The organism is Rhodanobacter sp. MP7CTX1, assembly GCF_014205795.1.
Lineage (GTDB): Bacteria > Pseudomonadota > Gammaproteobacteria > Xanthomonadales > Rhodanobacteraceae > Rhodanobacter.
Genome location: NZ_JACHCN010000006.1, coordinates 1 through 230,568, shown reverse-complemented (window position 1 = coordinate 230,568; position 230,568 = coordinate 1). Strand labels below are relative to the sequence as shown.

Sequence of the window (230,568 nt, the reverse complement as noted above, 5' to 3'; positions counted from 1 at the left end):
CTCGCCCGTATCGCCTTCGCACTGCTCAAGACCGATTCGCAGTATCAACCCAAATTACCCCAAACCACTTGCATGCAAACATAGAATCTCCCACATAGGCAACGGGTCGCAGCTTATGAGATGGGCCGGCCGCAGGCTGTAGCTGTCACCGGCCATTGGACTTCCCTCATGCATCTGAAATCGCTGCCCCGTGCGCATCCCAACTCCCACCACCAGCGCCTGCTCGGCGCCGCGCTGTTGTGGCTGATTGGGGGCGCTGCGTTGCTGTTGACCACCCTGGTACCTATGCACACCGAATGGCTCGGCTGGACACCGGCGTTCTGGCTGCTGGTTGCGCCCGTGATCGTGCTGCTGAGCCTGGAACCCACGCTGCCGCGCGAGCTGCTGACGCCAAGGCGACCACGACACCACGCGCCGCGCCTCGTCGGCTGGCATTGAGTGCTGTCGACCGTGCAGCTCTCACGAAGGTTGGGGTGAGCGCAGCGAAGCCCAACGTCTCCGCGGGATGGGTGAGACACGCGCATGCTGGATGCTTGAGGAACTTGTTGGGCATCGCTGCGCTCACCCCAACCTAAGCACCCTTGGCTTCGTGTCGAAGAGCATCGCGCACAGGGTGCGCTCCTACATCAAACGGAAAGGCCTTGCCGTTTGCGTTCCATGCGGCGCAGAAACTCCTGCATGATTCGCAGGTACAACTCGTCGCCCAGATGGGCGTCTTCCACGCCGGCATCGATCGAGGGGTTGTCGTTGACTTCGATCACCACCGGTTTGTCGCCGACCTGCTTCAGATCGACGCCGTACAAGCCATCGCCGATCAGCTGAGTGGCCTTCAGCGCCAACTTTACGACTTCGGCCGGAGCGTCGCGCACGGCGATCGTCTCGAACCCACCGGTTTTTGCGGTGCCCTTGGCACCATGGTTGTAGATCTGCCAGTGGCCGCGCGACATGTAGTACTTGCAGGCGTACAGAGGCTCGCGATTGAGCACGCCAATGCGCCAGTCGAACTCGGTGTAGACGTATTCCTGCGCCAGCAGCAACGCGCTGTGCTGGAACAGGCTGCTGGCCGCCTGCTCCAGTGCCTGCTCACTCTCTACCTTGACCACGCCGCGCGAGAACGAGCCGTCGGGAATCTTCAGCACCAGCGGAAAACCGAGCTTGGCGACGACTTCCTTCATCCCTTTGCTGTCGTCGCGATAGAGAATTTCGGTGCGCGGCACCGCCAGCTTGCGCGACACCATCAGATCGTTGAGGAAGATCTTGTTGGTGCAGCGAAGAATCGAGCTGGGGTCGTCCATCACCACCATGCCTTCCTTTTCTGCACGGTGCGAGAAACGGTAGGTGTGGTTGTCGCTGGCGGTGGTCTCGCGGATGAACAGGCCGTCGTATTCCGCCAGTCGCTGGAAGTCGTTCTTGCCGATCGGATCGACCTCGATACCGAGCTGCTTGCCGGCGGCGATGAAGGCCTTCAGCGCCTTCCGGTTCGATGGCGGCATCGCTTCCTTCGGGTCGACCAGCATCGCGATGTCGTAGCGATACAACTTGCGCGCACGTGGCTTGCGCCACAGCTTCTTCGAGAAGCGATCGAGCTCTTCGGCGAAGGCATCTTCCTGCGCATCGTCCAGCGTGTGCAGGCCAACCGGCTTGATCGAGCTGACCTGCCACACGCGGTCACGCTCGAACTCGATCCGCAGCAGCGGGCAGGGAAACGACTCGAACACCTGCCGGGCCAGATCCTGCAACGCGGGGTAGGCCGTCTCGCCGAAGTACACCAGGATGCCGAAGTCGGTGGTGTCACGGCCGCCAGCGGGCAGAAAGTGGGTCAGCTTCTGATTGAGATCTTCGATGTCCACGCCGTACAGCGAGCGTCGGCGCAGGTCGTTCACTGTGCGCACCGACGGCATCACCCGGTGCCCGCGCGCCTCGGCCAGAAGCGACACGTAGTAACCGGTGCCCAGGTATTTGTAGCTGCGGCACAGATTCAGCACGTGGGTGCGTTCGTCGTCGCCGCCGACAGGCTCGCGCAGGTAGTCCATCGCGCTCATGACGTCGACGGACGGGTAGTACGAACCCCAGTCGGAGGATTTTTCGACAACGATGACCAGACGGGTCATGGCACCACTCAGGCAATGCGGTACGGCAGGATGCCCTGCCGGTGGCGGGGCGGAATACGCAAGGCGCGCAGTTTGGCACAGGGCCGGCGTCGCACAAGCGAAAGCGCTGAAGCCCGAATAAACGCGATTCGGGTCGCCACGATCCAACACGATGGAAAACACGGGCTCTTGATGGCAGCGGCTGCTAGAGTCCGCGCGTGCCAATGACCCCACCCCTCGAGGACACCACGCTGCCTATCGCGCTACGCCGGATCCCCAACGCAAGCATGCATCCCGCGACGGCTACCGCCAGCGTGCGCGTGCGCCGCGCCGAAATGTCGGATCTCGATGATCTGGTGATGCTGGAAGACCAGACCTTCGACAGTGACCGGCTGAGCCGCGCGCAATACCGTCGACATCTCGATAGCGATTCCGCGCTGGTGCTGGTGGCCAGCGCCAACCATCGCAACTTCCTCGGCACCGCGGTGGTGTTCTTCCGCAAGGGTAGTCATGTGGCGCGGCTGTACTCGATCGCCAGCAAACCGGAAGCACGCGGCAAGGGCGTCGGCGCCGCGCTGCTGGACGCGGTTGAAGCAGCCGCACGACAGCGTCACTGCCAATCGGTGCGACTGGAGGTGCGCGAAGACAACGCTGGCGCAGTCCGCCTGTACGAACGGCGCGGTTACCGGCACATCGGCCACTACCCGCACTACTACCAGGACGGCACCCACGCCTGGCGCTACGAAAAATTGCTGGACTGAATCGGCGCGCCACATTTAGCCGTTCGCCTTGAGCGTGGCCGCGCAGCGGCGAAGTCGAAGTCGAAGGGCGTGGTCCAAAGTTCCGACTACACCTTCACCGTTACGTTCGGCCCGAACGGAATCAGCACACCGCTCGCAGACCCCTAACTACCCAGCGGCGCCACGATCTTTTGCTGCGTGGCGTCATCCGGCCGCGCCACCAGCGCACCGGTGCGCATCAGGCTGATGCTGTAGTGGCCCTGGTCGACCAGCGGCAGGAAGGCACCACTGCCGTACACCGTATCGACCTCGGGCAGCCATTGCGGGAACTGCTTGCTGAGGTCGAGCAAATCGAAGCCGTCGGCTTGCCCGAAGCTGATCACAGTGCGTGGCCCGCTAACTTCCTGCGCCGGATCGTCGTAGCGACCGGACAGCCGATCGAGCCGGTACAGCGGCGGCACCCCGGCCAGCAGCGCGGGCAGTTTCCATTTCAGGACGACCGCCTCGACCCGCCAGTCGTCACCGGACAGCTGCACCTGCCGCGTGCTGCCGTCGGGCCAGCTCAAGGTGAGCGCCCAGCGCTGCGGCGACAGGATATGCGCGTCGATGTCGACCACCGGCGATTCTTCGCTGAGCAGCCGGTAGCCGCGCAGCGCGTAACCGGTGCCCGCCAGCAACAGGGTCAGCGCGAAGCAGACCAGGCACAACAGCGCACGCCAGCAGGCAGCCAGCGGACGGCCGCCATGCAGGCGCTGGCGCAGCATGACCAGCTGGACCAGGGTCAGCAGCAGGAACACCACCGCCAGCACCAGCAGCACGGTCATCGGCATACGCAACAGCGTGGCCCAATCCATCGTCAATTTCCTCGTCGCACAGGTAAGCAATCCATGGTTGCATCATAACGGGGCGATCACGCCGCGCCGCGGTTGATTTGCCGCGCATCGCTATACTGTCTCCGTTGTCATCGTGTCCGCTGTCACTGGTTTTAAGGGAACTTCACCATGCGCCGCTTGATCCTGCTGCCGCTCTTTCTCGTTCTCGCCACGCTTGCCGGCTGCGGCAACAAGGGCCCGCTGGTGCCGGCGCCGCCCAAGCCTCAACCAGCGAAGGCCGCCACCACCGCAAACCCTCCCGTCGTAAAACCCGCCGCAAAGCCAGCGGAGCCCGCGTATGGCAGCAGCAGCGCCGTGCCGGCCAGCGCGCAGTCCTGATTTCGCCGTCTGACGACAGTAGAAGCATGCAACTGCACTTTTCGAAAATGCACGGCATCGGCAACGATTTTGTCGTGCTGGATTGCCGCCATGAGGCATTTCCGCTGGACGCTGCGCAGATCCGCGCGCTGGGCGACCGCCATACCGGCGTGGGTTTCGACCAGCTGCTGAGCGTGGAGCCGGCGCGCGACCGCTCCTGCGCGTTCTACTACGGCATCTGGAATGCGGACGGCTCGCCGTCGGGCCAATGCGGCAATGGGGTACGTTGCGTGGCAGCGTGGCTGCATCGTGCGGGCGCACTGTCGCTGGGTGACACCGTGCGGCTGGAAAGCCCGTCTGGCCCGGTGTCGGTACGCCTGCTCAACGCGAACGAAGTCGCTGTGGACATGGGCGAGCCGATCTTCGATCCGGCACGCATCCCGTTTGCGGCGGAGCACGCCGCGGATCGTTACCGCATCGAGCTGGACACTGACGTGCTGGAGATCGGCGCCGTATCGATGGGAAATCCGCATGCGGTGGTATCGGTAGGCGACCTGACTGACTCTGCTCTTCAGGGGCTCGGCCCACGGTTGACCGTCCACGAACGTTTTGCACAGGGCAGCAACGCCGGTTTCGTGCGGCAGCTCGATCGCGGCCATCTACAACTGCGCGTGCACGAGCGGGGCGCAGGCTGGACGCAAGCCTGCGGCACCGGTGCCTGCGCGGCGATGGCGGTGCTGCATCGGCGCGCTGAAGTCGACGACAGCGTGCAGGTGGACTTGCCTGGCGGCAGCCTGCGGATCGACTGGGCGGGTCCGGGCCAACCGTTGTGGATGACCGGCCCGGCAGCGTTCGCGTTTGAGGGCGAATGGCCAATTCCTGACGCCGCGGGTCAAACCCCGGGTTGAAGCGCGGGCGCGTCCATCGCACACTCCAGTCTGACGGCGTGCCTTCCAGCACGCCCCCATACCGGTTCGAGGTAATCCGCGCATGACTGCCACCCTGCTCGATGACGCCACCCAGGCTCGCGTAGTCGCCGCGTATCTGAAGCACCATCCGGAATTTCTCAGCGAATATCCCGAACTCGCCGCGAAATTGACGATGCCCCGCGAGCAGGGCCCCGTGTCATCGCTGGCGATCTATCAACTGCATAGCCTGCGCGAAAAAAATGCCGAACTCGAACGGCGCCTGGCCGAGCTGATCGAGATTGCCGCGGAGAACGAGCAGCTGATGGAACGCGTGCATGCGCTCACTGTGGCCTTGCTGCGCGCCAACACGATGGAAGTGACCGCGCGCAGCGTCGTCGCCAAGCTCAGTGCGGATTTCCATACCGAGCAGGTACGCCTGGTGCTTTTCGGCAACGAACCGCTGTTGCCGCGTGCCGACTGGTTGCAGCAGGTGGCCGGTCCCGAGGCACTACCTGAATTCGCCGACTTCCTGCATCAGAGCGAGCCAGTCTCCGGACGACTGGCGGCGGACAAACTGAGCCGCCTGTTTGGTCCCGAGGCCACGCTTGTCCGCTCGGTCGCGATGATGCGGCTGGGCGACTCCGGCATGCTGGCCATCGGCAGCCACGATCCGGATCGATTCCAGCCCGGCATGGGCACGCTGTTCCTTAAGATGATCTCCGCGACGATCACCGCGGCGCTGGCCCGCTCGTGGGATGTCTATTAATTCTGCCGGAACGCCCGACAGCCAGCTCGACCACTGGCTCGCCCGGCTCGCGACTGAGCGACAGGCGTCGCCGCACACTGTCGCCGGCTATCGTCGCGATCTGGCCAAACTGTTGCGCTTCATGCAGGAACGGGGACTCGCCTCGTTCGATGCGCTCGACAGCAACCTGATGCGCACGTTCATCGCCGCTGAACACCGGGGCAAGAGCGGCAAAGAGGGTTTGGCGCCCAAAAGCTTGCAACGGCTATTGTCGTCATGCCGCAGCCTGTTTCGCCAACTCAACCGCGAAGGTCTGCTGGCGCACGACCCGCTGCTCGGCGTGCGCGGCCCGAAAGTGCGCCGCAAACTGCCGCAAGTGCTGGATGTCGATGAAGCCGGCGCGTTGGTCGAGGCCGACAGTGGCGGCAAGCTGGCGGTACGCGACCGGGCGATGCTGGAGTTGTTCTATTCCAGCGGCCTGCGACTGTCCGAACTGATCGGCCTGCGCTGGCTCGACCTGGATCTGGATGGTGGCGAAGTGCGCGTGCTCGGCAAGGGCAGCAAGACCCGCATCGTCCCGGTCGGTCGTCACGCGATCGCCGCGTTGCGCGCACTGGGCGTCGAACAGGGCGGCGCGGGGCAGGCCGGGTATGCGGAAAGCGCGGTGTTCCGCGGCCGCGGCGGTGCGCCGATCAACCCGCGTACGGTGCAGCTGCGCATGAAAACCCTGGCACTCCAGCTGGGCATTCCCAAGCACATCCATCCGCATCTGTTGCGACACACGTTTGCCAGCCACATGCTGGAATCCTCCGGTGACCTGCGCGCGGTGCAGGAGCTACTCGGCCATGCCGATATCGCGACTACCCAGATCTACACCCATCTGGATTTCCAGCATCTATCCAAGGTCTACGACGCCGCGCATCCGCGGGCCCGCCGCAAATAGCGGCCGCATGAGCGCACTCAGCCGGGTTGGATTTGCGTGGGCAAGGCCCCACCTCATGCGACATCGACAGTCTGCGGAGCTCTCATGGAAACCTTCCACGCCACCACCATCGTCTGCGTCCGCCGCGGAGGCCGCGTCGTGATTGGCAGCGACGGCCAGGTCACGCTGGGCAATACAGTGATGAAGGCGAATGCGCGCAAGGTGCGACGGCTCGGCAAGGGCGACGTGCTGGGCGGGTTTGCCGGCGCCACCGCTGACGCCTTCACGCTGTTCGAACTCTTCGAGGAGAAGCTGGCCAAGCACAGCACCAACCTCACCCGCGCCGCGGTGGAAATGGCCAAGGAATGGCGCACCGATCGCCGCCTCGGCCGGCTCGAAGCCATGCTGGCGGTGGCCGACAAGGACACCTCCCTGCTGATTTCCGGCAACGGCGACGTGCTGGAACCCGAACATGGGTTGATCGCGATCGGCTCCGGCGGCCCGTTTGCGCAGTCGGCGGCGCTGGCGCTGATGGAAAACACCGAACTGGATGCACGCACGATTGTCGAAAAAGCACTGAAGATCGCTGGCGACATCTGCATCTACACCAATCACAACGTATCGATCGAAGAGCTCTAGCGCTCTGGGGACGAGGGGTGAGTCGCGAGGGCGACGAACCATCGCTCTGCTCGCCTCTCCACCCAAGTACACCAACCGATTTTGGCGCCCTCGGGGCTCGCCCCTCGTCCCTGGCTCCACCTCTAATCTGGGTCCATCATGTCCGAACTGACTCCCCGCGAAATCGTCAACGAACTCGACCGCTACATCATCGGCCAGCACGACGCCAAGCGCGCCGTTGCGGTGGCGCTGCGCAGCCGCTGGCGGCGCATGCAGCTGGAGCCGGGCATGCGCGAGGAGGTGACGCCGAAGAACATCCTGATGATCGGCCCCACCGGCGTGGGCAAGACCGAGATCGCGCGGCGTCTGGCAACCCTGGCAAACGCACCGTTCGTGAAGGTGGAGGCGACCAAGTTCACCGAAGTCGGCTATGTCGGCAAGGATGTGGAATCGATCATCCGCGATCTCGCCGATGTGGCCTACAAGCTGACCCGCGAACAGGCGGTCAAACGGGTGCGCTCGCAGGCCGAAGATCGCGCCGAGGATCGCATCCTCGACGCCTTGCTGCCGCGTCGGCAGGCAGCGGGCGACTGGAGCCACGATGCCCAGGCTGCTGCGCCAGCCATCGACAGCGACACCCGCCAGAAACTGCGCAAGCAATTGCGCGAGGGTGCGCTGGATGAGCGCGAGATCGAGCTGGATTTCGCCATGAATGTCGGCGTGGAGATCATGTCGCCGCCGGGTATGGAGGAAATGGGTCAGCAGTTGCGGCAGATGTTCCAGAACATCGGCGGCGCCAAGACGCAGCAGCGCAAACTTGCGATCAAGCTGGCGCGCCCCATGCTGGTCGACGAGGAGGCTGGCAAGCTGCTCAATGACGACGACATCCGCGCTCAGGCGATGGAAGCAGCCGAACAGAACGGCATCGTGTTCATCGACGAGATCGACAAGGTGGCGCAGCGCTCCGACTGGGGTGGCGCCGGCGTCAGCCGCGAGGGCGTGCAGCGTGACCTGCTACCGCTGGTCGAGGGCTCCACCGTCTCCACCAAGTACGGTCCGATCAAGACCGACCACATGCTGTTCATCGCGTCCGGCGCGTTCTCATTGGCGAAACCGTCCGACCTGATCCCCGAGTTGCAGGGCCGCCTGCCGATCCGGGTGGAGCTGTCGGCCCTCAGCGTGGACGACTTCAAGCGCATCCTGCGCGAACCGCACAACGCATTGACCAAGCAATACACCGCACTGCTCGCCACCGAGGGCGTCGGCCTGGAATTCGTCGACAGCGGCATCGACCGGCTGGCCGAGGTAGCGTTTCAGGTGAACGAGCGCACCGAGAACATCGGTGCGCGCCGGCTGCATACGGTCATGGAGCGGCTGCTGGAGAGAATTTCCTACGAAGCAGCGGACAAGTCCGGCGAAAGCTACAAGATCGACGCCGAACATGTAGATAAAACGCTCGGTAGCCTGGTGCAGAACGAAGATCTCAGCCGCTACATCCTCTAGCCTCATGAAGCCGAGCCTCAATGAAGCAGGGCCTCTATAAAGCACTAACAAGCTAGTCGACCCGATCTGTTAAAATGGTGACCGTGAGCAACATCATTGAACTGAAAACAACCGGCCAGCGCGCCCAGCTGCGGGAAGCGCAGCAGACGCAGACCCTGGTCCGCCTGTGGCGTGAAGATCTCGAGCACGGCAGCTTCTGCGGTTACGTGGGTGGCGTCGGGCGCGAATTCTTCCTGCTGTGGGTGGTCGGTGACGGCATCACCTATGACGGCATGTACGTGATGCGCCATCGTGACATTTCCGAGCTGGAAGCGCCGGACAAGCACCACGTTTTCTTCGAGAAAGCGCTGGCGCTGAAGCACATCCTGCCGCGCCCGCCACGCGGGTTTCCGCTGGACAACATTCGCGAAGTGATCCAGGCCGCCGGCGCGCAAGCTCCGGTGATCGGTGTGCACGTGGACAGCGAGGACGAAGCCGAAGTCTGTTATATCGGCCGCCTGGCCAGCGTCGAGGAAGACGGCTTCTACATGCAGGAACTCAGCCCCGACGCGGAATGGATGCGCGAAGCGTCGTTCTTCAGCTGGGATGAGGTTTCCACGGTCAGCATCGAAGACAGCTACGCGCAGTCATTGCTGGCCGTAGCCGGCGCAGCACCGCCGCTGGAGCCGGGCGGTCAGGAATCGGTCACTCGCATCGAGTGATCTCGGCACCTGGTTTTCAGGCCGCCCTTCGAACCGCCTATTTTTGTCCAAACAGGATCTTGCGCGCTTCTTCGTCCGTGCGCAGGTCGGTCTGTTCTTTTATCGTCTCGCCGATGGCATACGCGCGCTGCGTCGCAGGACGCGCGCGAATGCCATCGAACCAGCGCTCGAGGTGCGGAAACTCCTCCAGCGTCATGCCTTGTGCCTCGTACGGAACGATCCACGGATAGGCCGCCATGTCGGCAACGGTGTAGTCCGCGCCAGCGATGAACGCACGGCCGTCCAGACGTCTATTCAGTACACCATACAGCCGATGGGCTTCGTTGACGTAACGGTCGATGGCGTACGGAATTTTCTCCGGCGCGTAGCGATTGAAATGATGATTCTGGCCCAGCATCGGACCGAGTCCGCCGACCTGCCAGAATAGCCACTCCATGACGACGTAGCGCTCGCGCGTCGAAACAGGCATGAACTTGCCACTCCTCTCCGCCAGGTACAACAGGATCGCGCCCGACTCGAAAATGCTTAGCGGCTTGCCGCCACCAAGCGGCTCGGTATCGACGATCGCGGGCATCTTGTTGTTCGGCGAGATATTCAGGTACTCCGGCTTGAACTGGTCGCCCCTGCCGATGTTCACCGGTTTGATCTCGTAGGGCAGGCCGGCTTCTTCGAGGAACATCGTGATCTTGTGTCCATTGGGCGTGGGCCAGTAGTGCAGTTCGATCATTACTTGTCTCCAGAGTGGGTAACCTCGTTGAAGGGGATCGGGGTGGCTGCACCTGTTTCAAGGTCTGCCGACGGGTTTGCTTCCGAATCTGACTCGGGCACACCACGAATAGCCTGTGTTACCCGCTCGTCATTCCTGCGCAGGCAGGAATGACCGCAACGGGGCGACTTCCTCTAGCCTCGACAGGGTTTGCGAAAGAACTGGGAGACCACGTCAACGCTTGAGCCGGATTCTGCGTTGAGGATCTTGTTGTCCACTCATCCTTGGAGTATCGCCATGAAACTTGCTGTTCACCTTGCCTTGCTCGCCTTGGCGCTGGGCGTTGCCGGAACCGCGGTTGCACAGTCGTCCCAGGACGCAACGCCACCCAGCGGTTCAATGGCGACGATGCCTGCACACCAGCCACCCGATCCGCAGCAACAGGTGGCACGTCTCAGCCGCAAGCTTCAGTTGACGCCGGCGCAAGCAGCAAAGCTCGAGCCGATTCTGCAGAGCCGTCAGCAGCAGATGCAGCAGTTGCGTGCGGATACCAGCATGACGCCAAGCGATCGCCGCGCAAAAATGCGTTCGATCATGCAGGACAGCAACACGCAACTGCAGTCCATACTCACCGACAGCCAGAAGCAGCAATACCAGCAGATGCAGCAGCAGGCCATGCAGCGTCGCCTGGACAAGAAGGGATCATCCGACGATTCGTCCGGCGGTCAGTAGAGCGATCTTCAAGGACACGACCATCGAGGGGCCGGCAGTAGCCCGCCCTTTGCAGCACGGCGCGACGTCATCGCTTATCCTCAAGGCCGTTCCTCGAATCATCGGCTTGGGATGTCATGACGCGCATCGTAGTTGTCGGCAGCATCAACATGGATCTGGTCACGCGGGCGCCCCGCTTTGCCGGCCCCGGCGAGACCATCCTCGGCGACCGCTTTCTTACAGTGCCGGGCGGCAAGGGCGCGAACCAGGCGGTGGCCGCGGCGCGGCTGGGCGCCGAGGTGGCTCTGGTGGGTGCCTCCGGCGGTGACACGTTTGGCCGACAACTTCGCCACGGGCTGAGCGCCGAACGCATCGACCTTACGCATGTCGCCCAGCTTGATGACTACGCCAGCGGTACCGCTTCGATCACTGTCGCCGGCGGCGAAAACCAGATCGTCGTAGTGCCTGGGGCCAACATGCAGGTCACACCGGCTCAGGTCGAACAAGCGCACACGCTGATCGCCTGCGCCGACTGCGTGCTGGTGCAGATGGAGATTCCGCTGGAGTCCGTCGAAGCCACGTTGCGGCTCGGTCATCGTCTCGGCGTGCCCGTGATCCTCAATCCGGCACCGGCGAGGAAGCTGCCACTGGAGTGGCTCAAGCTCACCCGCTACGTCACGCCAAACCAGCACGAGCTGGCAATTATGTTGGGCCTTGATCCCAACGACGATTTCCGCGCGCTGATGCAACGCGCACCATGCCCCGTCGTACTCACCCGCGGGGCCGAAGGCGCGTGGTACCGCGAGCAGGGCGAACCCATCCACCAGTCCGGCTTTCGGGTTGATGTGGTCGACAGCACTGGTGCCGGCGACACCTTCAACGCAGCGCTTGCCGTGTTCCTGCACGAAGGCCTGCCCACCGCCGTGCGCAAGGCCTGCGCCGCCGCCGCGTTGTCCGTGGCCAAGTTCGGCGCGCAAGGCGGCATGCCGCAGTTGAGTGAAGTGGAAGCACTGCTCGCATTGCAAAGCGTGTGATGCGCTTTGGCTCGGTGAATGGCGCAATCACGTCCGGCACATAAAGGCGATTCGATCGCCTCAGCGATGGAGAACGAGCAAAAGCTCGATAAGACCCTGGCTCTCGCCGCCAAGTGACTCTTCGCACCGATGACTATTCGCGGGCTTCACGCCGGCCGTGGTACAGCCTACCGCTTGTTCCGGCGATTGTGGTGCCATGAAAAAATTATTTTCTATGCGCACGGACTCATTCAGCGATAGAGCGCAAATGGAGTGGCTGGGTCGTTTGATCGACGCCACCACACCGATACAAGTGGCTGCAGTCATCGTGGAGCTGGTCGAGGCACAGCCTGGTTGTATAAAAGCGATGGTCGTCTGGATAACTGCCGATGGCGGCTATACGCACGTCGTTCCGGCTACGGCACCTAGTTCGTCCCAGCTGGCTCAGGCACAGAATTCCCTGCAGATTGCCCACGGCGCGCAGCCGTCGCCCGCGGGTCAGCAGCGCGCACTATGCCTATTGAAGAAAGAGCGGGTGGTGTTGCTGCTGACGCTAAGAACAGGCGCCTCCGCACAAACACTGTTCGTGAATATTCGGCCGTGCCTGCAATTGGCCACACGCCATATGCGTCATGCGACAAAACTGGTCAATCTGCACGATTCGCACAATCAGTTGGAGCATTCGGAAAACTTGCAGAGTGCGCTCTTCGCCATCTCGGATTTGGCGGGATCCGAATTGGAGATGTCCGAAATGCTGCGTGGCATCCACAGAATCGTCTGCACGTTGATGTACGGTGAAAACTTTTTTATCGTGCGGTTCGATCCGGAACGCGGCACGTTGCGCTTCCTTTACTACGCCGACATCGTGGACAAGCCGGGTCCGGATGTCACGAAAGAGGAACCGCTGGAAAATTGGCTTCACACGTTGACCTGGTATCTGCTGACCGGCGGCAAACCATTGATGGGTAGCGCCGAACAGCTGCACGAACAGGTTGCTGGGCCGTTGACCTCCTATGGCCCGCATAGCAACGATTGGCTGGGCGTGCCGATGCTGCGCAACGGTCAGGTGCTTGGGGCAATGGTGGTGCAAAGCTATAACGCGGGCATCGTGTACTCGGGTGAAGATCGTGCGCTGCTTGAATTCGTCGGCAGCCATATCCTCACTGCGCTGGAGCGCAAAGAAAGCAAGGAGCGACTTGAGGACCGAGTGCGTCGACGCACGCGGGAGCTGGCCACCGCCAATCGTGGTTTGCAACAAAATGTGCTCGAGCTTCAACGCACCGAGCGGCTACAGGCTGCACTATTCCAGTTGGCGCAATTGGCCACGGCCGATATCGACCAAAACGAGTTCTACAAACAGGTGCACGCCGTAGTCGGCGCGTTGCTCAACGCCGAGAACTTCTTCATTGCCCTGCTTTCGGCCGATCGACAAACGATCGAGTTTCCATATTTCGTGGATTGCACCGAAGGGCGCGTGGAATGGCGGCCGCTCGGACGCGGTCTCACCGAGTACGTGTTGAGGCGAGGCCAATCATTGAGGGTTGGCCTCGAAGCCATCCTGGAGCTGGACCGGCAAGGTGAGATAGCTCTCAAAGTCATGGGTCTGCCCGCATTGTGCTGGCTTGGCGTGCCGCTGTTGGTTGGCGATAAAGTGATTGGCCTGGTGGCGGTGCAGAGTTATACCGAGGCCATCGTTTACAGCCTGGCCGATCAGGAGCTGCTGAGCTTTGCCGCGCTACAGATCGCCAACAGTATTTATCGGCGTTCCACTGCCTCCTCACTTCACCATGCCAATCTGCGACTGGAGCAGCGCGTAGAGGAGCGCACCCTGGAACTACGCCAGCAAATTGTTCATCGTGAACGCATCCAGCTGCAACTCAAACATCAGGTGATGCACGATCCATTGACAGGGCTGCCCAACCGCGGCTTTCTGCGCGAGCGCATCGACCGCGTGCTGGCCCTGATCCATCACGAGCCTGGCCGGCGCTGCGCTTTGTTGTATCTGGATGTCGATCGCTTCAAGCTGATCAACGACAGCCTCGGGCACCTTGCCGGCGATGTCTTCCTCCAGGCGATTGCCACCCGACTCCAGCACTGTGTGCGCGAGCCAGACGTGGTCGCACGTCTGGCCGGCGACGAGTTCGCCATTTTGCTTGAAGATATTGATGTCCCTGCCGCTGCAACGCATGTCGCCCAGCGCGTGCTGCAGACCCTGGGCATGCCGTTGCATATTTCCGGCAAGGAGCTGGCACCATCGGTCAGCGTGGGCATAGCTTGCGGTGATGTCCATTATCTCGATGCCGACGAGATGCTGCGCGACGCCGATATTGCGCTGTATCAAGCCAAACAATTGGGTCGAAAGCGCTTTGTCGTGTTCGATGAAACGCTTGCGAAGGGCATGGTCGACGTACTGACGATGGAAGGCGAGTTGCGCCTGGCCTTGCAGCTCGATCAGTTCGAGCCGTTTTTCCAGCCGATCTGTCGACTCGATGGCGGCGACGTGGTGGGCTATGAGGCGCTGATCCGGTGGAACCATCCTCGGCGCGGATTACTTGAGCCATCGATTTTTCTCAAGATCGCTGGGGACAGCGGGCTGATCGAAGCCATTGACTGGCGCATGTTTGAAATCTGCTGCGGCCTGCTTGTGCAGCATGATCTGAACGATGCGTTCATGACGTTCAACGTCTCGGCACTGCATCTGAGCCATGCGGATTTTGATACACGTATGGTCCGTCTGCTTGAGTCCGCCGGGTTGTCGCCCTCGCGATTGATCGTCGAAGTCACCGAAGGTGCCCTGCTGGACAATCCTGATCTCGTGCGGGCCACGCTCGAGCGATTGCGTACGAGCGGGGTAGGAGCCGCACTCGACGATTTCGGTACGGGATACTCCTCACTCAACTATCTGCATTCGCTGCCATTGCGCATGCTGAAGATTGATCAGGCTTTTGTGCAGGAGTTGGACAAGCTGGGCAATACCAACAGCACCACGGTGGTGGCGGCGATTCTTGCGCTGGCGCGCGCCTTGAACATCCAGGTGATTGCCGAAGGTATCGAAACCAAGGTCCAGCGCGATGCCCTGTTGGCGATGGGATGTGAGATGGGGCAAGGCTATCTGCTTGGTCGGCCGGCACCGATCGAGCATTGGCTCGAATGCGATCCCTCAAGTGTTTAGGCGCTGCCCATGATCAGGCCGGCTTGGGTTCTGTTACGCGCCGTGCGGACGCTCTGATGGGCAGGTCAGAGACTGCGCAGGCGATGGACGCCCCGGATCCTTACCCTACGACAGCGACAGCAATGAACCTCGTTGCGTCTCGATATAGCAAGCATGGACTTGCCCTTACGGTGAAAAACTATGGACATTGAACCCTCCGTTCAGCGGCCTTCCGCCGTCGTTGGCGCCAGACATCCCCGCGAGCACCAGTCGACACGTGCACAACGACTGATCGGTGAAATCCTCAGCTTGTGCGAGAGCTGGCTGCATGAGCCCCTGCGCTTGTGCCTCGGCGACTTTGATGTTCGCTTGCATGACAAGGCCGAACATACGCGCAGCCACCTCAGTCAGCAGCGCTACCTCACCACACGACAATCCCTGTTGCAGGGGCGCAAGATGTTCGACCAGCACTTTATCGCCAGTCTCCGCCAAGGCTTCGACGAGCTCGGTGTAAAGCAGAGACCGGTCAGCACAAGCTTTCCGCTGTCATTGAGCTTGCTCGATTCCTCGGACCATGACCTGGTCGTCGCGCTGGACCAGTTGGTGGCACGCAGCGAAGCTCGCGGCGGACAGGTGCTGGTTGAGTTGAGCTATCGACTGGGCGTACTCGTCGGGGCACCGCCGCTCGAAGGTGCAGCGCTACCGCTGGGTCCACACGGCATGACCACGGCATTCCGCGAGGCCAGCAAGGCCTTGAGTCTTCCTGGCAATCACGAGCTGCTGCTGGTGCAAAGTCTCGAGAGCTCGCTCATGCAAAGACTTGGTCCGCTTTATGAGATGGTCAACGCACATCTGTTGGCCGACGGCATCCTGCCCCGATTGCGTGCGTTCTCATTGCCCCGTGAAGCCCCACGTCGCGCCCGGATGGCCGTTCCAAAAAGTCCACCAACCGAAGACAAGGTACCTCTTGTGGAAACGGCCCCCAGGGCACCACCGGTGGGTGGCCTGCGCGGACTGCTGGCCAGCCAGCGCGCCAATCGTGTCGATCTGCCCGCTACCACCGACGAATTGCAGAACGCGCTCCGCCTATTGCAGAAGCCACGTAGCCCGCTCAGCCACTACGTGAGCCGCGAACTGTTTAGTTCACGACGCCTGCGTGAAGAACTACACATCCAGCTCAATGCAGGCCGCGCGTCCGGCACTCCCCGTACGTGTCTTAGTACCGATCAGGACGATACGGTGGAACTCATCTCTCGTCTGTTCGATCAACTTGGTCGCCAGCTGCAGGATGAGGGCGATGCGAAGGCACTGCTGAGTGGCCTTCAGCTGCCTTTGCTGCGCGCGGCAGTATCCGACCAGCAATTCTTTGACCGGCGTGAACATCCTGCGCGCCAGCTGCTCGACAAGATGACCCAGGCCATGCACGACTGGCTCGACGACGAGGTCGGTGGTGAAGTCGCCCATGATCTTCGCCCCTCGTTTGAAAAGGTGGTTGAGCGTGCCAATCAGGAGCCTCAACGAACAAGTATTTATACGACTCTGCTCGTCGAGATCGAACAACATGTTGCTCAGTGGCGGAGCAACGCCATAGTCGCGGAACGCCGCCATGTAGAAGCCGTGCAGGACCATGAGCGATTGGAACAGGCACGTCATCGCGTAGCCACGCTGCTGGAGGAGCGCCTGGCCTATGTGCCATCGGATCACCCGCTGCGCCCGCTGCTCGATCACACCTGGTCCGATGTACTTTCGCTGACACTATTGCGCCACGGCGAGGACAGTGAGACGTTTGCCACGCAGTTGGTGATCACCGACCAGCTCATGGGTCGTCTGCCTGCTGGCGACCGCCAGCGACTGGGGCAAAAGGTGCAGAGCGGCCTTCTCCAGATAGGTATGCACGGTGAGGAAGCCTCGCAGATCGCCCAAGAGTTGATCCTGGCCGGTGTCCGTCCGGCCGGCGACAGCGCAGGCTATCCCGAACAGCACCAGCATTCCGCTAATCGGGTCACCAGGAAGCGTATGGCAAGTGACGCCGGGCTGGAGCCCGGACCGCAGGAACGACGAACCCTCCAGCGTCTTCACAAACTACCCAGCGAAAGCTGGTTCGAACGTGTGAACCCTGCCAGTGGCCGGGTCAGCCAGCGCAAGCTTGCCTGGTATTCGCCGCTGTCCGGACGCAGCCTGTTTGTCACCCGTCGCGGTCAGTGTTCCGAAGAGTTGAGCCTGCAGCAGTTGGCCGAAGAACTCACCAGCGGCCGCATGCGCGAAATGTCAGCGACGTCAGACAGCCTGCTTGACCGCGCCTGGCAGACACTTACCGACGGCCTACGTCAGAGTCCGCTCATTCATCCGTGAACGTATGCGGACGAATACTTCACGCGCCAACGCGCTTTGGGCCACGGGATGGCGCCGTCCAGAGCCCGAACATGACACGACTGTGTGATGCGTATCACAAAAGTGACAATCGCGGCGACCGTTCGGTCCATTTGGAATAGTCATTGCCTGTCTCCTGTGTGAAGCGAAGGCGCCGTGGCTCGGGTGCCTCTTGGGTCGGTTTTGTTTGACGGGCCTGCTTTCACGCTTCAGGAGTTCATTGACTGATCCATTCATCTCACGCTATCGCGGGTCGGGTTATGCGCCGCTTGCTTCCATCCATGCCGCCAGGCGTTCTTCTGAAAGCGACCGGGATCGCCGTCCTGGTACTCGCCAGTTGCATCTATTCGCTAGGCCTGGCGCACTCAACCGGTAGCGCTACCTCGCTGTGGATAGCCAACGGTATCCTCGTGGGCGGCCTGCTCCGTTTGCAAACGCGCCACTGGTGGATGTATCTGCTTTTTGGCCTGGCTGGGAATGCTGGCGCGCGGCTGCTGCTTCACGACCCGCTGCTCGTCTCGCTGGGCTTGGCGATGGCCAACACTCTCGAGGTCCTGATCGTCAGCGGTGCCATCCGCCGGCGCTTCCCGGAAATCGCCAGCGATACCCCGTTTCTGGGATTGGGCCGCGTCGCCCTGACGAGCACGCTCATCGCGTGTGCGCTGTCTGCGCTATTCGCCGGATTCGTGGCACATTCGTTACAAGGCGCCCCGCTGTTTACCTACCTCAACGGTTGGTACCGCGCGCACGTGCTTGGCATGGTGATTGTGGCAACCACTACGGTGGTGGCCCTCACCGAGAAATGGAGCCTGCTGGGTCGAGCTGGCAAGCGCTGGCCATTTTTGCGCGATATGGCTTTGATGACGAGCACCACCGTCGCGGTATTCGCGCAGTCGCGGTATCCATTGCTGTTCCTGGTCTATCCGCCGCTGCTCCTGGTGGTGTTTCGGCATCGCTTTGCGGGTTTGGTGTTGGGCATCGCGTTGGTTGCCACGATTACCACTATCGCGTCGGCTTTGGGGACGGGACCGTTTGAACTGGTGGTTGATGGATCGCGCACCGAACGTGCTTTGCTGGCTCAGCTGTTTATTGGCGCGGCCTGTCTGATCGCCGTGCCGCTGGCCCTGATTCTTGCCGAGCGCCGGCAATTGTCGATACGCGTTCGTGAGAGTGAACTGCGCTACAGGATCCTTGCCGACTACGCTGGCGATCTGGTGATGCGCATCCGGCCCGACGGTCAGCGAGCCTACGTATCGCCTTCCATCAAGGATCGGCTCGGCTGGGAAGTCGAAGAGTTCGTGCAGCCACGTCCCGATCTCATCCACCCCGATGACCGCGAACGTGTGGCCAAAGTCGTCACCGATCTTCGCGAAACGGGCGGCTCGACGATCACTACGTATCGCATACGTCACAAGGATGGACATTACGTCTGGTTTGAAGCGCTGGCCCGACTGGTCCCAAGTCCAGAAGTAGACGGTGTCATGGAGATCATCTACTCCGCACGGGACGTCAGCCAGCGCGTGCTTACGGAGCAGGCCCTGGCTGACAGCGAGCGCCGGCTTCGCACGATCGCGGATAACGTCCCGGCGGTTATCGCGCATGTGGACGCCACCGAACACTACACCTTCGTCAATGCCTACGTTCAGCAAGTTTCGGGTCAAGACTCGACGCAGATGATTGGAAAAACCATGCGCGAGGTCCGCGGCGACCTTGTTTATCGCGGCCTGCAGGAACACATCGCGACCGCCCTGGCCGGTAAGCCAGTTACGTTTGAGTACGAGGCTGACTACCGCGGGAAGCACACGTATTTCCAGACCAATTTCGTGCCGGATCACGATCAGGAGGGCGTAGTTCGTGGCGTCTATGCGTTGACTACGGACATCACGCATATCAAGGAAGTGGAGCAGGAGCTGATCAAGCTGGCGCGTCTGGATACTTTGACGGGTCTCGCCAACAGGCGTCATTTCGATGAACGCATAGCGGCTGTCATGTTGCGCAAATATCGTCATCGAGCACCCATTCTTCTGATGATGCTCGATGTGGATCACTTCAAACGAGTCAACGATTCATGGGGCCATAGCGTTGGCGACGAAGTACTCAAGGAGGTCGGTCACCGCATTCAGTCCTGCCTTCGCAAGAGTGATCTGGTGGCGCGTATTGGTGGCGATGAATTCGTCGTCCTCGTACAGGATGTTGATTCGCCGTGCGTTGGGGAAGGCCTGGCCCGAAAAGTCTGGGAAGCGATGCAGCCAGAAATCATCGTGGGAGCCGTTCGGCTACAGATGACTTTGAGCATCGGCATCGCGTTTTGCCAGAGCATCGCGTCTCCCGACGACGTCATGCAGCTCGCCGATGCGGAGCTATACAAGGCCAAGGCGCATGGACGAAATACGTATCACATGGCAGCCCAGGGGCAATAACCCCCGAGCACGGACCCATCGTATCGGGCAAACCATTCATGACTGGCCCGACCGGTTTAGGGCCTTCTCATTTCTTCGCGGCGGCTCCAAGACCGGCGAATTGATTCGAGCCTTCGGGTGGAAGGAAACCGAAGGCCCGCCAGATCCGGTGCACCGGCGGTGCGGATACTCCCATGGGAGCACTCATGCCACGCACACTCCCGTGCGCGGCATGATTCACTAGTGATGACCGACGTAAAGCACGCTCTGCTCTGTAATTCCGCACTGCTGAAAAATTTCGCGTCCGAACTTTGCCACATCGAGACTTTCCACCTGAAAGCCACCCGCTTGCAGCCGCTGCAGGAAATCGTTGCGCGCATACATTCTCACGTGGTCATCCTGGCCAAAACGCCGCCAGCGCTCGTTGACATCCGTCACGCCCGGATCTTCGTCCGTCTGCTGCAAGCCCAGTAAAATCGGCACCATGAGAATGGCCGCCCCGTCCGGTGCGAGGACGCGATTCAGTTCACGGATAGCCTTGGCGTCATCGGGCACATGCTCCAATACATGCGAGCACACAATCAGGTCAAAACTGCCTGAGGGGTAGCAACTCATATCGGTGATATCGACCTTGTCGTCCGCCAGAGTCGACATCAAGTCAGCCGAGCGATATTGCACACCCGGCAGCGCCTTCAGAAACCGAGAGAGCATGGGCGATGGCGCGATATCCAGCAGCCGCAGCGCATGCCCCTCGCGTTGCTGCACGTAAGCCCTCAAGAACAAGGCATAAAGGCGGTCCCGGTCAGATGCCTGGCAAACCGGGCACGTATATTGACCAAGATTGAGGGTTTCGAACTGGTCCACCGAATACGGCACACGCAGCCGATGAAATATCTCAAAGAAATTGTTCGGCAGCGGAAGGAAATTGGGGAAATCATTGGAACAAACGGGACAGAATTTCATGCACGACCTTTTTAGACCAGGAACGTGCTCAGGTTAACTTAACGTCGGCACGGGAAGTGAATCTGGCTCCGTCCTACAGCAGCTGCGTCGTCCTTCCACGGCGTGTCGAGTGGTAGATCTGTCCTTGATTTTCAATGGACGGTCATGGCCGTGGTTATCGTACGAATGGCTATAGCAAGCGTTTCCAATAAGACTCGCGAATCATGATGAACTGCCTCGAACAACACCCTACTTCCCGATGCAGAACGAACCGAAGATCGCGCCGAGCAAGTCGTCGCTGCTGTAGCTTCCGGTGATTTCACCGAGCGCGTATTGGGCATGCCGCAATTCTTCGGCGGCGAGTTCGCCGGCGCGGCGGCTGGCAAGCATGTGTGCCGCCTGATCGAGATAAACGCTGACCTGTTGCAAAGCATGCACATGCCGACGGCGCGCGCTGAACGCGCCTTCTCCACTGCCGGCGCCGGCCAGCTCCTTCAGATGCTCGCGCAACGCACCGAGACCGGCACCGGTTTTCGCGGAGGCCCAGAGCCAGGTCACGCCATCGCGGGATTCGTGATGCGCGCTCGCGTGTTCGACCTCATGTTCGAGGTCGATCTTGTTGATCAGCACCAGCTTCTCGACGCTCGACGGCAACGCGGAAAGCAGCGCCAGATCGTTCTGCGCGTGCGGCGCGTCGGTCACCAGCAACGCCACATCGGCGCGCGCCAGTTCGCCATGCGCCCGGCGCACGCCTTCGCGTTCGACTTCGTCGTCGGTTTCGCGCAGGCCCGCGGTGTCGGCGAGTTCCAGTGCGATGCCATCGAGGCTCAGACTCTCGCGCAGCACGTCGCGAGTCGTGCCCGCCGTTGCATTGACGATGGCGCGATCGCTACCGGCCAGTGCGTTCAACAGACTGGACTTGCCCGCGTTTGGACGTCCAATAATCGCAACGCGCAAGCCATCGTTGAGTCGCAAGCCACGCTGAGCCTCACGTAGCAGCTCGCTCAGTTCGACGCGCACCCCAGCAAGCTGGCGACCGATGGCCGGGTCGGCGAGAAAATCGATTTCCTCTTCCGGAAAATCGATGGCTGCCTCGATATGCACACGTAGCGCAATCAAGCCCTGCAGCAGCGCCTCGACCTTGCGCGAGAACACGCCTTCCATCGATTGCAGAGCAGCGCGCGCACCCGCCTGCGAGCGCGCAGCAATCAGGTCGGCGACCGCTTCGGCCTGGGCCAGATCGAGTTTGCCGTTGAGGAACGCGCGCTCGGTGAATTCGCCCGGCCGCGCCAGTCGCGCACCGAGTTCACATACGCGACGCAGTAGCGCATCGAGCAAGACGGCGCTGCCATGACCTTGCAGCTCCAGCACGTGTTCGCCGGTGTAGGAGGCAGGGGCAGGGAAATGCAGCAGCAGGCCGCGATCGATGAGTTCGCTGGCGGCATCGCGGAACGCCGCGAAATGCGCGTGCCGTGGTTGGGGTGCCCGGCCCAGCAAAGCCTGTGCGATGGACGGCACCGCGGGCCCGGACACGCGCACCACGCCGACGCCGGCCGCGCCGGGTGCGCTGGCGATAGCAGCGATGGTTTCGATGGCGGTGGCGGTGGCGTTGTCAGGCATGATGGAGACTCTAAACGAACACAGCCGCGATGGTTGCCCGATCGCGGCTGTGAAGGTACCCGTGTCGTCGCGGACTCAGGCTGCCTTGGTGGTTTCCTCGCGATCGATGTGATGCGTGACCCACCACTGCTGGCCCAGACCGACCAGACCGTTGACCGCGTAGTACAGACACAGGCCAGCGGGGAAGAACGCGAACAGTACCGTGAACAGCAACGGCATGATCTTCATCATCTTCGCCTGCGCCGGATCCATGCCCGCCGCGGCCGGATTGAGCCACTGCGTACCAAGCATCACGGCCGCGTAGATCAACGGCAGGATGTAGAGCGGATCGTGCGCGCTCAGATCGGGGATCCACAGGAACGGCGCATGGCGAAGTTCCAGGCTGTACTTCAGCACGTAGAACAGGCCGTAGAACACCGGCATCGTGATCAGCACCGGCAGGCAGCCGCCCATCGGATTGATCTTTTCCTTCTTATACAGCTCCATGGTGGCCTGCTGCATTTTCACCTTGTCGTCGCCGTAGCGCTCTTTCAGCTGCGCGATGCGCGGCTGCAGCTTGCGCATCCTGGCGCTGGAGCGGTACTGCACGGCTGTCAGATGCCAGGTCAGCCCCTTGATCAGCAGCACCAGCAGGATGATCGCCACGCCCCAGTTGTGGGCGATCAGGTCGAACTGCGACAGTACCCAATGCATCGGTACGGCGATCAGCTTGAGCATGCCGTAGTCGATGGTCAGATCGAGACCTGGCGCGACCTGGTCCAGCGTGCCCTGCCGTGTCGGACCCAAATACAGGCGCGCGGCGCTGCTCAGATTCTGCCCCGGCGCCACGCTCAATGCAGGACCGATCGCACGTATCAAATAATGTGGTTGCGCGCTGTCTGGATTGATTGTCTCGGTGACGTATCGGTCAGTCTCTCCAGCCGGCGGAATCCATGCCGCGAAGAAATACAACTTGAGCATCGCCGCCCAACCACCCTTGAACTGGCCGTCGAGCCGATCACTGGCATCGCTGAAATTCTTGAATGCCAGCTTCTCGAATTTCTCCCCGGTGTACCAGGCAGCGGCCGGAACGAAAGACGCCTCAGGGTTGCTGTAGTTCTCGAACCAGCTGCCGGCTTTCGGTGGCGCAACCCGCAGCAGCTGCTGGTAGGCATTGCCAGTCCACGGCTGGCTGCCGCCGTTGTCGATGCGTTGGTTCAGCTCAATCACATAGCTGCCGCGCTTGAAGCTGTAGGTCTTGGTGACCTTGAGGCCAGCGGCATCCTGCCAGGTCAGGTCGACGTTCAACTCGTTCTGGCCATCGGCCAACGTGTAACTGGTCTTGGCGCTCTGGAATACGGCCTGATGATTCGGCTGATCCGCCGGCGCCGTATCGCTGCTGCTGACCAGTCCGTTCTGCGCCACGAAATAAGTGGCCTCACTGGTATCCAGCAGGGTCGTCGGTGGCGGATTCGGCTGCTTGCTGGTCTTCGGCAGTGACGGGTAGTCGAGCAGATCCGCGTGCACTACGCTGCCGCCACGCGTGTCCACCGTCAGATTCAACACGTCGGTGCTGATGGTGATCAGCTGCGAAGTCGTCTGGCTTGCGGTGCCTGTCGGCGGGATGCCAGCCGGTGTGGCACCAGGCGTTGCCGTCGACGCCTCCGTGGTAGCGATCGGCACGCTGCCATCCGCTTGCGCGCTGCTGGTCGCGCCGGCTACAGCAGCCACCGGTGCCGGGGGCGCGTAATCCTTCTCCCAGGCCATGAACAGGAAGTAGGCCACCGCGAGCAGGGCGAACATGAGAAACGTGCGCGTTTGATTCATCGCGTAGCAAATCCGGGTAACGCCACGACACTTGAAAGCCGCGGTAGGGAAGAGAAAAGGGCGAGGTCAACTCACGATTGTGGCGGTCGCGTCGACTCGCTTCAATGGTGGGCAGCGTTCGGAGAGGACTTTTCGGTGTGGTTTGCCAGCAGTTTCTTCCACAGCTGCTCGATTTCCGCCAGCAATTGTGGGCCCGGCACACCTGCGGCCTGTTCGCGGGCCATTACCATCAGGTCGATCGCCGGCAGCTGATCTCGAACGCGCCGAAACGATTCGCGCAACAACCGCTTGATGCGGTTGCGCTCGACAGCGCGCTTGGACACGCGCTTGGAAATCGCCAGGCCGAGCCGGGCGTGACCGAGTTCATTGCCGCGATAACGCAAATGAAAACAGCGGCCGCTTGCGCGTCCGCTGCTTGTTCGCAAGGCGGCGAAGTCACCCGGCCGGCGTAACCGCGCCTCGCGCGGCAGACCAGCGGTTGCCACGGCCTGGTCTCGGTTTACGGGATCAGGCGCTTGCGGCCCTTGGCGCGACGGGCATTGAGAATCTTGCGACCATCGGCCGTGGCCATACGGGCACGAAAACCGTGAGTGCGAGCGCGCTTGAGCTTGCTGGGCTGGAAGGTCCGCTTCATGGCGTACTCCGAAGGGAATGTGGATAAAAAGGTTGGAAATTATGTGGGGTATTCGGCACGCCTGTCAAATGGGTGTTGATGACAAGCTGTGGATGTTCTTGTGGATATCTCTGGGCTGCGGCGCGGAAGCTGCTGTTAGACTTACCTATCCACCCCGCGCGCAAGCGCCCCAAGCTGTGGCTGAAAACTATTCATGAGTGATTTGTGGCGGCGCTGCCTTGAGCGTCTCGAAGGCGATTTGAGCGCGGAAGACCTGCATACCTGGCTGATGCCGCTGCAGGCGCGCGACGACCCCGCCGGCCTGCAGTTGTTTGCGCCCAATTCCTACACCCTGGACACCGTGCGCGAACGTTATCTGGAGCGCATCGAGACTGTGCTGCAGCAGCTTACCGGACAATCGTGGCCGGTGCGGCTGGAGGTGGGTTCCAATTCGGCCCGTCCCGCGATCGTGGCCAAACCGGCGATAGTGCCACGAGCCAGGCCCACGGCAGCGCCGGCCGCGGTGCATAACCACAATCTGGATCCGCACTACACCTTCGAGACCTTCGTCGAAGGCAAGTCCAACCAGCTGGGCAAGGCCGCCGCAATGCAGGTGGCGACGAACCCCGGGCGTGCCTACAACCCGCTGCTACTGTACGGCGGCACCGGGCTGGGCAAGACCCACCTGATGCATGCCGCCGGCAACCTGATGCGCGAGCACAACCCGGACTTCAAGGTGCTGTATCTGCGCTCGGAACAGTTCGTCGGTTCAATGATCGAGGCGTTGCGCGCCAAGAGCATGGACGAGTTCAAGCGGCGCTTCCGTTCGGTCGATGCGCTGCTCATCGACGACATCCAGTTCTTTGCCGGCAAGGACACGACGCAGGAAGAATTCTTCCATACTTTCAATGCGTTGTTCGAGTCGAAACAGCAAATTATCCTGACCTGCGACCGCTACCCGAAAGAAGTGGACAAGCTGGAGCCGCGCCTGAAATCGCGTCTGGGTTGGGGTTTGAGCGTGGCGATCGAGCCGCCGGATTTCGAAACCCGTGCAGCGATCCTGTTGGCCAAGGCGCATGAAAAAGGCGTGGCCGTGGACGAAAACGTGGCGATGTTGCTGGCCAAGCGCATTCGTTCCAACGTCCGCGATCTCGAAGGCGCGTTGAACACCCTGGCGGCGCGGGCGAATTTCTACGGCAAGCCGATCACCACTGATTTCGCCGAGGAAACCTTGCGCGATCTGCTGGCCACGCACGCCCAGGCAATCACTATCCCGAACATTCAAAAGATCACGGCGGAGTACTTCAACGTGCGGCTGCAGGATCTGCTATCGAAACGCCGCGTACGTTCGCTGGCACGACCGCGCCAGATCGCCATGACGTTGTCCAAGGAACTCACCGAGCACAGCTTGCCGGAAATCGGCGAGGCCTTCGGCGGGCGCGACCACACGACCGTGATGCACGCCTGCAAAACCATTCGCAAGTTTGTCGAAACCGATGCACGCATGCGCCAGGACTGGGAACAACTGATCCGGACCCTGACCGGTTGATACGGAATCGGGTCTACTGGGCTGCAGCGCAAAGATTATGGATAAGCGCAGGCCCAAGCTGTGGATAATAGGTGGATGAATGCGCGACTGAAGTTATCCACAAAGCACCCACAGTCAGCAAGCGTCTTAGAGCACAGCCAAGAAAAGCTTCAAGTTATTGATATTGCTTAGAAAAGAAAGAATAAAAAGTTATCCACCAAGCCTACAACAACCACTACACTTCTTTTAAAGACAGAACAGCAGGTATAGGGGAAGCCAAGCCATGCAATTCAGCATCCAACGAGAAGCTCTGCTCAAGCCACTGCAACAAGTGGTGGGCGTGGTTGAACGTCGCCAGACGCTGCCAGTGCTTGCCAACCTGCTGGTCAAGGTTGCCCAAGGCAAACTGTCGATGACCGGCACCGATCTGGAAGTCGAGATGGTTGCCACCACCGAGGCCGAGAAACTGGTCGACGGTGAAATCACCATCCCGGCACGGAAATTGTTCGACATCGTGCGGGCCTTGCCCGATGGCGCCAAGATTGAACTGAAGCTCAACGGCGACCGTGTGGCGCTCAGCGCAGGGCGCAGCCGTTTCACGTTGACGACGCTGCCAGCCAGCGAATTCCCCACCGTCGACGAAATCGAGCTGGTGGAAAAGGTCAGCTTGCCGGAAGAGGTTCTGCGCGACTTGATGGAGCGCACGGCGTTCGCGATGGCGAACCAGGACGTCCGCTATTACTTGAACGGCATGCTGCTGGATCTGCAGGAGCACACGCTGCGTTGTGTGGCGACCGACGGTCATCGCCTGGCCATGAAGGAAACCCAGCTGCAAAGTTCGGTGACCGCCCGTCGGCAGATCATCATTCCGCGCAAAGGCGTAAACGAGCTGGTTGGCCTGCTCGAGGCCGGCGACGGCCAGGTCGAGCTGGAGTTCGGCCGCAATCATCTGCGCGTACGTCGTGGGGATGTGACGTTCACGTCCAAGCTGATCGACGGTCGTTTCCCGGATTACGAGGCCGTCATTCCGCTCGGTGCCGACAAGGCAGCCACGCTGGATCGCGAAGTGCTGCGGGGCGCGCTGCAGCGTGCTGCGATTCTTTCGAACGAGAAATACCGCGGTGTTCGGCTCGAGCTGTCGCCCGGCAAGCTGCGCATCGTTGCGCACAACCCGGAGCAGGAAGAGGCTGTCGAGGAAGTGGAGGCGGATACGCACGTCTCAGATCTGGCCGTGGGCTTCAACGTGGGTTATCTGCTCGATGCTCTGGCCGCGCTGCGCGGGGACAAGGCCCGGCTCAGCTTGCGCGACGCCCAATCCAGCTGCCTCGTGCAGGAGTTTGACAACGAACACGCTCGCCACGTGATCATGCCGTTGCGGCTCTGACACCTCGCGCATGGTTGTCACCGTGTGCTGTTGTTATCGGCAACGCCGGGGTCCCCGTCAGGGACTCCGGCGTTCTTGCTTGTGGGCCTTTGCAACATGAGGCTGGAACAGCTGCGGATCCGCGGCATGCGTTGCTTGACCGACGTCAGCATGGCGTTGGATCCGGCCATCAACGTATTCGTCGGTGCAAATGGCGCCGGCAAGACCAGCGTGCTGGAAGCCGTATTTCTGCTTTCCCACGCCCGATCGTTCCGCAGTGGGGCATCGGAGGCGTTACAACAGCGTGGTGCGCCGCAGTTGTCGATATTCGCCGAGCTTCGCCATGCCGACGATCGGATCTTCCGGCTCGGTCTGGGTCGGGCGGGTGCGCGCTGGGACGCAAAGCTGGATGGCGACAACGTCACCATGGGGCAATTGGTCAGTGATTGTGCCGTCGTCTGCTTCGAACCTGGGTCGCATGCACTCATCGCTGGCGCCGCCGACGAGCGTCGACGTTATCTCGACTGGGGCGTGTTCCACGTGGAACACGATTTTCTGGGGAGCTGGCGGCGCTACCAACGGGCATTAAAACAGCGCAACAGCTTGCTGCGCTCGGTAACAGCGTCGACTGATGAACTGTTTGCCCCGTGGGAGGCCGAGTTGGCACAGACAGCCCATCTGATCGATCACCTGCGCCGGTCCTATCTGGATCTGTTGCGCCCGAAGCTGGAGGCGAGTATCGCCGGCCTGCTTCCGGAACTTGGCGCCGTGGAACTGCGTTATCGCCGCGGCTGGGCAGAGGACAGAGACTTGGCCCAGCAGCTGCGCGACACACGGGGCAGGGACCTGGCTAGGGGACACACCACGCTTGGGGCGCATCGAGCCGACTGGTCCATCGTGTTCGAGCGGGCGCCGCTACGCGAACATCTTTCGCGGGGCCAGGAAAAGCTCACCGCTCTGGCCTGCCTGCTGGCGCAGGCCGAGCTTTACGCCGAGTGCCGCGGCGAGTGGCCAGTCGTCTGTCTGGATGACCTCGCCTCCGAGCTGGATCAAGCACATCAAGCCGCTGTTGTGGCGCAACTGTGTGCAGCAAAAGCTCAGGTGCTGCTGACGGGCACCGAGGTTCCGCAGGCATTACAGACCCTTCCCTCGCGAGTGTTCCACGTGGAACAAGGCCAGCTGACGCGCCTGCTATAATCGAAGGGTTGCATCATCGATATTTGCATAACCCTTGTCCGGCCTTTCACGGCGCCATGCCGGGCGGGTCGCTGGCGCCAGGAAACGGTCAACGCATGAACGAATCCAACTACGACTCAAGCAACATCAAGGTACTAAAAGGCCTGGAAGCGGTGCGCAAGCGCCCCGGCATGTACATCGGCGATACCGATGACGGCACCGGCCTGCACCACATGGTGTTTGAAGTCGTCGACAACGCGATCGATGAAGCCCTGGCTGGTTACTGCGACAAGGTTGTGGTCACGATTCATGACGACGGCTCGGTCAGCGTCATCGACAATGGCCGCGGCATCCCCGTCGACATGCATCCGGATGAAGGTCGTTCCACCGCCGAGGTGGTCATGACGGTGCTGCATGCCGGCGGCAAGTTCGACGCCAATTCGTACAAAGTATCCGGCGGCCTGCACGGCGTGGGCGTGTCAGTGGTCAATGCGCTGAGCGAACACTTGTGGCTGACGATTTATCGCGAAGGCCACGAACACGTACAGGAATACTCGCTCGGTGAGCCGTTGTTTCCGCTCAAGGTGCTCGGGCCGTCGAGCAAGCGCGGCACGATGGTGCGTTTCCAGCCCAGCCCTGCGACGTTCACCAACAACATCGAATTCCATTACGACATCCTCGCCAAGCGACTGCGCGAGCTGGCGTTCCTCAACTCCGGCGTCACCATCGAGCTGAAGGATGAGCGCGGCGAAGGGCGCCAGGACACTTTTGCGTACGAAGGCGGCATCCGCTCGTTCGTGCAGCATCTGGCGCAGTTGAAGACGGCACTGCACCCGAACGTGATCAGCCTGACGGCGGAGCAGGACGGCATCACCGTTGAAGTGGCGATGCAGTGGACCGATTCCTACCAGGAGTCGATGTTCTGTTTCACCAACAACATTCCGCAACGCGACGGCGGTGCTCATCTCACCGGATTTCGCGCCGCGCTGACCCGTTCACTGCAGAACTACATCGAGAAAGAAGGGCTGGCCAAGACCGCGAAAGTGGCGTTGTCCGGCGACGATATGCGCGAAGGCATGATCGCCGTGCTGTCGGTCAAGGTGCCCGACCCGAAGTTCTCCTCGCAAACCAAGGACAAGCTGGTTTCGTCCGAGGTGAAGACGGTGGTGGAGCAGGTCGTCAACGAGAAGCTCGGCGAATTCCTGCTGGAACATCCCGGCGAAGCGAAAGCGATCGCGTCCAAGGTCGTCGATGCCGCGCGTGCCCGCGAGGCCGCGCGCAAGGCGCGCGAGATGACCCGCCGCAAGGGTGCACTGGACATCGCCGGCCTGCCGGGCAAGCTCGCCGACTGCCAGGAGAAGGATCCGGCACTGTGCGAGCTGTTCCTGGTCGAGGGTGACTCCGCCGGTGGCTCGGCCAAGCAGGGCCGCAACCGCAAGACCCAGGCCGTGCTGCCGTTGAAGGGCAAGATCCTCAACGTCGAGAAGGCGCGCTTCGACCGCATGCTGGCCTCGGCCGAGGTCGGCACGCTGATCACCGCCCTGGGTACCGGCATCGGCAAGGACGAATACAACCCGGACAAGCTGCGTTACCACCGCATCATCCTGATGACCGATGCGGACGTCGACGGCTCGCACATCCGCACCTTGCTGCTGACGTTCTTCTATCGCCAGATGCCCGAGCTGATCGAGCGCGGCCATATCTACATCGGGTTGCCGCCGCTGTACAAGGTCAAGCAGGGCAAGCAGGAGCTGTACATCAAGGACGACACGGCGCTGAACGACTACCTGATTTCCAGCGCGGTCGACAACGCGACACTGACGTACAGCCCCGATGCACCGCCGATCACTGGTGAGGCGCTGGAGAAACTGCTGCGTGGCTATCAGCAGGCACTGGACCAGATTGCCAAGCTGTCGCATCGCTTCGACGTCGCCATGCTTACCGCGATGCTCGAGCACACGCCGCTTGAAGCGACGTTGTGGGCCGAGCCGGCCGCCTTGCAGACATGGCTGCAGCAGGCAGAGCAACGGCTAGCCGCGAGCGGTCTGGGCAAGCCGCGCTACAAGCTGTCGCTGCGCCCGGCGCATGGCGAACAGCCGGCTGCCATCGAAGTGATACGTGAGCAGCATGGGCTCAGCCATACCTGGTTCTTCCCGCAGACATTCTTCGCCAGCAATGAATTCCGCGCGATTCTCAGCATCAGCCAGCAAGTCGCCGGCATGATCCAGACCGATGCCGTCGTACGACGTGGCAATGCTTCGCGTGGCGTGCTCAGTTTCGTCGAGGCGCGCAACTGGTTGCTGGATGAGGCGAAGAAGGGCCGCAGCATCCAGCGCTTCAAGGGCCTGGGTGAAATGAATCCGGAGCAGTTGTGGGAAACCACGGTGAATCCGGAGACCCGCCGCATGCTTCAGGTCGGCATCGAGGACGCAATCGCAGCCGATCAGATGTTCTCCATGCTGATGGGTGAGGCCGTCGAGCCGCGCCGCGAATTCATCGAGGCGAATGCTCTGAAAGTTGCCAATCTGGACATCTGATCCAAGTCACGGAACCGGTGGCTGCCGTGCGCAGCCCTGCCGGTTCCGGGCTTTCGGGATGACTTGGTGTGTTTGGCATGCAGCAGCGAAAGCGCGCCGGTTTGCTGCTACAGCTGGCAAGCAGGGGCGAAAGTATTGGCACTAACTGCAAATAGCTGGGTGGTCTGCTAGCAAAAATCGTTAACTAATTGATTTTTAACGATCTTTTATGCGGCACTGCGACTTGTTATGACGCGCCCGCTCGGGTTACGCTCCGTAATCCCCCGCGCAATCGATACGCGCAGACTGATATGAGGACCACCCATGAAGCATGCCAAAGCGTTCACGATGCTGGCGAGTGCAGTCTTGTTGCTGTCGCTGGCGAGCAGCCCGGCGCTAGCCGACAGCAGCTCGTCCAAAGACAAAAAGGAAGTGCAGTATCCGAACGCCACCCGTGTTGCGCCCAAGCTTGATCTGAGCAGCGACAAGGACCAGAAGAATGTCAACGCAGGCCTGGACGCCGTCGCCGCTGGCGACAAGGCGAAGGCCTCGCAGTATCTGCAGCCGATTATCGATGGCGGCAGCAAGAGCAAGTACGCCCAGGCGTTGGCGCTGCAAGGCATGGCGACGATCAAATACACCGATGGCGACTACAAGGGCGCGATCGATCTGTTGCAGCGTTCGCTGGCCAACGGTGTGATGCCGAACGACACCTACTTCCAGCTCGAATACGAGATGGCGGAATTCCAGATGGCCGATGAGCAATATCAGCCGGCGCTGGACACGATCGCGAAATGGCGTGCCGAGGGCAAGAAGGAAACCGCGAGCTCCTATGCGCTGGAAGGTAACGCCGACTATCGCCTGAAGAAGTATCCCGAAGCGATTGCCGCGATCCAGAAAGCACAGTCGCTGACCGACAAGCCGGATCCGAGCTGGAACCAGATCCTGATGGCCAGCTATTCCGAGTCCGGCCAGAGCGACAAGGCTGCGCAGCTTGCGCAGCAGCAGATGGCCGCCAACCCGAACGATCCGAACGCGCTCGACAACTCCCTGTCGGTGCTCATGCAGGCGCAGAAATATCCAGAAGCGATCCAGCTGATGGAAAAGGCGCGCGCGAACGGCACGCTCAAGAGCGAAATGGATTATGTGAATCTGGCCAAGTTGTATTTGATCCAGGCGCAGTCCGTCGACGACCCCACAGCGAACGCAACCAAGGCCGACCAGGTGCTCAACGAAGGCATGAGCAAGGGCATCGTCACGTCAAGCGCAGACAATTACATGCTGCTGGGTGAGGCGTCCGAGCTGTCAGGCAACAACAGCAAGGCGCTTGATGCCTACAACAAGGCTATCCCGATGGCGAAGGACGGCGAGGCCGCCGTGAATGCAGGTCGGCTGCTGTTGGGCGACAACAAGTACAGCCAGGCCAAGAGCCTGCTGCAGCAAGGCCTCGACAAGGGCGTGAAGTCCAAGGGCACGGCCTACACGCTGATGGCAAAGGCTGAGCTTGGCCTGAAGAACAAGGCCGGCGCGATCGCCGACATGAAGCTGGCTGCCCAGCAGCCGGACACGGCCGAGAAGGCCCAGGCATGGCTGAAGTCGAACGGCGCCCAGAAATAGTGTCGTAAATGGCGCCCGGGTAACGGATAGACGTCCATCTCTATCCGCCCCTGGGTGCTATACAAAAGTCATGTGCTGTTGTACCGTTGAAAACCTTTCCCTGCGTCTCCCCAGCGGCGAGTTCCGTCCGAACGATAGACGGTTTCGGGCCACGCCCTGCGGCAACGTTCTCTTCCGATCGACTAGCTTCAGATAGTGACAGATGGCCTCAAGTAACGAAGAAATCGGGCGCGAGCCGTTTAGCTGGAAGCGCACCTGGGCATTAGCAGTTGCCATCGGGCTGCATGCATTTGCGTTCCTGTTGTTGGTAGCGCCGATGGCTCCTCCGAGCCAGAAGCACGCCGAGAAGGAACACATCGTCCAGGTGAACTTCATCGAACCGCCGCCACCACCACCACCACCGCCGCCGCCGCCGCCGGAGCCACCCAAGCAGCCGCCGCCGAAGATCATTCAACAGGTCAAGCCGCCACCGACACCGCCGCCGCCGACACCGCCACCAGCGGTTGAGGAGCGATCGGCTAATGCGGTCGCAGCAGCTCCACCGGCTCCGCCAGCACCACCGGCAGCGCCAGCGGATATCGCTGCGGGTTCCGACCTCAGTTATGGCAGCCGACCTGATCCCAAGTATCCGCCGCAGGCAGTGCGGGAGCATCATACGGGTACGGTGGTGTTGATGGTTTTGGTGGGTCTGGACGGCACACCGAAGACGGTGACGGTGGAGAAATCCAGCGGCTTCCGTGAGCTTGACCGGGCTGCGATAGATGCAGTGCAACATTGGCGTTTCAATCCAGAGGTCAAGGGCGGAAAGAAGGTGGAAGGCTATGCACGCATTCCAGTCAACTTCAATCTCGACTGACCCAAAGATCATTTAATCATCTGCAATCCGGATCATTGGATTACAGTTACAGTTCACGTTCGACTTCCCTAGGGTAGCGTTATGTTCCTACAGACTTCTGCAACAACCGATGCGGCTCAGGCCGTTGGCGGCAATACCAACGCTGAAGCAATGAAAGCGATGGGTTTCGGCCATTTGATCCAGAACTTCGACTGGCTCAGCTGGATCGTGTTCGTGACCCTGGTGGTGATGTCGTTCCTGTCCTGGTACTTCATCGTTTCCAACGCCATTCGCAATGCGATGGTGCGTGGCCGCGCCGACCGGGTGATCGACGGTTTCTGGGGCAATAGCTCCACCCAGGATGCGATCCGCGAGCTGGAAGCGCAGCCCAAGGGCGAACCGTTCTCCAAGATCGCACTGGACGCCGCCTCGGCGGTTGCCCATCACCAGCAGACGACCACTGGCACCACCGGTCGCCTGGCCGAATCGCTGAGCCGTTCGGAGTTCATCGACCGCGCCCTGCGTCAGGCCGTGTCGCGTGAAAGCCTGCGTCTGGAAGGCGGCTTGACCTTGCTCGCCACGGTCGGTTCGTCCGCACCGTTCGTCGGCCTGCTCGGTACCGTGTGGGGCATCTACCACTCGCTGATCGGCATTGCTGCTACCGGCAACGCGTCGATGAACGCGGTGGCGGGCCCGGTGGGTGAGTCGCTGATCATGACCGCGTTCGGTCTGTTCACCGCTATCCCGGCCGTGCTGGCTTACAACTTCTTCAACCGTTCGAATCGCCTGACCTACGCCCGGTTTGATGAATTCGCGCATGACCTGCACGACTTCTTCGCTACCGGTTCGCGTGTCGAAGGCGCCGCGCCTGCGCTTAAGTCTTAAGAGGCCTGACTCATGGCTATGAGTTCCGGTGGCAATTCCGGCGGCCCGATGTCGGAGATCAATGTCACGCCGCTGGTCGACGTGATGTTGGTACTGCTGATCATCTTCATGATCACCGCACCGCTGATGTCGCACACCGTCACGATCGAGCTGCCGACCGCCAATCCGAAGGCCAAGGACGAAGAAATGCCGGTGCCACCGCTTGATCTCGCGATCAAGCAGGACGGTAACTTGTATTTCAACGATCATGAAATCACGGAGCCAGAGCTGAAGGCACAGTTTGCGGTCAATGCGCAGAAGGTGCCGCAGCCGGAATTGCAGATTCGTGCAGACAAGGCGACGCAGTTCAAGATCGTGAAAAAGATCATCGGCGATGCGAAAGATTCGGGCATGGTGCATGTCGGCTTCATGACCACTGACGCGCCGAAGGGGCAATGACGATGGCTTTCACTACCAACTCCAGTGGACCGATGTCGGATATCAACGTCACGCCGCTCGTCGACGTGATGCTGGTGCTGCTGATCATCTTCATGATCACGGCACCGGTGCTGGCGCATAAGATCAAGGTTGATCTGCCGCAGCCGAATCCGAATGTCGTGAATCCGCCGAACCCGCTCGAACCGATCCATCTGAAGATCGACCAGGCCGGTGCGTTTTACTGGAACGATACGCCGGTTGACGAGCCGGGCCTCAAGGCACAGCTCGCGGTGATCGCCCAGCGGAGCGAGAGCGACCAGCCGGAAATTCAGATCGCCGCCGATGACGGGGCCGCGTATCAGTACGTGGCGACCGTTCTGTCTGACGCGAAAAGCTACAACCTCGTCAAGATTGGCTTTACCGAAGTCCAGTAAATCGGACGTTGTTTCGGCGCCGGGGACCTCGGCAAAGAAAGCTGTATTGCACGATCCCAAAAGCCCCCGCCTCGCGCGGGGGTTTTTGCGTTGGGTAACAGGCTTCGGTGCAGACTGCTGTCGGTATTGATTAGCGGAGGATCTGCACGTAGTTGCGCACGGTTGTGGCCAGTCCTCCGTAGAGTGCTTCGCCGATCAACGCGTGGCCGATCGAGACCTCGGCCAGTCCGGGTATCGCCGCCTTGAACGTGCCCAGATTGGCCTGACTGAGATCGTGGCCCGCGTTCACCGCGAGCCCGGCTTGTTGCGCCCGTCGAGCGGTTTCGGCGCAAGCTGCAAGGGCGGCAGCAGGCTGCCCATCGGCAAATGCCTGCGCATAGGGGCCGGTATAGATCTCGATGCGTTGCACGCCAATCGCAGCAGCCAGTTCGAAGGCCTCGGTACCAGCATCCACGAACAAACTCACACGGCATCCCAGTTCCAGCAGCTCGGACACCAGTGGCTTCAACCGCTCGATGTCATGCCGCAGGTCAAATCCGTGATCGGAGGTAATCTGACCATCGCCATCCGGCACCAGCGTCACCTGGCTGGGCCGCACTTCGCGGGCCAACGTGATGAGCCCGGGATATTCCCCGCGTGCGCCGGCAAACGGATTTCCCTCGATGTTGTATTCCACCCGACCGCGCAGCATCGCCGCAAGCGCGCGTACATCGTCAGGCCGCACATGACGCAGGTCCGGTCGTGGGTGCACCGTGATGCCACCACAGCCGGATTCGATGCAGGTCTGCGCTGCCTGGCAGATATCCGGCTCATTGCCGCCGCGTGAATTGCGCAGTACGGCGATCTTGTTGAGGTTGACGCTGAGCAGGGTCATGGTGGGAAGCCGGGTGATGCACGAGTCGGCCGTCCACAGTGCCGCGTTCAGCCAGCGGCGGCAAGTGTCCACGTGCGGATACGCCGTGGCGCACCGCGCCAGGCGAGCGTGGCGACAAATTCGCCGTCGGCCGGGAGTCGCCGCAGTTGCCATTGCGCGGCGTCGTCTTCGTCAAGCCAGAGCAGGCGGGACGCTGCCGGCGGCACGGCGAATCGCAGCCGCTCCAGGCCGAAGGCGATACCGCGGCCAAGTGCCTTCAGCACGGCCTCTTTCGCCGTCCACAGATCCAGGAAAGCGCTTGTTAGTTGCGCGCCGTCAAGCATGGCCAACGCCGCTGCTTCCTCGGCACAGAAAAAGCGTTGCGCAATTTCCAGCGCACGTGTGCGTGCGCGCCAGCGTTCGAGATCGATCCCCGGAGCAACGCCTCGGGCAATCGCCAGCAGCGCACGATCACCGCTGTGCGACCAGTTGAAAGCGAGTGACCCGTGCGGTGGGGCCAATTCCGGCCGACCGTGTTCACCATCGATCAAGACCAGAGATTGGGGCGGCTCCCCAACATAGGCGGCAAGCAGCGCGCGCAACGGTGCCCGTCCGAGTTCACGCCGGTAGCCGAGCCGCCACACGTGAATTTCATCATCGAGCAGGTGCTGGGCAATCTCTGTTACGGTCTGGCCGTCCGTTGTCTGCATGGGTGCATGCTGCCGGAGTGGCGGCTCTGGGCACAAGCGCCATGAGAGGGTCGGCGACGGTCGAGAGTCGAAGAGAGTCGACTTCAATACCGATTCCGCCTGCTGCCAACACCATAGCGGACCGCCGTGAGCGCAGCTCTCCCGAATCAGGGAAGTACGCGCAGATGCGCCGTCCAAATCAGCACATCCCCGGAGCGCGATCGATCAGCGGCCGCTCGCGAGGCAAAAGTCGCCATCGCGAGCAGGCAGGCCGCGCTATTTCACCAAGCGCTCATCGACCAGGTTCTTCACCACACCGGGATCAGCCAGCGTCGAGATATCGCCAAGCTGATCGGGCAGGTTCTCACCAATCTTGCGCAGGATGCGGCGCATGATTTTTCCCGAACGTGTTTTTGGCAGGCCGGGCGCCCACTGCAAATAATCCGGCGTGGCGATCGGACCGATTTCCTTTCGCACCCAGGCGATCAGCTCCTTGCGCAACTCGTCGCTGCCGTTCTCGCCGGAGACCAGGGTGACATAGGCGTAAATGCCCTGGCCCTTGATGTCGTGCGGACAACCGACCACAGCCGCTTCGGCCACCTTTGGATGCGATACCAGTGCGCTCTCCACTTCGGCCGTGCCCAGCCGGTGACCGCTGACGTTGATCACGTCGTCTACGCGGCCGGTGATCCAGTAGTAGCCGTCCTCGTCACGTCGCGCCCCGTCACCGGTGAAATAGTTGCCGGGGTAAGCGCTGAAATAGGTCTCGACGAAGCGCTGGTGGTCGCCGTATACCGTGCGCATCTGGCCCGGCCAGGAATCCGTGATCAGCAGGTTGCCTTCAGCGACGCCCTCCAACACTTCGCCGTTCGCGTCGACGATCGCGGGCTTGACGCCGAAGAACGGCAGCGTTGCCGAGCCGGGCTTGATGTCGATCGCGCCGGCCAGCGGGGTGATCAGGATGCCGCCTGTCTCGGTCTGCCACCACGTGTCGACGATCGGGCAGCGCGCGTCGCCGATCACGCGGTAGTACCACTCCCAGGCTTCCGGATTGATTGGTTCGCCGACCGAGCCGAGCAGGCGCAGCGAAGCGCGCGAGGTCTTCTTCACCGGCGCTTCGCCCTCGCGCATCAGCGCGCGGATTGCGGTCGGCGCGGTGTAGAACAGCGTGACCTGATGCTTGTCGATCACCTGCCAGAAGCGGCTGAAATCCGGATAGTTAGGCACGCCGTCGAACATCAATGTGGTGGCGCCGTTCGCCAGCGGACCGTAGACCACGTAGCTGTGGCCGGTGACCCAGCCGACGTCGGCGGTACACCAGTAGACGTCGTCCGCGCGCAAGTCGAACACCTGCTCATGGGTGTAGCTGGTGTAGACCAGGTAGCCGCCCGACGTGTGCAGCACGCCTTTCGGTTTACCGGTGGAACCGGAGGTGTAGAGAATGAACAGCGGGTGCTCGGCCTCCATCGGTTCGGCTGGGCAATCGGCCGTCTGGCCGTCCATCAGGTTGTGATAGTAGCGATCGCGCGGCGACTGCATCGGTACCGCGGCACCGGTGCGACGTACCACGATCACGGTCTCCACGCTGTTCGTGCCTGGGCGCTCCAGCGCGGCATCCACGTTCGCCTTCAGCGCGATGCGCTTGCCGCCGCGCATGCCCTCGTCAGCCGTCACCACCAGTTTGGCGGTGGAGTCGGCGATGCGGCCAGCCAGCGAATCGGGCGAAAAGCCGCCAAACACCACCGAGTGCACCGCTCCGATGCGGGCGCAGGCGAGCATCGCCACCGCCGCCTCGGGAATCATCGGCAGATAAATCGCCACGCGATCGCCCTTGGCCACCCCAAGGTTCTTCAGCGTATTGGCGAACTTGCATACTTCAGCATGCAGTTCACGATAGGTGATACGGCGAGTGTCGTTCGGGTCGTCGCCTTCGAAGATGATCGCAATCTTGTCGCCGCGCTCGGCCAGATGGCGGTCGAGACAATTGGCGCTCACGTTGAGCTGGCCGTCTTCGTACCAGCGAATGTGCAGGTCCTTCGGATCGAACGAAACATCTTTGATCTTCGTCGGGGGCTTGCTCCATTCCAGCCGCTGTCCGATGCGGCTCCAGAAACCCTCAGGATCGCTGACCGATTCCGCATACAGGCGCGTGTAGTCGTCGCGGCGGATGCGAGCGGCGGCAGCAAACGTGGGGTCGACTGGATAAAGCTTGGACATGGGTGGCCTCCTGCTGGCCGGGCTCGGCATGGAAGGAATCGCCAGAGTGGCGACGGGAAACCGCGGGAGGAATGAGTGCCCGGCGATGATCGAAGCTCGAGTGTAGCCCGATCTCGGCAACCGTAGCGATGCAGACACGACTACGCGCGCTGGACTGCCAGCAACGCGTTGGTTGGGTATCGTCGCGTCCACCGGCGCAGGCGCCGGTGGACGCGATCAAGGGTCAGGCGCGTCTGACCAAACCGATGAGCACCAGCAGGACAATCGCGCCGATCATCGCGTAGACGATGCTGGTGACGATTGGGCTGCCCAGGCTAAAGCCGACGCCGAGCATCGGCAGCAACCAGCCGGCGAGGAATGCGCCGACGATGCCGACCACGATATTGCCGATCAGGCCGAAGCCGAATCCGCGCACGATCAAGCCGGCGAGCCAGCCGGCGATGGCGCCAATAAGCAGAAAAATGATCAAGCCGGTTGCAGTCATGACGAACTCCTGGTCAGCCGAGGTGATGGACAGTGGGGCGTTTCCCCGAAACGGCGCCCCATGTAGAGTCAGCGTTCCGATGTGGAGTGATTGTGATGGTCCTTGCCCTCACGCAACCGCTTGAGTTCGTATTCGGACAGGCTGTCACTACGGGCGTTGCTGGCGATCTTTGCTTGCGCAAATGCCAGCGTGGTGGCGAGTGTGCCGACGAGGGTAACGAACAGCCACCAGGCCATGGCGCCGGCGCCATGGCGGGTAAAGCACAGCAAGATCGCGAACACCGTCAGGGTAAGCAGCAGCCAACGCATGGTGGACCTCGAACGCACGGAAAACACGCCACCGGTGGTGGCCGGATGCGCGCATCATAGCCCTGCCGCGACGGGTCTTGCAGGTATCGCGGCCAGGTTTGAACGGATGTCGCGTCGGCTGAGACATCATCGCGGCAAAATGCTCTGATGGACGATTCGCCGCCGCCGCCAAACCCAGAAGATCCGGCTCCGGGTAGCCGCATGATCAAGGGACGTGGCGCTGCCTCCAATCCCGAGGGGCGCTTCGAAAGCATCCATCATCTCGCCGAAGACGATGGCTGGTCGCGCGAGCTGCTCGACGAGGACACACCACGTCCGCGCACCGAAGTCACCGAGGAGCGGGCGCGCAGCGTGATCAGCCGCAACGACTCGCCCGACATCCACTTCAGTCAGGCGATCAATCCGTATCGAGGTTGCGAACACGGCTGCATTTACTGTTTCGCCCGTCCCTCGCACAGCTATCTCAACCTCTCGCCTGGACTCGATTTCGAAACGAAGCTGCGCGCGAAAGGCAATTTCGCCGAGGTGCTGCGCGCGGAACTGGCCAAGCCCAGCTACGTGATCAGCCCGATCAACATCGGCAGCAACACCGACCCCTATCAACCGATCGAGAAGCGCTGGCGGCTGACCCGTGCCGCGCTGGAACTGCTCGCCGAATGCCACCATCCCTGCACCATCGTCACCAAGAACGCGCTGGTCGAACGCGACCTCGACATCCTGGTGCCGATGGCGCGCGAGCAGTTGGTGCAGGTGTTCGTCTCGGTCAATTCGCTGGACAACCCGCTGGCCGCGAAACTCGAGCCGCGCGCCAGTGCTCCGCACCGGCGGCTCAAGCTGATCCGTACGCTGGCTGATGCCGGTGTGCCGGTCGGCGTGCTGGTGGCGCCCATCATTCCCGCCTTGAACGATCGCGACATGGAGGCGGTGCTGGCTCAGGCGGCCGATGCCGGCGCGCGTTGTGCCGGTTACACCACACTGCGACTGCCGTACGAGCTGAAGCAACTGTTCCGGGAATGGCTGGCGCTGCATGCGCCGCAGCGAGCCGAACATGTGATGAGCCTGCTGCAACAGATGAACGGCGGACGCGACTACGACAGCAACTTCGCCACCCGCATGCATGGCCAAGGCGTGTTCGCCGACCTGCTGCGCCGTCGCTTCGAGGTCGCCTCGCGCAAGCACGGGTTTGTTCGTACCCGCGAACTGCAACTCGATACGACTCGCTTCGTGCCGCCGCGAAAGCCCTCGCCGCAAGGGGACTTGTTTTGAGAGCCTTTCCCAAGCCTCTCCCTTGAACTGAGAAACCGCCGACGCTGGGCGCCGGCGGTCCGTGGTCATGCCTTCAGCTCGACCGTTGCCAGTGCGATTTACTCTGACGCCGGCAGGTATTTCCCGAACCAGCCCAGCGCACGCTGCAGCACGTCACGCTGATGTGTGGGATCGACGAAGTGGTGCCCCTCATTCGGGTACACGACCAGCGAGGTCGGTACGTTCTGCGCGCGCAACGCGTGCCAGAACTCGAACGATTGCGGCGCCGGGCATTCGGCATCGCGATCGCCGACGACGACCAGGGTCGGTGTCTTCACCTGCTTGATGAAGCTGATCGCCGAGCTCTTTGCGTAAATCGAGGGGTCGTCATACACGCTGGCGCCGAAGAACGGCGGCATCCACTGGTCGATCAGGTTCTGGCCGTAATAGCTTTGCCAGTTGGCGATGCCGGCGCCGGCCACGGCGGCATGGAAGCGCTGGGTCTGGGTGACTGCGAACATCGTCATGAAGCCGCCGTAGCTCCAACCGGTGAGGCCGAGCCGCTTGTCGTCCACAGGCAGTTTCTTTTCCACGGCATCGACGCCTGCAAGCACGTCACGCAGGTCGCCGTAGCCGAAATCGCGGCGGTTCGCCTGCACATATTTCTCGCCCTGGCCGTAGCTGCCGCGCGGACTCGGCATGAACACGAAATAGCCGAGCGCGGAGAACGGCGCACTGCCGTAACCCACGCTTGGCCAGCGTGGAATCACCGCGCTCGACGGGCCGCCATGCACACTGACGATCATCGGGTACTTCTTTCCCTTATGGCTCTGCGCGTCGTAGTCGGCCGGATACAGCAGCCAACCCTGCACATGGAGGCCTTCGTTGTTCCACTCCACCGATTCGGCTTTGCCCCACGCCGGCTTGAGTCCGGCGTTGAACTGGGTGACGGCCGGCGGCGCGGCGTTGCCGAGCGTACCGGCATACACCTCGGGTGCGGTCGTGTACGAGCTCTCGACATAGGCGACGCGCTGATGATCGCGCGACAACGCCAGCCCCATGTCGGCGCTGCCATCACCGATGCTGGCCGGTACGCTGAACAGCGTGTGGTCCAGCGTGGCCGCGTGCGCGTCGACATGGTATTCAGCGACCTGGCTTTGCCCGTTTGCCACTTGGCTCACCAGCATCTGCTGCGCGTCGGTCCAGGTCAGCCATGCCGGCGTGACATGAATGCCTGGAGTGAGATCAACGGCAATATTCCCGCCGTTGGTCGACACCGCGTAGATGTCGCCGCCGGTGGAACCCTGATCGCTCATCAGGCCGCCGATGAAGGCGATCCGCGAAGCATCCGGTGACCAGCGCGGCAACGCGATCTGCAAGCCGTGCAATGATCCACTGGTGGTCGCCGGATCAATCAGCATCGTTGCGCTGGCATCGACCTGCGCCGGCTGCACATAGAGTTTCGCGACCCACCAATTGTTGTCGCCCGGTGGTGGTGCCGCGGTGTAGGCGATACGCGCGCCATCAGGCGACCAGTCGAATTCGTAGGCGTAGATGCCGGCTGGGGTGAGTTCGCGCAGTGTGCCGCTGGTGACGTCCACACTGGCGACGCGTTGCACTTCCACGCCCTCCACACCCACTTCGCCGGCCGCCGGCTTGGCGGCATACAACGCGCTGGCGTGGCGGGTGGCATCGGGTACATACAGAAAGCCGAGCGACTTGCCATCCGTGGTCCATTGCAGTGCGCGCGCAAAGCCTTTGAGTTGTGCCAGGCGGGTGGGCTTGTTGTTGTTCGTGGTATCGGCGAGATAGATGTCGTTCTGCATCACCTTCGTGCTGGTCGGATCGCTGCCGCAGTCGGACACGAAGGCCAGATGATGCGAATCGGGTGCCCAGGCAACGCCCGATTCTGCGCAAGTGCCTGGCTTGGAGGCGGCGCTCACGCTGTGGGCATGGCTCCCATCGGCCGCAGCCACCTCAATCGCCGACTTTCCATCGTGCTGGGTCACCCAAGCCAGTTGCGTGCCGTCCGGTGAGATCGCCACAGCCTCCACGGAGCGCACCTTGCCCAGCTGCCCGAGCAGTTGCTCGATGCGCGGATCGACGCTGGCCGGCGCGGCAAACGCGCTCGGCAGCCAGCACGCGGCCAGCAGCAAGGAGGTGGACAAATGCGAGCGTTTCAACATGGAGCAACTCCGAAATGCAAGTGAACGTGCACGCTAGCAGTTTGCTTCGTCGTCATCCAAGTGCAGGAGGGCATGCCGTGACGGGAAGCACCTCGCAAGGCATTTCGGTCAGGGACGGCAGAGCTCCTCGGACAGTGCGAGCTGTCGAGTCAACGGCTGAAGGGAATTCCCTGGAATCACCGTCATTCCTTCGGAGGCAGAGCCGCTTTTCAACAGCGAAGCTGGTCAACCCATTGACCTTAAGCCGTTGGAGCCAGAGGCACTGGGTCCCTGCCTGCGCAGGGATGACGAGAAAAAAAGTAGGTCCCCGCACGCTATCTCAAGGAACAGGAGCGATTGCTGCCTGCCGCGCCGCCGTCAACGCAGCAAGCTTGGCGCGGATGGACGGAATCGCCGCCAGTGCGGCTCTCTCGCCTTCGAGAATGGCCTGGTTCTTCTGCTCGAAGTCGGTGGCGCCGATATTGTCGACGCTGGGTCGAATCACCACGTCGGCGCGCGCTATCTCCTGGCGACCGAGTTGCTGGCCCATGATCGCGATCGACTGGCCGACGATGTTCACCATGCCTTGCGGGTTGTTGCCACTGGGCTTGGTCGAGATGTCCACTGCGATGACGAAGTCGGCACCCAGTTGCCGTGCCGCATCGACCGGTACTGGGCTCACCACGCCACCATCGACATAGTGCTCTCCACTGATCTCGGTGGGCTCGAATACACCGGGAATACTGCTGGAGGCGCGCACGGCCTGCCCGGTATTGCCGCGCACGAAAACCGTGCGCTGGCCGGTTTCCAGCTGCGTCGCCACCGCCGCGAACGGCAGCTTCAATCTTTCGATCGATCGTTGGCCGACCAGCTGGTTGACGTAATCCTGCAATTTGCGTCCCTGCACCAGGCCGCCGGAAAACAGCCGCACATCGCGGATATTCGCGGCGTCCAGTGAAAAAGCCTGCTCCTGCAGCTGGAACGGATCCATGCCGCTGGCATACAGCGCGCCGACCACGCTGCCGGCACTGGTGCCAGCCACCACGTCCGGATGGATGCCACTGGCCTCCAGCATCTTGATCACGCCGATGTGCGCAAACCCTTTCGCCGCGCCGCCGCCCAGGGCGAGGCCGATCTTCAGTTTCACCGGCTCCGGTGCCACCACGGGTGTGATCGGGGGCGGCGTGGGTTTGCTGCCACCAAAGCACGCGCTCAGTGCGAGCGTGGCGAACAGTGGCAGGAGCTGGCGGCGGAAGGACATCGGTCGTATCGCCCGGATCGTGGTGGTTGGGTAGCGAGTCTATGCGTGCAGCGTGGCGCTACCGGGGCGCGAGACGGGCAGCGTTCTTGCTTCGCTCCTCCCCCTGCTCGCAGGGGGAGGCTGGGAGGGGGTGAAGCTTTTGATCTTTGTTGCGAAGTGCGAAGAGCTACCCCACCCAACCCTCCCCTGCCTGCCGGGGAGGGAGCAAATAGATCAGCCCTGCGCGCCGTCGGCTTCCAGGTGGTAGTGGGTGGCGATCTCCACTTCCTTCTTCGAGCCGAGGAATACCGGCACGCGCTGGTGCAGCCTGGACGGCTGGATGTCCATGATGCGTTCGCGTCCGGTGGTTGCCGCACCGCCGGCCTGTTCGATGATGAACGCCATCGGATTGGCTTCGTACATCAGACGCAACTTGCCGCCCTGCTGCAGGATCTTCGCGTCCAGCGGGTAATAGAACACGCCGCCGCGGGTCACGATGCGGTGCACGTCGGCGACCATCGAGGCGACCCAGCGCATGTTGAAGTCCTTGCCGCGAGGACCGGTCGTGCCGGCCAGCAGCTCGCCCACATAGCGCTGCATCGGAGCCTGCCAGTGGCGCTGGTTCGACATGTTGATGGCGAACTCGGTCGCTTCCTCGGGAATGCGGATACCGCGCCGACTCAGCATGAAGCTGCCGACTTCGCGCTCCAGCGTGAACTCGTGGGTGCCGTGGCCAAACGTGAGTACCAGCACGGTGGCCGGGCCGTAGACCACGTAGCCGGCGGCCAGCTGCTCGGTGCCCGGCTGCAGAAAATGCTCGGCCTTGGGCTCGGTGACATCGTCCGGGCAACGCAGGACCGAGAAGATCGTGCCGACCGAGATGTTCACGTCGATGTTCGAGCTGCCGTCCAGCGGATCGAACAACAGCAGGTGGTTGCCCTTCGGATAGCCGTCGGGAATCTGCTGCGGGTCTTCCATTTCCTCCGAGGCGCAGGCGGCGAGATGGCCGCCCCAGGCATTCGCCTCGAGCAGGATTTCGTTGGATATCACGTCCAGCTTTTTCTGCGCCTCGCCCTGGATATTCATGCTGAGCACGTCGTCGCTGCCGGCCATCCCCAGCACGCCGCCGAGCGCACCCTTGTTGGTAGCCACCGCGATGCGCTTGCAGGCGCGCGCGACCACTTCGATCAGCAGCGAAAGCTCGGCATTGATATGGCCGGCGCGGCGTTCCTCGATCAGGAACTGGATTAGCGAGATGGGCTTGATGGCGGGCTTCATGATGGGTCCGAGACAGATGAATGGCGCATTGTCCCGACTCCAGCTGAACCGCGCCAGCTGTGTAGGGGCAGAAGCCCGGACACCGCCCCGAAATAGCCGCGACACCGCCCACTGCTGACAGCACGTTGGCAGCAGGGGCTGCGCATGCTGTACCTCACATAGCGGAGGGATACGACATGCGCGATACGGTTTACTTCCTGGTTTTTGACGGCTTTGCCGACTGGCAGGCCGCGCTGGCGCTATGCGAGATCCGGCGCCCGGGCGAATGGCGGGTGCAGGCCGTGGGCTTTTCGATGGCGCCGGTGGTGTCGATGGGCGGCCTCACGGTGCAGCCCGATCTGCAGCTGGCACAGATCGACTTCGCCACTGCCGCGTTTCTGATCGTGCCCGGTGGTCACCTGTGGCTGCGTGGTGAGGGCGAGCCAGCGGTGGCGGCGATTCGCCAGTTGCATGCGACGGGTACACCGGTGGCTGGCATCGACAGTGGCGTGCTGGCGCTGGCGCGCGCCGGCCTGCTCGACGATTGCCGCCATACCGGCAACTGGCGCGGCCAGATCGATAGCCAGGTGCCTGGCTATATCGGCACCGCGCACTACGAGCCCGGCGAGTTGGCGGTGAGTGACGGCGGCACGATCACCGCCAGTCACCTGGGCAGCGTGGAGTTCGCGCGTGAGGTGATCCACACCTTGAATTTGTATGGCCCGAGCGATCGCGAGCACTGGTTCCGGCTCTACAAACACGCGATTCCACCGCCGTTTTTAGTCGGCGAGAGCGCAACGCTCGCAACGGCCTGAGGAGGTCAGCATGAATCGCTTGATCCATCGCGTCGTGCACGCCTACCAGCCGCTGTATCACCGTGGCCGGCTGCTGGATGGCCAGTACCGACTGCCGCATGGTTCGCTTGAGGGTGAGCGTTGCGGCAATGAGGCAACCGCCAACAGGAACCTCAACCATCCACGTCGGCGCGTGTTGATCGCCGCCTTGGCTGCCGCCGCGATCGGCCTCATCGCCCGCTTTGACGTCGCCGTCGCCGAGCCCACCACAGGAATGCCCGTGAGCAAGCCCGCACCGCATGAACCCTCGCACGATTTCGACTTCTTCTTCGGCCGCTGGAAGGTGCACAACCGCCGTCTGAAGGAGCGCCTCGCCGGCAGTGCCGAGTGGGAAGAGTTCGACGCCTTGCAGGAGTGCCGGCCGATCCTCGGCGGCATGGGCAACCAGGACGAGTTTGTCACCGACGCGTTCGGCGACAGCCATTTCATCGGCATGACGATGCGCCTGTTTGATCCGAACACGCGCGCGTGGAGCATTTACTGGGTCGACAACCAGCGGGTGGCGCTGGAGCCACCGGTGCTGGGTCGTTTCGAGCACGGCGTGGGAACGTTCTATGGGCGCGACGAATTCAAGGGCAGGCCAATCCTCGTGCGTTTCCTATGGACGGCCGACGCCGAGCACCCGCGTTGGGAGCAGGCGTTCTCGACCAATAACGGCCATAGCTGGGAGGTCAACTGGGTGATGACCATGCAGCGGTTGACCGCATGAATGCGACCGTCGCAACCGCAGCCTGCGCGGCAAGTTTTTGCCCGATCGTGGAGCTGCGCCAGTACACACTGCATCCCGGTAAGCGCAACATCCTGATCGAGTTGTTCGAACGTGAATTTGTCGAGACACAAGAGGCCGTAGGCATGACGCTGATCGGTCAGTTCCGCGATCTGGACGATCCGGATCGTTTCGTCTGGCTGCGCGGCTTTGCCGACATGCCATCGCGCGCGCTGGCGTTGGCCGCGTTTTACGGTGGCCCGGCATGGCAGACGCATCGCGACGCGGCAAACGCCACGATGATCGATTCCGACAATGTGCTGCTGCTTAGGCCGCTCGACGTGCCGACGGGTTTTATCTCCGATGCGAACAACCGGCATTCGCACGGTTCTCACGACATCGACGAAGAGCTGGTGGTGATCACGCTCTGGTATGGCGCGGCGCCAGCCATCGAAGGTTTCGCGAACTACTTTGCCAGGCAAATCGCGCCGTTGCTTGCCGAATGCGCTGCTCCGCTCGCCGCCAGCTTCGTCACCGAATACAGCAGCAACAGTTTTCCAGCGCTGCCGGTCCGTGAAGGCGAGCATGTCCTCGTCGGCGTGGCATGTTTTGCGGACCACCCGGCCTACGCACGTCATGTTGCCGCGTTGACGCACTCGATAGCTTGGCGGGTGACGCTAGCCGAGGCACTGACGCGCTTTCTCGTACGACCGCCGGAAACGCTGCGCTTGGCACCGACGGCGCGCTCGCTGCTGCGCGGTTCATATCGACGGACGCATTTGCCAAGCCTGTCCACCAACGTGTCCACCGGAGACGTTTTATGACCAAGACCTATCTCGGCAGTTGCCATTGCGGTGCGGTTCGCCTGGAAGCGATCATCGACCTGGCCGCCGTTAGCGACAGATGCAATTGCTCGATCTGCAGCAAGACCAGGCAGTGGGGCGCGATCGTGAAGCCGCAAGCGTTCCGTCTGCTGGCAGGTGAGGGCGAGCTTTCCGATGTCCAGTTCGGCTCAAACAGCATGCATCACCTGTTTTGCCGACACTGCGGCGTGCGCCCGTTCGGGCGCGACCATCTCGATGTACTTGGCGGAGAGTTCTACAGTGTGAACCTGGCCTGCCTCGATGACGTCGAACCAGCAGCGCTGATCGAAGCACCGGTGCATTACGCCGACGGTCGCCAGAACAACTGGCGGTCGCCGCCCGCCGAGACGCGGCATCTTTAGTTTGCGCAGAGCTTGCGAGGAGACACCCATGGACACGTCCACGAAACCGAAAGTCACGTTTTTCCACGCCCCGCAAAGCCGCTCCGGCGGCACCCGGGCCCTGCTCGAAGAGCTCGGTGTCGACTATGACCTGCACGTGCTCAACTTCAAGACCGGCGAGCAACGCCAGAGCGCGTATCTGGCGATCAATCCGATGGGCAAGGTGCCGGCGATCCGCCATGGCGATGCGTTGATCACCGAGCAGCCGGCGGTGTTCATGTATCTGGCCGATCTGTATCCCGAGGCGAAGCTGGCGCCACCGATCGGCGACCCGCTGCGTGGGCCGTACCTGCGCTGGCTGGTGTTCTACGGTTCCTGCTTTGAGCCGGCCTTGATCGACAGATCGATGAAGCGGGAAGCGGCGGCCTCGTCCACGTGCCCTTATGGCGATTTCGACACCATGCTGAAGACGCTGACCGATCAGTTGGAAAAGGGGCCATACCTGCTGGGCGACACGTTCAGCGCGGCTGACGTCCTGTGGGGCAGCGCACTCAACTGGACAACCATGTTCAAGCTGGTGCCGGAGCTGCCGGTGATCCGCGCCTACATCGATCGCGTGATCACGCGACCGGCCATGCAGCGGGCCGCGGAGAAGGATGCCGAACTCGCGGCGTCGCAGGCCGCGTAACCGACACAGCGGCGAGATTCGGTGAAAGCCATGAGCTATCGCGCATCAGATTCCCGCCACCTCCGCGGTGAAATCGGTGCAGCAACGATCGTGGGCGACGTTGCAAGGCGAGCAAGCCGTGACGAACGGCGCTGGTCGTCACGGCCCGTCTCGGCGATGATGCCGCGATGCGCCGCGCTGACCGACTGTTCCTCATCATCCACGCCCTGCGCGGCCGTCGCACCGCGCTGCAGGCCCGCCAGCTGGCCGAGACGCTGGGGGTTTCCCTGCGCACGGTCTATCGCGACGTGTCCGACCTGCAGCTGTCCGGCGTGCCGATCGAGGGCGAGGCCGGGGTTGGCTACGTACTGCGCAAGGGTTCGGACATCCCGCCGCTGATGTTCAGTGCTGACGAACTTGAAGCTCTGGTGGTCGGCACGCGCTTCGTGCGCGCGTTTGCCGGGACCAAGTTGGCCGAAAGCGCGCAGACCGCGTTGATGAAGATCGAGGCGGTACTGCCCCCGGAACTGCGCGAACGTTCGGCACGCACTCGTATCTATGCGCCAATCTGGCGCGACGAATACAAACTCGCGTTTGCCGCCCGGATCGATCGGCTGCATGCGGCGATCGAGACGCGCCAAGTATTGCGGCTGGCCTATCGCGACGAGGGCGGCAACATCAGCACGCGCGAGGTTGAGCCGTTGTGCCTGGCGTTTTGGGGCGGTAAGTGGACGCTTGGCACGTGGTGCCGGTTGCGCGAGAATTTTCGTAATTTCCGACCCGACCGCATCGACGAAGTCGCCGAAACCGGCGAGCTGTTCGATGAACTGGCGGGCCGTAATCTGGACGCCTATCTGCGGGCGATGCGCGGCTATTACGCGGGCATGGAATAGCCGTACAGCGCGACATTGCGCGTTGTACGGTCCCATCGCCGCTCAGGCTCGGGTACGCTCGACCACACCGAAACTGTCTAAGGGTCGAGCCATGTCGTCTGGTGTTCCTCATCCGCTGCTGTCGATCGCCCCGGCCAAGCTGCGACCGACCCAGTTCACCGTGGGCAAGACCGAAGTCGCCGCCAAGCGTTCAGAGTGGGAAAAGCTCGGCCGCAAGAAGCGTCGGGAACTGCTCTCGGCACACTGCTTTCCCGGCGTGCTGGGGCCGAAGCAAAGGGTCTACATCGTCGACCGTCACCACCTCGGTCTCGCGCTGCTGGAGGAGGGCGTGAAAACCGTGCCGGTGGTCATTCAGCGCGACTTTTCCTGGCTGGAGCCACCGGTGTTCTGGCGCACGATGGAATTCAATCGCTGGGCACATCCGTATGACCAGCACGGCAATCGCATCGATTACGACACGATGCCGGTCGGCCTTGCCGAGATGGTCGATGACCCCTATCGCACGCTTGCGGCGCGAGTGCGCATGGTGGGTGGTTTCGCCAAGGACGCGATTCCATACGCGGAATTTCCATGGGCGGACTTTTATCGCCGCCATCTCAAGCTATCAGGCGGCAAGATCAGTGCAAAGGTCATGCAGCAGGCGCTGTTGTTGGCGCACAGCCATGACACGGCCTACCTGCCGGGCTGGAGCGGGACGAGCGAATGAGCGCGAGCCCGGCCACCACGGTTACCCAGGGTTCCACCCTTGGCGTCGACGTGCTCGCCGGGGTGTCGATCGCCGGTCTGCTGCTGCCTGAGGCGGTGGCGTATTCGGGCATCGCCGGGCTGCCACCGCAGGCCGGTGTCATGGCACTGCTCGCCGGCCTGGTCTGCTATGGACTGCTTGGCCGCAGTCGCTACGCGATTGTCTCGGCCACCTCTTCCTCGGCCGCGGTACTTGCCGCCGGCACGCTCGCGCTGGCCGGTCCGGATGGCGCAGCACGTGCGGTGGTGGCGGCGACCCTGGTGCTGTTTACCGGCGGCTGTTTTCTACTGGCCGGCGCGGCGCGTCTCGGCGGATTGTCGAATCTGATCGCGCGACCGGTGCTGCGCGGTTTCACGTTCGGGCTGGCCTGCGTGATCGCGCTGAAGCAGCTGCCGAACCTCATCGGATTGCCGCCCTTGCGCGGCGACTTCGTGCCCTTGTTGTTACTGCGTGTGCTGAAGTCTGCCGGTGACGTTCAGCCAGCCACCATGGGCGCCGGTGTGGTCGCTTTGCTTCTGCTCTTCCTCAGTGAGCGGGTGCGCCGTTTGCCGGGTAGCCTGTTGGTGATTGTGCTGGGTGTGCTGGCCTCGGGCTGGTTGGCGCAGCACGGTGTGACGCTGACCGGCGCGATCAATCTCACGCCGGCATGGGCGCTGCCGACATGGCCGTCCAGCGGACAGTGGCTGCCCAGCATGGAGCTGGCGGCGGCGTTGCTGCTGGTGCTGTATGCAGAGTCGTACGGTGCGATCCGCGCGTTCGCGCTGAAGCACGGCGACCCGGTGAGTGCGAACCGTGACCTGCTGGTGCTCGGCGTGGCCAATGTGGTCTCCGGCCTTTTGCACGGCATGCCGCTGGGCGCGGGCTATTCGGGTACTTCAGCGAACGAGGCGGCCGGAGCCCGCTCGCGGCTGGCTGGGCTGGTCGCCGCCGCCAGCGTGCTGCTGATGGTCTTGCTGCTGCTGCGCTGGATCGAACGGATACCCGAGCCGGTGCTGGCGGCAATCGTGATCCACGCGGTAAGCAAGTCGTGGCGACTGGCGGTGTTCAAGCCGTACCTGCAATGGAAGCGCGACCGGCTGGTGGCGTTGGCCGCGGTACTCGCCGTGCTCTCGATCGGCATTCTCAACGGCCTGCTGGTGGCGATCGCCTTCAGCTTGGCCATGTTGCTGCGCCAGCTCGCCACGCCGCGCATCAGCGTGCTTGGCCAGCTGGGTGGCAGCCATGATTTTGTGGACATCGCCGAACATCCGCGCGCCCATGTGTTGGCCGGCATGCTGATCCTGCGACCGGAGGAGCCGCTGTTCTTTGCCAACGCGGAGTCGATCCTGACGCTCGCGCGCCAGCGGGTCCAGGAGCATGGCGGAACCCAGGTGGTCGTGCTTAGCCTGGAGGAGTCATCCGATCTGGACAGCACCGCGCTTGAGTCCCTGGCGGAGTTCGCCACGTGGTTGTCTGCTCGTGGCATCACGCTGCGTGTGGCACGATTGAAGGATGCCGTGCGCGCGTTGCTGCAGCGCGTGGCACTACCCGAGTTGCCGTCGTCGGCATTGAATTTCTGGAGCGTGGAGGACGCCGCCATGGCCTCCAGCAAAACACCATTGGCAAGAGGATCCGCGGAGTGAACAAAGTAATGAATAGCGCGGTGGTGAGAAGCGCGTGGCTGGGCTTGGCTGCACTGATGCTGGTGACTCCGGCGTGGGCAGCGCAGGACGCGGATGCGCGTTTCAAGCAGCTATACACCACCGAATGGGCGTGGCGCACGGGTCAGGCCGGCGTCAGCGCATCGGGCGAGTCGCAGCCAAACAATGGCCGGCTCGACGACGTCGATGCAGCCAGCCAGCAGCAACGGCTGGACTATTGGCAACGCGTTTTGAAACAGCTTGGCGACATCGATGTGGCACAGCTGTCGCCGGCCAACCGCGTCAACTACGCCGTCTATCGCGAACAAATTGCGAATTTCGTGGCCGACCAGCGCTTCAAGAACTGGCAGATGCCGTTCAACAGCGATTCGGCGTTCTGGTCGGATGTCGGCGACAACCTGGGTGATCAGCCGCGCACCGCGGACGACTATAAAAAATACCTGGATCACCTCAAGCAGATCCCGTCCTATATCGATCAGCAGATTGCGAACATGCGCGCCGGTCTCCAGCGCGGTTTCAGCGTTCCGCGTGCGGTGCTCGCGGGGCGCGATGTCTCGATCGCCGCCGTTGCCGATTTGAAGGATCCGACCCAGAGCGACTTCTACGCGCCATTCAAGCAGCTGCCCGCGTCAATTCCGGCCGATCAGGCACAGGCGTTTCAGGGTCAGGCCCTGCAACGCATTCGTGACGACGTGATTCCGGCCTATGCAAAGTTGCTGACGTTCTTCCGCAATGAATACGTGCCGCAGGCGCGCACCACGCTGGCCGCCGAAGCGCTACCGGATGGCAAGGCCTATTACCGCCAGCAGATTCTCGAATACACCACGCTGGACATGAGCCCCGACGCGATTCACCAGATCGGCCTCGACCAGGTGACGAAGATCCACGCGCAAATGCTGGACACGATGAAGCAGACCGGCTTCAAGGGCAGCTTCCCCGAGTTCCTGCAGTTCCTGCGCAGCGATCCGCAGTTCTACGCGAAGACGCCGGACGAGTTGCTGATGCGTAGCGCATGGGTGGCCAAGCAAGTGGATGGCCAGCTGTCGAAGATGTTCGGTCATCTGCCGCGCGAGCGCTTCACGATCGTGCCGGTATCCGCCGACATCGCGCCGTACTACACCTCCGGTCGCGGCGGTCCGGACGTCTATCTGGTCAACACCTACGACCTGCCGTCGCGGCCGTTGTACAACATGCCCGCGCTGACTTTGCATGAGTCCTATCCCGGCCATGCTTTGCAGCTCGAGCTGGCCGAAGAGGATCACAGCCAGCCCGCGTTCCGCCGCAATGGCTATATCTCCGCTTACGGCGAAGGCTGGGGCCTTTATTCGGAATACCTCGGCAACGAGATGGGCATCTACCAGACGCCCTATCAGCACTTCGGCTTTCTCACTTACCAGATGTGGCGCGCCTGCCGACTGGTGGTCGATACCGGCATCCACCATCTGGGCTGGACGCGCCAACAGGCGATCGATTTTCTAACCGTAAATACGGCGCTGTCCTCGCGCGAGATCGCCAACGAAGTGGATCGCTACATCAGCTGGCCGGGGCAGGCACTGTCCTATGAACTGGGCTATCTGAAGATCCTGGACCTGCGCGCCAAGGCGGAAAAAGCGCTCGGACCGAAGTTCGACGTCCGCCACTTCCACGACACTGTGTTGTCCACGGGCTCGGTGCCGCTGCCGGTACTGGAACAGCGCATCGACCGCTTCATTGCCGAGGGTGGTCCGGAGCCGGACTTCGGTTCCGATGGTGCAAAGGACGGCAACGCGCCATAGCCCGCGATGTCCGGGTCAGCGTGGTGAAATACCGATCGGCTCAGGGCTTGGCGGCGTCCGCCTTGCCGGTTTCGGCATAACGCTGCAGCCGATCGAGTTGTTGCATCAGTACCGAGTCCACGCCAGCGGCGAGCTTGTCCAGGCCGCTGGCGCTGGCTCCATTCACCCGGTACTCGAAGCTCAGTGTGCTGCCGTCGCCGGCCGACTTCAGGGTGAACGTCATCACGCCCTGCACGGCCATCCCTTGCAGCGGCCCAAGGCCGCCCTGCAAACGCAGCTGGTGATCCTTGATCGCCCCCAATACCTGCATGTGCTGCACGCTGTTGTCGTTCCATCGCTCGCAGAAGCATCCGCCCGCTTCGGCCTTCAGGCTGAGATTCGCCGCGTTTCCCGACCAGGTGTGCTCGCTGTCCCACCAATGGGCTACCTCGGACAGTGCTGCGTAAGCCTTGGTGGGAGTGACGTGCAACACCCGGCTGTCCTGGATCAACAAACTGTCGGAGGCGGCCTGCTTCACCGCGGCCTGGCTGAGCGCAGGCGCTATAGCGAGCAGGACGAATACCACGAAGGTTGGCACGCGCATGGCAATGGCTCCCTGGTTGGAGGCGCCTTTTTACCACGCCAACACGGCGCTCGCCTGATTTGATTAATAACTACACATATGGAGTAGAATTGCATTTGACTTCATAAGGAGAGTTTCGTATGTCGGCCCACCCGCTGCCCGAAACCACTCCCGCCCAGGCACTGGGTGGCCCCGCACTGCGCGCCTTCTTCCAGTTGGCCGAACACTGGAAGCTGCGCATCGCCGACCAGCGCAAGCTGCTCGGTGATCCGCCGGAATCGACCTTCTACAAGTGGAAGCGTCAGCAGGACGGCCTGCCTGGTCGCGACACCATCGAGCGGATCAGCTACCTGCTTGGCATCTGGAAGGCGTTGCAGATCCTGTTCCCTGATCCGCCGCAGGCCGACGCGTGGCTGCACAAGCCGAATCAGGCATCGCTGTTTGGCGGTCAATCCGCACTGGAACGCATGCTGTCGGGCAACGTCGCCGACCTGTACGTGGTGCGCCAGTATCTGGACGCGCAGCGCGGCTGAACGGCGCTGGCCAAAACCGTCGCAGTCCGCGACACAGGCCTTTGCGATCATCATTGACGGGCACTTGTAGGAGCGCACCCTGTGCGCGATGCCTTCAGTGCGGAGCCCGAGTTCACCGGAGACCCGATGCCGACCGCTCTACCACCGCTCAAACGCATCCGCTGGAACCAGGTCTATCGCATTGTGCCGAGCCGGTTTCCGCCGGTGGGCGTGTTCGACCGGATTGCCAGCCCGGCAGATCTCGATGCCGTCTTTGCGATCGAGGCGCTGACCAACCCGCGTCTGCGCGAAGAGGCCGGCGCACTGAAACTGGTGCCGAAGGAACGCCGCATCAGCGGCCCCGGCTCGACGCCGGTGATGGCCGCGTTTACCCATCTCAACCCGGCGGGCAGTCGTTTTTCCGACGGCAGCTGGGGGGTGTTCTATGCCGCGCACAACGTCGCCACGGCGGTAGAAGAAACCGTGTATCACCGTGAACAATTCCTCGCCGCCACTGCCGAGCCGGCATGCGAAATCGAAATGCGCTGCTACCGCAGCAGTGTCGACGGCAAGTTGCATGATCTGCGCGGCGGTTGGCCTGCGGCGCACGACCCGGACAGCTATGTAGCCAGCGTCGCGCTCGCCCGCGACCTGCGCGCCGCCGGCTCCAGCGGCATCGTCTATGACAGCGTCCGCCATGTCGGGGGCGAATGCCTCGCCGCGTTCTACCCCGACGTGGTCGCCCCCTGCGTGCAGGCACAGCACCTGATCTACCGCTGGGACGGCATGCGCATCGCGCAGGTGCTGGAAGTAAGCGAGCTCAAGCGGCCGAAGCCGGACAAAACCTAGCGCGAAGTCATGCCCTCCGACTTCAGGGGAGTTCCGCCGGAGACGTCCTCCGGAATGTTGCCCGACCAGGGGGCGGGTCAACAAAGCACAAACTCTGCATCTAGACTGATGTCTGTATCCGATCCAAACCAACCCCAACCGCCGCAACCCATCTCTGGAATAGAGCACACATGAAAAATTTCCCACTGGGCGGAGCCACTGGCCTCCCTGGAAGCCTGTCCGTCTGGAAGATCGCCGTCCCCGTTGCCATTGTTGTCCTGCTTCTGAACAGCGTCTTCGTGATTTCGCCGAGTGACGAAGCAGGCACGCGCTGGCTTGGTGGCACGCCGATGACGGCGGCGCCGCTCACTACGGGGATGCACTTCAAGGTTCCATTCTTCGAGGATGTCGACCGCATCCAGACGAGTCGTTCCGTCTATACGCTCAATGCTTTGGACGTCTATACCAATGACAATCAAAAGGTCACCATCGACGTCAGCATCATCTACCAGATTCCCAGCGCGGCGGTGATGAACCTGCTTTATCACGTAGGACGAGCTGGCAACTTCGACATCGACGCCACGATTCTTCCGGTCGTAAGGGATCGCGCACTGGCCGCGTTTGCCCAGTACAACACGCTGACCATCTCCGATCAGCGCTCGCAGATCACGGCCCAGATGAGGAAGGATGTCAGCGAGGCGCTGCGGCGACTGTTCAACGTAGAGACGATTGACGTGCAGTTGACCGGCATCCACTACTCGCCGGTGTTCGATCAGTCGATCGAAGAGGCCGTACGCGCCAAGAATCTCGCCGTCCAGGCCGAGAACACGGTGGCCCAAAAGAAATTCGAGGGGCAGCAGAAGACCGTGACGGCATCGGCCGAAGCGCAGGCCGCGGTGGAACGCGCCAACGGCGAAGCACAGGCCATCGTGCTGCAGGCGGATGCGCAAGCAAAGGCCATCGCGTCCGTCGGCAACGCCCTCAAGACCAACCCGGATTACGTGCACTTCTACGGGATGCAGCGCTGGAACGGCATCTTGCCCCAGGTCGTGGGAGCTGGATCCATACCGATGATCGACCTGCACAGCGGAGAGGCCAAGTAGTCACGGTGTCGACGCCACGATGCGCCGTGGGCGACCTGCATCGCTCACGGCCGCCTCTTGGGCGGGCTGACGTGACGAGGCATCACGTCAGCTTGCGAGGCGCGTCAGGCTTTCATTCGAGGCACGGCGCGCCCGCGCTTGCTACTCTGGGGAAGATCATGAAGCGTGGTCGCGAACACGATGCCATCCGAAATATTCAGCCGGAACGAGTGGCCTGTCGGATAGACGCCTGAGCCAAAATCAGTCCGCCTCGGGAAATCCGACGTGCGAGGAGATGCAATGAACACACTTCGCGCAGGAGCCCAATCACCAAGGCCATTGGAAGTACTGGGCATTGACGAGATGGAGGAGAGCACCTACAGCGCTCTTCTATCCCACCGGTTGGCGACCACGGAAGATATCGCCAGCCTGCTTTCCCTGTCACCGCGCAAAGCGCAGCGGCTACTCGACAGCATCGAGTCCAAGGGGCTGGCATCCCACTCGCCCGAGCGGCCGCGCCGATACATCGCTGCCTCGCCGGAGCTCGCCATCGAGGCGCTGGCCAGTCAGCGCCAAGCTGATATCGAACGTGCGCGTTCGATAATCCCGGTGCTGAAGAAGCAGATCTCAAGCTCGCACGACACTCAAGAAAGCGAGCAACTGGTTGAGCTCATCACCAGCCGCGCTGCGCTGGGGCAGATTGTGGTGCAGATGCTGCAGACGGTTCAGAGCGAAATTGTCGGTTTCCAGCGCGCACCTACGCTGCAGATCCAGGGATTTCCCTACGAAATGCCACCGGATCTGCGCATACGAACGATTTCGGATGCAGGCTATCTGGCGTTGCCGGGCGCGTTGAATTCATTGCGTCAAGACATCAAAAAGGGTGAAGAGGCGCGCGTTTCCCCAACCTTGCCGATCAAGATGATGATAGTCGATCGGCGTGTGGGCCTTATTCCGTTGAATGTCGAAGATCAGGGCGGGCCCGTCATGTTGGTGCGCTCTTCCTCACTGCTTGACGCACTCTATGCGCTCTTCGAGCTCACCTGGGAGCGCTCGACGCCGATCGTATTTACGCAAACCGGCGAGTTGAAAACCGGAACGCCCGACTCGCGATTGTCGGATGCTGCCGAGCAGGTGATACCGCTGTTGGCTGCGGGACTCAACGACAAAGCGATTGCCTATGAGGCCGGAATGTCCACCACGACGCTCAATCGTCGCATCGGCGAACTCATGAAGAGTTTCGGCACGCGTACGCGATTCCAGTTGGGTTGGCGCGCAGCGATGGATGCATTTCCGCAGCAACCCGCCGCAAGCACGCGAAGCAAAAAGACGCCCAAGGGCGGCTGAAGCTACCGCGATACTGTGTTTTGGTGCTCACCCATCGCACACATCTACATAATGAACGATTGGTTGATTTCTCCCAAGAGAGAGATCAACCAGTGTTTTCTATTGATACGTCCCCTGCTCGCGCCGATACTCGATCGCAATAGGGAAGGCGACTGATTGATGTCGACTGCATGAAGAGTCGATGACGAAGTCAGCGCTGCAGCGATCTGCTGCAAGGTTGGACACGTTTCCATCGTTGCGCAAACGCAACTACAAAAAGTAGGTCGCTCCAAATAGAGCACGCCAAGTAGAGCAAGCTGCTGTGGCCACGGCTGGCCGCAGTTCTCACCTGCTACATGATGTACGTCCGGCCGACTACCGCCGATGCCCGGACGCTCGATTGCAACGCCCGTTACCCTGATCGTCGTCAGCACCTTTGATTGACGTAGCAGCGGTCACTCTCTGTAGCGATCTTGGTAGCTTCGCGATCCATTGCTGTTCCAGAGTCCTGTTGCCATCGTTGTTTGCCGATAAATTCTGTCGCCCGCGGCGATAGCAACGCTCGACTCAAGATCACCTGTCCTCACCGACATTACTCCCGACGCACTACAGCAACGGGGCTTGGCCGTGCGCGCTTGTTGCTGCATGGGGCACGGACGCCAACGCTCGGCGATTCAACAAAACCATCCTCGCCTTTGGGCATCACTAACCCTGTGTGGATCAAATGAAACTCACGACGCTTCGCAACTCTCCCGTTCCCGCGCTGGCCATGACCATATCGCTTGCGCTCGCTGCGGCCGCGGTCATGTCCGCGCAAGCCAGCACCGTCCTCCCCGCTAGTGCGGGCGTCGCGGTGGCCAGCAGCACCACCCTGCACCCCGGCGATGCCTTTACGGGCGTGCTTGCGCACACGCAGCCCATGCACATCGTGGTCGCGCTGAAAGTGCGCAACAGCGACGAGCTTGATGCGCTTGTTGTGGCGCACCAGACGCTGACACCGGCACGGTTCTCGTCGGAGCACGCGCCGACGCAGGCGCAAGCCCAGGCGGTTGCGACTTATCTGACCCAGACGGGTTTCACCAACGTCGTGATCTCACCCAATCATCTGCTGGTGTCGGCAGACGGCACGGCCGCCACCGCGCAGGCAGCCTTCCAGACGTCGTTCGCGCGAGTGCAGACGAAGGACGGTCGACAGGCTTTCGCCAACAATAGCGATGCTCACGTGCCCGCTGCGTTGCAGGACAGTGTGCTGTCGGTGATCGGCCTGCAAAATGCCTATGTGGCACATACTTTCGCGCAGCGTGCGCAGGCGAAAACCAGCGCCAGCGCCGCTAGCGTCGCACCGCATGACCCGACGCAATTCTCGTCGATCTATGGCGGTAGCGGTGTGCCGACCGCCGCGGGCGTCACCGTCGGCATTATTACCGAAGGCGACATGACTCAATCGGTCGCCGATCTGAACACTTTCACTGCCAACAACAGCCTGGCGACGGTCAATACCCAAGTGATCTACGTTGGCGCGGACAGCGGTGACACCAGCGGTAACGACGAATGGAGCATCGATACCCAGGACATCATCGGCGCTAGCGGTGGCCAGGTGGGTCAGCTCATCCTCTACGTCGCGCCTAGTTTGACCGACGCTGATTTGCTGGCTGACTTCAATGCGGCAGTAACGGCCAACGTGGCCAAGGTCATCAACGTCTCGATCGGCGGCTGCGAAACCGACACGAAGAACGACGGGACGGCAGCCGCGTCGGATCAGATCTTCGAGCTCGCTGTCGCGCAAGGTCAGACCTTCTCGATCGCCACCGGTGACCGGGGCGCTGACGAATGTCAAAACGGCGGCACCACGCCCAGCTGGCCTGCCGACTCGCCGTATGTGGTCGCCGTTGGCGGCACCACGCTCGATGCGTCGACGACAACCTGGAGCAGTGAAACCGTTTGGGTCGATGCCGGCGGCAGCCCGAGTACCTTCGAACCGAAGCCGAGCTGGCAGAACGCACTCGTTCCTGGCACCAAGCGTGGCCTGCCTGATATTGCGATGGACGCCGATCCGAATTCGGGTGCAGAGGTTTACGTCAATGGCGGCCTTGAGCAATGGGGCGGAACCAGCCTGGCTTCCCCGATCTTCGTCGGCCTTTGGGCACGCATGATCGCGGTCAAAGGCACCTCCATCGGTTTCGCCGCACCTCTGTTGTACCAGCTGCCAGCGGCGGACTTCCACGACATTACGGTAGGCAACAACGGCGGTGAAGTGGCCAAGGTGGGTTACGACTTCGCGAGCGGTCGTGGCAGCGTGATTCTCGGCGCCTTGGCCAGCCAGATCGGCGTGCCTAGCCCGCTGGTCGCCAACTTCAGCGAGACCGCCGCCGGGCTGGTGGCCAAATTCACCGACACCTCTACCGATAGCGCCGGCACCATCACTTCGCACGTGTGGAATTTCGGCGACGGCGGCGCGCCGACCACCGCCATCAATACCAGCCATCTCTATCCCAAAGCGGGCGCCTACACCGTCTCCGAGACGGTAACCGACACCGCCGGCTATGTGATCGCCAAGACCACATCGGTGACGATCAAGTAGCAACTATCGCGGTTCGTCGCCTCGAGCGCGACGAGCCGCAGACCTGACATGCGGGACGACCGACAACCCTTCGCTCCGCCAAGCGCGGACATGCGAGTGAGTTCGGGCTTCTCCCCGAAACCTGACGTTTCGCACGAAGCATCTGAAGACAAACGACATGGCGATCCCGCAAGCCGGGGCACGCTATCACCGATGACAAGACTTGGGGGTTTCATTTCATGATGGGGTTGGACATGCACACACGCACAAATGGCCGTCTAAACAAGACCCGCCTCACTCCGGCCCTCCCGGTCGCGCCGGTCACTCGCGCTATCCGCGCGGCCCTGGCGATTTCGGCCACCTTGTTGGCTCTGGGCGGCAGTGGTGCCGCGATGGCGCAGAGCTGCGTCTTCACGACACCGGCCACAGAGACTTGCGAGGGCGCCTTCACAAACACCTTGCCTGACCCCTCATTCTTTACGCCTGTCACCGACCTCACCCTGGTGCTGGGCGACAGCGCGAACAGCGTGCCGACCAGCGTGACTCCTGCCGACGGCTTGATGGGGATTGATGCCAATTGGGGTGGCAACGTCGGCGTGACCAGTTACGCGGACATCACCACGCAAGGGGCCGATGGCATTTTTGCGAACAGCGCGACGACGGCGGCGGTGAACAACCAAGCCAGCATCACCACCAACGTCACGGCATCAGGTGCCAAAGCGATGGACGTCAACGCGTACGGTGACGTGAGCGTGGTCAACAACGGCCCTATCAACGCCTACAGCGCCGGCGTCTACGACGTGACGGCCGTCAGCGCCTACTCAAGCAATGGCAATGTCTCAGTCGACAACCAGGCTGCCGGTACGATCACCGCCGCCGCGCAGGATGGCAACGCCATTGCGGTCAATACGTATGCCTACGGCGGGGCCACCGTCACCAATGAAGGTGTGATCACTGCCAGCTCAACCAACTCGGTCTACGGCATCGCCGGGGGTATTGTTGCCCAGGCCGTCAACGGCAACGCCAGCGTTACCAACAGCGGCAGCATCACGGCGACGTCCGCCGCATTGCAGGCCGTGGGCATACTGGCCACGTCCAACTATGGTTACGCCTCGGTCGTTAACTCCGGCTCGGTCACGGCCACCGGTGGACAGGGCAAGACGATTGGCATCGAGGCGTTGGGCCAGACGGGAAGCAGTGTCTATAACTTCGGTTCGGTCACGGCCACCTCGGTTTCCGGTACCGCGATCGGTATCCTGGCGCAGACGGTCAACGGCAACGCCACCGCCACCAATACCAGCAGCATTACTGTCACTTCCGGCTATGACGCCGTGGGTGTGTCGGCGATAACAGCCAACGGCGAGTCTTCAGCGACGAGCTCAGGCTTCATGCAGGTGATCGGTCACGGTGGCCTGACGACCGACATTGAGGCCTATTCAGCCGTGGGCGACGCCAACGCAAGCAATTCCGGCTTTGTAATTTCCGGAGCCTACGGCGGCAGCGCGGTAGGCGTGTCGGCTACCAGCGGCGACGGCAACGCCACCGCCAGCAACACTGCCGCCGGTTACCTGCGCGTGGTGACACCGGGCGGGGCAACCGACTACGCCACCGGTATTGCGGCCAAAACCTACAACGGCAATGCCACCGCCAACAATGACGGCACCGTATACGTGTCGTCGACCCTCGGCGTGGGGATTGGCATCAATGTCAGCGCTACTGGCGGCAATGCAACGGCTACCAACACAGGAAACATCCAGACATTCAACACATTGTTCGCCAACGTCCGCGGCATCCAGGCGATTTCTTCCAGCGGTGATGTCTCCGTCACCAACTCCGGCATCATCAGGGTTCTTTCAAACCAGGTGCTCGGTTACCCGTTCCATGTCACCAGCGTGCTGGGCATCGGCGCGCAGAGTTACGCCGGCACGACCGTCACCAACTCCGGCAGCATCAGCGCAACGGGCCCCTGGAAAGCCTACGGCGTGGAAGGTATTTCCCTGTACGGCGACACCCAGGTGACCAATACCGCCAGTGGAACGATCTTTGCCAGCGGCCTCAGAGCCGTCGGCATTGTTGCCGATGTCGGCTACGGCACGTCGTATCAGGCCGTGGTCAATAACGCCGGCAGCATCCATGTCAGCCAGGTTGGCGACTGCGACTGCAATCCCGGCTTCGTTGCCGATGGTGTCGGCATCGCTGCCTTGTCCGACTTTGCCGGTGGCGTCGCGGTCAACAACACTGGTGGCATCATTGTCACCACTCAGCATGGCGCGTATGGCATCAGCGCCATCACCTACAACGATGCTGCGACCGTAAATAACTCCGGCACGATTTCCGTGGGCACCACCGGCTATGGCGCGTCCAACTTCGGCATCGCCGCGGGGAGCGCGTACGGCAGTGTCTCCATCGTCAACTCCGGCAAAGTCTCCGTCACGACGGGATTGCTGATCGGGGCTGGCAACTATGCCCTCAATGATGTCGTCGGCATCTACGGCCACACCGGGCGTCACCACAACGTGGGCTATGGCTCCGGCTATTACGGCGCCGGAGACACCAACATCACCAATACGGGCGATGTCAGTATCACGGCCACCCGCGAAGGCACCGGCATCTATGCGGTCGCCGAGTATGGCTCCGCCCTCGTCAACAATTCAGGTCACGTGGTGGTCAACGACACCTTTGGCGGCTCCGGTATCGTCGTCAAGACTGGGATCGGCTATTTCACCGGCCTTGGCAGTGCTGGGATCAACAACACGGGAACCGTCCAGGTTTACGGATCGCAGGACGCGCGAGGCCTCGTGGCGCGCGTGACCGGCGGTAATACGATCGACATTACCAACGCAGGCGACGTGGCCGTGTCCGGTGAAGTGGGTGCCTTCGGCATTTTCGCCCGCAACTACACCTACACCGGCAATGCGATCAACGTAAACAACACAGGTGTGATCAGTGCAGCGCTAACCACCAGCGGTGCCTATGCCCCCAACACCAACCAGAACCATGCCCAGGCCATCGGTGTGGAGACGTACAACTACTCCGGCGTCACCACGGTCACTAATGCCGGCTCGATCGTTGCCGACGTCATCTCGACCACGCCGCTGACCGGCAGCGCCGTCGGCATCAACACCAAGAACGGATACGCCGCCCACTACGGCGATACCGTCATCAGCAATAGCGGCTCGATCACGGCTTTCGATCGTTCCAACAATGGCAGTCCCTACTTTCACGCGCCGCACGGCGCCTGGGCGGCGGGCATCAATTCCGACGGTACTTACGGCAATTTCAGCATCAGCAACACGGGCAGCATTTCGGCGACCGCTCAGTCCGCCTACTTTGCCGACGATGGTCTGACCACGGCCAACGGCATCCTGGCGACATCCACCGTGGGCAACTCCGTCGTGCGCAGCCTTGCTCTGGGCGACATCAAAATCACCAACAGCGCAGGATTGATTTCGGCCAGCGCGGAAACCACCTACGGCGCGGGTAGCACCTTCGCAACCGGACTGTCCGGCGTGGTCAAGGTCGGCAGCTATGGTGGATCGCTTGTCAGCGCCGGCCATGGCATCACGATCGACAACGAAAGTCAGGTTGCCGCCGAGGCAGTCACTGACGCCGTGGCCACTGGTTCGGCCACGGCGATCGGTCTGTCTGCGATCAACGGTTCGGCGCAGGGTTTCGTCAGCGTCATCAATGCGGGCACGGTCACCGCAAACGCCACGAGCGCTACCGCGGCGAGCTCTACAGGCATCTTCGCCAGCGGCTATATTGCATCGGCGGCCCTCAACACCGTTGGCACGACCGGTGGCGCGATCAACGCCACGGCGACGGGTGCAACTGCCACCGCTACGGGTATCTTCGCCAGCGGCAACAGCGTGACGGTGGCCCTCAACTCTGCTGGCACCATCGGTGGCACCATCAACGCCACGGCGACGGGCACAACGGCCACCGCCACCGGCATCTCCGCCAACGGCTACAGCGTCGCGGTGGCTCTCAACACGGGTGGCACCATCAACGCCACGGTGACCGGCACCAGCGGTACGGCGACCGGCCTGTCACTGACCAACACCGGTACCGGCGCGTTGACCACGAACAATGACGGTGTGCTCATGGCGACCTTCAACGGCGTGGGCGGCAAAGCCTACGGTGCGATGATCACCTCCGCTGGCGATGTGACCCTCAGCAACACCGGTCATATCCTCGCGAGCAATGCGACCTCGGCGGTGGGTGTGGCTTTCAACAGCCCGACCAATGTCACGCTGATCAACAGCGGCACGATCACCGCCAACTCGGCCGCGGACAGCAGCGTCGCGGTGCTGAGCACCGGCGTGTCAAACGCCATCCTCAACAACAGTGGCATCATCAACGGGGCGATCCAGACCGGTGCAGGCAACGACACCCTGAGCAACGCCGGCACCTGGAACGCGGTGGGTGCCTCGGACTTCGGTGCCGGTGACGACACCATCACCAATACCGGCACGATCCATCTCAACACCACCACGATCAGTCTGGGCAGCGACCCAGCCGGCAACCAGTTCACCAATACCAGTACCGGCGTGATCACCGTGCTGGGCAACAACACCATCACGATGGGCACCGGCACGCCGGTCAATCCCAACCCGTTCACCAACAACGGCACGATCAACTTCCAGAACGGCGAGGCGAACAACACACTGACGATCGCCGGCAACTTTGCCGGCAATGGTCAGCTCGACATGGATGTGGACGGTGCGAACGGCACCGGCGATCAGCTGAAAATCAACGGCAACGTGGTGGCCGGCAGCGTGAACACGGTCAACGTGAACTTGCTGACGGATCCGACCAAGGCGTCCACCATGATCCCCTTGGTGCTGGTGAGCGGCACCTCGGCCGCCAACGCGTTCGTGCTGGGCACGTTCACTCAGCCCAAGAGCTTCCTGGGCTTGAGCGAGGCCATCGTGAGCACCCCGAACACGTTCTCGCTTGGGCTGGCGGTCGCCGCGACCACGCCACCTCCAGTAACCACACCGCCGCCCGTAACCACACCACCACCGGTAACGACACCGCCTCCGGTCACCCCACCACCGTCCGGCGTCGGTGTCGGCGTGACGGTGACCGGCTTGAGCGAACTGGGCACGCTGGCTGCCTCGGCCGCTCCCGGTGTGCAAAGTCTGATGAACAGTCAGATCGGTACGCTGGAAGATCGCATGGGCGCCGTAAGCCAGACGATCAAGGGTGGTTTGAGCTTGTGGACCCGCGCCTTCGCCGACAGCGGTACGGTGTCGCCGGATCACTCGGCCGGCAACTTCGGTCAGAACGGCAACTTTGGCTTCGACCAGAGCAACACCGGTGAAGAAGTGGGTCTGGACTTCGCGATCTCCGATGAACTCAAGGCCGGTGCGTTGTTCTCCAAATCACGGGCGAACCAGTCGCTTGACGGTAACCAGGCCGACTCGAGCCAGATCACCGGCAACACCGCCGGTGTGTACGGCACCTGGATCGCCTCGAGCGGCTTGTACGTGGATGCGTCCTACCGCTGGATGAGCTTCAACGATCGGTTGCATGCGCCGAACGGTTACGCCTCGATCCATGGCAATGCCGATGCGTTCAACCTGGAAGTGGGCAAGACCTGGACGCTGTCGAACGGTCTGCAGATCGCACCGCAGTTCCAGTACACGCTGACCAAGGTGGACAACATCAACGCGCAGACCGGCAGCCTGGCCGGCTTCCGGTCCACTGGTGACGATGCCTCACGCGCTCGCTTCGGTGTGATGTTCAGCAAGGCGTACACGCCGGCCAGCAGCAATGCGGTGTGGATGCCATATGCCTCGCTGTCGGTGGTGCAGGAGCTGGATGGGAAGAACAGCTACGCGGTCAACAACACGTTCTTCGGTGAGACCGATACCAAGGGCACGAGTGCGTTGGCTGAAACCGGCCTCAACGTGCAGCTCGGCAAGCTGGCGGTGTTTGGCGGGTTGAACTGGCAGGACGGTGGCGCGTTGAAGAGCTTCTTCGGCGGTCAGGTCGGGCTGCGCTACACCTTCTGAGTGACTGCATGAAAGGATGAGTGGCGAGCCCGGTGGTGCGATACACCGGGCTCTCTACATCGGAGGAAAGCAGGAGCGTCAGGGCAGTTTGCGGCTCCGTTCGATTGACGCATGGACACCGCGGCGCACCGCCGCCGTGGATCGGAAGCCAACAGCCTCGAGGTGATCGCCATGGATACCAAGCTCTATGACGTGGCAAGTATCAAATCCGGCATGCCTTTTCCTCAACGCATGGATTCGGGACTCACGATCGGACAGCAACGCGTGCTCGAACTGGTGGACGGCGACAGCTTCGTACTGCAGACCATCCGGATCAGTGAAGACCAAGACGTCACTGCGAAGGCGCACTCCCAGGATGCGGCACACATCGCTACTCGTCTGGCGAGTTGGGCTCGGGGCCGTCATGTGCGGCTCGCATATCGCATGATCGACAAGGATACCGCCCGGATCTGGCGGCTAGGTACCGTCTGAGGAACAGACATGGGCAAGAGCGTATTTGAAGGCTACACGGTGGGTGAGATCGAGCGCGATATTCCGTTTCCGCTCAGGCATAGAAAGCCGCTTTCGATCGAGCAGAAACAACTCCTGCAACTGAAGGATGGCGAGAGTCTTGTGCTCGCCGTGCACTTCGGTACGTTCCTTACCGACAATGCCGAGCGGCTCATGCAGTGGGCGCGATTGAAGGGTATTCACACCGTACGGCGCAAGATCGATGACGACTCGGTGCGGATCTGGCGGGTTGAACCGCCGCAGCCTGCGGCGGCAGACGAACGCAAGAAATGACGCTGCCCGTCACGCAACACCGACGCGTCACACGCCCAGGGCGTACTCTTGGGCGACGCACAGGATTCATTGTTGAAGCGTGACCCTAACAAGATGGTGGAGAACTCCGTGGCAAGTAAAGATAAAGCGTCCGATACCAACCTGCAGGAAGTCGGCGACAAGGGCGAGATGGCCGTGGGTCTGCAGTCCGTCAGTGCCGAAGCTGCCTCGCCAGCGTCTGTCCCCGAAGTTGCCACACCGGCTGGCTCGGCGCCCGCACAGGTAGCCCAGCCGCCTCAGCCGAACGTCGAGAAAAGCTGTTCGCGCGGACTGGCCGCCTGGCTGGCCAGCAGCAACCTCTCCCTGGCGATTTCCTCCTACCAGACCGGTCGCGTGTACCTGGTCGGCAGCGACAAGCTCGGCCGCGTGTCGTTCTTCGAGCGTCTGTTCGAGCGCGCCATGGGTATCGTCGGCAATGCCCAGCGCATTTACCTGGGCGGCCTGTACCAGCTGTGGCGCTTCGAGAACGTGCTGCGTTCGAACGAGGTGATCCATGGCCAGTTCGACAAATGCTATGTGCCGCGCAACGCGCAGACGATCGGTGACCTGGATATCCATGAGCTGGGCATTCGCAAGAATGGCAAGGTCGTCTTCATCAACACCAAGTATTCCTGTCTCGCCGAACTGAGCCAGACGCACAGCTTCAAGGCGATCTGGAAGCCGGACTTCATTACCAAGCTGGCACCGGAAGATCGCTGCCACCTCAATGGCCTGGCGATGGTCGACGGCGCGCCCAAGTACGTCACTGCGGTCTGCAAGAGCGATGCGGTGGATGGCTGGCGCGACCGGCGCCACAACGGTGGCGTGGTGATCGACATCGACACCAACGAGATCGTCTGCGAAGGCCTGTCGATGCCGCATTCGCCGCGTTGGGCCAACGGCAAGCTGTGGGTGCTCAATGCGGGCGCCGGTCATCTGGGTTGGGTGGACTTCGCGACCAAGTCGTTTGTACCGCACGCGTTCCTGCCCGGGTTTGTGCGCGGCCTGTCGATCTTCGGTAACACTGCGGCGGTGGGTTTGTCCAAGCCGAGAAACCAGCGCTTCGAAGGGCTGCAGCTGGATGCAGAACTGACCAAGCACGACGTTGAGCCGTGGTGCGGTGTGCAGATCATCTCGCTCACCAACGGTGACGTGCTGCACTGGATCCGCTTCGAGGGCGACATCTCCGAAATCTTCGACCTGTGCTTCCTGCCGAATGTGCGCAACCCGATGATGGTGGGACTTCGTACGCCCGAGATCCGGGAACTCATCACGTTCGAGACGGAGTTGCAGCCGGAGGGTGTGACGTCATGAACAGGCGTGGGAGTAGGGTAGGTTATGCGGTGTGTCTTATCGCGACGCTGCTCATCGCGAACGCGGTGCAGGCGCAGTCAACCCCGGCGACACCGACAAAGACACCAGCCGCGGCGGCGCCGCCAGCCGATGAAGCCGATGCGCTCTTTACCCGCTGGGATACCGATCATAACGGCGCGTTATCGCCGGCCGAATTCCGCGCCGGCTGGCATCAGCTGCAAGCGGAGGCAGAGCTGCGTCGATTGCACGAACAATTCGTGGCGATGGATACCGACAAGAACGGTTGCCTGAACGCGGCGGAGTACGCCCACCTGACACTGATCAAGAACGCCGGCACGTCAGCGCCGCCGATGTCGATGTTTGACACCGAGAAGAACCAGTGTCTGGACTTCAAGGAATACGTGACCGTGGTTGACTACATGCTGAAGCACGAACACAAATGATCATCACTCGATGCGACTGCGGACAGCGCATGTAGTGATCTTCCTCGGCGCTCCGGCTTTGAATGTCTGCATGGCACTCAATGCCCTGGGCGTCTCGCTAGCTGCGCCGACTCAACTTATTCCGAAGTTTGTTGCAGGAGAGGAATAGCGCCGGCAAGGTTCGCGCTCATGGCAGAGGGCAGGCCATGCCGCTGCGTGATGTAGTCGGGTGTGTTGTAACCCACCCAGGTAGCGCCCTGATCGTCTTCCCAGACCAGTGCTTTCAAGGGGAGATCCAGCCCGACTGTCGGAGCTTGTTGCATCAACGGTGTCCCACTCTTGGGATTTCCAAAGATGAGCATTTGCTCCGGGCGCATGGTTAGCCCTTCACGTGCGGCGTCCCCGCTGAAGTCGATGCGCGCAAAGATCGTCAACCCGTGGGCACGGAACAGCTGCTCGAGCTTCTCCATGGTTTGCGGAACGTTTTGTGCGGACCGGATACGAACGATCCCCTGATCGGTGTGAGCCGTTGGCATAGTCAGATTCCCAAGAGAGAGGCCGGAGTAGAGGGCCGGCCGGGAGTTCTACGACGCTATGGTCTCGCCGCGAATGTAAAGGCGATGCATGCTCGACCAGACCATGCGCTCCGAGTCGAATGCGGCCAATTCAGCGTGAACCGCTACTTCCCATCATCGTCGTTGCACAGGTACGCTGCGCATGGCTGCGAGTGAGGTGCGCGTGTGAGTGACGTTCCCGAGGCATTGATGGGGCTGCATGACGCGACGCTCGCGTCAATCGTGTTCGATTGGGCAGGTCGACGGTGCACCCTGCACTTCCACGGGGTACCAAGTAGCGATTTACAGCATCCTTTTTCAATCGTCTTTGAAGACGTTACCGAAGTGAGCATTCCATCGGAGCGGCCTTGGGGGCCATCGCAGTCAGTGCTGGAAGTCGATTGCGTCGAAGCGGGGCGATATGTGTTTGTAATGCAGTCTGGCGACGAAATATGGGTGTCATCGCCCGTGGATCCGATTCGAGCCGTGACAGTCAAGTGACCCACCGCTTTCCGCGATGGTGGTTGTAACGTCACGCATCGTGAAGCGGGCATTCCGCGAACCGTCTTCGACTCAAAACAGAACGTCACGCCATCGCCGGGCGCTCTTCGATTCGGTCTGACACAGACCGATAATCTTCTCCACGGGCAACTCCAGCCATCTCGGGCCGCAACGAGGGATTGCCAGCACTACGTCACGGGCTTGAGCGTTCCGGCACGACGTGAAACGATCATGCGGGTGACCAGCAAACCCACCACAGCGCAGCATTTACGCGACCTTGCACGGCTGCGCCGCGTTCGCGACCGGATCGACCGGGAGTACGCGCAGCCGTTGGATGTCGAGGCGCTGGCCCGTGGTGCGGATATGTCAGCCGGTCACCTCAGCCGCCAGTTCCGGCTCGCCTACGGTGAATCGCCATACTCCTATCTGATGACGCGGCGCGTCGAACGGGCGATGGCGATGCTTCGTCGTGGCGACCTCAGTGTCACCGAGGTCTGTTTCGAGGTCGGCTGCGCGTCGCTGGGTACCTTCAGCACGCGGTTCACCGAGCTGGTCGGCATGTCACCCGGGACCTATCGGCGCCAGCAGACGCACGCGACGGAGGGGATCCCCTCCTGCATGGCGAAACAGGTGACCCGGCCGATCAGGAATCGAGAAGCGCCGCCCACCGAGCCGGAACTAGACTGACCGCCGAGGACTTCACCACCGCTGAGAGAGGCACCATGGACATCACCATACACGCGAGTTTTCTGCCGCAGAACGACCCGGACGCCGCCCTGGCCTTCTATCGCGACAACCTCGGCTTCGAGGTACGCAACGACGTCGGATATGGCGGAAAGCGCTGGATCACGGTCGGCCCCGCGGGCCAGCCCGGCACCTCCATCGTGCTGTATCCGCCGGATGCGAGCCCCGGCGTCACCGACGACGAACGCCGCACGATTGCCGAGATGATGGCCAAAGGGACCTTCGGCATCCTGCTCCTGGCCACGAGGGACCTGAAGGGCACGTTCGAGCAGCTACAGGCTCGCGACGCCGATATCGTTCAGGAGCCGACCGACCAGCCGTACGGGGTTCGCGACTGCGCCGTTCGCGATCCCGCAGGCAACATGATCCGTATCCAGCAGCTGCGCTGAGCCAAGACGTCGTCGGTTGAAAATCGAATGGCCAGAAAGGGCCCGGAGAATCCCATGAATCGATTGGAACGCGTTGACCAGCTGATTGAAGGAATCACAGACTGGCGTGGAAAGACGTTCGCTGACGTTCGCAATGCCATCCTTGAGGTCGACAAGGAAATCGTCGAAGAGTGGAAGTGGATGGGAAGCCCGGTGTGGTCTCGTGACGGAATGATCGCGGTCGCCAATGCGCACAAGGGTAAGGTGAAGCTTACTTTTTCTCACGGGGCGCAGCTCGAAGATCCCGACAAGCTCTTCAACGCAGGGCTCGGAGGCAGCACATGGCGGGCGATCGATTTTTTCGAGGGCGACAAGATCAACAAGCGCGCTCTGAAAGGCCTCGTCCGTGCTGCCATTGAGTACAACCAGACGAAATTGAAAAAGAACGCGGCCCCGGGCCCGCGCGCGAAGGCAAGCAAGGTCAAAAAGGCGTAAAACCCTGGCTTGGTGCGGCCACCGACAGGTCTTCCCTGAACGCATTAAGCAAGAGGCCCGGCTGCCGCTTTGCAGTTGTTGTCCGACGACTGCATGACACGAATGATCGCGGGTCGAATGAATCTCGACGGCGTGCCCAATAAAAAGGGCCGGCTGATTAGCCGGCCCTAGTCCATCGACGGGAAGCAGGGTGCTCAGGTATCCGCGTTGGTCGCCCAACCCTCGCGCGTGCCGCGAGTGAACACGCGATCGTCGTCGAGCACGTCGCCAGCAGCGTGTGCGGGTAATTCGTGCAGCTTCGTGTAGATCGGGGTGAAGTCCGGATGGGTCGCCTCGAACAATTGCTCGAAGCTGTCGATGACAAAGTAGGTCTGCTGATAAGTGTCGATGCGGTAGCGCGTGCTCATCACGCGCTCGAGGCCGAAACCGATGCGGTTCGGCGCAGGAGAATCCAGCGAGTAGATCGATTCGCCCTTGGAGCTGACGATGCCGGCGCCGTAGATGCGCATGCCTTCGTCGGTGTTGATCAGGCCGAACTCCACCGTGTACCAGTACAGCCGCGTGAGGTTCATCAGCGCTTCGGGGCCAATCGCGAATGCCTTCATGCCGCCGCGGCCGTAGGCCTGCATGTAGTCGGCAAAGATCGGATTGAGCAGCAGCGGCACATGGCCGAACAGGTCGTGGAACAGGTCCGGTTCGCTGAGGTAATCGAGCTGGTCCGGCTTTCGGATCCACCAGCTGACCGGGAAGCGGCGATGGGCGAGGTGATCAAAAAACACGTCGTCCGGCAGCAGGCCTTCCACGGCAACGACTTCCCACCCGGTGGTGGCGCCGAGCACCTTGTTGAGGTCGGCGAATTTCGGAATGCCGCCGTCGCCCAGGCCGAAGCGTTCGACGCCCGCCATGAACTCCTTGCACGCGCGCCCGGGCAGCATCTCGCGCTGGCGCTTGAACAACGTGTCCCACACCTCGTGGTCGGTACGCGAATAGCTTGCCCATGGCTGCTCGACCACACCGGTGGCGTAAACCGGCACGTAACCGCGATCGGTCTGCTGGTGTTCGACTTTGCGGGGGGTATCCATGGCGTACTCCGGTGTGGCTTCGGGTATAGAACAACAGCATACGGCTGATCCAGCACACGAAGATTGTTTTGTTGCGGTAAGTTGGCCTATGGATGCACTTTTATTGCGGATAATGGTGTCTTGAGAGAGGTATCTTGCGCGTGACCACGCTGGACCGTACCGACCTGCGCATGCTTGGCGTATTGCAGAGCGAAGGCCGCATCACCAATGCCGAGCTGGCCGAGCGGGTCAGCCTGTCGCCGTCGGCGTGCCTGCGTCGGCTGCAGCGGCTGGAGGCGGACAAGGTCATCACCGGCTACGCCGCGCAGATCGATCCCCAAGCCGTCGGCCTGGGTCTTCAGGCGTTCGTGCGGGTGCAGCTGAGCAAGCACGAAGCGGAAGCGATCGAGCGTTTCGTCGAGCACGTCAACGGCTGGGACGAGGTAGTGGCCTGTCACGCGTTGACCGGCGACATGGATTATCTGCTGCACGTCCATGTGGCCGACCTCAAGGACTTTTCGCGCTTTCTGCTCGACCATCTGTTGAATGCCGCGGGCGTTGCCGATGTCAATTCGAGTTTCGTGCTGCGCACGGTGAAACGCTCGCCGTCGCTGCCGCTCACACAGCTGGAGAAATGAGAGTACCGGCTTTCCGCTCGGCTGCCTGAGAGCTCCAGTGCCTTGAACACCAAACGCCAGCGCATGGCGTCCATGCCAAGTAACGCTAAACTAATCGACTAATGAGCAACGACACCATCATCGCCACCGAGCACGACCCGTTACGCCCGCTGCGCTATCTCTGGCGCGTTCCTCTGTTGTTGCTGCATATCGTGCTGGGCATCCTGCTGTGCTCGCTGGTGCTCAGCTGGAACCAGCACGCGGTGATGAAGGATGGCCGTGAGCCGACCGTGCACCGGATGATCCGCTGGTGGTCAACCACCTTGTTGCGCATCTTCGGCCTGCGTTCGGTGCGGATCGGCCAGCCGCTGCCCGATCCGGTGTTGTTCGTCGCCAATCACACCTCGTGGACCGATATCGAATTGCTGCATAGCCAGCGCGCGGCCTGTTTCGTGGCCAAGGCGGAGATCGCCAGCTGGCCACTGGTCGGCTGGCTGGCCGCCAACGGTGGCACGATCTTTCATCGGCGCGGTAGCAACCACTCGCTGTCCACGGTGATGCAGGTCATGGTCGAGCGACTGAGATCCAAGCGTTCGGTGGCCGTGTTCCCGGAAGGCGGCACCGGCTACAACGGCGTACTCAAGGTGTTTCACGCGCGCATCTTCCAGGCGGCGCTGGATGCCGACGTACCGGTGCAGCCGGTCGCACTGCGCTTTGCGCGTGACGGCCAACGAATCATCGACGCGGGTTTCCGCGAAGACGAAAGCTTCGCGCAAAACATCCTGCGGCTGCTTGGCGGCGCGCCGATGGATGCCGAAGTGCATTTCCTCACGCCGGTACCGGCCGCACCGGATGCGCGTCGACGCATGGCCGAGCAGTCGCGCGAGCGCATTGCCGCCGCACTGGGCGACTCGACGGTGAGTGAAGCTGTCGCATGAGTCTGCTGCGCGGGGTCGACTTCCACCCACCATGGCCGCTGCGTAGCGGCCATATTCAGACCATGCTCTCCTCCAGCGGCGTGCGTCGCATGTTGTTGCCACGCGCGGCCCAGAGAGTACTGGAAGGCGCCGAGGCCGTGGTGGTCGACGGCGGTGGTGGGGTGCGGCTCACCGGCGCGTACACCGCGCAGGCCGTGCAGCCGAAGGCGCGCGGCCTTGCCGTGCTGTTTCATGGTTGGGAAGGCAGCGTCGATTCCACCTATGTCTTGCAGACCGGCAGCCGCCTGCTCGCCGATGGCTGGGACATCTTCCGGCTGAATTTCCGCGATCACGGCGACAGTCATTCGCTCAACGAGGCGCTGTTCCATTCTTGCCGTATCGACGAAGTGATCCATGCGTTGGGCGACATCGCGCAACGCTGGCCGGCACGCCCGATGGCCGTGGCCGGTTTTTCGCTGGGCGGCAACTTCGCATTGCGTGCCGCGTTGCAGACCTCGCGCGTCGGGATTCCGCTGAGCTACGTGCTGGCGGTGTGCCCGATCATCGATCCCGGTGAGGGACTGTTCTCGCTGGAAGAATCGGCGCCCTGGTTCTACCAGGCCTACTTCATGCACAAGTGGCGTCGCTCGCTGCAGGCCAAGCAGGCGGCGTTTCCGCAGCACGAGTATTTCGAGCTGACCGAGCTGAAGCAGAACCTGCGTGGGCTCACCGAGGCGATGGTGCTGCGGCATACCGACTTCAAGACACTGCAACAATACCTGGACGGCTATTCGGTGGCTGATGACGCGCTGATGGCCATGCAGATCCCCGCTACCATCCTGACCGCGCGCGACGATCCGGTGATTCCGGTCAACGCGTTCGAGCGTCTGCGGGTACCCGCCAACGTGGAGCTCGACATTGCCGATCACGGCGGCCATTGCGGTTTCATTCGCGGCTACGGCATGACCAGCTTCACCGACGATTACATCGCCCAGCGCTTCAACGCGATCGCCGACCAGTCAGCCGAACGACAGACCGGTTGACCGGTCACGGGGCGCCTGCGATCCGGGCTACCCATTGGTGCTTCCGTCATCCAGGAGAACGCTCATGCCGTCCCGTCGCTATGTCGTTGCCGACGTCTTCACCCAACATCCGCACGGTGGCAATCAACTCGCGGTCGTGCTCGACAGCGAAGGGCTGACGACCGCGCAGATGCTCGCGATCACGCGCGAGTTCAACTTCGCGGAGACTACCTTCGTGTTGCCGCCGGACGATCGGGCCCATACCGCACGCGTGCGCATTTTCACCACGGCCGGCGAGGTGCCTTTTGCTGGCCATCCCAACGTCGGCACGGCGTTTGTACTGGCGCGCATGGGCGAGGTGTTCGGCCGACGCATCGGTGACACTGCCTTGTTCGAAGAGTTGGCCGGCATTGTGCCGGTGTCCATCCAGAGGGAACAGGGCGTGGTGAAGGGCGCCACTCTCACCGCGCCCGAACCGTTGCGTTTGGGTGAGACGTTCGAAGTTGCGGCGATCGCTGCATGCCTGCGACTGGATCCGGCCGATGTCCTGCTCGACCGGCATGCGCCCCGCGAAGCTTCGGTTGGGCTGCCTTTCGTGATGGTGGAACTCACCGACGTGGAAGCGCTGGGGCGCATTCGCCTGGACGCCGACGCCAGTTGTACGCTGCTGGAAAAACACCCGGCGCGCGGGATGTATGTCTACGCACGGGTAGCATCGGCGACCAACGCGCGCCTACGTGCGCGCACCTTCTGCCCGCTGCTGGGAGCGGCCGAAGACGCGGCAACCGGCAGCGCCAACGCCGCGCTGGCCGGACTGCTGGCGAGCCTGGATCCGGCGACCGATGGCCAATTCCACTTCGAGGTGACCCAGGGCGTCGAGATGGGCCGACCCAGCCAGCTGAAACTCACGGCACAAAAGGCGGGCGGAGTGATCACGGCACAGGTGGGCGGCGCCTGTGTATCCCTCATGCACGGTGTGCTCGACGTCGACTGAAGTGCGGAAGTTGCTGCAGCACGGCTTGACACAGCAAATTTAGATCGATTCAAATCGGATTGTTCCGCGTGTCATTCCGTAGCACTTACGGGTATGGCAGCACCCGGACTTTCCGGTCGATTCGTGGCGATACGCCATTGGTGCCAGCTCTCACGGTACCCATGGCGTCACGGGTATGGCCGCTGTTTTCGCACAGTTCAGAGGATTCGGTATGAAGGCATCGCCATGGAGCCGCACCTTGTGGCTGTGCGCAGCGGGGATGGTCGGGGCGCTCGGCGGCAGCGCAACCAAGCTGCGTGGCGAGCCGCTGACCCAGCCAAATCCGGGCGTCTTCCAGACCTCGTTCGAAGCCGATGAACCTACGCCGTCGGCGGTACCGGCCAGTGCCGCGTTTACGGCGCAGATCGATGGGGGCCCGGGCAAGGCGGCAGCGCTCAACGCCAAGCCCGACGTCGGCTTCAGCGGCCTGCATTCGCTGCACTACCGGGGTCGGGCCGATGGCAGCCAGCAGCTGCGCCTGTTCGATGTCGATCTGCCGGTGCGGGCCGACACCCAGCTTTCCTATGTGATCTTTCCCCAGCGCGTGGAAGACGATCTGCGTAACCCGGCGAACTACGTGGTGGTGGACCTGGTGCTCGACGACGGCAGCCGGCTGTCGACACGCGGTGCGCTCGATCAGCACCGCATGGGTGCCACGGCGCGCGCGCAGGGTGACGGCCGTACGCTTTATCCGAACCAGTGGAACGTCGTATCGATCGACGTTGGCCGCGTGGCGGCGGGGCGGCACATCCGCCAGATTGTGCTTGACCACGACGGGCCGGGTGCCGCGTTCGAAGGCTACATCGATGACATCCGCATCGGCGCCGAGGCGCCCGATACACGGCGGCAACCAGCCGACTTCGTGGACACGCGGCGCGGCAGCAATGCGAACGCCGATTTCTCCCGCGGCAATACGTTTCCCGCGACGGCATTGCCGCACGGCTTCAATTTCTGGACGCCGGTAACCGATGCCAGCGGCAACTGGCTCTACCAGTACCAGGCGCACAACGGTGCGGACAATCGGCCTCGCCTGCAGGCGTTCGCGCTGTCGCACGAACCGAGCCCCTGGATGGGTGATCGCCAGACCCTGCAGTTGATGCCGGAGGCGCAGCCCGATGGCGTGCCGCTGCTCGACCGCGCGGCGCGCTCACTCAGCTTCAGCCATGACCATGAGACGGCCCGCGCTGACGGCTATCGCGTCGCGTTCGACAACGGCCTCGTCACCGAGATGACACCGACCGACCACGCGGCGATGTTCCGTTTCACCTTCGTCGGGCCGCAGGCGCAGCTGGTGTTCGACAACATCAACGACCACGGCGGCATCACGCTCGACCCTGCGTCGCGAAGCTTCAGCGGCTATTCGGATGTGAAGAGTCGGTTGTCCGCCGGCGCGACGCGATTGTTCTTCTATGGCTCGGTCGATCAACCGATACAGCACAGCGGCCAGCTCACCGGTGCAGGGCGCGACCATGTCGCCGCGTGGCTCGGCTTCGACACCCGCACGCAGAAGACGGTGAACCTGCGCATTGCCACCTCGCTGATCAGCGTCGATCAGGCCCGGCACAATCTGGCGCTGGAGATCGCGCCGGGCGACAGCTTCGATGAAGTGCACGAACGTGCGCAGCAGCACTGGAATGCGCTGCTTGGCATGGTCAGCGTGCACGGCGCCAGTCGCGATGAGCTGACCACGCTGTATTCCAATCTCTACCGGATGTTTCTCTATCCGAACGAAGCTTACGAAAACACCGGCACGGTAGCGCAGCCCGTCTATCGCTACGCCAGCCCATTCTCCGCACCGACCGGCGCCGACACACCCACCCAGTCCGGCGCACGCATCGTCGACGGCAAGGTGTTCGTCAACAACGGTTTCTGGGACACCTACCGCACGGCGTGGCCGGCCTACACGCTGCTCATGCCGACCCAGGCTGGCGAGATGATCGACGGCTTCGTGCAGCAGTATCGCGATGGCGGCTGGATCGCGCGCTGGTCATCACCCGGTTTCGCCGACCTGATGGTCGGCACCAGCGCCGACGTGGCGTTCGCCGATGCGTGGCTGAAAGGCGTGCACAATTTCGACGTGCGTTCGTTCTATCAGTCGGCGCTGAAAGACGCTTCCGTGGTTAGCCCGCTGCAGGGCACGGGCCGCAAGGGGCTGCAGCGTTCGATCTTCAACGGCTATACCGACACTGGCATCGATGAGGGACTGTCGTGGTCGATGGACGGCTATATCAATGACTTCGCGATCGGCAACCTGGCCGGCGCGCTGGCTGCGCGACCGGCAGTGGACGATCCGTATGCTGCGTACTACGCCGACGATGCACGCTACTACCGCAATCGCGGGCTAAGCTACATCAACCTGTTCGATCCAGCAGTCGGCTTCTTCGTTGGTCGTGATGCCGCCGGTCACTGGCGCTACGACAAGGCCACGTTCGACCCATTGCGCTGGGGCGGCGACTACACCGAGACCGATGCCTGGAACATGGCCTTCCACGCGCCACAGGACGGTGCAGGCCTCGCCGCGCTGTACGGTGGCCGCGCCGGCCTTGCGTCGAAGCTCGATGCGTTCTTCGCCACGCCGGGCAACTTTCATGTCGGCAGCTACGGTGAAGCGATCCACGAGATGCTCGAGGCGCGTGATGTGCGCATGGGCCAATACGGCCATAGCAACCAGCCCTCGCACCACATCATCTACATGTACGACTACGCCGGCCAGCCGTGGAAGACGCAAGACAAAGTACGCGACGTACTGTCGCGCCTCTATGTCGGCAGCGAGATTGGCCAAGGCTATCTTGGCGACGAGGACAACGGTGAGATGTCCGCCTGGTATGTGTTCAGCGCCGCCGGCTTCTATCCCTTGCGCATGGGCACGCCCGAATATGTGATCGGCGCGCCTTACTTTCCGCACATGGACATCCGCTTGGAGAACGGCAAGCACATCGTGATTGATGCATCCGCGGTCAGTGATACCAACCGCTACGTGCAGAGCCTGCGTGTGAATGGCCAGCCATGGAACAAGCTGACCCTGCCACATGTGCTGCTGGCGCAGGGTGCCAATCTGGCATTCGTGATGGTTCCGAAGCCTTCCCACTGGGCGAGCGATGAGGCCGCGCTGCCGCCGTCGCTCAGCAGTCAGGGCAAGCCGCAGCCGCTGCGCGACATCACCGATGCAGCGCAGGGCGAAACCACCAGCACCCCGGTGATCCCGCAGCTGGCTGCTCTGTTCGACAACGACAGCAACACCGAAGCCACGCTGCCCGCGGCGCCATCCACCGTGAGCTGGCATTTCCCGCAGCCACGGCGCGTGGATATGCTCACGCTGACCTCTGGCGCCAGCGCAGCAGCGCCGTCCGGCTGGCAGTTGCAGGCATCCACCGACAACAAGCATTGGCGCACGCTGGATACGCGTCAGAACGAGAGCTTCCCGTGGCCTCGCCAGACGCGGGCATTTGGTGTGCGCGAGCCTGGTAGCTATGCGTATTACCAGCTGACGTTTGTGCAAGCTGTGGGCGGAGCTGCGAGAGCCCTGGCGGAAATCGAGCTTATCGGACCCGCGCCGCCAGCGAAGTAGCACCTGGAGTTATCGATGGGCCCGGATGCTGGCAGCAGCGTCCGGGCGCGAAACCGGATCCCGTCGGCTGCCGCGCCGGTCACCCATTTCAGCAAGTCGCGCCGATTGCCCGTTGCCGCATCCAGCACGCGATGCTCATGCGATCTCTCGTGGCCGGCAACACCTCGTGTTCGAATTGCGCCGAGAGAAACAGCAGCAGCGTGCCGGCATGTGGATAGATATCGCGATGCGAGTGATCGGCTAGGTGCAGTCGCAGCGCGCCGCCTTGCGCTTCCTGCCATGCATCGTTGAGATAGAACACGGCGGAAACCACGCGCGCATCGTTGTTGCGCAACTGATCGAGATGACGCGCGTAACCGGCGCCGGGCTGATATACCGCGTAATGCGATTCGCTATCCACGAGGCCGAGCATCAGCGAGCGACTGAGCTCGATCCGCAGCGTGTCGATGCGATCGGCGAACGCCTGTTGCGGTGCACTCAGCGCATCGGATTCAAACCAATGCGTGCTGTCGCCGCGCAGCAGCGTTTGGTCACGATCGGCTCCGACCCGCGCTGGCTTCAGTTGTTGCGCGTCGTGCATCGCCAGACATTCATTCGTCAACGCGAGCGTCTCTGCCGGGGACATGAGACCTTGGATGACGCACCAGCCATCCGCGGCAAGCGAGGCTGTCGCACTTTCAAACTCATCGGAGCGGGTGTGCATCGGTCGCCTGGGTTTTGCGCGGACACGCGAAGTTGCCCAACGCGCGCACGCAGGACTCGACCAGGCACAGGAAGCGATCATCTCGGCAGCATGAACAGCCGCGAGGGTCGACGCAGCATACTGCGTAAAGCCGGTATACGCCGGCACGTGTTGCGTGGGCGTGTTGGCGGCTACCGCTTGCGCAGCGGTTCAAGCAGTGACGACAAGCCGTTGTGATCCAACTCCAGCATCAGCGCCAGCAGGCGGCCAAGCTCGCCATTTGGGAATCCCTTGCGGGCAAACCAGGCAAGGTAGGCGCCTGGCAGGTCGGCGATCAGGCGACCCTGGTATTTGCCGTAAGGCATGCGCACCGCTACCAGCTTCGGCAGATCTTCTGCTTCCATCGAGATCGTTCCTGCGCCGTTACTTGGCAAACAACTGCGAGCGATCCGCAAACGCCTTGAATTCCAGCGCATTGCCGCAGGGATCGAGCAGAAACATCGTGGCCTGCTCACCCGGCTGGCCCTTGAAGCGGATGTGCGGCGCGACCACGAAGCGAGTGCCTGACGCCTGCAACCGCGTAGCCAGCGTCTGCCAGTCGCCCATCGAAAGCACGACGCCGAAGTGTCGCACCGGCACGTCATCGCCATCCACATCGTGCGCCGCCACCGCGCGCGCTTCCTCCGGCGCGAGATGCGCCACAATCTGGTGCCCGTAAAAATCGAAGTCCACCCAGTCGGCGCTGGAGCGTCCCTCGGAGCATCCCAGCAGCTCGCCGTAGAAGGCCCGCGCGTTGGCCAGCGATGTGACTGGAAAGGCAAGATGGAACGGTGGCAGTTCGTGCATGTAGGCGTCCGCTAGCAAGAGTACGCAGCTTCGCGACCGACACATTCGCCGTCAAGCCGCCATGAGTATCGAGGTGAGAGCTTGCCTGCCGGAGTTCGTTTACTTGGCGAGCATGCGGCGGACGGTCACTTCCAGTAGTGGCAGATGCTGCTGCACCTGGCTTGTACCGTCAGGGGGTCGATCTCGCCCAGATAATTGTGCACGAGAATATTGCGGAAGCCGCTGATCTGTTGCCACGGGATTGCCGGGTAAGGCTGCTTGAGATCACCGGGTAAACGTTGCGTGGCTTCGGACAAGATTTGCAGGTTGCGCAAGGTGGCGTCGTATGGCATCTCGTCCCCAGTCGGATCGCCACGCTGCTGAATACGCCGAATTTTCTCGATGGCGTCGGGAATATGCTGAGCATGGGCATGCCACGCCTTGCTCCCCGCTCCACGGCCTCGTTCAACACGGTGTCGCGTAGGTGGCGGTTGAGTTCATGCTCGGGTAGGAGGTCGAGGCGTCGACCTGTGATTTCGGCCAGTCGCTCAGCGAGCGGCAGACGCCGAGCGAACAAGTCGTAGCCCCGGAGGAAATCCACCAGGAAGTCAATGTCGCTATCCAGTCGCTCCTCGCCGCGAGCTACCGAGCCAAACACGCGGATACGGCGAGCGCCGAACTGGCGGCACGCGGCAAGGATGGCCTCTCTTTGTGTGTGCAACACATCAAGCAGCATGGTCATGGCCTCGCGGCGGTATTGTCCGCCGGTCTTCGATTCGACTTCCGCTGGTAGTGGAGCCCCGGCTTCATACTGCGGGCAGCCTCGATTCAATTCATCGCCTCAGCCTCACGGTTTCACAAACCTCAACGTCATCCGATCCGATTCACCGATGACTTTCATCTTCGCGTGCTCGGTATCGGGCCCGGCCAGATCCGGTGGCAGGCGGTGCACGTTGATGTCTTCCGGGTCCGCGGGGTTCGCGTTGATCTGCGATACGCCGTCCAGGCGGAAACCGGTCTTGAGGGCGACGGCGATCAGGTAATCCTCGGGGATGCGGTGCAGGGTCTTGCTGCTGTCCTCGGCATCGGAAAAAGGTTTTGCGCGGTGTTCGGTGAGGCCGAGCACGCCGCCGGGCTTGAGTACGTTGAAGGCGGCCTTGAGCACGGCGTCGAGCGTATCCGGGCTGTGGTTGAGCCAGTCATGCGTGTTGCGGAACGTGAGCACCATGTCGGCGGAGTTGTCGGGGCCCAGGTTCACTTGCATCGGTGGCGCGAACGGGACGATCTTTTCGATGTGTCCATAGACCGCAGGGTCGGCCTTGAGCTTGGCGGTGAACTTCACCGACGACGGCGCGGCTTCGATCAGATGGCCATGTGCGTAGAGGAATGGCGCAAGAATTTCGGTGTACCAGCCGCCGCCGGGGGCCACCTCGATCACCGTCATGCTCGGCTGGATGCCGAAGAATTGCAGGGTCTCGATGGGGTGGCGATATTGATCGCGCGCCTGGTTCGCAGCCGAACGCCAGTGGCCGCCGACCGCCTGCTGGAGCGCCGCGGTGGTGCTGTCGGCTGAAGTGGCGGCGGCGCTGGCGACGGGTATCAGCAGTGTGCCGGCCAGCAGGATGAGCAACTTGCAGGTGTGGCGAAACATGGTTCGACCCTCCCGACGGTGAGCTTTCAAGATTACGCCGAAACGAGCGCCGTAGAAGGAAACAGGCAGCGTGCCGATCGCACCTGACTTGTCGCATGGCATGACTTTCCTCATGGGGCACCGCGCTCCAAACCACCTAGGCTGCGTCATCCGCCCCCGGGCCTGATCGAGCGATACGTGATGGACATCCGTAAGCGTTGGCGCAGGACTTCCGCGACGACCATGTTTACCGTGCTGACTCTGGCGGGTGCGGTCTCGGTACATGCGACCGCAACGCCGCGGCCGGATGGCTCCAGCGAAGGGATCACTGCCCATCCTGGCTGCAATCGGCTCGATGCACGCGCCTGTCTCGACCTCGCACTGACCGCCATGGGCGGCCGCGACAAACTGGCGGCGATCAGCAACGTACAGCTCGACGTGATCGGCCACACCGCACTCACCGAGCAGTCGTACCGGCAGGCACCGTTCATCACCAGCTACGAACGCGATCAGCTGACCCTTGATTTCGACAAGGGTCGGTTGCGGAACCAAAGCCACGGCGTATGGCCGGAAGCCGATCCGCATCAGGCGGAAAGTGATCTGATGCTCATCGCCACCACGCAGGCCTGCGTGTATCACGCAAAGGATGCCGATACGCCGTGTTCGCCGTCCGATCTGGACGACACCCGTGCCACGTTGGCATTGGGACCGGAGCGCTTGCTGCTGACCGCGGCGGCGGCGCCCGATCTGCATTATTCGAGCGGCGAATGGCTGCGTTCCACGGCGCATAGCGTGCTGGAGTTCAACTGGAACGGCCAGCCCGTGCGCGTGCTGCTCAATCCGTTCAATCATCTACCGGACGCGGTTGAACGCACCACGACGTTCCAGGATTTCTGGTTCGCCTGGGGTGACGTCGAGCAGCGTATCTACTACGACAACTGGAAATTGCTGGGCGGCATCGTGCTGCCGACCAACCGCATCGAGCAGCGCAATGGCGTGTGGTGGCAGTCGATGCTGATACTCGACGCCAGCCTCAATACGAAGCTGGATGACAAGGCGTTTGCCATGGACGCGACGGTGGCGGCCAAGGTCGCGCAATCGAAGGGTTGGAATCGCGATTTCAGCGACCAGCACCATGTCGAGCTGGCTCCAGGCATCGAGCTCTACCGCGGCTCCTGGAATGCCACCCTGATCAAGCAGGACGACGGTGTGCTGGTACTGGAGGCACCGATCTCGCCGCACTACGTGCAAGGCGTGCTGGCCAAGGCGCGCAGCTTGTTTACGGGTATCCCGGTGAAGGGCGTGCTATCGAGCTCCGATTCCTGGCCGCATATGGCCGGTGTGCGGGAGGCGGTGGCCGAGGGCCTGCCGGTATACATCCTCGATTTGAACCAGCCGCTGTTGGACCGTTTGGTCACTGCGCCGCACCGCTTGCAAGCGGACCGCCTGCAGACCGCACCGAAATCGCCGCAGTGGCATGTCGTCTCCGGTAAACAGGAGATCGGCACGGGCGCGAACCGCGTCGTGATCTACCCGCTGCGTGGCGCCTCGACCGAGCGCCAGTTCATGGTGTATTTCCCCGGGCACAAGTTGCTTTACGCCAGCGATACGTTGGCGCTCAACGCCGACCACACGCTCTACGATCCGGAACTGATGCGTGAAGTGGTGCAGGCCGTAGTGCGCAATCATTTGCAAGTGGATACGGTATACGCGATGCACGAGGGGCCGACGCCATGGCGCGACGTGGTTGGCTTGGTCGATGCCGCCATGCAGTGACTGCGTCGACCGATATTTCATCGGGCTGGCGTTAGCATCAGCCTTTCTCCAATGATCTGGGCCAGATTCATGCGCAAGAAATGGTGGTGGTTGCTCTGCCTGCTGGCGACGCCGGCGTTTGCCGCGCCGCAACTCGACAAGCTCACGCTTCCGGCGGGTTTCCATGTCGCGGTGTATTCGGACCAGGTGCCGAATGCGCGCGAAATTGCCTTGGGCACGAATGGCATCGTGTTCGTCGGTTCCAACGATGCCGGCAAGGTCTACGCGCTCACCGACACGAAAGGTGATGGCCACGCCGACAAGGTGCAGGTCATCGCCAGCGGGTTGGAGCTGCCGGTCGGTGTGGCGTTCCACAACGGCGATCTGTACATCTCCGCGGTGAGCCGGATCCTCGTGTTGCGTGATATCGAGCACCACCTGGATAACCCGCCGAAGCCACAGGTCATCACCGACAAATTGCCCACCGAGATGCATCACGGCTGGAAGTTCATCGCGTTCGGTCCCGACGGCAAGCTGTATGTACCGATCGGCGCGCCTTGCAACATCTGCGATCCGGGCCCGGATCACGGCAAGCTCACCCGCATGAACGCCGATGGCTCCGACATGCAGAATGTCGCTGTCGGCATTCGCAATACGGTCGGCTTCACCTGGCGCCCCGGTTCGCAACAGCTGTGGTTCACCGACAACGGCCGCGACCTGATGGGCGACGACATGCCCAGCGACAAATTGAACAAGCTCTCGCACATCGGTGAAAACTTCGGGTACCCCTATTGTCATCAAGGCGACACGCTGGATCCCGAATTCGGCAAGGGCAAGAACTGCAAGGACTACACGCCGCCCGTGCTGAATCTGGGTGCGCATGTGGCTTCCCTGGGCCTGCGCTTCTACGAGGGCAACCAGTTCCCGGCCAGTTACAAAGGTGCGCTGATCATCGCCGAGCACGGCTCGTGGAACCGTACGAAGAAGTCCGGCTATCGAGTGATGACGGTGCGCTTGAACGGCGACAAAGTCGTGTCCTACCAACCGCTGCTCGATGGCTTCCAGCAGGACGAGAAAGCCTGGGGTCGGCCAGCCGACGTGCAGCCATTACCGGATGGCAGTTTGCTGGTCAGTGATGATCTGGCGGGGGCGGTTTATCGGGTGACGTATCAGAAGCCTTGATGGGCGAAGAGGATGCGCAGTGCGACAACGAGCTCGCGGCCTGCTCTGCTCCCTCCCCCTGCTTGCAGGGGGAGGGAGCAGAGCGGCAAGAGAGCAGTTGTTTGCACGACAGTTCGCCCCAAATAATCAAAGTTCGATTCTTGACCGGAGACATCCATGCAACTGCGTAGTGACAACTTCAAGGACGGCCAGTCGATTCCGGCCGAGTTCGCGTTTGGCAAGCGCGCCGAGCCGGTCGCTTTGTCGGACAACCTGAGTCCGCATCTGGCCTGGAAGGACGCGCCGCCTGGCACGCGTTCGTTCGTGCTTACCTGCATCGATACCGACGTGCCCAGTCGCGGCGACGATGTGAACCAGAAGGGTCGGACGGTGCCGGCGGATCTGCCGCGGGTGGACTTCGTGCATTGGTTGATGGCGAACATTCCGGCGGAATGCGGTGAGCTGGCCGCGGGTGCGTGCAGCAATGAAGTTACGGCGCGCGGCAAGCGCGAACCGTTTGGGCCGCCGGGCAGCGTGCAGGGCGAAAATGACTACACCGGCTGGTTTGCGGGCGACGATCAGATGGCCGGCAGCTATCTCGGCTACGACGGCCCGTGTCCGCCGTGGAACGATGTGCTGCTGCATCACTATCATTTCCGGGTGAGCGCGCTCGACGTGGAGACGTTGGCGCTGGCCGAGGGCTTCAAACTGCCCCAATTGCAGGCGGCGATGGCTGGCCATGTGCTGGCCGAGGCGGAACTCGTCGGAACCTACACCCTCAACCCGGACGGTCTCGAGCCGGTAGCGTCGAGCTGAACAACGTCGGCGCCGCGTGCACGGCGGCGCCGATAACCTTCACGCCCGCATGGCATGGGCTATGGGTGAATGGCAACACTTGGCCTCGTCGCCGCACCTGCCATTCATTACAAGAGGACACCGCCATGCTTCACTACGCCTTGGTCTTTCTGGTCATCGCCATCATCGCCGCGGTACTGGGTTTTGGGGGCATCGCGGGTGCCGCAGCCGGCATCGCAAAGATCCTGTTCGTCGTTTTCCTGATTCTGGCGATCATCTCGTTCTTCCGTCGCAGCACTTAATGGCCGTGCGTTTGGGCGCGGTTTGCACGATAGTCAGTCCTTTCCGGAGCATGCAATGAACAAGCAGGAACCTACCACCGAATCGCTTGCCAGCACTCGCATCGACGAGAGCGCCGAGCGCATCAAACAGGCCACCTCCAGTGCGGTAGCCAGCACCAAGGACGCGGTGGATCGCGCTGCCGATCACGTTGAAGAAGGCTTGCACAACGCCACCGACAAGGCAGCCCAGGCCGCCAACCGGGCCACCGAGAAGGCGGCAGATATCAGCGAGCGTGGCCGCGAGGTTTACGACCAGACGATGGACCGCGCCGATGCATGGCTGGATCAGGCGCGCGAGTACGTGCGCGAGAAGCCGGTGCAGTCAGTTGCCATCGCGCTGGGTGCTGGCTGGCTGCTTGGCCGCATACTGCGGCGTTGAGCCAGACCATAGCGGGGGCAGGGAATGCACAACCAGGCTGAGCCACCCCGTGAAGCGGCGGCGCCGGATCCGGCGCCGTTGTCGTCTGGGCTGTTGACGGAAATCGGCCAGCTCGGCCGTGCGGTCAAGCATCTGTTCGGCGCGCAATTGCATCTGCTGGCCGCGGAACTGGGGCTGGCACGCAGCGCGATCTCATGGATCTTCGTCGCGGGCCTGGCGGCGACCGTGGCCGGGGTGGGGCTGGGGTTGAGCTTGCTCGCCTTCACCGGTTTGCTGCTGGCCAAGTGGTTCGGTTCGTGGTTCTGGGCGTTACTGGCGCTGTGCGTGCTGCAGCTGGTGTTTCTGCTCGCATCGGTCCTGCTGTTCCGCCGCTGCATGCACTGGATGAGCCTGCCCGCCACGCGCGGCGAATGGAGTGCGATGATGCATGACACGCTGAGTAAGGCCGAGCGTGAAGTAGAGCGCGAGCAGGCCAACGGGGAAGGGGATCGGGCATGAACATTTTCGACCGCGTTGCCAGGGTAAAGGCGGCCCAGGCGCGTATGGGCGTCGCTCGGCGCGAGTTGAGTGCACCTGCCGCCGCCTTGCTTGTGCGCAGTCATCGACACCCGCTCACAACGGTGGGTGCGGCTGCGGGCGCGGGCTTTGTACTGGGCAGTCTCAATGTGCATCCGCTGCGTGTACCCGGATTGGGCCCACTGCTCAGCGGTGGGCTGGCCGAGGCCGTTGCGTTCGGCACGCGCCTGATCACCGAACTCGGCACCGCCGGTCTGGGCGGTGTTGATCGACATTCGAATCGGCGGAATCCGGATGAACAGAACTCTGCCGATCAGGGCCGCGCCGATCAAAGTGGGGACCCGCCCGATTGGCAGGGTGGCGAGCCGTGACAAGCCAGCCCGAACAACTGTCGCCGCCGGAGGATGACGCCGAGAGTCGTGAGGTGGTATCCGCGTTCGTGGCCGATCAAGTTGCACCGCCCCACCCCCCACCGAGACGCAAAGTGCGCACTGGGCAGACGGTGCGCGGCGTACGTCGTCATCTGCGCGCGATCCGCATCGTGCTGGACGTGCTGCTGTTGCTGGCCTTGATGTACACCGTCACCTTGACCAAGGCGTTGCTGATACCGCTGGTGCTGGCCGCGTTTATCGGGCTGGCACTGAATCCGATCGTCGCCGCCGGAGCACGCATTCACCTGCCACGCTGGCTGACCGCCAGCGTGCTGATGATCGGACTGATCGTGGGCATCAGCAGTGGTGTCAGTGCATTGGCGCAGCCGGCGATCGGCTGGTTCCATGGGGCGCCGGACGCCGTTCGAAACTTCGTGCCCAAGCTGAAGGAATTGACCAAGCCGCTGGAAGCGGCGAACCGCGCCACAGCAAGCCTGGTCAACGGCCCGTCCACCCATGCGCCAGCGACCCAGCCTGCGCCGATGTCGATCAGTGCGTGGGACGTGGTTTCGGGCACGCCCAAGGTGCTCGCGGCGGTACTCAGCGTGACCTTGCTCGTGTTCTTCTTCCTGATCTACGGCGACACGATGCTGCGCCGGCTGGTGGAGATCACGCCAGGCTTTGCCTATAAGCGACATGCGGTGGTGATCGTGCGCGGCTTCCAGACCGAAGTGTCGCGCTACCTGCTGACGGCGATGCTGATCAATGCGAGCCTGGGCGCAGTCACTGCGGGCATGCTGTGGTTTTACAAAGTGCCGGACCCGTTGTTGTGGGGCGCGGTAGCGATGTTCGCGAACTTCATTCCCTACGTGGGTGCGATTACCACCACCGCCGTGCTGGCGGTGGTATGCATGCTGTATGCGCACGTGATGAACTTCGCGGTGTTCCTGCCCGTGCTGACCTTCGCCGGCATTACCGTGCTGGAAGGCAACCTGATCACGCCGATGATCCAGGGTCGCAGCATGCGCCTGAGTCCCATCGCGATCTTGTTATGGCTGCTGGTCTGGGGTTGGCTGTGGGGCATTCCCGGCGCCTTGCTGGCGGTGCCGATGCTGACCTGCACCAAGCTGATTGCCGAGCGCGTACGCAGCTGGCACTGGTTCGCGATGATGGTGCAGCGCTGATTTACCCCCGTATGTTCACCAGGGTATGACTTCGGTATCGCGGAAGAAGCGGCCGCTCGGTGCCGGCGCGGGTAGACACGCCGCCCATACGATCCCGGCCGCGCCGCGCTCCACCGGCCGCCCGCCAGGGCCGCCGAGTTCGGTCGCCACCCACCCCGGACACACTGCGTTGACCACGATGCCGCTGCCCTCCAGTTCGGTCGCGAGCGAGCGGGTATACGCGTTCAGTGCGGCCTTGGACGTGCGATAGGCGACGCAGTTGCTACCGTTCGAGCCGGTGGCACCACAACCGCTGGAAACATTCACGATGCGGCCATAACCATGCCGACGCATGAGCGGGAGCATGGCGCTGGATAGCCGCCAGCTGCCGAATAGATGGGTGTCGAGCGCGTCACGCGCCGGCGCAATATCAGTCGTGCTGGCGTTGGCCTCGCGGTCGTAGTGACCGCCGGCATTGTTCACCAGCACATCGAGCCGGCCGTAGCAGGTGCCGATCCAATGGGCTAGCGCATCGACCTGATGCTGGCGCGTCACATCCAGCGTTACCGCAATCACCTCACCCGTTGTGCCAGCCAGCTGGCGGGCCGCGCGACGACCCTTTTCGAGATCGCGAGCGCCGAGCAGCACCGTCATGCCGCGCTCACTGAGCTGACGCGCCACCTCGAAACCGATGCCGCGATTGGCGCCGCTGACCAACGCCACGCGGTAGACCGGGGCGATTGCCGGCGTGGAGCTTTTCGCCGCCGTATTCATGGCGCAGCGTTGGGCGCGGCGTTGGCAACGGCACTGCAATGCTCGTCGCCGCAGGCCTGCCAGCCACCACCGAGCGCCTTGTACAGCGCGACGGCGCGGGTATTGATCGATGCTTCGGCCTGGGCCAGATCATCCTCGGCGGAAAGCTGGGTACGCTCGGCGTCGAGCAATTCGAGGAAGCTGGTGGCACCTTCCTCATAACGCACTCGTGCAAGATCTGCCGCGCGCGTGCTCTGCGTGCTCTGGTCGATCAGGTGATCCACCCGCACCCGTTGCTGGTTGAATCCGGTGACCGCGTTGTCGATATCTTCGATCGCCAGCAGCACGCTCTGCTGATAGTTCGCTTGCGCCGCATCGGCGCGTGCTTCGCTGGCATGCAGGTTGGCGCGAACGCGTTGGACGTTCAGGCCGGGCCAGCTGATGCTCGGTGCGAGCGACCATGCGCGCGTCGCGGGGCCGCCGAAATTGTTGCTGCTGCCGGCCAGGAAGCCGAGGAAACCACCCAGCGTGATATGCGGAAAGAAATCCGCCTTGGCCACGCCGATGCGCGCGGTGGCCGCCGCATATTCGCGTTCGGCAATGCGTACATCCGGCCGACGTGTAAGCACGTCGCCGGCATCACCGATCGGCAGGCTGACCGCGATCGGGGTGAAGCTCTTCGGCGAGACATCGATGTCGAGTTCGCCGGGCCGCTCGCCCAGCAGCACGGCGAGTCGAAACTCGCTGGCGCTGACTTGTGTCTGCAGTACCGGCAGTTGCGCCTGCACCGCGCTGAGGCGAGCCTTCGCACTGGCGACGTCTTGTTCCGAACCGGAACCGAGCTGCTCGCGCACTTCGGTCAGGTGCGTGGTTTGCTGCAGGTTTTCGATGTCGCGCTGGGCAATGTCGAGCCGCAACTGACTGCCGCGCAATTCGAAATAATTGCGCGCCACTTCGGCCAGCAGGGTGACCTGGGCATTTTGCAGCGCTGCGTCGCTGGCGCCGAGGTCGGCACCCGCTGCTTCCACGGAACGCCGCACACCACCGAACAGATCCAGCTCCCACGAAGCATCGAAACCGGCCTGATACGTAGTGACCGTGGTGCGCTGATTGGTGAAGCCGGGCTCCTGGCCGCGAGCGCGTGTGTAGTTCAGATCGGTATCCACGGTCGGCAACTGATCGGACTTGGCACTGCTGAGCAGCGCGCGCGACTCATGCAATCGCGCCACGGCGATGCGCAGATCCAGATTGTTCTTCGCAGCACGCTGGATCAGTGCATCCAGCGTCGGGTCGTTGAACTGCTTCCACCAGGCGGCCTGGAACTGCGCGTGGCTCTCTTGCGCGGCGTCGAATCCCTGCAGCTGCGATGGCGTTGGCGGCACCCGGTGATAGTTCGGACCGACGCTGGCACAGCCAGCGAGGATCAGTGCCGCGCTCAGCGCGGCAATCTTGAGTAGCGTTTTCATATCAATGTTCTCCAGCGCGGGAGCGGTGCGCGTGTGACCCGAAACGCTCCGTCAGGCCGTGAATGACGCCATAGACCAAAGGCGTGTAGATCAACCCGGTAAGAGGTACACCGAGCATGTCCGAGACCACGGCCACACCGACCGCGGCGATCTTGAGCATGGGTTCCATCTCAATGACCCTCCAGCGCCAGAGGGGCGTGCGCGGCTGCATGCTTACGTGCACGCGCTTCGCGGCGCTCCACCAGGGCGCGAATAAGGACGTAGAACAGCGGCGTGTAGACCAGCCCGAACAGGGTCACGCCAAGCATGCCGGAGAACACCGCCACACCCATCGCATGACGCATCTCGGCACCGGCGCCGTGCGAAGTGACCAGTGGCACCACGCCCATGATGAACGCGAACGAGGTCATCAGGATCGGACGCAGGCGCAACCTGGCGGCTTCCAGCACTGCCTCGTGGCGAGCCATGCCTTCGTGTTGGCGTTCGCGTGCAAACTCGACGATCAGGATCGCGTTCTTGCACGCCAGTCCCACCAGCACGATCAATCCGATCTGGGTGAAGATGTTGTTGTCGCCACCACTCAGCCACACGCCGGCAATCGCGGACAACAGCACCATCGGCACGATCAGGATCACCGCCAGCGGCAGCGACCAGCTCTCATACAGCGACGACAACACCAGGAACACCAGCAGCACGCACAACGGGAACACCAGGATCGCGGTGTTGCCGGCGAGAATCTGCTGATAGGTCAGTTCGGTCCACTCGTAACTGAAACCGTTCGGCAGGTTGTCCTTCGCCAGTTTTTCCATCGCTGCCTGGGCCTGGCCGGAGCTGAAGCCGGGCGCCGGTCCGCCGTTGATCTCCGCGGTCGGGTAGCCGTTGTAGTGCTGCACGCGATCCGGTCCGGCACCCTGCTGCACGGTGACGAACGAACCCAGCGGCACCATCTGGCCCTGCGCGTTGCGCGTCTTCAATTGCAGGATGTCCTGCGGTGAATGGCGGAACGCCGGATCGGCCGACACGTTGACCTGATAGGTGCGGCCGAAACGGTTGAAGTCATTGACGTAGAGCGAGCCCAGATAGGCCTGCATGGTCTGGTAGACATCGGCCAGGTTCACGCCTTCGGTCTTGGCTTTCTCGCGATCCACGTCCGCGTCCACTTGCGGCACGTTGACCTGGAAGCTGGAGAACAAACCGGCCAGTGCCGGCACCTTCTGGCTGGCGGCGATCAAGCCCTGGCTCTGCTTGTACAGCTCATCGAAACCACGGTCGCCACGATCCTCGATCTGCAGGCGGAAGCCGCCGATCGTGCCCAGTCCCATCACTGGCGGCGGCGGGAACACCGCGATATAGGCATCCTGGATTGCTGCGTATTTCTGATTCAACGCAGCGGCAATCGCACCCGCCGACAGCGAGGGATCGCGACGCTCTTCGAATGGCTTCAGCGTGACGAACACGATGCCGGCGTTGGTGCTGTTGGTGAAGCCATTGATCGACAGGCCGGGGAACGCCACCGCGTGCTCCACGCCAGGCTGCTTCAGTGCGATCGCGCTCATCCGCCGAATGACATCTTCGGAGCGATCGAGCGAAGCTGCATCAGGCAGCTGCGCAAACGACACGAGGTATTGCTTGTCCTGCCCCGGCACGAAACCGGTCGGCACATGGGAGAAGCCGAGCCAGGTCAGGCCGATCAGACCGGCATACAGCACCAGCGCGATCGAACCCTTACCGAGCAGACGCTTCACGCCACCGACGTAGCGCTCCGAACCACGATGGAACATGCGGTTGAACGGCCGGAACAACCAGCCGAATGCGCGATCGATTCCGCGCGTCAGGCGATCCTTCGGTGCGTCGTGACTCTTCAACAGGATGGCTGCGAGCGCCGGGCTGAGCGTCAGCGAATTGAACGCGGAGATCACCGTCGAGATCGCGATGGTCAGCGCAAACTGGCGATAGAACTGGCCAGTGAGGCCGCTGATGAACGCGGTCGGGATGAACACCGCACACAACACGAGCGCTGTGGCGACGATCGGGCCAGTGACCTCGTGCATCGCCTTGCGCGTCGCCTCCTTCGGCGACTGCCCGAGCTCGATGTGCCGCTCCACATTTTCCACCACCACGATCGCATCATCGACCACGATGCCGATCGCCAGCACCATGCCGAAAAGTGATAGCGCATTGAGCGAAAAGCCGATCACGTACATCACGGCGAACGTGCCGATCAGCGATACCGGCACTGCGACCAGTGGAATGATCGACGCGCGCCAGGTCTGCAGGAACAGGATCACCACCAGCACAACCAGCAGGATCGCTTCCAGCAAGGTGTGCACCACCGCCTCGATCGAGCCGCGTACGAACACGGTCGGGTCGTAGACGATGCTGTAGTCGACGCCCTGCGGGAACTCCTTCTTCAGCTGCGCCATGGTGGCGCGTACTTCGTCGGAGATCTGGATCGCGTTGGAGCCTGGTCGCGCGAAGATCGGCAACGCTACCGCCGGCTTGTTGTCGAGCAGGCTGCGCAAGGCATAGGTGTCCGCGCCCAGGTCGACCTTGGCGATGTCGCGTAAGTGGGTGACGCCACCGTTCGCATCGGTGCGCACGATGATGTTGCGGAAGTCGTCCTCGTTGATCAAACGGCCACGCGTATTGATGTTGAGCTGGAACGCCGAGTTGGTCGGGCCGGGTGGCGCATTCAGCGCACCGGCGGCGACCTGTACGTTCTGCTCGCGGATCGCGTTGATCACATCGCCGGTGGTAAGCCCACGCGAGGCCAGCTTCGGCGGATCCAGCCACACGCGCATGCTGTATTCGCCCGCGCCGAAGATCTGCACATCGCCGACGCCATCGAGCCGGCCCAGCACATCCTTCACATGCAGTCGCGCGTAGTTCGACAGGTACAGCATGTCGTAGCGCTGGTCGGGTGACGTCAGGTGCACCACCATGGTGAGATCAGGCGAGCTCTTCTGCGTGGTGACGCCGAGGCGCTGCACTTCCTCCGGCAGCTTGGGCAAGGCTTGCGCGACGCGGTTCTGCACATCGACCTGTGCCGTGTTGAGGTCGGTGCCGAGCGCAAACGTCACGGTCAGCGTTATTGCGCCGTCGCTGGTTGCCTGCGACGAGCTGTACAGCATGCCTTCCACGCCGTTGATCTGCTCTTCCAGCGGCGTGGCGACGGTTTCGGCGATGACTTTGGGATTGGCGCCGGGATAGCTGGCGTGCACCACCACGGTGGGCGGCACGACTTCGGGGTATTCGCTGATCGGCAACTTGAACACCGCGATGCTGCCGCAAATCACAAACAGCAGCGACAGCACGGCGGCCATGATCGGCCGATCGACGAAAAACTGGGCAATGTTTTTCATGGTGTGTGACTCAGTCCTGCGAACGCTTGTTCTTGCTGGCGGCGGCCGCCGCCGCCGCGACAGCCAGGGCGATATGCTCGTCGTCATGGATCAAGGCCGGCGTTGCCTGATTGGCATCGACAAGTGCCTTGTCGCTGTCGGTGAGGCGGTATTGCATGGCCACTTTTTGCGGATTGACCTCGACGCCGGGGCGCACGTGCTGCAGGCCGTTGACGATCACCACGTCGTTCGCGTCCAAGCCGCTGTCGATCACGCGCAGGCCTTCAAACAGCGGGCCGGGACTGACTTTGCGGTATTGCACCTTGTGGTCCTTGTCGACCACATAGACGAACTGGTTGCCCAGATCGGTACCGATCGCGCGATCGTCCACCAGCAGACGGGGACGAGTCTGTCCGCTCTGCAATTGCACGCGGGCATACAGGCCCGGTGTGTAGAGGCCATCGTGGTTCTCGAACACCGCGCGCAGCCGCATCGTGCCGGAATCGATGTGCAGCTGGTTGTCGACGAAGTCGAGGCGACCTTCATGTGGAAAACCTGGTTCGTCGGCCAGACCCATGGTGGCCTCGATCCGCGCATTGCCGCCGGCCTGGACCGCGCGTGCACGCAGATGGTCGAGCTTGAGCCAGGTCTGTTCGTCCACGTCGAAGTAGACATAGACCGGGTTCACCGTGACCACGCTGGTCAACACGTCGCTGCTGGTGACCAGGTTGCCGGGCGTGATGCGGATATTGCTGACGCGACCGTCGATCGGCGAACGAACCTGGGTGAAATCCAGGTTGAGCCGTGCTGAAGCCAGCGCAGCCGTGCTGGCAGCCAGTTGCGCACGGGCACTCTGCTCGGCGGTGTCCTGGTTGTCGGCATCCTGTTGTGCCACGGCATGCTGGGCGAGCAGCATGACTGCGCGTCGCTGATTGGTTATGGCCAGATTCAACGCGGCCTGGGACTGCGCCTGGTTTGCGCTGAGTCGATCGACTTCGGCCTGATACGGGCGCGGATCGAGCTGGAACAGCACATCGTCCTTATGCACCAGCGCACCTTCCTGGAAATGCACCGACTCCACGAAGCCACCTACCCGCGGCTGTACCTGCACGGTGTCGACAGCTTGCAGCCGGCCGGTGAATTCAGCGCTGTCGCTGACTTGGCGGGTTAGCGCCTGAGCCACCGTCACTTCCGGTGGTGCACCGGCGGCGGTCGGGGTCTGTGCATGGCTGTTGCTGCCGTGCAAGAGAACCCAGCTGCCCGCGATTGCGACGGCGACCAGCGTCGCCAGCATCCATTGGTTTTTCATGTTGCGCTCCCAGAACTTGGTTGCCGGGCGCACGTCCCCGGCGAAGGACCGGGAGAATAGGTGAACTAACGGGTATAGAAAATCCGTTTCTTGTGCATTACACTCGTGAGCCGCAGTCACGAATCGACCAGGAAGTGAAGCTATGGAAGACTTTTCCGCAATTTCGACCTTCGTTCGCGTGGTCGAGGCCAAGAGTTTCGCTGCTGCGGCTGCCCAGCTTGAGATGACCCCCTCTGGCGTCAGCCGGGCCGTGGCCCGACTGGAAACCCAGCTCGGCGCCCGATTGCTGTTCCGTTCGACCCGATCGCTGCGTTTAACCGACGATGGTGCCTCGTTCTATGCACGTTGCAAGGAGATCCTTGCCGATCTCACCGAAGCCACCGAGGCGCTGGGGCATGCCCGCAGCCATCCGGTCGGCAGGTTGCGGGTGGCGACACACTCCGCCATCGGGCGCGCCGCGCTGATCCCCAACCTGGCGGAGTTCGAAATGCGCTATCCGGATATCCGGCTGGAGCTGGCGATGTGCGACTACCACTTCGATCTCAACGAAGAAGGCTACGACTGCGCCATCCGCATGGGTGAACTGGAAGATTCCAACCTGATCGCGCGGAAGCTCGGCTACTTCAACAATGTGCTGTGCGCCGCGCCTGCTTACCTGCGCAAACACGGCGCGCCGCGCAACATCGACGACCTGAAGCAGCACCGCTGCATCAACTACGTCTTCCCGAGTACCGGCAAACCCTATCAATGGCAGTTCGATACCCCGAGCGGGAGGGTCGACCTGGATATCGACGCGCACATGCTGATCAACGATGCCGAGTCGGTGATCCAGGCCGCGGTGGCCGGACTGGGTATCATCCAGATTCCGCATTGCCTCGCCGCCAACGCGCTGGCCAAGGGCCAGCTGGAGATCGTCATGACCGACACGATCTCCACCGGCTCACCGCTGTGGATCGTCTATCCACAGAAGCGCCACTTGTCGGCGCGAGTGCAGGCGTTCATCGAATGGGTGAGCGAACTGTTCCAGCGCACCAGCGAACCGCAATGCCGCGTCACCGCGCGCGTCAACGCCGAAAAAGCCGAGCGGGGCGAGCGCGAGGCTGTGGCGGCGTAAATCCCTACTTGGCACGCGGGCCAATGCGGCTCATGCGGGCACTTATATAAGCGTCGAACGCTTCGTTTTTTGCCCGTCATTCCTGCCTTCGCAGGGATAACGAGCTGGATAGCGGGGGTCTTCGCAGGTCTTCGCTTCGCAGGAATGACGAGCCAGACTCCCTTATGCGCCGGCCGGCACCAGCAACAGCAGCGCCACGCCGAGCACGATGCGATAAACCGCAAACGCCGTGAAGCGGTGCGTGCGGATGTAGCCGAGCAACCACTTCACCGCGATGAAGCCGACGATCAGCGACACCACGAAGCCGACGATCAGCGCGGTCCAGTCCTCATGTGCCGCGCCGCCACCCTTCAGCACCTTCAGCAATTCGTAACCCGTGGCCGCATACATGGTCGGAATGCCGACCAAAAACGCAAACTCGGTGGCGGCCGCACGATTGCTGGTGCCCGCCAGCATCGCGGTGAAGATCGTCGCGCCCGAGCGCGACGTGCCGGGGAAAATGCCGGCCACGATCTGCGCAATGCCGACCAGGATCGCCACCCGCCAGGTGACCTCGGTGCGATCAACCTGGCGGGCAGCAAGCTGCTCTGCAGCGATGATCCAGAAGCCGCCAATCAACAGCGCCCACGCAATCGGCGTCACGGTTTCCGGTAACTTGAAGCCGTAGTGTGTGACCACCAGCCCAAGCACGCAGGTGATCAGGAACGCCACGATCAGCTTGAACAGGTAATCGCGATTGGCCGGCACGCGCCACTGCGTGAACAACTGCCAGATGCGCCCCCAGTAGATCAGCGTGATGGCGAGAATCGCGCCCGCCTGGATGCCTACATTGAACAGATCCGAACGCGCGCCGAGGCCGAATTTCTCGGCAATCAGCAGATGACCCGTGCTGGAAATCGGCAGAAACTCGGTGACGCCTTCGATGATGCCAAGCAGGATGACGTGCAGCAGGTTGGTCACAGGTCAGTTCCGGATGATGGTTGAGCGGTCGCCGGCGTGTCTGGCCAACGAGAGGTGCCATAGCTTAAGGGCTTTGCGCGCACGAAAGATGGCCGTCCGGTGGCGCACCATAGCCACGGGAAAGTTGCGTCGACATGCACCATAATAGTGCAAATTGTCACAAAATCCTGTCGGCATTTGGTGCTATCTTTGGCGTTCGTACCCGCCGTGATGCCCGCCAGTGCCTATGCCACAACGGTTTCATGGCATGGCACAGGCTTTGCTATAAAGCTTCATTCCTTCCACTCCCGAGGCTCCCCCGATGTCCGCCCATAAAGTGCTCGATCTGATCCAGGAACACGAGGTCGAGTTCGTCGACTTCCGCTTCGCCGACATGCTCGGCGTGCATCACCACGTCACCTTCCCGGCCCACGCGATCGACGAGTCGACGTTTGAGGACGGCAAGATGTTCGACGGTTCGTCGATCACTGGCTGGAAGGGCATCAACGAGTCGGACATGGTCCTGATGCCGGATCCGGAGACCGCCCATCTCGATCCCTTCAGTTCGCACACCCAGCTGATCCTGCATTGCGATGTGCTTGAGCCGAGCACCATGCAGGCTTACGGCCGCGATCCACGCTCGATCGCCAAGCGCGGCGAAGCGTTCCTGAAATCCACCGGCATTGCCGACACTGCATTCTTCGGCCCGGAGCCCGAGTTCTTCATCTTCGACTCGGTGCGCTGGCAGAACGACATGGGCCGCGTGTTCTACGAGATCGGCTCGCAGGAAGCGGCATGGAGCTCGCGCTACAAGTACGACGGCGACAACACCGGCCATCGCCCGGGCGTGAAGGGTGGCTATTTCCCGGTCAGCCCGGTGGACTCGCTCGGCGACCTGCGCGCCGACATGTGCAAGGTGCTCGAATCGCTCGGCCAGAAAGTGGAAGTGCATCACCACGAAGTGGCGAACGCTGGCCAGTGCGAGATCGGCGTGAAGTTCAACACGCTGGTGAAAAAGGCCGACGAGCTGATCACCATGAAGTACGTGATCAAGAACGTCGCGCACCAGAACGGCAAGACCGCCACCTTCATGCCCAAGCCCATCGTCGGCGACAACGGCAGCGGCATGCACGTGCATCAGTCGCTGTCGAAGAACGGCGAAAACCTGTTCGCCGGTGATCTGTACGGCGGCCTGTCGCAGCTCGCTCTGTGGTACATCGGCGGCATCTTCAAGCACGCCCGGGCGATCAACGCGTTCGCGAACTCCACCACCAATAGCTACAAGCGTCTGGTGCCGGGCTATGAAGCACCGGTGATGCTGGCCTACTCGGCACGCAATCGTTCGGCAAGCTGCCGCATTCCGTACGTGGCCAGCCCGAAGGGTCGCCGCATCGAGGTGCGCTTCCCCGACCCGATGAACTCCGGCTACCTGGTGTTCACTGCGCTGATGATGGCCGGCCTCGACGGCATCATCAACAAGATCGACCCGGGCGCACCGGCCGACAAGGATCTGTACGACCTGCCGCCCGAAGAAGAGAAGAACATCCCGCAGGTCTGCTCGAGCCTCGACCAGGCACTGGAAGCGCTGGACAAGGACCGCGACTTCCTCAAGGCCGGCGGCGTCTTCACCGACGACTTCATCGACGCCTACATCGAAGTGAAGATGAAGGAAGTCACCCGCTACCGCGCCAGCACCCACCCGATCGAATTCCAGATGTACTACGGCATCTGATCGCGGCGACATCGCGAGTGTGAAAGACAACGGGCGCTACGGCACCCGTTGTTGTTGGTGATGCCGGCATGCCACTAGCGACAGAGTTTTACCGGGCCGGGATATTGTCCCACCATGGTGTCAGCGGTCAGTAACGTGATGCCTTCGACCGTCGCTTGCGCCACCAGGACGCGGTCGAAGGGATCCCTGTGGATCGGGGGAAGACCTTCGATAGCGACGGCGTGAGCACTGGCAAGCGGCAGTTCGCCGTATGCGTTGTCCAGCAGTCCCCGCCGAAGCACTCGCGCATCCACCCGAAAATCATCACGCCCGAGCCCACGCTTGACCGCGATTTCCCAAAGACTGGCCGCACTGAAAAACAGTTCGTTGTCCGCGTCGTCGATCAAGGCACGTGCCTCTGCAGGCAGCCGGGCGGGGTTGCCCGCCGCCCACAGCAACAAGTGCGTGTCCAGCAGGTATTTCATGCCGGGCCCTCGAAAAGCTTCTCGATCACGCTTGCGCCCATGCGGTCAAAGTCATCAGGTACCGCGATCTGCCCCGCCATGAAGCCGAGCCGCCGGACTTGTGCGTCGCTGGGCGCAGATAGTGGCAAGACCTTGACCAAGGGCTTGCCGGCCTTGGCGATCACGAACGGCTCGCCCTTGGCGGCCTGATCGACCAGCCGCGACAGCTGGGTCTTCGCTTCGTGGATATTGACGGTAAGCACGCCCGCGACCTCGATGGACTAAGTCTATTTAGTCTAGTCCAATATGCCGCGAATCGGTGCGGGGGAAGGACATTCGCAATGGGTCGTAAGACCACCCGCGAATTGCGTGGATAGCAGGGCACCCAGATCGACGCCGCGACGGCGCAAACCGATCGAGTACCCGTCGCACTGAGGAACTGATCGCGGCGAGCCCGCAATGTGTGGAAGGCAAAGGGTACTTTGGCGCCCGTTTCTGCGATGCCTGCACGCTAGAACGCCAAGGGGGAACCGGGGTCGACCCGGTCGGGTTAGCACGCCAGTAATGTGTTCACTCAGAGCGTGCAAGGTCAATTCTCCAGCAGCCGACCATCACCAGCACCGCGAACGTCCGCTATTGATAGCAATGGGTTGGACTTCTTCTCGCCGCTGACTGTGTGGATTGCGCCTTCAGCCTGGCACCCAGATGCTGTGGATGAGAAGGAGTCCATATACGGACATCCAGGCGTCTGCCAGCGCACATGGGCCGGACGTCCGTGAACCTGTCCGCGGACGACGCACCTATTCGCCGCCGGCCGGCAAGTTCTTGAATTGCCTTGCTTCGGTCGTGAATCCACCGCTGGCACAACGCTTGCTCTACCTGGATGCAACGGTGCCGAATTCGCTTGCGTGCACGGGCGCTGCCGTCATTCCCACTTTGCTTAGTCTGCTGAGCTCAGTGGGTTATCAGATATCCGTATCAGGAGAGTTTCCTTGACTATGTTTCGCACGCATTTTCTTTTCATACTGGCGGTGGCCGCTGGAATGACCACGGCCAATATTTCCTTTGCCACGGCGCCCGCTGGCGTATCCAGCACTGCAACCACTTCGACTCAGGACAAATCGCCCATGATGTCGCGCGATGATGTCACCCGGATCCTCGAAAGCAATCGCAAAATCGTCTCGCCCCAGGGCATCGACGAGATGATCAAGGTGCGCATCGGTGGCATCGACCAATGGCTGTCGATTCGCGGCAAGGATCGGCGCAATCCGATCCTGCTGTTCCTGCATGGTGGTCCGGCTTCGCCAGCCATGCCGGAAGCCTATACGTTCCAGACGCCCTGGGAGGATTACTTCACCGTGGTGCAGTGGGATCAGCGCGGCGCCGGCAAAACCTATGCGGTGAATTCGGAGCAGGCGATGGCGCCGGGCATGACCGTGGATGGCATGACGGATGATGCCGCACAGGTAGTGCAGTACCTGCGTCAGCACTATGGCAAGCAGAAAATACTTCTGCTGGGACACTCCTGGGGCACCGTGCTCGGCGTGCATCTGGCCCAGCTGCACCCGGACTGGTTCTACGCCTATATCTCGGTGGGCCAGGTCGTGAATGGACGGCACAACGAAGAGGTCGGTTACGCTTTCGCCCTGCGTGAAGCCTTGGCGCACGGCAACGAGCAGGCCGTGCGTGAACTGAAAGCCATGGCTCCGTATCCGGGGCCGAAGCTGACTCTTGAGAACATTGGCATGCGCAGCAAATGGGAGATGTACTACGGTGGCCTCGCCTATGGTCGGCAGGACTATCAGTTCGAGGACGATGCCGAATCGCTGTCGCCCGATTACAGCAAGGCCGATCTCGCCGCGATCGGCAAGGGCAGCCTGTTTTCATTGAATCATCTGCTGCAACCGCTGCTGGCTGTCGATTTCGACCACACGACACATTTCGATTGCCCGGTGATCGTGTTCGTGGGGCAGCACGACTACACCACGGCGCACGAGCTGACGGAAAAGTGGTTCGGGGATATCCAGGCACCGTCGAAGCGGCTGGTGATGTTTGCCGACTCCGCACACATGATCATGCAGGAACAACCGGGCCGGTTCTTGATGCACCTGGTGACCGATGCGTTGCCACTGGCACAGCAAGCCGGGGATACAGCGCCGACGGAAGTCACGCGTGATCGGTAACGCCGCATTTGCATGCGACACTTCCACGAGTATCCCGATCTTGAATCGACTTCCTGGATGTTCACCATCGGTCGAAGGCGATTGTCGCGAGCAAGATAGCCATTCGAATTGCCGGGTTCTCAAGTCTTCGCGGGGATCAGAACAAGCTGTGCCTGCCTCTAGTCGCAGCCAGCAAAGTCGGCGAGCGTAAGCGGCGACCCTGCCCCAAGGACAGTGCGTGGCTTCGAGCCACGCTATCCACAGCGGTGGTCAATAAGTGGTCATGCCGCGTCGAAAAGTCACCTGACTTTTCGCCAGCGACGCATTATCGATAACGAAGCGGTGCTTTACTTCGCTCTTCAATGGGGACGTCTGCGTCACCGGTGATGGACGTTGCGTGATGATGGAGCGGCTCACAGGCTGCTAAGGTCTGCCATTCGAAGCGGACCTTGATCCGAAGTCATTTCGGGCATCCCGACGGTTGCTTTTCCCAAGGTCATACAGAAGACCTCGCAACGCCAACTCCCAAGGAGAGGTGCCATGAATGAGCAACCGACATCCTCGACTCGTGAACTGAGCGCAGAAAGTGAGGCGCGTGTCCGCACCAGCTTTTCCCGGCAAGGTCTGATGCGCCACCTGGGTGCTGTGCTCACGGACGTTCGGCCAGGGCGAGTCAGCATCAAGCTGCCATTCCGCGAGGAACTCACGCAACAAAATGGGTACTTCCACGCCGGCAGCACCAGCGCGATCGCCGACTCGGCGGGAGGCTACGCCGGATTCACTCTGTTCCCCCCGAATAGCTCAGTCCTGACGATCGAGTTCAAGATCAACCTGCTGGCTCCCGCGCGAGGCGACTATCTGGAAGCCATCGGCACGGTGGTGCGTTCGGGACGGACCTTGACCATCTGTCAGCTTGAAGTATTCGCCGTGACCGCCAAGGAGCGTACGCTGATCGCGTTAGGTCAACAGACTCTGATCTGCAAACAGGACAAGCAGGAGGGTGATCCAAAGATCTAGATCCATAGGTAGGTATTGGTTCGACATAGCGTCTGTATTCGAAGGCGGACGCCACCCGAGGCAGACGTCTTGCAGACAGCAATGAGCGCCAACTTTGTCGGGTGGCTATGTTCGTTGCACTACTCATTGTCGCAAAAACATTCTGCAGCGATGGCAAACATGGGGGAGTGATGAGGATGTTGCGTTTTTTCTGCCTTGGCATGGGCCTCTTGCTTGCAGGCCAGGCTTGGGCGGACGACTGCCGTTTGGAGAATTACGGCACGTTGCCTGTAGAAATGGTCGGCAGTCGAGCCACAACCATGGTGAAGATCAATGGGAACAATACGCGCTTCATTCTCGATACAGGGGCTTTCTTCAACATCATGTCGAGTGCCAACGCGTCGTCACTTGGACTCAAGCTGCAATCTGCGCCATTCGGTTATCGCGTCAGTGGCATTGGAGGTGCGGCGAGTGTCCAGCAAGCGCACGTCAAGGAATTCGGCATCCTCGATATGACGCTCAAAAATGTGGACTTCATTGTCGGCGGTACCGATGCCGGCAACGGATTGCTCGGCGCCAACCTGCTCGATTTCGCCGATCTGGAGATCGATCTTGCACACGGAAAACTGACGCTGTTCAAAGTGGACCACTGCGATAAGGAGTCGCTGGCGTACTGGGTAAAGGATGGCAAGTACAACGTCGCCGATATCGAACCGGCCGACAACCAGTTCGACCGACGCACCTTTTTCACTGTGACGATAAATGGCAAGAAGGCGCGAGCGGTGCTCGATTCGGGGGCGTCTGCCACCGTACTGACTCGTGACGCCGCCGAGCGCGCCGGCATCGACTTCAATGCGCCAGATGTCAAGGTTGGCAGTAGCGGCATAGGTATTGGCGCTAGGCCGGTCAAGACATGGACGGTGAATATTGATTCGTTCTCGGTCGGTTCGGAAACGATCCAGCACAGTCAGATGCAGGTTATTGACGGAAGAATTGGCGACAGAACCGACATGTTGCTCGGCGTGGATTTTCTGCTCGCCCATCATATGTTCATTGCCAACAGCAAGAGAAAAGCCTATTTCACCTATAACGGTGGGCGCGTTTTTACCTTCGCTACAGCACCGGGCGACAGCGACAGATCCGACGCCGGCACAGCTACAGACGAGAACGGCCCAGCGGCCAGGACCGCGGACGATTACGCTTTATTGGGTCAGGCGCACTTGTCTCGCGGTGAACCGAAGGCAGCCGTAGGCGATCTGGACGAGGCGATCCGCATGGCGCCCGATCAAGCCGCTTTCTACGTCGCCCGTGCGAGGGCCTATGAGGCCGACAAACAGTCCGATGCCGCGCTCACCGATCTGGACAAGTCCTTGAGCCTTGACCCGAAGAACGGCGATGCGTTGCTGATGCGCGCCGAACTTCGCTTCGCTCACAAGGACCACACGGGCGCGGCATCCGATGTGGCGGCGGCCAGCGCTGTGACACCCGTGGGCTCAACGCGGGCGCATTCCATCGCCTCCCTCTACATCGAACTCGATCAACCCACTGCGGCGTTACCGATGCTCGACGATTGGATTCGCCTGCATAACGACGACGCCATGCTTGGTTCGGCGCTCAACGAGCGCTGTTGGGCGCGCGGCCTGAGCAATCAGATGCTTGATGATGCCCTGAAGGATTGCCGCAAGGCGATCAAGCGCGATGGCGAAAACCCGACCTACCTCGACAGTCTTGGCTTGGTTGAGTTGCGACTGGGACACTATCCCGAGTCGATCAAGGCCTACGAACAGGCCGTCGCGCAAAGGCCGCGTTCCGCGTGGTCGCGCTATGGCCTTGGCCTGGCGAGAATCCGCAGTGGCCAGACGGACGCGGGCAACGCCGACCTGGTCGCCGCCCGCACGCTCGATCCTCAAATCGAAAGCCGTGCCATCAAGTATGGCTTGACTGCGGCGGGGCCTTAGTCCACAGCCGCCGGCAAACGTTGGGCCGATGCGGGCGAGCTCGCACGCTGCCAATGGCCACCACCCATAGCGGACCATTTCCATAACTGGACATCAATTTCCGTCCATAGGTAGGCAATGGCTATGAGGCGTCTTGCGCTATTTATTGCAGTGCTGGTGACAATGACAGCGTTAGCTCAAGATCAATCCGTTGTGTTTTCCAAATTCAGCAAGGCGCTGAAGCTCACTTCTTTTGACCAGAAGGCTTCCACTGCGCAATTCAGTGGCAACATCACAGTAACGGGCACTTTGTTCATTGAGTTCGATATGGCCGCTCCTGAGCGTGCCGATGGTGTCAACTTTGCAAAGTTTGTCCCCGATGCGCCATCTGCCTCGCGGCTTCCGGCAGTCCTCGCAGGCTTTTACCCTGGGGCAGTGAGGTACGTATCACTCGAACCAGCGCAAGCTGCATTGGAGGCTGGGTTTGGAAAGGAGGAAGCCATGCGCCTCGCCCACGGCAGAGAGCCTTTTTTAAGTAAGGCGGTAAGGGTCATTTTGCACAATGACCCGGCATCAGTGGAATGTGACTCAAGAGATTACGTTTCGAGTGAGGCCACCGTTGAACCAGCCGACGTCGAGCAGGTTGCAATGGGTGTAACAGGCCAAGTTGAGGTGCCCCATGGCTGCTAACAGGGTGCTCTGGCCGACAGACTTGCCCTTCGTTCGCCGGGCGAGCGAGTGCCTTGAACGTCAGCTTATGGCCGCGAACGACCCTTGCGCAGCGGACGGCCAATCGGCAATCTCGGGAGGGCTGCTTGCGACCCATAAGAGACGTTAGGGCAACCGCGAAATTGCGTCGGTGGACTACCGAGAAAGGACCTGTATGGGAAATCTTGTGCCCCAGGTTTTCTCGATCGCACTCGTTGCGCTCTCGCTTTCACTTGCGATCGGTCAGGACCTTGCGGGAACACCACCTGACCCGACTTGCGATAAAGAATGCCGACAGAGCAAGCTCAACAAGCTCAATGAGCAGCTCAGCAAAATGGATGCCGCAGCTCAAAGCCGGCTCACGCTGGCTGCGCCGACCACACGACCGGTTGGGACAGGCCACGATTCGTTGCTCGCAGCCATTTCGTCAGAACTAAAGTACGTCCGATCGCTTCCCCCCGGTACGCGGACAACCTTCGAATGTCCGAAAGATACAGATCAACTGGTTGGCCTTTCGGAAGTGCAGCTACGGAGTTTCCTCGGGCAGCCTGATTCAGAACAGCCGGCGGCCGATTTCGCACAACGCGTCCCTCAGTACTGGACCTATACCATCGGCAGTCCGTCACCTTTAGAGGCGGGGGGTGGATTTCCGGAACTGTCGTCCCACTTTGACGATCTGGGCAAGGTTAGAGGCACGATGTGTGCCCTGGCGAAGTAGCCGTTGGCATGCGGATTGCGGTGGCGGAAACGCCGGCTTTTGGCCGCGAGCGGAAGTTGCGCGAAGGTCGAACGGATGGCACGCTGCTAAGGACGGCTTTCGACCCTGAGCAGACCTCAAGGTGTGCCGGACCACGGATGATGAGTCCCAATGAACAAATTTCTCAAAACAATCGTGGTTAATGAAGTTGGCGCAGCCTTAGCGGCGGCCGCAATGAGCGCCTCTCTTATTGCTATCTATAATGTCCCCGATCAGGCGCGGTACTTTTTCTACTTGTGGCTCAGCATTTTGCAATTGTTTGTGTTGGCCAATCTAGTGAAATTCATTCGGGCGGGAAAGAAGTAACTAGGGCATTCGTCTGTTGCATCGAGCGACTTAGGTCGCTAGCCAAGGTGCGCACTCGCTGGCGTGGTCCAACTTCGAGTCGGGTTGGGCTGGTTAGAAGCGACTGTAAGCAGATGCGTGGATTTTTCTTGCTCAAATGCTGCCACTAAGCGCGGTATGTTGCTCGGATGGCCGCCGCTGCTACCGTCGGCTTCTGGCCGCGAGCGGAAGTTGCGCGAAGGGCGAGCGGCTGGCACGCTGCTAAGGGCGGCTTTCGACCCAGAGCGGACCTCACGAGTAGCAGCAAAGATCAATATTCCGTATAACCGAACCGACAGGTCCGCGTGTTAGGTAGTTAGGCCCTATGCCAATTCGAGCCGTAAGCGATCCACAAGTAATTGCCGCTTGGGCGCAAACGACAGCGACGTACAGAAAGCGATACAAACTTGTGCAGCCATCCATAGGCCTTGTGGCGGTGGTATCTATAGTTGTCGGCATCTACCTGCACAACATCTATGCATTCGCGCTGTTCTTCGTATTGTTTCTTAGCCTCATGGTCGCTCGCGTCGCCGAGAGAGTCAGCCTAGTCTGCCCACACTGCTCGCAGACTCCAGTCAGTCCTTTCGAGGGAAGGTCACCTTTGGACGTCGACTTTTGCCCTAACTGCTTCTATTGGCTTAAGGCACCGTGGTAGGTCCCGCAGCTAAGTCGCTCAGCCGTTGAAGGCGGGCTACTGTGCTGATCGTCTGCTTGTGGCCGCGAACGGCCCTTGCGCAGCGGACGGCCAATCGGCAATCTGGTTAAGTCTGTTTTCACCCGAAGCGGACATGGTGTCCGAGTCAGGCACATTGGACAGGGAGGTCTTGCATGAGCAAGGTTTTACGCGTTGGCGGACTTATGCTGCTGGTGTTCATCGCGATTGTCATGACGGCAGGCTTCTATTTCCTTTATAGCCCGCTTCCAATCGAGCCTCGGCTGAGTGAATCGATACACCGCGAGACGATAAATGTGGGCGGCCGTGAACGAAGCTTTCTGACGTATACGCCATCAAATTTGCCGCCCGCATCGCCCTTGGTGATCGTTCTCCACGGCTCGCTCATGGATGGCAACTTGATGAGACGTTGGACCGGCTATGAATTTGATCGCCTTGCCGACGAACGAAAATTTGTTGTCCTTTATCCTGACGGCTACAAGCAAAACTGGAATGACTGTCGAAAGAAGGCTACGTATCCCGCAAAGCTTGAAAATGTCGACGATGTTGGCTTTCTTCAGGCATTGATCGCCCATCTAAAGAAGGAGGGGGGAATTGATCCAAAGCGGGTCTACATATTCGGCTACTCAAATGGTGGGAGCATGGCGATCCGCATGGCACTGGAGCATCCTGATGAGGTCGCCGCCATCGCGGGGGTCTCGGTGAGCTTGCCTGTGCCGGAGGACTCGTCGTGTCCTAGCGGTAGGCGCGCTTCGCCCATGATGGTGATCGATGGAACGAGCGACCCAATTAATCCATTCGATGGCGGCACGGTATCGCTGTTTGGTTTCGCTAGCCGTGGCCGGTCACAGTCGGCCATTCAGTCACTGCAAGTCATCGCAGAGGGTGACGGAGCCACTTCATCACCCACAATAATCAGGCTGGATCCGGCCAGGCATGACGACCCCACCTGGGTTGAACACATGACTTGGTTGCAGCATGGCGTGGTCGTCGCTGAACTCAATGCCGTGCATGGTGGCGGACATGTCGTTCCCCAACCTGTTTTTCGGTTTCCACGCTTACTTGGACAGACCTCTAGTGCGATAGACGCCCCTAAAGCAGCCGCCGATTTTTATGGTGTGAAGTAGCGATGAAAATTTTCAGAGCTGCGCGGCGAGGTCCGTTTTCGACCCATTGCAGCCCTTTCACGCCCATCCCTACTTTGACGGAGACCTGTGACGTGCACCTGGCAGAGCCCGGAAACGACTTCTTTCCCGAAGCCTTCCTGACACCGAGCAAAAGAGGCTGGGCGACCAATGAGCTAGCCTCGTATGGTGAGGGAGCAGTGCCGCTTCTTCGGGCAATTCTCGACGGGTCGGCGGTCAACCGATACGGAGTGCCGTATCGGCGCCTAGGTATGCCGGTCGACTGCGCCCTCGTCACCGTCAGGATGCTTGGTCCGACAGCCATTTCCCTTCGTGAACTGATTCAAGCGGAGCTCGTTGCGGGCCATCCATACGCCGATGAGGCGCTCAGGGCGTTAGGCTAATCGAACCGTCCGCTCTCGACCCGGAGCGGACACTGCAACGGATCAGAAAAATTTGGACATTGAGAGGCGGAGAGCGGATGGACATCAATTTTGAGACTCTCGCCCACGCGTCGATAGCGCTCGGTCAGCGCCCGGTGATCATGCCAATAGAAGAGATGCAAATTGCGTCTGCTTTTGCAGAGCTTCCAGATCGTGTCGAAGTTGTAACGCGACTTGTGCATGAGCTGTTCAACAACGAGAACATGCATGTTCGTCGTATCGCAGTAAATGCTTGCAGACGGGCGAAGACGTTTGAAGTCGCGGGCCTTGAGCATGCGCTGACGGAGAGGCTAACCGACCCTGAGCCTTGGGTACGGTACGACGCCATTTGGGCGATCCAAGACGCCGGATATGACTCCCCCGAGATCAGAGCCCGACTCGCGGCCATCGTCGAGAACTCCACTTCTGACGATGAGGCGTACGTACGTAAAAGCCCGAATAATGCTGTTGTTCAAGCAAGAGTCCGAGCTCAGAGATTATTGGCTGCGCTGGCTTGATTGGGCAGTTGGATGCCGATTCATAATGTCCGTTTTCGACCCGTAGCAGACGTTAGAAGAAGCGCGACGAGCCCTCGGATGGCTCTACTTTTTGCGTTGGAAAGCTATGTTGTGGTGCCAGGAGCTTTAGCGTCATGAAACTTTCGAGAGTCTGCTTTTCGCTACCGCTTCTTTTCGCCGCTCTGACGAACCCGGGTATGGCCACTGCATATGACTGGCCGCATTGGAGCCCACCAAAGGAAGGGGTGATTCGGGATGGGAAGGCTGCCATTTCAATCGCTCGGTTGATTTGGCTTTCAATGAACCCTGATCTACGCGGCAGCAGTGACGAAGCATGGCAAACGGGCATGGTAGCCAGTTTGCAAAACGGAATCTGGCACGTCGTCGAGAAGCTGCCAAAGGGCGCCCTTGGCGGGGGAGTTGAGATAGACCTATCACAATCTGATGCGAAGGTAACGGGGATCTACTTGACACAGTAGTAGCACCGTTGCTGCTAGTTCGATCAGACTCAGCTAACGTCCGTTTGCGACCCTTAGCCGACGCTAAAGGCTAGACGATGTTCTTCTTCGAAAAGGATCGGCGCTTGCATATGAAAGGCTTTTTTTTTGGGTTTCTCATCGTATTCATATCGAGCCATGCATGGGGGCAGCAGAACGCCATTTCCATGTTTGCAGATACGGGAGCGGAAGACGTGGCGTTGGGCGATGCACAATTGACGACCTACTCAGCGAACGCGTTGCGAGGGTCAGGTGCTGCGGCGAATAAACTGGGGGTACATTTCCTGGTAGCGCGAGGGGACAGAAAAATGGCTGAGTACTGGTTTCGAATTTCCGCTGAAGATGGTAACGCCAGCGGCGAATTTAACTACGGCTCCATGATTCTTGCGGATTCAAGTGAGAACAAAGCTAGAGCAGTTTTTTGGCTTGAGAAGTCTGCGAGCGAAGGAAATGAATACGCACAAAGGGAACTGAAGCGAATAGCTCAATGAGGCAGCAATCGCCGTTGAATGTAGAGACGCTCTGACGTACGGCACCGTCCGGCTTTGGCTGCGAACGGCCCTTATGCAGCGGACGGCCAAGCGGCCATCTCGGGATGACGGCTGCTGACCCTGACATCGAAAAGCGGCTTGCATCGAGCTGCCAATACTCGCAGGCAGGCCGTGTCGACCGGCAAGCACATCTGGCCGGAGGTGGCGTTGATGTCGGCTGCAGCTCACCGCCAATCCGCGCTCGAGTTACTGTCGCGGCCGGTTTTCCAGAGTGGCGCAAAGCGACTGCATGTCGCCCCCGCCGGGATTGATTGATGCGCGGCGCGTCAAGCCGGATGAACGAAATCTAAATCCCTCTCCATTGCCGATGAATCATCGCGCATGGTCGGAGGGACTCACTCTTGGCTGTGCCCGTCACCGCCGCCCAACCGACCTTGGGCGGCGCCTCGGCGTGCCCCACACCCGGGCCACACGTTTCAGGGGAGTGGAGAGGTCCTGGTATCCCGACTGAAGCAGGAGACAACCATGAGCGTGAATATTCGAAGGGTGACCCGCGCATCCGCGATCGGGCTCGCGTATCTATTCCTTTGCTCCATCAATATTGCGCAAGCGACAGATTCGCAAGACGCGTTCCTGCCGCGCAGCATCACATCGTCGACGATTCCGGCCAACGGCGACTTGAACCCATACGGCGTGGCATTCGTGCCCCAGAACTTCCCTCGTGGCGGATCCATAGCTCCGGGCGACGTGCTGGTGTCGAATTTCAACAACGTCAACAATCTGCAGGGCACCGGAACAACGATCGTCAAGTTGACGCCGACCGGTGATTTGGCGCCAGGTGTCGCAGCGGGTACTCCCGGTAACGCCGCGACCTTTTTTCAAAGTCACCTTGCTGGTCTGACAACTGCACTGGGTGTACTTGGCCGTGGTTTCGTCATCGTTGGAAACGTGCCTACGACAGATGGAACGTTGAACACGATATCGCAAGGGTCGCTTCAGGTCGTCGACGGCCGTGGCAAGCTGGTGACTACGCTGTCCGATAGCACGTACCTGGATAGCCCCTGGGATCTGGCCATCAACGATCAGGGCAATCGTGCGCAAATATTTGTCTCCAACGTGCTCAGTGGGACGGTGTCGCGACTGGATGTCAGTATTGGCACCCTGGGGCTCGTGGTCACCAGGAAAGTACAGATTGCCATTGGGTATTCAACTCAACCCAACGCGGCGGCGCTAGTCTTGGGACCAACGGGGCTGGCTTATGACGGGACCTCAGACACGCTGTTCGTCGCCTCTACCGCGGACAATGCGATCTTCGCGGTGCCCAACGCGGGCGAGCGCAACACGGCCGTGAACAAAGGCCACGTTGTCTTTGTGGACCCCCATTTGCGCGGTCCCCTGGCGTTGGCATTTGCTCCGAATGGGCATCTGCTAACTGCCAACGGTGATGCCGTCAACGCAGATCCCCTGCATCCCAGTGAAATCGTGGAATTTACCCGCACAGGCCGCTACGTAGTAGAGGTCAATGTCGATGCTTCACAGGGCGGCGCATTCGGCTTGGCTACGGTACTTTCGGCTCAGAATCCGGCATTCAACTACGCGGCAATCGACGACGTCGCAAACGACCTCGTCGTTACTCTCATCCCGAACCCCGAGCAGTAGAAGTAAATATTTCAGCGCCGCCGCGTAGAGAAGTCCGGTCGGGCGCGGCGGCCTGCTTTTTCAATGCAAATCGGAATCGAATTTGCACAGAGAAGGCGAGCCCATCCAACAGCGCGGGGTGCGAGGCGTCCTAAGACCGTGACGTGACCAAATTGCCATCTTGCCCGCGTCGCACGAGATCAGCCTTCGGCACATGTTTTCCATTGTCGAACTGCTCCGCGAGGTTGCGGTGGAGCGTAGCCGCCATGCTGGATCTGTCTGCTATCCCGATAGCAGACATTCAGATGCGGGAGGTCCGCTTAGTCCATCCGGACCTGATGCGTTGTCTGTCGGGCGCGTCGCGCAATTAGGCAGGAACGTACGTCAACCTAATCACGTCCTCGCCCATTAACTCGCTGGCCACGAGGCGGAGCGGCGGCCGAGGGCCCGCGAAGAACGGCTTGCCGCGACCAAGCACAACGGGGTGAAGGTAGATTCGATACTCATCGATGAGACCAAGGTCGGTCAGGCTTCGCGCCAGGTCCGGTCCGGCGACTTCGATCTCCCCGGCGAGCTCGGCCTTCAGCTCCCGTATCACCGCCTCGATGTCATCGGTGACAAGGGTAGCGTTCGGGCCGACTGACTTCAGCGAGCGCGACACGACCCACTTCGGTTGGCTCCGCCACGCCACCGCGAAGTCGCGTTCCTCCGTGCCCCACTCAGGAGAGTCTTCATCCCAATAACGCATGACCTCATACATGCGCCGACCGTACACACTGCCCGTCAGGTTGCGCACTTGCTCTATAAAGTGACGAAAGAGCGACGGACCGGGCGCAAATTCCAGGTGGTCCACGTAGCCATCCAGGGACTGGTTCAATCCGAAGACAAGCTTTGCCATGGAAAATCTCCACTCCAGGGTCTTCAGGATAGCTTGGGCCGCCGTCGTGCAGAAGGGAGGTTGGACAGCATCTGCGCGCCGCTTTGTCGGTGTGGCGAATAACCAGAGGTCCACTCGCGAACCGAAACGGACTTACGAAAGTGGCTAATTCGGCGGCAGGACGCTTGGGGAAGCCAACAGCGGCTCGCGTGGTGCGAGCAGTTCTTGAGGGCACGGGGGTTCTTGTATCGAATACCGGAGAACTCACGGAGTCACTTCAGCGCCGATGCGTATCTGCGGGAACATGAAGTTCGGCGGGGGTATCATTCGAGCGCGTCAACCGGGCCCAGTAGCTCAATGCCTTTCCGAGATCAGCAATTCTCCGAGCTGGTGGCTCTGCGTGCAGCCAAACGCCTGTGGAGAAGGAAAATGGGCAAGTTCAGCGATTACGAGTACAGGAAGCAACCCGGGTTCGATATGAATACCTTCGAGGGCGCGAATCAGGCGATCCCGATGAAGACACTTGTGATCTACTGCTTTGACCCTCGGGCGGCCGAAATCCCACAGGCTGTCGCCAAGTATTTTGGGGACGAGGTCTATCCGGGAGAAAACATTCTCGACGAATCGGGCAATCGGGTTGGCCACACCCGGACACTATTTACCGAGACCAATGCGGGCGGACGCGCCGCCTTTGCTCTAGAGTCCGTGGCCGCGATGGACTACATATTCGGCGTTCAGAATGTCGTCGTGGTTCACCACTCGTTCTGCGGCACGACGACTCTGACGCCCGAGCTGCTCATCGAGGAGTTCCATGATCATTATCACGCTGATATCGCGACGATGTTTGATCACGACAGCCTTGCCATCATGGATTTCGAGATGTCGATCAAGCATGACATCGCGTTGCTTCGTTCGAGCCCGGCTGTGCCGAAGCACATCAAGCTCTTCGGCTTCTTCTACGAAATCAGTTCCGACAAGTTGATCGAGGTGGTGCGGGACATTCCTGCGTAGATCGCGGCCTAAACGGGTGAGTTCACCGCTGTGACGATACGTCGACTTCACTTCGAGCGGCCGCAGTTTGCCGCCGCCTCACTCACGAAATCTACTTCATCACCAACAGACGTGCGCCAACAACCAAGGTCTGCGCGCTCGAAGCGGGCATCGCGCCACACAAGCAGATCGTGCAGCACAAGATTCTCCAGGTGCGCTACGTTTGGTTTCCCCCCTCAGCCAAATTCGCTATGAATTTTGATTGGTCAGGCGATTTTGCAATGTTGAGCGCCAAGGTCCGATGCCTCAAATGCAACAATCCCGTTGCCCAAGCAGTCATCAGGGTGTTGCATTGACCTGCTGAAACCACCACCCAATGCGGACACTTGGTGAATAGCAGGTGTCGCACTTTCAAACACTGCCCGAAGCGTGGCCTCCGCAAGATGGGGGTGGGCGTTGGCGATAACAAAATTGCTTCCATCGGCGACAGCCTCCGCAGAGCTCCGCTGTTTTAGGCTGGACCGAATCTGTTCTGGATGCATGGAGTGAGAGCTTATGGTGCGCTGCACTGGCAACTGCGAGCAGCGCCTGGGATAGGCCGCGTGACCGCGGCGCCGTGCGATTTGCGAAAAGCCTTCGAGTGGATATGTCCCGCATGGCGTGAGCGAACGGAATGTGCACCAAGAGATCCACCGGGATACCCGCGGCTTTCCGCTTTATTCCCGATATGGCGAGCCACGCGAAGTAGGCGTATGGTCCGCACACCGGCTGACTCAGGGGTGAGGCATCGCCATGCACAAGGAAGGCGGCATCGGACGCGACTGCGACGATGCAAGGCTGGGAATCGGCGAGCATTCACAAGCGAACTCCACATCACGCAAGGATTCCACACATGTCACGTTTCCATTTTCTCCGCAGCGCCCTGGGTGCGAGTCTCGGGCTGGCTGCTGCCTGCATGTCGCTGCCCGCCCTCGCCGCCACGCCGGTCGCAGTAACCTTCGCGGCAAACAGTGTCTGGGCGCAGGAAATCGGCAACCTAAACCATTCCGACAGCTCGCTCGATTACACGGTTGCGATCGCGGCAGGCAAGACATTGCAGCTCAACCTCCTCAGCCGTAATCCCAACATCCATTTCAAAGTGAATGACCAGAGCCACGACAAACTACTGCTGGACACCCTCACGACGGGTGAATCCACTTGGTCATCGCCGAACGTGACAGCCACCACGTATGCGATCCGAGTCTATATTGACCCTGCCGCGATACAGTCCGGCGATACCGCGAAATACGCGTTGCAGATCGGGCAATACGGGGCCGAAGACATGCAGCCGCCGACGACCGAAGTGACATTCGAAGCTAACAAACCATGGTCGGAACAAGATGGGACGCTGGCCTCCGGCGCTACCGCACACAACTTCACCGTTGCAATCGCGGCAGGCATGACAGTCAAGGTCAATCTCGTCTCGAGCAATCCCGGGTTGCACTTCAAGGTGAATGACCAGACCCATGACAAGAAGCTGGTCGACACCAGCACGACCGGGGCGAACACCTGGTCCGAGTCGGTCGCGGCAGCGACGACTTACGTGATTCAGGTGTACGTCGATCCAGCGACGATGCCGTCCGGTCAAAAAGCACAGTTCGCCCTGCAGGTCGGGCAGTACGCTTCTGGGGACACACAACCCGCGAAGCCCGCCGGCGCAACCACGGCCGCGCCGCCTGCTGCGGCAACATCGATGTCATCACCTTAGGCCTCGACATAGACAACGTTGTTTGAACCACTAACGATCGATCAACAAGGTCCGCTTTACGACGGCGATTTCAGCCGGTCAACGCAACACACTGAAGACTGCGCAGGCAGCAGGAGTGTGTTGCGTTGACCGGCTGAAATCGCCACCCGAAGCGGATATAAAAGGGTACGGGGGCCGACGTCCTCAGGGGAGGGATCAATGGTTAAAAAAGTGATTCAGTGGCAACCATTGCCCCAACGGGTCGTCCGTCGCGTGCTGCCGTTGATCGTGCTGCTTGTTGTTGTCGCTTGCCACGATCAGGAAGAAAAAGTCGAGGTGCGTCGCGCGGATGCGCAGCGCGCGGCCACGACCGCTATGTCTCACGTTGCGGACCGAGCGTCGTCATTCGGCTATCAGACCCAAACCGAGGGCCTTGGTGAGAACGGGCCGGTGGTCCACGTGATTGATGTGATTCCATCATATCGACTGGACGCCTTTGGCGGTCAATTGATGGGCGACGATCGCGGCGAATTTGGTGGCGAGTTGATGTTTCGCGACCAGCAAGGGTCTACGCGTCTGCTCATGAAGAGAAATGTGCATGGCATTTTCCAGATGCCATTTGGTGTAGTTGTTTTCACTGGCCTAGCGCACATGCGCAGCAAGGTGGGTGGAACCTACCTCGTCACCGCTTCGCCCGGATCCATTCCAGTGGTCGCACCCTTTCGGGCGCTCCAGGGGGCGCCGGAAGAAGTGGTCCGCACGTTGTCCGGTGAGCTGGTGTTCAAGGTGCTCAATGGGCGCTTTGAAAGGGATGGGACTGGAGAGAAGCTTGAGGCAAAGGACTGCTACCTGATGAAGAAGAGCGGAGAAATCAAAAAGCTTTCTTGCGCTTCCATTGTCATCGTCAATTGATGAATCGGAAGTGCCGCGACGGCATGGCACATTGATATTAAGTTGGGGCCGAAGATCGCTGCGCCTACGTTGATCGAAATGCTAAAAAAAAACACCCATGCAAATGATTGGTTTTCACAAAAGAACGTCCGCTTGTGGCCGCGAGCGAAAGTTGCGCGAAGCTCAAGCGGATGGCACGCTGCTAAGGGCGGCTTACGACCCACAACAGACCCTTCGTAACGCATCAAGGGGACAGTCTTGGACAGCACAGTGAGCTCAGGCCAAAGGATTCAGCGTCTTGTTCGCGGCTGGGCAGACTACCGACGGCGACAGTGGCTTGCAGGGCTTCTATTTATCGGATTCCTTCCGTTGGCTTTCCTGATGGCGCTGGGGGTCGAACAAGTGACCGACTCAGACAAGCTAGTTATGGTGCCGGCCGCCACCCTAATGTGCGCAACGATTTGGGCGAGCGCACACTTCGTTTTCTTTCGGTGCCCTAACTGCGCTCGCCGGTTTCATATCAGCACCACACTGCGCTTGACCAACGGACGTAGCTGCCCACATTGCGGGGTGGAACGCTACCAAGCTGACTAACGGCCTCGCGTGAGATGTATTCTGCGGCACGTCTGCATTCGACCCGTAGCAGACGTCAGCGATCAAGGACAAGTCGATGGATTACGTGAGGGATATTCAATCCGATGAAGTACGGATTCAGTGCGAATCTCCCTTGCTCCGCAAGGAATTGGCACTAGCCGGAGTGCTCATAGGAGATGTTGCGTTGGTGCCCGTTGCTGATCGATCAGATCTCGCTAGAGTGCTTACATGGCTCCAAAGCCTTGGGGTTCCATTTCTGAATGCCGGCCCGGGATGGACGCCGGCTGACGTCTTTAAGTTGATGCGAAGTGAGGCTTTGGTGGTAGGGCCGATTACCGGCATCTATTGGACCGCGCCGGGCTCGTCCTACCTCAGGGAGGTGTAGCCCTCCGCCACCCTAAGCAGACATGACTGCGATGATGAAGCTGAACGAAGGCAATGCGCCAGTTGTGACTAAATAGCTTCTTTAGGGAACTAATTTTTCATGCAAATTGTTAGAGCATTTGATTCATGCTTCGTTGCTGCGCATAAAATGTTTAGTGGCAAGCAGCAGACCGCGGTAAATGCGACCACCATGATGTGTTTTACTGCATTATTTTACTGGGTTGATGTAGTGGCATTACTTAATTATACGGGCGTACTTTCAAGTCTGGGGTGGCACGGGCGAACCGTAGTTTTTATAGGTGGTTGGTGCATCGCTATCGCGTTGCTGTTTCTTTTTATGCCCCGTGCTTCAAGAATTCTCAGTGACGTGAGCCTTGGAACATCAGAGTATCGTATTTTTCGTTACGGCTTCTTCTGCTCGCCGGCTGTGATTTTTTTTGTCTTGATATTTTTGCAGATAAGATTTCCGCAGGTAACGTAACAGCGGGCCGCCTTTTCTCCGGTCACTTGGGGCTTCACGGAAGACCTTATCCTCGATGGTAATGGCGTTGCGGGAGGCGTTCCGGCTTGCAGCAGGCGCTTTTCGGGAAGGTCCGCTTTTGGCCGAATGCAGACATCCTCGACAAGGGCAATTCTCGCGATTGCGCTCGGGTTCGAGGGGCGCTACCCGTACTTCTATGCAAAACGTACCCATCTGGGCGTGGTTAGCGGTGGGTGGCCAAGATGCGTCCGGAGCGAGCACGAGTCGTGATGGTCTCGTCGCCAGGTTGGTGTGGCCCGCAGCCTGTAGTTGCCATAGAATGACAAAACTCATCAATACGCGTCTCAGTCATGATCATTGAAAATGGATTGGCGCTACGGCCGCTCGATCTGGATGCTGTGCAGGCGTTTGTGCTGGTGGCCGATCTCGCGAGTTTTACGCGGGCTGCGGAGGCGCTGGATACCACGCAGTCGGCGGTAAGCCTCAAGCTGAAGCGGCTGGAGGGGCGGCTTGGTCGTCGCTTGCTTGAACGTACGCCGCGGCGGGTGCGGCTGTCGGCGGAGGGGGTGACGTTTCTCGACGCCGCGCGTGAACTGCTCAGCGCGCATGAGCGTGCATTGAGCAGCCATGTCAGCGCACGCATGAGTTTGCGCATCGGCATTGGTGATCAGGCCGCCGGCACGCAACTGCCGACGCTGCTGGCCAAGGTCGGCGCCTACGATCGCTCGCTGCACTTTGAAGTGCGTATTGGCTCGTCCCGCAGCTTGCTGGCCGCTTACGACAGCAACGAACTGGACGCCGTGATCGTCTGTCGCGATACCGAACGACCCGACGGCGAGACGCTCTTTATCGAGCCGCACCACTGGTATGCCGTTTCCGGTTGGGAGCAGTCTCCCGGCGAGCCGCTTCGACTGGCCTCGCTGGCCTCACCTTGCACGGTGCGCGGACTTGCGCTCAAGGCGCTGGAAGAAGCTGGGGTTGCGTGGAGCGAGGTGTTCGTTGGGGGTGGCATTCCGGCGGTCAGTGCGGCGGTATCGGCTGGACTCGCCGTGTCTCCGCTCACGCGTCGTACGTGTCCTCCTTCGGCGGTGGACGTGGGTGCGCGGCTGGGTTTGCCGGAGATACCACCGATTGAAATCGCGTTGTATACGCGCACGACCGAGCCACGTACGCGGGAGGCCATCCGCATTTTGGTCGCTGCGCTGCGGGCGACCACGTCGTCTTAGTGGCTGCCCCTTAATACTGATCCGGTTTGCATATGGTTTCCCGAACACCCTTCGACTTCGCTGCGCCACGCTCAGGGCGAACGGTTCATACATATCCATCTAGTGCGCCAGGCTCGGAGTCTGCCCCAGACCCGATCCGGGAGCGAATGGCTTTTTTGCGGAAAGCTATAAGCAGGCCGGATCAATAGTGTCTGTTACTTGCTGGCCCGTTAATTACGGGCCAGCTGCTGCGGTGTCCAGCCGCCGCCGAGTGCGCGGATCAGTTGCACGCTGGCGCGCAGACGCTGCGTGTCAAGGCTGAGCAGGCCACGCTGCTCCTGCAAGGCGACGGTCTGCGCCTGCACTACGTCGAGATAGCTCACGGCGCCATGCTTGTACTGGTCCATCGCCAGATCCAGCGCGTGTTGGGCGGCATCGGAAGCTTCCTTCTGGTCGTTGCCTGCGGTACCCAGATGATCGAGCAGGTTGAGGTTGTCCTGCACCTGCTGGAATGCGCCCAGCACGACGCCACGATACGTCGCACCCGCTGCATCGGTCTGTGCTCTGGCGGCGGCGATGGTGGCCTTTCGATAGCCGCCGTCGAACACGTCGAGCAACAGTGATGGACCGATCGCCCAGATACGATTGGGCGCGGTAAGCAGGTTGGCCCAGCCGGTACTTTGATAGCCACCCTGGGCATTCAGCGTGAGCGAAGGAAACCATGCCGCGCGTGCCACACCGATGCGTGCGTTGGCTGCGGCCACTCGGCGTTCGGCGGCAGCGATATCCGGACGACGCTGCAACAAGGTGGACTGCACGCCGGTCGGCACGACCGGTACCGGGATCGATGCTGTCTGCGCTGGCAAGCTGAAGCTCGAGGCGTTCTCGCCGACCAGGACAGCGATGGCGTCCTGCATCAACGTACGCTGTGCGATGGTTTGCGACCATTGCGAGCGTGCATCCGAAAGCTGCGTCTGCGCACGCGACACGTCCAGGCCGGAAACGATGCCACCGGCATGCAGGTTGTGGGTCAGCTGTAGCGCCTTCTGATACGCCTCGATGGTCTGTTGCAGCAAGGCGATCTGTTGATCGAGGCCGCGCAACTGGACGTAGTCATCCGCGAGCTGCGCTTGCAGGCTGAGCTGGGCCGAAGCGAGGTCGGCTGCCGCTGCCAGCGCGTCGTCACGTCCCGCTTCGACCGTGTTGCGTACACGACCCCACAGGTCAACTTCGTAGCTGGCTTCGACGCCCACGGTATACGAGTGGTAATCGGCCGGTGCAGTCGGGCTACGCAATGGTGCGGTAGCCGACTGTCGATCGCGCTGCGCATTGGCGCCGAGACCGACAGACGGAAACAGTCCCGAGCGCGCTTCGGCACTGAAGGCCTGCGCCTGGGTGTAGTGCGCCAGTGCGACCGCCAGGTCGGTGTTGTTGGCCAGCAGGCGCGTTTGCAACTGATCCAGCTGCGCGTCGCCATAGAGCTGCCACCATTGATCTCGCGGCAGTTGATCGGACGGCTGCGCGGCAATCCACGGACCCACATCCTGGTATGGCGCTGCCGGCGGCGTCACCGGCGGTTTGTAGACCGGGGCCAGCGAGCAGCCGCCAAGCGCCAGGGCGATGCTGAGGGAGAGCAGGAATTCACGCGTTTTCATGAGGCTTTTGCGACCTTCACGACACTACCCTCGCTGGGCTTGGTCGTCGTCTCGCTGCTGGCGATCTTCACGGTATCGCCATTGTTGATGCCATCGGGCGGACTGGCGACGACGCGATCATTCGCCGACAGGCCGGAACCGATTTCCACCGTCTTGCCATAGTCGTGCTGGATGCTGATCGTCTTGAAGGTGATCTTGTCGTCGCTGCCGACCGTCGCCACGCGCAATCCGTTGTTGTCGAAGATCAGCGTATTGGCAGGTATGCGCAGCGCTGCGGTGTCGGAGGGCAAGGGGAAACGCACGTGCGCAAAGCTGCCCGGCATCAGCTTGCCGTCGGTGTTGTCCACCATCAACTGCACCAGGGTCGTGCCGGAGCTGGCATTGACCGCATTGGCCAACGCGACGACCTGCGCGTTGAAATCGTGACCGGGGTACTCCGGCACTTCCAGCGCCGCACGGCTACCCGGGCGAATCGCCGGGCCGTAGCTCTGCGGCACTTGTACGTAGACGCGCAGCTTGCGGATATCGGAGACCACGAACAGCTCCGATGCGCTACCGGCACCGGCGTTGATCAACGCACCGACGTCGGTATCGCGCGCCGTCACCACACCATCGAACGGCGACACGATGCGGGCGAAAGCCTTGGTGGCCAGCAGGCGATCGACATTGGCTTGCGCGGCATTCATCAGCGCAGCCTTCGCGGCGTAGTCACCGGTCTTCACGTCAACGTCCTGCTGTGCCACCGAGTCACTGCCGAGCATCGCCTGCCAGCGCTTTGCAGTGATGCCGGCGAGTTCCGCGTTGGCCTTGCTGCTGGCCAGATCGGCACGGGCTTGCAGCAGTTGCTGATCGATTTCCGGGGTCTGGATTTCGGCGAGCAACTGGCCGGCCTTCACCGGTGCGCCGATATCGACGTTCCAGTTCTTGAGATAGCCGCTGACCTGCGCGTAGATCGGTGCTCGCGTATAGGCTTCCATACGTCCGGGCAGATCCAGCACGGCATCGGCTGCACTGCGCTCGGGCGACACGACGCTGACGGTGGGAACCGCCTGGGTTTCGGTCCATGTCTTCAGACTGCGCGCCTGTGTTACGCGGGTGATCAAGCCGATCGCCACGATGGCGAGCAAAACAATGACCGTGACGAGTCCCGCCAGGCGCAGGCCGCGCCGGGATAGTGGTGCAGAGGAAGCAGCAGTGGTTGGGATTTCAGACGACATAAGCGGGTTCTCCAGAAGCATCGGCCGGGCTGGGGGCATGGCTGTGACGTGCATGAATCATGCTGAACACCACGGGCACGAAAAGTAGGGTGGCGCCGGTGGCGAACAGCAGACCGCCGATCACGGCGCGGCCCAGCGGGGCGTTCTGTTCGCCGCCCTCGCCAAGACCGAGCGCCATCGGGGCCATACCGATGATCATCGCCAGTGCCGTCATGCAGACCGGGCGGAAACGGGTAAAGCCGGCTTCCAGCGCGGCCATCGCGGCGTCGCCGTGCTCGGCCAGTCGCTCGCGGCAGAAGCTCACCACCAGAATCGAGTTCGCCGTCGCCACGCCCATGCACATGATCGCGCCGGTCAATGCGGGTACCGACAGCGGCGTATGGGTGGCGAACAGCATCCACACGATGCCGGCAAGCGCAGCAGGCAGCGCGGTGATGATCACGAACGGATCACTCCACGACTGGAAGTTCACCACGATCAGCAGATAGATCAGCACGACCGCGCCGAGCAGACCAAACAACAAGCCGGAAAACGCACTGTTCATCGTCTGCACCTGACCCAGCAGCACCACGTGCGAGCCCTTGGGTACGCTGCTGGCATTACTGTCGATGATCCTCTGCACGTCACCGGCCACCGCACCGAGATCGCGATCCTGGGTGGCGGCGTAGATCTGCACTACCGACTGAATGTCGTACTGATCGGCCACCGCGTTGCTGGCCTGCCGCTTCAGTGTGACCAGTCCACCCAGGACCTGCGCCTGGCCGCCGGCACCATTGATCGGCAGGTTGCGCAAGGCGGCCAACGTATCGAGGTTGTACTGCGGCGTCTGCATCACGATCGGATAGGACACTCCGTTGGTCGGATTCAGCCAGAACGTCGGCGCCACCTGACTGGAGCCGGCCAGATTCACCACCAGGCTGTTGGTGACGTCGCGTTCGGTAATCCCCAGCAGCTGCGCCTGGGTGCGATCCACGTTGATGTCGAAGCCCGGATTGGCTTGCGATTCCTGGATGCGTGCATCGACCACACCGGAAACGTGCCTGATCTGAGCGAGCAGCTTGTTGGCATAGGCGAAGTTGGCGGCAAGGTTTGGGCCGCGCACCTGAAGATCGATCGGTGCCGGTGCGCCGAAATTGAGGATCTGGCTCACGATGTCCGCCGGCGGGAAGGAGAACGTGACACCGGGGAATTCGCGCGGCAACCGCTCGCGCAACGTGCGCACGTATTCGGCCGTGGGGCGATGGCCTTCGTTGAGTGCGATCTGGATATCGCCATCCTGTTCACCGATCAAGCCGGTGTTGTTGTAGGTGGTGTTGATGCCGCTGTTCGACAGGCCGATGTTGTCGACCACCGTGCCCAACTCGTCGGCAGGAACCACCTGTTTGACGCTTTGCTCGATGCTCGCGAACAACGTGGAAGTGTCTTCCATGCGGGTGCCGATCTGGGCACGCACGTGCATCAGAATCTGGCCACCATCCACATCAGGGAAGAAGTTGCGCCCCAGAAATGGCACCAGCAGCAACGAGACGCCGACGAAGGCGAGAAAGCCAATGACGAAGGGCTTGCGGTGGCCCAGCGCCAGCTCGAGCAGTGCGTGATAGGCACCGCGAATCTTCTCGAAGCGCGCCTCGAACGCACGCTGGAAGCGCACCAGCGGATTACGCGACGGCGGCAACGTGGCGCTCATGCCATGTTCGTCGGTATGCGCCACATGCGGCTTCAGCAAGTACTTCGCCATCGTCGGCACCAGGGTGCGCGACAGGATGAACGAGCAGATCATCGCGAACATCACCGCTTCGGCCATCGGCACGAACAGGAAGCGCGCCACGCCGTCCAGGAAGAACATCGGCACGAACACGATGCAGATGCACAGCAACGACACGAACGCCGGAGTCACGATCTGCCGCGCGCCGTCCATGATCGCCGTCTCCGTATCCTTGCCGTGCTCCAGATGCCAGTTGATGTTTTCGATGGTCACCGTGGCATCGTCGACCAGGATGCCGACCGCCAGCGCCAGACCGCCCAGCGTCATGATGTTGAGCGTTTCGCCGAACACCGACAGCAGGATGATGGCGCCAAGAATGGCCAGCGGGATCGAGATCGCGATGATCACCGTCGAGCGCCAGCTACCCAGGAACAACAGGATCATCAGGCTCGTCAGCGCCGCGGCGATCACACCTTCGCGCGCCACGCCACTGATCGCCGCACGTACGAACAACGACTGGTCGCCGATCGGCGCCACCTTCAGATTGTCCGGCAGGATGCCCTTGCTGTCGGCGAGGCGTTGCTTCACTCCGCTCACGATGGCCAGCGTCGAGGCCGAGCCGTTCTTCAAAACGCTGAGCAGCACCGAGCGATGTCCGTCGACGTGAACGATGTTGGTTTGCGGCGGACTGCCATCCAGCACATGAGCCACGTCGCGGATATACACCGTGGTGCCGTTGACCGTCTTGACCGGCAAATCGCCCAGCGCATTGATGTCCGACGGCGCATTGTTGAGTTGCAGCGTGTATTCGAACGTGCCGACCTTCTGCGTACCGATCGGCACGATCAGGTTCTGGGCGGCCAGTGCGTTGGCGACGTCCTGCGCGGACAAGCCGCGCGCCTGCAGCGCCGCCGGATCGACATCGATCTGCACCTGGCGGCTCTTGCCGCCATACGGGTAGGGAATCGCGGCGCCCGCCACCGACACCAGCTGCGGGCGCAGGATGTTCAGGCCAAGATCGCCCAGGTTCTGTTCGCTCAAACCCTTGCCCGAAAGTGCCAACTGCAGGATCGGCACGGTCGAGGCGTTGTAGTTGAGGATCAGCGGCGGCGTGATACCCGGCGGCAGTTGCTTGAGCAGGGTCTGCGATACCGCGGTGACCTGCGCATTGGCGGTGGCGATGTTGACCGTCGGCTGGAAGAAGATCTTGATGATGCCGAAGCCACCGATCGACTTGGCCTCGATGTGCTCGACGTCATTGACGGTGGTGGTCAGCACGCGCTCGAACGGAGAGGCAATGCGTCCCGCCATCTGATCGGGCGGCAAGCCCGTGTACTGCCACACCACGGCGATCACCGGGATGCGGATGTCCGGGAAGATGTCGGTCGGTGTACGCAGCGCCGCGAGCGGGCCGATGATCATGATCAACATCGCGAGGACGACGAAGGTATAGGGCCGGTCTAGCGCCAGCCGCACGATCCTCAACATTTAAACGTACTCCAGGGGGTAAAACGGCGTGGGGGTGAAACGGCATTGCAGACTGTGCGTGGTGTCGATGACATCCACGATGTCTCGCCGTGGTCACCGCCATGGCCGGTGTTTATATCTGCCTGCTCGGGACGCATACGCATGCGAACTTGCTGGGGATGGCAGATGGATCGGCTGACTCGCACAGGCAACGCAAATAACCTATGCAAGTTGACCGTTGAGTTCGTCAGGATCGAAACAGTGCGACGAATCTGATGATCGGATGCATACGCGAGGCAGGCTTGAATCAATCCCGCGCCCACTACACCCGTTCGCGAAACGATGACATGTTCCTTTGCTCGAAGTTTTGTTGCAGGACGAAGCATTTCTTTGGCTCATGTTTCAGGACTACTGGCAAGCAATAAAAGTTTTTCGGTGGTGCGCTTTTCGCTGGGCAGCCACAGCGACAACAGGCCACCGAGCGCGAGCAGCGCAACGTTGCACCCCAAGGCCAACGTAAAGGCGTGGGCGTAGGCGTTGAGATCCTGTCCGGTGCCGAGCGCGCTGTAGAAAACGCCGCCGACAATCGCAACGCCCAGCGAAGCACCAATCTGCAAGGCAGAGATCGCAACTCCCGAAGCCAATCCGGCATGGCGTGAATCAATACCGCCGATGACGGCCTTGATGACCGAAGGCATCACCGTGCCGAAGCCCAGCCCTGCGCAGGCCAGGCCGATCTTCAGGCTTCCGGGAAGCATATGGCTGACCGCCAGCATGACGATCGCGAAGCCGAGCACCTGAAGCGCAAAACCCAGTGTCAGAGCGCGCACGCCAAGACGATGCATGAGGTGCGACGAGGCCAGCGACGCGAAGAAGCCGCCACCGACGTAGGGCAGCGTCGCGACACCGGCGTCGAGCGGCGTCATGTGGAGTCCGTTCTGCAGGTACACGGAAAGGGTCAGGAAAAACGAAGACTGCATATAGAACGCCACGGCCATCGCGATGCCCACGACGAAACTGTGGTTGCGGAATAGCGAGAGATCCACGAGTGCAGAGCCGCCACGATCCGCAAGCCGCTTCTCGAACCCGATGAAAGCGAGCAGTGCGACTGGCGACGCCGCGAGCATCGCGATGATCCACAGCGGCCATCCGTTCTCGCGACCTTCGACCAGCGGGTAGACCAGCAAGCCCAGCGTTGCCGAAAGCAGCACGACGCCACCAAGGTCGAGTCCCGGCGCATGTTCCTCCCGCGAGTCGCTCAGGAAAAACACACTGCCGATGAGGGCGGCAATGCCGATCGGTACATTGATCAGGAAGATCGCCTGCCAGGGGAGCCCGAACGGATGCGCTGAAACCAGCACGCCGCCAAGCAACTGACCGCAGATATTGGCGAGGCCAAAGGTCGCCCCATACAGCGCAAGCGCGCGGCCCTGCTCAGCCGGCGGAAACAACACCCGGATCGAGGCCAGAACCTGCGGCGCCATGGCAGTCGCCATCAACCCTTGCAGGATGCGGCCGGCAATCAGCACGTTCGGCGACCACGCCGTTCCACACAATACGGACGCGATGGTGAAACCCGCCACGCCAAGCATGAACATCCGCTTGCGGCCGAACAGATCGCCGAGCCGCCCGCCCGTGATCAGAAACACCGCGTATGTGGCGGCGTAGGCCGACATGGTGAACTGCACCGCGCTGGACGTGGCGTGGAGATTCAGCCGGATCACCGGCAGCGCCAGGTTGACCACATTGAAATCGAGGGGCGGCAGAAACGCACCCGTGAGCAGCACAGCGAGCGCTAACCAGCGCTGCGAGTGCTCTCGGGTGTATTGAACGTCGGTGCGCCCATCAGGCACACGAACGTTCATCTCTGTGGGCTGCGCGCCCATGTGGCTGCTCCTGAACGGGGGATTGAGCGGCTTGAGCTCTACCAGCCCGATGCCCGGGGCTGCGGTAGTGGGGCGCAGTTTAGGAGCGGCCTATCATTTCGTACAGATATGTATGGATATTTTAGAGATATGGAATGGAAATGGTTGAATGGGCGCCGGGCCAGCTGATGGGAGCCTCCGCGCTTGGTGACAGCTGAACGCTTTCTCAAGGGTCTCGCCAGTTCGCCAGCATCCTGCGCTTCTAAAGCGGAGTTCAAGGCGGGAGGCTGGTGCGGCGCAGTCGAAACGTCCGCTCTGGCCGTGGATTCAACCATTCCGAGCGAGCCCGTTGGCAGCGAACCCAGCGGTAAGCAGATGCCAATGGACAGCAACGGAAAGTCTTTACGTTATCTATATGGCGAACAGATTTTGCCATATCGCAACTTTATGGAACGCCGCCGCACAATGGTTGCATGAAGACTTCTTCCAAACACCTGGCTCGCGAACGCCTCGTACGGAGGCTCTGTCTGATTGCAACAGGATTGCTCTTCCTGTTCTCAGTGACCGAGCTTGTTCTTGGCGCCGGCGGCAAGGTCGGCATCTGGCCCGGTCTGGCGTTGAGCTCGTTGTATCTGAGCATCTGCCTGATGCAGAGGCGGCAGTATGTGCCGTCGTCGAGATGGGCCATCAGGCCAAGACGCTATAGCCAACTTATCGACTGACATTGTGGTGCGTTGAGTTTTAGAGACTGGTGGTTGATGCGCTTCGCCGATGCACCGCATCGTATGGCGTGACTCAACTCAAAACCCGAGATGTTCAGAAGGCTTGCAGCCGGAGGCCGCAAGCCAGGTGAGCGGGCACGCCCCCGTGCTACGGCTCCGGCTGCAAACCTTCTGGACAACTTACATTGATGGCTGCTCTGGTGCGCAACTGACGCAGCCGTGATTTGAGAGAGCCACAACACGCCGGCACCTCACCCCACCTCGTCGTCCCTGCCTTCGCAGGAATGACGAGCAAAGGGCGCAATTAGCCTGACCCGCGACGCTACTCGACTTCGTCGGAACCCTCGTTGACACCCTCGAACAGGAATGTCGACAGATACCGCTCACCGGTGTCCGGCAGCATCGCCAGCAGGACCGAGCCCTTCGGTGCATCCGCGGCCACCTTCAGTGCGGCCGCCAACGTGGCGCCGGAGGAGATGCCCACGAAGATGCCTTCCTTCTGCGCCAGTTCGCGCGAGGTGTCGCGGGCGAGCACGTCGTCGATCAGGATGATCTCATCGGCGACCTTGCGGTTGAGCACGGCGGGCACGAAATCCGGGGTCCAGCCCTGGATCTTGTGCGGCTGCCACTCCTTCCCGGACAGCAGTGCTGCGCCAGCCGGTTCGGTGGCAATGATCTTCACCTCTGGCCGCGCCACCTTCAGCACTTCGCCAACGCCGGTAAGCGTGCCGCCAGTGCCCCAGCCGGTAACGAAGTAATCCAGCCGGCGACCGGCAAAATCGCGCAGGATTTCCGGTGCGGTGGTGTTGCGGTGATAGGCCGGATTGGCCGGATTCTCGAACTGGCGCGCGAGGAACCAGCCATGCTTTTCCGCCAGCTCCGCCGCTTTCTGCACCATGCCGCTGCCACGTGCCGCCGCCGGCGTCAGCAACACCTTGCCGCCGTAGGCGCGAATCAGTTTGCGCCGTTCGATCGAGAAGGTTTCGCTCATCACCGCCACGAACGGATAGCCGCGCGCCGCGCAAACCGCTGCCAGGGCGACGCCGGTATTGCCGGAGGTTGCTTCCACCACGGTCTGGCCGGGCTTGAGCGTGCCGCTCTGTTCCGCGTCGAGGATGATCGCCAGGGCGAGACGATCTTTCACCGAGCCGGCGGGGTTGAACGCCTCCACCTTCACGTAAATCTCCACGTGTTTCGGCGCGAGCCGATGGAGTTTGACGATCGGTGTATTGCCGATGGTGTCGAGGATGCTGTCGTAGATCATGGGTTACTCCATGGGGCCTAGGTGGAACAGCGCGGGACATGATGCGTCCGCGCATGTAAAAAATTTGGATCAGGCGCGATGGATTGCTACCAGGAGATCGGCGTGGGCCTGCGGTTTCGCGTGCCGCCCGGGCTCAGTTGAAAGCCGGTCAGACGAGGGTTTGAGCTGCGCTGCATCGCGGATATCGTGCACTGCCGCGCCCAGCGGGTGCTGGCCAAACCACGCCAGCGAGGTGGCCAGTGCGGCCACCTCGCCCAGGATCAGCAAGGCGGGTGAGCGCACCGCGTGGCCGGCCGCGCGTTCGGCCAACTGCGCCAGCGTGCCGGTGACCACGCGCTGCTCGGCCCGCGAGCCGTTCTCGATCAGCGCGAACGGCGTCGATGCGGCACGCCCATGCTGAATCAGCCGAGCCTGCAGCACGCCCAGCTCACCCACGCCCATGTACACCGCGAGAGTCTGTCGCTCCTGTGCAAGCGCAACCCAGTCCAGCGTGTCCAGCGACGATCGGCAGTGGGCGGTGACGAAGCGCACCGACTGCGCGTAGTCACGATGCGTCAGTGGCACACCGGCATAGGCGGCGCAGGCCACCGCAGCGGTGATGCCAGGCACCACTTCATAGGGGATGGCGTGCCCGCGCAGGAATTCCAGTTCTTCGCCGCCGCGGCCGAACACGAACGGATCGCCGCCCTTGAGGCGAACCACGCGCTTGCCGGCCCGCGCATGTTCCAGCAGCAACGAGTGGATGTCGTCCTGCGTGGTGTGGTGATTGCCGGCCTGTTTGCCGACCTCGATGCGCTCGGCATCGCGCCGCGCCAGTTCCAATACTTCGGCGCTGACCAGGCGGTCGTGCAGGATCACATCGGCCTCGTTCAACGCACGCAACGCACGCAGCGTGAGCAGGCCCGGATCGCCGGGGCCTGCGCCGACCAGGACCACCGAGCCGGACAACTCCATTGATGCCGTCGCCAAGGCATCTTCGGCCGCTGCCAGCGCCGCCCTTGGCCGACCCTGGCGCAGCAGCGTGGCTGCTTGGCCGGCAAACAGGCCCTCGTAGAAGCGTCGACGCGCGGCCATCTGCGGATGACGCAGGCGAATGCGCTTGCGCAGACGTGCCGTCAACGTAGCCAGCGCGCCGAGCGAATGATCGAGGAGCGTTTCCAGCCGTTCGCGCAGCAATCGCGCCAGCATGGGCGACTCACCGCCGCTGGAGATGGCGATGGTCAGCGGCGCTCGATCGACCACGGCCGGCACATGAAAGCTCGACAACGCAGCGTCATCCACCACGTTGACGAAGATGCGCCGCAATTCGGCGAATGCTGCAATCTGTCGATTCAGCTCGCGGTCGGAAGTGGCAGCAATCACCAGCCAGATCCGGTCGAGCCAACCGTCCTGAAATGCATCGGCGCGATAGGCGATGCGACCCTCGTTCACCCAGCGCCGCAGCTGTGGAGTCAACGCGTCGGCGTTTACCGTGATCTGCGCTTGGGCACCGAGCAGTGCGGCGATCTTGCGTTCGGCCACGGCACCGCCGCCCACCACCAGAACAGCACGGTGGGTGAGGTCGGCGAATATCGGATAGAGCTTCATGGCGTGAACCTACGGGACATACAACGAGGGGAAAGTCACGCTACGGGGCCGCTGTTACGTGCGGCAAATGATTTATACCGTCACACATATGCCGCCACGTTATGAGACTGCTCAAGGTAACAAAAACTTGACAGTTTCAACGATTGGACGTATAGACGTCTAACTATGTTCGGTAATCACCACCACGGCATGCCCCCTCGCGACGACCACATGGCCGTCCATACCAGCATGTCCTGCGCGATGCCGGTTCGTTCCATGCGATGTCCCCGTGCCCCGTTCGCGTATCAATCCATTGACCCCGACCGCTCACGAGCCATCCGCCATGACGCTTACCCAGCTGCGCTACCTCATTGCCATCGCCGACTCCGGCCTCAACATCACGCTCGCCGCCGAACGGGTGCATGCCACCCAGCCAGGTCTGAGCAAGCAGCTCCGGCAGCTTGAGGACGAGCTCGGCTTCCAGCTGTTTGTGCGCAAGGGCAAGAGCCTCGATGCGGTAACCCATGCCGGCCAGCACGTGCTCGAGCGCGCCCGCACGATCCTTGCCGAGGCGGCAAATATCCGTTCGATCGCCGCGAATCTGCGCAACGAGGCGTGCGGCGAGCTGCGCATCGCAACCACCCATACCCAGGCACGCTTTGCGCTGCCTCCGGCGATCGGCGCGCTCAATCAGCGCTATCCGCAGGTCAGCGTGCATCTGCAGCCCGGCCGCGACGCCGAAGTGCTGGCGCAGCTGGAAGCCCGTCGCGTCGATCTGGCGGTGGTCAGCAGTGCCGGCGCGCCGCCAGCCGTCGGAATCGCGCTGCCGGCCTATCGATGGCAGCGGGTGATCCTGGCGCCGCAAGGCCATCCGCTGACCAAGCGCAAAAAGCTGCCAACGCTGGACGAATTGGCCAAGCTGCCGCTGGTCAGCTACGAATCCTCACTGAAGGCCGAATCATCGCTGCGCCGCGCGTTTGACGCTGCGGGTCTACGCCCGCAGATCGCCATGACGGCCGGTGATGCCGACTTGATCAAAACCTACGTGCGCACGGGTCTGGGTATCGGTGTGCTGGCCGAGATGGCGGTGTTGCCCAGCGACACCGATTTGCAGGCACTACCGGCCGACCATTTGTTCCCGCAGTGCACGACCTGGATCGTGTTGCGTCGGGAGAGTGTGCAACGCGACTACGTGCTGGAGTTCATCAGCCAATTCGCGCCGCATCTGGACCGCCGTGACGTCGTGCGCGCACTGGCCAGCGATCCGCCGCTTACCGATTGGCCTGCCGTGCCGCATTGGCGGGAGCGACAGGCGTCGTTGCTCGACGTGGCCTGAGTGCGTAAATCTCTTGTGGGAGCGACTTCAGTCGCGATGCTTCTCCACAGCACATCAAGAGCATCGCGACTGAAGTCACTCCCACAAGGTTTCCCCGCAGGCTTCGCGCACAAGGTACGCTCCCACAAACCACGTCCCGCGCGTGACCTGCGCGGGCAAAGGGATATTTGAGCAGGCACTCGGGCATCAGCCGTCGATCAGTCCCTCGTTGCGCAACAGCGCGAGAATCTGCCGTGCGAGCACCGCGGGCTCGGCCGAGTTTCCGTCCAGGCGCAACTCCGGATTTTCCGGTACCTCGTAGGGGTCGCTGATGCCGGTGAAGTGGGTGATCTTGCCGGCGCGTGCCTGGGCATAGAGACCTTTGCGATCGCGTGCCTCGCAGACGTCCAGTGCGGTGGCGACGTGGATCTCGACGAACGTGCCGTGTGCTTCGACCAGCGCCCGGGCTTCGTTGCGGGCATCGGCAAATGGCGCGATCGGTGCGCAGATCGCGATACCGCCATGGCGCACGATCTCGCTGGCGACATAACCGATACGGGTGACGTTGGCGGCGCGATCCTCGCGTGAAAAGCCCAGTCCGCGAGACAGATGCTTGCGCACCTCGTCGCCATCGAGCACGGTGACAGGGCGGCTGGTGTGTTCCAGCAGCTGCGCAATCAACGCCTGTGCGATGGTCGACTTCCCGGCTCCGGACAGACCGGTGAAGAACAGCGCAAAGCCACGAGGCGCGTGCACCGGATGGCGGTCGCGCAGAATCTTCACCACGTCCGGGAAACTGAACCACGCAGGGATCTCGGTGCCCTCGTGCAAATGCCTGCGCAGTTCGGTGCCGGAAATGTCGCGCACCGTATCGGCATGCGTGACCTCCGTGGACGGCAGGTAAGCGTCGCGATTCGCTGCGTAGACCATTGCCGGAAACGGCACGATCTGGATGCCGAGCTCGTCCTGGTATTGCTCCAGCAGCAGTTGTGCGTCGAACGGGCCGTAGAACGGCTGGCCGCGGGAATCCTTGCCCGGGCCGGCATGGTCGCGCCCGACGATGAAATGGCTGGCTCCGTAGTTCTTGCGGATGATCGCGTGCCACAGCGCCTCACGTGGGCCGCCCATGCGCATCGCGAGCGGCAGCAACGACAGCTTCGCGCTGTCCTGCGGGTACTGCGGCAGAAGCGCGCGGTAGCAACGCACACGCGTGTAGTGATCGACGTCGCCCGGCTTGGTACGGCCTACGGATGGCTGAATCAGCAACTTCGCGCCGACCTGCTGCGCGGCGCGCAGGGTCAGCTCGCGGTGCGCGCAATGCATCGGATTGCGCGTCTGGAACGCGACGATGCGCGTCCAGCCGTTTTCGGCGAACCATGCACGAAGGCTGCGCGGCGAATCGCGCAACTCGTCAAAGTCGTAGTGCGCCGGTGGCTGAATGCCGCGCACTCGGCCACCAAGCGCCACCGGCTGCGTGTGCTCAAGCAGTTCGGCCACACCAGGATGCAGGCGGTCGGTACTGCCGAACACACGCTTCGCCTCATGCAGCCGATCCGGCCAGTAGATGTCCTGCACTTCCAGGACCGCGAGCGGCACGCCCTGACTATCGCGCAACGCGACCTCGCTGCCGGACGCGAGCTTCGCGGCGAATGCTTCGCTCACGTCCAGCGTGATCGGGATCGGCCACAGCGTGCCATCAGCGAGGCGCAGTTCTTCGACGACGCGGTCGTAGTCGTGGCGTCCGAGAAAACCCTCCAAAGGGGAGAACGCGCCGCTCAGCAACAGCTCCAGATCGCATAGCTGGCGAATATTCAGATCGACGCCCGGCAAGCTGCCACTGCGCTGCTTCAGCGCTTCGGCTTCGGCATGCGGCAGATACAGGTCTTTCAGTACCCCGCCGTGCGGGGCGATCAGCTCATTGTCCGGAACGAGTTTCCGGTTTGGAGCAGGAGCAACTGCAGCGTGACTCATGGTGTGTTTCCGATCGGGGTGAACATTAGAAAGGGCAGGCCATCGCCACGCGACGGCATGCGGGGTCACGCGATGCTGTGCAATCCGCATTCGCGCTTGAGTCCGAAGAAGCGGGTGTCTTCCGGGTCCATGCCAGGCTCCCAGCGGCGGCTCGTGTGGATATCGCCGATCGACACGTAGCCCTTTTCCCACAGCGGGTGGTAGGGCAGGCCGTGGCGCTGCAGATACATGCCCACGTCGCGGTCGCTCCAGTCGGCGAGCGGATGGAATTTCCAGCGGTCATTTCTGCATTCGACGAACGCGATGTCAGAGCGACTGCGGGACTGGCTCCGGCGCAGCCCGGCGAACCAGCCGGTGGCGCCAAGTTCGTCCAGCGCGCGCTGCATCGGCTCGACCTTGCGGATGCTGTTGTAGCGATCCAGGCCTTCGAGACCTTGTTCCCATAGCCGACCGTACCGCGCCTCCATCCAGCTGATGCCGATGCGCGGTCGATACACCTTGAGGTTCAGCGCAAAGCGTTCGGACAGTTCGTCGATAAACCGATACGTCTCCGGAAACAGATAGCCGGTATCGATCAGCACCACCGGAATGTCCGGCTGCTGCCGTGTGACGAGATGCAGTGAAACCGCGGACTGTGCGCCGAAGCTCGACGACAGCACGTGCTGACCTGGCGTGTGCTCAAGCGCCCAGGCCACCCGTTCTTCCGCGCCCAATTTTGCCAGCGCAGTGTTCAGCGCCTTGAGCGCGCGCGGGTCGTCGGTCTTTGGTGGAAGGTCCAGCGCGCTCATGCCAGCACCTGCACGGGAATCTGCCTGGAGTGATTCGGCTCGGTGCGCAACAGGTCATTGCCGAGCAAGAAATCGCCGAAGCCTTCGCCGGGCCCTCGTTCCGCCGCATAGCGTTCGAACAGTGGATCGAGTGCGGCGAGGATCGCCGCCTCGTCCACATTCTCCCGATAAATGGTGTTGAGCCGCTGCCCGCTGAAGTCAGCGCCAAGCCGCAAGTCGTAGCGCCCCGGCCCGCGACCGACCAGCGCGATCTCACCGAGGTACGGCCGTGAGCAGCCATTCGGGCAGCCGGACAGGCGCAGCAGGATCGGCGCGTCGGCGAGACCATGCCGATCGAGCAGCTGTTCGAGTTTCGGCAGCAGCCCTGGGAGATAGCGCTCGCTCTCAGCCATCGCCAGCCCGCACGTGGGCAGGGCGACGCAGGCGACGGCGTGGCGACGAATGCCACTCTGCTTGAGATAGCCGTCCAGACCGTGTTCTTGCACGATGGAATCGATGCGTTCGCGATCGGCTGCGGCAACATTGGCCACGATCACGTTTTGGTTGCAGGTCATGCGGAAGTCGCCGGTGTGCACCTGAGCCAGCTCGCGCAAACCGGTGAGCCACCGGTGGGCACCGACGTCAGCGAGGCGACCGGATTCGATGTGCAAGGTCAGGTGCCAGCATCCGTCGTGGCCTTCGACCCAACCGAAACGGTCGCCGTTGTGCTCGAAGTGATAGGCGCGTGCCGGTTCTAGCTCGAAGCCAAGACGCGACTCCAGTTCCTCCTTGAATGCCTCGAGGCCGCGGTGATCGAGGGTGTACTTCAGCCGCGCGTGCTTGCGCTCGCTGCGGTTACCCCAGTCACGCTGGACACGAACTACTGTTTCGGCAACGGCGAACAATCGCTGCGGCGTCACGAAGCCGATGACGCTGGCCAGGCGTGGATAGGTACTCGCGTCGCCCTGCGTCGCGCCCATGCCGCCGCCAATCGCCACGTTGAAACCGCGCAGCGTGCCTGCCTCGATGATCGCGATCAGGCCCAAATCCTGTGCGAACACATCGACATCGTTGAGCGGTGGAATCGCCAGGCCAATCTTGAACTTGCGGGGAAGGTAGGTGGCGCCATAAAGCGGCTCCTGTTCCGTCACGAGCGGCTTCGATTCGCCAGCCAACGCTTTGTCGTCAAGCCTGACGCCATCGAGCCAGATCTCATGGTATGCGCGCGTCTGTGGCGCCAGATCGTCGGACAGGCGCACGGCCCAGGCATAGGCCTCCGCATGCGCTTCCGATTCCATCGGATTCGAGGTGCTCACGACGTTGCGCACCACGTCGCCGCAGGCTGCGATCGTGCTGGCCAGGGCGTGGTGGATCGCGGCAATGGTGGGCTTGAGCTTGCGCTTGATGATGCCGTGCCACTGAAACGTCTGCCGCGTGGTGATGCGCAACGTGCCGTTCGCGTAGTCCCGTGCGATCTGATCAAACACCAGCCATTGCGCCGGTGTCACTACGCCACCGGGCAATCGCGCACGCAGCATGAACGCATACGCGGGCTCGAGCTTTTGCTGGCGACGCTCCTCGCGCAGGTCGCGATCATCCTGCAGGTAGCTGCCGTGAAACTTCAGCAACTTGTTGTCGTCGTCGCTGATTGCGCCGGTGACTGGATCGGCCAAGCCTTCGGCAATCGTGCCGCGCAGATAGTTGCTGCCGGCTTTGATACGTTCGAAATCGGAGAGTGCGGTTGTCATGTCAGTACACGTCGCGGGCGTAGCGGCCCTGCTGCAGGAGTTCGTTGAGCCAGGCTTTCGCGTCGTCGGGTGACTGCTTGCCGTGGATGGTGATCACTTCAATCAGGGCGGCGTGTACGTCCTTCGCCATATGCGCGGAATCGCCACAGACGTAAAGATGAGCGCCGTTTTGCAGCCAGGCGTACAGCTCGGCGCCCTGTTCGCGCAGACGGTCCTGGACATAGGTCTTGGACGATTGGTCGCGCGAAAACGCAAGGTCGAGGCGATGCAGTGCGCCTTGTTTCAATGCCTCCTGCCACTCGACCTGATAGAGGAAGTCCTGCGCAAAATGGCGATTGCCGAAGAACAGCCAGTTGCGGCCACTGGCACCACTTTCCTGCCGCTCCTGCACGAATGCGCGGAACGGTGCCACGCCGGTACCTGGTCCGATCATGATGATGTCGCGGGTACTGTCGGCCGGCAGGTGGAAGCGCTCGTTCGACTCGATGAACACCGGTACCTTGCCGTCTTCGTCGGTCGCCGCCAGGAAAGCGGATGCGGCACCAAAGTGCGGGCTGCCGTGGGCCTCGTAATCGACCACCGCCACGGTCAGGTGCACCTCGTCGCCTACCAACTGGGGACTGGACGCGATCGAATACAGGCGCGGGGTCAGGGGGCGCAAAGCAGCGACGAGTGCCTCGGGCTTCCATATTGCCGGGTAGCGGCGCAGCAGATCGATCGGCTGGTCACTGGCTAGCAGTGCCGAAAAGTCCGCCGCGTTCTCCACCTGCAGCACCCGTATCAGCTCGGCGTGTCCGCTGGTGGCAGCCAGTGTCGCGACGAAGCTGCGATTGAGTCGGGTGATCTCGCGCTCGCGAGTGAGCCATTGCGTCAGCGTTAGCGTGCGGGCTTCATGGGTCACGTCCAGCGCGCCGTCGAGTTGCAGGGCGGCCAGCCATTGCTCGACCAGCACCGACGGGTTGCTCGGCCAGATCCCCAGCGCATCACCCGGTGCGTATTGCAGCCCCGAGCCTGCGAGCGACAGCTCGACATGTCGCACGTCGCGCGCGTTGTCGCGCGCCACGATGCGCTGGTTCGCCAGCACGGTGGCCGCAAACGGCCGCTCGCGCGAGTAGGTGGACCGGTTCGACACGGCGTGCAGCGGACTGATGCGCGCAGCTGGCGCGATGCTCTTCAGCACGTCGCGGGCCTGCTCGAGCGTCTTGTCCAGCCACGGTTTGGCGACCGCTTCCACATCGACATCCGTTTCGCCGAACGGCGCGAAACGGGCGCCGCCGAGTTCGGCCAGCCGCGCGTCGAGCTGGCGACCGATCACGCAGAATTGTGGGTAGCTCGAGTCGCCAAGGCCAAGTACGGCAAACTGCAGTGACGGCAGCTTCGGCGCCCGCTTGCCAGCAATAAACTCCACGAAGCCGCGGGCATCATCCGGCGGCTCGCCTTCGCCTTGCGTGCTGATCACCACCGCGAGGTAGCGTTCCTGCGCCAGCTCGCGATGCGGATAGGCATTGGCGCGTACCAAGCGCACCGGCAGGCCCGCTGCCTCGCTACGTTCGGCCAGCTGCTCGGCGATGCGCTTCGCATTACCGGTCTGGCTGCCGTAGACAATCGTGAGGCGTTCGCCGACCGCCTTGACCGGCGATGGCACGGCTAGTGGAGCGCTACTTTGCGATGGTGCCTGTGCTGCCAGTGACGCGCTCCACGCGGCCACCCAGTAAAGCTCGGCAGGCTGCAGACCCTCGACAAGCCGGGCCAGCAAGGCGCTCTTGTCGGTATTCAACGGAGTAGGCAGAAATTCGGGAGCAACGACGGCGTTCACGTACTTGTCCTTTGGACGTCTAGACTTCTTGGCGTCTGAAATTAATCTTTACTTAACGCCATGTGAAAGGAAGTATCGGCATGTGCATATGCCAAGGCCTTATTTCCTCGGACGAGGTGGGCTGCCAATACTCGCCCCACTCCCTGCATTGCGATGGTCATGGCACCGCTTCCCGAATTCCTTACCTTTGCCGCGGTCGGCGTGTTCGCCCAACTGGTCGACGGCGCGCTCGGCATGGCTTATGGCGTGGTTTCGGCCGCCATGCTGCTGGGGCTGGGCTTGCCACCTGCGTTGGCCAGCGCCAGCGTGCATTACGCGGAAACCTTCACTTGCGGTGCGTCGGGCATCAGCCATCTGTTGGCTGGCAACGTGCGTCGACGGCTTTTCTGGAGCCTGGTGATACCTGGCGTGATCGGCGCGGTAATCGGTGCCTATGTGGTTAGCCATGTACCCGCGACGTGGATGCGGTTGGTGCTGACACCCTATTTGCTTGGCACCGGAATTTTTTTGCTGCTACGCAACTTTCGTGGCGGCGGTCGTCCCAGCAACGACGCGCCACGCAGCCCGCCGCCGCTGGGGCTGGTAGCCGGTTTCGCCGACGCCATGGGCGGCGGCGGCTGGAGCGCGCTTACCGTCACCACTCTGGTCGCTCGTGGCGCCACGCCGCGCATGGTTATCGGCACCGTGCATCTGGCAAAGTGTGTGGTCAGTGCCGCCGCCAGCGTCAGCTTCCTGCTGCATATGGGCGCACCCCACGGCACCGCGGTATTGGGCCTCATCTGCGGTGGCGTGACCGCGGCGCCACTCGGAGCGCTGTTCGCACGCAAGGTATCGCCGCGTGCAGCAACGCTGCTTGCGGCCACGGCCGTACTCGGGCTTGGTTTGAACAATGTGGTGAAGGCGTTCTACTGAGCTTCCGTTGCCTAACGTGTAGGACGAACGATCCGTCCGGTGCTTTCAAGCCTGCCAGACCCAGCGTCCCTCGGCGGATGTTTCGCCCGCTTGTTCGCTCAGGGTGAACACGATGGCGTTGCGTGGTGCGACACGTAGTTCCGCACCGCTCTGAAGTCCCAGTCGAGCCACGTCCTCGCCTGCTACATCGGCCTCCAGCGTCTGGTCAATCGAGGGAACATAGAGTTCCAGATGGGCCACGCTACCTGCCAGATAGACATGTCGAAGCCGGGCCGTCCAGCCCGGCTGGGTGTCGGTACCGCCGAGCGACAGATGTTCCGGGCGTACGTAGGCGACGACATTCGCATGGCGTCCATTCCAGGGGTGCCCTTCGAGCACCCATTCACCTGCGCTCAGTCGCTGGTTCGCGTACGTCAACGGAATCTTGTTCACTTTGCCGATGAATTCGCAGACGAAGGGTGTTGCCGGCTGCCGATAGATCACCTCGGGTGAACCGACCTGTTCAATTCGGCCGCGATTCATTACCGCGATACGGTCGGCGAGCTCCAGGGCTTCTTCCTGATCGTGCGTGACGAAGACGGTGGTGAGCTGCAGATCCTCATGCAGTTCACGCAACCAGCGACGCAGCGTGACCCTTACCTGCGCATCCAGCGCGCCAAAAGGTTCATCGAGCAAAAGCAGATCAGGCTCGACCGCCAGTGCACGCGCCAACGCCACCCGTTGGCGTTGGCCACCGGACAGCTGCGACGGGTAGCGATGACCGTGGTCGTCCAGTTGCACGCGTTTCAACAACTGCTGCACGCGTTCGGCGATCTGCGCGCGCGACGGTCGTGCTTTGCGCGATCGCACGCGCAGCCCGAAGGCCACGTTCTCCGCCACGGTGAGGTGCCGAAACAATGCGTAGTGCTGGAATACCAGCCCAACTTTGCGCTTGTGCGCTTGCGCCGCCAGAAAATCATCGCCGTCCAGCTGCACGGTTCCCGCATCCGGGTAGTCCAGCCCCGCCAGGATGCGCAGCAGCGTGGTCTTTCCCGATCCGGACGGTCCGAGCAAGGCGAGAAATTCGCCGGGCGCAATGACCAGGCTGACATCATCCAGCGCGGGATAGTCAGTGAACCGGCGGCTCAGATGGGAGAGTTCCAAAGTCATCGGTGGTCTTTATGTCCCATCTCAATGGCCGCCCGGTGCATGAGCGGCGATCTCGTCACCATATCGCCATTCCAGCAGCGCCTTGATCGACAACGTCGCCAGCGCCAGTAGTGCGAGCAACGTTGCGACGGCAAACGCGCCGACGTAGTTGTATTCGTTGTAGAGCATCTCCACCTCCAGTGGCATGGTCGTGGTGAGCCCGCGGATATGCCCGGATACGACCGACACGGCACCAAATTCGCCCATCGCGCGGGCGTTGCACAGCAGCACGCCATACAGCAGTGCCCAGCGAATATTCGGCAGGGTCACCCGGAAAAACATCTGCCATCCGCCAGCGCCCAGCACACGGGCGGCTTCTTCTTCATCGGAGCCCTGTGACTGCATCAGGGGGATCAGCTCGCGCGCGACGAATGGCAGCGTAATGAAAATCGTTGCCAGTACCAGGCCAGGTATCGCAAAAATAATCTTGACGTCGTGTAGCTCAAGCCAGCGACCGAACCAGCCTTGCGCTCCAAACAGCAGCACATAGACCAGGCCGGAGATCACCGGTGAAACTGAAAACGGCAAATCGATGAAGGCACCGAGTAGTGCTTTGCCGCGGAACTCGAAGCGGGCCATCGCCCAAGCCGCCGCCACGCCGAACACAACATTCAACGGTACGGAAATCGCTGCCACCAGCAAGGTCAGGCGGATGGCCATCAGCGCTTCGTGTTGTCCAATCGCCGATAGATAGGCACGCAGACCCTGCCTGAAAGCTTCCACAAAAACCACGGCCAGCGGCAGCGCCAAAAAAATGGTCAGGAAGGCCGTCGCCGCCAACACCAGCAGCACGTGGCCGATCCGTCGTGACCAGTGCGGTCGCCGTCTTGGTCTGTTCATTGAAGCTGCTCCGCCCAGCGACCGCTCCAGCGTTGCAGCACGGCAATCAGGATCAGCAATGCAAACGAGGCGATAAGCATGACGGTGCCCAATGCAGCAGCCCCCGCATAGTCGAACTCCTCAAGCTTCTCGACGATAAGTAGTGGTGCGATCTCCGAGCGCATGGGAATGTTGCCCGCGATGAAAATCACCGACCCGTATTCACCCACCGCCCTGGCCAGCGCCAGCGCGAAACCCGTCAGCAATGTCGGCACAAGCATCGGAAGGATGACGCGGAAAAACGTCTGTGCGTGGCTGGCGCCCAAGCTTTCAGCGGCTTCCTCCACATCGCGATCCAACGATTCGAGCACCGGTTGAAGCGTGCGTACGACAAACGGAAAGCCGACAAAGACCATCGCGAGAATTACGCCCGGCGGCGCATAGGCAATCTGGATACCGTAGTGTTTGAGCCAGTGACCCAGCCAGCCGTTGGGCGCATAGAGCGCCGTCAGCGCAATACCAGCGACGGCTGTGGGCAGCGCGAATGGCAGATCGACCAGGGCGTCGAACAGGCGGCGTCCGGGGAATCGATAACGGACCAGCACCCAGGCAACCAGCAGGCCGAAGCAGACATTGATGATGGCCGCCAGGATGGCGCCACCGAAACTCAGTTTGAGCGCCGCCAGCGTACGCGGTGAACTCAGCAGATGCAGCATGCCGCCCACACCGATGCCGGACGCCTTCCATGCCAGTGCCACCAGCGGCAGTAGCACGATCAGTCCCAGATACGTCAGCGCGTATCCGAGGCTGAGCCCAAAACCGGGCAGGATGCGTCGACGCATGATGCCCTTCAGTGCCCGGGACCGATCTGATCGAAAATGGCGCCATCGGCAAAGAACTTCGCTTGTGCCTGATGCCAGTCACCGAATACATCGTTGATGGTGAAGGTGTTCACCTTGGGAAACTGCGCGGCGAATTGGGCCGACACCGCCGACAAACGTGGTCGATAGAAATTTTTCGCTTCAATCGCCTGGGCCTGTGGCGAGTAGAGAAACTTTACGTAGGCTTCCGCGACGGCGCGTGTATCGTGCTTGTCGACATTTTTGTCGACCACGGCAACCGGTGGCTCGGCCAGAATGCTGATGGAGGGTACGACGATGTCAAACGTATCTTTGCCCAATTCACGCTGTGCCAGCAGCGCCTCGCTTTCCCACGCTACCAGCACGTCGCCGACTCCTCGCTGCGCGAAAGTGTTGGTCGCGCCGCGGGCGCCGGTATCCAGCACCGGCACGTGCTGGTAGAGCGCCTGCACGTAGGCTCTTGCTTTTGTCTCGTTGCCACCGTGCTGCTTTAGCGCATAGCCCCATGCGGCAAGGAAATTCCAGCGAGCGCCACCGGAGGTCTTCGGATTGGGAGTGATCACCTGGATATTCGGCTTGATCAGGTCGGGCCAATCCTTGATGCTTTTCGGGTTGCCTTTACGCACCAGGAAAACGATGGTGGATGTATACGGCGAAGCGTTGTCCGGCAGGCGCTTCTGCCAATCCTTGGCGATCAATCCGCGGCTGGCTACGGCGTCGATGTCATTCGCCAGCGCGAGCGTGACGACATCGGCGGGCAGCCCATCGACGACGGAGCGCGCCTGTTTGCCCGATCCACCATGCGACATGTTGATCGTCACGGCATCTCCGTGCTGCGCTTTCCACTGAGCAACAAATGCCGCGTTGATGTCGCGGTACAGCTCGCGAGTGGGATCATAAGACACGTTCAACAACGTGACGTCCTTGGCCGGCGCCGCTGCGGCGAACAATGCACTCAGCAGGCCAAGCATCAACAGGAACTTCTTCATAGCCGTCTCCCTATGCCGGATAGAACGGTCAGCCTATTCGCTACGGCGTCTGCCGCGAAATTGTCAAAATCCATTTGCTTATGTCCGTCGGACCGCGGCCTCGCAAAGGCATCACCGCTCTGCGCCGCTGGTTGTCGATTTTTCCGTCTACCTTGAATGTGGTTGCGATTGCGTCAGGGCCCGAGCGAAGACGAGGTAAAAGACACGGAGAACGTTACTCGGTCCTGTAGCCTTCCTATCTGTGGTTCATTTGGACGTCTTTACATCTCGGTGGCCAAATTCGCTTCGACCTGTTTACAGAAACATATTTGTCGGCATATCCATATGTCAACGCTTCATTTTTCCGGATCAGCGGCCCGTGCCCAAACTGGATTCACCTTAGAGCCACCCCCTGGGATTCGAAATGACTCGTTTTAAATATGGCCTGCTTGCCGTGTTGCTGCTGGCGCAGGTCGTGCACGCCGACGACAATACCTATGTCAACACGCCGTATATTGGCCTGCGTTATCGAGACAGTACGCTGCATCAGGACAATATGGCGGACACCGGGCATGCCCATACGCTACGCCTTCAACTGGGCTATCTGTGGGCTTTGACGCCGCATCTTGCCGCGTATGCGGAGGGCACCAAGGTGTCGTCGCTGTTCGGCCGGCAATATAACGACAATACCGGTCGACGCACGCCCTACCCAGCAGAACCCGATCCACCGTCGACCGAACTCAGCAGTGCCTGGTTGGGTTACGACAATGGTCAGGCCGGGATCCGCGTCGGTCGCCAGTATCTGAACATTGACGACAGGCGCTTCTTCAGCACCAATTTCTGGCGGCAGAATCCGCAATCGTTTGACGGCATCACCACATACCTGAAGCTGGGCAGCGGCACCACACTGAGCGCCGACTGGATCAACCAGGTCAACCGCACCGTGGGAGAGGACTTCTTCGACGTCAACCAGCGCCGCTGGAAGCTCGACGGAAAGTTGCTGCACCTGGATCAGGTGCTGCCGCTGGGCACGTTGACCGCGTACGGCTACTTCGTGAAAAACCTGACCATTGCGGCCGATTCCGTGCGTACCGAAGGCGCACGCTGGACCGGCAGTGCGTCTTTGCTGGGCGATCAGACCAAGTTGGCCTGGACGTTGGAGGGGGCCCAGCAATACAACTACGCCAACAATCCGCAGCGCTTCAGTCTGCCTTATCACCTGTTCGAGCTCAGCTACGGCTTGCCCTACCTGGCTGCGCGCGCGGGTCAGGAATCGCTTGGTGGCAACGGCCATACGGCGTTCAACATCGCTTACGGTTCCGGTCACAGCTTCGACGGCTGGGTCGGCGTCTTCAGCATTCCTCCGCACGGTTTGGTCGACACCTATGGCGGCTTGCACGGCGAGTTGCCGTGGCACGACCTGGCCTGGCAGCTGACCTACCACGACTTCCAGCCCGCCACCGGTCCCGGCGCGCGCTACGGTGACGAAATCGACTTCGGCGTACGCGCGAGCCTTACCGCACGCTTCAGCCTGGAACTGCAATACGGCGACTACCGCGCCGACAGCTTCACCGTCAGCCAGCGCAAGCTGTGGCTGCTGGCCGAATACCGTTACGGCAAGCAGACGATGTAACGGCAAGCCGGCCACGGATGCAGCGGCGTCTGGGAGTAGCGCGCCGCCAGCTGGGCACTGGCTGTGCCTACCTTTCTTCCATGTCCACGCGCGCCGATGGGTTGCGGAGCGGCTGCGCTTGCCTGTGGATTAACCTGGTGGCTGGCGACGCCGTAGCGAGGCTCAGCAGCTGCGTGTGGGCGATCTGGCGCATGCCATCCGCCGTGACGTCGTACGTAATTTCACTGACGTCGCGTTCAGCGATGCAGGCCGCAGCCGCATGCGAACGCGCTGATCGATTACAAAAAAGTACATTTTTCAGAAAATTCTTATAGCCCCTGTTCCCTGTGCCGGGCCAAATACGGAAGCCGCCCGGGCTCCAATTTTTATCCCACAAGGAACGTTTTATCCCTATGAAGAAGACACTTCTGGCTCTGGCGCTTGTCGCCTCCATCGCTTCGATCGCCACCCCGATCGCCGCCAACGCAACGCAGGCCAATGGCATCGGCTACACCTATGTACAGCTGGACTACGCCTACGTAGGCTCGCACTACCGCGAGAACCAGCAGGACGGCGGCATCCTGAGCGGCTCCTGGCAGTTCGCTGACAACTTCCACGTCTTTGGCAGCTACAGCGATTTCTCCGCCCAGCACTACAGCCTCAGCAACAAGCCGTGGACGCTTGGCTTCGGCTTCGCCAATGCCATCGGTTCAAAAGTCGACTGGGTCTCCCGGGTGGCCTATAGCCACGACGGCGTGCACGCCGACGTCTGCGCTGACTTCAACTGCAACACCACGTACCGCGCGCACGCCAATGCCAACACCTACTTCGTCACCACCGGCGTGATGGGTCGCGTCACCGATGATCTGACGCTCAACGCATACCTCGGTTACCACGATGGCGATCACAGTGTCCAAGGCTTCTACGCGGACTTTGGTGCGGTCTACAGCTTCAGCCCGGTCTGGGCTCTGCATGGCGGCCTGACGGTGAACAACAACAGCAGCCAGACCTACAGCGTGGGCGTGCGCGCCAGCTTCTGATTCTTGCCACTGGTTGATAAAGGAGCCCGGCGTATGCCGGGCTTTTTTCGGACAGAACTTCATTCACGCGGCGAAACTGAAGCGGATGGCGATCCGACAATGCCCAACGTTACTCAGAAAGAGCGCTCGCCGCGTACCCAGACATTGCGCACGATCGGTAAACCATCCGCAACGCGCATACGCACCACGTCTGCACGATAGCCGGGTTTGAGCTGGCCACGATCATCGAGGCCAAGCACCTTTGCAGGATTGCCTGCCACCGTGGCTATGGCGCGTGGCATGGACCAGCCAGCCTGGGTGTGCAGCATGAAGGCGCCGTGCAGCAGACTCGCCGGCACATAGTCGGAGGACAACAGGTCCAGACGATCGGCCTGGGCCAGCTCCAGTGCGGCGACATTGCCAGAGTGTGAGCCGCCGCGTACCACGTTGGGAGCGCCCATGACCGTGGCCAGTCCATGCTTCCGCGCCGCCTCCGCGGCTTCGTGGGTGGTGGGAAATTCGGAGATGGTCACGCCGATGCGATGCGCATACTCCACCTGCTGGGCATCGGTATCGTCATGGCTGGCCAGCACGATTTCCTTGCCCAGCGCCATCGATAGCACCGCGCTCTCATGATGCTTGCTGTAGGTGGCCTGCTGATCAATCCGGCGGCTCACCATGTCGGCGAACTCGTCTTCTGTCCAGCTCATGTGGTTCTTGCTGTAGTACTTGCGGTACTGCTGGATGTCGCGGTACTGGCGCTGACCGGGTGTGTGATCCATCAACGACAGCAGGCGCACGCTGCTGTGGTTCATCAGTGGTTCCAGGGCCTCGAGCAGGCGCGGATAGGCCAGCTCGCAGCGCAGGTGGATCCAGTGATCGGCGCGCAGCGCGCCGCTGGCCTGGCCGGCGAGGATGGCATCGTATGTCCCTTGCAGGGTCTCGATGCGCACGCTTTCCTCTTCCAGGTCACCCACCGACAACGCGTCGAAGACGGTGGTGATGCCGGCGGCTACGACTTGCGCGTCATGGGTGAGCACGGCCGGGAGCGCCGGCCAGAGCACCCCGGCGCGTGGCATCAGGTGCTTTTCCAGGTTGTCGGTATGCAGTTCGATCAGGCCGGGGATCACGTAGTCGCCATCACAATCGATGGCGCCGGGCGCTTGAGTCAGTCCTTCGTCCACGAGTCGGATGAAGCCGTTTCGGGCAATCAAGGTGCCGTGTATGACGCGATCGTCGAGTACGATGCGGGCGTTGGTCAGAACGAAGTCATTCATAGGGGAGCCGATGAGTTGAGATTAGGTGATCTGGAAGGGGCGCATCGGAAACAGACGGGTGGCGACGCGGTCGCGCATGTCCTCGTCGTGGAAGATGCCGAGCACAGCGGAGCCGGCCGCGCGTGCTTCTTCCAGCAGTTCGGCGACAACGACGCGGTTGTCGGCATCGAGCGAGGCGGTCGGCTCGTCCAACAACAGCAAGGGCCGCGACACGATCAAGCCGCGGGCGATGTTCACGCGCTGCTGTTCGCCGCCGGAGAATGTGCCCGGCGGCAGTAGCCAAAGTCGCTCGGGGACATTCAGACGATGCAGCAGGGTACCGGCGCGCTGCCGCGCTTCCTGCGTGGACAAGCCCGTTTCGAGCAGCGGTTCGGCAACGATGTCCAGCGCCGGCACGCGCGGAATCACCCGCAGGAACTGGCTGACATAGCCCAGCGTGCGCCGCCGCACCTCGAGCACCTGATGCGGCGTGGCCTCGGCCAGGTCGAGCCAGTCGCCATCGTGGCGCACGCGGACCACGCCACGGCTGGGTCGGTAGTTTGCGTAGATCACCCGCAGCAGGCTGCTCTTGCCCACGCCGGAGGGGCCGGACAGCACCACGCATTCGCCAGCGTGGAGAGTCAGCTCCACTTCGTCGAGGACATCGAGACGGGCACCGTGCTGGTGATGCAGTTCAAACGATTTCCCGAGGCCGCGAAGTTGGAGCATCGCTGACGTTGAGGGTGCAGAGGTGGAAGCGGTCATGTGGTCAGCACCGAGGAAACGAGCAATTGGGTGTAGGGGTGCTGCGGGTCGTCGAGAATCTGATCGGTGAGCCCGGTTTCGACGACGCGACCGCCCTGCATCACCATCGTACGCGCGGCCAGCAGGCGTGCAACGGCGAGATCGTGGGTGACCATCACCGCGGCCAGCCCGAGTTCATTCACCAGCCGGCGCAGCAGGTCGAGAATGCGCGCCTGCACCGATACATCGAGGCCGGCCGTCGGCTCGTCCATGAACACCAGTCTGGGCTGGGTGACCAGCGTGCGGGCGATCTGCAGGCGCTGTTGCATGCCGCCAGAGAAGGCCGTCGGCGGATCGTCGATTCGCGATGGATCGATCTCGACCCGTTCCAGCCAACCCCTGGCGATTTCGCGCAGCTGGCCATAATTGCGCATGCCCAGCGCCATCAAGCGTTCGGCCACGTTGGCACCCGCACTGACGTTGAGGCGCAATCCGTCGCGAGGGTTCTGCGTAACGAAACCCCATTCCTCGCGAGCCAGGCGACGACGGTCGGCCTCGCTCAGCTCATCCAGATCCAGCCAGGCGCCATCGCGCTGGTGGTAGCGCACCGAACCCGAACTTGCAGTGAGTTGTGCCGCCGCAGTTTTCAGCAGGGTCGATTTACCCGAGCCTGATTCGCCGACGATGCACAGCAGTTCGCCCGGATGCAGATCGAAGCTCACGTCCTGACAGCCGATGCGTTGGCCGTAGTTGTGGCTCAGTCCGCGCACTTGCAGCAGGGCGCTCATGCGGCTTGCTCCGCGCGGCGCTGGCCGCAGTAGTCGGTATCGGAGCACACGAACATGCGTGAGCCAAGATCGTCCACGACGACTTCGTCCAGATAGCTTTCATCCGCGCCACACAGTTCGCACTGGTGTTCCCAGCGCTGGATCTCGAAGGGGTGATCCTCGAAGGCGAGGCTTTCGACCCGCGTGTAGGGAGGAATCGCGTACAACCGCTTCTCACGACCTGCACCGAACAGCATCAGCGCCGGCGAATGATCCAGTTTGGGATTGTCGAATTTCGGTATCGGTGACGGCGAGGTAAGAAAGCGGCCGTCGACCAGCACCGGGTAGTCGTAACTGGTGGCGATGTGCCCGTACTGGGCGATGTCTTCATACAGCTTCACGTGCATCAATCCGTAGTCGGCCAGCGCGTGCAGGGTGCGGGTTTCCGCCTCGCGTGGCTCGAGCGTGCGCAGAGGTTCCGGCTCGGGTACCTGAAACACCAGGATCTGATCTTCCCGCAGTGGTGTTTCAGGAATGCGATGGCGAGTCTGGATCACGCTTGCTTCAATCGTACGTTCGGTCGTCGCCACTCCGGCTACGCGGGCGAAAAAGCGGCGGATATTCACCGCGTTGGTCGTGTCGTCGGCGCCCTGGTCGATCACTTTCAGCACATCATCCGGCCCCAGCAGCGCAGCGGTGAGCTGGATACCGCCGGTACCCCAGCCATACGGCAGTGGCATCTCACGACTACCGAACGGCACCTGGTAGCCGGGAATCGCCACCGCCTTGAGCAGGGCGCGGCGCAACATGCGCTTGGTGTTCTCGTCGAGGAACGCGAAGTTGTAGTTCGACGTCATGACGAGGTCTCCTGCGTGGTGACTTCCTCGTCCCTGGCACGCTGCGCATGCTGCGCACTCAACGTGCGCAGCAGCGACAGTTCCGCCTGGAAGTCCACGTAATGTGGCAATTTCAGGTGCTGCACAAAGCCGGAGGCTTCCACGCTGTCCGAATGCGACAAAACGAACTCATGGTTTTGTGCCGGCGCATACGACGGTTCGCCGAGTTCGTCGCAACGAAGCGTGCGGTCGACCAGCGCCATCGACATCGCCTTTCGCTCGCCTTCGCCCATGCACAGGCCATAGCCGCGCGTGAACTGTGGGGGCAGGCCGTTGCCACCATGGAACTGGTTGATCATCTGGCACTCGGTCAAAGTGATCGAGCCGATCTCGATGGTGAAGCCAAGCTCCTCCGGGCAGATCAGCACATCGACTTCGCCCATACGGATTTCGCCCGCGAAGGGATGGGTTTCGGCATAGCCACGCTGGGTGGAATAGGCCATCCCAAGCAGGAAGCCCTCATCACCGCGCGCAAGGTTTTGCAGGCGGGTGGCGCGATCGGCCGGAAACATCAACGGCTCACGGGTAAGGTCGGCAGGTTCGGGGTCGGTGCCGGCATCGATGCGCTCGATCAAGGCTTCGGCATCCAGCAGGTCGAGCACGCGGGGCATTGCATCCGGCAGCGGCTCCGCTGCCTCTACCGGCTCACTCGTCGCAGCGGATTCAAACTCAAGCAAGCGCTGGGTGTAGTCGTAGGTTGGGCCAAGCACCTGACCGCCGGGCACATCCTTGAAGGTGCCCGAAACGCGACGATGCACGCGCATCGCATTGGTATCCAGAGGTTGGGTGTAGCCGAAGCGGCGCAGCGTGGTGCGATAGGCGCGCAGTAAAAAGATCGCCTCCAGCATGTCTCCAGCGGCCTGGCGGATCGCCATCGCCGCCAGCTCCTCGTCGTACAGAGAACCTTCCTGCATGACCCGGGCAACACCCAGGCGCAACTGCTGGCGAATCTGATCCAGCGTCAACTCGGGTGTGGCCAGATCGCCTCGACGCGCTTCGGCGAGCAGTTGCAGCGAGCGGGTAATGGCCTGCTCGCCGCCTTTGACGGCAACGTACATTCAATCCTCCAAAACGCGGGTCGTACGTGGCAGCGCGACCATGCGCTCCCCGGAAATAAAGATCAGGTCAACACCCAGCGGCAATTGCGCGCTCATCGCGGCACGCTGTTGCCAGAACTCGGCCGGCAAGCCTGCGATCGCCAGCTGTTCGACGTCGTTGATGCCGGGGCCCGCGAAGCGCCTGCCGGCGTTGCCGTCAAAGCCTTCGACCTGCACGATCAGGCTGGCCGAACGGTCCGGATAGCGCAGCTCGCCATGGGCGAACCGGGCCAGCGGCGGCATCGAGGACGGTTCGGTGATCAGCGCAAAATCAGCATCGGCTGGCTCCTGCACCAGCCGCACACCGGCGTGGAAGCGCAGGTGCGATGCCACCTCTTCGTTGGGCTGTTGCAGCCAAAGTGCCGTATCGGCGTCACACAAGGTCAGCAAGACGGCCATGGTTGCCGGCAAGATCGGGGCAGGCGCCGCGGCCGGCGTCGGCACCAGGCGCGGAACAGCGGGTCGGGCCATGGCCTGCAGCAGCTCGCGAAAGTTGCGCTGGCTATCGAATACGGGGTGGGCAAAGGCGGCAAGCATCATTCGCCCCGCACCACGGTGAAGAACTCCACCTTGCTCGCTGCCGCCTTTCGACTGGCGGTCGCGCGGCGTCCATGCAGGGACTGGCGCAAGGGCTCCAATACCTGTGCGTGCAAATGTGGGTGTTGATCGGCGTCCTGCATCAACGCATCGGCGCAAGCGGCCAGTTCGGCGTGACGAGCGTTGCTGCCGCGCACCCACGCGTGGCCGATGCGCTCGCCGATCTGCACGCTACAGCGGGTCACGCTGACCTCTCCAAGATTGAACTGCGGTCCGGTGCCGCCAATCCGGCCTCGCAACATGTAAAGGCCGGTCTGCGGCGGTCGCAGCCAGGTGGTGGCATCGGCAGGTGGCGCAAACGCTTCCATGGCCTGTGCCAGCTCGGCTGGCTCGGCTTGCGCGAGCAGTGACATCCATTGCGCACGCGCCAGGTGTGGGGGGGTGTCCATGGGGATTCCTTCGCTTGTCACAAATGTCTAGTTATCTAGACAGACCGGGTCGTACTGACCCGACGCAATGCATTCCAGCAGGCCAGCGTGCCGCTGCCATGACGGTGAATAGACAGGCGGGTGAAGTGGTATGAGCGAAATCGAGCGCGGGCGTGGCGTGGCGCTATGGAGCCAGATAGGCGACATCCTCGCCGACGACATCCTTAAGGGAAGGTTGCCGCAGGGCCAGATGTTGCCCTCGGCGCAGGAGTTGGCTACCCGTTTCGACGTCAACCGCCACACCGTGCGTCGAGCCATGGCGACGCTGGAGCAGCGCAATCTGGTGCGCACCGAACAGGGGCGCGGTACGTTCGTGCAAGAGCAGGCGCTGGACTACCCAATCAGCCGGCGCACTCGCTTCAACCAGAACATGCGCAACCTCAATGTCGACACGGACACCGAGATCCTGGAAGACGCCCGCGAGCTACCGCCGACGCAGGTGGCAGAAGCGCTGGGCCTTGGGCGCAACGAGTATGTCTATCGCATCGAAACGATGAGCCGGGCCGATGGCCACATCGTCGATCACAGCACGGCGTATTTTCCGGCGGCGCGTTTTCCCGGACTACCAGCGATCTATCGGCGTACGCAGTCAGTCACCCAGACGCTGAACGAATTCGGCATCACCGACTACGTGCGCAAGCACACCCGCGTTTCGGCGCGCCTACCGGACGCCCACACCGCGCGGCTGATGAAGCAGCCCGCCAACCGCCCCATACTGCATGTGCAATCGATCAATGCGGATCCGCGTGGCATGCCGGTGCAATATGGCATCACGCGCTTTTCGGGTGACTGGGTGCAGCTCGTGCTGATGGCGGGTGATTGATGCGTTATGCGATTTATTTCTGCCCCACCGGCGACGGCGCGCTGGGGCGCCTGGGTCATGACTGGCTGGCGTCGTCGACCGATGCGCCGGAACTGCCAGGCATCAGCGCAGAACGACGAAATGCGTTACTGGTCAAGGTACGTCGCTACGGTTGGCATGCGACGATCCGCGCCCCTTTCACGCCGATGGGCAACGTCACCTACGCCGATGTGCGTCGTGCAATCACCTCGGTTGCGCACGCTCGCGCATCGTTTGAATTCCCGATGCACATTCATCGGCTAGCCGGCTTTCTTGCTCTGCGCCCCTGTGTTGACGGCCTCGCGCCCAGGCAGCTGGCTGCAACCTGCCTGAAGGCATTGCTGCCCTTGTGTGCCCCTTTGTCGAACGTGGTGATGGATCGTCGCAGCGTCGGTCTCGATGCGGATGAAATCGCCTTGCTTCGAGACTATGGCTATCCCTATGTACTGGATCGCTACCGCTTTCACCTTACGTTGTCAGCGCCCGCCACCGAGTTTGAAGAACAAGCCATGCGCCAATGGTTGGCACCACGTGTGGCCGAGCTTCCGTCGACGCGAGTGGATGCGCTGTCCATCTGTCGTGAAGTCATGCCGGACGGCGCGTTCGAGCTGGTTGAGCGGATTCCCTTGTGCGCACCAGACATGGAGTACACGCCATGAGTGAAGGACGCTTGTACTACGTGATGGGTCCATCGGGTGTGGGCAAGGACAGCGTACTTGGCTGGGTGCGGGCGCATGGTGTATCCCACGACGTACTCTGCGCACACCGCTACATCACCCGACCGGCGGATGCAGGTGGCGAAAACCATGTGGCTTTGAGCGAGGCGGAGTTCCTATCTCGTGCCCATCGCGGCCTGTTCGCGTTGACCTGGCAAGCCCATGGTCTGCACTACGGTATTGGTCGCGAAATCGAGCACTGGCTGGATCACGGAGTGACGGTCCTGGTGAATGGTTCGCGCGATGCCTACCCGCAGGCGCGCGATCGCTTCCCCGCGCTGCAACCAGTGGTGATCACCGCCAGTAGCGAAACCATCGCCGCCCGCCTCGCTGCGCGGGGTCGCGAGAGCGACGCGGATATTGCCGCACGAATCGCGCGCCACGATGCCTATCAGGCGCCGTGCGGTGCGCTGGTGATTCACAACGACGGCAGCCTCAACGACGCCGGCGACACCTTGTTGAAAGCCATAACGCAGTCTCGCTGAGTCGAAAAGGAATCGTCGGCGGCTTCCTCCCGATGCAATGACTCAGGCGAGTGTCGGCATCGCGGCCGGCATCTCGACACGCCGGGCCTTGGCGTGGAAGTAGAAGGCCGAACTGAGGGTGATCAGCATGCCGATGCCGGAGAGCGCAACCACAGTACTGGCATAAAACGCCGACCAAGACAGGTGCATGCCGCCGAATTCCTTGAACAGAATGATGGCGACGCTGCCCATATATCCGCTGGCGTCCGAGATATACATGATGAAGCCGACGTTGCCGCCCACCCGGAACGTCGCCAGCAGGCGTTCGAAAAACGTGCAGTTGTACGGCACGTAAGCGAGGTACAAACCAAAGCCGCTGCCGCCGACCCACCATACCGGGTCGATCATTCCACGACTGTGCAGCCAGGTGGCGATCACGGCGAGGGCAAAGCCGCTGAAGATCATCACATGGTTCAGCATCAGCGCCTTGAAGTTGTCACGCACCAGCATTGTGCAGGCGGTGATCAGTAGCACGGCGATGGCAATCGGCACCTCGGTCTGGGTGAACACGGCGGCGCTGCTGCCAAGGCCGAGGTCGGCCCAGATCTCGGCCGCAAAGTTGTCGCGGAAATCGCGCATCACCGTCAGAGCGACATACGCCATCGCAATCATGACTATGCCGGGCAGAAAGCGTGCCAGGAAGGCGCTGCGACTTCGCGCATCCATCGGCATGCGCGCACTGCGCGCGGCCATGTCGTCGGCACTCGGCGGCGGCAGGCGTTCGAGCACCCACGTCGCTAGACATAGCGGTGGCACGAACACCATGCCGGTGACAAACGGCATCCAGAACTCGCTGACTCCGTACCTGACCATCAGGTACTTGCCCACTGTTTTCACCACGCCAGAAGCGACAATGAAGCTGGCACACATGAAGGCGCCCATGAGTTCCGTAGCGCGCCGGCCCTCCAGGTAACCGAAGATCACCCCCCACACCATGCCGAGTGGCAATCCGTTGAGGAACAGGCAGGCGATGTTCCACGGAGCCGGAATCAATGCAAAGCCAAGCAGCGCCAGCCAGGAAAAGCCGATGAGTCCGGCCAATGCCTGGGCGCGATTCTGGCGTTGCATCTCGGCGATCCAGGTAATCCCCCGAACCTTGCTGAGCATGTAACCGAACACCTGGGCGATGACCAGCCACACCTTGTAGTCAACGCCGGCGAAATGCAGGCCGGCAAACTCGGCGGCCGTAAATGGCTTGCGGAACGCATACATCGAGGCGTACGCGAGAAATGCGGCGCCGCCAGCAAGCAGATTGATCGCCATTCGATGACGATGTTGGCCAGACAGCCAGGAAGCGAAACGCATACCGACAACCCTTTGCGGAGTGTCCGGCATGTTGTGGCCAGCACATGACAGCGTCGTGGCGTTGTCTAGGCCGGAAGGCGGATCTGGCGTAGCTCGAATCTACGGAACAGAGAAAGACCGCACGTGCAGTCACCGGAAAAATTTGCGCGGAGCGCGTCTCCTGTCTGCAGTCAGCTGCGCCATTGACCAATGACTGAAACTTCTTGCGTTGTGCGACCAGCCGTGGGGAGTGCGCCAGGAGTGGTCGCGCTCGCGCCACTCGTCGTGCTTCATTTAGACAAGCCGATCTAGATGACTAGCCCAGGATGTCGCATCCGCGACGTCGCGGCGCAATACCCGCACAACACGCATGCAATGAGACTCAGCTGAAATACGACGTGCCGTCATCCGCAAGGCATGCCTAGGGGAACGCTTGAACTTTTTTACTCACCTTGAGGGTGCTTAACGGCGTTGCACCGCACTCGACGATGCCTTGTGCGACCTGTCGCAACTGTTGCCCGCGAAATCCAATGACTCCACAACCGCCCATGCCGTCAGCGGCGCCACTCGCGTCGCTGACGGCTGATGCCGCGTCGTTGTGACACTCAGCTAAAGACCATCTGGAGAGACACTTGAAAGCCAATAAGATCGCCTTCGCGGTGCTGACTGCGCTAGTTGCATGCCGCGTGTCCTATGCCGCTGAAGACAACACCGCACCCATCAACAACGCACCGGCCGCGAGCACACCCGCGGCCGCCGCAACCGCCGTTGCCGCGTCGCCCGCTGCGTCGTCCGGTGCCACCACGCTGCAGACGGTTGCCGTCACAGCTCAGCACACCGTCCAGGACATCCAGGACGTGCCGATCACGATTCAGGCATTCACCGGCACGACGTTGCAGCAGTTGAACGTCTCGTCATTCAATGACCTGATCAAATACCTGCCAAACGTGACCTTTGCCGCGAACGGTCCGGGCCAGGGCAACATCTACATGCGCGGCCTGAGCACCGGCTTTCTCGGCAACCAGTCCAGCGCATCCATTGCACCGTTCCCGAACGTGGCCGTCTATCTGGACGACCAGTCGATGCAATTCCCGGCGCGTAATCTCGATGTCTATATGGTGGACATGGAGCGCGTCGAAGTGCTCGAAGGTCCGCAGGGCACGCTGTTCGGCGGTGGCGCCGAAGCCGGTGCCGTGCGCTACATCACCAACAAGCCGAATCTCGACAAGTTCGGCGGCAATGTCGAAGCCAGCGCCGGCGTCACTGCCGGCGGCGGCCCGAACAATTCAGCCAACGCGGAGCTGAACCTGCCGATCATTCCCGGTACGTTCGCGGTGCGTGGCGTGATCTTCAACGATCATCAGGGTGGTTACATCGACAACGTGCCGAGCACCTTCACTCGCCAGCCGACGGACGGCGGCGGTGCGATGGCGCCTTACGTGGCCGCCGGTGGTACATCGGTTGCCAATAATTTTGACGTGGCGCAGAAGGACTGGAATCCCGTCGACTACCAAGGCGCTCGCCTTTCCGGGCTGTGGAAGATCAACGACGACTGGAACCTGCTGATCGCCGAGAGCTATCAGAACCTGGATGCCAAGGGCCAGTCCTCGACGTACCCGGTGGGTTCGGACGGCCAGACGCTCGGCACCAATCAGATCACCGCGTTCGTGCCGGCCTGGAACAACGACCATTACACCAACAGCGCCTGGACGTTGAATGGCCAGATTGGCGATCTCTCGCTGGTGTATGCCGGCGGCTTCACCAATCGTCACATCAGCGAGCAGCAGGACTACACCAACTATTCGCGCAGTGCCGGTGGCATGTATTACAGCTGCACCGGTACCTCGGCGGGTCTGTCCAGCGCCGGCAAGCCGATCTGCTATTCGCCGATCGGTTATTGGAACGACCAGGTGGCCAGCACCCACCAGAGCCATGAGCTGCGATTCAGCACACCGGAAGACTACCGCTTCCGTGCCATCGGCGGTCTGTTCTATGAAGACTTCAACATCGACGATCACATGGACTTCAACTACAAGACCATACCGTCCTGTACGCCGCAGAACCTCGCCAGCGCGCTCGCCGACGGTGCGCCCTGCGTGGCCAACGCGATGTCCTCGCCGGGCGTCATGCTCCCCGACAACACGGCCTTCGGCGAAGTCGAACAGCGCGGCTACAAGCAGGAAGCACTGTTCGGCTCGGCGTCGTATGACATCATTCCGGATGTCCTGACCGCGACCGCCGGCACGCGTTATTACCACTACTCCGAATGGCAGACCGGTACGGAGTTCTATACCACCGCCAGCCAGGTGAACGTACCCAACGGCACCTACGTGGGCGATGACACGACGATGAATTACCACACCACGTACCATGGCTTCAAAAGCCGTGCGAACCTGCTGTGGCACATTGCACCGAACACGATGGTGTACTACACCTTCTCGCAAGGCTTCCGTCCGGGCGGTTTCAACCGCACCACTTCTCAGGTGGCGAAGCTTGATGGCCAGCCGCAGTACCAGAAGCCGACCAGCTACGCGCCCGACACGCTGACCAATAACGAGGTCGGCTTCAAAACCACGTTCTTCGATGACCGCATGCTGTTCAACGCCTCGGTGTATGACATGCGGTGGGACAACGTGCAGATGCAATTCTTCAACCCGTTGGTGCTGGGTAACACCACCTTCGCGGTCAACGGTCCGAACTACAAGGTGGATGGCCTGGAACTGCAATTCCAGGCGCGGATCACCGATGGCCTGTCGATCATGAGCTCGGGTTCGCTCAATCATGCCAAACAGACCAACTCCCCATGCCTGGTCAACAATATTCCGGCGTCGGCCAACTTCGGCGCCTGCATTGTCGAAACCGGAACCATTGGGGCCCTGGCGTCGTTCGCCAATCCTTTCGGCGAAGTGGGTAGCACGCCGGCATTCTCGCCCCGCTCGCAGTTCAATGTGCGCCTGCGCTACGACTGGACGTTCGGGGATGCCTACAAGGCGTTCTGGCAGGTTGGCGCAAATCGGACCGGTTCGATGTACAACCAGCCGGCAACCTATCCGAGCGGCGCGGGCGTGACGGACGTCACCACGGTGGAGCTGCGTTACCTGCAGGCTGCGTATACCACCGTCGACGCATCGCTGGGCGTGGCCAAGGACAACTGGAACGTGTCGCTTTACGGCACCAACCTCAACAACAGTCATGCCAGCGTGTTCACTTCCTCGGCCCAGTTTATTGAGTCTCAGGTACCGGTGCGTCCGCGCGTGATAGGTGTGAAGGTCGGCTTCAAGTTCTAAACGGCCAACCTCGCCTGTAGTCGATGCAAACAGGTCGATGCAAATAGAATGGGGCGGGCAGGAAGCCCGCCCCCTCTTTGATGGTTTTCTCAATTCCCATGAACGCTACAGCAACCGCCCCAACCCTCTCGCCGCTGGAGCTTCACCTCGAGCGCATCCGCCAGCTGCACGTGGACGGGCAGCACGCGCAAGCCTTGCAGGCAGCCGAAGCGTTGTTGATCGAAGCACCCGGCCACTACGAGACGCTCTATCTTGCAGCTCGCAGCCAGCGCTACCTGGGACAGATTGAAGCCGCCCTGAAAACCCTGGCGCGCATGGAACAGCAACGTCCCCCTTACAGCCGCATGCACGAGGAGCGCGGCCACTGTTACGTGGTGCTGCGCGATGCGCCGCGCGCGATCGACGCGTTGCTGCTTGCGGTCAACATAAACCCGGCGCTGCCTTCGAGCTGGAATCTTCTCGAAGGCCTCTACCGCATGACGGGCGATGCCGCCAACGCGGCAACCGCCGCCTCGCACGTTGCCACGCTCAAGCTGTTGGCGCCCGATGTCGTGCGCGCCACCAGCCATTTCTCCGACGGCGAACTGGATCCCGCCGAACAGATCATCCGCGCCTATCTCCTCAAGGCCGGCAACGATGTAGAGGCGATGCGCCTACTCGCCCGTATCGGCGTGACGCGCGACGCGCTTGACGATGCCGAAACACTGCTCGAAGCCGTGCTGAAAATTGCGCCGGATTATCGTGCCGCACGCTACGACTATGCGTGCGTACTACTCGAGCGCCACCTGTACATGCGTGCCTGCGAGGGGGCCGAAAAGCTGCTTGCCATCGATCCCGATCATCTCGATTACCGGGCGCTATACGCCAGGGCGAGCGTCGGCCTGGGCGAACACGATCGCGCGATCACGCTGTACAAGGAGCTTCTGCAAGTGGTGCCCGGCGCGGCCGATCTGCATCTGTCGCTCGCGCATTCGCTGAAAACGCAGGGACGGCAGGCGGAATCGGTTGTGGCCTATCGTACTGCCGCTACCGTCCGCCCGGATTTTGGCGATGCTTTCTGGAGCCTCGCGAACCTGAAAACGTATCGCTTCTCCGATGAGGAGATCGCCCGAATGCGCGCTGCGGAAGCAGCGCCGACTTCGCAAACCGTCGATCGCTACCATCTGTGCTTCGCGCTCGGCAAAGCGTTCGAAGATCGCGGTGATTATGCTGGATCGTGGCGTTATTACAGCCAGGGGAACGCGCTCAAACGATCCGAGAGTCGCTATCGCGCCGAGATTATCGAAATCAACACGCGCAAGCAGATCGAGGTGTGCACGCGTGAGTTCTTCGCAAGCCGCGCAGGCGCTGGGGCTCAGCGGCCGGATCCGATTTTTATCGTCGGGCTGCCGCGCGCCGGCTCTACGTTGATCGAGCAGATACTGGCATCCCATTCGCGAGTCGAAGGCACCCATGAATTGGGCGAGATTCCGCGCATCGTGCTTGATCTGCAGGGGCGGCAACCGGACCTCGATAATCCGCGTTATCCGGGCGCCCTGGCCGAGCTCACTCCGGAGGATTTTCGGCGGCTCGGTGAAAAGTACCTGGGCGATACCCAAATCTATCGCGGCAACCAGCCATACTTCATCGACAAGATGCCGAACAACTTCCGGCATATCGGGCTGATCCATCTGATCCTGCCCAACGCAAAGATCATCGACGTCCGACGCGAGCCGATTGCCTGTTGCTTCAGCAATCTGAAGCAGCTCTTTGCCACCGGCCAGGAATTCAGCTACAGCGTCGATGACATTGCGCGTTACTACCGGACCTATCTCGATGTCATGCAACACTGGAACGAGGTACTGCCGGGTCGCGTACTGCGTGTTCATCATGAGGATGTCGTCGATGATCTCGAGAGCAACGTGCGGCGGATTCTGGATTTTTGTGGACTTCCATTCGAGTCGTCCTGCCTTGAGTTCTACAAGACGGCACGCAGCGTGCGTACGGCCAGCTCGGAGCAGGTCCGTCAGCCGATCTTCCGTGACGGGGTCGATCAGTGGAGGAACTACGGGCCATGGCTGGGTCCTTTGAAGGACGCCCTCGGTGATGCGCTCGTGCGCTATCGCTGATGGCTCACGACCAAGATGAAGTGACATGAGCCCCACATCGGCCGCAAGCCGCGCCAGAATCAAAGTTGTCATCTCTAACATGCAAACATCTTCAGAGATGCTGGATGACCTGAGCCGCGAGAGGTCCGTGGACAGTTCAAGAACTGACTACCGGGATACTTGATGAAACATCTTTTATGGGTACTGGTCGGCTTAGCTGCACTCATGTCCTTGGCGGGTTGCGATGGCGCACATACCACGACAGGTCATGCGAACTATCGCGTGAGCGGTATTGCAGGCAGCAGTTCGCCACTTGTCGGCGTGCCGGTGACAGCCACGGACAGCGCTGGAAATCGCACGCAATCGAGCGTGACTGACTCACACGGCCGCTACACGATCGAGTTGAAGGGTACGGGACCCTTTGTGCTGACGGCGCCGTTCAACGATAGCGATGGCACGCCGACTACGTTGTCAGCCGTCATTGTTCTGCCACCTGACGGAGCGATGCCACACGACGTGGTGAACCTGAATCCGCTGACCACGTTGCTGACGCAGCGTGTGCTGGGAGCGGTGCTTCACGACGCGCCTGGCGCGGCACAAATGACCGCTGCCGGAATCTCCGCCGAGCGCATTGCCCAGGCCAACAAGGACCTGGATGGCGTCCTGCAGCCGCTGTTCACGGCATTGAAACTACCCGTGCATTCTGTTGCGGGTCCGATCGGTGAGCCGTCTTACCAAGCGAATGCGGATGATCCGCTAGGCAATCTGTTCGCGCTCACGCGCTTCAATGTGCACGACGGCACGGTTGCTGTCGGCAGCGATGCCGACCGCGCGGTTGTCTCGATTCCTGCGAGCGGCGCATTGCCCGCCGCCGTACCAGCCAGGGCGGTTGCGTCAGCTGTGGCGCTGGCCGAGGGCCCGACGACAACGCCCATCCAGCACGTGATCGTCATCATCGGCGAGAACCAGAGTCTGGACGGTCTGTTCGGCGGCTATGTCCCGCCGCCCGGCCAGACGATCAGAAATTTGTTGTCCGAAGGCATCATCAAGGCTGACGGCACGCCAGGGTCCAACTTCAGTCTGGCGACGCAGAGCGAGGGTGCGCTTCAAACCAACTACACCATCGACCCCGTTCGCGACGGCGCCTACCGTACGTTGCCGCAACCGAAGACGATCGGCGAGCTGGATCCCGTCACGTTTCAGATCGCTGGCGGGCTTCCCGACAAGCGTTTTCCCGCGACGCTGCCCAACGGCCCGTTCCAGATCACCCGATATGTGCCGTACAGCACGACGGGCGCGGCCGTCGTGACCGGAGATCCGGTGCACCGTTTCTTCCAGATGTGGCAGCAGACGGGAGGCGATAACCGCAGGCACGACATGTTCACCTGGGTGTCTGCCACGACCGGAATGGGCGGCGACACCAGGGGCGTCACGCCAGCCAATCCATCGCAGGGCGGCGAGCTGATGGGTTTCATGAATATGTCGACGGGTGATGCTCCGCTGTTCCATACACTGGCGCAGACGTTCGCCCTGAGCGACAACTACCATCAGTCCGTGATGGGCGGCACCGGCGATAATTTCTTCTCGCTGGCCACGGCCGACATGCCTTATTTCAACAAGGACGGAGTGATCGCTGCGCCGCCGCCGAACCAGATAGAAAATCCGAGCCCGATGGCTGGCACCGCGAATTTCTATGTCCAGGATGGGTATGAAGGCGGCTCGTACGTAAATTGTTCCGACCCCGCGCAGCCGGGCGTCGGCAGCATCCTGGCATTCCTGCGCGCGAAGCACATCGAGAGCAAGTGTGCGCCCGGCGCGTATTACCTGGTGAACAACTACGACCCTGGCTATGACCTGGATGGCAAGGTCCAGCCGATCGGTCCGAACAATTACAACTATCCGCCGCAGACCGTGCCCACCATTGCGCAGGCGCTAGCGCGCAAGGGCGTGACGTGGAAGTGGTATACCGGCGGGCGCGATCCGGCGGATCTCACGACGGACGCCGCTGTCATGCATCTGCCGGCGGCGGTGGCGCAAAAGCAGCAGTACAACAACATCGGCGATCCGCTGGTGGGGTCGGCCGACGTGATGGCGGATGCAGCCTTGAAAGCAAGGCTTGCGGGACTCACCGCGTTCTTTGACGACGTGACGAATCACACGTTACCAGCGGTTTCGTTCGTCGTCCCGAAGAATTTCGATAGCGGACACCCCGGCTATTCGGCACCGGCAAGCTATGAGGCCTTCCTGCGAACGATTTTGGCCAAAGTGCAAGCCGACCCGACGCTATGGGCGCATACGGCGATCCTGATAACCACCGACGAAGGCGGCGGCCACTTCGACACCGGTTATATCCAGACTCTGGATTTCTTTGGCGACGGCCCGCGTATTCCGATGCTGGTGGTGTCGCCTTATGCGCGCCGAGGCACGGTCGAGCATACGTACTACGATCATGCCTCGGTGCTGAAATTCATCGAGCGCAACTGGCGCCTGCCACCGCTGTCGACACGCAGCCGCGACAGCTTGCCGAATACGGTGACTCTTGCGGGGAATCCCTATCAGCCGATCAATACGCCGGCCGTGGGTGACCTGATGTCGATGTTCGCGTTCTGAATGCAGCGAAGGCCTCATATGATGGCTAGCTTCCATTCGATCCCTGGCTGAGCGGTGTGATGCGTTCTGGATGGATGACACGCAGCGGTATCAGGTCGGCGGCCTGCGCCGGCCCAGTACTGTTTTCGGCGATCAGCCTATGGCTTTCGCTGTCGGTCGAAGCTTGGCCGATACCTTCCGTACATACCGAACCCCACTCGGGCGCAGCAGCAAACGGATCAATGCAGATGTGGGTGCGCTATCCGTCGGTGCCGACGCACCTGAGCGCACAGGCTGCTCTGGGCAAAAAGATTTTCTTCGACCCGTCACTGTCAGCCTCGGGGCGGATGTCCTGCTCGAGCTGCCATAGCCCGCAGCATGCCTATGGGCCGCCGAATGGTCTTGCGGTACAGCAAGGCGGAGCGGACCTGCAGCAGGCGGGAACGCGTTCCGTGCCATCGCTGAGGTACCTGACGTCCACGCCGCTCTTCAGCCGCCATTTCTATACGCCTGCATCCGAAGATAGCGAGGACGAAGGTCCGACCGGAGGCTTTACCCGGGATGGCTCAGTGGCCTCGTTGCATCAGCAGGCCGCGGTGCCCTTGCTGCATGCGAACGAGATGGCCAATTCGGATGAGAAGACGGTTGTCGCCAAAGTTCAGCACGGGGCGTACGCACAGGACTTTGCGCAGGTATTCGGGACGAGCATCTTCAGCCGTCCGGACCAGGCCTTCGAAGATATCGGCCTGGCACTCGAAGCATTCCAGACCGAGGACGCCAGTTTTCATCCGTATACGAGCAAATTCGATGCAGTGATGTCCGGCCATGAAAAGCTCACGCTCCAGGAGATCCGTGGCTATGCGCTGTTCAACAATCCGCGCAAAGGCAACTGTGCGAAGTGTCACACCGACACGCCCGGCCCGAGTGGACGACCGGCCGCGTTCACCGATTATTCGTTTGCCGCGCTGGGTGTGCCACGAAACCCGGAGATACTCGCCAATCGTGATTCCGGTTATTTCGATCTTGGGCTGTGCGGGCCGTTCCGTATCGATCTGGCGCGCGAGACCGCGTATTGCGGCATGTTCAAGACACCGACCCTGCGCAATGTTGCGACACGCACGGTGTTCTTCCATAACGGCCGGTTCCACCGTCTGGAAGATGCGCTGCATTTCTATGTCGAGCGCGACACCCATCCGCGGAAGTGGTATCCGATGGTGGCCGGCGTGCTCAATGAATTCGACGACCTGCCGCTGCGATACCGCGACAACATCGACCGCACTGATGCACCCCTGGATCGCCCCTTTGCAGGTAGACCCGCATTGAACGCCGCCGAGATCCACGACCTGAGCGCGTTTCTGAAAACCTTGAACGACGGCTATTCGGCTACGGCTGGCGGAGCCAGGACCAGCGGTCAGTAGTCAGGTTCGCTTCGCTCCGGCGATGACGGGGTCGAACCGCTCGCCTTAGCCCAACTTTCCGTGGAAGCGTCCGCGACGTGATGGGGAAAGTTCAACAACATGAGTTTTCAAAGGGAGTTCGCCCCGCTTTCCGGTACTCAAGCTTCGACCAGACTCTCGTCATCGGAACCGGCGATGACGCGATTGCGCCCGGAGCGCTTGGCCCGATAAAGCGCGGCGTCCGCTTCCCGACACAGCCGCGGCAATCCGTAGCCGGACGTGTCGGTGGAGGCCAGGCCGACGCTGGCGGAAAACCATACGACACTCCCGTCTCCATCCACCGGTGTTGCTTCAATGGCCGTCCGGATACGATCGGCGATAGCCATACCCTGGTCGCGCGAGCACTCGAGCAGCAGGATGCCGAATTCCTCACCGCCCAGGCGGCCGAACAAGTCGGTTGGACGCAATTGCTGTTGGCAGATGGCAACGGTATGCCTCAGTACGGCATCTCCCATGGCGTGACCATGGCTATCGTTGACTTGCTTGAAGTGGTCCAGGTCCATGGATATCAGGCAGGCGGAGCCGTGCTTTTTTTCCAGCAGGCGCAGAGCGCGATCAGCCTCGCCGATAAAGTGCTGGTGGTTGAAGATGCCGGTAAGTCCGTCATGAAAGGACAGCTTTTTGAAACGAAGCTGCGAACGCTTGAGCCGGAACAGCCAGAACGCGATGGATACCAGGGACATGAGCAACAGGACGATATAAAGCCGGCCGGTCTCGACAGCCTTGTTGTCCAGTGCCTGCTGCAACCGCAGGATATTGTTCTGCTTGCTTAGCCCTTCCGCCCCGAGTTTTTGCACAAGCATGTGCTGCTGGGCCACGTCGTAGGCCAGAGCCCTGGCACTGACGTCGTCGAGATAGCCCTTGTCCTGGGTGACGAAGTGCTTGTAGTACGAGAATGCGGCGGCGGTGTTACCCCGCTTTTCCTCGATCCGGTAGAGCACTTCATAGGTATCCTTCAGCCAGTCGTTGATGTCGTCCGGGCGGCTCATGGCCACGGCAGCGAGGGCAGCATTCCTGGCATCGTTGTCGTTGCCCAGTTTTGCGTAGGCCTGTGCCCGCTGCACCTGTGCCGACAGTATGTGGGGGAAGTAATGGTTGATGCGGATGCTGGGGCCCATCCGGTCAAGCAGCGCCAACGCCTTGCCGGGTTGCTCTTCCTCCAGGTAGAGGCTGCCCATGACGAGCCGCATGGTGTTGGCAAAGACCGGCTGTCGGTCGGCTACGCAGGTATCGATAGCTCGTTGCAGTTCCGGGCTCGAGGATGTCAGCCGTTTGCCGTCGTCGAGCGCCGCGACTTGCAGGGAGAGCGGCTGACACAGGGTCTCTCCGGGAGGAATCGCGTTCTCCATCATCGCGGCGTACTTGATGGCGAGATCGGTTTGGCCGGCAAAATTCAGCATCTGCGACAGATTCAACAAGAGCATGAAGCGAGCCTGCGGGTCCTTGACCTCAGGCAGGGCGGTTGTCAGGCGATTGGCCTGCGCAAAGGCCTCTTCGTAGCGCCGATTGGCGGCGAGATTGCTCAACAGCAGCCCCGATGCCTTGGCGGCGAGGGTCACGTCACCGGAGTGATCGATGACATCGTGAAACTGGGTCTCGGACTTGGCGTAATCACCTTCGAACATGATCTCCCATGCATCGAGATAACGCAGATGCCACTGCTCGCCCGAGGTCAGGCGGGGGGCCTCACGACGGATCTGCTCCAGCATCTGGACGAACCGCGGGTGATCTTTCGTGCGCAGACTCTCGGTCTGGTCGAGGAAGGCTGCGGGATCCGTAACCGGTGTGGCGGCATGGCCCGCCTGCAAGAGCGCGCAGCAAGCCATGCCCGCAAGTGTGGGCCATGGCCAGAAGCGATTCGACAGCCGAGGCAATGGACTTCGTCTATCGCTGAGACGACTTGCCGTGATCGGGCGCCAAGGGATGGTGCGGCTCATCGCCGTCATCATGCCCCGACTCGTCGTCCTCGTGACCGGGAGCCAGGGAAATTTGAGGCGCATGCATGGGCTTGTGCCCAAACTTTTCGGATAGCCGCGAGCTGTCTGCGGACGTCCCCACAGCAGTGAGGGCCGCGGACGCCTGTGCCCGATCGAGTATGTTTGTCAGTTCCGCTACCGATGCCTTACGCAGCGAGGCGTCCCTACCGATGGCATCCTGCATTTCAATCGTGTCTGGCACGTGCTTCCCCTGTTTTTCTTGCTCGTCATCCAGCAGCTTGATAGTTCTAGGCCGCCGATGCCATGCGGTCACCAGCTTGGTATCGGCCGACATTAGTACTTATTGACACTGCAGTGTGCCGTCGAGGTCTGCCTTTTCCGCATCGCATGAGGATCGTTCCCCTACCCGATAGGAATCAAGTGGCGGGCGGCGAGATCGCTGGCAATAGTCGCTCATCCATTTCCGGGTGAATTGGATAAACGAGAAAACTTCAAGCTGCAGCGATCAGACTTCGGCCCAACCGGTCGAGACATCCGCATGATGCTTATATGGTATAGGTCGTTACCTCTGTAGAGCGAGAACGCCTGATGACCCGCGCCATGTCGAAGTTCGTGTTTGCGTTGGGTGTGGCGGTTCTTGCCTCAAATACCCTGATCATGGATTTCGCACGCGGTCAGTCAGCGGCGGCCGAGTCCGCCGCTGCTCCGATCGTGCAAACGGATAATGGGCCGGTCCGAGGCACCGTCCGAAATGCCACACGCGAGTTCCTTGGCATTCCCTATGCCGCTCCGCCGATGGGCAAGCTGCGCTGGGCGCTTCCTCAGCCTGCGAAGCCTTGGGTGACGACGCTCGATGCCACCGCTTTTCGCAACGGCTGTCCGCAGGTGGCGCGTTACGGCTTGACCGAAGCGGGATACAACGAGGATTGCCTTTTCATCAACGTGGTCGCGCCGGCAGCACCTGCGCACAACAAACGCCCGGTCATTGTCTGGATCTACGGCGGCGCCTTCGTCGGCGGATCGAGTGCGCTCTACCCACTTGCACACATGGCGACAAGTGGTGACGTTGTTGTCGTATCGTTCAACTACCGTCTTGGCGTCTTCGGTTTCATGTCCCACCCTGCTTTCGAAGCAGCATACGACGGCAGCTACGGGATCGAAGATCAACGTGCCGCACTGCGCTGGGTACAGCGAAACATAGCCGTGTTTGGCGGCGATCCGCACAACGTGACGATCGCCGGCGAGTCGGCGGGAGCCGCCGCGGTGTGCATGCAGATCATTGCGCCAGAGGAAACCACGGGCTTGTTCCAGAAGGCGATCGTTCAATCCGCCGGCTGCGTTCAACACATGCGAACGGTTGCGGAGAGCGACACGATCGGCGCGCAGGTGGCGACGGTCGTGGGTTGCCCGGCGGGCGCCGCGGCACTCGCCTGCTTGCGCGCCAAACCGGTCAAAGACCTGGTTGAAGCCGCGGCCAAGGTATCGAACGGTGATGTCATGACGTTTGCACCAAGCGTCGGTACCAAGGCCATTCCCCTGCAGGGTGCGGAAGCGTTGCAGTCGGGCCGGTTCGTCCGCGTACCCATCATCAATGGCGGTAATCGGGACGAGCTCAGGTTGTATGTCGCCTACGCCGTCCAGGCTGGTCAGCCGGTGACGGCCGCCAATTATCTGGGTCACTTGAAAGCGGTCTATGGCGACAACGCTGAACAGGTCGCGAAAAAATATCCGTTGTCGGCATTCTCTTCCGCACCCGCAGCGCTGGGTACGGTGATGTCGGATTTCACTCCAGGAAACGGGTTGAACAACTGCATTTACCTGCAGACGGCCAGGTTCGCCTCGAAGTTCGTGGAGGTCTACGAGTATGAGTTTGCAGACCGCAACGCCCCACCTGTCACAGCGGATCCCGGATTCGAGATGGGCGCTGTTCACTCCGCCGAATTGCCCTATCAGTTCCCGCATTTCTCGAACACCACGAAGCTCGATGGCCCCGACCTGGCGCCCGCATCACAGGTACTCGCGAGGCAAATGATGGGGTATTGGACGAGCTTCGCCTCCACCGGCAAACCACAGGTGCCAGGAATGCCCGTCTGGACGCCGTTCCGCTCAAGCCGCGACGTCATGCGCCTGGAGCCGGGAAAACTGGGGCCATTCGATGCCGATACCGCGCACCAGTGCCGGTTCTGGCACAAGCTCTATCCCAAAATCCTGCAATAAGATCGGCGGCCTGGATCACGCGTGAGCGATGCCTTCACGTCGCTTTATCGGGAGTTGATGTAAAGAAACTGTGTCCGGCGTAGCGAGGGCAGAAGATGCGCTACAGGAACAACGATCGAATCGGCTTGTAGCAAGTTCGGCCCTCCCGATCGTCTCCATTGCGGACCCTTTCATTCAACTAGTCCTCATCTGGGAGTTCGTCATGCACTCCGCCATGAAATACTTTGCGTTAAGCGGCTGCGCCGTTCTGGCCATCTCCATCGCCTTCGGCGCGGTTTCCTCGGCAACCGCCGGCCACGACAAGTACACCGTGAAAGTGCCCGGCGGGCTCGGGTTCTCTGAGTTCAGGGGATACGAAGGCTGGCAAACAATCGCCGTCAGTCACAATGACACAGCGATCGCGGTGATCCTCGGTAATCCTGCAATGATCAAAGCCTACCAGTCCGGCATCCCCGGCAATGGCAAGCCTTTCCCTGATGGTGCCAGGATGGCGAAAATCCACTGGGAGCCGAAAAAGAGCGCAACGGCCCCAGGTCCGACGACGGTGCCAGGCGCCCTGACAAACGTGGACTTCATGGTAAAGGACAGCAAGCGCTTCGCGGACAGCGGCGGATGGGGATGGGCCTCGTTCGATTATGACGCCGCGACCGAAATGTTCAGGCCTTCCGACTCATCTTCCAAGCCCCCGCAAGCGAATGACGCCAAGTGCGGCTTCGCGTGCCACACGATAGTGAAGAATAGAGATTACGTTTTCACGGAATACGGGCAGCGCTGAGCGGATGTGTTATCCCGACCTTCCTCTCCAGCAATGTACCCTTTCATGAATCTGGACAGAACCCCAAAGTCTGTGCACTTTTACGCCCCATAGTTTGTGCTCGGGACCGCACGCCGACACAGACTATGACGTCAGTTAATAGGCATAGTCTGTGCGCTCTCTTTCAGATCAATGGGTCACCTGTTGCGTAAAGTCGGAAATTTGGTCCGACTTAGCTCCGTAGTGTGTGGAGTTAACCGTAGGATCCGGGCCCGGTCGGGCCCTTCCACGCAAATGGACCCGGTTGGCGGGAGCATTGCAGCGCGAGCAAGGTGCCACTTGGGTGATGCTATGGACGGCTCCCGGCCCGCAGCGGACCGGGTTCGCCTCGACGGAGAGCGACTGCCTGGGAAGAGTGAAACAGGGGTACTTTATTGATGACGTTCTTGACGGCGAAGAACGTCCCGGCGGACTCATTACCGCTGCCTGCGCGGACGTACTTGGATTGCGCGAAGGTTTCATGCGTTCGCCATTGGGCGGCCCGTCAGGCCCTTCCTAGAGGTAGCTGCCATGAGCCATCCCTTCAATATCGGCGATCACGTGATCTGGAACTCAGAAGCCGGACACGTGTCCGGTCACATCATCGCGATCCATACCAAAGACTTCGTCTATAAGGACTACGTGCACCACGCCACGGAAGATGATCCGCAGTTCGAGATCAAGAGCGACACGACTGACCATATCGCCACGCATAAGGGTGGTGTGCTCAAACCTGTGCTATGACGGCAGCAAGTATAAAACTCCCGTTCTTCACCATTGGCCATTCCGACCGGAGTCTCGAGGTGTTCGCCGAGCTGCTGATCGAAGCTGGGGTAACCCTTGTGGTCGATATTCGTAAGATGCCTCGATCGCGAACGCATCCTCAATTCAACGAGGATGCGCTCCCCGCCTCGCTGACATCGTTTGGTATCTCATACGAACATATCGCTGCACTGGGTGGCTTACGAAAAAAAACGCAGTCCATTTCGCGCGAGATCAATGACTTCTGGACAAATCGCAGTTTCCACAACTATGCAGACTACGCATTGTCCCCAGAATTTCGCGAGGGGCTGGGACAACTGATTGAAGACGGGCGCAAACGGCGGTGCGCGATGATGTGTTCGAAAGCGGTGTGGTGGCGCTGCCATCGACGCATTGTCGCCGACTACCTCATGACAGGCGGTGAAGAGGTTTTTCACATCATGGGAGGTGGCCGTATTGAACCGGCGCAGCTTACGCGCGGCGCCATCGTTCAACCCGATGGCACGGTCATCTATCCTGGTGCCGCAGATGAAACAGTGGTGGGGGGGCTCCACCCCGTTTTCGCGGACAGTTGAGTTAAGGTTGATGACGGCTGAAACCGCCACCCGTAGCGGACATTCCTCCAATGGCCCAAACGATAGGTGCTCGATGAAAATCTGGCAGGTTCCAGGGCAGGGAGAAGGATTTGTTCGTGGCGGAAAGACGCTGGGGTTCGAGCTAAGCGGCCTCGTCTCAGCCGATGGTCCCAACGAAGCATTTGAGAAGGCCATCTCGCTCGCCGAGCGTGAGTGGCCGGATATATGTCAGGCCGAGACTAAAGGAATCCCTCACGACTATGCACTCAGCAAGGATAAATGCTCGAAGGATTCATGCGAGCACCCCGTCGATGCCGACGGCCCGCACCGCGACAGGAAGTTGGAGCGCCGTTGACGAATCGCAAGTCCTCATTTCGTATGGTGACGGACCTATTTTAGTGGCAAGCCAAAGACGGGCGGACAGGACGGCTGGCTACTCCAGGCGAGCGGACTATTTGCCGGGAGATGACTTTCACGGGGACGCCTTCTTTGTTGACTTCGTCGCGGGCTTTTTTGCAGTTGCTGCCACCTTTTTTGAGGTCGCATTCTGTTTCATCGCGGATTTTTTTTTAGGGCTAGCAAGAGCGGCCTTTTTTGCTGGTGCCTTGGTCGACGACTTTGAACGCTTAACCGTCGTGGATCGTGAAGCTTTCTCAGCGGGCTTGGTGCCCGGGCGACTGGCCGTAGGCGAAGCCTCGGTTGGGGCTGTAGGAAATCCGATCGCGGCCTGGAATCGGGCCACCATGTCTCGGAATAATGAGCTCTGGGCCATCATCGCTGAGAATAAATCTAGTTTCTTGGCCTTATCTTTTTTAGATGTTTTCTTCTTGCTCACAGTATTTCTCCAATGGAATTCATTTCGGTTCGGCAGCGCAATGCTCGGGACGTTTTCCATAGTCGCTACGGTTCGAGCGACTGCTTTTCACCTTCTAAAAAGTGGCCGAAGGCGGCAAGCGGGCGAATACGGTCGCAGACAATCTTGGTTATCGCCAGCATGGGTACCGCCAGGATGGCACCTGGTATGCCCCACATCCAATCCCAGAAAAGTAGGGCGACAATGACCAATACTGGGTTAAGGGTGAACCGCCTGGCCAGAAGCATCGGAGTGAAGGTTTCGCCCTCGAGCACGTGAATGACCGCATAGAGCGTCATCGGCATGAACGCCTTCCAAAGCGGGTCCAAGCTCAACATGCCTACAGCCAGGAATATGACGAGGCCGGTCAATGGTCCAAGGATTGGCACGTAGTTGAGGACAAACGCAACGCAGCCCCATAGCACGGCGTTTTCCAGTCCCAGCGACCACATCGCCAAGCCGGTCGCCATCCCCACCAGTGCGTTCATGATCGTAATCGTCACGAGGTAGGATGAGATGTCGGCCTCGACCTGTTGCGAAATATCAACAGCTTGTCGCTTATCTCGGAATCTCGGCATAACCTCAACGAGCCGGCGAAGAAAGGTGTCTCCCGACATCAGAAGGAAGAACAGGACAAGAAAGGTGGTGAAGAATTCGGACGCGAAGGTCTGAATGCCGCTGAGTAGGGAAGTCTGCAAGTCCCCTGCCGTTGCCTCGACACCCGTGGAGGGCGGTGGCGCGTTCGGGGACGCGCCGCTGGCGGGTGGCGCTGCCGTGGGGCCGACCAGTGTTTTGGCATGCGAAATCCAATGGTTCAACGAATCAATGGGCGCACTTACGACCCGGACGCGCTGCTGTAGACGCGGCAACCCTTCCGGAAGTCGCTTTGCCCAATCGGCGGCTGGCCCGCTCAGCATCCGTCCAAATCCGTAAAGTAGCCCGAGAAGAAGAATGATCACGGCGAGAGACGCCAGCACCCTGGGAACTCTTACGCGTTCGAGCAACCTCATGACCGGTTGCAACAGCAATTTCAAAATGAAAGCCAGCACAATGGGCAGAATGACGGGCTTGGAAAAATAGGCGCAGGCGAGGAGGGCGAGAAAGAAAAGTCCACCTTGGAAGACCACCCGGGGATCCTGCGGCAGCGGCATGTCACTTTCTATGACCGGAGGCGTAGCCGATGGGTCAGCGACGCTCGGAGCGGCAGGATCCAGCCCCTCGGAAAATACACTTGGCGATGCTGGATGGTTCATAAGTGAGCCCTGCGTTATCGGCACAGTGCATGATGTGCCGGAAATTCATGTCGCTGAGTGCAAACGTCGCTACGAGTGCGCCGCCCTTTTCCTAACGAGTGTCAGCAAACCCATAGGCGTATCAGGGTCAGTTGCCCTCTGCGTTTCGAGAACGAATGCACGCGGCGCCGCCCTTTGGATGTGATTTCGTACTTCGGTGTGCCCCTGCCATGGCTTAGGCAGTTCGGGCTACTTATCTGGCGGTGTGATTCCAATAGCAAGGCAGGCAAGCAAAAAGCGGCCACGTGCTGTGGGCACCCATGTTCCGTCCGGGTTCCGGGACACCAATCGTCTCGCCGCCAACTGTTGCAAATCCTGTTCAATCTCTGAAGCGGCTATGTGCGTTTGGGGCCAACAGATGTAGCTCAAAGCGAGGTGTTCGCCGGCGCTCAATTCTTCATGGTTCATTGCGGCTGTCGGTTTCGCCTTCCTGGTGAGGCTTTGCAAAATTCGATTGCGCCCATGCCGGAGATCACACTCCGGCATGGGCGCATGAAAGACTTACTTGGGGTTCGCTTCGGATCCCGTTGAGATATCTTCGGCGTTGCCACGCTTGAAGATATCTTTGGCCACATCGCGTTGCTTACCATCTTCGGTGTGCACGGAAATCAGTATGTTTCCATCGCGCACTTTCGCGTCATATCGTTTGGCTTCGAACTCAGGAATGCCCATTCCAACTAACGCGCCGATCACTCCACCGGTAGCTGTTCCCACAGCCGCGCCACCCAGTGCCGCCATGATCGGACCGGCGGCAATGAACGGCCCCACGCCTGGAATGGCGAGTGCGCCAATGCCGGCGAGCCAGCCCAGTGCGGCACCGACGCCCAGGCCGGCGACGCCGCCCGTCGTTGCCCCTTCGGGCGCTTTTGTATTGTGCTCATGCGCGAAATCCTTGGTCCCACGCTTGTCCGGTAGCAAGGCTGAGATGTCGTTATTTTGGAAACCGGCGGCCTTAAGTTCGGCGATGATGTGGTCGGCCTGCTCAACAGTTTTGGTAGTGCAATACACAGAAGCTTTCATGCGGTATTCCTCAGGTTAGTGTTTGATATCAAGTTGGTTGTCGACGTGGGTGACACCCGCGACCGCAGCGGTGGTTGCTTCTACTTTCGCTTTCTCATCAGCGTTCGAGACCGGGCCGCGAAGCGTCACCACGCCGTTGGCTGCGACCAACTTCACGTTGTGGGCCATGGTCGATAGCGACTTATCGTTGAGGATCGCCCGGCGAACAGCGGCTGCAACTTTGATGTCGGTGCGATCGTTGGGCTGATCGGTCGGCTTCATCGTCTGCGATGACCGATCACGTTGATTCATGCTCGTGTTGTCGGCAGAAGCAGACGATGCCGCCGCGGCTGGCGCCGTTTGTTGCGCAATGAGTGGCGCTGCAAAGACGAACAGCGATGCGCATGCAGCTGCGCAAATTCCTGTTTTTGACCTGGTCATAGTGGTTTCTCTCAGAGGATGAAGACGCGCTCTATACCTCGACAGCGAGGTCAGCGTCCGCGACATTTACGCAGGGAAATGGTGAACGCGTCGTGCAGCGCGAAGGACGCGCAGAGCTTCGATTCAGCTGCGGCTTATCAGGGAAATTGCCAATAGATTCTTCGTGGTCAGCGTATATATCGCGCCGACGAACACGTTCGCCTCGCCGTGCCAGAAACTCCACGTATCCGTCATCTGGATCGCGGCATAGTTATTGCCCCTTCCGACGTACGAGCTATTCATGGACGCCATCAAGCTGCTGACCGAAGATCACAAGACTGTGCGCGGCTACCTGGATGACTTGGAAGCCACGACGCCCCGGGCCTTGAAGGCCCGCGCAGACCTGCTCGCGAAGATCAGGGTCGAGCTTAAAGCGCACACCACGATTGAAGAGGAGATTTTCTATCCGGCTTTCCAATCGCATGGAAAGAAGGGCGACGACGACAAAATGTATTTCGAAGCCTTGGAGGAGCACCGTGCTGCGGGTGATTTGGTACTTCCGGATTTGCTCGGTACCGCCGTCGACAGTGAGCAGTTCTCGGGTCGCGCAAAGGTGCTCAAAGAGCTAGTAACGCATCATGCCGACGAAGAAGAGAAGGATATGTTTCCACGAGCGAAAACACTGTTGAGTAAGGAAGAGCTGCTGGCTCTGGGGGAAAAGATGGCCGCCCGCAAGACGGTGTTGATCGCCGAGTTGAGGGCGACAACCTGATCTTCCCTCTGTTGTGAGGATGCAGTAGGTCGTTGCAACAGCCACCGGCCGCAGCAGTCTATGGGTAATGCAACGACCGGTTGAGATCGACGCCGAAAGCCGACGTAAGTTGGTCGATGGCCGGGGAGAGAGATAAAGTTCGATGCTCTTCAAGAGGCAGCGTTCGGCAACTGCTTAGTTCGCATCTGCAGCGTGCGCGTCGACCTTCCCGGAGTTTCGGGTTGTGTAGGTTCGTGTGAAATATTCCGGTTGCTTTGGCACACCAGAAAGCTAGCGATGCACACGGGTGAAGCCGACCTGCAGATGAGTGAAAGCCTCGCAGCAGGAATAGCGCGGACTATTGCAACAGCTTTTGCGGTCGCATTCTGACATCGACGAACAAGTACAGATACCGACGGGCCTCAGCCTGGGTCAAGTGGCGAATCGGTGTGGGCAGCGAGGGATTGGGCTTTCTGCTCACATTGATCGCTTTCTATGCATGTAAGGGGTTGGGCGACTGAACTTAGGGGTCATTCTCGATTGCGCAAAAGGATTAATTCCTTTCACGCAAGTTTCACGCGTCACCAAGAGCCCAGCCTCATGTCCGCTTAGATCGAATCAGAACCAATGTGTCAAAAACTTGGCACCCGACTTGCACCGTATTAGTAAATGAAGATCTAGGGTCATGATTGCGGCGCTAGCCGCGATGTCGACATTTGGTCAGTCAACGTGTCTGGAGCGCCGAAGTGCCGCTTTCGAATGACGGCCTAATGGTCAAACTCTACGAACTAGAGTGCCGCAATCAGACTTATAGCAAGTGACGCAAAAGGTCATTACTCGCGACAATGGGACAGTCGCAGATCATTGGAAACGTGAAGGGGAAATGAAACGGAAGTCGAAATGCACCTTCGCGTTCTTATTTATTTGCATCACAACTCAGGGCAGCTCTTGGTCCGTTAAACGTGAAAAACGGGGTGACCAGTGCAACAGCGCAGGTTGGGTGGAGAGGACCTTATGGCGTGAGTATCGGTGGGCGTGAAGCGGCAAAAACATCTGGCACCGGTGCTGGGAAGAAAAATAATTAGTCGTCGATCGTGATGAACACTTGCCATGTTGGCCTGACCCGACAGGAGGATCCGATGAAGCGACATCTGTGCTTACTGGTGCTTGTTTGCCTTGCCTGCCTGACGGTGCTTGCTCATGCCGACGAAGATCATGTCGCATTGGTAAAAAGTATTACCGGTGACGTCAAGATTACCCGCCTACACGATACGTTTGGAGCGACCGGAGGCGCGACGCTGCGGATTTCCGATCGCGTAGTTACGGCGGCCGGCGCCTCGGCCGCTATCGTTTTCAGGGACGGCACCCTCCTGACACTGGGCTCGGGGTCTGACATTCAGGTGCGTGACTATGTGTTCGCTCCGAAGGACGACAAATTCGCTTTCTCGCTGTACCTGACGAAGGGGTCTGCGATCTACGAATCTGGCAAGATCGGTAAGCTATCCCCGCAATCGGTGAAGATTGAAACGCCCAAGGCGACGGTGGGCGTACGTGGTACCCGCTTTCTGATTGAAACGAACTGAAGGGCCACGGCGATTCAATCATGAGCATCCAGATGTTCTCAGTTGTCCTGCTGGTCGTCAGCGTGCTGTCCGGTTGCGCAACGACTCGCGTCACGTTGCTTCCTGATCATAGCGGTCACGTTGGCGCAGTCACGGTGTCCAATGGGCAGGGTCAGCAACGTATCGACCAGGCTTTCAATACCGTTGCAGTTGAACAGACTTCAGCGCCCGGGGCGCCCCGCGCGATTGATCGCCAGGCCTTCGAAACGGCGCATCGCGCACTGCTCGATGCGCAACCGACCCCGCCGCGGAGTTTTGGTCTGAACTTTCTGTTTGACAGCATGGAGCTGACACCGGATTCGAAGAAAATGTTGCCGGAGGTCATGCGGGTCGTGCGCGATCGGAGTCCGACCGAGATCACCGTATTCGGTTACGCAGATTCGTCGGGAACGGCGGCCTACAACATGGCATTGTCGGCGGAGCGCGCCCAGGTTGTGGCCCACTTGTTGAAACAGATCGACCCAAAACTGCAGATGGATGTGCGGTATTTCGGCGACAAGGCGCCGCTGGTGCGATCGCCGCCCGGCGTTCCGGAGCCGCAAAACCGGCGGGCCGAAATCGTGATCCTGTGATGCCTCGGTCATGACCTCTGCCACTTCATCCGTTCGGCTGTCGCGGCGCCAAGCCGTCTTCATTCTCCTCGGTGGGCTATCGATTGCCTTGGCTATCGGGTTCGGCGGACTGTTCAACTTCAAGCCGGTCGCGGCCCTTGATCAGTTCGACCTCGACACCTTGCTGGTACGGACCGCATCGGGAGCTCCCGCGCCCGGCACGGTTGTGGTGGATATCGATGAAGTCAGCCTGTCTGCTCTGGGTCAATGGCCATGGCCACGCTATCGCGTGGCGCAGCTGATCGAGCGAATCGCCAACGAACATCCGGCGGCCATCGCGATGGACATCGTATTTCCCGAATCCGATCGCACCTCTCTGGCCGACATCCAGCAAACCTTCAAGCACGACTTCGGCCTTGACGTATCGTTCAACGGCGTTCCCCCCGGCTTGCTGAACAACGACGGCTATCTTGGCCAAATGATGGCGCGTAGCGATGCGGTCGGCGCAACCTATTTCTACTTCGACCACACGAGCCGTACCGACCATCCGATGCGCCCCGGTGTTGGCTTCGTCGGCCGTGTCGACCTACTGTCGCTTGACCGGGCGCCGGGGGTTCTGGATAGCGTCGACGCGATCGCCTCGCAAACTAGGAGAAGAGGCTTCGTCAACAGTCGTCTCGATGCCGACGGCGTCTTGCGGCGATTGCCCTTGCTGATCGAATACGGTGGAGTCGTCTACCCCAGCCTCGCCTTGGCCGCCATAATGCGGTCACTCGGCGTTGGGACGGGGCGTGTGGAATCAGGCGTCGACGGATTGTCGATCCGGGTCGGGACCCACCGGATTCCCATAGACCAGGGCAGCTACGCGCTCTTACGCTTCAATGGTCCGTCGCAGCGGTATGACAGCCTCTCTGCAGTGGACGTGCTGGGCGGTCGGACTCAACCAGCGGATCTGCGTGGCAAGATAGTCTTCATTGGCTCCTCGGCAGTCGGACTGCACGATGTGCATCCGACCGCTGTGGACCGGGATTTTTCGGGCTTGAAAATCCAGTCGGTAATGTCGCAAAACATTCTGGATGACAATGCGGTGCGTATCCCGGTGTGGGGCAGCATGGCCGCACTGCTACTCGGGCTGCTGGTGGCCCTCGTGTTTTCCACCATGTTCGTTGCCGGCCGCGGCATGACCATCCTGGCCGTCTTCGCCGTATTGTCCGGTGCCGCACTGATTGGGATTGATATAGAAGTCTTTGTGCGCACAGGCCTCTTCATTCCGACGGCTGCGCCCTTAGTGGTCTTGGGTACGCTGTTGGTACTGTGCTTCGTAGTTCGCTTTGCCTTCAACCACCGCCGTGCACAGCGGTGGCACCGCCAACTTGAGAACGCACGTCAGGTGGCCATCGAGTCCATGGCTGCGGTCGCCGAAACCCGCGACCCTGAGACAGGTGGCCATATCAAACGCACCCAACACTACGTGCGCGCGATCGCAGAGCAATTGCAGCGGAGCAAAAAGCACGCGCAGACCCTGACCAGGGAATACATCGAACTCTTATTCCTCTCTGCGCCACTGCATGATATTGGCAAGGTCGGGGTGCCGGACCACATCCTGCTTAAGCCAGGGCCGCTGACCCCAGAAGAGCTGATAGTCATGAGGCGGCATGCTGAATTTGGTCGGAAGATCATCTACAGCATGGCGGAGCATATCGAAGGCGAGAATTTTCTCCTGATCGCCGGAGAGATCGCCGCTACGCACCACGAAAAATGGGATGGGACCGGCTATCCGAGCGGATTGCGCGGTGAGGATATTCCGCTGTCCGGCCGAATCATGGCGGTCGCCGACATTTACGACGCGTTGATAAGCCGACGCTGCTACAAGGATGCCTTTCTCCATGATCGTGCGAAGGCCCTCATGCGCGGTTTACGCGAGACGACGTTTGATCCGACCGTGCTGGATGCTTTCTTCACGATTGAAGCTGAAATTCTGCAAATTGCAGATCGCTTCCGCGACGAGGAGGCAGGCATGGCAGAGCATCAAGTAATGCACGTAGAGATTGCCGTTAGTCCTGCTACGTAGAGACCGCCTTGCGAGCGTTCAGTGTGCGAAGTCCGCTTCCGCCCGAGGCCGGCTCGACGCCTGGCAAGCCGATCGGTGGCGCTCAGGTGCACAAAGGCAACCTCACGCGAAACGTTGTCCCACTCGCCGCCGAAGAGGTGACCTTGATAGTGCCACCGTGGGCGGTGATGATTTCCTGCGCGATGAACAAGCCGAGCCCCAAGCCCGCCCGTGACCCCCGCTCTCCGGCGGCAAACTGCGAATGTCGCATCATCGGATTGAAAATGTGTACCGTGTCTTCAGCTGCGATGGGTTCGCCTTCGTTGTGGATCGAGAACACCGCGTAATCACCGTCCAACTGCTGGCTGACAGTTACCGGTGAAGTACTCAAACCGTGTTTGATGGCGTTTTCGATCAGGTTGCTGAAAACCTGTCCCATGCGCGAACTATCAAATCTGCCACCGATGCGGTCGTCCGGCTGGAACACTACAGCACGATCGGGATGCAGCAGACGCACTTCGCGCACGATGCCCTCGCACGTTGCAGTGAGGTTGTCTTCGACGCGATCCACCGGGATGCCGCTACCAACGCGCGCACGCGCGAAGTCGAGCAGGTTCTCTACAATCTTCTCGGCGCGGCGCACGCTTGAATAGACGCTGGCAGCGATCTTGGCATAACGACTGCCCAACTCATCGGCGTTTAGAAAGAACTCGGCCGAAAGCAAAATGACGGCGAGCGGCGAGCGGAGATCATGTCCGAGCACACCAAGGAAAACGTCTTGCGATTCGTTCACCGCCTGCGAGTAGCGCGACACCGATTCGGCTAATCCTTTGTCGATCGCCTCGTTGAAACGTAGCGTATCCTGCTCGCGAAACTCGGGGTCGCGATCAGGCTGCTGCGACCACAGCAGTAGTACGCTGGCGCTCAGCGCACGGTATTCGGCCACCAGCTGATCGATACTGAAGCCCGAACGTAGGCGCCTTCCGGCATGAACCTCCGATGCTGTATCCACAACGCTTCTAGGTCCCTCGCCGCGGGATTTCTCGACGCCTTGCTGGGTCGATTGTGGGGTGCTGATGTCAGCGGCGATTTCGACCAATATTTGCTCGGCGTGATCGCGCAGTTCCCCGCCACCCATCACACGAGTACCAGGCTGCAAGGTACGGGCGAAATTGTCCCATTCTTTCAGGATCGCCTCCCGGTGGACTGTAATGAACTGTGCCAATCGCATGCTGCTATCTGCTCCAGAGAACGACTTTTCCAGTAACCATCATGACCGCTCGCATCGCTTTCCTCTGGCTCAGTCAAACGCCCGCGAAGTCGATTGGCATGTACTCGAGTACCACCTCGGTATCGCGGCCTAAGCGATGTTCAGCGAAGAACTTCTACCACATTCCAAGTTGCTGACTGGTGTACGCCAGGCTCACGGAGACGCGCCTAGGATTCTCTTCGTAAACCAAAAACGGCCATCGCCATCCCTGAAATTATGTACAAACTCTTTTATGCCCCCATGTTCCCCGGCGTATGGTCGGTGGACGCTGGCCAATATGGTTGTCCCCAGTTCAAGAACCGTGTCGACGCGTTGCGATTCGCGATCCGGGCTGCGCTGACGTCGGTGCAGGACGGCCAGAGTGCATTAGTCGCCGTCGAAGGCATCGACGGCCATTGGCGCATGTTCGACCACGCGGCAAGAGGGGTTGTGTAAAGTGCTGCATGGCGGCAAGTCAGCATGCTCACCCGGAGACACTTCTGGATATTGACGAACGCGGCTTTCACTACCGTGGGTGCTTGTTGATGTGCGACCCAACCCGGTGAGCAGGCGGCGGGTATCGTGCGAAGGCAGTGGTATGCCGAGCCGACCAAACAGGTGACACCGTGGTGGCCGCCACGCCTGAGAAACTGGCCTTCCTTTTCGAAGAGGCGGCCGTGGCGCATGCGAAGGACTGGGGGTCCGATTGGGTGGACTAGAACGTTAGCGCCTAACGTCGCGCGTGCCCATCCGTAGGGCCTCTCACCCTGAGAAGAGAGCTGTCCGCATCGCGTTCAGTTACGGGCGTCATCTGCAGGTACTCGAAGACAGTACGAACACGCCGCCGACTGGAATATGCGGACATCGTTATGAGGACACGTTGAACATGTCTGAACAAATCAACCCCTTCAGCCGACTGAGTCGAACGCAATGGTGCGGAAATTTCTCCTGCAGTCATTGGCAGCTGATCGCGGCTATACGTGCGACAAGAAGCACAGATGCCGGCGAGGTTGGCTTGTATCTCGCCACCCGCTACGCACTGGAGACCTTTGAAGGCCCGAACTCGGTGTAAGCGCAACGAGACTTTTTCTCGGTATTCGAAACACTTTGTTTGTAGTCCGGTTGTGACTGCTCATTCCAGGAGCGATACCTCGGCCAACGATGAGCGGAGTCCCGCGCATTGGTTGCTGTCATTCGCCCTGCTCGGGAGGTCATACCCATGAATGAGCAAGAAATTAGAGGTGCAGTAGATAACGTTCCCGGCAAGATCCACGGCGCCGCGGGTGCGCTAACTGGTGACACGGTCCAAGAAGTGAAAGGGAAAGCACGCGAAGTAGCGGGGAGCGTCCAGGGGAAGGCTGGCCAGGCGTTGACGAGCGCTCTCGATATCGGTGCGAGCAATCCTATGGGAACCACGTTGTTCGCGGGCGCAGTGGGCTTCGTGTTCGACGCACTGTTTACCAAGCGGGACTAAGAACGTCACAGCCGTCTCGTGCGTGGGATCGAGCGCGAGACGGCCACCGGCTTATCGCTGCCAGGGCTTCATCACCATTGGGCGGAAGCCGACGACTTGAGCGATCGAAGGCTCTTTTTTCGTGACGCGTCATGCTCTCAACATCGCTCGAGATGAGGTCGTTGCCCCAAGATGTGCAGACCATAGGATTGCCTCGACAAGCGCTTGACGAGCGCTTGACGAGCCGGTGAGGATTGCTCGATCAGTGTGTGCCGGCGGATGGCGGCGAGACGAGGAGGTTGAGCTCGCAGAACTCACTACAGGCACGAACGATGGCGACGCCATGTCGGTCAGCCATGCGCATGGCTTCCCGATCGTGCTCGCCCAAGTCAGCACCGTTTGCCACCATGACAGCGATCACCGGCTTGAAGGTGGCAGAGTCCACCTTGAACTTGACATCCCACACGCGCTCGGCGAGTTGGATCACAAACACCTCCTCCGTGGGTTCATGAGAGCCGACCTCCACGGGTGCACAGTCGGGATAGTGATAGACGAAATTCGCCGGGTCGTGTGACGCGCCAAATCGATGAGCCGATCTTTTGGGCATGCTTCCCCCTTGCGAGCGATAGATCAGTGACACAACTATCACTCCGAGCTTAAAGGATTGTGGGTTGGAAACCCCACTTGGTGCTGTTGCACAAGCGCTTGCGTTCCGGAAAACGGGAAACGCGGCCCTGTTGGATCAGTCGATGACTGACGGTTGGAGGATGGGTGATCGAGCGTGAGAAGCCAGTGACCGGAGTGTTAGGGTTTGGGGCATGGGGAGTTCCAGACAGTCTCCTGGCATGCCAAGTGCCCCCAGAGTTTCTGCTGGCACGCCTCGGCGCCCTTCCTGCTTCTGACTCTGGGCGAGGACTGCTCTGAGTTCGCTGCAACCTGCTTATCTGTTAGTGCAACGCCTTCATTCCCGTTAATCTCCGCCTGATGCGTCATCCACGTCGACATTGGCGCTTGCTGAGCAACCGCGGTCGCAAGAAATATAAGAAAAGGCACGCACAGAAGGATTCTCATGTTGATTCACTCTTGGAGAGCCTGTGTGGGAGATACGTAGCGAATTGCCCGGGCTGGAGAATACTTGGTCCGGAGTTCTCCGCTTCCTGACTAATGTCATAGGGCGTGGATGGGATATATGATCCCGCAGCGCGATAAAATCCGTCGGGACAAAGCCATACAATGGAATTCGGGGCGTAATCCCACCGGCTTCCAAGCATTTCGCGAAGGTACATTGCCATTTCCTGATGGAACCGTTCTGGCAAAGGTGGCTTGGAAGCGCGTGCCGCAGACGTTCTTTGCGACAGCTAGCTTTCCAGAGCAAGCGACGACGGTCCAGTTTATGGTGAAAGACTCGAAGAAATATGCCGCCACTGGCGGCTGGGGGTTTGGTCGCTTCGTAAATGGTAAACCGACCCCATTGGCGGAGCATAAAACGTGCTTCGCCTGTCACCAATCGCTGGCGAAAAATCACGATTTCGTCACTACGCGATACGCTCAGTGAGCGTAAACCTCAAGCGACATCAGGCCTACGCATGCGTTAGGTCACGGGGATTCTTGCCTTTCTGCAACTACACAACCTTGACGAGAGAGAAGCCATGACCAGTGAAACCGACCCTCAACGACGCACTTTTCTCGGCTTAGCTGCCCTGACGATGGCAGCGGCCCCGTTCATTTCGATGGGGGACGCCTTCGCGAAATCCGGCTTGTCGAAATCGCCGGTAACCATTCCGCCGGTCAAGCCAGGTGGCAACTCGTCGTTCGGCGTGATTAAGCAAATCAATGCCGGTGTCCTGAATATGGGATATGCGGAAGCCGGTCCTGCTGACGGTCCCGTCGTCATACTCCTGCACGGTTGGCCTTACGATATCCATAGTTTCGTGGACGTTGCCCCATTGCTCGCATCGCAAGGCTATCGAGTGATCATTCCCCATTTCCGCGGCTATGGTACGACGCGCTTTCTTTCAGCCGATACGTACAGAAATGGGCAGCAGGTGAGAAATGCGATCGACATTATTGCGCTGATGGATGCGCTGAAGATCAAGAGCGCGGTCTTTGGTGCCTTTGACTGGGGTGCGAATTGCGCTTGCCAAATCGCGGCGCTCTGGCCGGAGCGTTGCAAGGCATTAGTCTCTGTAAGCGGCTACATCGTCGCTAGCCAACCTCTCTTCGCACATCCGTTGCCGCCTAAGATCGAGCAACAATGGTGGTACGTGTGGTATTTCGCTACTGACCGCGGAAAGCTTGGTTACGAGAAGAATTGGAAGGACTTCAACAGGCTCATTTGGACGACCGCTTCGCCAAAGTGGAACTTCGACGACGCCACCTATGAGCGCAGCGCCGTATCGTTTGAAAACCCTGACTTCGCCGAAATCACGATTAATCATTATCGCTGGTTCCTGGGGCTCTCCAAAGGCGAACCGCAATACGATGCTCTTGAGCAGCGTTTAGCTGCCGCGCCCAATATTACTGTACCGACAATCACGCTTGAAGGTAGTGACAACGGCGCCCCGCACCCACCCGCCGCAGCCTATGCGAAGAAATTCACCGGCAAATACGCACATCGAGACATCGGTGGTGGTGTCGGTCACAACCTGCCCCAAGAGGCGCCGCAGGACTTCGCCCAGGCAATCGTTGACGTTGATCGCTTCTGATCGATAACTTCTGTAGAACAGCCGCGGCGATCGCGACAAATGTTGCGTTGCTACCGCCGCGGCTTAGGGTGCTCTGATCTGTTCCGCGCCTTGGGAATCATTGCGACCAGTCTCCAGGAAACGCATCCCTCCATGAAACAGCGTTCGTTTGCGTCGCCGATTTTCGAGTCGAAGAAGACGCCGCCGCGGCGCGAGCGGTTCCTTTGCGAGATGGACAAGATTGCGTTGTGGGAAGCACTGCTGGCATTGATCGAACCAAGCTACGGTGGCTCAAATCTGGCAACACCTCTTAGCAATCCATGAGCATTCGGTGTGATCGCCGGAACACTATTTGCCCGCGTGTGCCCTCTAACGCGTCTGCGGTCCGGCCACTGAGCTTGTTGTAGCCCTATCTGCGGCTCATGACTGCGGCCCGCAACGGAATGCCGAACCCGACTAGGAACAGTGCTCGGGAGCCTGCACTGAGGTATCTCGGTTGCTGCCCAAACTCCAAGGTTTGTAGGCGGCCCGTTCTCCAAAGTTTGTGTTTGACGTACAAACTTTGGAGTTCTGTCCACGACATATGTCGGCGATACCTAACCTTGTCATCGCATACAACTGATTGGTTTGTATGGCCTTTATATTTTTGCACGGAGACACGAAAGCTATAAGCGACAGGGTTAAGCAAACTCCTTCACGTGGCGACAAGGTTTATGTGATTTCTTCCCCGCCGCATTCTGCGGATCAATTGCGCAAAAGTCTGTTGGGCAAGTTGACCGCAGTGGCTGCATAGTCGCTCTCATTTACCGACTTCAAAATCGTGGGTGCGTCCCAACGGAAGAGACATTGTCGATGTGGAATAACTGGCGACATCCACATCGGAGAAACTCGTGAAAGATTCTGAAAACATGCTTAAGCGGAGAGACCGGTTGGTAGGCGGCCTTTGGGGACTACTCATCGGGAGCGCTTTTGGTGAGGTTCGAGCCACGTGGCTGAAGGATCCGCCAGCAACAGGTAGCATTCGCGACCGCCTTCCAGGAGCGTCGTGGGGATTGGAAGGAGCCCAGATCTTGTGTTTGTTGATGGGGCTGCAGAAAAAAGATGTGCCCTTTGAAGCCATGGCGGGCCACGCTATTCAGAGCGCTCGACTAGGCATTTGCTATCCTGACAGCGAATATCGATTCGCCGAACTCGAGGGCCCTTTGTCGAGCCCGACCCTGTTAGGTCAAAGCTACGCCGCGCTGGAATGCTACCGGCAACACGCGATTGAGCAATGCGCACTCCTGTTTTCATTACCGCTCTTGTGGAATGGAAGCGAGGACCCCTCGGTTCTTGCCCATCAAGGGCTCATCCTCGGGCGCGAAGCGATGCGGGACGACATCGACAAAGCCACGCTCGTCATGGGTTGTATGTTGGCTAAGGCCTATCTGGACGACCAGGCGGATGCCTGGGAATATGCTGCGAATAATCTCCTTCGGTTGTCAGCGAACATCGGCATTGCTTGCGCAGATGTAGGGACAGTCATTGGAACCCCACCGGGGGACACTGCTCATGCGCAGACCCATCGCATGCTTTACTTGCTAGCTCACGTGCGTCAAGCGCTTCAGATCACGAGGACGTTTGAACGAGCGATCGATTTCGCCACGGCGCCAAGTCCTGACTTGCGAATTCCGATGGCGTTAGTGGGGATGATGGCCGGATTGCACTACGGCGAATCCCTCATTCCGTCAGATCGTCTGGCAAGCCTTCGCGGAAGGGAGCTAGCGAAGCAATGCATAGCTGCATGCCCCATTACTCAGTTGAGGTAGAAGGCAGGGCGTGCCGTTGCCGAGGCGAACCATATGTCAGGGTTGCGCTATCTCATGCCGTGATCTAGACGCATATCTGCAGCAAAATATGCTGCCGAACCCGCGAAAACGGCACGATGTCCATTAGCCCCAAGCACCCGCTAGCAAGTTCAGCGGGTGGAAAGGAGAAACGCGCCGTGCCACGTGTGAACTAATTCTAAGGGCTAGAGGCGGCAACCTGAGTTTGCACAGGAGCGCCGAGGTTGTCCGTCGTGCCTGACACGATAACCAGGTACCGGTGTTCGGCAGCAATGTCGTTGTGCACGATTTGTCGGATAGGCCCAATCGTGTTGACGATGGCGGCGCCCGCCAGGTTTGTCGTAAAGTTTTGAAGCGGTTGCAGGATGCCACCACCATCCGGCTGGCTCGCCAGCGCAAGCACATAGGGGTGTTTTGGGCTGAGCCCGGTCACTGCAGCTTGCAGAACCTGTATCAGTCCCTGATCAAATAAGGTGATGGTCGTGGGTGCGTTAACCGCCCCACCGGCGGGTGCCATGGCGAGATGGTAGGCATTTCCAGCAACGCCCATCGGCACTAGATTCTTCAATCCGTCGCCAGTGGGGACAGCATCTGGCACATAGGCCAAGCCCTGAGGCGCTTGGCCTATGACTGTCGTCGCAATAACCTTGTTGCTGAGCGTATCGATCGCTGTCACCGCATCCTCGTTCTCGAGCCCAACGTACACTCGCGTGCCATCGCCCGATGGCCAGATACCGTGGGGCAGGGTGCCAACAGGTATAGTCGCTGTGAGCACGAAGTCGTTCGTCCGAAAAACCTTGACCTCGTTCAAGCCGCCGATCGTGACATAGGCGAACGTGCCATTGGAGTTATGCACAATATTGACGTGATTGGTGAGCGGCCCCGTGTCGATAATTTTCAGTACATTGAATGGCGGGCGCGCATTGAACACTTCGGTCTTGCCAGAATCCTTCAAGGTCAGCCAAACCTGATCACCATCAGGGGTTGCAGCGATATTTGGGCAAAATGGACTCGCCTGCTTTACCGTTGCGATAATCTCGTGAGAGGCGACATCAACCACATCGGTGACTGGATTGAATGAGGAACACACATAGCCATATTTTCCGTCCGGCGAGAAAATCTGCATGCCTGGCCCGGACATGGTGACAATTCGGGTCTTCTCCTTGAAAGTTTTGGCATCCAACACCGCAACATAATTTTCCCCCCGAACGGTTACCCATACCTCGTTACCATCTGGCGTCCAGAACGCCTCATGTGGTGAACGACCGACATAGCTCGTGTGCACTATGGTGTTGGTCGCGGTTTCGATAAATGTGACTGAATTTGAGCCGATGGAAACGACGCCAATGGTGCGATGGTCAGGCGAGAAGCCCATGCCATGGACGAGTACCTGGCCCGTATACAGGGGGCTGAAGTTAGCAGGAGCCGGTTCACCCAGCCGGATAACGCCAAGGGTTTTATTGGTGAATGGGTCGACGACGGAAACCGTATTGGAGAACTGGTCTCCTGTGTATACGCGATCGCGATGGCTGATGGGAAAATCGGACGCCATACTTGCGTAATGCGCTTGCCCGGCGAACGAGAGCGATGTGCTGCCAAGAACAATACCAGCCAGCAACACAACGGTGAGCAATCTGAGCTTCATGATGAATTTCCACTATGTGTATTTTAGTTGCCCGTTGAACTTGGCGGCTGTTCAATATTTTTCGTGCTTGGCATCTGCATAGCCGAAGCTACGTGTATTGCAGGCGACATTTGGTTGGAATTTGGCGCGACAGCGACAGTGCCCCGCGCTTGCTGCGCGGATTGCGAAGGGGATGAAAGCGAGGGTGAAAGTGTTTCGCCCAACGCCAATCTCATCATTGCTATTTCCTGGGGCTGGTCAGTGATAATTTCCTGCGCGATTCGTTTCAGCGCGGCGTCGCTTCCATAACGCATTTCAAGTTGGGCCATGTCGACTGCGCCACGATGGTGCGGCACCATCGTCGCAACAAAGTCATGATCTACATCACCCGTAGGCGGGGCCTGCATGCCAGCCATCATGATATCCATTGCGGTCTTGTTCTCCGCCAGAAACAATGATTCATTGGCGAGGCTTGCGCTTGGCGCAGTGTTGCCACGTGAACCGGCCAACTCCCTATTTTTACCAGGCTTTGGCAATGGCGATTCATCAATTGCCGAATGCATCGCAGAGATTTCCTGAAGTTGCTCGACGATGATCTCATGAGCGAGGCGCGTTAGTTGCTCGTTATGACCGAAGACAAGTTCGATTTGCGCCATATCGATCGCACCCTGATGGTGCGGAATCATCGTTGCCACAAAGTCATGATCCACATTACCGCTGAGCTTGTCGGCCATGCCTACCATCATTTTGTTCATGGCGATGGTGTTTCGCGCGAGGTATTGAGCTTCGATTGTGGGCCCTCCGGGTCCGGAGGCTGACGCCAACTGCTGTGCCGCAACTGTTGCAATTGAGATGATGAGGAATCCTGCGATGGGCATTGAGGGTGACCGATATTTCAAGTCGTTGTTCCGCATGGTCGTTTCTCCAACACCCGGGGAGTAGCTCCTATGAGCCAGTATGGCTCTGTGAAAAGCCAGTGTGCTTGTAATAAGGGATTGGGGTTTAGGCTATTTGATTTTTGCCATTTAGCGCACGCTTGTGGGCTCTCGACCCAATATTTTTGACCCGTTCCCGTTCCCGTTCCCGTTCCCGGTGGCGGTGGCGGTGGCGGTGGGCGTGAAGTAAATTGATGACTCCATGCGAGTGCAACGATCAAGGAACACAATGACCTGCACGTACCTTCCCTGAAGGACCATGCTTAGCGCTGTTCCGCCAAACTCGGCGATGACGTCATTCTCGAATCAATCCAGAACCATTCCAAGGTCTGGATCAATCTTCATGGCAGCCTTCACTACCATGGCGGATTGATAAATAGCGATACAGGTTAGATCGTTCACACTTGGGTAGTCCGTCGCGTCGAGAAGTCGATTGTCATGACTGTACGATCTACCTTCGCGTCCGCCACTAGTGAGGATTTTGGTGTGTAGATAACGTTAAGGCTGGAAGACATGTTTGGCGCTCCCTGATGGACGGCCATTCGCCAGAAATGGAGAGAACGGCCGGTGTGCATAGGAAACCGTAGCGACGTATCCCGGATGTGTCGCCGGACGCGCCAAATGACATCGAAATGTGTAGCAGTCGGTGCGGGATACGATCAGGTACAAAACCTGAGCTTTCATGGATGCGATGTTCGGCCGAGAAAGCCAAGCTTGATTGAATCCCGGAGCAGGCTGAAGAACTTATCAAATGGGCGTATGGGCGCCGATCTACCGAGTGGTGGAAGACAGCGGCAGGTCGATCGAGCGCTATGTTGTGGAGCACGGCGTCATATTGGCATGAATCTGCAACAGCGAACCCTTTCTCACGCATCGCTTGCCGCAGTGTCCGGCGTAACGAGCGGCTAAATACGTGTAAATGCCGAAAGGCCCTATCCTTGGGCCTTAAACTTTCTCCGCAGTCCTCGCGGACCTTCGACATGCTTCATCTCACGACGTGGCAAACAGGCGCTGGGGGAGGAGCGACCTGCTTTTCGCCTGGCGCTTACGATCGAAATCGCGGCATCAGGCTATTTCGCATCCTGCGAGGTGACTCTCCATGACCACTCTAGGGGAGTAAGTGGTGTACATCTTGGCGGTCAAGCCGGTCTCCACGGCCTGAGTTCTTTCAACTCTGGCTTGACCGCCAATTCCTAATTCTTTGGTATTCCCTTGATGCCCTTTCTTACGTGCCTGGCGTACGTGCCATTGGCGTCCTGCTCTTCCTTCCCTGTCGACACCGCCCATTTTCCGCCGATGAGGCATCCACTGAAACACTTGCTAACTACCGAATTCCTGGGTCGCACCAAGTCCTTTACGTTCCGATCATCTGTCCCCGCTTGGCGCTACTGACCCAACAGACGTCTTACATTTAGCCATCACAGTTCGCTCAAACCCTTGATACAAAGATGCGTCTGCACCTCGCCTACCGGGAGTCTTTGGTCACGAGAATCTAGGCGTTGCCCTGGTCATTAGCCTGGCCGGTGCCGGCGCAGGTTGTACCGGGGGCGGCGGCGCAATCATTTTTGCCGGCGAGTGCCACGCCGTGGCATTTCTCCACCGCCGACTTTGCCGAGCTGGAGGTTTGCTATGCACAGGTGTTGGTATCGCCAGTGAAAAGGCCAGTGTGGCCGCTAGGATTGCATCGGTGCTCCCATGAATATCACCGTGAATGAGTGAGACCAGGTGCGAGCGCTGCTTATAGGGCGGTAATGAGGACCTGAATGTTTCCGCGCGTTGCCTTGGAATACGGGCAAAGTTGATGCGCGCGATCGGCGATAGACTGCGCGAGCGTGAGATCGAGTCCCGGCAGGCTCACCTGCAGGCGGGCCTGTAAAAAGAAGCCTTCTTCAGGGTCGTTGATCAGATCCACTTCGGCGGCAACCCAGGCGTCGGCAGGAAGACGAACGCCCTATTCCCGCGCGGCGCTTCCCATTGCGCCAATGAAGCAGGCAGACCAGCCTGCAGCCAACAGCTGCTCTGGATTGGTTCCCATGCCCGCGGAACCGGGAGGCGAAAGCTCAATGTCCAAGCGATTGTCACTGCTCCGCGACTGACGCTCGCGATCACCGGTAGTGAATGTCTTGCCGGTATAAAGGATGGTGCCGTTGTGAGACATGGTTGCGTTCCGAGATAGAAAGGCCGTTTGCCCTGAATGGGCGGCGAGAATTCGGCCGGCGCGCATAGGAAACCGCAACGACGTATCCCGGGTATGTCACGTGAAGCACCCAATAGCATCAAAGTGTGTCCCGGGCGGCAATGGACACGTTTCGATACAAACCCGCCGATCGCGGGCACCTCACTTCGCGATGCCGTTGTACAAACAGATACAAAAAGCAGGGTGCGTGGACACGACCGAGACAACTGGATCCGGTCCAATAGCGGTTGAGGCGGTACGCGTTGGCATCGCCCCCACTATTTACGAGGCAGACCCCATGACTTTCTCGCGTATCGCCATTGCCGTCGCCGTCGCCGCCCTTGGCTCGGCGCTCCTGATCTACTGGCCCGACGCGTGGACCACGGCCAGCGCACAGGAACTCCACGCACCGGCGCCGGACTTCACTGGTGCGGATCGCTGGTACAACTCTCAACCGCTGACCCTGAGCGGACTTCACGGCAAGGTGGTACTGGTCGAGTTCTGGACACGCGAATGCATCAATTGCCTTCATGTGCTGCCGCACACGAAGGCGCTATATGACAAGTACGCAAAGGACGGTTTGGTGGTCGTAGGCGTCCACACGCCCGAATACGACGAAGAGCACGACCCGGCAGCGCTCCAGTCAGCTATCCATCGATATCAGATCACCTGGCCGGTAGCGGTCGATAATGACTACCGTATCTGGAACGCCTACGGAAACAGCTTCTGGCCGGCCCTCTATCTCATCGATCAGAATGGTCGCGTGGTGTATAGCCACATTGGTGAGGGGGATTACGACCAGACGGAACAGCATGTGCGCGAACTTCTTGGCAAGGCGCCATCAGACACAACAGCAAGCCAAGCTTTGGAATGAACGACATGGATCACGTCAACCATATCCTCGTCGTCGACGACGATCACGACATTCGCACCGATGTGGTGGACTACCTGCGCAAGAACGGCTTGCGCGCCAGTGCGACTGTCGATGGGCGCGGAATGTTCGCGCAACTCGACGCCTCGGCGTTCGATTTGATCGTGCTCGACATCATGATGCCGGGCGACGACGGCCTGATGCTATGCCGTACGCTTCGCTGCGGGAAGCATCGCGCCGTGCCGATTCTCTTGCTCACCGCGCGCGATGATGAAACCGACCGCATTATTGGCCTGGAGATGGGTGCGGACGACTATGTCGTGAAACCGTTCTCGCCACGCGAACTGCTCGCTCGTATCACAGCCGTGATCCGACGCTCGCGCATGCTTCCGCCCAACCTTCGCAGCACGGAGACTGTCAACGCAATGTCCTTCGGCAGTTGGCGTCTGGATGCTCGCGCACGCCATCTGATCGATCAGGAGGGCACTATCATTGCGCTGAGCGGTGCCGAATTTCGGCTGTTGCGTGTGTTTCTCGACAATCCGCAGCGGGTGTTGTCGCGGAATCAGTTACTCAACCTCTCGCAAGGCAGGGATACCGAGTTTTTCGATCGATCGATCGATCTCTTGGTGAGCCGCTTGAGAGCCCTCCTTGACGACAACGCGAAGGAGCAAGCGTATATCAAGACGGTGCGCAGTAAGGGTTATGTATTCAGCAAGCCGGTGACGGTGCACACTTGAACCGCATCGCACTTATAACGCCACGGCGATGGCTACCGCGCAGTATGGCGTCGCGCCTCTATCTGATTATCCTGGCCGGCCTCTTGCTGGCGCAAGGTCTTTCCACGGCGCTGCAGTACTACGAGCGTTACGAAAGCGCCCTGTCGGTGATGCTCAATACCGTCGAGCACGACGTCGGCACGTCGGTCGCCATGCTCGATCGTCTGCCCGCGCAGGAGCGCCCCAACTGGCTTGACCGTTTGCGACGCGACAACTACCGCTACCTCCTGGGCGCGGGACAGCCTGGTAAACCTCTGGATTCCGAACGCTCGCGCGAGTTGACGCGCCGCATTGCGAAGGAGCTCGGCCCCGCCTATCGGGTAAACGCAGACATCGTTTCGACAAAGCCCGAACGATATCAGGCGCACTTCACCTTGCACGATGGTTCGCTCCTTACACTGGAAATCACTCCGCATGTGTCACCAGTAGCGCTCTGGCTTCCCATCGTGCTGACGCTGCAATTGCTTCTTCTACTCGTCTGCACCTGGCTGGCAGTACGGCTGGTCACGCGGCCGCTGACACAGCTGGCGCGAGCCGCCGAATCGATGACGCCGACCACCGACGGGCCACGCATGAGCGAGGAAGGGCCCACCGAAGTGGCGCAAGCCGCCATTGCCTTCAACTTGATGCAAGAACGCATTGGTCGTCATCTGAAGGAAAGGCTGCACATCCTGGCCTCGATCTCCCACGATCTGCAAACGCCTATTACGCGCATGCGGCTACGTGCCGAGAAATTGGAAGGAAGCGAAGAGCAAAAGAAAAACCTCAACGACCTGCGCGAGATGGAGCACCTGATGCGAGAAGGTGTGGCCTACGCCCGCAGTTCGCACGGCGGCGCAGAAACACTAGTACGCATGAATGCGAGAGTGTTTCTCGAAAGCCTGGTGTCCGATTACCGGGATGTTGGCCGGCCGGTCACGCTGGCCGGCACCATCACCGGCACAGCGATGGTCCGTCAGCAGGCCCTGCGACGTGTACTGGGCAACCTGATCGACAATGCCATCAAATATGGCGGTGCCGCCGAAGTCGCCGCATCGCGCAATGCACGGAATGCACTGTGCATTACCGTATCAGATCGTGGGCCGGGCATTCCTGAAGACGAGTTGGAGCAGGTACTTCAGCCCTTCTACCGGTTGGAGGCATCGCGCAACCACGATACCGGTGGCGCGGGCCTTGGGCTCGCTATCGCTGCACAACTTACATGCGCAATCGGCGGAAGTTTCACACTGGCCAACCGCAAGGATGGTGGGCTGGTGGCGACCGTGACCTTGCCTTGAGCGACGCACGGCAGCCTCGGAAAATTGCATGTCCTGTCACATCCGCTTTCGCCAGAATGCCCCCTTCTGCGCTCCCGCGTTTATCGTCGGACTCGGAGGGGGCCTATCGCGAAATAGCCGCATGGCTCTCTTCGTCAACGAGCAACGAAATTCGGCTCAGCCCCCTCAACTATCGCGTCGACGAAGTAGCGGCGCAGGCGAATTCTGCCATTCATACAGCAGTAGCACGCGTTGAGCGGCTCGGCTATGGAGGATGCGCTGTTCGAGATCGAATCGATGCGTTGCTTCTCCGGTAGACGGCATTTGTCGATACAAATCGATACAAATCGGTGCCTTTGCAGACACATCCAAGACAAGGTACGAGTCTCTAATGGGCTCGACCTGCTGACAAAGCACGAGAAGTGTCCATCCCGATGAATCGCATACCCAAAGGCCCGCTTGTTACGGGCGCCGCAATTGCTCTCTCGGGAAGCCTATTAGGAATAGGCGCGCTAGCCGTGTCTTCTTCCAACGAAATCGGAATTACGCCGACCACAAACAGCGCGGCGAATGGAAATGCATCTCCTATCTATGGTGTCACCATTCCTTCGGGCTATCGGGAGTGGCAGGCGATCGCGCCCTCTCTTGAAGCGCCACCGCTTGACGAGCTACGCATCATCTTAGGCAATCCCGCCGGCTTCCAGGCATTTCGCGAAGGTACATTGCCATTTCCCGATGGAACCATTCTGGCGAAGGTGGCCTGGAAGCGCGTGCCGTCGACGTTCTCTACGACAGCCAGCTTTCCTGGGCAAGCGACGACAGTCCAGTTTATGGTAAAAGACTCGAAGAAATATGCCGCCACAGACGGCTGGGGATTTGGTCGCTTCGTAAATGGTAAACCGACCTCATTGGCGGAGCATAAAACCTGCTTTGCCTGTCACCAATCGCTGGCGAAAGATCACGATTTCGTCATTACGCGATACGCGCAGTGAGCGTTAAGCATCAAGCGAAGCCTGCGCATGCGTTAGGTCACGGTGATTCTTGCCTTTCTGCAACTACACAACTTTGACGAGAGAGAAGCCATGACTAATGAAACCGATCCTCAACGACGCAATTTTCTCGGCGTAGCCGCCCTGACGATGGCAGCGGCCCCGTTCATTTCGATGGGAAACGCCTTTGCGAAATCCGGCATGTCAAAATCACCAGTAACCATTCCACCGGCAACGCCAGGTAGCAACGCGTCGTTCGGCCCGATCAAGCAGATCAATGCTGGTGAGCTGAATATGGGATATGCAGAGGCCGGTCCTGCCGACGGTCCCGTCGTCATACTCCTGCACGGCTGGCCTTACGACATCCATAGTTTCGTGGACGTGGCACCCTTGCTCGCAGCGCAAGGCTATCGAGTGATCATTCCTCATTTCCGCGGCTATGGTACGACGCGCTTTCTTTCAGCCGATACGTACAGAAATGGGCAGCAGGTGAGAAATGCGATCGACATCATTGCGTTGATGGATGCGCTGAAGATCAAGAGTGCAGTTTTTGGTGGTTTTGACTGGGGTGCGAATTGCGCTTGCCAAATCGCCGCGCTCTGGCCGGAGCGCTGCAAGGCGTTGGTCTCCGTAAGCGGCTACATCGTCGCTGGCCAACCTCTCTTCGCAGTGCCGCTGCCGCCTAAGATCGAGCAACAATGGTGGTACGTGTGGTATTTCGCTACAGACCGCGGCAAGCTCGGCTACGAGAAGAATTGGAAGGACTTTAACAGGCTCATTTGGACGACCGCTTCGCCAAAGTGGAACTTCGACGACGCCACCTATGAGCGCAGCGCCGTATCGTTTGAAAATCCTGACTTCGCCGAAATCACGATTAATCATTATCGCTGGTTCCTTGGGCTCTCCAAAGGCGAACCGCAATACGATGCTCTTGAGCAGCGTTTAGCTGCAGCGCCCAATATTGCCGTACCGACAATCACGCTTGAAGGTAGTGATAACGGCGCCGCGCACCCGCCCGCCGCAGCCTATGCGAAGAAATTCACCGGCAAATACGCACATCGAGACATCGGTGGTGGTGTCGGTCATAACCTGCCGCAAGAGGCGCCGCAGGAGTTTGCCCAGGCAATCGTTGACGTCGATCGTTTCTGATCGATAGCCTCTGCAGAACAGCCGCGGCGATCGCGACAAATGTTGCGTTGCTACCGCCGCGGCTTAGGGGTGCTCTGATCTGTTCCGCGCAATAGGCATCATAGCGACCAGGCTCCAGGAAGCGCCTCCCTCCATGAGACAGCGTTCGTTTGCGTCGTTGAGTTTCGAGTCGAAGAGGAGGCCGACGCGGCGCGAGCGGTTCCTGGCGAGATGGCTAAGGTTGCGCCGTGGGAAGCAGTGCTGGCGTTGATCGAACCAAGCTATCCGAGGTCGGGTCGTCGTGGCCGCTTCGCGGACTGTCATGGGAAGTGCATCTGACATTGATTTACGGATGGTCGGGGCTGGGTTCTTAGCCGGCCTCCGACACCGGCCATGTAGGAGTGGATATGGGTCTGGATAGTTTTTGGCATTGGGCCATTCTGCTTGTCGTTGTCTTGGTGGTGTTTGGCACCGGCAAGTTGAGCAAGATCGGTCCCGATATCGGCAACGCCGTGCGTGGCTTCAAGAAGGCCATGCAGGGTGACGATGAAGACGTCAAGCGGAAAGAGCAGGAGCAGCTTAAGGCTGACCCACCTCTGGCCGCATCGGCGACTTCTTCCAACGCGACGCAACAGCAGCACGACTCGCACGAGTCCACATAAACACGGAAGGACCGTCCACGCAATGATCGAGATCGGCTTCGGCAAGTTGGTGCTGCTCGCACTTGTGGCGTTAATCGTGCTGGGGCCGGAAAAACTACCTGGTGCGGCGCGTACCACCGGCGCGCTGCTGCGTCGCGTGCGTAACGGCTGGGATGGTGTGCGCGCCGAGGTGGAGCGCGAGTTGCAGATCGAAGAACTCAAACGCGCCGCGCGCGAGGCAGCCATGCGGGCCGAAGCGGTGCAAGGCGATGTGAAGTCCGTAGTTGACGATGTACGCGCGCCGTTCGCGCAAGGTGCCGCCGAGGTCGCTCCCGGAGCAATCGTGGCATCGATTGCCTCATTGCGATCCGAAGAAGGTGAGCTCGCCGATGCGTCGAAGGAAATGCCAGGCAGCCAAGCCACTGTGGATCGTGTCGAGCTCAATTTCGTCGAGCCGGCCCACCTCGTATCGGATCGCGTCGACTTGAATCACATAGCGGCGAAGGAATACATGCATGGCGGTGTCTGAACTCGACGTCGATATTCAGCGGGGCTTGTTTTCACATCTACTCGAGCTGCGCTCGCGATTGCTCACGGCGGTCTGCACCGTGCTGCTTGTGCTGCTGGCACTGGTGCCGTTCGCAAACAGGCTTTACAGCGAACTGGCGGCGCCGCTGGTGGCTCGATTGCCACAAGGCGCACATTTGATTGCCACCGAAGTGGCCAGTCCGTTTGTCACGCCATTGAAGTTGACGTTCTATGCTTCGCTTTTCATCAGCATGCCGATGATCTTGTACCAGCTATGGGCGTTCGTCAGCTCCGGGCTGTACCAACAGGAGAGGCGACTCGCACGAGTGTTGCTCGCCGCCGCACTGATGCTGTTCTACCTGGGTTGCGCGTTTGCGTATTTCCTGGTGCTGCCGGCAACGTTTCGCTTCCTGACGGCGATGACGCCACAGGGTGTAGAGATGATGACTGACATCACGCATTACTTGGATTTCGTGATGCTGATGTTCTTCGCTTTCGGCCTGTGCTTTGAGGTTCCGGTGGCCGTGGTGATTCTCGCTGCGGTGGGCGTTGTCGACCTCACCAGGCTTCGCAACGCTCGTCGCTACGCTTTCGTCGGTGCCTTTGCCGTCTCTGCTTTCATCACGCCACCGGACATCACATCGATGATCCTGCTGGCGGTCCCGATGTGTTTGCTTTATGAGTTGGGGGTGATCGCAGTACGGTGGCTAGTAAAGCCCAAGGCCACGCGTGATACGGCGTGATTGTCGTACCCCACACTTGGGTTCTGAACGGGACCAACTCTGTCATTGCGACATCACTGGTCGCGAGCATTCAGAGCGCCTGTCGGGCATATGGTGTGCAATTGTATCGGCGCAGCGGTCAGTTCTTTGCGTCGCCATACGCGAGTTACGTATTTTTGGTTACTTGGCTATCGCAAGAATTTCTTTTCAGATCTATGTCAGTTGACTAACAGGGTGTTAAAAATGTCCCTTTCGGTGACGCTGGCATAACTGCGTCCTATGAATCACACGAGGTGCAGACGGCCACCTTGGTCATTTTCTCGGGTGTAGTGACACGTACCCTGCCGTCGTTCATGGTGGTGCGGGTCGAGTTCTGGACACCCGAATGCTTCGACTACCCTCATGTGCTGCCGCACACGAAGGCGTTTTATGACAAGTACGCAAAGGACGGTTTGGTGGTGGTAGGGGTCCACACACCCGAATACGACGAAGAGCACGACCCGGCGGCGCTCCAGTCAGCCATCCATCGATACCAGATCACTTGGCCGGTAGCGGTGGATGATGACTACCGTATCTGGAATGCCTACGGAGACCGCTTGTGGCCGACCTTCTATCTCATCGATCAGAATGGTCACGTGATGTAGTCACATCGGTAAAGTAGGCTACGACCAAGCCAAACAGCATGTGCGTCAGCTGCTTAGCAAGAAATAACAGGACGCAATAGAATGCAGACTCTGGGATAAACAATGATATGGATCACATCGATCACATCCTCGTCGTCGATGACGATCGCGACATTCGCACCGGTGTCGCGGACTATCTTCGCAAGAACGGCTTGCGTGCCAGCGCGGCTATCGACGGTCGCGATATGTTTGCAAAGCTCGATACCTCAGTATTCGATCTGATCGTGCTCGACATCATGATGCCGGGCGACGACGGTCTAGTGCTCTGCCGCACCCTGTGCGGCGGCAAGCATCGTGCCTTGCCAATTCTCCTTCTCACCGCACGCGATGGTGAAACCGACCGCATCATTGGCCTAGAGATGGGTGCCGACGACTATGTCGTGAAACCGTTCTCGCCACGCGAACTGCTGGCTCGCATCAAAGCGGTGATCCGACGCACGCGCATGCTGCCGCCCAACCTTCGCAGCACGGAGGCTGTCGACACATTGTCCTTCGGCAGCTGGCGGCTGGATATTCGCGCGCGCCAGCTGGTCGATCAGGACGGCACCATCGTTGCGCTGAGCGGTGCCGAATTTCGCTTGTTGCGTGTGTTCCTCGACCACCCGCAGCGGGTATTGTCGCGGGACCAGTTACTTAACCTCACGCAAGGCAGGGATGCGGAGCATTTCGACCGTTCGATCGACCTTTTGGTGAGTCGCCTAAGAACCCGCCTTGACGACAACGCGAAGGAGCAGGTCTACATCAAAACAGTGCGCAGTGAGGGTTATGTATTCAGCATGCCGCTGACCGTGCGGCAGATTTAACTGTGGAGTGAGACAACCATGCGGCGTTGAAGTACCCCAAGTGTCGTATCCACCCGGGCACAAATCGAAGCTGCATCTGGGCGAAGAGCGGAGCCCGCAGCAGATCGCTAGGCGTGACATTGCCAATGTGAGTCCTGAACGCATTTACTAGCGCATCGCCCCGGACCAATAGCGTGGCGGCGATCTGTGGACATATCGCCGGCGACGACGACGCTGCCGCTTCGGAGCCGCGCGACACTGCCGGGGTTTCATGGTCGCCGCATCGACGAGCGTGCAGCCGCCGTGGAGCACCGCAAGCAGGTGGCCACCGGGAAGCTGCAGCGTGGATGGTCCGGGCGCCGTGCGCATCATCAGCTTGGTCGAACGCAAGTAGCGTTACCTCAAACTGCGGCGTGTGCCCGATGGCAAAGCCGGTGCGGCTGATCATCGCTGCCCTGCATTCGCTTCGATGCCGCTTCCAGGCGCCCACCTATGACAGTGGCAATCAGTTGGACGAGGACGCTCTAGTCGACTGGGTTCTGGATACCAATGCCTCTTCTGCCGAACCGCACAGTCCGTGACAGCGGGACACGAGGGAGAAAAATGGGGATACCCCTCTTGGGACGAACGGGTTGATTCGCCGGGACATTCACACATCGACGCGTCCACCGAAAAGCAGTCGCAAGTCTTCGAGGAGAAGCTCAACTATCGCCCTCGAAAAACGTTACGATTCAAGACACTGTGCGAGGTGTTTTTTGCTTCCTTCAAGCGTCGCACTTCCTGGTTGGATCCACCTGCACGGGAACGTCATATGAGCCGCTCCGCATCGATGGCGCCGACGCGCTGGCTACCGCGCAGCATGGCGTCGCGCCTTTACGTGATCATCCTCTGCGGCCTGCTGCTGGCGGAAGGTCTCTCCGCCGTGATGCAGTTCTACGAGCGTTACGAAAGCGCCATGTCGGTGATGCTCAATACCGTCGAACACGACGTCGGCACGTCTGTCGCCATACTGGATCGTCTGCCCGCGCAGGAGCGCCCCAACTGGCTTGGCCGTTTGCAACGCGACAACTACCGCTACCTCCTGGGCGCGGGACAGCCTGGCAAGCCTCTGGTCTCCGAACGTTCGCTTGAGTTGACGCGTCGCATTGTGAAGGAGCTTGGCCCCGCCTACCGTGTAGACGCCGACATCGTTTCGACAAAGCCGGAACGCTACCAGCTGCACTTCACCTTGCACGATGGTTCGCCCCTTACACTGGAAATGACACCATATGTGATGCCGGTGGCGCTCTGGCTTCCCGTCGTGCTGATGCTGCAACTGCTTCTTCTACTCGTATGCACGTGGTTGGCAGTTCGGCTGGCCACGCGACCGTTGACCCAGCTAGCACTAGCCGCCGAATCGATGACGCCCACTGCCGATGGGCCGCGCATGAGCGAGGAAGGGCCCACCGAGGTTGCGCAAGCCGCCATAGCCTTCAACACGATGCAGGAGCGCATCGCTCGTCATATGAAGGAACGCTTGCACATCTTGGCTTCGATCTCGCACGATTTACAAACTCCGCTTACACGGATGCGGCTCCGAGCCGAAAATCTCGATGAAGGTGAAGAACAAAGAAAAATTCTCAGCGATCTGTGCGAAATGGAGCACCTGGTACGAGAAGGCGTGACCTACGCCCGCAGCGCGTACGGCGGTGCGGAGACACCCATGCGCGTGAACGTGGGAGCGTTTCTCGAAAGCCTCGTGTTCGATTATCAGGATGTCGGTCGACCGGTTACGCTGTCCGGCACCATCAGCGGCATAGCGATGGTCCGTCAGCAGGCGCTCCGCCGCGTGCTATGTAACGTGATCGACAATGCCATCAAATACGGCGGTGCTGCCGAAGTCGGCGCTTCGCGCAATGCACAGAATGCACTGTGCATCACCGTATCGGATCGTGGGCCGGGCATTCCCGACGAAGAATTGGAGCAGGTACTTCAGCCCTTCTACCGGTTGGAAGCATCACGCAACCGCGACACCGGCGGCACGGGCCTCGGGCTCGCCATCGCTGTACAACTTACACGCGCGATTGGCGGAAGTTTCACCCTGGCTAATCGCAAGAATGGCGGGCTGGTCGCGACCGTGATCTTGTCTTGAATGACGCATGGCTCATCTATGCCTTACGGGTGCGGCCAATCCATGTTTTCCGACGCTCGGCTGTTCGCAAGAACTAAAGGATGTCTCTTGCCGACATCGCTCGTAGCGCTCACTTCAGTAGACCTGGGCCGCCTCGGAATCAAGAAGTGCGTTCAGCGTCTCCCCACGCTCTATCGGGCCACCTCATCGACTCGATCTTACGCTTCCCCTCGTAGATTCGTACCGATTCCAGCACCACAGGTGTATGGTCGCTCAAATGGAACATTCCGGCGAATGGTGGTCTGGAAGCGCGTGCTGTCGACGTTCTTTACGACAGCCAGCTTTCCTGGGTAAGCGACGACAGTCCCGTTCACGGTGACGGGCTTGAAGAAAATATGCCGCCACTGGCGGCTGGGAATTTGATCGTTTCACGGTAAATCGACTTCATGGGCGGAGCATAAAGTGTGCTTTCCTGTTACCAATCGCTGGCGAGATATTACGATTTTGTCACTCCGCGATACGCTCAGTGGCGGATTCAACTACGAAGTGCACCGCGGTTGAAGGAAGCATCGAAAACTTGCTGTGGTGTGCGGAATCCTAACCGCTTGCGCGGTCGCTGGTTGAGCTTGTCTTCAATCGCCTGGATATCGGCGTCGGAGTAAGCGCCGAGATCGCAGCGCTTGGGCAGGTACTGCCGGACCAAGCCGTTGGTATTTTCATTCGTACCGCGCTGCCAGGATGAGTAGGGTTCGGCGAAGTAGCTTTTGGCGCGCAGGGCGATATCGATCACCGCGTGCTCGGCGAATTCACTGCCTTTGTCCCAGGTCAGGGTATGCACTCGAGCCTGCAGGAAATGCAGGGCGTGGACGACTGCGCGCATAACCGTGTCCGCCTCGCCGTTGGGTACACGGCGCATCCGCAGCAGGCCGGACTTGCGGTCGACCAGTGTGACGATCCGCGAGAGCCCCTTACCCACGATGGTGTCGCCCTCCCAGTCGCCCACCCGTTGGCGGCTTTCCACGATGGCCGGTCGCTCAGCAATGCGCCGTCCACGAAAGCGCTGCCGCTGCCGTGGTGTGCCGCAACGATGGCGGCGGCGCCGTTGCTTGCGACAGCGCAGTTGCTGCCAGAGCTCGCCACCACGCTGACGGTCGGCAGCGATGTGTTGATAGATGCGTTCGTGGCTGATGAGCGCTTCGGCAGTGATCTGCTCGGGGCTCCAGTCCTCAGCCAAGCGCGCGTCCACCGCCAGCCATCGGTCCGGATCGATCCTCGCCAGCGTGCTCGCGGCACGCCGACGTTTCACGCTCTGGCGATGTGCCGGTCGGTAAGCGGCCGGCCACCTCACCTGTACTGAGCCGTCGGCAGCTGTTGCGATACGCGCCTGTTTTCGCAGGAGCAAGCGCATGGGTAGCAAGGCTGCATTCTGGAGGCGGCATCTGGCCGCGTGGCGCGACAGCGGCCAGAGTCAGGCGGCGTACTGCCGCCAAGAAGACTTGAGCCTGCCGTGCTTTGGTTACTGGCGGGGCAAGCTGAGCATAGTGCCGCCGCCATCGACCCATGCGCTGTTGCCGATCGTGGTTCCGGAGGTGTCCACATCGATTGATCGTATCGAGGTGGAGCTGCCCAACGGGCTGCAGGTGCGCCTGTCGGTCGGTAGCGATGCAACGCAGTGGGTGCCGATGATCCGGGCGCTGATGGCATGTTGAGCCCGACCGGCTGGTGGTTGGTGACGGCACCGATCGATCTGCGCTGCGGTATGGATCGGTTGCTGGTGCACGTACGCGAGATCCTCGACCGCAACCCGTTCGACGGCGCCGCGTACGTATTCCGCAATCGCGCGGCCACACGCATCAAGGTACTGTGCTGTGATGCACAGGGGACATGGTTGGCAGTGCGCCGATTGCAGGACGGTCGCTTCATCTGGCCCTCTGCCGGTGCGAGCACCTGGTCACTCGACCCCGAGCAGTTTGGATGGCTGTGTGCCGGTGTCGACTGGCGATGCTTGAGTCCGAAAAAAAGGCTTGCGCCACGCGTATAAATCGCTACGCTGCGTGGCTATGGATCACGCGCATTCCACCGCTGATATGGACGTCCAGACGCTACGCGCGTTGGTCGCCGAGCAGATGCAGGTGATTGCCGAGCGCGACATGCAGATCGCGCAGCAGGCTGCCGTAATCACGGGTCATGAGCGCACGATCACCGAGCGCGAAGCGCGCATCAGCGTCCTGACGGCCGAGATCGCGCGGTTGCGCCGCGCGCAGTTCGCCGCCCACTCAGAGAAGATGGATCCGGCCCAGCGCGCGCTGTTCGAAGAGACCATGGCGGCGGATATCGCCGCAGTGGAAGCCGAGCTCGAAGCGCTGCAGTCGCCAGCGGCCGATGAACGGGCCAAGGATCATCCACGTCAGGCACCCAAGCGCCGTCCGCTGCCGGAGGACCTGGAGCGCGTCGAGACCCGGCATGAGCCGAGCACCTGCACCTGCGGGCAGTGCGGCGGCGAGCTGGTGCACATCGGCGACCACGTCAGCGAGAAGCTGTCGTGCAAGCCGCTGCAATTCTTCGTGCGTCGCGACGTCTATCCGCAGTACGCCTGCCGCGGCTGCGAGACGATCACGGCGGTACCGGTGGCGCCGACGGTGATCGATCGCGGCATCGCGGCGCCCGATCTGCTGGCCCAGGTGCTGGTAGCCAAGTATGTGGATCACCTGCCGCTGTACCGGCAGGAGGCGATCTACGCTCGCAGCGGCATCGCGATCCCCCGCTCGACCCTGGCCGAGTGGATCGGCGCCTGCGGGGTGGTGCTGCAGCCGCTGGTGGATCGGATGCGCGACGCGCTGCTGTCGCTGCCGGTACTGCACGCCGACGAGACGTCGGTGGGCATGCTCGAGCCCGGCAAGGGCAAGACCCATCGCAGTTACCTATTTGCCTACCGCAGCGGCATCGGGCCGCCGATCACCGTGTTCGACTTCTGCACCAGCCGCAGCGGCCAGCACGCCCGTCGCTTCCTCGGCGATTATCAGGGCGCGCTGATGGTCGACGACTACGTCGGCTACAAGGCGATGTTTGCCGCCGGCATGACTGAGCTTGGTTGCTGGGCGCATGCGCGGCGCAAGTTTGTCGACCAGCACAAGGCCAGCGGCAACCCCATCGCCCGCGAAGCCATCGAGCGCATCGCGGTGCTGTACCGCATCGAGGCCGAAGCGAAGAGCATGTCGATCGACGACCGTGATGCCTACCGCCAGAAGCATGCCGTCCCGGCGCTGCAGGCCATTAAGACCTGGTTAGACGACCTGCGGCCCCAAGTGGCCGGCAACAGCGGCACCGCCAACGCGATCGACTACACCTTGCGCCGCTGGCCCGCGCTGGCACGCTATGCCGATGACGGTGCCTTCCCGATCGACAACAACCCGATCGAGAACGCGATCCGGCCGATCGCCCTGGGCCGCAAAAATTGGCTTTTTGCCGGCTCCGAAACGGCCGGCCAACGCGCCGCGGCGATCATGAGCCTGCTGGCCACCGCCAAAGCGAACGGGCATGAGCCACAGGCATGGCTCACTGACGTGCTCACGCGACTGCCCACCACGAAGGATCGCGACATCGACACGTTACTGCCCCTGCGGAACACCCCCTGATGGACTACAGCGCGATCATCACGGCCTTGCGCCAGGCCTCGGCGTTTGACCTGTATCGACTGCGCTGGGCGATCGACCGTCAGTTGGATGATCCGCGCTGGATCCTGGCGGTACACGCCCGTGTGCATCTGGGACAGACGGTGGACTTTTACGATCCACGTGACAACGTCATGCACTCGGGCATCGTTGCCGAACTCCGTCGCAAGCACGTGGTGCTGCAACTGCCGACGGGAAACCGCATCTTGGTCGAGTACGCCTCGATCAATCTCGACGGCGTGGATGCCGATATCCGGGAGCAACCCAGGCAAGGACTCGGTCGTCACGAGGTCCGCGTCGGCGATGTCGTGGGCTTCCAGGATCGCGACAGCCGTCCGCGTCAGGGCACCATCCTGCGGCTCAACGACAAGACCGTCACGCTGCAATCGGAAACGATGCAATGGCGTGTCGGCTACACCTTGCTTCATCGTGTGATACAGGGCGGCTGAACCATTCAATGTGTCCTCGCCGGACGCTTACGCCGGTCGCGCTCGATACGTGCCCTCATCGCTCGCGTTACGCCGAAGCTCGCGGCTGATCGTTGTCCTCGCACGCTGTATCTGCGCACCGATCTCGCCGGCCGAGAAGCCGCCGCTGTGAAGGTGCTGAATCTGGTAGCGTTCGTCTTGGCTCAGGTGTGTGTAGCTCATGTGCAGTTCCACTTGCCGGTGAAGCTGTACTGGCTACCGCGCCTGAGCCGCTCTACCGTTTGGGGTGGTGCACTTCAGAATTGAATTCGCCAGGCATGCATGAAGCTACGAACGGTGCAGCGAGCGATGATCACGACGATGGATAAGGTGCGCCCCTGATTCGGAAAGCACTTTGTCAGTGACAGATCAGGGCCATTGTGCGTAACAGGGGGCATATCGAGTAAAGACCTTTTCGTGATTTTTCACGTTGGCCTGACGACAGGCGAAGCAGGCTCTGTGCTGTGCCTCGTCAGCCTACTTCCCATTGGGGTAATCGGGCGATCATCTTTCAGTGAAAAATTAGCCGAACGTGAAGGCAAACGTCTCTACGCCTGGATCGATAAACTCGATCTCGAACTGTCGATCTACAATGGGTTTCGGTTGCCGAATCAGCTGATACATGCGCTGCTCGGTCAGCGTGCCGTTGCCTTGGGCGTCAACGTCCGTGCCGTGTGCAGCGCCCGGTGGCTTTCCGTCGATGAGAACCCGAAATCGCAGGGGCCTCCCTCGCGCCACCGGTCCCATCACGAGATGCAGATCGCGGGCATGAAAGCGGTACACGATGCGCCCACCCGCCTCGTTCAGCACTGTGGCCTGTTTGCCCATCGTCCAGTCGCCTGAAAGAGCCCAGTGGTCCAGTTCCAGCTGTGCGGGAGCTGTATAGACGCGGTGCGAATCCGATGCAGCACCCTCAGGAGACACAAAGTTCTCGGTGCGCTCATATCCCACGTAGTTTTCCTGAGAGTGCAAGTCGTCCCAGTCGGCGGCAGCTTCAGCACCAGTTGCATCAACCGAGGCCAATGCGTGATCGATGCTCTTGGCGCCAGCCTCGGCTAGCAATTGTTGAATGATCAGTTCCGACTGTTCGTAGTGACCTTCGCCGAATTGCTGATGTCGGACATGCCCCTGTGCATCGACGAAATAGAGCGCTGGCCAGTATTGGTTGTCGAATGCGTTCCATATCGCATGGTTGTTGTCGATCGCGATAGGGTAGGCGACCTTCACGTCTTTAAGCGCTTGACGAACGTTATCGACGTTTTCCTCAAAGCCGAACTCCGGCGCGTGCACACCGATCACAACCAGCCCCTGATCCCTGTATTTCTTGGCCCACGCGCGGACATAAGGAAGTTGGCGCAGTGAATTGATGCAGGAATAGGTCCAGAAGTTGACGAGGACGACTTTCCCGCGCAAGCCGGCTGCCGTTAGCGGTGGCGAATTGAGCCATTCCGTGGCACTACCAAGAGAAGGTAAATCGCCTTGAATGGGCAGTTGAATCTCCGCAGGCGTCGTCGATTGCAGCATGCCTCTATCCTCGGCATGGGCCACGACCAGGGCACCGATGGCGCTGATAAGTATCGTGAACAGCAAGCGCTGGTTTTTTTTCATGATGATTGCCTTCCACTGATATAGGTTAGCTCGCCGCATTTCTCCATGCGAGCGTCGTCGGACGTAACTAAGCTGATGCGCTCCCGTGTACTGGCATGCGGCGTCACACGGATGAAGATCATCGGGATGAGGCTGCCCTTACAGGCGACCTTCGCTTGACGGCAAGCTGCGATCGATGATCGCAGCTTGCCGTCAAAGCAAAATATCGCTTAGGGAACGATCTTTATCGAACATCAGCGTTGTGTTTCGCACAGCCTCGATCAATAGTCCGTCACACGAACAATGAGAGAGACCTCATGCACTGTCGAGCAATTTCTGCGCCGCCTTCGCGCAGTCCCCAGGTACTAGGAGTTGCACGCCAGACGCGCCACCCTCCACGCCCACATCAATACCGACGATCATCGAGGGAATGCCTGCGTGTTCCAGCGATAGTTTGGCCAGTTCCGCTTTGAGTTGCGTCGTGTAGGTCTTGATGGTTTTCATAGGCTCGTGGCTGTGCGTAGGCATATGCGCGTTATTATCAACGTAGTGACTTGAACGCCGCACGCATTTCTTCAGTGAAAAGCTGTGGCTGCTCCCAGGCGGCGAAGTGGCCGCCCTTGCCAACTTCATGGTAGTAGTACAGTGATGGATAGGCCTGCCGTGACCAGCTTTCCGGCGCGCGGTAGATCTCATGCGGGAACACCGAGATGGCCACCGGCACTTTGATCTGATTGGTCTTCTGCGCAGCGGCGCTGAAGTTGTTGTTGTTGTTTTCCCAATAGAAGCGCGATGCAGAGGCACCGATGTTGGTGAACCAATACAGCGAGATGTCGTCGAGTATGTCGTCGCGACTGATCTCGCGTTCGGGGTGGCCGTCGCTGTCAGTCCACTCGGCGATCTTTTCGTACGTAAAGGCAGCCAGGCCACTGGGCGAATCGGCGAGCGAGTAGCCGATGGTCTGCGGACGAGTCACCATCATTCCGCCGTAGGCTGCGTTTCTTCCGAAGAAAGTACTAAGGGTGTTGTATGCCAGCAGCTCCGAGGCGCTCAGCCCGGCAGGCGCCGGAGTGCCGCTGTTGATGCCCTGCACCAGGTTTGCGGGAATGGTGGCCGGCATGGTGATATCGATACCGAGCAGTCCAGCCGGGGCCTGGCGCGCCATAGCGTCAGAGATGACCGAGCCGTGGTCGCCGCCTTGGGCCACGTAACGGGCGTAACCCAGGCGCTTCATAAGAACGTCCCAAGCTCGCGCGACGCGGTCCGGATTCCAACCGAGTTCGGTCGGCTTGCCCGAGAAGCCATAGCCAGGGATAGCGGGGATCACAACGTCGAAGGCGTCCTGCGCCCGTCCGCCGTAGGCGACTGGGTCAGTGAGTGGACCTATCACCTTCAGGAGCTCGATCGGCGAGCCGGGCCAGCCGTGGGTGAGGATCAGCGGTAGCGCGTTCGGTTCGCGCGATCGCACATGGATGAACTGGATGTCCACTCCATCGATTTTGGTTATGAACTCCGGCAGCGCATTCAACTTCGCCTCGCCTTTGCGCCAGTCGTAGCCCTTGCCCCAGTACTGCACCAGCGCCTGCATCTCCGCCAGCGTGATGCCCTGGGTTTCGTCATTAACCGTTTCCTTGTCGGGCCAACGCGTCGCCGCAATGCGCCTGTGCAAGTCATCCAGCTTCGCTTGCGGCACATGGATGTGGAACGGGCGGATAGCGGTGTCGTCGGTTGTCGCTGCGAGTAGCTTCTCTGGCAAAAACCCCACGACGCCAGCAATCGCTATGGTTACGATGGCCGCGGCAGCAAACAAGGTTCGCTGAGGGGGGCATATCGATGTTTTGGACATGATCGTTCCTGTTATTTAGAAGCAAGTTTGGTGTTAGCGCGCCCTACCTGATAGGCCCAGGCCGGAGGCACCGAGGTAGGCCCAGCTCAAACCACGTTAATTACAACGTTGACATTGCCGCTTATGGCTTTGGAATACGGACATGCTTGGTGCGCCGCATTCGCCAGGTCCAGGGCCACTTCGCGCTCCAAACCCGGTAGGCTGACATTCAGGCGAGCCTGAAGAAAGTAAGCGCCGTCGGTCAGGCAAAGGTCCACTTCCGCGTCGATAGCCAGGTCAGCCGGTAGAGTCACCTTCATTTTTTTTGCCGCAATCCCCATCGCCCCTTCGAAGCAAGCTGACCAACCAGCGGCGAACAGCTGCTCCGGATTAGTACCGATACCAGCGGTGCCGGGAGATGACAGCTTGATGTCTAAGCGGCCATCAGAGCTTCGAGAGACGCCGTCCCGGCCGCCAGCGGTGTGCGTTTTGGCTGTGTACAGCACGTTTTTGATTTCGGTCATCGCGCGGGTTCCTTTGTGTCCTACTAAACAGGGATTCGGCCGAGAATCATGGAAGCCCAGGGACGGATCATTAACGTTGCATCCCCTGAACCGATAGCGCTATTTAGATGGCGCCATGTATCGTCCATATGTGCTAATCAGGATGAATTTGTAAGCGAAGCGCAGGATCGACGCGACGGATACAGTTGGATACAAACAAAAATGTCCAATGCAACAACAAAGTGATTGGACCCGCGTCGTTGCTTATACGTAGACCGGAGGTAATGGATGCCTGGGTTCTTTTCAAAGCTCTTCGGCAAAGCGCAACCTTCAATTCCCTTGTCGTCTGCTGGTCTAACCCAGCTCCGCGGCGGATCGAAGCGCGAAACAGGAAGAAGGGAGCCACCGACTGAGCTCGATTGGTCTTCTGCCGAATACATACCGCTTGCGCTTGCGCTGGGAGAGGCCATAGCCCTCGGTCGCAGCGATGTCGTCAGGCATGGCCGAGCGACGGTTACTCGTGTTCTGTGCCACATGGGGAATGACCTTCAGTTCATGCAACGCCTGCACAAACTCGGCAGCGTCATAGCCCTTGTCCGCGCCCACCGTGACCTGCGCGCCTTCGGCGGCCGCTTGCACAGCATCGTTGATCATCACCTTGGCCGCTTCGCGTTCGGCAAAACCGTCAGCCTGCGTCATCCCGCCGAACTTGCTGCGCCACAGGTAGTACGAGGCCTCGCTGAAGCCGTGCCGGCGGCACAGCTCCTTCACCGGCATGCCGGCTTCCGCTTCACGCAGGAAGCCTATGATCTGTTCTTCGGTAAACCGCTTCTTCACGTCCAATCTCCTTGGGTTGATGACCTCCTCCCTGCCAGTTGTAGCGTTTGGAAGTAGAGTTTTTCGGTAAAACCGCCCCTCCCGAGGAGACTGTTTTGCCATGAAGAAAACCAAGTACACCGAAGAACAGATTGCTTTCGCCCTGCGCCAAGCCGAGAGCGGTACGAGTGTCGCTGACGTTTGCCGAAAAATGGGAATCTGTGAAGCGACCTATTTCAACTGCAAGAAGAAGTACGGTGGCCTCGGCGTGTCCGAGCTCCGACGCCTCCGGCAGCTGGAAGAGGAAAATCGCAAGCTTAAACAGCTGGTCGCGGATCTCAGCCTAGATAAAGCCATGTTGCAGGATGTTCTGCAAAAAAAGCTCTGAGGCCGGCCCAGCGCAAAGCGCTGGCCGGCAAGCTTCAGCACACCTACGGCATAAGCATTCGTCGCTCATGTTCGCTCATGCGGCTGTCGTTGACGGGTTGGTACTACCGACACACTCGTCTGCTTCTCGACGCTCCGCTACTCACACGAATGCGCGAGATCGCTGAAGTTCGCGTTCGCTACGGAGCGCGCCGCATACACATCTTGCTTCGTCGCGAGGGATGGGCTGTGAATCACAAACGGGTACATCGAATTTACGTGCAAGCAGGGCTTAGCCTGCGTTCCAAGAGACCCCGCCGGCGTAAAGCGGCAGCGACACGGCTTGATCGGCCCGTGCTGACGGGGCCGAACCAGTTATGGAGCATGGACTTTGTTTCCGATGCACTGTTCGACGGTCGCCGCTTTCGCGCACTGACGATCGTCGACAACTTCACACGAGAATGCCTGGCTATCGACGTCGCTCCCAGTCTGCGCGGCGAGGACGTGGTGACCGCGCTGGAAGGCCTGCGGCAATGTCGCGACCAGCCGTGTCGTATACAGGTCGACAACGGTCCTGAATTTATCTCGATGGCATTGGACCGCTACGCGTACGAGCACGGCATCACGCTCGACTACTCTCGCCCTGGCAAGCCAACGGACAACCCTTTCATCGAGTCTTTCAATGGCTCGCTTCGCGACGAATGTCTGAACACGCACTGGTTTCTGACACTTGCGGATGCCAAGGAAAAGATTGAATCTTGGAGGGCGGACTATAATGATTTCCGCCCACATTCATCGCTGGCAGATATCCCGCCAGCGCAGTTCGCGAAGGCCTTTTGCAAGACTCCCAAACCACCGATAGCTCTACTTTAAGGTGCTACGTATTTGGGGATGGGGTCATTGAGGGATTGGACTCCAAATCGCTGTGCTACTCAAAACCGGGGGCACGTCGCCGTTCTCCAAAGTGTGTACCTTGGCTACAAACTTTGGAGTTCTGTCCAAATATGCGTGTCGGCGATACCTAAGGATGCTCTGATCTATTCCACGCCTCAGGCATCATTGCGACCAGTCTCCAGGAAACGCCTCTCTCCATGAAATGGCGTTCGTTTGCGGCGTTGAGTTTCGAGTCGAAGGAGCCGACGTGGCGCGAGCGGTCCCTAAGGATGCTCTGATCTATTCCTCGCCTCAGGCATCATAGCGACCAGTCTCCAGGAAGCGCCCCCCCCACGAAACAGCGTTCGTTTGCGTCGTTGAGTTTCGAGTCGAAGAAGAAGCCGACGCGGCGCGAGCGGTTCCTGGGCGATATGGACAAGGTGGTGCCGTGGGAAGCACTGCTGGCGTTGATCGAACCCAGCTATCCGAGGTCGGGGCGTCGTGGCCGCCCACCGATGCCCGCCGCGACGATGCTGCGGATCCACTTCATGCAGCAGTGGTACGCGTTGAGCGATCCGGCGATGGAGGATGCGCTGTACGAGATCGAATCGATGCGTCGCTTCGCCGGGCTGGAATTGAACGAAGACGCGATCCCGGACGAGACGACGATCCTGAAGTTTCGACGTTTCCTGGAGCAGCACGGTCTGGCGGCGGAGATCCTTGACACGGTCAATGCGCACTTGGGCCAGCAGGGGCTGTTGCTGCGTCAGGGCACGATCGTGGATGCCACGATTATCCAGGCACCGTCCTCGACCAAGAATCGCGACCGGCAGCGTGACCCGGACATGCGCCAGACCCGGAAGGGTCAGCAGTGGTACTTCGGCATGAAGGCGCATATCGGGGTGGATGTGGAATCCGGGCTCGTACATACGGTAACCACGACGCCGGCCAACGTGGGCGACGTGACCGAAGTGGACAAGCTACTGCATGGTCAGGAGAAGACTGTGTCTGCCGACGCCGGCTATCAAGGCGCTGAGAAACGAGCGCCCAAGCGTGGCCGCACTTGGCATATCGCGGCCAAGCGCGGCAGCGTCAGGGCGATGCCGGAGGGTGAACTGAAGGAGGTCACGAAGTATGTGGAATACCTCAAGGCAGCGGGACGTTCCAAGGTGGAACACCCGTTCCGCGTGATCAAGCGGCAGTTCGGCTATCAAAAGGTGCGCTTCCGGGGCCTGCTTAAGAACACGGCGCAAGTGCTGACGTTGTTCGCGCTCTCGAACCTGTGGATGGCGCGACGAACCTTGCTGGCTTCTGCAAGTGAGGTGCGTCTGTGAGGCGGGAAATGGCTTGATCAGAAGCAGATCAGCGGCCCTGCCATAAGAAACGGCCGGTCAAATCGTCATTTTGGCGCAGCCATGCCGAAGTTTCTGCACGGCATATGGACGGCCGTTTCAGCCTCAATAGATCAGGGCATCCTTAGAGGCTCGCACGTTGTCTTGAGTGTGTCCACAAAGGCATCGATTTGTATCGATCTGTATCAACAAATACCGTCTGCCGGAGAAGCAACACATCGACTCGATCTCGTACAACGCATCCTCCATGGCCGAGATCGTCAACAGGATCTCCTCGATAAAGCACTGGATTCCATCGAAGGCGTGAGCCAGCGATCATCGAAATGAGCAAACCTCGCCTCCACTTCTGCGGTTCTCACTTGAATGTCGCCTCAAAATCACGACGAAACAATCCGTGCGCAAGGTGGCACCGATATCAAGTAGTTGCACGCCCTCGCAGGTAAAAAAATACCCGTTCCCTCGGCCACCTGATGACGTTAGTCTAGTTAGTCGGTCCAGCATTGGTGTCACCAACCTCGCGTATCGACCTGACTCTCAAACCTTGATGCTCATTGGCGTGCGTGATCGAGAGTCGAGCATTAGGTTCGGCTAACCCAGCAGTTCAGTCATATGAAATCAGTACGGAAGGGGCGCCCTGCCTCGGGGTTCATGCATCATGATTGCACCAATCGATTTATCCCAGCCAGCCGAAATGCTCAAGCCCCTGTGCGTTCTTCTGCTGGAAGACGATGAGTTGTTGCGCGATCGCGTTCTCGTGCCCCGACTGCGACAGTTTGGCTTTGAGGTCACAGCAATCGGCTGCGTCGCCGAACTGACGATGGTGCTGGATAAGAAGAGGCCGGATATTGTATTGCTGGATATTGGCCTTCCAGAAAGCGACGGTTTCGAAGTGGCTCGCAGTCTGCGTGCCGAACTTCCCGAAACAGGCATCGTGATGCTGACCGGGCGGTCGGAAAATATTGATCGTGTGCGAGGCCTGAGCGAAGGGGCCGACGCCTATCTCGCCAAACCGGTCGACATCGATGTCCTGGTTGCGACCTTGTACAGCGTTGCGCGCCGACTTATGCCTGCCAGGGCTTCTGCTTCAATCCACCAACCCTGGCGTCTCGATTCGGATGGCTGGCTGCTGATTTCTCCCGCGGGTGTTCGTGTAAAGCTAAGTAAGACAGAGAGACGTTTGCTTGCAGTGCTCATGCAAAATCCGGATCGAGTCATATCGCGCGGCGCCCTCATTGCCCTCCTGACCGACAACGCTCTAGCCTTCGATCCCCATCGGCTCGACTCGCTGATCCATCGCCTGCGTAGAAAGACCCTCGCGACCGCCGGTGAACCGTTGCCTCTCGATGCCATTCACGGTGCGGGTTACCTGTTGGCGATGAGCTGATTCTGCGTTACGTCATCTACGACCTCATCGACGCCTTGGCCGCGCCGCGCCGCCGTGCGGACACGTGCGAGCAGCACGCTGGGAGCAAATGGTTTGAGCAACCGCTCGCTAAACGCATCGGCGAGCCCGTGGGACGAGCCGTCGGTCTCGTGATAGGCGGAAATGAGGATCGCCGGCACTGTAGGCAACTGCAGACGTAGTTTGCGCAGCAACGTGCTGCCATCCGTATCGGGCATACGGTGATCGCAGATCAGCACATCCGGTGGCGTGGTCATCTGCTGAAGCACGCGCCCAGCTTCGGCACCGCTGGCCGCCTCGCTGACTTCGCAGCCACCGCTTTCCAACGCCGAGCTGAGCACGCCGCGCAGATCATCGTCGTCATCGATCAGCATCACGCGAATGCGCTCTCCTGGCAGTGGCAACACTGCGCCCGCCATGCTGCCGGCGGTCATCGGCAAAAGAATATCAAAGGTCGTACCGTTGCCAGGCGAGCTGTCCACGGCGATAGTGCCGCCTGCGCGTCGAACCAGGCCGTAAACGACGCTAAGCCCCAGACCGGTGCCGCTTCCGGTGGGCTTGGTCGTGAAGAACGGCTCGAACAAATGTTGCCTGACTTCAGCGGACATGCCCAAGCCGGTGTCCTGAATGGTCAGCGCGACGTTCGACGAATCGTCTTGAGCCAGCGATAGCGTAAACGTGCCGCCATCAGGCATCGCGTCGCGGGCGTTGGAGGTGAGATTGAGCAGTGCCAGCTCAAACTGGCTGCGGTCGAAGTGGATGGACAGTGGCGTCGGTGGCGTGTTGATGGTCAGATCAACGTTGGTCGGCAACAACTTCCGCAAGAGTGGTCTCAGTTCGCGCAATGTCTCGGCCGCATCGAAGGTTTCCGTATGGGTGATATCGCGGCGACTGAAGTTCAGAAGCTTGCGACAGACAGCGGCGCCGCGGCGGGCCGCAAGCTCGACACCGTCCAGCGCATCGGCCAAGGCCTGCGAATCCTGGTTGGGCACGTAGTCGCCCCGCTCCACCCGATCACGCTCCATCGTGAAGCCCAGAATGATGCCCAGCACATTGTTGATGTCGTGCGCGATGCCGCTGGCGAGCTTGCCAACGGCGTCCATCTTCTGGGCGTGCAGCAGTTGCTCCTGGGTGCGTTCGCGCTCGGCAATCTCCAACTGCAGCTGCTGCCGATGGGCATTGGATTCGGTCAGGCTCTCGCGTAGTGCATTGATACTGCGGTCCAGGATGATGGTGATCAGCAAGTAGCCGACTGCGGAAATCGGCAGCGCCGCGAAACCCTCCAGGACTTCCCTCAGCATGAGGCCGGCGTGGAACAGCCGGTCCGTCACCATGCTCATCGCGAAGATCAGTATTTCGGTGAAGTACGTCATCCACAATGCGCGCCGTCCGAGCATCAAGCCGCTCAAGGCCAGGATCTTGACCATTGTCAAATTGGCGCCCATCGCCTGATAACCGAAGGCGGCATAGGCCAGCGCAGCGGAACCAAGCAGCACGGCCAGGTATTGCGTGACGGCGGGCCGGAACTTGCCCTTACGGATCAGGTACAGCCCAAACCAAGCCGCGACGGTCATCGCCAGGTCCGTCCCCAGATCGACACCGATAGCCAGAGTGGGTCCGGGGCGGGCTTTGTCGTAAAAGCCTTTTTGCAGAAAGGGCCAGTCAAATACCAGCAAATAAATCTTGTTCAGAGGGGTCCGCAAGCCCTCGAACAACAGCAGCCATTGCATGAAAACGGCATTGCGCCGATCGACGGGATCGGCGACGTGAACCTGGTTGATTCGCGCTAAAAGGCGCTGAAACATCGTGCTTCCCTTGTCAGGCACAGGTGGTTTTGCAAGCGCCACTCAAATGGCCCTTTTCCCCGCTCTCACGGTGAGAGTGAGGGATGGATGCCTCGTGGGTACCGCTTAGCTATGCCAGCTCGAGCAGACGGTGAGTTTTCAATGATCTTATTGACATTTTTCTGTGCGTGACGAACGCGACGCAACATGGATACCGTCATCGGGCTAGCCCATTTATTCGCAGGACCGAGAGAGACGCGGTAGCTGGCTGGCCAAAGAACAGCATCATTCCAGAAACAGTAGTCCTATGGGCAGATTCCATGTCAAAAAGCAGAATCGGACCATGGTCCACAGGAGCAGCTTTGGTCTTCGCTTCGTCGTTGCCGCTAAGTGCGCACGCGGCAAGCACCCAGGCGGCCAACTACTATCCAAACTATGCGCCAGACACGGCCCGGATCCTCGACGCCGTCGACAACCGCAAGCTGGTGACGGTGAGGTCGGGCATCGCTGCCCGGGCCTCAGCATCTGTCGAAAGGCCCATGCCGATCATTCGAGGAAACGCAAAGAGGCGCCTCCTGCAAAGGGCGGTGACCGTGCTTCATGGTATGGATGGCTGTATCGAAAATGCGTGGTGACAACGCCATACCGCTCAAAGGCGTTTATCGACAGCTTTCTTAAGATCTTGTGCAATGCAATCGATCAACTTGATATCTCAAGTGATGAATTGTATTGGCCGATAACGCCTCATCAGATAGTTCCCCGACCATCGTTGGTGGGCATGATTGAGACGCGCAGCCGCCATTTTTAAAACGCGCGAGTCAGATCGCTTATAGCGCGCAGCGCCAATCGAATGGAGAACCCTCGGCCCGCCGAGTGCTTCCATCGCTCTCCTGCGATCACGTGCCACTACCCCTTCACTTAGATCTTGTATGACTGACATGAGTAAGTTGGACCTCTTTCCATTTCTAGGCAGCTCCAAAACCGGCAAACTGATTCGAGCCTTCGACTGGAAGAAGACCTCGCTGGGGGAGCTAAGTCAGTGGCCTGCATGTCTGCGGGCTGCCACGTCACTGATCCTGCGTTCCGATGTGCCGATGACCATCCAGTGGGGAATCCAGGGCTGGCTGCTCTACAACGATGCCTACTGCAATATCGCCGGTGCTCGTCATCCCGGTTTGCTTGGTCAGACGGTTCACGATAGCTGGTCGGAAATTGCCGATTTCAGAGCGCTGGTGGTGAAGCAGGTGCTCGACGGAAACACGGTCAATTACCGTGACAAACATATGGTCTTGCTACGCAATGGCGAGTTTGAAGACATCTGGCTCGACATCAACTACAGCCCGCTCGTCAATGAAACCGGGACTCCCGTCGGCGTGCTGACGATCCTCAATAACGCCACTGAGCGATTTCAAGCCGAACAGCGCCTGCGCTTTGCCCAGGAGGCTGGCAGGGTGGGCACGTTTGAATGGTATCCAGACTCCGGTCGCCTTGAAGGTTCCGACCAATATCGGCGCGTATGGGGCGTGAGTGCCGATGTGGTCCTCACAGATACTCTGTTGATCAGTCTTGTGCACCCTGATGACCAGCACGCGTTGAGGCCGCAGCCCTCCGGGCCACCCAATCCCATCGCTTATCTGGAGTTCCGGCGGGTTGATCCGGTAACCGGCGAAATCCGATGGATCGCGCGCCGCGGTGAAGCGATCTTGCTGGACGGCGGTGTCCGCCGTTATGTCGGTATCGTCATGGACATTACCGACCGTAAAAAGTCGGAGCAGGCCTTGGCTCAGAGCGAGGCCCGACGGCGCCAGTGGATTGAACAGATGGACATCAAACAGATTCGACATCGTAATGTCCGCACTCTGGTTAGGGGACTCGAGCGTGATGCAAGTCGTGGCAGAAAGCGCACCGGCGGTTTGGTCATGCTGGCCGAGATGCTCGGCAAGTCGGCAGCCCAAGTCAGCCGTTTCGCGGCCGAAAAGCCCAGCACGCACATCGGGGATCGGATCGCTCGCGAAATTGAACAGGCTTTCGGCAAAGAACGCGGATGGATGGACCATGTGCAGTGGAGCGCCAAAATGGACTGCACTGAATCTGCCGAGACGCTAGCTCCCGCCTAACCCGCCCCATGTGGACCAAAATGAATCGGACAAGCCACGCGCTTGAGTGATTCGGAACATGAGAACGCGAGGCTGGGCCGCACGCTGTCGAACTCGATCATCGGCGACCGGATCGCGGTGTTGACCGACGAGGGCGCGCGTAGTCCTGAAGGTGGCGCACTAAATCTCGGACGTGATCGACGCGATGGCCCTCCAGCAGGACTTATCACGCAAGCCCGTCAAACAAATGGGCCGCTGACGAACAAGGCCGGGCATCGCTGCCCGGCCCCGATTCAAACCCTCAAGTCATCCTGTCGGGTTTCGGCTGTATTAGGGACTCGACACAAACGTAGAGCCCTGCAGGCGATTGACTTGCACCAGTGCGCCAGCCGGTATCACCAGCGGATTGCCCAAAGGATCGGCCACCCGTAGCGACTGAAAGCCGTTGCCGGCGCTCTGCCACTCGTAGGCATCGCCGGCCTTGCCCATCCACAGAATGTCGGCCAAGCCGTCATTGTTGTAGTCAGCAATACTGGCCATCGTGTAGCCCGGCGACACCCCGCGGATTTCCTGATCGGTCACGGCGAAGCCATCCATCAGCCACCATGCCATCTGGTTCGTCGAGGGATTGGTCCAGATCAGATCCGTTTTGCCATCGCCATTGATATCGCCCGCACCGAACAAGCTGAAGTCAGCCGGATGGTCGGCGATTCGATGAGCAATAAAACCACCGTTCTGATTGTTGATCCACACGTAGACACTGTTGTTGCTGGTGCTGGTCCACACGATGTCGGTATAGCCGTCGCCATTAACATCAGCCAGGGTCGGCACGTAACCCTGCGCCACGGTAGTCAACGTAGAGATGGTTTGGGCAATGACGTTGTAGTTAGCGTCGAGACCCAGTTTCCACCAGCCGAACTGAGAGGTTTTGGCGTTGAACCAGAACAGTTGTTGCTGACCGCTGCTGTCGTTCACACCTGATCCAATCAACTGCCAGCCAGCCGCATAGGCAGGGCCGACGGCGGTGGCGTTCGGGAAGAAACCACCGGTTCCTTCGGACATCCAGATGTAGAGACGATTGTCCGCTCCCGTCCACGCGAGTTCGTTTGATTGCAGGCCCAAGGCTGCCCACTGGGGAACGAGGTTGCCCACAGCGCCGATTGAGTAACCCTTGGCGATCGACGTTGTCGGATAGTTTGACGAAATCACACTGCCCACCATGTCGATCGGCGTCAATATTCCCTTGATAGGATCGACCAGGGCGATATCGCTGAACCCAGAGGCCTGGAATACGCTACCCAGGAAATCGTATGGCGCAGAGTAGCCAGGGTGTAGAGGTTGCAGGTACTTTTGCACGGCCGCTACCAGATTCGCCACATTGACGCTGCCCAGGCCCGTGGCCATGTTATAGCCTGCATTGGATTGCCAGGCCGGCAGCAAGATCGATGAGTTGTTGGTGCTGCCCATCGTCACACCAACCGAATCGCCAACGCCCGATTGGCAATTGAGGCTACCTTCGAGGCAAGGCTCAACGATACCGCCTACCCCGACGTTATTGAACACGCATTGGCTGCCGATATTCGCACCATTGGACGAGTTGCAGCTGGTCAGCAAGGCCGTGCTCGGTGAACCATTCGTACCGTATTCCGTCGTAGCGATATGGTACAAGGCCGGCGATATAAGACCATTGGGGCCGCCCGTGGCCTGATTGATCAAGGCCTGTATACCCGCCATGGCGGGCGCCGCGAACGAAGTACCGCCCGCGCTGTTGTAAAAGACATCGTCAGGGTTGCTGTAATCGCAGGCAGTACCGCCTTCGTTCGTATCCGACATGCAGTAGACCAGCGCGTGTCCATACAGGCCGTTTGCCGCAAAGAGCGAAACGTCGGGCAACGTGCGGGAGCTGTAATTCACCGAGCCGTAGACGCCAAGCTGCCATGCGGGCTGCGGACTGTCCATGCTTGCGCCACCGCCGCCGCCGATGACCGTGAGGAAGGACAATCCCGCAGAGCTGTTACAGGCTGTGAGGCCGTCAGAGAAGCCCATCAAGGTATAGAGCTGGCTGCTAGCGCAGGAGTCGTTCCAGGTTTGCTCCGGGATATAGCCAATAGCCGACTGGCCCAGCGCCAGATTGGTTGGCGTCCAATACTGGTTGTAGTTCTTAAAGTCGTTGAAATCGGTTCCACCAACAGCGATGTCCCAAATAGAGGAGGCCATGCCGTTGACTGCCGAGCCGTAGATGGCGCCATAGTACGGCTGACCTTGAGCGCAAGCCGCTGCACCGCCATCGCCCGAAGCCACGAATACGGTGATGCCCTGGGCCGCTGCCCCGGACCACAAGATGTTCGCAAAGCCGGTGTCACCGGCGTCCTCGAGTTCGCAGGCGCCGTAGCTCAGGCTCCAGATGGACGCCGGTGGCAAGCCGGGTAAGCCATTTGTCCCCGAATCCTCCAATGCAATTGCCGCCTGAAATGCTCCGAAATCGTTGCTGGTATCGGCGCAAGAGGCGAGCACAATGTTGGCATCCGGAGCAGCGGCACCGGCCCACTCGGCATCGAGCGCGGCTTCGCTTTCGTCTCCGTTGATGCCGGGATCGGTGCAGGGAACGTCACCACCCGCCGTCGGGTGAACGATGGTGAAGCTGCCTTGTGCATCCCCTGGCAGGAATGCTGCGCGAAACGCAGCAATGTCCGCAGGATTCACATCGGTGCGTTCCAGCACCACGATCGTCTGACCCGCGCCGCGCTTGGGTGTGCCTTGATTCCACAATGGGTTGACGTTGTAGATTTGGTTGAAATCAGCCGGCGCCACGTCATAGCTCGTATCGGGATCGACCGAGCCACCGGGTACCGTCAATTGTGGCGTCGCGCCAGCCACCCTGGATACGGTGTGCCACTTCCCAGTCGTTTTGTTCCGGTTGACTACGCCGACGTCGACATGCATTGGCTTCGGAAAGAAGTTGCCCAACGAAGCCACGCGATCCACCACCGGCGCCAGTGCTGCGGGAATCTGTTGTGCGGTCGGATTGCCGAAATGCGATTCGCCATTCTCGTTGAAGGTGTGTAGCTGCACGTGGAAGGCCTGATTGACGGCCCCCGTCGTGCCTGAAAAGGAGATGGTCATGCCATCTGCGCTGATCTGCTTGACGCTCAGCCCCTGCGAGGTTAGCCACTGCGTCACCTTGGCAAGATCAGCCGACGACGGACCGAACATCGTGCCGACTTGCTTGGCTGTCAGCCAATGATGGAAGTACGGCGAGTTCGGGCTGGTCAGCTCGTTGAGGTAGCTGGTGAATTGAGCCTGCTTCTCGGCACTGCGCTTGAGTAGCAGCGTCATATTTCCGAGCTGCTTCGTGACCAACAAGGCGCCGCTGTCATACTTGGCCAGACCCTGGCTGAGCTCGCTGCCTTTCACCGCGACCAACGCAGAGTTGTCGATGGATGTGATGATGCGTGCTGTGTCCGGCGCGAAGTTCGGGTAATAGCCCGGCGCTTGCTGGGCCGCGCTTGCGGCATCTGTTGCGAGTGGGAGTATTCCACCCATGAGCAGACCCGCCATGGCGAGCCAGGCGTTTGATTTGCGTATCATGTTTTCCCCATCTTTCAAGAAGAAGTTTCAGATAAATGCATACGTATAACGGCGGCTACGTGTCATTTGTGCGCAGGCCGTTATTTAAAATGTTCCACCATTAACTTCTTTGCAAGTTGCGTCGCACCATATGGACGTCCATATGATTTACTGTTATATGAAAAGACCATGTGCATGGTGTTTTTTATCAATACGCCAACGATCTAAATAATGAATATCTCTGTGAGATGTGCAAAATACGTAGATGAGAATTCCGTTAGCTTAGTCATTAATCGTCATGTGAATCGCTTTTGTTGTTTGCGTGCGAACATTAAGGTGAGGTTTTCAAGGAATTAGCACTAACATTTCACGCAATCCGCGTCGATATTTGGCTTGTCTGGAATTTGGTGATTCGGCGGCTAACGGACAGCAATCGGCCATCTGTTTGGATAGCAATGTAGGCGATCAGCCCAGCTTGGGGCGTAGTGGAAAAACCTATTTCAAGACTATCCATACTCAGTGTGGCTGCACAACGGGTTGAAAGTCTGTGCTCATCGGCTTGGCTGACGATATATTGGTGAGAGCTGCGTGACTAACCAGTGAGTGACTTACTAATGATCGCTGCCTATCATAAAAATATCGTATTCGTCGTGTAGGCGACTTGATGACCCATAAGCGCGTCAGTGACGGCGGCAAGGAATTCTTGAAGTAAGCGTTCCGCTTTTAATGGTTGACCCAATGGCTGGGTAGACACTCTAATTCTCTATTCTGGGGAGAGAACAAACATGTCGTTTTCTTGTCGTGGCGGCTTGCTCGCCACAGGTTTCCTGTTGCTTTGCGTTGGGGTGCCGTTGGGCGCGCACGCGGCCGCCGCGTCGGCTATACCAGCCTTCGCTCCGGATACGGCGCGGATCATCGAGGCGGTCGACAATAGCCGCCTGGTCACCGTGCAAGGCAGCCGGCCGCTGCGGACGCTGACCGCGACCGATGCCGGCGTGCTGCCGGATAGCAAGCCGATCCGCAACATGAGCCTGGTGCTAAAGCGCAGCGCGGACAAGCAGGGCCGCTTCGACGCGTACGTCAACCAGCTGCACAACCCTGCCTCGCCGAACTATCACAAGTGGCTGACGGCCAAGCAGGTCGGCAGCATGTTTGGTCCGGCGCAATCGGACGTCGACCAGGTGACGACATGGCTGAGCTCACAGGGCCTGACCGTAAATCGCGTTTATCCCTCGGGCACGATGATCAGTTTCTCTGGCACGCCTTCCGTGGTGAGCCGCGCCTTTCATACCCAAATGCACAGCTTCAAGACCAACGGCGAGTCGCACTTCGCCAACGTAAGCGAGCAGCAGATCCCGGCCGCGCTCGCCCCGGTGGTGAAGGGCGTCGCCTCGCTGGACAATTTTTTCCCGAAACCGCAATACCGCAATGTCGGTGTGGTCAGCAAGGACAAGCAGAGCGGGAAGTGGAAGCAGGTGTCCACCAGCCCAGGCTTCACTGTGCCACCAGGCGGCCTTCCGCAGGACGCCCAAACGGCCTATGACGTGGTTCCGGCGGACTTCAACAAGATCTATAACGTCGAGCCGTTGTGGGCCAAGCCCACGCCGATCCGCGGCGCCGGTCAGACGGTCGCGGTGCTGGAGCGCACCGATGTGCAACCGGCCGATATTGCAACGTTCCGTAGTGCGTTCCTGCCGGCTGATGCCCAAGGCGTCGTCAGCTACGTGAATCCGCCGAGCGAACTTGCGAGTCCGCCCGTGGACGTGCCAGGGATTCAGGACGACACGACCTGCTCGGATCCGGGCCTGAACGGCGACGAGCCCGAGGCGGCACTGGATGCCGAATGGATCGGCGCGGCAGCGCCGGACGCCAACATCCTCTTCGCCTCGTGCGACGACAGCAACAGCCCGGAATTCGGTCCGTTCACCGCGGCGATCAACTTGCTCAACAGCCCAGACGGCACCCCACCTCCACCGGTGTTCAGCCTCAGCTACGGCGAATGCGAAGTCTTCAGTACGACCGACGTGGTCGGTTCCGTCGGCGATCTCTGGGAGCTGGCCGCGTCCGAAGGCGTCACGGTGTTTGTGGCTTCGGGTGACGCCGGCTCGGCCGGTTGCGATCAGAATCAAAGTGCAGCGTCGTTCGGCATCAACGTCAACGCGATGTCCTCCACGCCATGGAACGTTTCCGTGGGCGGCACCGACTTCGACGATTTTGGCAAGCAGAGTAACTATTGGACGTCGACCAACCTGCCCGGTGGCCTGTCGGCGATCGGCTATATTCCGGAGCAGACCTGGAACGACTCCTGCGCCAGCAGTAAGCTCGATGCGGTGTTGAAACTCAGCGACGGAGTGACCGCGTGCAACACGGCGGCCGGCCAGGAGTTCATGAATACGGCAGGCGGTAGCGGTGGTCCCAGCATCCTTTGGACGCAGCCTTCCTGGCAGACCGGCATCTACGGTGTGCCGACCAACGCCACCCGTGTGCAGCCGGATCTGGCCCTGTTTGCGGCCAATGGTCTGTACGGTCATGCGCTGGTGTACTGCATGTCCGATCCGAACGCTGGCGGCACAACCTGCGATTACAGCAATCCGGACAACGTGCTGTACAACAGTGCCGGTGGCACGTCCTTCGCCGCACCTGCCATGGCGGGCATCCAGGCGCTGATCAACCAGGCAACCGGTCAGAGCAACGGTCTGATCACGCCGGCGCTGTATGACTTCGCCTCAAAGGAATACGGCACCAACGAGTCGCCGAATCTGGCCTCGTTGAATGCGTGCAATTCATCCAGCGGCGCGGCGATCGGCAGCACCTGCGTGTTCAACGACGTCACCCAGGGTGACAACAATGAGCCCTGTTATGCAGGCACCTCCGACTGCTACTCGGGTGCGCTGGGTAATCATTTCGGCGTCGTGAGCCATGGCGGCGATGTCACGCTCGCACCGGCATGGCAGACGAACGTAGGCTACGACTATGCAACCGGCCTGGGCAGCATCAACGCGGCCAACCTGGTCAACGCGATGGTCAAATACAACCAGGCGGCCAAGCGTGGGTATGCGGCACCGGGCGACTACCTGTCCTCGTACTTTCCGGGCACCGATGGGCATAGCGATATCGCCGTGGTCGATCCCGTGCAGGGCATCTTCACCGACATCGCCATGAAAGGCAGCATCGCGGTACGCACCGGGACACAGACGATTGCGAAGGGCTACACGATCGGCGCCCTCAGCTTCTTTTATCCGCACATCGACAATCCCGGTGGCACCGAATCGTCGCTGGCTTTGACGGCCTTCAATCTGGCCAGCCTTGCCTGGACCGGCCCGGACAATCAGCTCTATGTGTGGCTCTCCGATGGCGATGGTGGCAAGACTGGTTACCTGCGGCATGCGGTCGGCAGTCCCTATCCGGCGGGCTGGACACTCGTGGGTGCAGGCGACTTCAATGGGCCAGACGGCACGGGTGTCACTAGGTCTGACTTGCTCTGGCGAAACGACAGCACCGGTCAGATCGGCTGGTGGCAGCTGAACGTAGGCCTCGACTTCCGGCAGCATGCGGCTGAAATCAATTTCTCCAATAACGTCTCGCCGATTATGAGTGCCGCATCCGGCTACGTGCCCACCATCGTGGACGTCAACGGTGACGGCTACGCCGATATCGTGTGGACCAACCCTAACAACAACAGCGTCTATGTCTGGATCAACAACCAGGCAGGTGACTTCGTACGCCATCAGATCGCCGACCATCCGCCGGGTTTCACCCTGTACGGTGCCGGCGATATCAATGGCGACGGCAAGACCGACCTGATCTGGACCAACCCGACCACGAACCAGATGAGCTGGTGGATCATGAATGGCTTCAATGTGGTCGATCAGCAAACCCGCAGCGTGGCTCCAGGCTATACGATGTCCAGCATCGCCGACTACGACGGCGACGGCCTGGCCGACATCCTGTGGGTTGGCCCGGCCGGCGACGTGTATGAGTGGCAGAGCAACGGTAGCGGCTTCCAGTCGTTCCGCGTTACTGACACCACCGGCGCGCCGATCGTGATCCCGGCCGGTGCGAAGGTGCAGCCCATTCGTCTGCAAGGCACGGCAGCTTCGGGCGGCGTAGCCCCTCCTGCGCAGTAAAGCCTCTTACGACCCCATAGCGATGCTTGATGGGTCGTGGTACTGAAACAAGGCCGGGCAGCGATGCCCGGCCTTGTTCTTACCGCGGACTTTGCCGACTCTCCTCAAATCAGTGCTGAGCTAAATTCGGGGTCGTGCCGACGCTGCATTCAAAACGAGGCGACCATGCATTGGCGCCCTTCTGAACATCGAAAGTTGCTCTCATGGCGATCGCAGTGGTACCGCAATCAGCCGGTAAACTCTGTTCGCGCAACGCAGCAAATACCTAAAGCATCAACAATGCCATCGTCCAATCGATCTCCATTGGGCCTTTTGTCCAATACCACGATCGCCATGCAGGTGACGGCCAATGGCGTGACGATGGGTTTCGACGGAGCCGGCGGCTACCTCGAAATGAACGTGTACAAACCACCGATCATTTTCAACATCACCCCCCATCACGATCACTGGTGATGGTTGCGTGGACTTCCGAACCCACTCACCCTACGGGCCAAAACTGCGCACTACGTCTAGTGTGGTGTCTCACAAATAAGTTTAAATAAGTTTAGCAGCGGCACGTGCTACGGAAGTAAGGATGGCATCGGCGCTTTTGCGCCAGACGAAGGGTGTTCCTTGGACTCCCTTTGATCTCCAGGGGTTGGCATTCGAGCGGCGACAAGAATGAGGTCTTGTCACCAGATTCTCTGAACTCAGCGAAATTCGCTTTTCGATTCGAAGCGGATACAGCGAGCGCGAGGACTGTCTGTACCAAACACACCCAAATCCCTAATGGGAGATGGGTGGTACTGGGACTATGGCTTATAGCTGTTCGAAGACTTCTCCATTTTGATCAAAAACGGTCGACGTCGACGACAGCTTGGGCAAAGGCCTGCGGAGCTTCCTGGGGCAGATTGTGACCGACGCCACCGGTTAGATCCCGATGCTCATATTTGCCGGAGAACTTCGCGCGGTACGCGGCAGCGGGCGCGTGGATTGCGCCGTTGGCGTCGCCTTCCATGGTGATCGTGGGCACGGTGATGGGAGAAAGTGCAGCCAGCCGCTTTTCCAGATCGTCATATTGCCGCTCGCCGTCGGCCAGGCCAAGCCGCCAGCGATAGTCGTGCATCACGATGTCAACGTGGTCCGGGTTTTTGAAGGACGCCGCTGTGCGCTCGTACGTAGCATCGTCGAAATTCCACTTTGGCGAAGCCTGATGCCAGATGAACTTATTGAACTGGCCGAGGTATTTCTCATAGCCGGCCTTGCCGACCGGGGTAGCGAAATAGTATTGGTACCAAAACAGGAACGCAGGTTCGGGTGGCAACGGCGCCTGGTTGCCCGCCGGGCTGCTGATCAGATAGCCGCTGACGGAAACGATTCCCCTGCACCGTTCCGGCCAGAGGGTTGCCATGACGTCCGCCGTGCGCGCGCCCCAGTCAAAGCCGGCGACGGTTGCTGTCTGGATCTTGAGCGCATCCATCAACGCGATGATGTCGAGGCCGACTGCGGATTGCTGAGCATTGCGGAGTGTGTCGCTTGCCAGGAAGCGCGTCGTGCCGTAGCCGCGAAAATACGGGACGATAACGCGATAGCCCTTGGACGCCAGCAGTGGCGCAACGTCGACGAAGCTGTGTATGTCGTAGGGCCATCCGTGCAACAGAATAACCGCAGGGCCGTCCGCCGGACCGTCTTCTGCGTACCCCACATTCAGCAGTCCTGCGTTGATCTGCTTGATTGAGGCAAACGAGGTGTTCGTTCCCGGCTTGATGGCTGGCACATTGGCTGGTGACGTTGCCATGGCGGAGCTCGCCACTGCAGAACCCAATGTGATGAATGGAGCCGCGGCCATCGTCATAACGGCAGCGCCCAAGAAGTTGCGTCGTTGCGGATCGGTTTCGTTGGACATGACATCTCCTAATCGAAATTGGCGCATCTTGAAAAGATACGCTGACGTGGCCCAGCTCAGTGGGCAAACCGAGTAATGACGAAGTCGTGATCTTTCCCCAAGGCCTGGTGGCAAGCGAAGCAGGTTTAGCAGGCTGCTGAAATACTGTTTGACAGGTCCAAGAAAATTGATACGCGACCATAGAAGCAGGCGCAAGTGATTGATAGTTCGTTCACCTGGCCGCTGAAATGGCGAAGAAAACACCAATTTCGGAGCGAAGAGACAGTATTTCAGCAGCCTGCTAGAGGATGATGGTATCGCCGGAAGCGGTCACGGCACGCCGCACCCATGCATAGCGCGGCCCGATAAATGCGCTGCATGGAAGGCTCCTTCTGCCTGAAAATAGAGTGGGATTTACCGTGGGGTATAGTCCACTTGAGGCAACGATGCAATGGATTAGTTTGGCGATCGACTCAGGTGCAATATCCTGCCCATCCTTTGGGACACTATCAACGCTGACTTTGCCCGCGAATACGTATCCGTTGCCGGGCGGATTCAACTACGAAGGAGAACCCGAAGCCTTGGGATGCGACGGCTGGTTTACGGCACGGGTGACCACCTGCGGCGAGCTCGACCAGGCCATCAAGAAGGCGGAGAGTGGGGGTGGCGGGGCGTATATATCGAAGTTGTGACGGAACGCTGCGTCGTCGCCCTTGTCGTAGAAGCTCCATGCATCACTCGACACGCTCTACTCGTAGTCGCATAAAAAGTTTCCATGACGCGCGCGGCTCGTCCCGCGCGCGCATGTTTCGATCCCCAGGCTGCCTTGGAGTGTCTTCTGTCCATCTCAAGCCATACCGATTGCGTGGGCGCGGGTAGCCTTAAGGATGCTCTGATCTATTGAGGCTGAAACGGCCGTCCATATGCCGTGCGGAAACTTCGGCATGGCTGCGCCAAAATGACGATTTGACCGGCCGTTTCTTATGGCAGGGCCGCTGATCTGCTTCTGATCAAGCCATTTCCCGCCTCACAGACGCACCTCACTTGCAGAAGCCAGCAAGGTTCGTCGCGCCATCCACAGGTTCGAGAGCGCGAACAACGTCAGC

The 230,568-nt window shown here is 60.6% G+C and carries 201 protein-coding genes and 4 pseudogenes; 126 read left to right on the top strand and 79 right to left on the bottom strand.

Features of this window, described 5'->3' with window-relative positions; genetic code table 11:
• The first annotated feature begins 168 nt into the window (after window positions 1-168).
• Window positions 169-438: a hypothetical protein gene (locus HDE77_RS10430; protein ID WP_184417248.1), complete on the top strand. Its 270-nt coding sequence runs from the start codon at window positions 169-171 to the stop codon at window positions 436-438.
• 188 nt (window positions 439-626) lie between these two features.
• On the opposite strand, the gene HDE77_RS10425 is transcribed toward HDE77_RS10430, so the two are convergent.
• A complete protein-coding gene (locus HDE77_RS10425) occupies window positions 627-2,111 on the bottom strand; it encodes a RimK family protein (protein ID WP_184417247.1) in 1,485 nt (494 codons plus the stop codon).
• 266 nt (window positions 2,112-2,377) lie between these two features.
• Between HDE77_RS10425 and HDE77_RS10420 the strand changes: the two genes are divergently transcribed.
• Complete coding sequence (locus tag HDE77_RS10420) at window positions 2,378-2,851, top strand: N-acetyltransferase (protein ID WP_184417272.1); 474 nt, start codon at window positions 2,378-2,380, stop codon at window positions 2,849-2,851.
• 143 nt (window positions 2,852-2,994) lie between these two features.
• Here the strand turns inward: HDE77_RS10420 and HDE77_RS10415 are convergent, their stop codons facing one another.
• The gene (locus tag HDE77_RS10415; RefSeq protein WP_184417246.1) at window positions 2,995-3,684 is read right to left on the bottom strand and encodes a hypothetical protein; all 690 of its coding nucleotides are present in this window, start codon (window positions 3,682-3,684) and stop codon (window positions 2,995-2,997) included.
• 147 nt (window positions 3,685-3,831) lie between these two features.
• On the opposite strand from HDE77_RS10415, the gene HDE77_RS10410 reads away from it, so the two are divergent.
• The 7 genes from HDE77_RS10410 to HDE77_RS10380 all read left to right on the top strand — a co-directional run bounded on the left by HDE77_RS10410 (window position 3,832) and on the right by HDE77_RS10380 (window position 9,417).
• On the top strand, window positions 3,832-4,041 hold the full coding sequence (locus HDE77_RS10410; protein WP_184417245.1) for a lipoprotein: 210 nt from the start codon (window positions 3,832-3,834) through the stop codon (window positions 4,039-4,041).
• A gap of 26 nt (window positions 4,042-4,067) precedes the next feature.
• Window positions 4,068-4,928, top strand: a complete 861-nt coding sequence (dapF, locus tag HDE77_RS10405) for a diaminopimelate epimerase (protein ID WP_184417244.1) — start codon at window positions 4,068-4,070, stop codon at window positions 4,926-4,928.
• Window positions 4,929-5,010: 82 nt separating this feature from the next.
• The gene (locus HDE77_RS10400; protein ID WP_184417243.1) at window positions 5,011-5,694 is read left to right on the top strand and encodes a DUF484 family protein; all 684 of its coding nucleotides are present in this window, start codon (window positions 5,011-5,013) and stop codon (window positions 5,692-5,694) included.
• On the top strand, window positions 5,684-6,616 hold the full coding sequence (locus HDE77_RS10395) for a tyrosine recombinase XerC (RefSeq protein ID WP_184417242.1): 933 nt from the start codon (window positions 5,684-5,686) through the stop codon (window positions 6,614-6,616). Before HDE77_RS10400 ends, HDE77_RS10395 begins: the two co-directional genes overlap by 11 nt.
• 84 nt (window positions 6,617-6,700) lie before the next feature.
• On the top strand, window positions 6,701-7,234 hold the full coding sequence (gene hslV / locus HDE77_RS10390) for an ATP-dependent protease subunit HslV (protein WP_184417241.1): 534 nt from the start codon (window positions 6,701-6,703) through the stop codon (window positions 7,232-7,234).
• A 138-nt stretch (window positions 7,235-7,372) separates the two neighbouring features.
• Window positions 7,373-8,716 carry an ATP-dependent protease ATPase subunit HslU gene (gene hslU, locus HDE77_RS10385; RefSeq protein WP_184417240.1) on the top strand — a complete coding sequence of 448 codons (1,344 nt, stop codon included), beginning with the start codon at window positions 7,373-7,375 and terminating at the stop codon, window positions 8,714-8,716.
• A gap of 74 nt (window positions 8,717-8,790) precedes the next feature.
• Window positions 8,791-9,417 carry a hypothetical protein gene (locus HDE77_RS10380; protein WP_184417239.1) on the top strand — a complete coding sequence of 209 codons (627 nt, stop codon included), beginning with the start codon at window positions 8,791-8,793 and terminating at the stop codon, window positions 9,415-9,417.
• 37 nt (window positions 9,418-9,454) lie between these two features.
• Here HDE77_RS10380 and HDE77_RS10375 read toward each other — a convergent pair whose 3' ends face one another.
• The gene (locus HDE77_RS10375) at window positions 9,455-10,144 is read right to left on the bottom strand and encodes a glutathione S-transferase N-terminal domain-containing protein (protein WP_184417238.1); all 690 of its coding nucleotides are present in this window, start codon (window positions 10,142-10,144) and stop codon (window positions 9,455-9,457) included.
• Window positions 10,145-10,420: 276 nt separating this feature from the next.
• On the opposite strand from HDE77_RS10375, the gene HDE77_RS10370 reads away from it, so the two are divergent.
• From HDE77_RS10370 to HDE77_RS10350, 5 genes are all read left to right on the top strand, one after another.
• On the top strand, window positions 10,421-10,855 hold the full coding sequence (locus HDE77_RS10370; RefSeq protein WP_184417237.1) for a hypothetical protein: 435 nt from the start codon (window positions 10,421-10,423) through the stop codon (window positions 10,853-10,855).
• 116 nt (window positions 10,856-10,971) lie between these two features.
• On the top strand, window positions 10,972-11,868 hold the full coding sequence (rbsK, locus tag HDE77_RS10365; RefSeq protein ID WP_184417236.1) for a ribokinase: 897 nt from the start codon (window positions 10,972-10,974) through the stop codon (window positions 11,866-11,868).
• A gap of 265 nt (window positions 11,869-12,133) precedes the next feature.
• Entirely contained in the window at window positions 12,134-15,019 is a 2,886-nt protein-coding gene (locus HDE77_RS10360) for an EAL domain-containing protein (RefSeq protein ID WP_255482642.1), read from the top strand.
• Window positions 15,020-15,199: 180 nt separating this feature from the next.
• The gene (locus HDE77_RS10355; RefSeq protein WP_184417234.1) at window positions 15,200-17,350 is read left to right on the top strand and encodes a DUF1631 family protein; all 2,151 of its coding nucleotides are present in this window, start codon (window positions 15,200-15,202) and stop codon (window positions 17,348-17,350) included.
• Window positions 17,351-17,628: 278 nt separating this feature from the next.
• The gene (locus HDE77_RS10350; protein WP_184417233.1) at window positions 17,629-19,788 is read left to right on the top strand and encodes a sensor domain-containing diguanylate cyclase; all 2,160 of its coding nucleotides are present in this window, start codon (window positions 17,629-17,631) and stop codon (window positions 19,786-19,788) included.
• 219 nt (window positions 19,789-20,007) lie between these two features.
• Here the strand turns inward: HDE77_RS10350 and HDE77_RS10345 are convergent, their stop codons facing one another.
• The 5 genes from HDE77_RS10345 to rpmH form a co-directional block, all read right to left on the bottom strand.
• Entirely contained in the window at window positions 20,008-20,730 is a 723-nt protein-coding gene (locus tag HDE77_RS10345) for a methyltransferase domain-containing protein (RefSeq protein WP_184417232.1), read from the bottom strand.
• A gap of 228 nt (window positions 20,731-20,958) precedes the next feature.
• Window positions 20,959-22,329 carry a tRNA uridine-5-carboxymethylaminomethyl(34) synthesis GTPase MnmE gene (gene mnmE, locus HDE77_RS10340; protein WP_184417231.1) on the bottom strand — a complete coding sequence of 457 codons (1,371 nt, stop codon included), beginning with the start codon at window positions 22,327-22,329 and terminating at the stop codon, window positions 20,959-20,961.
• Between the two features lie 75 nt (window positions 22,330-22,404).
• Window positions 22,405-24,135 carry a membrane protein insertase YidC gene (gene yidC / locus HDE77_RS10335; RefSeq protein WP_184417230.1) on the bottom strand — a complete coding sequence of 577 codons (1,731 nt, stop codon included), beginning with the start codon at window positions 24,133-24,135 and terminating at the stop codon, window positions 22,405-22,407.
• A 101-nt stretch (window positions 24,136-24,236) separates the two neighbouring features.
• A complete protein-coding gene (rnpA, locus tag HDE77_RS10330) occupies window positions 24,237-24,620 on the bottom strand; it encodes a ribonuclease P protein component (RefSeq protein ID WP_184417229.1) in 384 nt (127 codons plus the stop codon).
• A 14-nt stretch (window positions 24,621-24,634) separates the two neighbouring features.
• Window positions 24,635-24,769, bottom strand: coding sequence for a 50S ribosomal protein L34 (rpmH, locus tag HDE77_RS10325; RefSeq protein ID WP_008211413.1), 135 nt, complete (start codon window positions 24,767-24,769; stop codon window positions 24,635-24,637).
• 193 nt (window positions 24,770-24,962) lie between these two features.
• Between rpmH and dnaA the strand changes: the two genes are divergently transcribed.
• From dnaA to HDE77_RS10280, 9 genes are all read left to right on the top strand, one after another.
• Complete coding sequence (dnaA, locus tag HDE77_RS10320) at window positions 24,963-26,297, top strand: chromosomal replication initiator protein DnaA (RefSeq protein WP_184417228.1); 1,335 nt, start codon at window positions 24,963-24,965, stop codon at window positions 26,295-26,297.
• A 262-nt stretch (window positions 26,298-26,559) separates the two neighbouring features.
• A complete protein-coding gene (gene dnaN, locus HDE77_RS10315; RefSeq protein WP_184417227.1) occupies window positions 26,560-27,660 on the top strand; it encodes a DNA polymerase III subunit beta in 1,101 nt (366 codons plus the stop codon).
• Between the two features lie 96 nt (window positions 27,661-27,756).
• A complete protein-coding gene (recF, locus tag HDE77_RS10310; protein WP_184417226.1) occupies window positions 27,757-28,836 on the top strand; it encodes a DNA replication/repair protein RecF in 1,080 nt (359 codons plus the stop codon).
• 95 nt (window positions 28,837-28,931) lie between these two features.
• On the top strand, window positions 28,932-31,352 hold the full coding sequence (gyrB, locus tag HDE77_RS10305; RefSeq protein ID WP_184417225.1) for a DNA topoisomerase (ATP-hydrolyzing) subunit B: 2,421 nt from the start codon (window positions 28,932-28,934) through the stop codon (window positions 31,350-31,352).
• Window positions 31,353-31,655: 303 nt separating this feature from the next.
• A complete protein-coding gene (locus HDE77_RS10300) occupies window positions 31,656-32,948 on the top strand; it encodes a hypothetical protein (protein WP_255482641.1) in 1,293 nt (430 codons plus the stop codon).
• A gap of 202 nt (window positions 32,949-33,150) precedes the next feature.
• Window positions 33,151-33,804, top strand: a complete 654-nt coding sequence (locus tag HDE77_RS10295; RefSeq protein ID WP_184417224.1) for an energy transducer TonB — start codon at window positions 33,151-33,153, stop codon at window positions 33,802-33,804.
• Window positions 33,805-33,885: 81 nt separating this feature from the next.
• Window positions 33,886-34,668, top strand: coding sequence for a MotA/TolQ/ExbB proton channel family protein (locus HDE77_RS10290; protein WP_184417223.1), 783 nt, complete (start codon window positions 33,886-33,888; stop codon window positions 34,666-34,668).
• A 12-nt stretch (window positions 34,669-34,680) separates the two neighbouring features.
• The gene (locus HDE77_RS10285; RefSeq protein WP_184417222.1) at window positions 34,681-35,106 is read left to right on the top strand and encodes a biopolymer transporter ExbD; all 426 of its coding nucleotides are present in this window, start codon (window positions 34,681-34,683) and stop codon (window positions 35,104-35,106) included.
• Window positions 35,107-35,108: 2 nt separating this feature from the next.
• Window positions 35,109-35,519 carry a biopolymer transporter ExbD gene (locus HDE77_RS10280; RefSeq protein WP_184417221.1) on the top strand — a complete coding sequence of 137 codons (411 nt, stop codon included), beginning with the start codon at window positions 35,109-35,111 and terminating at the stop codon, window positions 35,517-35,519.
• A gap of 130 nt (window positions 35,520-35,649) precedes the next feature.
• On the opposite strand, the gene HDE77_RS10275 is transcribed toward HDE77_RS10280, so the two are convergent.
• From HDE77_RS10275 to HDE77_RS10255, 5 genes are all read right to left on the bottom strand, one after another.
• A complete protein-coding gene (locus HDE77_RS10275; RefSeq protein ID WP_184417270.1) occupies window positions 35,650-36,393 on the bottom strand; it encodes a pyridoxine 5'-phosphate synthase in 744 nt (247 codons plus the stop codon).
• 47 nt (window positions 36,394-36,440) lie between these two features.
• Window positions 36,441-37,082 (bottom strand): 4'-phosphopantetheinyl transferase superfamily protein, encoded by a 642-nt coding sequence (locus HDE77_RS10270; protein WP_184417220.1) that lies wholly within the window; start codon window positions 37,080-37,082, stop codon window positions 36,441-36,443.
• Window positions 37,083-37,337: 255 nt separating this feature from the next.
• A complete protein-coding gene (gene acs / locus HDE77_RS10265) occupies window positions 37,338-39,278 on the bottom strand; it encodes an acetate--CoA ligase (protein WP_184417219.1) in 1,941 nt (646 codons plus the stop codon).
• Window positions 39,279-39,501: 223 nt separating this feature from the next.
• Window positions 39,502-39,762, bottom strand: coding sequence for a GlsB/YeaQ/YmgE family stress response membrane protein (locus HDE77_RS10260; RefSeq protein WP_184417218.1), 261 nt, complete (start codon window positions 39,760-39,762; stop codon window positions 39,502-39,504).
• Between the two features lie 68 nt (window positions 39,763-39,830).
• A complete protein-coding gene (locus tag HDE77_RS10255) occupies window positions 39,831-40,070 on the bottom strand; it encodes a hypothetical protein (protein ID WP_184417217.1) in 240 nt (79 codons plus the stop codon).
• A gap of 201 nt (window positions 40,071-40,271) precedes the next feature.
• Between HDE77_RS10255 and HDE77_RS10250 the strand changes: the two genes are divergently transcribed.
• Window positions 40,272-41,336, top strand: coding sequence for a PA0069 family radical SAM protein (locus HDE77_RS10250; protein WP_255482640.1), 1,065 nt, complete (start codon window positions 40,272-40,274; stop codon window positions 41,334-41,336).
• 98 nt (window positions 41,337-41,434) lie between these two features.
• Here the strand turns inward: HDE77_RS10250 and HDE77_RS10245 are convergent, their stop codons facing one another.
• From HDE77_RS10245 to HDE77_RS10235, 3 genes are all read right to left on the bottom strand, one after another.
• A complete protein-coding gene (locus HDE77_RS10245) occupies window positions 41,435-43,501 on the bottom strand; it encodes a S9 family peptidase (RefSeq protein ID WP_184417215.1) in 2,067 nt (688 codons plus the stop codon).
• A 319-nt stretch (window positions 43,502-43,820) separates the two neighbouring features.
• The gene (locus HDE77_RS10240) at window positions 43,821-44,741 is read right to left on the bottom strand and encodes a patatin-like phospholipase family protein (RefSeq protein ID WP_184417214.1); all 921 of its coding nucleotides are present in this window, start codon (window positions 44,739-44,741) and stop codon (window positions 43,821-43,823) included.
• A gap of 213 nt (window positions 44,742-44,954) precedes the next feature.
• Window positions 44,955-45,986 (bottom strand): class 1 fructose-bisphosphatase, encoded by a 1,032-nt coding sequence (locus HDE77_RS10235; protein ID WP_184417269.1) that lies wholly within the window; start codon window positions 45,984-45,986, stop codon window positions 44,955-44,957.
• A gap of 188 nt (window positions 45,987-46,174) precedes the next feature.
• On the opposite strand from HDE77_RS10235, the gene HDE77_RS10230 reads away from it, so the two are divergent.
• From HDE77_RS10230 to HDE77_RS10190, 9 genes are all read left to right on the top strand, one after another.
• Complete coding sequence (locus HDE77_RS10230; RefSeq protein WP_184417213.1) at window positions 46,175-46,792, top strand: DJ-1/PfpI family protein; 618 nt, start codon at window positions 46,175-46,177, stop codon at window positions 46,790-46,792.
• A 10-nt stretch (window positions 46,793-46,802) separates the two neighbouring features.
• Complete coding sequence (locus HDE77_RS10225) at window positions 46,803-47,540, top strand: hypothetical protein (protein WP_221444216.1); 738 nt, start codon at window positions 46,803-46,805, stop codon at window positions 47,538-47,540.
• Window positions 47,537-48,361 (top strand): NIPSNAP family protein, encoded by an 825-nt coding sequence (locus HDE77_RS10220; protein WP_184417212.1) that lies wholly within the window; start codon window positions 47,537-47,539, stop codon window positions 48,359-48,361. The genes HDE77_RS10225 and HDE77_RS10220 overlap by 4 nt, the downstream gene beginning before the upstream one ends.
• A complete protein-coding gene (locus HDE77_RS10215; protein WP_184417211.1) occupies window positions 48,358-48,762 on the top strand; it encodes a GFA family protein in 405 nt (134 codons plus the stop codon). Before HDE77_RS10220 ends, HDE77_RS10215 begins: the two co-directional genes overlap by 4 nt.
• Before the next feature lie 28 nt (window positions 48,763-48,790).
• Window positions 48,791-49,429, top strand: a complete 639-nt coding sequence (locus HDE77_RS10210) for a glutathione S-transferase family protein (RefSeq protein ID WP_184417210.1) — start codon at window positions 48,791-48,793, stop codon at window positions 49,427-49,429.
• A 167-nt stretch (window positions 49,430-49,596) separates the two neighbouring features.
• Window positions 49,597-50,301, top strand: coding sequence for a YafY family protein (locus HDE77_RS10205; RefSeq protein WP_184417209.1), 705 nt, complete (start codon window positions 49,597-49,599; stop codon window positions 50,299-50,301).
• 91 nt (window positions 50,302-50,392) lie between these two features.
• On the top strand, window positions 50,393-51,007 hold the full coding sequence (locus HDE77_RS10200; protein WP_184417208.1) for a ParB-like protein: 615 nt from the start codon (window positions 50,393-50,395) through the stop codon (window positions 51,005-51,007).
• Complete coding sequence (locus tag HDE77_RS10195) at window positions 51,004-52,668, top strand: SulP family inorganic anion transporter (protein WP_184417207.1); 1,665 nt, start codon at window positions 51,004-51,006, stop codon at window positions 52,666-52,668. The genes HDE77_RS10200 and HDE77_RS10195 overlap by 4 nt, the downstream gene beginning before the upstream one ends.
• Window positions 52,669-52,724: 56 nt before the next feature.
• The gene (locus HDE77_RS10190; RefSeq protein WP_255482648.1) at window positions 52,725-54,461 is read left to right on the top strand and encodes a DUF885 family protein; all 1,737 of its coding nucleotides are present in this window, start codon (window positions 52,725-52,727) and stop codon (window positions 54,459-54,461) included.
• Window positions 54,462-54,501: 40 nt separating this feature from the next.
• On the opposite strand, the gene HDE77_RS10185 is transcribed toward HDE77_RS10190, so the two are convergent.
• The gene (locus HDE77_RS10185) at window positions 54,502-55,044 is read right to left on the bottom strand and encodes an ATPase (RefSeq protein WP_184417206.1); all 543 of its coding nucleotides are present in this window, start codon (window positions 55,042-55,044) and stop codon (window positions 54,502-54,504) included.
• Between the two features lie 119 nt (window positions 55,045-55,163).
• Here HDE77_RS10185 and HDE77_RS10180 point away from each other — a divergent pair, with 119 nt between their 5' ends.
• The 10 genes from HDE77_RS10180 to HDE77_RS10135 all read left to right on the top strand — a co-directional run bounded on the left by HDE77_RS10180 (window position 55,164) and on the right by HDE77_RS10135 (window position 69,909).
• Window positions 55,164-55,556, top strand: a complete 393-nt coding sequence (locus tag HDE77_RS10180; RefSeq protein ID WP_184417205.1) for an MbcA/ParS/Xre antitoxin family protein — start codon at window positions 55,164-55,166, stop codon at window positions 55,554-55,556.
• 126 nt (window positions 55,557-55,682) lie between these two features.
• The gene (locus HDE77_RS10175) at window positions 55,683-56,384 is read left to right on the top strand and encodes an RES family NAD+ phosphorylase (RefSeq protein ID WP_184417204.1); all 702 of its coding nucleotides are present in this window, start codon (window positions 55,683-55,685) and stop codon (window positions 56,382-56,384) included.
• Between the two features lie 170 nt (window positions 56,385-56,554).
• Window positions 56,555-57,466, top strand: a complete 912-nt coding sequence (locus HDE77_RS10170; protein WP_184417203.1) for an SPFH domain-containing protein — start codon at window positions 56,555-56,557, stop codon at window positions 57,464-57,466.
• A gap of 279 nt (window positions 57,467-57,745) precedes the next feature.
• On the top strand, window positions 57,746-58,792 hold the full coding sequence (locus tag HDE77_RS10165; RefSeq protein ID WP_184417202.1) for a helix-turn-helix domain-containing protein: 1,047 nt from the start codon (window positions 57,746-57,748) through the stop codon (window positions 58,790-58,792).
• A 748-nt stretch (window positions 58,793-59,540) separates the two neighbouring features.
• On the top strand, window positions 59,541-61,352 hold the full coding sequence (locus HDE77_RS10160; RefSeq protein WP_184417201.1) for a protease pro-enzyme activation domain-containing protein: 1,812 nt from the start codon (window positions 59,541-59,543) through the stop codon (window positions 61,350-61,352).
• Between the two features lie 233 nt (window positions 61,353-61,585).
• Window positions 61,586-67,351, top strand: a complete 5,766-nt coding sequence (locus HDE77_RS10155) for an autotransporter outer membrane beta-barrel domain-containing protein (protein ID WP_184417200.1) — start codon at window positions 61,586-61,588, stop codon at window positions 67,349-67,351.
• A gap of 111 nt (window positions 67,352-67,462) precedes the next feature.
• Complete coding sequence (locus HDE77_RS10150) at window positions 67,463-67,822, top strand: hypothetical protein (protein WP_184417199.1); 360 nt, start codon at window positions 67,463-67,465, stop codon at window positions 67,820-67,822.
• A 9-nt stretch (window positions 67,823-67,831) separates the two neighbouring features.
• Window positions 67,832-68,134: a hypothetical protein gene (locus HDE77_RS10145; RefSeq protein ID WP_184417198.1), complete on the top strand. Its 303-nt coding sequence runs from the start codon at window positions 67,832-67,834 to the stop codon at window positions 68,132-68,134.
• A gap of 108 nt (window positions 68,135-68,242) precedes the next feature.
• Window positions 68,243-69,466: a TIGR03032 family protein gene (locus HDE77_RS10140; protein ID WP_343206089.1), complete on the top strand. Its 1,224-nt coding sequence runs from the start codon at window positions 68,243-68,245 to the stop codon at window positions 69,464-69,466.
• Window positions 69,463-69,909 (top strand): EF-hand domain-containing protein, encoded by a 447-nt coding sequence (locus tag HDE77_RS10135; RefSeq protein WP_184417197.1) that lies wholly within the window; start codon window positions 69,463-69,465, stop codon window positions 69,907-69,909. The genes HDE77_RS10140 and HDE77_RS10135 overlap by 4 nt, the downstream gene beginning before the upstream one ends.
• Window positions 69,910-70,025: 116 nt before the next feature.
• Here HDE77_RS10135 and HDE77_RS10130 read toward each other — a convergent pair whose 3' ends face one another.
• Window positions 70,026-70,358, bottom strand: a complete 333-nt coding sequence (locus HDE77_RS10130) for a DUF302 domain-containing protein (RefSeq protein WP_255482639.1) — start codon at window positions 70,356-70,358, stop codon at window positions 70,026-70,028.
• A gap of 816 nt (window positions 70,359-71,174) precedes the next feature.
• Here HDE77_RS10130 and HDE77_RS10125 point away from each other — a divergent pair.
• From HDE77_RS10125 to HDE77_RS10115, 3 genes are read left to right on the top strand one after another with little or no spacing between them, the layout of a single operon-like run.
• Window positions 71,175-71,630, top strand: a complete 456-nt coding sequence (locus HDE77_RS10125; protein ID WP_221444215.1) for a helix-turn-helix transcriptional regulator — start codon at window positions 71,175-71,177, stop codon at window positions 71,628-71,630.
• A 35-nt stretch (window positions 71,631-71,665) separates the two neighbouring features.
• On the top strand, window positions 71,666-72,076 hold the full coding sequence (locus tag HDE77_RS10120; RefSeq protein WP_184417195.1) for a VOC family protein: 411 nt from the start codon (window positions 71,666-71,668) through the stop codon (window positions 72,074-72,076).
• Between the two features lie 54 nt (window positions 72,077-72,130).
• Window positions 72,131-72,550, top strand: a complete 420-nt coding sequence (locus tag HDE77_RS10115; RefSeq protein WP_184417194.1) for a DUF1801 domain-containing protein — start codon at window positions 72,131-72,133, stop codon at window positions 72,548-72,550.
• Between the two features lie 194 nt (window positions 72,551-72,744).
• On the opposite strand, the gene phhA is transcribed toward HDE77_RS10115, so the two are convergent.
• Window positions 72,745-73,632, bottom strand: a complete 888-nt coding sequence (phhA, locus tag HDE77_RS10110; protein WP_184417193.1) for a phenylalanine 4-monooxygenase — start codon at window positions 73,630-73,632, stop codon at window positions 72,745-72,747.
• 140 nt (window positions 73,633-73,772) lie between these two features.
• Here phhA and HDE77_RS10105 point away from each other — a divergent pair, with 140 nt between their 5' ends.
• The 5 genes from HDE77_RS10105 (at window position 73,773) to HDE77_RS10085 (ending at window position 80,768) form a co-directional block, all read left to right on the top strand.
• Window positions 73,773-74,249 (top strand): Lrp/AsnC family transcriptional regulator, encoded by a 477-nt coding sequence (locus HDE77_RS10105; protein ID WP_184417192.1) that lies wholly within the window; start codon window positions 73,773-73,775, stop codon window positions 74,247-74,249.
• A gap of 101 nt (window positions 74,250-74,350) precedes the next feature.
• Window positions 74,351-75,166, top strand: coding sequence for a lysophospholipid acyltransferase family protein (locus HDE77_RS10100; protein WP_184417191.1), 816 nt, complete (start codon window positions 74,351-74,353; stop codon window positions 75,164-75,166).
• A complete protein-coding gene (locus tag HDE77_RS10095) occupies window positions 75,163-76,188 on the top strand; it encodes an alpha/beta fold hydrolase (RefSeq protein ID WP_184417190.1) in 1,026 nt (341 codons plus the stop codon). Before HDE77_RS10100 ends, HDE77_RS10095 begins: the two co-directional genes overlap by 4 nt.
• Window positions 76,189-76,252: 64 nt before the next feature.
• Window positions 76,253-77,161 (top strand): PhzF family phenazine biosynthesis protein, encoded by a 909-nt coding sequence (locus HDE77_RS10090; RefSeq protein ID WP_184417189.1) that lies wholly within the window; start codon window positions 76,253-76,255, stop codon window positions 77,159-77,161.
• Between the two features lie 211 nt (window positions 77,162-77,372).
• Complete coding sequence (locus tag HDE77_RS10085) at window positions 77,373-80,768, top strand: GH92 family glycosyl hydrolase (RefSeq protein WP_255482637.1); 3,396 nt, start codon at window positions 77,373-77,375, stop codon at window positions 80,766-80,768.
• 88 nt (window positions 80,769-80,856) lie between these two features.
• Here HDE77_RS10085 and HDE77_RS10080 read toward each other — a convergent pair whose 3' ends face one another.
• The 5 genes from HDE77_RS10080 to HDE77_RS10055 all read right to left on the bottom strand — a co-directional run bounded on the left by HDE77_RS10080 (window position 80,857) and on the right by HDE77_RS10055 (window position 83,926).
• On the bottom strand, window positions 80,857-81,393 hold the full coding sequence (locus tag HDE77_RS10080) for a 2OG-Fe(II) oxygenase (protein ID WP_255482636.1): 537 nt from the start codon (window positions 81,391-81,393) through the stop codon (window positions 80,857-80,859).
• A gap of 248 nt (window positions 81,394-81,641) precedes the next feature.
• Window positions 81,642-81,854, bottom strand: a complete 213-nt coding sequence (locus HDE77_RS10075) for a DUF3820 family protein (protein ID WP_184417187.1) — start codon at window positions 81,852-81,854, stop codon at window positions 81,642-81,644.
• A 19-nt stretch (window positions 81,855-81,873) separates the two neighbouring features.
• Complete coding sequence (locus HDE77_RS10070) at window positions 81,874-82,296, bottom strand: VOC family protein (RefSeq protein WP_184417186.1); 423 nt, start codon at window positions 82,294-82,296, stop codon at window positions 81,874-81,876.
• A 125-nt stretch (window positions 82,297-82,421) separates the two neighbouring features.
• Entirely contained in the window at window positions 82,422-82,679 is a 258-nt protein-coding gene (locus tag HDE77_RS20500) for a HepT-like ribonuclease domain-containing protein (protein ID WP_343206091.1), read from the bottom strand.
• Window positions 82,680-83,122: 443 nt separating this feature from the next.
• Entirely contained in the window at window positions 83,123-83,926 is an 804-nt protein-coding gene (locus tag HDE77_RS10055; protein ID WP_184417185.1) for a methyltransferase domain-containing protein, read from the bottom strand.
• Between the two features lie 180 nt (window positions 83,927-84,106).
• Here HDE77_RS10055 and HDE77_RS10050 point away from each other — a divergent pair, with 180 nt between their 5' ends.
• The 8 genes from HDE77_RS10050 to HDE77_RS10015 all read left to right on the top strand — a co-directional run bounded on the left by HDE77_RS10050 (window position 84,107) and on the right by HDE77_RS10015 (window position 90,407).
• Window positions 84,107-85,681, top strand: a complete 1,575-nt coding sequence (locus HDE77_RS10050) for an MBL fold metallo-hydrolase (RefSeq protein ID WP_184417184.1) — start codon at window positions 84,107-84,109, stop codon at window positions 85,679-85,681.
• Between the two features lie 69 nt (window positions 85,682-85,750).
• A complete protein-coding gene (locus tag HDE77_RS10045) occupies window positions 85,751-86,842 on the top strand; it encodes a PQQ-dependent sugar dehydrogenase (RefSeq protein WP_184417183.1) in 1,092 nt (363 codons plus the stop codon).
• Between the two features lie 156 nt (window positions 86,843-86,998).
• Window positions 86,999-87,637 (top strand): YbhB/YbcL family Raf kinase inhibitor-like protein, encoded by a 639-nt coding sequence (locus HDE77_RS10040; protein WP_184417182.1) that lies wholly within the window; start codon window positions 86,999-87,001, stop codon window positions 87,635-87,637.
• Window positions 87,638-87,762: 125 nt separating this feature from the next.
• The gene (locus HDE77_RS10035; protein WP_184417181.1) at window positions 87,763-87,918 is read left to right on the top strand and encodes a DUF1328 domain-containing protein; all 156 of its coding nucleotides are present in this window, start codon (window positions 87,763-87,765) and stop codon (window positions 87,916-87,918) included.
• A 55-nt stretch (window positions 87,919-87,973) separates the two neighbouring features.
• Entirely contained in the window at window positions 87,974-88,336 is a 363-nt protein-coding gene (locus HDE77_RS10030; protein WP_184417180.1) for a DUF883 family protein, read from the top strand.
• Window positions 88,337-88,360: 24 nt separating this feature from the next.
• The gene (locus tag HDE77_RS10025; protein WP_184417179.1) at window positions 88,361-88,834 is read left to right on the top strand and encodes an ABC transporter ATP-binding protein; all 474 of its coding nucleotides are present in this window, start codon (window positions 88,361-88,363) and stop codon (window positions 88,832-88,834) included.
• The gene (locus tag HDE77_RS10020; RefSeq protein WP_255482635.1) at window positions 88,831-89,223 is read left to right on the top strand and encodes a hypothetical protein; all 393 of its coding nucleotides are present in this window, start codon (window positions 88,831-88,833) and stop codon (window positions 89,221-89,223) included. Before HDE77_RS10025 ends, HDE77_RS10020 begins: the two co-directional genes overlap by 4 nt.
• 113 nt (window positions 89,224-89,336) lie before the next feature.
• The gene (locus HDE77_RS10015; RefSeq protein WP_343206090.1) at window positions 89,337-90,407 is read left to right on the top strand and encodes an AI-2E family transporter; all 1,071 of its coding nucleotides are present in this window, start codon (window positions 89,337-89,339) and stop codon (window positions 90,405-90,407) included.
• A 15-nt stretch (window positions 90,408-90,422) separates the two neighbouring features.
• Here the strand turns inward: HDE77_RS10015 and HDE77_RS10010 are convergent, their stop codons facing one another.
• From HDE77_RS10010 to HDE77_RS09990, 5 genes are read right to left on the bottom strand one after another with little or no spacing between them, the layout of a single operon-like run.
• Window positions 90,423-91,160 carry an SDR family NAD(P)-dependent oxidoreductase gene (locus HDE77_RS10010; protein WP_184417178.1) on the bottom strand — a complete coding sequence of 246 codons (738 nt, stop codon included), beginning with the start codon at window positions 91,158-91,160 and terminating at the stop codon, window positions 90,423-90,425.
• Window positions 91,157-92,605: a TolC family protein gene (locus tag HDE77_RS10005; protein WP_184417177.1), complete on the bottom strand. Its 1,449-nt coding sequence runs from the start codon at window positions 92,603-92,605 to the stop codon at window positions 91,157-91,159. Before HDE77_RS10005 ends, HDE77_RS10010 begins: the two co-directional genes overlap by 4 nt.
• A gap of 1 nt (window position 92,606) precedes the next feature.
• Window positions 92,607-92,765 (bottom strand): hypothetical protein, encoded by a 159-nt coding sequence (locus HDE77_RS10000; RefSeq protein ID WP_184417176.1) that lies wholly within the window; start codon window positions 92,763-92,765, stop codon window positions 92,607-92,609.
• 10 nt (window positions 92,766-92,775) lie between these two features.
• On the bottom strand, window positions 92,776-95,967 hold the full coding sequence (locus HDE77_RS09995) for an efflux RND transporter permease subunit (protein WP_184417175.1): 3,192 nt from the start codon (window positions 95,965-95,967) through the stop codon (window positions 92,776-92,778).
• A gap of 10 nt (window positions 95,968-95,977) precedes the next feature.
• Window positions 95,978-97,255, bottom strand: a complete 1,278-nt coding sequence (locus tag HDE77_RS09990; protein ID WP_184417174.1) for an efflux RND transporter periplasmic adaptor subunit — start codon at window positions 97,253-97,255, stop codon at window positions 95,978-95,980.
• A 142-nt stretch (window positions 97,256-97,397) separates the two neighbouring features.
• On the opposite strand from HDE77_RS09990, the gene HDE77_RS09985 reads away from it, so the two are divergent.
• Window positions 97,398-98,369 (top strand): LysR family transcriptional regulator, encoded by a 972-nt coding sequence (locus HDE77_RS09985; RefSeq protein ID WP_184417173.1) that lies wholly within the window; start codon window positions 97,398-97,400, stop codon window positions 98,367-98,369.
• Window positions 98,370-98,531: 162 nt separating this feature from the next.
• Here the strand turns inward: HDE77_RS09985 and HDE77_RS09980 are convergent, their stop codons facing one another.
• The gene (locus HDE77_RS09980) at window positions 98,532-99,329 is read right to left on the bottom strand and encodes an undecaprenyl-diphosphate phosphatase (protein ID WP_184417172.1); all 798 of its coding nucleotides are present in this window, start codon (window positions 99,327-99,329) and stop codon (window positions 98,532-98,534) included.
• Window positions 99,330-99,630: 301 nt separating this feature from the next.
• Here HDE77_RS09980 and glnA point away from each other — a divergent pair, with 301 nt between their 5' ends.
• On the top strand, window positions 99,631-101,040 hold the full coding sequence (gene glnA, locus HDE77_RS09975) for a type I glutamate--ammonia ligase (RefSeq protein WP_184417171.1): 1,410 nt from the start codon (window positions 99,631-99,633) through the stop codon (window positions 101,038-101,040).
• A gap of 74 nt (window positions 101,041-101,114) precedes the next feature.
• On the opposite strand, the gene HDE77_RS09970 is transcribed toward glnA, so the two are convergent.
• Both HDE77_RS09970 and HDE77_RS09965 read right to left on the bottom strand, forming a co-directional pair.
• Complete coding sequence (locus HDE77_RS09970) at window positions 101,115-101,504, bottom strand: type II toxin-antitoxin system VapC family toxin (protein ID WP_184417170.1); 390 nt, start codon at window positions 101,502-101,504, stop codon at window positions 101,115-101,117.
• On the bottom strand, window positions 101,501-101,746 hold the full coding sequence (locus HDE77_RS09965; RefSeq protein WP_184417169.1) for a type II toxin-antitoxin system prevent-host-death family antitoxin: 246 nt from the start codon (window positions 101,744-101,746) through the stop codon (window positions 101,501-101,503). Before HDE77_RS09965 ends, HDE77_RS09970 begins: the two co-directional genes overlap by 4 nt.
• Window positions 101,747-102,481: 735 nt before the next feature.
• Here HDE77_RS09965 and HDE77_RS09960 point away from each other — a divergent pair.
• From HDE77_RS09960 to HDE77_RS09915, 10 genes are all read left to right on the top strand, one after another.
• Complete coding sequence (locus HDE77_RS09960) at window positions 102,482-103,666, top strand: alpha/beta hydrolase (RefSeq protein WP_255482646.1); 1,185 nt, start codon at window positions 102,482-102,484, stop codon at window positions 103,664-103,666.
• Between the two features lie 519 nt (window positions 103,667-104,185).
• On the top strand, window positions 104,186-104,662 hold the full coding sequence (locus tag HDE77_RS09955) for a PaaI family thioesterase (protein ID WP_184417168.1): 477 nt from the start codon (window positions 104,186-104,188) through the stop codon (window positions 104,660-104,662).
• A 176-nt stretch (window positions 104,663-104,838) separates the two neighbouring features.
• Window positions 104,839-106,599, top strand: coding sequence for an aspartyl protease family protein (locus tag HDE77_RS09950; RefSeq protein WP_255482634.1), 1,761 nt, complete (start codon window positions 104,839-104,841; stop codon window positions 106,597-106,599).
• 123 nt (window positions 106,600-106,722) lie between these two features.
• Window positions 106,723-107,268: a hypothetical protein gene (locus tag HDE77_RS09945; protein ID WP_184417167.1), complete on the top strand. Its 546-nt coding sequence runs from the start codon at window positions 106,723-106,725 to the stop codon at window positions 107,266-107,268.
• A 193-nt stretch (window positions 107,269-107,461) separates the two neighbouring features.
• On the top strand, window positions 107,462-108,004 hold the full coding sequence (locus HDE77_RS09940) for a hypothetical protein (RefSeq protein ID WP_184417166.1): 543 nt from the start codon (window positions 107,462-107,464) through the stop codon (window positions 108,002-108,004).
• A gap of 150 nt (window positions 108,005-108,154) precedes the next feature.
• On the top strand, window positions 108,155-108,349 hold the full coding sequence (locus HDE77_RS09935) for a hypothetical protein (protein ID WP_184417165.1): 195 nt from the start codon (window positions 108,155-108,157) through the stop codon (window positions 108,347-108,349).
• Window positions 108,350-109,195: 846 nt separating this feature from the next.
• Window positions 109,196-110,167, top strand: coding sequence for a PHB depolymerase family esterase (locus HDE77_RS09930; protein ID WP_184417164.1), 972 nt, complete (start codon window positions 109,196-109,198; stop codon window positions 110,165-110,167).
• A gap of 478 nt (window positions 110,168-110,645) precedes the next feature.
• A complete protein-coding gene (locus HDE77_RS09925) occupies window positions 110,646-111,104 on the top strand; it encodes a hypothetical protein (RefSeq protein WP_184417163.1) in 459 nt (152 codons plus the stop codon).
• A gap of 556 nt (window positions 111,105-111,660) precedes the next feature.
• The gene (locus HDE77_RS09920; protein ID WP_184417162.1) at window positions 111,661-112,092 is read left to right on the top strand and encodes a sel1 repeat family protein; all 432 of its coding nucleotides are present in this window, start codon (window positions 111,661-111,663) and stop codon (window positions 112,090-112,092) included.
• A gap of 525 nt (window positions 112,093-112,617) precedes the next feature.
• Window positions 112,618-113,751, top strand: coding sequence for a hypothetical protein (locus HDE77_RS09915; protein WP_221444213.1), 1,134 nt, complete (start codon window positions 112,618-112,620; stop codon window positions 113,749-113,751).
• Window positions 113,752-114,097: 346 nt separating this feature from the next.
• Here the strand turns inward: HDE77_RS09915 and HDE77_RS09910 are convergent, their stop codons facing one another.
• Window positions 114,098-114,628, bottom strand: a complete 531-nt coding sequence (locus HDE77_RS09910) for a dihydrofolate reductase family protein (RefSeq protein WP_184417161.1) — start codon at window positions 114,626-114,628, stop codon at window positions 114,098-114,100.
• A 408-nt stretch (window positions 114,629-115,036) separates the two neighbouring features.
• Here HDE77_RS09910 and HDE77_RS09905 point away from each other — a divergent pair, with 408 nt between their 5' ends.
• The 5 genes from HDE77_RS09905 to HDE77_RS09885 all read left to right on the top strand — a co-directional run bounded on the left by HDE77_RS09905 (window position 115,037) and on the right by HDE77_RS09885 (window position 120,899).
• The gene (locus tag HDE77_RS09905) at window positions 115,037-115,618 is read left to right on the top strand and encodes a carbonic anhydrase (protein WP_184417160.1); all 582 of its coding nucleotides are present in this window, start codon (window positions 115,037-115,039) and stop codon (window positions 115,616-115,618) included.
• An 871-nt stretch (window positions 115,619-116,489) separates the two neighbouring features.
• Complete coding sequence (locus HDE77_RS09900; RefSeq protein ID WP_184417159.1) at window positions 116,490-117,344, top strand: hypothetical protein; 855 nt, start codon at window positions 116,490-116,492, stop codon at window positions 117,342-117,344.
• A 198-nt stretch (window positions 117,345-117,542) separates the two neighbouring features.
• A complete protein-coding gene (locus HDE77_RS09895) occupies window positions 117,543-118,235 on the top strand; it encodes a hypothetical protein (RefSeq protein WP_184417158.1) in 693 nt (230 codons plus the stop codon).
• Between the two features lie 1,057 nt (window positions 118,236-119,292).
• A complete protein-coding gene (locus HDE77_RS09890; RefSeq protein WP_184417157.1) occupies window positions 119,293-119,673 on the top strand; it encodes a hypothetical protein in 381 nt (126 codons plus the stop codon).
• Window positions 119,674-120,023: 350 nt separating this feature from the next.
• On the top strand, window positions 120,024-120,899 hold the full coding sequence (locus HDE77_RS09885) for a LysR family transcriptional regulator (protein WP_184417156.1): 876 nt from the start codon (window positions 120,024-120,026) through the stop codon (window positions 120,897-120,899).
• Between the two features lie 209 nt (window positions 120,900-121,108).
• Here HDE77_RS09885 and HDE77_RS09880 read toward each other — a convergent pair whose 3' ends face one another.
• From HDE77_RS09880 to HDE77_RS09865, 4 genes are all read right to left on the bottom strand, one after another.
• The gene (locus HDE77_RS09880; protein ID WP_184417155.1) at window positions 121,109-122,533 is read right to left on the bottom strand and encodes an efflux transporter outer membrane subunit; all 1,425 of its coding nucleotides are present in this window, start codon (window positions 122,531-122,533) and stop codon (window positions 121,109-121,111) included.
• Window positions 122,530-123,750: an efflux RND transporter periplasmic adaptor subunit gene (locus HDE77_RS09875; RefSeq protein WP_184417154.1), complete on the bottom strand. Its 1,221-nt coding sequence runs from the start codon at window positions 123,748-123,750 to the stop codon at window positions 122,530-122,532. The genes HDE77_RS09880 and HDE77_RS09875 overlap by 4 nt, the downstream gene beginning before the upstream one ends.
• Window positions 123,740-126,943: an efflux RND transporter permease subunit gene (locus tag HDE77_RS09870; protein ID WP_184417153.1), complete on the bottom strand. Its 3,204-nt coding sequence runs from the start codon at window positions 126,941-126,943 to the stop codon at window positions 123,740-123,742. The genes HDE77_RS09875 and HDE77_RS09870 overlap by 11 nt, the downstream gene beginning before the upstream one ends.
• A 374-nt stretch (window positions 126,944-127,317) precedes the next feature.
• Entirely contained in the window at window positions 127,318-128,808 is a 1,491-nt protein-coding gene (locus HDE77_RS09865) for an MFS transporter (protein ID WP_221444212.1), read from the bottom strand.
• Window positions 128,809-128,991: 183 nt separating this feature from the next.
• On the opposite strand from HDE77_RS09865, the gene HDE77_RS09860 reads away from it, so the two are divergent.
• Both HDE77_RS09860 and HDE77_RS09855 read left to right on the top strand, forming a co-directional pair.
• Window positions 128,992-129,264: a hypothetical protein gene (locus HDE77_RS09860; protein ID WP_184417152.1), complete on the top strand. Its 273-nt coding sequence runs from the start codon at window positions 128,992-128,994 to the stop codon at window positions 129,262-129,264.
• The gene (locus HDE77_RS09855; RefSeq protein ID WP_184417151.1) at window positions 129,261-129,509 is read left to right on the top strand and encodes a hypothetical protein; all 249 of its coding nucleotides are present in this window, start codon (window positions 129,261-129,263) and stop codon (window positions 129,507-129,509) included. The genes HDE77_RS09860 and HDE77_RS09855 overlap by 4 nt, the downstream gene beginning before the upstream one ends.
• A gap of 322 nt (window positions 129,510-129,831) precedes the next feature.
• On the opposite strand, the gene cysK is transcribed toward HDE77_RS09855, so the two are convergent.
• Window positions 129,832-130,773, bottom strand: coding sequence for a cysteine synthase A (cysK, locus tag HDE77_RS09850; protein WP_184417150.1), 942 nt, complete (start codon window positions 130,771-130,773; stop codon window positions 129,832-129,834).
• Between the two features lie 69 nt (window positions 130,774-130,842).
• Window positions 130,843-132,360 carry a siroheme synthase CysG gene (gene cysG / locus HDE77_RS09845; RefSeq protein WP_184417149.1) on the bottom strand — a complete coding sequence of 506 codons (1,518 nt, stop codon included), beginning with the start codon at window positions 132,358-132,360 and terminating at the stop codon, window positions 130,843-130,845.
• A gap of 322 nt (window positions 132,361-132,682) precedes the next feature.
• On the opposite strand from cysG, the gene HDE77_RS09840 reads away from it, so the two are divergent.
• Complete coding sequence (locus tag HDE77_RS09840) at window positions 132,683-133,675, top strand: LysR substrate-binding domain-containing protein (protein WP_184417148.1); 993 nt, start codon at window positions 132,683-132,685, stop codon at window positions 133,673-133,675.
• Window positions 133,676-133,861: 186 nt separating this feature from the next.
• On the opposite strand, the gene HDE77_RS09835 is transcribed toward HDE77_RS09840, so the two are convergent.
• From HDE77_RS09835 to HDE77_RS09820, 4 genes are all read right to left on the bottom strand, one after another.
• Window positions 133,862-135,625: a bifunctional sulfate adenylyltransferase/adenylylsulfate kinase gene (locus HDE77_RS09835; protein WP_184417147.1), complete on the bottom strand. Its 1,764-nt coding sequence runs from the start codon at window positions 135,623-135,625 to the stop codon at window positions 133,862-133,864.
• 65 nt (window positions 135,626-135,690) lie between these two features.
• Window positions 135,691-136,413: a phosphoadenylyl-sulfate reductase gene (locus HDE77_RS09830; RefSeq protein ID WP_184417146.1), complete on the bottom strand. Its 723-nt coding sequence runs from the start codon at window positions 136,411-136,413 to the stop codon at window positions 135,691-135,693.
• Window positions 136,410-138,140: an assimilatory sulfite reductase (NADPH) hemoprotein subunit gene (cysI, locus tag HDE77_RS09825; protein ID WP_184417145.1), complete on the bottom strand. Its 1,731-nt coding sequence runs from the start codon at window positions 138,138-138,140 to the stop codon at window positions 136,410-136,412. The genes HDE77_RS09830 and cysI overlap by 4 nt, the downstream gene beginning before the upstream one ends.
• A 1-nt stretch (window position 138,141) precedes the next feature.
• Complete coding sequence (locus HDE77_RS09820; protein ID WP_184417144.1) at window positions 138,142-139,956, bottom strand: assimilatory sulfite reductase (NADPH) flavoprotein subunit; 1,815 nt, start codon at window positions 139,954-139,956, stop codon at window positions 138,142-138,144.
• Window positions 139,957-140,115: 159 nt separating this feature from the next.
• Between HDE77_RS09820 and HDE77_RS09815 the strand changes: the two genes are divergently transcribed.
• Window positions 140,116-140,868, top strand: a complete 753-nt coding sequence (locus HDE77_RS09815; RefSeq protein ID WP_184417143.1) for a sulfite exporter TauE/SafE family protein — start codon at window positions 140,116-140,118, stop codon at window positions 140,866-140,868.
• 45 nt (window positions 140,869-140,913) lie between these two features.
• Here HDE77_RS09815 and HDE77_RS09810 read toward each other — a convergent pair whose 3' ends face one another.
• Genes HDE77_RS09810 through HDE77_RS09795 form a run of 4 tightly spaced genes read right to left on the bottom strand, consistent with a single transcriptional unit; the run spans window position 140,914 to window position 144,724 of the window.
• The gene (locus HDE77_RS09810) at window positions 140,914-142,017 is read right to left on the bottom strand and encodes a TOBE-like domain-containing protein (protein ID WP_184417142.1); all 1,104 of its coding nucleotides are present in this window, start codon (window positions 142,015-142,017) and stop codon (window positions 140,914-140,916) included.
• Window positions 142,018-142,038: 21 nt separating this feature from the next.
• The gene (gene cysW, locus HDE77_RS09805) at window positions 142,039-142,896 is read right to left on the bottom strand and encodes a sulfate ABC transporter permease subunit CysW (protein ID WP_184417141.1); all 858 of its coding nucleotides are present in this window, start codon (window positions 142,894-142,896) and stop codon (window positions 142,039-142,041) included.
• The gene (gene cysT / locus HDE77_RS09800) at window positions 142,893-143,717 is read right to left on the bottom strand and encodes a sulfate ABC transporter permease subunit CysT (RefSeq protein WP_184417140.1); all 825 of its coding nucleotides are present in this window, start codon (window positions 143,715-143,717) and stop codon (window positions 142,893-142,895) included. The genes cysW and cysT overlap by 4 nt, the downstream gene beginning before the upstream one ends.
• Window positions 143,718-143,725: 8 nt before the next feature.
• Entirely contained in the window at window positions 143,726-144,724 is a 999-nt protein-coding gene (locus tag HDE77_RS09795; RefSeq protein ID WP_184417139.1) for a sulfate ABC transporter substrate-binding protein, read from the bottom strand.
• A gap of 403 nt (window positions 144,725-145,127) precedes the next feature.
• On the opposite strand from HDE77_RS09795, the gene HDE77_RS09790 reads away from it, so the two are divergent.
• Window positions 145,128-146,336 carry an alginate export family protein gene (locus HDE77_RS09790; protein WP_184417138.1) on the top strand — a complete coding sequence of 403 codons (1,209 nt, stop codon included), beginning with the start codon at window positions 145,128-145,130 and terminating at the stop codon, window positions 146,334-146,336.
• A gap of 392 nt (window positions 146,337-146,728) precedes the next feature.
• Window positions 146,729-147,355, top strand: a complete 627-nt coding sequence (locus tag HDE77_RS09785; RefSeq protein ID WP_184417137.1) for a hypothetical protein — start codon at window positions 146,729-146,731, stop codon at window positions 147,353-147,355.
• A 113-nt stretch (window positions 147,356-147,468) separates the two neighbouring features.
• Here HDE77_RS09785 and HDE77_RS09780 read toward each other — a convergent pair whose 3' ends face one another.
• Genes HDE77_RS09780 through phnG form a run of 7 tightly spaced genes read right to left on the bottom strand, consistent with a single transcriptional unit; the run spans window position 147,469 to window position 153,080 of the window.
• Window positions 147,469-148,611 (bottom strand): alpha-D-ribose 1-methylphosphonate 5-triphosphate diphosphatase, encoded by a 1,143-nt coding sequence (locus HDE77_RS09780; protein ID WP_184417136.1) that lies wholly within the window; start codon window positions 148,609-148,611, stop codon window positions 147,469-147,471.
• A 21-nt stretch (window positions 148,612-148,632) separates the two neighbouring features.
• Window positions 148,633-149,355, bottom strand: coding sequence for a phosphonate C-P lyase system protein PhnL (gene phnL, locus HDE77_RS09775; RefSeq protein WP_184417135.1), 723 nt, complete (start codon window positions 149,353-149,355; stop codon window positions 148,633-148,635).
• On the bottom strand, window positions 149,352-150,122 hold the full coding sequence (gene phnK, locus HDE77_RS09770) for a phosphonate C-P lyase system protein PhnK (protein WP_184417134.1): 771 nt from the start codon (window positions 150,120-150,122) through the stop codon (window positions 149,352-149,354). The genes phnL and phnK overlap by 4 nt, the downstream gene beginning before the upstream one ends.
• Window positions 150,119-150,958, bottom strand: coding sequence for an alpha-D-ribose 1-methylphosphonate 5-phosphate C-P-lyase PhnJ (locus HDE77_RS09765; protein WP_184417133.1), 840 nt, complete (start codon window positions 150,956-150,958; stop codon window positions 150,119-150,121). The genes phnK and HDE77_RS09765 overlap by 4 nt, the downstream gene beginning before the upstream one ends.
• Entirely contained in the window at window positions 150,955-152,055 is a 1,101-nt protein-coding gene (locus tag HDE77_RS09760; protein WP_184417132.1) for a carbon-phosphorus lyase complex subunit PhnI, read from the bottom strand. Before HDE77_RS09760 ends, HDE77_RS09765 begins: the two co-directional genes overlap by 4 nt.
• On the bottom strand, window positions 152,056-152,634 hold the full coding sequence (gene phnH / locus HDE77_RS09755; RefSeq protein ID WP_184417131.1) for a phosphonate C-P lyase system protein PhnH: 579 nt from the start codon (window positions 152,632-152,634) through the stop codon (window positions 152,056-152,058).
• Window positions 152,631-153,080 carry a phosphonate C-P lyase system protein PhnG gene (gene phnG, locus HDE77_RS09750; RefSeq protein ID WP_184417130.1) on the bottom strand — a complete coding sequence of 150 codons (450 nt, stop codon included), beginning with the start codon at window positions 153,078-153,080 and terminating at the stop codon, window positions 152,631-152,633. The genes phnH and phnG overlap by 4 nt, the downstream gene beginning before the upstream one ends.
• 130 nt (window positions 153,081-153,210) lie before the next feature.
• Here phnG and phnF point away from each other — a divergent pair, with 130 nt between their 5' ends.
• The 3 genes from phnF to phnN are packed head-to-tail and all read left to right on the top strand — an operon-like array spanning window position 153,211 to window position 155,161.
• Window positions 153,211-153,942: a phosphonate metabolism transcriptional regulator PhnF gene (gene phnF / locus HDE77_RS09745; RefSeq protein WP_184417129.1), complete on the top strand. Its 732-nt coding sequence runs from the start codon at window positions 153,211-153,213 to the stop codon at window positions 153,940-153,942.
• Window positions 153,942-154,619: a DUF1045 domain-containing protein gene (locus HDE77_RS09740; RefSeq protein ID WP_184417128.1), complete on the top strand. Its 678-nt coding sequence runs from the start codon at window positions 153,942-153,944 to the stop codon at window positions 154,617-154,619. Before phnF ends, HDE77_RS09740 begins: the two co-directional genes overlap by 1 nt.
• On the top strand, window positions 154,616-155,161 hold the full coding sequence (phnN, locus tag HDE77_RS09735; protein ID WP_184417127.1) for a phosphonate metabolism protein/1,5-bisphosphokinase (PRPP-forming) PhnN: 546 nt from the start codon (window positions 154,616-154,618) through the stop codon (window positions 155,159-155,161). Before HDE77_RS09740 ends, phnN begins: the two co-directional genes overlap by 4 nt.
• Window positions 155,162-155,203: 42 nt before the next feature.
• On the opposite strand, the gene HDE77_RS09730 is transcribed toward phnN, so the two are convergent.
• Window positions 155,204-156,505: a DUF5690 family protein gene (locus tag HDE77_RS09730; RefSeq protein WP_184417126.1), complete on the bottom strand. Its 1,302-nt coding sequence runs from the start codon at window positions 156,503-156,505 to the stop codon at window positions 155,204-155,206.
• Window positions 156,506-157,116: 611 nt separating this feature from the next.
• Here HDE77_RS09730 and HDE77_RS09725 point away from each other — a divergent pair.
• The 4 genes from HDE77_RS09725 to HDE77_RS09710 all read left to right on the top strand — a co-directional run bounded on the left by HDE77_RS09725 (window position 157,117) and on the right by HDE77_RS09710 (window position 165,865).
• On the top strand, window positions 157,117-159,771 hold the full coding sequence (locus tag HDE77_RS09725; RefSeq protein WP_184417125.1) for a TonB-dependent receptor: 2,655 nt from the start codon (window positions 157,117-157,119) through the stop codon (window positions 159,769-159,771).
• Window positions 159,772-159,869: 98 nt separating this feature from the next.
• Window positions 159,870-161,879, top strand: coding sequence for a tetratricopeptide repeat-containing sulfotransferase family protein (locus HDE77_RS09720; RefSeq protein WP_184417124.1), 2,010 nt, complete (start codon window positions 159,870-159,872; stop codon window positions 161,877-161,879).
• A 162-nt stretch (window positions 161,880-162,041) separates the two neighbouring features.
• The gene (locus HDE77_RS09715; RefSeq protein ID WP_184417123.1) at window positions 162,042-164,468 is read left to right on the top strand and encodes an alkaline phosphatase family protein; all 2,427 of its coding nucleotides are present in this window, start codon (window positions 162,042-162,044) and stop codon (window positions 164,466-164,468) included.
• Between the two features lie 227 nt (window positions 164,469-164,695).
• Window positions 164,696-165,865 (top strand): cytochrome c peroxidase, encoded by a 1,170-nt coding sequence (locus HDE77_RS09710; protein ID WP_255482632.1) that lies wholly within the window; start codon window positions 164,696-164,698, stop codon window positions 165,863-165,865.
• 137 nt (window positions 165,866-166,002) lie between these two features.
• Here the strand turns inward: HDE77_RS09710 and HDE77_RS09705 are convergent, their stop codons facing one another.
• Window positions 166,003-167,841 carry a GGDEF domain-containing protein gene (locus tag HDE77_RS09705; RefSeq protein ID WP_255482631.1) on the bottom strand — a complete coding sequence of 613 codons (1,839 nt, stop codon included), beginning with the start codon at window positions 167,839-167,841 and terminating at the stop codon, window positions 166,003-166,005.
• A gap of 588 nt (window positions 167,842-168,429) precedes the next feature.
• On the opposite strand from HDE77_RS09705, the gene HDE77_RS09700 reads away from it, so the two are divergent.
• The 5 genes from HDE77_RS09700 (at window position 168,430) to HDE77_RS09680 (ending at window position 172,543) form a co-directional block, all read left to right on the top strand.
• On the top strand, window positions 168,430-170,058 hold the full coding sequence (locus HDE77_RS09700) for a carboxylesterase family protein (protein ID WP_221444211.1): 1,629 nt from the start codon (window positions 168,430-168,432) through the stop codon (window positions 170,056-170,058).
• Window positions 170,059-170,260: 202 nt separating this feature from the next.
• Window positions 170,261-170,833 (top strand): cytochrome P460 family protein, encoded by a 573-nt coding sequence (locus HDE77_RS09695; RefSeq protein WP_221444210.1) that lies wholly within the window; start codon window positions 170,261-170,263, stop codon window positions 170,831-170,833.
• A gap of 549 nt (window positions 170,834-171,382) precedes the next feature.
• Window positions 171,383-171,595: a DUF2945 domain-containing protein gene (locus HDE77_RS09690; RefSeq protein WP_184417121.1), complete on the top strand. Its 213-nt coding sequence runs from the start codon at window positions 171,383-171,385 to the stop codon at window positions 171,593-171,595.
• A gap of 59 nt (window positions 171,596-171,654) precedes the next feature.
• On the top strand, window positions 171,655-172,188 hold the full coding sequence (locus tag HDE77_RS09685; RefSeq protein ID WP_343206088.1) for a DUF488 domain-containing protein: 534 nt from the start codon (window positions 171,655-171,657) through the stop codon (window positions 172,186-172,188).
• A 73-nt stretch (window positions 172,189-172,261) separates the two neighbouring features.
• The gene (locus HDE77_RS09680; protein ID WP_184417120.1) at window positions 172,262-172,543 is read left to right on the top strand and encodes a hypothetical protein; all 282 of its coding nucleotides are present in this window, start codon (window positions 172,262-172,264) and stop codon (window positions 172,541-172,543) included.
• A gap of 117 nt (window positions 172,544-172,660) precedes the next feature.
• Here the strand turns inward: HDE77_RS09680 and HDE77_RS09675 are convergent, their stop codons facing one another.
• The 5 genes from HDE77_RS09675 to HDE77_RS09655 all read right to left on the bottom strand — a co-directional run bounded on the left by HDE77_RS09675 (window position 172,661) and on the right by HDE77_RS09655 (window position 176,055).
• Window positions 172,661-173,023 (bottom strand): hypothetical protein, encoded by a 363-nt coding sequence (locus HDE77_RS09675; protein WP_184417119.1) that lies wholly within the window; start codon window positions 173,021-173,023, stop codon window positions 172,661-172,663.
• Window positions 173,024-173,088: 65 nt separating this feature from the next.
• Window positions 173,089-174,192, bottom strand: coding sequence for an AI-2E family transporter (locus HDE77_RS09670; RefSeq protein ID WP_184417118.1), 1,104 nt, complete (start codon window positions 174,190-174,192; stop codon window positions 173,089-173,091).
• A 642-nt stretch (window positions 174,193-174,834) separates the two neighbouring features.
• Window positions 174,835-175,353 (bottom strand): quinol:electron acceptor oxidoreductase subunit ActD, encoded by a 519-nt coding sequence (locus HDE77_RS09665; RefSeq protein ID WP_184417117.1) that lies wholly within the window; start codon window positions 175,351-175,353, stop codon window positions 174,835-174,837.
• A 15-nt stretch (window positions 175,354-175,368) separates the two neighbouring features.
• Complete coding sequence (locus tag HDE77_RS09660) at window positions 175,369-175,773, bottom strand: BON domain-containing protein (RefSeq protein ID WP_184417116.1); 405 nt, start codon at window positions 175,771-175,773, stop codon at window positions 175,369-175,371.
• Between the two features lie 123 nt (window positions 175,774-175,896).
• On the bottom strand, window positions 175,897-176,055 hold the full coding sequence (locus tag HDE77_RS09655) for a hypothetical protein (protein WP_184417115.1): 159 nt from the start codon (window positions 176,053-176,055) through the stop codon (window positions 175,897-175,899).
• Between HDE77_RS09655 and HDE77_RS09650 the strand changes: the two genes are divergently transcribed.
• From HDE77_RS09650 to HDE77_RS09635, 4 genes are all read left to right on the top strand, one after another.
• On the top strand, window positions 176,054-176,524 hold the full coding sequence (locus HDE77_RS09650) for a hemerythrin domain-containing protein (protein WP_184417114.1): 471 nt from the start codon (window positions 176,054-176,056) through the stop codon (window positions 176,522-176,524). The genes HDE77_RS09655 and HDE77_RS09650 overlap by 2 nt on opposite strands.
• Before the next feature lie 1,118 nt (window positions 176,525-177,642).
• The gene (locus tag HDE77_RS09645; RefSeq protein ID WP_184417113.1) at window positions 177,643-178,086 is read left to right on the top strand and encodes a FecR family protein; all 444 of its coding nucleotides are present in this window, start codon (window positions 177,643-177,645) and stop codon (window positions 178,084-178,086) included.
• Between the two features lie 20 nt (window positions 178,087-178,106).
• Window positions 178,107-178,697: an OmpA family protein gene (locus HDE77_RS09640; protein ID WP_184417112.1), complete on the top strand. Its 591-nt coding sequence runs from the start codon at window positions 178,107-178,109 to the stop codon at window positions 178,695-178,697.
• 10 nt (window positions 178,698-178,707) lie between these two features.
• Complete coding sequence (locus tag HDE77_RS09635; RefSeq protein WP_221444208.1) at window positions 178,708-180,747, top strand: CHASE2 domain-containing protein; 2,040 nt, start codon at window positions 178,708-178,710, stop codon at window positions 180,745-180,747.
• 82 nt (window positions 180,748-180,829) lie between these two features.
• Here the strand turns inward: HDE77_RS09635 and HDE77_RS09630 are convergent, their stop codons facing one another.
• Window positions 180,830-181,957, bottom strand: a complete 1,128-nt coding sequence (locus HDE77_RS09630; protein ID WP_184417111.1) for a sensor histidine kinase — start codon at window positions 181,955-181,957, stop codon at window positions 180,830-180,832.
• Window positions 181,958-182,861: 904 nt separating this feature from the next.
• On the opposite strand from HDE77_RS09630, the gene HDE77_RS09625 reads away from it, so the two are divergent.
• Together HDE77_RS09625 and HDE77_RS09620 are read left to right on the top strand one after the other, a co-directional pair.
• Window positions 182,862-183,047, top strand: a complete 186-nt coding sequence (locus HDE77_RS09625) for a hypothetical protein (protein ID WP_184417110.1) — start codon at window positions 182,862-182,864, stop codon at window positions 183,045-183,047.
• Between the two features lie 147 nt (window positions 183,048-183,194).
• The gene (locus tag HDE77_RS09620; protein ID WP_184417109.1) at window positions 183,195-183,449 is read left to right on the top strand and encodes a CsbD family protein; all 255 of its coding nucleotides are present in this window, start codon (window positions 183,195-183,197) and stop codon (window positions 183,447-183,449) included.
• 241 nt (window positions 183,450-183,690) lie between these two features.
• Here HDE77_RS09620 and HDE77_RS09615 read toward each other — a convergent pair whose 3' ends face one another.
• On the bottom strand, window positions 183,691-184,068 hold the full coding sequence (locus HDE77_RS09615; protein ID WP_184417108.1) for a hypothetical protein: 378 nt from the start codon (window positions 184,066-184,068) through the stop codon (window positions 183,691-183,693).
• Window positions 184,069-184,617: 549 nt separating this feature from the next.
• Between HDE77_RS09615 and HDE77_RS09610 the strand changes: the two genes are divergently transcribed.
• From HDE77_RS09610 to HDE77_RS09595, 4 genes and pseudogenes are all read left to right on the top strand, one after another.
• A complete protein-coding gene (locus tag HDE77_RS09610; RefSeq protein WP_221444207.1) occupies window positions 184,618-184,983 on the top strand; it encodes a cytochrome P460 family protein in 366 nt (121 codons plus the stop codon).
• 94 nt (window positions 184,984-185,077) lie between these two features.
• A complete protein-coding gene (locus tag HDE77_RS09605; RefSeq protein ID WP_184417106.1) occupies window positions 185,078-186,133 on the top strand; it encodes an alpha/beta hydrolase in 1,056 nt (351 codons plus the stop codon).
• Window positions 186,134-186,265: 132 nt separating this feature from the next.
• Window positions 186,266-186,397, top strand: a pseudogene (locus HDE77_RS09600) (IS5/IS1182 family transposase); the annotation flags it as partial.
• Window positions 186,398-187,002: 605 nt separating this feature from the next.
• On the top strand, window positions 187,003-187,920 hold the full coding sequence (locus HDE77_RS09595) for a hypothetical protein (RefSeq protein ID WP_184417105.1): 918 nt from the start codon (window positions 187,003-187,005) through the stop codon (window positions 187,918-187,920).
• Window positions 187,921-188,116: 196 nt separating this feature from the next.
• On the opposite strand, the gene HDE77_RS09590 is transcribed toward HDE77_RS09595, so the two are convergent.
• From HDE77_RS09590 to HDE77_RS20485, 5 genes are all read right to left on the bottom strand, one after another.
• Window positions 188,117-189,583 carry a YncE family protein gene (locus HDE77_RS09590; RefSeq protein ID WP_184417104.1) on the bottom strand — a complete coding sequence of 489 codons (1,467 nt, stop codon included), beginning with the start codon at window positions 189,581-189,583 and terminating at the stop codon, window positions 188,117-188,119.
• A gap of 23 nt (window positions 189,584-189,606) precedes the next feature.
• Window positions 189,607-190,476: a DUF305 domain-containing protein gene (locus HDE77_RS20495; RefSeq protein ID WP_255482630.1), complete on the bottom strand. Its 870-nt coding sequence runs from the start codon at window positions 190,474-190,476 to the stop codon at window positions 189,607-189,609.
• 1,513 nt (window positions 190,477-191,989) lie between these two features.
• Entirely contained in the window at window positions 191,990-192,097 is a 108-nt protein-coding gene (locus HDE77_RS20720) for a DUF2282 domain-containing protein (RefSeq protein WP_184417103.1), read from the bottom strand.
• A gap of 138 nt (window positions 192,098-192,235) precedes the next feature.
• On the bottom strand, window positions 192,236-192,409 hold the full coding sequence (locus tag HDE77_RS20490; RefSeq protein ID WP_255482629.1) for a hypothetical protein: 174 nt from the start codon (window positions 192,407-192,409) through the stop codon (window positions 192,236-192,238).
• A gap of 39 nt (window positions 192,410-192,448) precedes the next feature.
• Entirely contained in the window at window positions 192,449-192,655 is a 207-nt protein-coding gene (locus tag HDE77_RS20485; RefSeq protein WP_255482628.1) for a hypothetical protein, read from the bottom strand.
• Between the two features lie 226 nt (window positions 192,656-192,881).
• Here HDE77_RS20485 and HDE77_RS09570 point away from each other — a divergent pair, with 226 nt between their 5' ends.
• The 12 genes and pseudogenes from HDE77_RS09570 to HDE77_RS09515 all read left to right on the top strand — a co-directional run bounded on the left by HDE77_RS09570 (window position 192,882) and on the right by HDE77_RS09515 (window position 203,183).
• Window positions 192,882-193,547, top strand: a complete 666-nt coding sequence (locus HDE77_RS09570) for a thioredoxin family protein (protein ID WP_343206087.1) — start codon at window positions 192,882-192,884, stop codon at window positions 193,545-193,547.
• Window positions 193,548-193,552: 5 nt separating this feature from the next.
• On the top strand, window positions 193,553-194,284 hold the full coding sequence (locus HDE77_RS09565; RefSeq protein ID WP_184417102.1) for a response regulator: 732 nt from the start codon (window positions 193,553-193,555) through the stop codon (window positions 194,282-194,284).
• A 44-nt stretch (window positions 194,285-194,328) separates the two neighbouring features.
• Entirely contained in the window at window positions 194,329-195,600 is a 1,272-nt protein-coding gene (locus HDE77_RS09560; protein WP_184417101.1) for a HAMP domain-containing sensor histidine kinase, read from the top strand.
• Window positions 195,601-196,097: 497 nt separating this feature from the next.
• Window positions 196,098-196,571, top strand: coding sequence for a cytochrome P460 family protein (locus HDE77_RS09555; protein WP_221444206.1), 474 nt, complete (start codon window positions 196,098-196,100; stop codon window positions 196,569-196,571).
• Between the two features lie 90 nt (window positions 196,572-196,661).
• The gene (locus HDE77_RS09550; protein ID WP_184417099.1) at window positions 196,662-197,717 is read left to right on the top strand and encodes an alpha/beta hydrolase; all 1,056 of its coding nucleotides are present in this window, start codon (window positions 196,662-196,664) and stop codon (window positions 197,715-197,717) included.
• A gap of 133 nt (window positions 197,718-197,850) precedes the next feature.
• Window positions 197,851-198,005: pseudogene (locus HDE77_RS09545) on the top strand (IS5/IS1182 family transposase); the annotation flags it as partial.
• Between the two features lie 98 nt (window positions 198,006-198,103).
• The gene (gene tatA, locus HDE77_RS09540; protein WP_184417097.1) at window positions 198,104-198,358 is read left to right on the top strand and encodes a twin-arginine translocase TatA/TatE family subunit; all 255 of its coding nucleotides are present in this window, start codon (window positions 198,104-198,106) and stop codon (window positions 198,356-198,358) included.
• A 22-nt stretch (window positions 198,359-198,380) separates the two neighbouring features.
• Window positions 198,381-198,866 carry a Sec-independent protein translocase protein TatB gene (gene tatB, locus HDE77_RS20480; RefSeq protein WP_255482627.1) on the top strand — a complete coding sequence of 162 codons (486 nt, stop codon included), beginning with the start codon at window positions 198,381-198,383 and terminating at the stop codon, window positions 198,864-198,866.
• Entirely contained in the window at window positions 198,853-199,608 is a 756-nt protein-coding gene (gene tatC / locus HDE77_RS09530; RefSeq protein WP_184417095.1) for a twin-arginine translocase subunit TatC, read from the top strand. The genes tatB and tatC overlap by 14 nt, the downstream gene beginning before the upstream one ends.
• A gap of 272 nt (window positions 199,609-199,880) precedes the next feature.
• A complete protein-coding gene (locus HDE77_RS09525; protein WP_184417093.1) occupies window positions 199,881-200,231 on the top strand; it encodes a redoxin domain-containing protein in 351 nt (116 codons plus the stop codon).
• 107 nt (window positions 200,232-200,338) lie between these two features.
• Window positions 200,339-201,073, top strand: a complete 735-nt coding sequence (locus tag HDE77_RS09520; protein ID WP_184417091.1) for a response regulator — start codon at window positions 200,339-200,341, stop codon at window positions 201,071-201,073.
• Window positions 201,074-201,629: 556 nt separating this feature from the next.
• Complete coding sequence (locus HDE77_RS09515) at window positions 201,630-203,183, top strand: HAMP domain-containing sensor histidine kinase (RefSeq protein WP_343206086.1); 1,554 nt, start codon at window positions 201,630-201,632, stop codon at window positions 203,181-203,183.
• A gap of 514 nt (window positions 203,184-203,697) precedes the next feature.
• Here the strand turns inward: HDE77_RS09515 and HDE77_RS09510 are convergent.
• The gene (locus HDE77_RS09510; protein ID WP_255482626.1) at window positions 203,698-204,570 is read right to left on the bottom strand and encodes an IS30 family transposase; all 873 of its coding nucleotides are present in this window, start codon (window positions 204,568-204,570) and stop codon (window positions 203,698-203,700) included.
• On the opposite strand from HDE77_RS09510, the gene HDE77_RS09505 reads away from it, so the two are divergent.
• Genes HDE77_RS09505 through HDE77_RS09490 form a run of 4 tightly spaced genes read left to right on the top strand, consistent with a single transcriptional unit; the run spans window position 204,569 to window position 207,282 of the window.
• A complete protein-coding gene (locus tag HDE77_RS09505) occupies window positions 204,569-204,871 on the top strand; it encodes a hypothetical protein (RefSeq protein ID WP_184417089.1) in 303 nt (100 codons plus the stop codon). The two genes, HDE77_RS09510 and HDE77_RS09505, sit on opposite strands and share 2 nt — an antisense overlap.
• The gene (gene tnpB, locus HDE77_RS09500) at window positions 204,865-205,203 is read left to right on the top strand and encodes an IS66 family insertion sequence element accessory protein TnpB (RefSeq protein WP_184417087.1); all 339 of its coding nucleotides are present in this window, start codon (window positions 204,865-204,867) and stop codon (window positions 205,201-205,203) included. The genes HDE77_RS09505 and tnpB overlap by 7 nt, the downstream gene beginning before the upstream one ends.
• A 19-nt stretch (window positions 205,204-205,222) precedes the next feature.
• Window positions 205,223-206,797: an IS66 family transposase gene (locus tag HDE77_RS09495; RefSeq protein ID WP_184417085.1), complete on the top strand. Its 1,575-nt coding sequence runs from the start codon at window positions 205,223-205,225 to the stop codon at window positions 206,795-206,797.
• Entirely contained in the window at window positions 206,797-207,282 is a 486-nt protein-coding gene (locus HDE77_RS09490; RefSeq protein WP_184417083.1) for a hypothetical protein, read from the top strand. The genes HDE77_RS09495 and HDE77_RS09490 overlap by 1 nt, the downstream gene beginning before the upstream one ends.
• A gap of 27 nt (window positions 207,283-207,309) precedes the next feature.
• Here HDE77_RS09490 and HDE77_RS09485 read toward each other — a convergent pair whose 3' ends face one another.
• From HDE77_RS09485 to HDE77_RS09455, 7 genes and pseudogenes are all read right to left on the bottom strand, one after another.
• Window positions 207,310-207,483, bottom strand: coding sequence for a helix-turn-helix domain-containing protein (locus tag HDE77_RS09485; protein WP_255482625.1), 174 nt, complete (start codon window positions 207,481-207,483; stop codon window positions 207,310-207,312).
• A 339-nt stretch (window positions 207,484-207,822) separates the two neighbouring features.
• A complete protein-coding gene (locus HDE77_RS09480) occupies window positions 207,823-208,908 on the bottom strand; it encodes a thioredoxin family protein (RefSeq protein ID WP_255482624.1) in 1,086 nt (361 codons plus the stop codon).
• Between the two features lie 294 nt (window positions 208,909-209,202).
• On the bottom strand, window positions 209,203-209,391 hold the full coding sequence (locus HDE77_RS09475) for a DUF2007 domain-containing protein (protein WP_184417079.1): 189 nt from the start codon (window positions 209,389-209,391) through the stop codon (window positions 209,203-209,205).
• Between the two features lie 37 nt (window positions 209,392-209,428).
• The gene (locus HDE77_RS09470; protein WP_184417077.1) at window positions 209,429-210,733 is read right to left on the bottom strand and encodes an epoxide hydrolase family protein; all 1,305 of its coding nucleotides are present in this window, start codon (window positions 210,731-210,733) and stop codon (window positions 209,429-209,431) included.
• Window positions 210,734-210,819: 86 nt separating this feature from the next.
• Window positions 210,820-211,236 (bottom strand): organic hydroperoxide resistance protein, encoded by a 417-nt coding sequence (locus HDE77_RS09465; protein ID WP_184417075.1) that lies wholly within the window; start codon window positions 211,234-211,236, stop codon window positions 210,820-210,822.
• 423 nt (window positions 211,237-211,659) lie between these two features.
• Window positions 211,660-211,914: pseudogene (locus tag HDE77_RS09460) on the bottom strand (IS5/IS1182 family transposase); the annotation flags it as partial.
• A pseudogene (locus HDE77_RS09455) lies at window positions 211,909-212,052 on the bottom strand (transposase); the annotation flags it as partial. The pseudogenes HDE77_RS09455 and HDE77_RS09460, both read right to left, overlap by 6 nt.
• Before the next feature lie 100 nt (window positions 212,053-212,152).
• On the opposite strand from HDE77_RS09455, the gene HDE77_RS09450 reads away from it, so the two are divergent.
• The 3 genes from HDE77_RS09450 (at window position 212,153) to HDE77_RS09440 (ending at window position 216,006) form a co-directional block, all read left to right on the top strand.
• Window positions 212,153-213,270, top strand: a protein-coding gene (locus tag HDE77_RS09450) for an IS3 family transposase (protein WP_184417073.1) whose coding sequence is annotated in 2 segments (ribosomal slippage) — window positions 212,153-212,405 and window positions 212,405-213,270 — 1,119 coding nt in all. Because the reading frame shifts where the segments join, the coding sequence is not laid out codon by codon here.
• Window positions 213,271-213,647: 377 nt separating this feature from the next.
• Window positions 213,648-214,604, top strand: a complete 957-nt coding sequence (locus tag HDE77_RS09445; RefSeq protein ID WP_184417071.1) for an IS5 family transposase — start codon at window positions 213,648-213,650, stop codon at window positions 214,602-214,604.
• 673 nt (window positions 214,605-215,277) lie between these two features.
• Window positions 215,278-216,006, top strand: a complete 729-nt coding sequence (locus HDE77_RS09440) for a response regulator transcription factor (RefSeq protein ID WP_255482623.1) — start codon at window positions 215,278-215,280, stop codon at window positions 216,004-216,006.
• Here HDE77_RS09440 and HDE77_RS09435 read toward each other — a convergent pair.
• Complete coding sequence (locus HDE77_RS09435) at window positions 215,985-217,829, bottom strand: ATP-binding protein (protein ID WP_184417069.1); 1,845 nt, start codon at window positions 217,827-217,829, stop codon at window positions 215,985-215,987. The genes HDE77_RS09440 and HDE77_RS09435 overlap by 22 nt on opposite strands.
• 917 nt (window positions 217,830-218,746) lie before the next feature.
• Here HDE77_RS09435 and HDE77_RS09430 point away from each other — a divergent pair.
• The gene (locus HDE77_RS09430; RefSeq protein ID WP_184417067.1) at window positions 218,747-219,925 is read left to right on the top strand and encodes a PAS domain S-box protein; all 1,179 of its coding nucleotides are present in this window, start codon (window positions 218,747-218,749) and stop codon (window positions 219,923-219,925) included.
• 309 nt (window positions 219,926-220,234) lie between these two features.
• On the opposite strand, the gene HDE77_RS09425 is transcribed toward HDE77_RS09430, so the two are convergent.
• On the bottom strand, window positions 220,235-223,492 hold the full coding sequence (locus tag HDE77_RS09425; protein ID WP_184417065.1) for a protease pro-enzyme activation domain-containing protein: 3,258 nt from the start codon (window positions 223,490-223,492) through the stop codon (window positions 220,235-220,237).
• Window positions 223,493-224,256: 764 nt separating this feature from the next.
• Between HDE77_RS09425 and HDE77_RS09420 the strand changes: the two genes are divergently transcribed.
• Window positions 224,257-227,598 (top strand): protease pro-enzyme activation domain-containing protein, encoded by a 3,342-nt coding sequence (locus HDE77_RS09420; RefSeq protein ID WP_184417064.1) that lies wholly within the window; start codon window positions 224,257-224,259, stop codon window positions 227,596-227,598.
• A gap of 312 nt (window positions 227,599-227,910) precedes the next feature.
• Window positions 227,911-228,051 (top strand): hypothetical protein, encoded by a 141-nt coding sequence (locus HDE77_RS09415; RefSeq protein WP_184417062.1) that lies wholly within the window; start codon window positions 227,911-227,913, stop codon window positions 228,049-228,051.
• A 376-nt stretch (window positions 228,052-228,427) separates the two neighbouring features.
• Here HDE77_RS09415 and HDE77_RS09410 read toward each other — a convergent pair whose 3' ends face one another.
• Complete coding sequence (locus HDE77_RS09410) at window positions 228,428-229,483, bottom strand: alpha/beta hydrolase (RefSeq protein WP_184417060.1); 1,056 nt, start codon at window positions 229,481-229,483, stop codon at window positions 228,428-228,430.
• Window positions 229,484-230,568 lie beyond the last annotated feature (1,085 nt).

Coding starts and splice junctions, on each gene's coding strand:
- HDE77_RS10290 (WP_184417223.1), top strand. CDS start 33,886: ATGTTCCTACAGACTTCTGCAACAACCGATGCGGCTCAGGCCGTTGGC.
- HDE77_RS10370 (WP_184417237.1), top strand. CDS start 10,421: ATGAAACTTGCTGTTCACCTTGCCTTGCTCGCCTTGGCGCTGGGCGTT.
- HDE77_RS10375 (WP_184417238.1), bottom strand. CDS start 10,144: ATGATCGAACTGCACTACTGGCCCACGCCCAATGGACACAAGATCACG.
- HDE77_RS09510 (WP_255482626.1), bottom strand. CDS start 204,570: ATGCGCTTGCTCCTGCGAAAACAGGCGCGTATCGCAACAGCTGCCGAC.
- HDE77_RS09935 (WP_184417165.1), top strand. CDS start 108,155: ATGAACAAATTTCTCAAAACAATCGTGGTTAATGAAGTTGGCGCAGCC.
- phnF (WP_184417129.1), top strand. CDS start 153,211: ATGAGCGAAATCGAGCGCGGGCGTGGCGTGGCGCTATGGAGCCAGATA.
- recF (WP_184417226.1), top strand. CDS start 27,757: ATGAGGCTGGAACAGCTGCGGATCCGCGGCATGCGTTGCTTGACCGAC.
- HDE77_RS09990 (WP_184417174.1), bottom strand. CDS start 97,255: ATGAAAAACCAATGGATGCTGGCGACGCTGGTCGCCGTCGCAATCGCG.
- HDE77_RS10000 (WP_184417176.1), bottom strand. CDS start 92,765: ATGCTCAAGATCGCCGCGGTCGGTGTGGCCGTGGTCTCGGACATGCTC.
- cysT (WP_184417140.1), bottom strand. CDS start 143,717: ATGCGTCGACGCATCCTGCCCGGTTTTGGGCTCAGCCTCGGATACGCG.
- HDE77_RS09920 (WP_184417162.1), top strand. CDS start 111,661: ATGTTCTTCTTCGAAAAGGATCGGCGCTTGCATATGAAAGGCTTTTTT.
- tatA (WP_184417097.1), top strand. CDS start 198,104: ATGGGTCTGGATAGTTTTTGGCATTGGGCCATTCTGCTTGTCGTTGTC.
- HDE77_RS09590 (WP_184417104.1), bottom strand. CDS start 189,583: ATGAAGCTCAGATTGCTCACCGTTGTGTTGCTGGCTGGTATTGTTCTT.
- HDE77_RS20485 (WP_255482628.1), bottom strand. CDS start 192,655: ATGTCTCACAACGGCACCATCCTTTATACCGGCAAGACATTCACTACC.
- HDE77_RS09885 (WP_184417156.1), top strand. CDS start 120,024: ATGATCATTGAAAATGGATTGGCGCTACGGCCGCTCGATCTGGATGCT.
- HDE77_RS10190 (WP_255482648.1), top strand. CDS start 52,725: ATGCTGGTGACTCCGGCGTGGGCAGCGCAGGACGCGGATGCGCGTTTC.
- HDE77_RS09430 (WP_184417067.1), top strand. CDS start 218,747: ATGAGTAAGTTGGACCTCTTTCCATTTCTAGGCAGCTCCAAAACCGGC.
- HDE77_RS10165 (WP_184417202.1), top strand. CDS start 57,746: ATGAACACACTTCGCGCAGGAGCCCAATCACCAAGGCCATTGGAAGTA.
- HDE77_RS10125 (WP_221444215.1), top strand. CDS start 71,175: ATGCGGGTGACCAGCAAACCCACCACAGCGCAGCATTTACGCGACCTT.
- HDE77_RS10085 (WP_255482637.1), top strand. CDS start 77,373: ATGAAGGCATCGCCATGGAGCCGCACCTTGTGGCTGTGCGCAGCGGGG.
- rbsK (WP_184417236.1), top strand. CDS start 10,972: ATGACGCGCATCGTAGTTGTCGGCAGCATCAACATGGATCTGGTCACG.
- HDE77_RS09610 (WP_221444207.1), top strand. CDS start 184,618: ATGATCCCGCAGCGCGATAAAATCCGTCGGGACAAAGCCATACAATGG.
- HDE77_RS10415 (WP_184417246.1), bottom strand. CDS start 3,684: ATGGATTGGGCCACGCTGTTGCGTATGCCGATGACCGTGCTGCTGGTG.
- HDE77_RS10145 (WP_184417198.1), top strand. CDS start 67,832: ATGGGCAAGAGCGTATTTGAAGGCTACACGGTGGGTGAGATCGAGCGC.
- HDE77_RS10005 (WP_184417177.1), bottom strand. CDS start 92,605: ATGAAAACGCTACTCAAGATTGCCGCGCTGAGCGCGGCACTGATCCTC.
- HDE77_RS10395 (WP_184417242.1), top strand. CDS start 5,684: ATGTCTATTAATTCTGCCGGAACGCCCGACAGCCAGCTCGACCACTGG.
- HDE77_RS10215 (WP_184417211.1), top strand. CDS start 48,358: ATGACCAAGACCTATCTCGGCAGTTGCCATTGCGGTGCGGTTCGCCTG.
- HDE77_RS10420 (WP_184417272.1), top strand. CDS start 2,378: ATGCATCCCGCGACGGCTACCGCCAGCGTGCGCGTGCGCCGCGCCGAA.
- HDE77_RS10350 (WP_184417233.1), top strand. CDS start 17,629: ATGCGCCGCTTGCTTCCATCCATGCCGCCAGGCGTTCTTCTGAAAGCG.
- HDE77_RS10075 (WP_184417187.1), bottom strand. CDS start 81,854: ATGGAAGCAGAAGATCTGCCGAAGCTGGTAGCGGTGCGCATGCCTTAC.
- phhA (WP_184417193.1), bottom strand. CDS start 73,632: ATGGATACCCCCCGCAAAGTCGAACACCAGCAGACCGATCGCGGTTAC.
- phnH (WP_184417131.1), bottom strand. CDS start 152,634: ATGATGCTTGCCGCCTTTGCCCACCCCGTATTCGATAGCCAGCGCAAC.
- tnpB (WP_184417087.1), top strand. CDS start 204,865: ATGTTGAGCCCGACCGGCTGGTGGTTGGTGACGGCACCGATCGATCTG.
- HDE77_RS09605 (WP_184417106.1), top strand. CDS start 185,078: ATGACCAGTGAAACCGACCCTCAACGACGCACTTTTCTCGGCTTAGCT.
- HDE77_RS09495 (WP_184417085.1), top strand. CDS start 205,223: ATGGATCACGCGCATTCCACCGCTGATATGGACGTCCAGACGCTACGC.
- HDE77_RS09625 (WP_184417110.1), top strand. CDS start 182,862: ATGTCTGAACAAATCAACCCCTTCAGCCGACTGAGTCGAACGCAATGG.
- gyrB (WP_184417225.1), top strand. CDS start 28,932: ATGAACGAATCCAACTACGACTCAAGCAACATCAAGGTACTAAAAGGC.
- HDE77_RS10400 (WP_184417243.1), top strand. CDS start 5,011: ATGACTGCCACCCTGCTCGATGACGCCACCCAGGCTCGCGTAGTCGCC.
- HDE77_RS09880 (WP_184417155.1), bottom strand. CDS start 122,533: ATGAAAACGCGTGAATTCCTGCTCTCCCTCAGCATCGCCCTGGCGCTT.
- HDE77_RS09715 (WP_184417123.1), top strand. CDS start 162,042: ATGAAACATCTTTTATGGGTACTGGTCGGCTTAGCTGCACTCATGTCC.
- HDE77_RS09635 (WP_221444208.1), top strand. CDS start 178,708: ATGACCTCTGCCACTTCATCCGTTCGGCTGTCGCGGCGCCAAGCCGTC.
- HDE77_RS09695 (WP_221444210.1), top strand. CDS start 170,261: ATGCACTCCGCCATGAAATACTTTGCGTTAAGCGGCTGCGCCGTTCTG.
- HDE77_RS10255 (WP_184417217.1), bottom strand. CDS start 40,070: ATGCGTTGGCTGCTGCTTACCCTGACGGTGTTCGCGATCTTGCTGTGC.
- HDE77_RS09900 (WP_184417159.1), top strand. CDS start 116,490: ATGTCACGTTTCCATTTTCTCCGCAGCGCCCTGGGTGCGAGTCTCGGG.
- HDE77_RS10260 (WP_184417218.1), bottom strand. CDS start 39,762: ATGACTGCAACCGGCTTGATCATTTTTCTGCTTATTGGCGCCATCGCC.
- HDE77_RS10130 (WP_255482639.1), bottom strand. CDS start 70,358: ATGGAGAAGCTCGAGCAGCTGTTCCGTGCCCACGGGTTGACGATCTTT.
- cysW (WP_184417141.1), bottom strand. CDS start 142,896: ATGAACAGACCAAGACGGCGACCGCACTGGTCACGACGGATCGGCCAC.
- HDE77_RS10055 (WP_184417185.1), bottom strand. CDS start 83,926: ATGTTTCGCCACACCTGCAAGTTGCTCATCCTGCTGGCCGGCACACTG.
- HDE77_RS09815 (WP_184417143.1), top strand. CDS start 140,116: ATGGCACCGCTTCCCGAATTCCTTACCTTTGCCGCGGTCGGCGTGTTC.
- HDE77_RS09565 (WP_184417102.1), top strand. CDS start 193,553: ATGGATCACGTCAACCATATCCTCGTCGTCGACGACGATCACGACATT.
- HDE77_RS10115 (WP_184417194.1), top strand. CDS start 72,131: ATGAATCGATTGGAACGCGTTGACCAGCTGATTGAAGGAATCACAGAC.
- HDE77_RS09650 (WP_184417114.1), top strand. CDS start 176,054: ATGGACGCCATCAAGCTGCTGACCGAAGATCACAAGACTGTGCGCGGC.
- HDE77_RS09875 (WP_184417154.1), bottom strand. CDS start 123,750: ATGTCGTCTGAAATCCCAACCACTGCTGCTTCCTCTGCACCACTATCC.
- HDE77_RS10155 (WP_184417200.1), top strand. CDS start 61,586: ATGCACACACGCACAAATGGCCGTCTAAACAAGACCCGCCTCACTCCG.
- HDE77_RS09440 (WP_255482623.1), top strand. CDS start 215,278: ATGATTGCACCAATCGATTTATCCCAGCCAGCCGAAATGCTCAAGCCC.
- HDE77_RS09690 (WP_184417121.1), top strand. CDS start 171,383: ATGAGCCATCCCTTCAATATCGGCGATCACGTGATCTGGAACTCAGAA.
- HDE77_RS09410 (WP_184417060.1), bottom strand. CDS start 229,483: ATGTCCAACGAAACCGATCCGCAACGACGCAACTTCTTGGGCGCTGCC.
- HDE77_RS09940 (WP_184417166.1), top strand. CDS start 107,462: ATGGGAAATCTTGTGCCCCAGGTTTTCTCGATCGCACTCGTTGCGCTC.
- dnaA (WP_184417228.1), top strand. CDS start 24,963: ATGAGTGATTTGTGGCGGCGCTGCCTTGAGCGTCTCGAAGGCGATTTG.
- HDE77_RS10035 (WP_184417181.1), top strand. CDS start 87,763: ATGCTTCACTACGCCTTGGTCTTTCTGGTCATCGCCATCATCGCCGCG.
- HDE77_RS10275 (WP_184417270.1), bottom strand. CDS start 36,393: ATGACCCTGCTCAGCGTCAACCTCAACAAGATCGCCGTACTGCGCAAT.
- cysI (WP_184417145.1), bottom strand. CDS start 138,140: ATGACAACCGCACTCTCCGATTTCGAACGTATCAAAGCCGGCAGCAAC.
- HDE77_RS10030 (WP_184417180.1), top strand. CDS start 87,974: ATGAACAAGCAGGAACCTACCACCGAATCGCTTGCCAGCACTCGCATC.
- HDE77_RS10185 (WP_184417206.1), bottom strand. CDS start 55,044: ATGCGCGTGCCAACCTTCGTGGTATTCGTCCTGCTCGCTATAGCGCCT.
- HDE77_RS10135 (WP_184417197.1), top strand. CDS start 69,463: ATGAACAGGCGTGGGAGTAGGGTAGGTTATGCGGTGTGTCTTATCGCG.
- cysK (WP_184417150.1), bottom strand. CDS start 130,773: ATGATCTACGACAGCATCCTCGACACCATCGGCAATACACCGATCGTC.
- HDE77_RS10120 (WP_184417195.1), top strand. CDS start 71,666: ATGGACATCACCATACACGCGAGTTTTCTGCCGCAGAACGACCCGGAC.
- dapF (WP_184417244.1), top strand. CDS start 4,068: ATGCAACTGCACTTTTCGAAAATGCACGGCATCGGCAACGATTTTGTC.
- HDE77_RS09620 (WP_184417109.1), top strand. CDS start 183,195: ATGAATGAGCAAGAAATTAGAGGTGCAGTAGATAACGTTCCCGGCAAG.
- cysG (WP_184417149.1), bottom strand. CDS start 132,360: ATGAAGCTCTATCCGATATTCGCCGACCTCACCCACCGTGCTGTTCTG.
- HDE77_RS10225 (WP_221444216.1), top strand. CDS start 46,803: ATGAATCGCTTGATCCATCGCGTCGTGCACGCCTACCAGCCGCTGTAT.
- HDE77_RS10425 (WP_184417247.1), bottom strand. CDS start 2,111: ATGACCCGTCTGGTCATCGTTGTCGAAAAATCCTCCGACTGGGGTTCG.
- HDE77_RS09730 (WP_184417126.1), bottom strand. CDS start 156,505: ATGCGTTTCGCTTCCTGGCTGTCTGGCCAACATCGTCATCGAATGGCG.
- HDE77_RS09830 (WP_184417146.1), bottom strand. CDS start 136,413: ATGAGCGCGCTGGACCTTCCACCAAAGACCGACGACCCGCGCGCGCTC.
- HDE77_RS10160 (WP_184417201.1), top strand. CDS start 59,541: ATGACCATATCGCTTGCGCTCGCTGCGGCCGCGGTCATGTCCGCGCAA.
- HDE77_RS09985 (WP_184417173.1), top strand. CDS start 97,398: ATGGAAGACTTTTCCGCAATTTCGACCTTCGTTCGCGTGGTCGAGGCC.
- HDE77_RS10205 (WP_184417209.1), top strand. CDS start 49,597: ATGCGCCGCGCTGACCGACTGTTCCTCATCATCCACGCCCTGCGCGGC.
- HDE77_RS09945 (WP_184417167.1), top strand. CDS start 106,723: ATGAGGCGTCTTGCGCTATTTATTGCAGTGCTGGTGACAATGACAGCG.
- HDE77_RS10430 (WP_184417248.1), top strand. CDS start 169: ATGCATCTGAAATCGCTGCCCCGTGCGCATCCCAACTCCCACCACCAG.
- HDE77_RS09870 (WP_184417153.1), bottom strand. CDS start 126,943: ATGTTGAGGATCGTGCGGCTGGCGCTAGACCGGCCCTATACCTTCGTC.
- HDE77_RS10240 (WP_184417214.1), bottom strand. CDS start 44,741: ATGTCCTTCCGCCGCCAGCTCCTGCCACTGTTCGCCACGCTCGCACTG.
- HDE77_RS20495 (WP_255482630.1), bottom strand. CDS start 190,476: ATGCGGAACAACGACTTGAAATATCGGTCACCCTCAATGCCCATCGCA.
- HDE77_RS10410 (WP_184417245.1), top strand. CDS start 3,832: ATGCGCCGCTTGATCCTGCTGCCGCTCTTTCTCGTTCTCGCCACGCTT.
- HDE77_RS09840 (WP_184417148.1), top strand. CDS start 132,683: ATGACGCTTACCCAGCTGCGCTACCTCATTGCCATCGCCGACTCCGGC.
- acs (WP_184417219.1), bottom strand. CDS start 39,278: ATGTCCAAGCTTTATCCAGTCGACCCCACGTTTGCTGCCGCCGCTCGC.
- HDE77_RS10175 (WP_184417204.1), top strand. CDS start 55,683: ATGCCGACCGCTCTACCACCGCTCAAACGCATCCGCTGGAACCAGGTC.
- HDE77_RS10150 (WP_184417199.1), top strand. CDS start 67,463: ATGGACACCGCGGCGCACCGCCGCCGTGGATCGGAAGCCAACAGCCTC.
- yidC (WP_184417230.1), bottom strand. CDS start 24,135: ATGAATCAAACGCGCACGTTTCTCATGTTCGCCCTGCTCGCGGTGGCC.
- HDE77_RS10200 (WP_184417208.1), top strand. CDS start 50,393: ATGTCGTCTGGTGTTCCTCATCCGCTGCTGTCGATCGCCCCGGCCAAG.
- HDE77_RS09950 (WP_255482634.1), top strand. CDS start 104,839: ATGTTGCGTTTTTTCTGCCTTGGCATGGGCCTCTTGCTTGCAGGCCAG.
- HDE77_RS09915 (WP_221444213.1), top strand. CDS start 112,618: ATGAGCGTGAATATTCGAAGGGTGACCCGCGCATCCGCGATCGGGCTC.
- HDE77_RS09930 (WP_184417164.1), top strand. CDS start 109,196: ATGAGCAAGGTTTTACGCGTTGGCGGACTTATGCTGCTGGTGTTCATC.
- HDE77_RS09700 (WP_221444211.1), top strand. CDS start 168,430: ATGACCCGCGCCATGTCGAAGTTCGTGTTTGCGTTGGGTGTGGCGGTT.
- phnG (WP_184417130.1), bottom strand. CDS start 153,080: ATGGACACCCCCCCACACCTGGCGCGTGCGCAATGGATGTCACTGCTC.
- HDE77_RS09520 (WP_184417091.1), top strand. CDS start 200,339: ATGGATCACATCGATCACATCCTCGTCGTCGATGACGATCGCGACATT.
- HDE77_RS09995 (WP_184417175.1), bottom strand. CDS start 95,967: ATGAAAAACATTGCCCAGTTTTTCGTCGATCGGCCGATCATGGCCGCC.
- HDE77_RS09960 (WP_255482646.1), top strand. CDS start 102,482: ATGTTTCGCACGCATTTTCTTTTCATACTGGCGGTGGCCGCTGGAATG.
- HDE77_RS09905 (WP_184417160.1), top strand. CDS start 115,037: ATGGGCAAGTTCAGCGATTACGAGTACAGGAAGCAACCCGGGTTCGAT.
- HDE77_RS09550 (WP_184417099.1), top strand. CDS start 196,662: ATGACTAATGAAACCGATCCTCAACGACGCAATTTTCTCGGCGTAGCC.
- HDE77_RS09910 (WP_184417161.1), bottom strand. CDS start 114,628: ATGGCAAAGCTTGTCTTCGGATTGAACCAGTCCCTGGATGGCTACGTG.
- phnN (WP_184417127.1), top strand. CDS start 154,616: ATGAGTGAAGGACGCTTGTACTACGTGATGGGTCCATCGGGTGTGGGC.
- HDE77_RS10040 (WP_184417182.1), top strand. CDS start 86,999: ATGCAACTGCGTAGTGACAACTTCAAGGACGGCCAGTCGATTCCGGCC.
- HDE77_RS09785 (WP_184417137.1), top strand. CDS start 146,729: ATGAAGAAGACACTTCTGGCTCTGGCGCTTGTCGCCTCCATCGCTTCG.
- HDE77_RS09560 (WP_184417101.1), top strand. CDS start 194,329: ATGGCGTCGCGCCTCTATCTGATTATCCTGGCCGGCCTCTTGCTGGCG.
- HDE77_RS10245 (WP_184417215.1), bottom strand. CDS start 43,501: ATGTTGAAACGCTCGCATTTGTCCACCTCCTTGCTGCTGGCCGCGTGC.
- HDE77_RS10180 (WP_184417205.1), top strand. CDS start 55,164: ATGTCGGCCCACCCGCTGCCCGAAACCACTCCCGCCCAGGCACTGGGT.
- mnmE (WP_184417231.1), bottom strand. CDS start 22,329: ATGCCTGACAACGCCACCGCCACCGCCATCGAAACCATCGCTGCTATC.
- HDE77_RS09740 (WP_184417128.1), top strand. CDS start 153,942: ATGCGTTATGCGATTTATTTCTGCCCCACCGGCGACGGCGCGCTGGGG.
- HDE77_RS10355 (WP_184417234.1), top strand. CDS start 15,200: ATGGACATTGAACCCTCCGTTCAGCGGCCTTCCGCCGTCGTTGGCGCC.
- tatB (WP_255482627.1), top strand. CDS start 198,381: ATGATCGAGATCGGCTTCGGCAAGTTGGTGCTGCTCGCACTTGTGGCG.
- HDE77_RS10195 (WP_184417207.1), top strand. CDS start 51,004: ATGAGCGCGAGCCCGGCCACCACGGTTACCCAGGGTTCCACCCTTGGC.
- HDE77_RS09435 (WP_184417069.1), bottom strand. CDS start 217,829: ATGTTTCAGCGCCTTTTAGCGCGAATCAACCAGGTTCACGTCGCCGAT.
- HDE77_RS10250 (WP_255482640.1), top strand. CDS start 40,272: ATGATCAAGGGACGTGGCGCTGCCTCCAATCCCGAGGGGCGCTTCGAA.
- HDE77_RS10210 (WP_184417210.1), top strand. CDS start 48,791: ATGGACACGTCCACGAAACCGAAAGTCACGTTTTTCCACGCCCCGCAA.
- tatC (WP_184417095.1), top strand. CDS start 198,853: ATGGCGGTGTCTGAACTCGACGTCGATATTCAGCGGGGCTTGTTTTCA.
- HDE77_RS10080 (WP_255482636.1), bottom strand. CDS start 81,393: ATGTCCCCGGCAGAGACGCTCGCGTTGACGAATGAATGTCTGGCGATG.
- HDE77_RS09720 (WP_184417124.1), top strand. CDS start 159,870: ATGAACGCTACAGCAACCGCCCCAACCCTCTCGCCGCTGGAGCTTCAC.
- HDE77_RS10050 (WP_184417184.1), top strand. CDS start 84,107: ATGGACATCCGTAAGCGTTGGCGCAGGACTTCCGCGACGACCATGTTT.
- HDE77_RS09795 (WP_184417139.1), bottom strand. CDS start 144,724: ATGAAGAAGTTCCTGTTGATGCTTGGCCTGCTGAGTGCATTGTTCGCC.
- HDE77_RS09955 (WP_184417168.1), top strand. CDS start 104,186: ATGAATGAGCAACCGACATCCTCGACTCGTGAACTGAGCGCAGAAAGT.
- HDE77_RS10070 (WP_184417186.1), bottom strand. CDS start 82,296: ATGCACGAACTGCCACCGTTCCATCTTGCCTTTCCAGTCACATCGCTG.
- HDE77_RS09970 (WP_184417170.1), bottom strand. CDS start 101,504: ATGAAATACCTGCTGGACACGCACTTGTTGCTGTGGGCGGCGGGCAAC.
- HDE77_RS09780 (WP_184417136.1), bottom strand. CDS start 148,611: ATGAATGACTTCGTTCTGACCAACGCCCGCATCGTACTCGACGATCGC.
- HDE77_RS10170 (WP_184417203.1), top strand. CDS start 56,555: ATGAAAAATTTCCCACTGGGCGGAGCCACTGGCCTCCCTGGAAGCCTG.
- HDE77_RS09490 (WP_184417083.1), top strand. CDS start 206,797: ATGGACTACAGCGCGATCATCACGGCCTTGCGCCAGGCCTCGGCGTTT.
- HDE77_RS10380 (WP_184417239.1), top strand. CDS start 8,791: ATGGTGACCGTGAGCAACATCATTGAACTGAAAACAACCGGCCAGCGC.
- HDE77_RS09835 (WP_184417147.1), bottom strand. CDS start 135,625: ATGAGTCACGCTGCAGTTGCTCCTGCTCCAAACCGGAAACTCGTTCCG.
- HDE77_RS10090 (WP_184417189.1), top strand. CDS start 76,253: ATGCCGTCCCGTCGCTATGTCGTTGCCGACGTCTTCACCCAACATCCG.
- HDE77_RS09680 (WP_184417120.1), top strand. CDS start 172,262: ATGAAAATCTGGCAGGTTCCAGGGCAGGGAGAAGGATTTGTTCGTGGC.
- HDE77_RS09485 (WP_255482625.1), bottom strand. CDS start 207,483: ATGAGCTACACACACCTGAGCCAAGACGAACGCTACCAGATTCAGCAC.
- HDE77_RS09465 (WP_184417075.1), bottom strand. CDS start 211,236: ATGACCGAAATCAAAAACGTGCTGTACACAGCCAAAACGCACACCGCT.
- HDE77_RS09420 (WP_184417064.1), top strand. CDS start 224,257: ATGTCGTTTTCTTGTCGTGGCGGCTTGCTCGCCACAGGTTTCCTGTTG.
- phnL (WP_184417135.1), bottom strand. CDS start 149,355: ATGACCGCTTCCACCTCTGCACCCTCAACGTCAGCGATGCTCCAACTT.
- HDE77_RS09505 (WP_184417089.1), top strand. CDS start 204,569: ATGGGTAGCAAGGCTGCATTCTGGAGGCGGCATCTGGCCGCGTGGCGC.
- HDE77_RS09810 (WP_184417142.1), bottom strand. CDS start 142,017: ATGACTTTGGAACTCTCCCATCTGAGCCGCCGGTTCACTGACTATCCC.
- HDE77_RS09655 (WP_184417115.1), bottom strand. CDS start 176,055: ATGAATAGCTCGTACGTCGGAAGGGGCAATAACTATGCCGCGATCCAG.
- HDE77_RS09645 (WP_184417113.1), top strand. CDS start 177,643: ATGAAGCGACATCTGTGCTTACTGGTGCTTGTTTGCCTTGCCTGCCTG.
- HDE77_RS10220 (WP_184417212.1), top strand. CDS start 47,537: ATGAATGCGACCGTCGCAACCGCAGCCTGCGCGGCAAGTTTTTGCCCG.
- HDE77_RS09865 (WP_221444212.1), bottom strand. CDS start 128,808: ATGGGCGCGCAGCCCACAGAGATGAACGTTCGTGTGCCTGATGGGCGC.
- glnA (WP_184417171.1), top strand. CDS start 99,631: ATGTCCGCCCATAAAGTGCTCGATCTGATCCAGGAACACGAGGTCGAG.
- HDE77_RS09765 (WP_184417133.1), bottom strand. CDS start 150,958: ATGACGTCGAACTACAACTTCGCGTTCCTCGACGAGAACACCAAGCGC.
- hslV (WP_184417241.1), top strand. CDS start 6,701: ATGGAAACCTTCCACGCCACCACCATCGTCTGCGTCCGCCGCGGAGGC.
- HDE77_RS10280 (WP_184417221.1), top strand. CDS start 35,109: ATGGCTTTCACTACCAACTCCAGTGGACCGATGTCGGATATCAACGTC.
- HDE77_RS09890 (WP_184417157.1), top strand. CDS start 119,293: ATGCAAATTGTTAGAGCATTTGATTCATGCTTCGTTGCTGCGCATAAA.
- HDE77_RS09760 (WP_184417132.1), bottom strand. CDS start 152,055: ATGTACGTTGCCGTCAAAGGCGGCGAGCAGGCCATTACCCGCTCGCTG.
- HDE77_RS10095 (WP_184417190.1), top strand. CDS start 75,163: ATGAGTCTGCTGCGCGGGGTCGACTTCCACCCACCATGGCCGCTGCGT.
- HDE77_RS09710 (WP_255482632.1), top strand. CDS start 164,696: ATGTGGGTGCGCTATCCGTCGGTGCCGACGCACCTGAGCGCACAGGCT.
- phnK (WP_184417134.1), bottom strand. CDS start 150,122: ATGAGCGCCCTGCTGCAAGTGCGCGGACTGAGCCACAACTACGGCCAA.
- HDE77_RS09670 (WP_184417118.1), bottom strand. CDS start 174,192: ATGCCGCTGCCGCAGGATCCCCGGGTGGTCTTCCAAGGTGGACTTTTC.
- HDE77_RS10230 (WP_184417213.1), top strand. CDS start 46,175: ATGCGCGATACGGTTTACTTCCTGGTTTTTGACGGCTTTGCCGACTGG.
- HDE77_RS09425 (WP_184417065.1), bottom strand. CDS start 223,492: ATGATACGCAAATCAAACGCCTGGCTCGCCATGGCGGGTCTGCTCATG.
- HDE77_RS09640 (WP_184417112.1), top strand. CDS start 178,107: ATGAGCATCCAGATGTTCTCAGTTGTCCTGCTGGTCGTCAGCGTGCTG.
- HDE77_RS09895 (WP_184417158.1), top strand. CDS start 117,543: ATGGTTAAAAAAGTGATTCAGTGGCAACCATTGCCCCAACGGGTCGTC.
- hslU (WP_184417240.1), top strand. CDS start 7,373: ATGTCCGAACTGACTCCCCGCGAAATCGTCAACGAACTCGACCGCTAC.
- dnaN (WP_184417227.1), top strand. CDS start 26,560: ATGCAATTCAGCATCCAACGAGAAGCTCTGCTCAAGCCACTGCAACAA.
- HDE77_RS09660 (WP_184417116.1), bottom strand. CDS start 175,773: ATGACCAGGTCAAAAACAGGAATTTGCGCAGCTGCATGCGCATCGCTG.
- HDE77_RS09475 (WP_184417079.1), bottom strand. CDS start 209,391: ATGAAAACCATCAAGACCTACACGACGCAACTCAAAGCGGAACTGGCC.
- HDE77_RS09705 (WP_255482631.1), bottom strand. CDS start 167,841: ATGAGCCGCACCATCCCTTGGCGCCCGATCACGGCAAGTCGTCTCAGC.
- HDE77_RS09790 (WP_184417138.1), top strand. CDS start 145,128: ATGACTCGTTTTAAATATGGCCTGCTTGCCGTGTTGCTGCTGGCGCAG.
- HDE77_RS09630 (WP_184417111.1), bottom strand. CDS start 181,957: ATGCGATTGGCACAGTTCATTACAGTCCACCGGGAGGCGATCCTGAAA.
- HDE77_RS10010 (WP_184417178.1), bottom strand. CDS start 91,160: ATGAATACGGCGGCGAAAAGCTCCACGCCGGCAATCGCCCCGGTCTAC.
- HDE77_RS10285 (WP_184417222.1), top strand. CDS start 34,681: ATGGCTATGAGTTCCGGTGGCAATTCCGGCGGCCCGATGTCGGAGATC.
- HDE77_RS09925 (WP_184417163.1), top strand. CDS start 110,646: ATGGACATCAATTTTGAGACTCTCGCCCACGCGTCGATAGCGCTCGGT.
- HDE77_RS10300 (WP_255482641.1), top strand. CDS start 31,656: ATGAAGCATGCCAAAGCGTTCACGATGCTGGCGAGTGCAGTCTTGTTG.
- HDE77_RS10020 (WP_255482635.1), top strand. CDS start 88,831: ATGAACATTTTCGACCGCGTTGCCAGGGTAAAGGCGGCCCAGGCGCGT.
- HDE77_RS09470 (WP_184417077.1), bottom strand. CDS start 210,733: ATGTCCAAAACATCGATATGCCCCCCTCAGCGAACCTTGTTTGCTGCC.
- HDE77_RS10345 (WP_184417232.1), bottom strand. CDS start 20,730: ATGAAATTCTGTCCCGTTTGTTCCAATGATTTCCCCAATTTCCTTCCG.
- HDE77_RS09480 (WP_255482624.1), bottom strand. CDS start 208,908: ATGAAAAAAAACCAGCGCTTGCTGTTCACGATACTTATCAGCGCCATC.
- HDE77_RS09855 (WP_184417151.1), top strand. CDS start 129,261: ATGAAGACTTCTTCCAAACACCTGGCTCGCGAACGCCTCGTACGGAGG.
- HDE77_RS10045 (WP_184417183.1), top strand. CDS start 85,751: ATGCGCAAGAAATGGTGGTGGTTGCTCTGCCTGCTGGCGACGCCGGCG.
- HDE77_RS10270 (WP_184417220.1), bottom strand. CDS start 37,082: ATGCAGACAACGGACGGCCAGACCGTAACAGAGATTGCCCAGCACCTG.
- rpmH (WP_008211413.1), bottom strand. CDS start 24,769: ATGAAGCGGACCTTCCAGCCCAGCAAGCTCAAGCGCGCTCGCACTCAC.
- HDE77_RS09665 (WP_184417117.1), bottom strand. CDS start 175,353: ATGAAAGCTTCTGTGTATTGCACTACCAAAACTGTTGAGCAGGCCGAC.
- HDE77_RS10295 (WP_184417224.1), top strand. CDS start 33,151: ATGGCCTCAAGTAACGAAGAAATCGGGCGCGAGCCGTTTAGCTGGAAG.
- HDE77_RS10100 (WP_184417191.1), top strand. CDS start 74,351: ATGAGCAACGACACCATCATCGCCACCGAGCACGACCCGTTACGCCCG.
- HDE77_RS10025 (WP_184417179.1), top strand. CDS start 88,361: ATGCACAACCAGGCTGAGCCACCCCGTGAAGCGGCGGCGCCGGATCCG.